The organism is Streptomyces sp. CA-142005 (assembly GCF_050942335.1).
Taxonomy (GTDB): Bacteria; Actinomycetota; Actinomycetes; order Streptomycetales; family Streptomycetaceae; genus Streptomyces.
In genome coordinates, this window is record NZ_CP192078.1 from 614,016 (window position 1) to 844,701 (window position 230,686).

Consider the following 230,686-nt stretch of genomic DNA (forward strand, 5'->3'; position numbering starts at 1 on the left):
ATGCGCTCCTCGGCGTAGGCCTTCTGCAGGCGCTGCACTGCCGTCTCGCGGTCATCTTCGCTGAGCCGCGGCAAGGGGTCTTCCTGCGGAGAGGTCACCGTTTCACTCTAGTGCGCACTGTTGAAGGCTCCCCTCCCTGAAGGGAGGGGATGCGTCACCCTCCAGGGCTGAGCGGGGATTTACGGCTCAGGCCGCCACCGGAGCCGGCGGCTCCGGTGGTCTCACGCCCTCGGCACCGTCCGGGTTCCAACCTGCCCGGACCAGCATCACGCGGGCGGAGTTCTTGTCCCTGGGGGACACGGCTCCACACGCGGTGCAGGCATACGTTCTCATCGACAGAGGCAGTGCGTGCTTGGTTCTCGCTCCGCACTGCGCGCAGTCCATGGTGGTGTGCGCCGGGTGCACGAGACGGACGTCCCGCCCGTGCTTGCGGCCCATCTCGCACAGGGCACGCTTCGTCGCGGCGATGGCGGCATCGGCCGCCTTGCGGGCCATGGTGGTCTTCGCCAGGAACTTCGGCCTGAAGTCCTCCACCGCGACCCCGTCGTGGCCGCGCATCACGGACTTGGCCCACTTGCGGGCGGTGTCCTCCCGCTGCCTCGCGATCTTCTTGTGCAGCTTGGCCGCCTGTGCCCGGGCCTGCCGGTAGCCGGAGGATGCGGGCTGTCCCTTAGGACGCCGGCGCCGGGCCATCATCCGCTGGTACCTCGCCAGCCGCTGCGCGGCCCGCCTGCCGTGCTGGGCATGCGGGAGGTCGTAGGCGTCGTCGGTGGTGGTGGCGGTCTCCTTCACACCCCAGTCCACGCCCAGGACGCGGCCGGTCTCACAGAGCGGCTCAACCTGAGCCGGGACGACGAAGGACGCATACCAGTGGCCGAGGCTGTCCTGGTACACGCGCACGCTCGACGGGTCGGCCGGCAGGCCCCGCGACCACACCACCCTCAGCACGATCTGGCCCGCAAGGTGCAGGCGGCCGTCCTTGAGGCGGAAACCGCGCTTGGTGTAGTTGAGGCTGGGCCGCGCCTCACGCTTCTTCTTGAAGCCGGGCATCTGGGCCCGGCGCTGCTGCGGCAACCGGTCCTTGATGTCCTTCAGCGCTTTGGCACGGGACTTGGCGAAGTCGCGTATCACCTGCTGCTGAGGCACCGAAGCGCCCTCAGCCAGCCATGGCGTCACCCTGCGGGCCTCGGTCAGCATCTTGTCCAGCTGAGCCGGACCACACGTCAGCTTCTCGCCGGTCGCCCGGCTCTGCGCGTGCACCTGCTGGGACTTGGCCACGCATTCGTTCCAGATCCAGCGGCAGCGATCCCACTCCGCTTCGAGTGCGCGCCGGGCCGTCTTCGACAGGCGCACACGGAAGGTGTACCGGGCATGCCCGGTGTCCTTCGTGGATGCCTCTGTCGTCATGCATCCGAACCTACCCGAGAGGACTGACAGTTGAGAGTTCTCGATCATCGTGGGCGACATCACCGCCGTGCGGGGTGGACACCGGATCGCCCTGACGGCGATTCGGCTATCCCTGCCCTGCCCCGCAGGAGTCCGATTCCTCCCCCGGCCTGAAGGCCGGGGCATCCTCGGAGAAACCCGGTGAGGTCAACGTGCCGGGCTTGTCCGGCGGATCTTCCCGGGCGCTCTGCCGGGCATCCTGCCTGCGCGCGGCTTGATGTGTGCGAGAGTCAGACGCCGTTGCCCACGCCGGCCACACGGGGGTTGAAACCCTGTGGTCGAGAGGATCAGGAGTCGTTCCATGTCCGATGAGATCACTCTGCGCCCGGTGACCGCCGACGATCTCGACCTGTTCGAGCGCGAGTTCAACGGACCGGAGGGGACGGGACCCTACCAGTGGTTCGGCTTCGGTTCACCGGCCGGCCTGCGCCGGCAGTTCGCGGAGAACGGCCTGCTCAGTCCTGACGGCGGCGTGCTTTCCGTCGCGGAGGCGGGCCGGACGGTGGGCCGGGTCGAGTGGTTCGCGAGTACCTGGGGGCGGCCCTCCACCTCCACCTGCTGGACCCTGGCGATCGGCCTGGTGCCCGCCGCGCACGGCCGCGGCATAGGCACTCAGGCCCAGCGACTGCTGGCCGAGTACCTCTTCGACCACACCAGGGCCGAACGGCTCCAGGCCTGGACGGACTGCGCCAACCTCGCCGAGCAGCGTGCGTTGGAGAAGGCGGGCTTCGTCAGGGAGGGCGTGCTGCGCTCCGCTCAGTGGCGCGGCGGCCAGTGGCACGATCAGGTGATCTTCTCCCTGCTCCGCGCGGAGCGGTCCGGCGGCGAACCGCGGTGACACGAGAGCGATCGACCTGACGAGACTTCAGTCGCCGAGCTGAAGCCTGTCAGGTGCCTCCGTCCATCGCACAGGGGATTCCGCGTGCCGCGGTGAGTCCTGCGGCGTCCGGCGGTCGTACTGTCGAACCCGTTACCGAGGAGGACTTCTGATGCGTAGCGTGACCTATTCGATGGGTGTCTCACTTGACGGCTACATCGTCGGGCCGGACGGCGGCTTCAACTGGACGGCGCCCGATGAGGAGGTCTTCCGCTTCGCCACCGACGAGGTGCGAGAGGTCGGCGTCCACCTGTTGGGACGACGGCTGTACGAGACGATGCTGTGCTGGGAGACCGTCGACCAGACTCCATCGCTCGACTTCTCGACGCTCGAGTTTGCCGCGATCTGGAAGCGGCTCCCCAAGGTGGTGTTCTCCACCACGCTCTCGGCGGTGCAGGGCAATGCCCGCCTGGCCTCCGGCGGTCTGGCGGAGGAGATCGAGCGGTTGCGGGCCGAGCCGGGTGAGGGCAACATCGCGATCGGCGGCGCGACTCTCGCCGCCGAGGCGGCCGCGTTGGGTCTGATCGACGAGTACCGGGCCAGGGTCTACCCGGTGCTGGTTGGCGGTGGCATTCCGTTCTTCCCCCAGCGTGGGCGCCGGGTGGATCTCGAACTCGTCGAGACCCGCACCTTCAGGTCGAGGATCGTCTACCTCCGCTACCGCGTGGTGCGCTAGGCCGACGGACGTTCTCCTCGCCATCCAGGCTGACCGTCGGCCTTCCCAACCGCGGGTCGAAGGACACGAGCAACTCCGTCGCGACCAGATCCCTCAAGCTGCACCCCCGCCCCAGCCGTGAAGCCAACGGCCTCGTCGCGGTCCTGCAAGAGCTGGGTTTCGCGGTGGCCGAGCGCCGCCTGTCCTCCTGCTTCGTCCTTCGTGACCGCGACGGGCGGACCGTGGATGTCCATCCTGTCGTCTTCGATCGGGAAGGCAACGGCAACTACACCATGGAGAACGGCGAGGTGTGGGTCTATGCCCGCATGGTTCGACGGGAGCGGAATCATCCGGGGAGAGGCGGTGCGGTGCCTGACCGCGGAGGGACAGGTCCTGTGCCACACGGGCTACCCTCTCGACGACGAGGTCCGGCAGGACATGGCCGCCCTGCAGCGATGTTTCGGGCTGGAGCTGCTGCCCGGGCAGACGAAGGGGCTACCGACCTGACACGTGATCGCGGCGGTCCACCGGGCCTGCGCACAGGTCCCATGCCGGCCCTGGCATGTGGACGGCGCCGTAGCAGGGGCCGGACTGTGCGGCGGATCAGCGCAGTGAGATATCAGGGGCGGCGTCCTCCGCGAAATGACGCCACTGCGACAGCCATCGGAAACCCCGCCTGATCCCTTCCAGGTCCGGGACCATCATCAACACCGGCAACGCCGCTGACCGCGGCAGCAACTCCGCCTTCGGCCACTCCGACGTCTGCCCGCACAGGTCGATCGGCACGTGGCCCTCGACCTCGTCGATGACGTAGCCGTACCAGTAGCCGTCAATCATCAGCGAGGCGACCGACCAGTCAGGCCCCACCCCGACGATCAGCACTGGATCACCGCCATCGTTCCAGGTGAACGTCACCGAGCCAGTCTCGTCGGCAAGCTCGTACAGCGCCGGCACGTCCGCCCGAGCCACCAGGCGCCCTTCATGCGCGCGTCCTGGGCGCCAGTCTTCGAACAACAGTCGATCGGGCAGTGTCATGACGCCGAACGTAGCACCGCTGCCCCGACCCACCGATGACGTCGCCCTGCACGGGGGCTCGGCACCGGGCTCAGCGGACGGTCGACGAAGAACGCGGCGACCGCTGCGACGTCGTCATGGCCAGAAGCTCAGAGGCCCGAGCCTTCTCACCCACCGACTCCGGCCCGCCACGGGCCATCGGCCTCGATGCGCAGCAGCCCCGGGACCTGGACGGGAGCGAGCACGTCGACGTGTCCGACCTCGTTGACGAGCAGCTCCTCGTCGTCCTGCGGCCAGTCGGGATCGGTCGACCGGACGTGGTGCCAGACGGCGAAGTTGCTCGTGCCACCGTGAGCGAAGGACAGCACACCCGCCGGCCCCTCATACACCAGCAGGTCGGGCCCCCGGCCGTCGAGGGCGTGCGTCAGCCGCCGGGCGTGACCGAGCGGCAGCACCCGCAGGGTCCAGGGTGTGTCCGCACGGACGAGCAGAGACAGCGGGCGGTCCTCGGGGACCGGGGCGACGGTACGACCGTGGACCTCGTCCTCGTAGGAGGACAGCAGGTCCTGGTCGCTGCGCCCGTAGGCGTCGCAGGTGTCCACATGTACCGAAATGCTGTCGCGGCACTCGATCTCGACGAGCACGCGGCCGCCCGGTGGGAGGCTCGGCGGGCAGGTGACGCGTTGCTTGCCCCGGCCCTGCTGGACGAACGGAGGGAACACCATGGCCAGTTCGGCCGCCAGCTGCGCAGCCGGATCGGTCTCGTCGGCAGGCACCGCGTCGGCGACGGGTAGGGGTACCGGCACGGCATCGGTCGTGGACGTGTGTGATGCGTACGTTGCCGGGGTCTGCCCCATCGGCTGTGCCGGCTCGTCCTCAACCGTGATCCCGAAGTCCGTGGCGAGTCCGGCGAGTCCCGAGTCGTAGCCCTGACCCACCGCGCGGAACTTCCAGCCGCCGTTCCTGCGGTAGAACTCGCCGAAGACGAACGCCGTCTCCGTCGTCGCGTCGCCGATCGCGAAGGAGGCGACCGGCTGTCCGCTCGGCAACTCCACCCGGACGCCCAGCTCGGGTATCCGGCCGAAGGTGCCTCCGTCGGCGGAGGCAGCGACCACGACCCGGTCGACGTCCGCCTCCAGGGCCGCCAGGTCGAGCCACAGCCGGTCGGCGGCGGCCCCTCCGCCCGTCTCTTGTTTCTTGCCCAGGTGGCGCACTGTGCCGGAGGAGTGCGCAGGCTGGTTGTAGAACACGAAGTCTGCGTCGGAGCGGACGCGGCCCGCCCCGTCCAGCAGTAGCGCGGAGACGTCTACGTCCGGCACACCGGGGCCGTGCCCCCAGGTGACGACCACCTGGAGGGCTTCTGCGGGTACGGGCAGATTGCCGCCCTTGGGCATCTGGGTCATGGCGTGATCTTCACACAGCGCCAACGCCTTACGGGGCGGATTCATCCACTCCGTCCGTCAGAGGCCGACGCCGTTCCGGTTGCCCCGTCAACGAGTTGGGCCAGGTCCCGGCGGTAGCCGGCGTGGTCGGACTCAGTGGGCCTTGACTTCGTCCGCGTCCAGGCCGCGGTCGATGCCGTGGGGGACGACGGTCTGCCCGGGCTGGAGATGCAGGCGCTCGCCGTCGAGACAGACCTCGACCTTGTCCGCTTCGAACGACACCAGGTCGCTGATGCGGTCGACCTCCCGGTAGGCGTTGCGGTACGTCCAGGCGGCGCGGCGTGCGTCGCCGATGTCGTAGTAGTCGCACAGGCCCTTGTAGGGGCAGAAGGTCTGGCCTTCGGCGGGGCGCAGTCGGGTCTCGTCGATGTCGGCGCGCGGGACGTACCAGCGGGGGGCGAATCCGGACTCGTAGAGGACGACGGGGTGTTGGGAGCGGGCGATCACCGTGTCGCCGTGGCGGACTTCCAGGGTGCGGGAGGTGTTGCGGATGTCGATGCGGTGGTACGGGTCCGCGGCGTGTCCCAGGATGCGTTCGTCCTCCTCGTAGACGGCGTCCATCGCCCGCCAGGCGAAGGCGATGCGGTCTTGGAGTTCGGCGGCGTGACCGGGCGGCGCGGTGAACTGCCAGGCGGCGCGTTCGGTGGTGCGGTCGCCGGCGTGCACCGCGTACCAGGCGGTGTCTCCGAGGTCCTTGTGGTGGGTGACCTTGCCACTCGGGAGCAGGGCCTGGGTGTCGACGTCTTCGCGGGGGAAGTAGGCGACGGGGTAGCGGCCCGGTTCGTGGAGCAGGATCACGTTCTCGCTGTCGGCGATCCACGTGTCGTTGAACTTCACTCGCATGCGGCGGCGCAGCGGTTCGGTGAACAAGAGGCGTTCCGGGAGGGGTTCGGGGGTGAGGAAGTGTCCGATCGTGCCGGCGGAGAGGGGGCCTTGCTGCCAGGACAGTCCCATGGCGGTCTCCATTGGGGTGGGGGGTGGACGGTGGCCGCACCCCGGGTGGGGTGGTTGTTGGCGGTCAGGGTGTGCAGGAGCAGCGTGAGGTGTGGGCCTCGGGCCGGCGGAAGCAGACCCAGACGGCCCTGCCTTGGCCGGTGAGGGCCTGCACTCCCCAGTCGTCGCACAGCTCCTGGACGATGCGCATGCCTCGCCCGGCTTCCGCGCTCGGCGAAGCGGGCGGGATGCGGACGCGGGAGTGGCTCGCGCTGTCGTGGACTTCGACGTGCAGGCAGCAGGGGTGCCGGATGAGGCGGACCAGGTACGTGCGGCCATCCGGACTCCCGTGCTGGACGCGTTGCCGGCCAGTTGCGAGACGCAGAGCCGGATGTCGTCGCCGCGCCGGCACCCGCCCCAGCCGTCGAGGGCCTGCATCGCGAAGTCGCGGGCGGCATGCATGGTCTGCGGGTCGGCGGCGAAGGTCTGTTGGGCGAGGTGTCGCATGGCCGGTCCTTCGCCGGCTGCGGCGGGAGGGTGACTGGTCCGCGGCCGCCGCAGCCGCCCCGACGCCCTGCGCGTCAGGCGAGGACGCGGCCGAGGAAGTCGCGGATGTGCTCGGTGATGGTCTCGAGGTGGCTCTCCAGGGCGAAGTGGCCGGACTCGAGCAGGTGGATCTCGGCTTCGGGCAGGTCCTGGCGGAACGCCTCCGCGCCCGCGGGGCCGAAGATCTCGTCGTTCGCTCCCCAGACCGCCAGCAGCGGGACCTGGGAGTCGCGGAAGTACTGATGGACCTGCGGGTAGAGGTCCACGTTGGTGGGGTAGTCGCGGAACAGCGTGAGCTGGATCTCGTCGTTGCCGGGGCGGTCCAGCAGCGCCTGGTCGTGGACCCAGTTGTCCGGGCTGACCAGGCTGGGGTCGGCGACTCCGTTCACGTACTGCCAGCGGGTGACCTCCAGGGTCAGGGCGCCGCGCATGGGGGCCTCGGTGTCCGGTCCCGGGGCCTTGGCGTAGGCGAGGGCGTCGTCCCAGAAGGGCTTGACGAAGCCCTCTTCGTAGGCGTTGCCGTTCTGGGTGATGATCGCGGTGATGCGGTCCGGGGCCTGGAGGGCGAGGCGCCAGCCGATGGGGGCGCCGTAGTCCTGCACGTACATCGCGAACCGGTCGATGCCCAGGTGCTGGAGCAGGCCGGAGGTGACCTCGGTGAGGGCGTCGAAGGAGTAGGGGAAGTCCTGCACGGTCGGCATCGCGGACTGGCCGAACCCGATGTGGTCGGGGGCGATCACGTGGTAGCGGTCGGCCAGCGCCGGGATCAGGTGGCGGAACATGTGCGAGCTGGTCGGGAAGCCGTGGAGCAGCACGACTGCGGGTGCCTGGGGGTCGCCGGCCTCCCGGTAGAAGACCTCGAGACCGTTGACGGTGGCGGTGCGGTGGTGGACTGCGGGAGCCATATTCCTAACCCCTCTAACGAGCTTTACTGGTTACCATACACAGTCGAGCATGCTCGATCTAACCTGTCAAGTAGATTTTGACGGTTACATCGCTGCGCCATCCGCTTGGCTGGTGCAGCTCCTCACGCAGGGATTGAGCTAACCGGAAAAATATGTTTAGATGGTTAGATCGAGATCTACGCTGTTTGTGTCCCGTCAAGCGAATCGATCTGGTGAGGAGGCGGCGATGGTGACCGGTCGGGAACAGCAGGACGCGCTGCTGGAGCTCCTCAACACCACGCCGGTGGTCAACGGCGTGGTCCAGGACCTACTGGCGGATCCGGACGCGGCCAGGTCCTGGCAGCAGGCCCACGGGGGCATCGGCAGCCCAGAGGAGTACCGACACCTCCTGCAGGCGCGTGATGCCCTACAGGAGGTGGTGCGCGGCAGTCGGCCTGCCACGTCGCTGGCCCCGATCTTGAAGGACGTCACCTCGCACCCGCATCTCTCCTCCGCAGGGGTGTCGTGGGAGCTGGACGCCTCGGCGGAGCGCCGCACGGCGGTGGAGGCCGTCCTGGCCTGGAGCGCACTGCAGGAGACGCTGCCCGGACGGCTGCGGCCCTGCGCCAACCCGGAGTGCCGGCTGTTCCTCATCGACCGCAGCAAGACCAACAAGGCCCGCTGGTGTTCGATGGCCGTCTGTGGCAACAGGATGAAGGCAAGGCGGCACTACCAGCGCGCCCGCGACGGCGCAGCCGGGTCAGGCTGAAGCGCGGACGCTCGCTGTAGCAGGCCACAGTGCGGTCGACATCGCTCACAAGGGGGATGACGATGGAGTCGTGATCACGGAATCGCGGGCGGCACCGGCGCTACGGCCCCAGCGCACCGATCACGGCCCCATGAGGGAATGCCCGGTCGGCCACCCCGCAGGAGGTCCGCAATGGCGACGCTGCTGTCCGTCAACGTAGGGATACCCCAGGACGTCTCGTGGCAGGGCAGGACCGTCCACACCGGTGCCTGGAAGGCCCCCGTCGAGGGCCCTCGTATGGTCCGGCGGCTGAACGTCGATGGAGACGGTCAGGGAGATCTGGCCGGGCACGGCGGCGAAATCCGTGCTGTCCTCGTCTACCAGCTGCAGTCCTACCAGTACTGGCAGAAGCAGCTCGGCCGCGACGACCTGAGCTTCGGGATGTTCGGGGAGAACTTCACCGTCGACGGCCTGCCCGACGACGAAGTGTGCATCGGCGACCGGTACCGCATCGGCGAAGCCGAATTCGAGGTCACCCAGCCCCGCGTCACCTGCTACCGGGTCGGCATGCGGCTGGGTGAACCCGCCATGGCCTCCCTGCTGGTCGCCCACCACCGCCCCGGCTTCTACCTGCGCGTGATCACCGAGGGCCGTGTCCAGGCCGGGGACGAGATCACCCTCATCCGCAAGGGCCCGGAAGGGCTCAGCGTCGCCGACACCGACGCACTGCTCTACCTCCCCGACCGCGACCCCGCCAAGCTGCGCAAAGCACTGAACATCCCCGCCCTCAGCCCCGGATGGCAGCAGTCCTTCCGTGAACTCGCCGCCGCCCAGCAGCCCAGACAGGAACCGGGATGGCCCGGCGAACGCGCCACCACCCAACAGCCCAGAGAAGAGCCCGGATGGCCCGGGTTCAGATCGATGCGCGTCGCCCGCATCGTCCCCGAGACCCCCACCATCTCGTCGATCTACCTCGAGAGCACCGACGACGCGCTGCTGCCCGAGGCCCGTCCCGGCCAGTACCTGTCCCTCCGCCTGCCCGTCGGCGACGCCGCCCCCGCGGTGCGCAGCTACTCCCTGTCCTCCGCCCCGACAGCACGCACCTACCGCATCAGCGTCAAGCACGAGCCTCACGGGAAGGTGAGCGGCTACCTCCATGCCGCGCTCCATGCCGGGGACCTCGTGGACATCGCCAGCCCCCGCGGAACGTTCGTGCTGCAAGACACCACCCGCCCGATCGTCCTCGTCTCGGCCGGCATCGGTGTCACTCCCGTGCTCGCCATGCTCCACCGACTCGCCGCCGCACGAGACCCACGCCCCGTCTGGTGGATCCACACCGCGCACGACCGCGCCCACCACGCTTTCAAGGACGAGAGCCAGGCGCTCCTGGCACAACTCCCCGACGCCCACGAGCACATCTACTACACCGCCGAAGCCCCCCGGCCCGGCGAGCCCCACATCAGCCAGGGCCGTCCGACCGCCCCATCGCTCAAGGCCTTGGGCATCCCCGTCGACGCCGACGCCTATATCTGTGGACCGCCCGCCTTCATGGACGACCTCGGCGGCCTCCTGCGCGGTCACGGACTGCGCCCCGAGCGGATCCGCACGGAACAATTCAGCGCGCTCCCGGCCATCAACCCCGGCATCACGCCGACGACCGCCGTCCGGCCGCATCAACCACCCGGTCCCACTGGCACCGGCCCCCTCATCACCTTTGCCCGCAGCGGCATCGCCACCCCGTGGTCGCCCGCCCACGCCTCCCTCCTCGAGCTCGCCGAGGCCTGCGACATCCCCACCCGCTGGTCGTGCCGCACCGGTGTCTGCCACACCTGCACCACCCACCTCGTGGCAGGCGAGGTCACCTACACCACGCCACCCCTCGAACCCCCGGAATCCGGCACCATCCTCGTCTGCTGCAGCCAACCCACCACCGAAGTGGTCCTCGACCTGTAGCCGACCAACACCTGTCCGGCGTCACTCGTCCATGCCGGCGGGGTCAGGGGTGTGCGGGGGTCTGGTCGGTGTGCAGGGCGATTGCCGGGCCCAGACGGTCTTTCCCTGCGGCTGGTAGCGGGTGCCCCACTGGTCGGCGAGGCTCGCGATGATGAACAGCCCCCGGCCGGTTTCGTCGATGGTGCGCGCATGTTTCACCCGCGGGGCGCTGGCGGTGGCATCGCCGACTTCGCAGGTCAGCGTCCGGTCGTGGATCAGGCGCAGTTGCACGGGCGGAGAGCCGTAGCGGACCGCGTTGCCGACGAGCTCGCTGACGATGAGTTCGGTGGCGTATGCGGTTTCGGCGTCCACTCCCCAGTCCTTCAGCCGGTGGCGGGCTGCTTGACGGGCCATCGGCGCGGCCTCCGGGCCTGCCGGCAGGGTGCGGGTCAATACCTGGCCGGTGGGCAGAGCCTTCGTGCGGGCGAGCAGGATCAGTTGCTCGCCGGTCCGGCGGCCTTCGGTGAGCGCGCCCGCGATGCCGTCGCGCACGCTCGGCAGCGGCCTCGCGCCGGCGCCGTCCAGGAGCGGGCGCAGGGGGGCGGAAGCCGCCAGCACTTCGTGGGCGAGCGCGTCGGTGCCCACGGCCAGGGTGCTTCCCGCCGGGAGGCTGACGACGGTCGCGGGGAAGGGAGCGGTGCCTGACTCGCCGAGCGGGGGACCTGGGGGAACCGGGAGGGGGGCTGAGGTGCCGTCGGGGAAGACGGCGACCGGCTCGGGCATGCCGGCGCGGGCGACGTGCAGGTGAGGTCGACGGGATCGTAGATCGCGACCGCGCAGCCGGCGGTGAAGGGCTCGACGTGCATGGGATCCTGGGCGGGAAGTGCGGCTCGCTCGGCGGCGAGACGGGTCGCGGTGTCGTTCAGGCGGGCCATGAGTTCGTCGGGCTGCAGGTCCAGGGCGGCCAGTGTGTGGAGGGCCGTACGCAGCAGTCCCATCGTGGTGGCCGCGGCGATGCCTCGCCCTGCCACGTCGCCGACGACCAGCGCGGTCCGCGCGCCGGGCAGCGCGATCGCGTCGTACCACGCGCCGCCGCCTTCCGGGTCGGGGAGGTGCAGCGGGGCGAGCTCCACGGTCGGCTGCTGGTCCGGACGCTGGGGCAGAAGCCTGCGCTGGACGGTGGAGGCGATGATCCACTCGCGCATGTACTGGCGGGCGTTGTTGATGCAGAGTGCAGCGTGCGCGCAGATGGCGGAGGCCACCGCGACGTCGTCCCGTTCGAAGGGGTCATGGCGTGGGTTGCGGTAGAAGCTGACGACGCCCAGAGCCTGACCGCGCAGTACGAGCGGCGCCACGATCAGGGAGTGGGCACCGGATCGCCTGACCGCGTGGGCTCTGGCCGGGTCGGCGGCCAGCCACGGGCTGTCCTCCTCGAGCGGGACGAGGCGCGGTCGAAGGTCGGACAGGACATCCGAAAAGGGCGTGCCGGCCGACAGGGGGTGCACGTCCCCGACCGGCTGGGCGCAGCTTCGGCCGCGGAGGGCTGCCCGGCGCAGGGGAACGTCCCGGGGGACGGGAAGGGTGGGAGGTTCCTCTCCGCGTACGACGTCGTCGAGGACCTCGACGTCGGTGGTGTCCGCGAAGGAGGGCACCACCGCCTCCACCAGCTCCTGGCAGACCGCCGCAACGTTCTGGCGGTGCCCGACCCGGGTGCGGACCGCCTCCAGGAGGGCCAGGCGGTTCAGCAGCCCGGTCATGTCGAGACCGCCGATTCCACCAGGTGGTCCAGGTGTGTCAGGCCCATCACCCGGCGTACGGGCCGGGCGGCCGAGACGATGGTGAACCGTCGGCCCTGGCGGCGTGCGCAGGCGTCTGCCTCGGCCAGGGGCCGCAGCCCCGCACCGTCGACGATGCGCACACACTCCAGGTCCATGGTGATGTGCTCGCCCCGGTCGGCGCAGTCGCGGAGGACCGCTCGGAGCCGGGGTGCGCTGGCCCCGTCCAGTTCGCCGCACACGACGACCAGTGCGTGACTGCCGTGACGGGTCACGCCGATTTCGGCGGCCTCCGGTCGTGGGGCCGGGACGATGGACGGCGCAGATCTCGGCGCGGGCACCTGGTGGGCGATGGTGATGGTGAACATGTGCGTGACTTCCAAAGGGTTTCGTGCGTGTCATGGCGGATGCGCGGGAGCGCGAGGCCGGAGCCCCGTGGCCGCCGTTCAGTCGAGGACGCCGCGCCGGTGTGCGGCGTCGGCGAGCAGCCCGAGCAGACGTCGCCGTGCGTGGTGCAACCGGGCCGCCGCGGTGCCCGGGGAGACACCCAGGATCTCCGCGATCTCCGTGTGGGAGAACTCCTCGACGTCGGCCAGGTGCACAACCAGGGCGGCCCCCCGCGGAAGTTGCCCGAGCGCGGCCTTCACGTCATGACAGGACAGGCGGTTCAGGGCCTGCGCCTGGGGCGTCTGGCGAGCAGGGACGACGGGGGGCTTCTCCCGGCGGCCGGTGGTGGGCTCGTCGTACGCGAGAACCCGGGCGTGGGGGCCTTGCCGGTCACCGCAGGGCCTGAGCGCGGTGTCGGCCAGGATCCGGAACAGCCACGCCTTGAGCCGCGACCTGTCGGTGAACGCCCCGAACGCGTGGAGGGCCCGGAGACAGGTCTGCTCGACCAGGCACTCCGCGGCTGCGCGGTCGCCGGTCATGAGTGTCGCGGTTGCGTACAACCGGCCGAGGAAGGGCAGGGCCTCGCGCTCGAACCGTTCGAGTTCGGCGTCCGGGACCACCGCCGGGGGTGTCGAGGGGGACATGGAGGGTTCTCCAAGGCTGCATGGGGATGTGTGCAAAGGGGATCCGGTGCCCGACGTGGCTCTGCCCGGGGGCGGCCGAGTGCTCGCCGTCGAGTCACTCGGCCGCCGTTGTCGCGTCAGGGTCCGTCCAGAGGATCAGGCGCGCCGGTCAGGGGATCGGACGTGCCGGTCAGCGCAGTGACCGCAGGCCCGCGCGGATCTCCTCGACGAGGATCTCCGGCTGTTCCCAGGCGGCGAAGTGGCCGCCCCTGGCAACCCGGTTGTAATGGACGAGGTTGGGATAGGCCTGCTCCGCCCAGCTCTTCGGGGCCTGGTACATCTCATCGGGGAAGACACTCACGGCGACCGGCAGGTTCACGCCCTTGACTCCGAAGAACGAGTTCGTGTTCTCCGCGTAGAGACGAGCCGCGGAGATCGCCGTGTTGGTCAGCCAGAAGAGCGTGAGGTTGTCGAGCACATCGTCCCTGGTGAGCCCTTCTGCCTGGCCGGCGAAGGTCCGGGCGATCATGTCCAGGCTGGCCGCGTCGTGGTCGAGCATGAAGGCGGCCAGGCCCACGGGGGAGTCCGCGAGGGCGGTCAGCGACTGCGGACGCGACCCCATCAGGTAGGCGAAGTAGACGTGCCGGTAGACGAAGTCCAGCTGCTCGACCGCCGCCTTCTCCTCGTCGGAGAGCGTCAGGCCCGCGGGCAGCGGGTTACCCGCGATCAGCGCGGCGTCGATGCCGGACGGAACCACTCCGGCCATGTTGGTGTGGATGCCGACCAGGCCCTCGGGCTCCTGCGCCCCCATGAAGTCGGCGACGATCGCACCCCAGTCGCCGCCCTGCGCGGCGTACTTGGTGTAGCCCAGGCGCTTCATCAGCTCGCCCCAGGCCCGTGCGATGCGCTCGGGACCCCAGCCGGTCGTGGTGGGCTTGCCCGAGAAGCCGTAGCCGGGCATCGACGGGATGACGACGTGGAAGGCGTCCGACGCGCTGCCGCCGTGGGCGGTGGGGTCCACCAGGGGGTCGATGATCTTCAGCTGCTCGATGATCGAGCCCGGCCATCCGTGGGTGACGATCAGCGGCAGAGCATCCTCGTGCTGGGAGCGGACGTGGATGAAGTGGATGTCCAGCCCGTCGATCTCCGTGATGAAATGCGGCAGAGCCTTCAGCTTCGCCTCGACCTTGCGCCAGTCGTACTCCGACGCCCAGTACCGCGCGAGCTCCTGGACCGTGGCCAGCTGCGTGCCCTGCGACTGGTCGGCGACGGTCTCCTGCTCGGGCCACCGCGCCGCCGCGATACGTCGGCGCAGCTCCTGCAGCTCCGCCTCAGGGAACTCGAAACCGAACGGCCGGATCGCCGGCTCTCGGGGCGTGACAGACATGTGTATCTCCTTGACTGCTGCCGGCGACCGCGTGTCACCGGCTCCTCCACAGTCGGGCAGGGCGGGTGCGCCTCGCCCCGGGGAAAACCCCGGGGATCGGTCCCCCCGGGGGGTCCACCCGGGGGGCCACGTGGCCTCCGCCCGGCGCCGCTCCGCACGCAAGCGGAGAGACATCGCCCGCCGAGTGAAATGAGTCGGACCACGCTGCACCAAAGGAACATTTATCGCGATATCAAATGAATAATTATCAAATGCGTTAAAATAGGAAATCCAAATATGGTCTGAATGCAGTCCCGGAAGTTGACCATGAGCGTGCCTGTCAGAGATCCGCAGGTCGGGGTGCGCGGTCGGGAACGTGAGCTGGCCGCGCTGGAGAGGGCGCTGGCCCAAGCGCGATCAGGCAGCAGCGCCGTCCTGGTCCTCCGCGGTGAGGCGGGTATCGGCAAAACCGCGTTGCTGGACTGCACAGAGCGCAGAGCCGTCGGGTTCCGTACCGTCCGCGTCGCAGGTATCGAATCGGAGATGGAGCTCCCCTTCGCGAGCCTTCATCAGCTCTGCGCGCCCTTGCTCGGCCGGCTCCGGCATCTGCCCGCACCGCAGCGCGATGCCCTCTCCGTCGCGTTCGCGCTGCAGGAAGGCCAGGCGCCGAACCGGTTCCTGATGGGACTGGCCGTACTCGGTCTGCTGGCCGGCGCCGCCGGGGAACGGCCCCTGGTCTGTCTCGTCGATGACGCGCAGTGGCTCGATCAAGGGTCCCGGCAGGTGCTGGCGTTTGCCGCCAGGCGGTTGATGGCCGAACCGGTGGCTCTGATCTTCGCCCTGCGGGATTCCGCAGGCGATCATGAGCTGGGCGGACTGCCGGAGCTGATCGTCGGGGGGCTCAGCGAGCCCGACGCCCGGGCTCTGCTGGCCTCGGCCGTCCGTGCGCCGCTCGACCCGCTGGTACGGGACCGGATCGTGGCCGAGGCCCACGGCAACCCCATGGCCCTGCTGCATCTGCCACGTACGCCTGCGGAGCTGGCGGGCGGTTTCTGGCTCTCCAGCAGCCGCCCCCTGGCGAGCCGCCTGGAGAACGCCTTTTACCAGCGGTACCGGTCACTCCCCCAGGACAGTCGGCGGCTCCTGCTGACCGCTGCGGCCGAGCCGACTGGAGACGCGAGTCTGCTGCGGCGCGCGGCCGGCCTGCTGGAGATACCGCCCGACGCCGCGGCACCCGGCGAGACCGCTGGACTTGTCGAGTTCGGCACCAGAGTGCGGTTCCGCCACCCCCTGGTGCGGTCGGCCATCTACCACGGGACGTCCGCGCCGGACCACCGGGCGGCGCACCGAGCACTCGCCGAAGCCACCGATCCCGACCTTGATCCCGATCGCAGGGCATGGCATCGCGCTCACGCCGCCAGCGGTCCCGACGAGAGCATCGCCCTCGACCTGGAGCGCTCGGCCGGCCGAGCCCAGGTAAGAGGAGGAGCCGCCGCGCAAGCCTCCTTCCTGCAAGCCGCAGCGGAACTGACCCCAGATCCCGCACGCCGTGTCACCCGCGCCCTGGCCGCCGCTCAGGCCCACATCGACGCCGGCGGAGCCGACCAGGCCCGCAACCTGCTCGCGGTCGCGGAGGCCGGCCCCCTCGACGACCTGCAGCGCGCTCAACTCGAACGGCTGCGAGCCCGGCTGGTGTTCTCCCAGGTACGCGGCAGCCAGGCGCCTCGGCTCCTGCTCGACGCCGCACACCGGCTGGCGCCTCTCGACGCCGCCCTCGCCCGTGACACCCTGCTGGAAGCGGCCGGCGCGGCGATCTTCGCCGGCCGTCTGAGCGAAGGACCCGGACAGCGGGAGGTGGCCGAGGCGGCCCGCGCCGGACCACCACCGCCGACACCGCCGCGGACCGTCGACATCCTCCTCGACAGCATCGTCACCCGGATCATCGACGGCTACCCTGCCGGCGTCCACGCGCTGCGGCGCGCCCAGCATGCCGCCCAACAGGAAGACAAGCCCGCCGCGCCCGACGCGGACATGCGCTGGCTGTGGCTGGCGTGCCGCATGACACCGGATCCCCTTGCCACGGAACTATGGGACGACGACGCCTGGTACGAACTGGCGACCCGCGCGGTCACCCTCACCCGCGAAGCGGGGGCACTCGCCGTCCTGCCGATGGCGCTGAGCTACCAGGCGTGCTTCCAGGTGCATGCCGGCGAACTCGACGGCGCGGCGGCTCTGATCGACGAGGCCACGGCGATCTCGGAAGCGGCGGGCGGCGTACCCATGATGTACACGTCGCTTGTGCTCGCCGCCTGGCGGGGCCGGGAATCCCAGGCGCTGGACCTCATCGGCACCACCGTCGAAGAAGTGCGCTCCCGGGGAGAGGGACGGTCCCTCGCCCTCGCCGAGTACGCCACGGCGCTGCTGTACAACGGCCTCGGCCGCTACGATGCCGCGCTGCCGGCCGCGCTGCGCGCATGCCGGTACGAGGACCTGGGCTTCTTCGGCTGGGCCCTGACCGAGCTGATCGAGGCGGCCGCACGCAGCAACCAGCCGGAGATCGCCGCGGCGCCGCTGGACATGCTCACCGAACACACCCGCGCCAGCGGAACCGCATGGGCCTTGGGCATCCAGGCCTGCTCACGTGCCCTGCTGAGCGACGACCAGGCCGCCGACGCGCTCTACCAGGAGGCGGTCGAACACCTCGCTCACTGCCGGATCACCGTCCCCCTGGCCCGCGCCCGTCTGCTGTACGGCGAGTGGCTGCGCCGCCGCAACCGCCGCCAGGAAAGCCGTAGACAGCTGGCTCCCGCCTACGAGGTGTTCAGCCGCATGGGGGCCGACGGCTTCGCCGAACGGACCCGCAGGGAGCTTCTGGCCACCGGGGAGACCGTACGGAAGCGGACGGTCGGCGCTCTGGACGAACTCACCAGCCAGGAGTCCCAGATCGCCAGGCTGGCCAAGGACGGCAACACCAACGCCGAGATCGCCGCTCAGCTCTTCATCAGCCCGCGCACGGTGGAGTGGCACCTCGGCAACGTCTTCACCAAACTCGGGGTCAGCTCCCGCAGGCACCTGCGCAGGGCGCTGTCGCATTCCCAGTAGCCGTATACACAGCATCGCCGTCGCGTCCTGCCGGAACCATGCCTGTTCCGACAGGACGCGTCGGACCGGGTCGCTACGCACGCGATGTGCTGGGCGTGGGCCTTGCGCCGGTCACGAAGGCGGTCAGCGAGTGAAGGTGACCCGGCTTTCCTTCAGGGCACCGCAGTTGGAGCCGGTCACCTGCACGTACACGTTGCTGATGTTGCCGCCCCAGTCGACGCAGTGGGCCTTGCCGTAGACATAGGTCGGCCCCGCGTACGACGTGTACTGCCCGTAGTCCTCGTCACCCTGGTCGGTGTCGGAGACGTAGATCCATGCGGACATGGCCACGGCGGTACCCGGGTTGCTGCGGATGGTCGCGACGCAGTTCTTGCCGTTCGTGGAGTTGTACGTCAGATAGACGGTGCCCAGTGAGCCGACGGGCGCCGAGTTGACGGTCTTGTAGCCGCTTCCGCAGACCCTCTGCGGGGTGGTGTTGGCCGCGGCTGAGGCGGGTGACGCCAAGGCCGTCGCGGCCCCCACCGACAGGGCCGCCACTGCGGTGGCAGCCACGGCAGAACGAGCAAATCGCATATTTCCCCCTTGCGACTGTTGGAGGTGGTTGCTCCTACATGGTGTGACCGCCGCGCCTGCCAAAGGGTTGTGCCGTGCCGTCAGGTTGCCTCTTCCAGGGCGCCGTTGACGCCCTCGACTCGGCAGGCGCAGGAAGGCCCGAACGGCCAAACGCACGGCCCGAGTTGCACAGTCCGGCCCGGAGCGATCGCCGGTGTCACCGGCCTTTCGGCGCCGGCGGTGCCGTCCTCAAAGCCCCGCCCGAAAGGCGACCCGTGCGGCCTCCACGCGGTTGGTGGCTCCGAGGCGCTCCATGACCTGGCTGACGTGTCCGTTGACGGTGCCCTCGGTCAGCCCCAGCTCGAAGGCGATGGCGGCGTTGGACAGACCGCCGGCGAGGAAACGGAGGATGTCTCGCTGCGGTCGGTGAGGGACTCGACCAGGCGCAGGCTGTCCGGATCCGCGGGTGGCAGGCAAGCGCGGCCGAGGAAAACCAAGGTCACCGGGGGGCATGGCGAGCCTGAGGGAACCATCCGTCCGCCCCGGGAACCAGCGGCTCGGGCACAATCAGGCGCCACGCCCACACCACCTGATCCCGCCGTCCTCTACCCCGACGTCGCAGCCTGCGGCAGCCTTGCCGCAGCGCTCCGGACCGAGACGGACGGCTGCCTCGGTGTCGTCCCGTCACGTCCTCGGGCTCCGCTCCCCTGCTCCACGCGACCGTCGCAAGCACCCTGCGGCATCGCGCACCGCTGGAGATCAGCGCATGGTCGTACGAACGACGGTGGTCGATCCGCGGCACGGACCCTTTCCAGGGCCTGGCCCTCGTCGACGGCAGGACGGACGAACCTGGCGGAGGTCGCCAAGGCGGCCCGGGCGTGGCACGACGGAGCGCCCCTGAACGACATCCGCCGGGCGGCACCCTTCGTGCACCTGACCGGCCGGTTCGAGGTGCCCGACAACGATCCCGCGCGCCTGGCGGAATCCGAGTGGCAGCGCATGCGGCAGGAGGCGAGCGAACTGGAGTACGTCTGGCATGAGACGTACCAAGCTTTGATCGAGGCGGCGTACGCCGAGCCGGTGCTGCGCGCCCTCTACCCGTTCACGAGCCACTGGGCGCTGCGCTTCTCCACCACCACCCGCCCGCATCTGACCGTCGTCGGCCCGTGCCTGACCGCGAACAGCGACGGCACCTACGGAGTGGGCAGGGGTTTCATGGGTGAGGACCTCGGGCAGTTCGCCACAGCGCACGAGGCCGTGGCCCTCGCCGTGCGCCACCTGCCGCCGGGCCTCGGCCCGGTCACGCTCGGCGGCTGACCCGGCCGGGCGCGCCGAAGGGTCGACGGCGACCCGTTCGGATCATCGTTCAGAGGAAGCGTTCCCGGGCGCGGCGGGCCACCTCGTCCGGCGTCAGGTCCTCCAGGTGTGTGAGGAAGATCCAGACGTGGCCGTAGGGGTCCTTCACGATGGTCGTGCGATCGCCATGGAACTGGTCGGCCGGTGGCTGCAGGACTTCCGCGCCGGCCGCGGCGGCCCGTCGCGCGAGCGCGTCGACGTCTTCGACGAAGACGTGCAGGCCCACGGTGGTGCCGCCGATATCGGTCGGTGCCCTGAAGAGTGGTCCCTCGGCGTCGCCCAGCATGATGATGGAGCCCTGGGTCCTGATCTCGGCGTGCACGATGCGTCCGTCCGGGGCGTCGAGACGGAACAGCTCTTCGGCACCGAATGCTCGGGCGTAGAAGTCGATCGCGTCCGCGGCGCCGTCGACCATGATGTGGGCGACGACAGCGTTTCGGTAGGTCTCGGGAACGGCGGTCGCGGTCATGGGAACTGCCTCCTTTGTTGGCTGCTGCCGATGACCACGAACCTAGAAACCGAACCACACTTGAGGTCAAGTGTGGATCAACTCTGCCTGGGCGCCGGCACACGGGGCCCGGTCTTCACGTGGTGATCCTCGCCCGCTCCCGCGCGGGCGCCTTTCGGCCGTTCGGCCTTCAACCCTCGAGCCGCCCGGGCGCGTTCTGCTCTCACGACGGGGCGGCTCGACGGTCGTGCCCACGGGGTGTCCCGTGAATTCCGGTGGTGGCCGGTGGATGCCGGCGCGGTGGTCTCTAGTAGATGCTGACGCCGTAGGCGCTCAGCGCCTCGGGCACCGGCTGGTAGAACGTCGTGCCGCCGGTGGTGCAGTCGCCGCTGCCGCCGGAGGTGATGCCCAGTGCCTTGGTCCCGTCGTAGAGGGGGCCGCCGGAGTCGCCTGGTTCGGCACAGACAGTGGTCTGGATCATGCCGCTGACCGTGCCGCCGCCCTGGTAGCGGACGCTGACGTTGAGCGCGGTGACCGTGCCGCTGTGGGTGCCGGACGTGGAGCCGGTGCGTTTGACGTTCTCGCCGACGTAGGCGTTCGCCGCACTGTAGCCGCCGGGGTGGCTCAGGGCGGTGTTGTCGTAGCGGACCAGGGCGTAGTCGTTGCCGGGGAAGTCGTAGCCGATGGTCGGGCCGATGAGGGTGGTGTGGGCCTGGTTGGTGTACCAGGTCTTGGCGACCTTGCCGCAGTGGCCGGCGGTGAGGAAGTAGTACGTGCTGCCGCTGACCACGTTGAAACCGAGCGAACAGCGGTACTGGCCGCCGTAGATGGCGTCGCCTGCGCCCAGCAGCGGCCGGAAGACGCCGTTGGCGTGGCGGACCTGCACGGTGCCCGCGTCGCCGCCGGCGGCCTTCTCGATGCGGGCGATGCCCGCCTTGGTGACCGTGCTGTCGGCGGTGACGACCACGCGTCCGGACGCCTGGTCCACGTACCACGCGGTGCCGTCGACACCGGCCCGGGCGATGTTGTCCGAAACGCGGGCCAGCTGCGCCGCGCCGTGAGATGCCGTGCCGGCGGCACCGGCGGTGGGTGCTCCCGCCAGGGTGGCGGCGACGAGACCTGCGGCGACGGCGAGCAGTCGGGTGCGCTTGGTTCTCACTGATCCTCCTCTTGGGAAGCGGAAGGCCCAACGGGGTGGGGGCCCGTGAGACTTGCCGGAACGGCTTGTTCCTGACATGCACCGATCAGTGAGAATGCCTCCGAAGTACGCCGCGCACAAGGGACTCACAGCAACTGAAATCCTGCACCGTGAACCACTGGTTCATGCCACAGCCACCGAAGGAGCCTGGCCCAGCCGATCCCCGTCAGGAGACGCGGAAGTCTCCGGCCTCCGGGTAGGCCACGTGGCTGCAGCCGCGCTGCTTCGTGATGGTGCCGACGTACGCGTGGAAGAGGGCGGACAGGGTTCGGGAGTCGAGCACCTCGTCGTAGGTGTAGCTGGAACTGAGGGTGTGCAGGGCGGGCTTGCCGTCGCAGATGGACGAAGCCCACCAACCGCCGCTCGTGTGCCCGGCCGTTCCCCTCTTTATGATCTTTTCCTCGTCGACGATGCCGTCGTATCCCACTGTCCGTGCCTCCGTACCGAAGTAGGAAGCGGTGCGCAGCCACCATGGCGAGTGGGTCAGTGCACTGCGGGCGAACTCGCGCTTGTCGCCGTGCAGGCCGACGGCGATACGGCTCACCTGGTCCGGGCTGACCGCCAGAAGACAGCTCTCGACGGGGTTCGCCTCGCGCACTGACACGGCGAGGGCCCGGTCGGGCAGCCGGCCTTGCCCCTGTTCCTTGATGTGCCGGGCAAACCAGCGGCACGAACCTCCCGCCGCCCGCGCCGGGCGCAGAACCGACGGTGCCTGCGCCAACTGGCGTCCGGGCAGCGCGGGAAGTCGGGTCCTACACCCGATCCGGTCGGCGAGCACCTTGGTGGCTGAGCGCGCAATGCGGGCGAGGCGCTGGCGGTCCGCCGCCGAGACGTCGTCGTAGTCGGCGCGGGCGGTGACGTGCAGCAGTTCAGGGGCCGTCGCGCTACTGCCCGGTCCGCACTCGGCGCGGACGGTGGTGTACCGGTTGCCGTACCAGCCGAGGGTGCCGTCGCCCACGGGTTGTGCTTCGGGGCGCCGGTCGGCGACAGCGGTGACGTCGCGCTTCTGGCTGCCCTCCATGCCGTAACTGTCGTAGAACGGCTCGAGCCGGCTGTCGTCACCGATCCAGTTCAATGGTTTGGCGGGGGCGCTGCCCCGCACCACCAGCGTGAACAGGCTCGTGGTCTTGCCGGGGCCGGGCACCTTGTAGACGGCGCACGAATCGGGCAGTTGCCGCACATCGAGCCGGTCGTAGTCGCTGCCCTTCGCCCGGACCATGCCACCCTGCAGGTCCATCACCTCGGCCCCGGGCACGAGCCCATCACACGCCGCGCCGATGTCGCGCTCGCTGGAAGCGCGGTCCCGTACGTCGTCGACCGTCAGCCAGCCCGCGTACAGGCTCAGCCCGATCCCGCCCCACGCCGTCCACCGCCACAGTCTGATCCATCCCGCGCGCACCGCTTGTCCCCCGTTCGAGCCCGTCCGGCGCGATCATTGCCACGCCGGGCACCGAGCGTAGACGTCCGGACTCGGTCGAGTCGACGCAGGGCAGGCAGTGACAGCACGATCGAAGGCAGGGGGCAGTGAGGGCCGACCAGGGTCGTCTCTCCGCTCGCGCAGCCGGTCGCGGTCGCGCGGCCTCGCCCCCGGCCCGCCTGGCCACCGCCTCAGTCGCAGTGGCTCGGTGCCAGCTTCTGCGCCGTGACCGAGGGCGGATCCTGCCGGACGCGGAAGGCGTAGCAAGGGGCCGTGGAGGATGCGCCCGTGCGGTTGAGCAGTCGGACGGTGACGATCAATCGGCCCTTGGGGAACTGCATCCGCACCACGTCGATCCCGGGCGTCCGCCACACCTCTGCCGTTCTCACGGCGTCGAGTCCGCCCTTGTCGAGGGTGGCACGTGCCTCGGCGACCACGTCGTCCGCGACCTCGGCAGGACGCCGGTGGGCGGCGGGCGCCCGACCGCCGCATGCTCCGTCGGAGATGCGTGCGGCGGTGACGCGGGGCGGGACGACGTGGAACCGGTAGCAGCCCGTTGTCTGCGTTGGGCCCATGAGACCGGGCCCGAAGCCCACGAGCAGCGCGGTCACGGTCACGGTTCCGCCCTGCCGTCGTACGTGAACGTGACCCGCCATCGGCGCGGTGTGTACGTCGCGATCGATCTCTGTGCCGAGCAGAACCCCGTCAGCCGCCGAGTCCGCCAGCCGGGCCCTGGTCTCCGCCACCTGCTTTTCCATCTGGTCGCGGGCCTCGTGTTCCCAGTGGCGGGGAGCCAGCGACAACCACAGCCACACACCGCTCACGGCCAGCAGAGCGAGCACCAGTACGGCAAGACAGCCGTTCCACAGGCACCCGGCGACGCCGCCCCGTCCAAGCGAACTCCGCATCGGCACCGGCTCCATGCCGACTGTGCTCCACTCCCCGTCTCTCCCCATACGGCCAGCCTCCTGTCCAGCCGCCGCGTGGTCGCCTCGCTCATCCGATGCGTGACCCGATCGCCGCCGCATCGCAGCCATGGTGCGTCCACAACGCCGGCAGCCACGAAGCCGGAACCGACCGGTCCCCCTCCCGCTGCCGAAACCGGCGAGAGCGTCCGGCATCGGCAAGGTCAACACCTTGTCCCTTGCCGCCGGGCGAACCATGGCGCCCAGCCGGACGGCATCGGCCGAATACCGTGTGCACGGATCAAGGCCAGGCGTGCTGGCGACGACAAACCATCCGACGACGGGAGCCTCCGTGGATCCGCAGCTCGCGCGTGTTCTGGACGACCTCTACCAGGAAGGGCGGGCGCACGACGGCCCGTTGGCCGACCGCCTGCTGCGGCTGCGCAACATGACTCCCGAGGCGGCCCAGCTGATCGCCCTGCTGATCCGTGTCCAGCGCGCCGGCTCGGTGCTGGAGATCGGAACCTCCAACGGCTACTCGGCGATCTGGTTCGCCGACGCGGTCCGCGACACCGGCGGCCTGCTGACGACCGTGGAGATCGACGAGAACCGGGTCGCCGCGGCGCTCCGGAACGTGGAGCGGGCCGGGGTGCGCGACCACGTCGAGGTGGTGCACGGGGACGGTGCCGATGTCCTGGCCAGGACGCCCGACGCCTCGGTCGACCTGCTCGTGCTCGACGCCGAGCGGCCCGCCTACGTGGAGTACTGGCCACAGCTGCGTCGGGTACTGAAGCCGCACGGGGTGGTGGCCGTCGACAACGCCGTGAGTCACCGGGAGCAGGTGGTCCCCTTCCGGGAACTGCTCTCCGGTGACCGCGCGTTCGACGTACAGCTCCACCAGCTGGGCGACGGTGTGCTCACCGCAGTGCGGGTGCACTGACCACTCCGACTCCTGGGGTACCGCGGGTGCGACCCGTGAACGCGGCTGGACCATGTCCCCCACCGGGCCGATGGGAGGTTTGTCATCGGCCACCGCCGAGGCGATTCCAGCCGGCCCGGTCCCGGCGCCGCGCCCCGACGAGAGCCCGGTCGGGCTCCTCGCCGCGCGCTGCCGGCCTCCGCCGCCTGCGCCACCGCTGAACCCGTCACAGCCTCGGCGGGACGAAAATGGCGGCCGACGCGCACCGCAATTTCCGAACTCACCGGCTGCGTAAAGAGATGACGGCGGGCGTCGGAATTCAATTGCCGCCGCCCTGTCGGGCATCGGCCCGCAAGTTCGGCCGGATCCAACCATTGTGGGCGCGAAGTCAACGGCCGGGCACCCCTCCTGCGCTGCCACTACGTGATTCTGCACAAGTGAGAACCCCGGACCGCACCGGCCCTTTCCAGGAAATGAACGTGTAACGAAGGGGGTATTGACAGTCCGTCATTCCGAACCGGCTAATTATGCGGACGCGTTCTTGCGCGCAAGCTTCCTCTTCACCGGCCCGATACCGAGGGCCCGTCACGATGGGTATGCAGTGAAGGAATCCCCGCTCCGAAGAGAGCGAATATCCGTGGCCACGCCGCTCCGGCGCGGTGCCGCCGCCCTGGGGCTGACCGCCCTCGCCCTCCTGGGCATCCAGACGCCCGCGTATGCCGCGCCGGCTCCGGACGCCTCGGCCGCCACCACGACGACCCGCCTCGACACCGCTTCCGGCACCGAGGACCGTGCTACCGACCTGACTCCCGTGTGCGGCACCCCCGCCAAGGGACACGCGTCGTGCTACGCCATGCGCTCCGCCGGCCAGTCCCCGCTGCTCCGGCTGGCCGCGGCACAGACGCCGCCGGGGCTGGGTCCGCAGGACCTCCAGAGCGCCTACAGCCTCCCTGCCGACGGGGGCGCGGGGCAGACCATCGCCATCGTGGACGCCTACGACAACCCCAACGCCGAGGCGGACCTGGCTGTTTACCGCGCCCAGTACGGTCTGCCGCCCTGCACCACGGCCAACGGCTGCTTCAAGAAGGTCGACCAGCGCGGCGGCAGCGACTACCCCACGACGAACGACATGTGGGCCGGTGAGATCGCCCTCGACCTCGACATGGTCTCCGCGGTCGCCCCGCAGGCGCACATCCTGCTCGTGGAGACCGACAACGACGGACTCGACCGGCTCGCGGCCGGTGTGGACGAGGCGGTCGCACTGGGTGCGAAGTACGTCTCCAACTCCTATGGCCGCTCGGGTGATTACGCCTCCGACGCGCCGACCTACGGCTCCTCCTACGACCATCCCGGCGTCGCGATCGTCGCGGCGAGCGGGGACAACGGCTACGGCGTCGCGTTCCCGGCCACCCTCTCCACCGTGACGGCGGTCGGCGGCACGAATCTGGTCGCCGACCCGGCCAGTCCGCGCGGCTGGGACGAGACCGTGTGGAAGCGGAACTCCTACGGGCCCGGCTCGGGCTGCGCGTCGTACCAGCCCAAGCCCGCCTTCCAGAAGGACACCGGCTGCCAGGGACGCAGTGTCGCGGACGTGTCGGCGGTCGCTGACAACGTTGCCGTCTACTCGACGTTCGGCTCGCTCGGCACCGGCTGGCAGCGCTACGGCGGCACCAGCGCGTCCACTCCGGTGATCGCCGGCGTCTACGCACTGGCCGGCTCCCCGCGCCCGGGCACCTACCCCAACGCGTATCCGTACGCGGCGGGCGGCGCCGGACTGAACGACATCACCTCCGGGTCCAACGGCACCTGCGCCACCGCCTACCTGTGCACGGCCGGTACCGGCTACGACGGCCCCACCGGTCTGGGCACCCCGGGCGGCCTTGCGGCCTTCCGCAGCGGCCCGAGCGGCACTTTGTCCGGCAAGGTGACGAACACCAGGACCGGCAGGCCCGTCGCCGGCGCCACGGTGGGTTCCGGACTCGACGTGGCCACGACCCGCGCCGACGGCACCTACGCGCTGAACCTGCCCGCCGGTGAGGTGAGCGGGCTCACCGTCACGGCCTTCGGTTACGCCACCACGACACCGGTCACCCTGGAGATCGAGGACGGCAAGACGGTGACCCGCGACTTCGGGCTCACTGCGCTGCCCCGCACGCATGTGCGCGGGACCGTGCGAGACGGCTCGGGGCACGGTTGGCCGCTGTACGCCCGGATCGCGGTGGACGGCTCACCGGAGGCGCCGGTGTGGACCGACCCGGTGACCGGCGACTACGACATCTCCCTCCCGAAGCACGCGGGTTACACCCTGGACATCACGGCCGCCCTCCCCGGTTACGAGGCGGTCGCCCGCAAGGTGACGGTGGGCGGCAAGGACGTGACCGCCGACTCGACGCTGACCGCCGACCCGGACGCGGCCACCGCCGTCGGCTACGACCTCCGCACCACCGAGCGCGCCGAGGACTTCGCCTCCGCCACCGCCGCGCCCGAGGGCTGGACGGTGACGAGCGCGGCCGACAGCGACAACGGCTGGCAGTTCGACGACCCGATCCAGCTGGGCAACACCACTGGTGGCAGCGGGTCGTTCGCGGTCGCCGCAAGTGACAACGGGCCCTTCGGACCGCACCAGGACACCTCACTGGTCAGTCCCGCCTACGACCTGTCCGACGCCCAGTCGGGCGAGCTGACGTTCAAGACCAACTACATCACCAACACCAGCCAGCAGCACATGACCGTTGATGCCAGCACCGACGACGGCGCCACCTGGCAGAACGTGTGGGGCGGCCCCAAGTCGAGCGGCGAGGCCGACCACCTCACCGTGAGGGTCCCGCTGCGGCAGTACGCCGGACAGCCGTCCGTACGGCTGCGCTTCCACTTCGTCGCGAACTGGGCGTACTTCTGGGCGATCGACGACGTGAGCGTGCAGAACCGGACGCTGGAGCCGGTCCCGGGCGGGCTGACCGTGGGCACGGTCCAGGACGTCCGTACCGGCGAGGCGATCGTCGGCGCGAAGGTCGCCGACGCCTCGGCCCCGGACAGCGCCGCGGTCACCGTGGCCACACCCGAGGACCCGGCCGTCGGCGACGGCCTCTACACCCTGTTCGCGGCCGGCGCAGGCGGCCACACCCTCCGCGTCACGGCGGACGGCCACAGGGCGCTCACGCAGCGGGTCGTGGTGCACGAGGACCGGGTCACCCGGAAGGACTTCGCGTTGGAGGACGCGAAGTAGCCGTCGCGATGTAGCCGCGAAGCGGTCGAGTGCCTCGGCGACGGTGCCGTATCCACGGGTACGGCACCGTTCGCGGAGAACGCGGGCAGCGGCCCTCGGCTAGTGCTCCCCCAGCCACCCCCGTTCCGCCGCGAGGAGGGCGATCTGGAAGCGGGTGCGGGCGCCGAGTCGGGTGCCTGCCTCGCTGACGTGTTTCTGGACGGTGCGGCGGCTCACCTTGAGGAGGCGGGCGATGGTGTCGTCCTTCATGCCGGTGGCCATCAGGTGCAGGATCTCCCGCGTGCGGGGGTCCGGTTCCTGCGTCGCCGGGGCGTCTGCGGGCAGCGGACCGCCGGGTGTCGGTGGTGGGGCGTCGGTCCGGCTGGACAAGGACACCGGCTCGGCGCGTTCCCACACGCTCTCGAACAGGGCCACCAGTGCCTCGACGAGCGCGGGCGAGTGGACCACCAGCGAGCCCGCGGCCGGCCGGTCCCCGTGCACCGGCAGCAGGGCCGCCGCCCGGTCGAACACCACCAGCTTCACCGGCAGCCCCGACGCCAGCCGCAGTTCCCCGCCCTGCCCGGTGCCACGCAACGCCGTGGTCAGGGAGACCGCGTCGGTGAAGCCCTCGGTCTCGTACACCGAGCGCATCCGCACCCCGTCCGCCACGCCCGGTTCCCCGGTGGACACGTCGGAACCGGTGACGTAGGGCGGTTTCGCCAGGTGCAGCACCTCGGATGCGCATCCCTTGAGCAGCTGGCCGTAGCGCGCCGACACCTGCTCCTCGCGCTCCAGCAGCTCCACCAGGTGCGCCGCGCGCGGCCCGGACACGGTCTCGTACACCTCGTGCAGGCGCTCCACGAGCGCTTCGGCGTGCGCCAGTTCGGCCCGTCGGCGGGCCAGCAGGGCGCCGAGGGACGAGCGCGGAGGGCCGGCCGCCCAGCGTGGCGTGCCGCCGTCGATGCGCAGTGCCAGCGAGGCGTCGGCGAGGTGCCGCAGGGCCCGTTCCGCGTCCGCCGCGGACACACCGGCCGCCGCCGCCACCTCGGCCGCGTCCGCCGAGGGCACAGCCACCAGGTGCTCCAGAACGCGCCCGGTCAGCGCGTCCAGACCGGTTCCCGACCACGGGCTGTCCGCGGGTGCGTCCATGGGCCGTGACACTCCTGTGCGCTGCGAGGCCGGGCGAACCCGAGCCGACCGGTGGGGAACCGGCGTCGATGCTACGTCCGTTCCGACGGGCCCGGCGCCCGTCCCCGCGCGAGACCGCTGCCGACGGGATGCGGACGGGCGGCTGCGTGACGTGGACATGATCCTGTTTTGCCCGGCAGCACAAGCCCGAGGTAGTAGCCGGTGACGCGCCGGGTACTCGGCACAGCGCCAGATCGATCTACGGAGGCACTGATGAGCACGGTCAAGGAAACAGTGGAAGTCGACGTGCCTGTGCGCACCGCCTACAACCAATGGACGCAGTTCGAGGCGTTCCCGGAATTCATGGAGGGAGTCGAGGAAGTCAGGCAGCTGGACGATCGCCACAACCACTGGACCACCAAGATCGGTGGAATCCGCCGGGAGTTCGACACGGAAATCGTCGACCAGCTTCCCGACGAGCGCATCACCTGGCGCACCACCAGCGGTGACACGTCCCAGAAGGGCTCGGTCCGCTTCCAGCGCGTCGACGACATGCACACCAGGGTGGAACTGGTCATGGATGTCGAACCCAGTGGGGCTGTGGAGAAGGCCGCGGACATGGTCGGAACACTCGACCGGCGCGTCAAGGGCGACATGAAGCGCTTCAAGCAGTACATCGAGCAGCGCGGAGAAGAGTCCGGATCCTGGCGCGGACGCATCAGGCCAGGCGGATAGCCGATCCGATGGAAGGTGCGCACGGCAGGGAAGGCGGAAAACGGTGGGAGGAACCAGCGCGCCGCACCGCGTTCCCTGCATGCGCAGGCCGGCCCCGCCGGCGCCGCACCGGGATATCGGCGCACATGCGTCGCCTGCGCTCGGAGTCTTCTTCAGGAGCGGGGCGCTTCAGGTGAAGGGGCGGGGGGACGAATTCGGCTCCGCGGGTATGCCGGCGGTCGGTGCGGCCTGGTAGGGGGCCGGGACCGGCCGCCACCTGCGGATGAGCCCGGCTGCGATCGGGGCTCGACGCGCGCGTCGGGCGGTTGCGTGGTGCGCTGGGAAGGAGCGACTCCGGCCTTCGGGTGACACGCCGACGCAACCAGGAGGTATGCATGGCTCGCCGAAAGCTGTTCCGACGCCCCGCCGGCATCGTCGCAGCGAGCGCCGCGGCCGTCGCCACCACCCTCGCTCTCACCCTCGGCACCGCCGCCGGCCAGGCCCCCGGCGTCGACTGGAATGCCGTGGGCCGCGCGATCGGCCAGCCGCTGACCACCGAGGCCCAGGACGTGCACACCGCCGAGTGGCTGCGCACCGACCTGCACGTGGTCAACGCCGGTGTGACGGAGAACCCGGCCATGGAACTGAACGCCGAGGCGTCCTTCCACCCCACCGGCGACGGCAGGACGCTGATGATCGGGGAGGTCACCCTCACCGGCAGCGAGGTGAACACGGTCGCCGACCGCCTCCAGCGAGGCGGCGTGGAGGTCACCGCTCTCCACAAGCACCTCCAGGACGAGACCCCGCGCCTGTGGTGGCTGCACTACTGGGCCCTCGGCGACCCGACGCACATCGCCCGCACCGTGCACGACGCCCTCGCCACGACCGGTATCCCCCTCGGCCGGCAGCCCGACGCCGAGCGGCCGATCGCGCTCGACGTCGCAGGGCTGAACCGCATCGTCGGCACGAAGGGCGACAACGAAAACGGCGTACTCCAGTACCACATCCCGCTCCAGGAATCGGTATCCGACAGCCGCGCCCACATCACGCTGCCGCACCTGATGGAAGCCTCGACGCTGCTGATGTTCCAGCCGCTCGGCGGCGGGCGGGCAGCGGTCAACGGCGACTTCGCCATGACCGCCGACCAGGTCGACCCCGTCGTCCGCGCCCTGCGCTCGCACGGCTTGACCGTCATCGAGGTGCACAACCACCTGCTCTACGAGCAGCCGCGCCTGTTCTATCTGCACTTCTGGAAGACCGGCGACGCCACCACACTCGCCCATGACCTACGCGCGGGGCTCGACCAGGTTCACGCACCCGGCGGCTGACGGAACGGCACGGCGCGCCCTCGCAGAGGGATCGTGTTCCACGGTGAGGCGACCGCCGTGGCAACGGGGCTGCGGCCAGTTCGCGGGCCGGTCCGAGCGCGGCCCGTCAGCGACGTCGGCGGGTGTTGAGCCGGGCGGCCTGACGTGTCAGGTGGTCGCGCTCGGCGAGGTTGGGCGCCTTGTGGGCCGCCTCGGCGTACAGCCGTGCCGCGGTCGCCAGGTCGCCGTCGCGCTCGTGGAGGTAGGCCGCCACCGCGGCATACCGGGGCAGGGAGGCGTCCAGCTGCGCGAGCGCCGCCAGGCCGGCGCGCGGTCCGTCGGCCTCGCCGACGGCGACCGCGCGGTTGAGCCGGACGACAGGGCTGTCGGTCAGGCGTGCGAGCTCGTCGTACCACTCGACGATCTGCACCCAGTCGGTCTCCTCGGCGGTGGGCGCGTCGGCGTGGAGGGCCGCGACGGCGGCCTGGGCCTGGAACTCGCCGAGCCGGTCGCGGGCGAGTGCAGCCTGCAGGATCCCGACACCCTCGGCGATCAACGCGGTGTCCCACCGGCCGCGGTCCTGCTCGGCGAGCGGCACCAGGCTGCCGTCGGCCGCGGTCCGGGCGGCACGCCGGGCGTGGTGGAGCAGCATGAGGGCGAGCAACCCCGCCACCTCGGGGTGGTCGACGGCGGCCGCGAGCTGCCGGGTGAGCCGGATGGCCTCGGCGGCCAGGTCGACATCGCCGCAGTAGCCCTCGTTGAAGACCAGGTACAGGACACGCAGCACGGTGGCGACATCGCCGGGCTGGTCGAATCGCACGTCGCAGACGGTGCGCTTGGCCCGGCTGATGCGTTGCGCCATGGTCGCCTCGGGCACCAGGTAGGCCTGGGCGATCTGCCGGGTGGTCAGCCCGCCGACGGCGCGCAGCGTGAGCGCGACCGCCGACGACGGCGTCAGCGAGGGGTGGGCGCACAGGAAGTACAGCTGGAGGGTGTCGTCCACGGCGGGCGCGGGCCCGGGCGCCGGCTCCTCCTCGACGAGGTCCTCGCGACGGCGGCGGGCGGCGTCCGCCCGCGTCGCGTCGAGGAACTTGCGCCAGGCCACGGTGATCAGCCAGCCCTTCGCGTCCCTCGGTGGGTCGGACGGCCAGACGCGCAGTGCCTCGATCAGCGCGTCCTGTACGGCGTCCTCGGCCGCCGCGAAGTCGGCTCCGCGGCGGACGAGGACGGTGAGCACGTTCGGTGTGAGGCTGCGCAGCAGGGCCTCGTCCATCGGTGGGGTCACTCCGTGACGCAGTGCTCGTGCCCGCCGAGGAACGGGCGCAGCTCGAGCCATTCGTGGATCGGCTTCCCGCCGGCCCCGGGGGCGGCCGACAGCTCCCCGGCCAGCTCGAGGGCCCGCTCGTAGGTGTCGACGTCGATCACCATCCAGCCGGCGATGAGGTCCTTGGTCTCGGCGAAGGGGCCGTCGGTGACCGGTGGACGCCCCTCGCCGTCGTACCGGACGAAGGTGCCCTCGGGGGCCAGTGCCTGGCTGTCGACGAACTCGCCGGTCTCCTCCAGGCGGGCCGCGAAGTCGCGCATGTACTGCACGTGAGCCGAGATCTCCTCCGGCGTCCACTGCTCCATCGGCACGTCGTTGACCGAAGCCGGGGCGCCGCGGTAGTGCTTCAGCAGCAGGTACTTGGCCATCGTGTCTCTCCTCGGTACTCCTGCGGCCCATTGTGGTCGCGTTCACCCCGGGGACGGAGCCGGACGCCGGATCTCGACATCGCCGCCCGATCTTTTTCGGGCGACGGTGCGGTCGCACAACGGCGTGGGAGTTCACACGCTTGCTGATGCGACGCGACTCAGGCGAGTTCGGGTTGCGGTTCTGGTCGCCGTACCGGTGCGACCTCCGGCTCCCACAGTTTGGTGGTCCGAATGTAGCCGCGGACCACTGAGGTCATCGCCAGAATGAGCAGTGGTCCGAACACCCACGGATATCTGGCCATCTCCACCGGCAGATACCGATAGGACAGCAAGAGCGCGGCGAAAACCGTCGTGCCGTAGGCGACCAGCTGGATTCCCGACCGGTCCCAGCCACGTTCGACCGAGCGCAGAGCCGCCTCGATCGTCAGCGCGAACACCACTCCGGCGACGAGATCGGCACCGTAGTGGTAGCCGAACCCCAGCGTTGCGCCGAGCGTGGCAACCAGCCAGAACGCGCCTGCGAATCGCAGAAACCGTGGGCCTTTGCGGGAATGAACGAAAATCGCGGTAGCCCACGCTGTGTGCAGGCTGGGCATGCAGTTGCGTGGGGTGATCTCGTCGTACGGCATCGGGTGCGGGGCATGGATCGGCGGCGGCGTGTCCGGCCACAGGTCGGCCACTGCCCAGTGCAAGCCGCCGGTGCCGGAGGCGCCCGGGCCGTAGGCGAAGACCGGTCCGACCACCGGGAAGATCATGTAGATGGCCGGCCCGAGGAGGCCGATGACCAGGAAGGTGCGCACCAGATGGTGACTCGGGAATCGACGCTCGGTCGCCACGTTGCGCAGTTGGTACGCCGTGACGACGACCGCGGCCACTGCCAGCTGACCGTAGACGAGGTCGAGAACGTGGGCGCCGACCGGACCTGTGGCTCTGACAATCCGGCCCGCCAGCCACGAGGGGTCGCCCAGCGCCCGATCGGCGGTTGCCACGTACTGGTCGAGCACCGATGGGCGGCTCTTCGACGTGATCAGCAGCCAGGTGTCGCCGACCTTGCGGCCCGCCACCAGCAGCAGGCCCAGTCCCACGCCTTTCAGCAGCAGGACCCGTTCCGCGCCCCTTCGGCGCGTGAGACCGATGACCGCATAGCCCAGAATCACCCACAACGCGCCGTTTCCGAAGGGGTGGCCCTCGGTGACCCTGACGCCCACAGCCCACCGCACCAGCAACACGATGACATCGATGCCGATCGCGACGCCCGCGGCGATGAACCGTTGCCGCCAGGTGAGCACCACCATCATCAACGCCATGCTGCCGTACAGCAGAAAACCCGACTTGGGGGGAAATATCACCTCCCGCACCTGATTGGTGAGCGGTCCCGGCAGGCCATAGCGACGCGCGGCAACCTCCAGACCGACGAGGAATCCGAGGGCCGCGACACCCGCCGCAGCCCACAGCATCACCCGCGGCCGGTGGCCCGCAGCGAACCCAGATCTGCTCTTTATTCGCGAAATCACCCGCGACGCGATAGGTATCAATTATTTGGCCGATTTATTCGATGTTAATTGAATTGGTCACCCTTCGTCCGGATAGCACAGCTCCCCGGGGAAGGGTCAGCGATGCGGGAGGTCCCCGTAAGTTCGATCATGCTACCCGAGCGGTACAACTGGATTTTGCCGTTCACCGGTATTGCGTTGGCGGGCCGCGAACGAGCAGCCTCAGCAAGGAGTTGACATAGCGCCGCAATACCGACAAACAGTGACCAGCATGTCCGTCAAGCACCACGCCTTGAGGATCAGCCCGGAGGATGGCGGGCGCTTTGGGTGCAAGCGCGGATCATGGACCACGGCAGCCCCGGGACACGCGCTCCTCAACTGTCCGGGGCGGGGCCGTCACACCGAGTAGTAGGTCCGCCCGCTGAAATGCGATGCGATTTACGGGGACTGCCAAGTGGCGTATCGCCTTCCGGTTCGGGGCACCCGGATGACAGGAGCGATTCCCTCACCAGGAGGCCTGTCATGATCGCCCTCGGCGTCATCCTTCTCATCATCGGTTTCGTCACAGGGATCTCCATCCTGTGGACCATCGGCATAATTCTTCTGGTCGTAGGCGCGGCGCTGTGGATCCTGGGCTCCACGGGGCACGCAGTCGCCGGCCGACGGCACTACTGGTAAGCGTTCGAGCCCACTTTCCGGCTGCCGGGGCCGGACCTCCCGGTTCGTGCCTGAGGGGCCCACCGGCGTAGACGCGGCGCGCAACCCGTCTGCCTGACCCTCGACCCCCGACCAGCCCCGGCATGCCCGGCCGGCGCACGCTCGAACACGTCCACTCTCGAAGACTCGCCCCGGAGTTGAGGCGTCCGAATCTGGGCTGCCCGAGTGGTGACCGCAGCCGTGGTTGCCGGGTCCTGGGGCGCGGCGGCCGCCACGGGTCCGCCACGCCCTCAGCGGAGGTTTCCCCCAGGGACGTCGGTGCCCTCCGGCACCCTGATCACCCTGAAGGGCCACAACCAGCTGCGCCTCGTCGACAGCAAGATGCAGGTTGTCTCCCCGGTGATCGACGTCTGGGCGCACTGACCACCCCGTCACTCCCAGCTTCCACGGGTGCCTCCCCGCGCTTCGGCTCGGGAACGGAAGTTGCTCGCAGACAGCCCCAGTCGGCAGGATGTCGAAGGACTCGCCGGACTCGGCGGCTGCCCGCCCCGGACAGAGGCTCATCGGCCGGGTCCGCCAACGGTTCCAAGTACATGGCGTGGCCGTCCGCCGACGCGTGACCTCGTCGCCGGCGGACTGGCGATACGGCCCCCAGGCGTGGCGAGCCGCCCTTACGGGCACTTGCCCACCTACGGCCTCGGTGATCTGAGCGTTCCGGGCCGCGTCGGCTTCGATCACCCGCCCAGCTGCGCGAGGATGCCGGTGAGTTCGCGGACGCGCGGGTGGTTGGGGCCGTACGTGTTGCGGTAGCCCTCGATCGCGTCGCGCAGCAGTGGCACCGCCTCCGCGTTGCGGCCCTGGTTGGCCTTCATCGCCGCCAGGTCGACCTGGACGCCGAGGGTCGCGGTGTGCCGGGGGCCGTGTGCCCGCCGGTAGTCCCGGAGCAGCTCGGCGACCAGCGTCTCCGCCTCGGTGACGTGGCCGAGCCGGTTCAGGACGACGGCGTGGTTGTGCCGGGCGGTCAAGGTGTCCGGATGCCGGTCGCCCTTCAGCCGCGACCGGGCGTCGATCAGCTCCCGGTACATCGTCAGGGCGTCGGCGAGCCTGCCCAGGTGGATGAGGACGGCAGCCAGGTTGTGCCGCACGGTCAGTGCCACGTCGCTGCCCGCGTCGGCGTCGGCCAGCATCGCGCGGTACATGCGTTCGGCCTCGGCGAGCCGGTCGGGCGAGCCGCGCAGCGTTCCCGCCAGCGTGTTCCTGCTGCTGAGCGTGTCGGGATGGGCGGCGCCGAGGGTGCGGACGCGGCGGGCCACGGTGTCCCGCATCAGCCCTTCCGCCTCCTCCCGGCGTCCGAGGTCGATCAGGACCCTCCCCAGGTTCGACGCGATCGACAGGGTCTGGTGGTCGTCCTGGCCACGCAGCCGCTCCCACCCGGACAAGGCTCCCCGCAACCGCTGCTCGGCGAGTGCGAGATGGCCGCCGTCCTGCAGCAGCCGGGTGAGGTCGTTCAGCGCCAGGAGCCTGTTCTCCTCGTCGTCCGCGCGGGCGGCGACCAGCCAGTCGAGGAGCTCGATGGCGTCTTTGCGCCGGTCGGGCAGTGCTCCGAGGGCCACCGCGTACAGGTGCAGAGCGTGCAGTGTCTCCGGATGCCGCAGGCCCAGTTCCTCGCGTTTGCGCTCGAACTCCGCTCCCCGGGCGAACTCCTGAGTCACCTTCAGCTTGACGTCGATCAGTGGCACGTCACCGGGCCGCTCGGTCACCTTGATCTCGGCACTGCCGAAGTCACCGACGTAGTGGTCGGTGACCTCCGGCTGCTTCGTCGTCTTCTTCCTGCTCCAGAACGCCACACCACCAGCTTGGCCGCAGTGCCGCGCCCGTGCCCATACCCTTGACGGCCGCGTGTCCGTCATTGGCCGGAATACAGGTGTGCCGCCCAGAGCGTCGGGGTTTTCGGGAAACGCTCCCTGCAGCGGCGTACGGCGTGGTGCAACGCCGTCGCGACGTCCTCGCCCCCGGCGATCCGCTGGTGCAGGTCCTCGGCCACCAGCCGGGCCACGAGGTCGTTGACCTGCCACAGCGTGCCGACCACCTGGGGGTAGCCGGCGAGTTGGAAGGCCGACAGCAGATGCAGGCCCTCGTCCGGGATCCGGGGCGCGCCGAGCGACGTCTCGCACGCGGACAGCACGGCGAGCCGGACCCCGGACAGGTCGAGCGCGGACACGTCGAGCACCGACAACCGACCGTCGTGCAGCAGCAGATGTCCCGCTGACGGGTCGTCGGGATCGCTCGCCGCGTGGCAGGCGAAGTGCGCCGAGGCGTGGGACGCGAGCGCGGCACGGACCGCGTCGACGGTCGCCTGCGCGCCGACCAGCCGGGTGGCCGGTGTCAGGGTGGCGATCCGGCTCGCCTCCCGTTCCGTGCTGCGCAGCGCCTTGGCGCCAGGTGCGTCCCCGATCGCCACGACCACCAGATCCTGGCCCGCCACGGCGTAGCGGGCCCGGGCGTGCCGCAAGGCCCGCAGGGTCGGGGTGTAGGCGGAAACGACCCGGTCGAGGACCGTCGCACCGTCCGGGAAGCGGCCCGCCGCGTGGAGGGGGAGCAGCGCGAGCTGTCCCACCGGTGACCACCAGAGGCGTGGCCAGGCGCCGGACGGAGCGGTGGTGTACCCAAGCCGTTTCAGCACCGGTTCGGCGACGAAGTCCCACAGCCAGCCGAGTACCTGGGTGACGGTGGCCTGGGCCTCGGTCTCGCCCGCTCCCGGGCGGGTCGCCGTGTGCAGCGCGGCCCCGAACGCGGCGGCCTGCTCGGCCACCGAGTGCGGTGTCACGCCCGCCAGTTCGACCACCGTGACGCCCGACGGCTCGACGATCAGCGCGTCGCTGCCGAATCCGCTCACGTTGATGAGCACGACCGGTCCGTCCCCCGTGGACGCCAGCAGATCGGCGAGCGCGGGCGGGGCGAGGAAGTCCGCGAACCCGGGCAGGGCGCGGACCTCGTCGAGCAGCCGGCCCAGCCGGAGGTCCAGGTCGTGCCGCTCGTCCGCCGCCGCGCCCAGGAGATGCCCGGACGGGGTCAGCCGGTCGAAGGCGTCCGCCAGTCGTTCGGCGAGTCCGGGTGCGGCGGCGGCCAGCCGGGACAGGTCGCTACGGCTCTGCAGCAGCTGCCCGCCGAGCACGCCACGGCCGAGTTCCAGCAGCCGTACGGCCGTCTCGGGATCGTTCGCCCACAGGGCGCTGGCGGCCGCGTCGGCGGCGAGACCGTCGAGCTCTTCCAGCATCCGTTGCTGGTCGAGGCGGGCCAGACGCCGCGGCGCCACGAGCGGCAGCAGGCCGACCGCGTAGGCGTAGGCGTCCCGCGCCCGGTGCCAGTGTTCCGCCTCCGCTTCGGTGCCCGCCCATGCGCGTGCGGCTTTGATCCGCCCGATCGGCTGCAATCCCGTGTTCCGGGCCGCCTCCCGGAAGGCATGCCCCGCCGCGGCGAGGACTCCGGGGTCCTGGCTCACCTCGTACTGGGTGTACAAGGCGTCACCGTAGTTGATCTCGGCCGCGCCGCGCTTCGGAGTGTCGGGAGCACTCGCCCGGACGGCGCTGCCGAGTGCCGTCACGGACCGGCGCAACGCCTCCGGATCGCCGGTGAACCGGTGCTCGGAGAACCAGACCCGGCCGAGGTTTCCCAGCGCCGCCAGGTGGTCGCCTTCGCCGTACGGCACCGCCTCGACGACCTCGGTGAACGCGGTGACCGCCAGCGCCAGGTCGGACTGCAGCCGGGTCTGCAGAAACCGCTCGTGGTGGAGCAGCCCCAGCAGCAGCGGGATCGTGGCTTCCTTGCTGCCCCGGCCACGGGCGGCCCGGCCGATCTGCACGGCGTGGTCCAGGAGTTCGAGGTCGCCGGTCTGTTCGACGAGCCCCTGCACGGCGATCAGGTAGTTCTCGCATCGGTTGCCCCAGGAGCGGGTGTCGGGCGGGGTGGCCGCGAGCACCTCGCGCAGCAGGCTCACGCCTTCCCGCGCCGCCGCCAGGTCACCGGTGTGCCGGCCGCGGTCCCGCAGCGCCGCCGCGAGGTCGACCTTGAAGTCCAGCAGCAGTCCCGACGTGCTCGGAGCCCCTTCCACCGCGGCCCGCAGATACCGGATGGCGGTCTGCCGTACCGACTCGTCACCCGTGTGTTCCGCGGAGCGCTGCAGCACATCGCCCAACTGGTTGAGCCGCAGCAGGTGGCTCGGGTCGTCGGCGGACGATGTCCGAACGCTTTCCTCGAGGACGCGGGCCGCCTCGACGAGCGCGGCGTGGTCGCCGGTCAGCTCGTACCGCATGTGCAGGGCCTTGCCCAGCACGAACAGCACGGCCGGCACGCGCGGCAGCCGTGACGCCGACGCGACGGCTTCGGCGATGTGCACCGGATCGCGGGTGTGTTCGGCCAGCAGGATCAGCGCCTCGGCGCGCATCATGGCTGCCACGCGCATGTTGTCCTCGTCCAGCAGCGGAATGGCCTCGTCGCATCCGGCGATCGCCTCATGCAGCGCCGACACGTCGCCGGCGTACTGGAAGTGGTCCAGCAGCACGGCACCGAGGTTGACCCGTAGCGTGTGTCTGATCGGGTGGTCCGCCACATATCCGATGGCGGCGCGCAGTTGGGCGATCGCCTCCAGCAGGTCCGCCGGATCATCGGTGGACCGGTGGCGGTCGCGCAGCGTCATCGCCAGGTCGCTCATGGCGTTGACCGAGCCCTCCGCGGCCAGGCGCCGGTTCCGCTCGATCTCACTGTCGAAGGGTGTCGGGGTCACTGAGCGAGGTTATCCTCGCTGGGGTGACCGCTGACCAACTTGCCGTCCTGTGCAGGCGTTTGGCCGACGCCGCCGACGCGGTGCGGACCTCGCCGGAGATCCGTGCCCGTGCGGAGTCGATCGCCGACCGGGTCCGGGGTGGCGCGGCGCCCGGAGAACTCGCCGACGACTTCGACGAGTTGGAGGAGCTGCTGCTGCGGGCGGGGCACGCGGCGGGGCTGAGCCCGGTCCGTTCCTACGAGCGACTGCCCGGCGCCGGCGACGGTCACCGGGTCCTGGAGGTTCTCGCCTGCCCCGGCGGTACCTGCTCCCGGTTCGAGGCGCCCGGCGCGGTGCCGGTGGACTGCCTGGTGCACGGGCGGCCGATGGCCGTGACGAGGCTCCGGTCGTGACCAAGTTCCTCGAGGCGCTGGGCGGCAAGCTGGCCGAGCGCTGGCTCACCCTGCTGCTCGGCCCCGGCGTGCTGCTGCTGAGCGTGACCGTGGCCGGGGTGACGCTCGGGCAGCGGCACTGGCACGACACCGGCCTGCTGCTGACCCGGCTCGACCGGCTGTCGGCGCAGCCCGCGCTGCGGAGCACCGGCACCCTGGCCCTCGTCCTGGTGGGAGTGCTGGCCGTCTCGGCGGGCATCGGGCTCGCGGTCACCGCGCTGGGCGCCGCGGTGGAGCGGCTGTGGCTCGCCACCCGGCCGCGTCGGCTCACCGACCGGCGCCGGGGGCGTTGGGACGCCGAACAGGAGCGGTTCGACGAGGCTCTGCTGGAGGCGGCCAGGGCCGAGGGCACGCCCGGGGCGCCGGCGGCCGCGGCGCGGGCCCGCGAGTTCAACGCCCGGCGCAACAGGATCAGCCTCGCGCCGCCGAGCCACCCGTTCTGGCTGGGTGACCGGATCGCCGCGGTGGACACCAGGGTCTGGGAGACCTACCGGCTCGATCTCACCTCGGCCTGGCCGCGGTTGTGGCTGACGCTGCCCGAGGATGTGCGGGCCGAGATCGGCACGGCCCGCGGCCGGCTCGCCGCCGCGACCCGGCTCGTGGCGTGGGCCCTCGCCTATCTCGCCGTGGGCTTCGTGTGGTGGCCGTCGGCGGTCGTCGGCGTCGCCACCGCGGTGACGGCCTGGTGGCGGGCGCGGGCGGCGGGCGCGGCGTTCGCGGAACTCGCCGAGTCGGCCGTCGACCTGCACGGCCGGGGGCTCGCGGAGAGTCTCGGCATCCCGTGCGCGGGCCCGCTCACCAAGGACGTCGGAGCCGAGATCACCGAGTTGCTGAGGAAGCGGACATGAGCATCTTCCGCCGCCGCAGGTCCGCCGACGCACCGACGCTGGACGACGAGGCCGTCCTGGTGATCGACCAGTACGCGCTGCCCTTCCGGTCGCCGCACTGGTACGGCCACGCCGACTACCACGTAAGGGTCTTCCGGCCCGTGAACGCGCAAAAGCCGATCGTCATCATGGGCGACCTGGACAACGACCCCGTCGCCTCGATCACCAACAAGTGCCCCGAGATCACGGCCCTCGTCGCCCACCTGGTGCTGGGCCGCCCCGGCGTGCACCCCACCCGGCTGGAGGACCACGCCCGGTGGCTCACCTACTACGCCGCCGACGGCTCCATGGGCGAGAGGTTCTGCGAGGTGTACGACTTCGACGTGGTGCCCGGTTACGAGCCGCCCCTGGTCAACCTCAGGTACCGGGACCTGCGGCGCGAGGAGGCGGAGGGCCTCGTGGACGGGACCATCGGCACCTGGCAGCGGCAGGACTACACCGTCGCGGGACTCCAGCGGCGCGGAGTCCGTGTGATGCGGGTGCATCCGGCGGGTTCGTGACGCGGGGCGCGGCGGGCGGCCTCTTCGCCCACCGCGCTCGCATGGCGCGCGCGCTCGCGTGGCGCAGACGGCCTCAAGATCGGCCGGGGGCCAGTTCGCCCTTCCTCGCGTCGCCCACGTCGTCTCCGGGGACCAGCTCACTGGACCGCTGCCGTCGCCCACGGCCGGCCGGGGCGGGACTGGTGAGAACAGCTAGGCATGCGACGACGAGCGCGATCCCGGTCCAGCCGGCGGCAGGGAGGTGTTCGCCGACGACCATGACGGCGAGGACGGCGGCGACGGCGGGTTCGAGCAGGGACAGTGTGGTGGCGGTACTGGCCGGTACGTGCGCGAGCCCCCAACCGAAGAGAACGTACCCCGCGAACATGGGGACCAGCGCCATGTAGGCGCCGACCCCCGCATTGGACCAGGAGCCGACGAGCGGGGCACCCGTGGCCAGCAGGACGGGCAACAGGAGCAGCCCGCCGAGTCCGAACACCGCGCCCATCGCCGCGCGGGAGGCGATCCGGCGGGTGATGAGCCGGTGCGCGGCCCAGGAGTAGAGGGCGTAGGTCGCGGCGGCGACGAGGCCGAGGCTCACGCCGAGCAGCGTGGTGGCCACCGATGCACCTGCCGTGTCATCGGCGGCGCGGGCCGCCTCGGCGACGCACAGCAGGACGGTGCCGAGCAGACCGAGCGCGGCTGCGACCGACCAGCGGCGGGTGAGCCGGCGGCCGTCCACGACGCGCTCGATGAGGGCCGAGGCGAGTGGGGCGATGCCGATGGACACCACGGTGCCCACGGCGACCCCGGCCAGGTGCATGGAGCTGTAGAACGCCAGGGGGTAGACCGCCACCGAGGCGCCGCCGAGCAGAACCGTGCGGCGCTGCTCGCGCAGACGGGACGCGTGGCGCGCCACCTGCGGAGCGGCGGCGAGGGCTTGCAGGAGTCCGCCCAGGCCCATGGCGACGGCACCGATGGCGAGCGGGCCCACGTCCGGGGCGAGCGTGGCGGCCGTGCCGGTCGTGCCCCACAGAACGGAGGCCGCCAGCACGCACAGGGCACCCATCCCTGCGGACCGGCCGTGTCCGGCGGGCCGCTTCACAGCCGGTCCAGCAGGGCCGCCGCCATGGCGCGGGCGTGCTGGAGGCGGTCGCCGTCGCCTTCTAGGCCTGCGCGGGCCATCGCGCCCTCCAGAAGGAACGCGAGGTGTTCGGCCGTCGCCCGTGCCTCGTCGGGGCGCCTGGGAAGCAGTTGCTCCACATGGCCGGAGATCAGGCGCTCGACCTCCTCCTTGTGGGCGCGTACCACGGCCCGGCCCGCGTCTCCGGCCGGGAGCTCGGCGGCGGCGTTGAGGAGGCCGCAGCCACGGAAGCCGTGCTCGTAGGCGAACGCCGCGTGGTCAGCGTAGGCGTCGAACACCGCCAGCACGCCGTCGCGCGGGCCCCCGGCCTGCTCCAGGCGCGCCCGGTACAGGCCGAGCCATTCCTCGTGCCGAGCGTCCAGGTAGGCCCTGACCAGATCGGCCTTGGAGGAGAAGTTGTTGTAGAGGCTCATCTTGGCCACGCCGGCCTCGGCGGTGATCGTGTCGATGCCGGTCGCCGCCACCCCGTCGGCATAGAAGCGGCGAGCCGCCGCCGCCAGCAGCCGTTCCCGGGCAGGCCGCCGCCTGCCCCTCTCCCCCGTGCTCACGCCGGTCTCGCTCATCACATTCCAAACTAGGTAGGTAGGTCTACCTAGAATAGGGTGGCGGCAGGGACCAGGCAAGGGCGGGGGCGGGGCGGCGGGTCCGGGCCTCGGGTGGCGGCTTCGGCGTGCCGGGCCGAGGCAGTACACCCGGTTCCGGTCGGTGCGCGGCAGGACCAGGCCGCGCAGGCCTTGTGGTCGTCGTACTCGCAGTTCGCCGGCAGGTGCGAGCACGGCGCCGTACGGTGCCTGCCGTATGTCTCCGCCGGTTCGCCAACTCCCGGATGGATCACGGGAAACAGGCCGACGGATCACTCGCTGGCAGCGTGCCGTCTCGTGACGGCACATGTGGCCAGGAGAGCAGTCGTCGGCGGGCGGACAGGATCCGCAACAGCCCCCGCTCGGACACCAGTCGAACCCGTACCAGCAGCCTGGCCGCCCGAACCCCTACCAGCAGCCCCAGCCCTGGCAGATGCCCGCGCAACCGGCCGCCGGCCCACCCGTGCCCCCGCCGACCGGTGGATGGTCCGTTGCATGTCGGCGTCGTTCTCGGGCTCCAGCTCGATGCAGTAGGAACTGGAGGTGGCGAACGGGCGGGCACGGTCCCCGGTCGTGTACTGGTAGGCCTCCCGCACCGGGGTACGGAAGCGGACGCGAATGGCGTGGACGCTGCCCGCGGCCGCATCCTCTCTGAGTATGCGCTGCGCGGGACCGAGCTGGTTCTTGAGCATGCCGATGGCGAACAGGGACAGCACCGCGCCGAGGAGCCAGGTGAGGATGTCGTGCAGGCCGCCCAGGATCGACCCTCGGCCGCCGTAGGCGGAGCAGGCTCACCAACTTCATTAGTAATCCCTAGTGTTGTGCATGTATTGTTGCGCGCATGGAGTTGCTGCGTATGTCCAAGGCTGCGAAGCGTCTCGGGATACACCCGATGACGCTTCGGCAGTGGGCGTTGGACGGCAAGATCCCGTTCACGTGGGTCGGTCGTGAGCGCCGGTTCTCCTCGGTGGACGTGGAGAACTTGAAGCGCGGCAGCAACTCCGAAACCTCCCGTCCGCGCCTGGAATTGCTGTATGTGCGCGTGTCCGGCTCGTCCGATCAGGAGTCCTCCCTGGAGGCCCAGGAGGCTGAACTGCGGGCCACCTCTACGGGGGAGATCGTCAAGGTCGTCAAGGATCGCGGCTCGGGCCTGAAGGAGAACCGGCCCGGTTTGAACCGGGTGTTGGCGATGGTGTCGGACCGCTCCGTGACCGTGGTGCGCGTCACGCATGAGGACCGGCTGGCCCGGTTCGGGGTGGGCTGGCTCAAGCGGTTGTTCGCCGTGTACGGGGTCACTGTGGAGGTGCTGCACCCGAAGAAGCTCGGCGGCCGGGATGAGCTGCTGGAGGATTTCGTCTCTCTGGTCACTACGTTCGCCGGGCGCTTGTACGGGATGCGCAGCGCGGAGAACCGCCGCCGTCTGCTGGCCGAGTCCGGCCAGTGCGGCGGCCAGGACCGTGCCGCGTGAGCCGGAGACTGCCCCTCGCCGACGGCGAGACCTCCCGCACCGCCTGCGCCCGCGCCCTCGTCCGGACCGGCGTGGACGAGAGGACCGGCGAAGTGGTGACCACCGCTGCCCTGGCCGAACGAGTGGGTTGGTGCACCGAGCTGGCGGCCGGAATGACTGGCGCGCTGCTGGCCGAGCACTGGAACACCGCCGACGTCAACACGCTGGCCTCCGGCCAGGATGCGGGCGGCAGGAAACTGCCGTCGAACGCGTGGATGGCGCTGCGCCGCCTGGGCTGGAGCGCCGCCCCCGACGGCGTGAAGGTGAACGACCGGATCGTGCGCATGGCCCAGGAACAGGCCGGGCGTGCGCTGCGGTCGGTGAAATGGCGCGCCGACATGGCCGCCGGAATTCTGGCGACGTGGCCCGCTGACCCCGCGAAGCGCACCCCTGGGGATTGGGATGCGGTACGGGCCGCGATACCGGGCGGCGAGTATCTGCCGTCCAGTATCATCCGCTCCCGCACCCGCCAGGTTGCCACCTTCGAGCGCAAGCACGGGCGTCTCCCGGCCGACGTGTTCGAGCTGGAGCCGTCGCCGCGGGTTGCGCGCATGCTGCTGCTCGCCGCGTGCGACGGGCAGCAGGCCACCATCGAACGAGCCGACGACGGGCAGCGGGCGCTCTTGCGCTTGCAGCTCCCCACCCGGCCCGATCCGCAGGCATACCACGACTGGACCTGGGTGTCCTGCCCGATCACGCTGCCGCCCACGATCCCGGCGAACGCGGTGATCCACCTTCCCACCCTGCGCATCGCGGGCGGGAAGGTACGCGCCGACCTCGCCTACACCCACCCCGTACCCAAGACCCAGCGCAGCGGGCACACCGTGGCCCTCGGCGTGGACTGGGGCCTGAACACCCTGCTCAGCGCAGGTGCGGCCCGGCTGCACGACGACGGCCGTATCGCCGCCCCCGGAGCGGGCGCGCAGTTCCGGGCCGCTGGCGTGCTCGCCAAGCAGCACCGGCTCCGGCGGATCTCGGAGCGCCTGCACGCCAGGACCGACCACTACGACCGGCTCGCCGACCCCGCCCTGAACGGCAAGAACGCCATCCTGGAGGAGGAGATCCGGCGCGTCTCGGCGCGCCGCTCGAACCTCAACGACGCCCTTGCCTGGGGGCTGCCCGCTGGGCCGTGGACCAAGCCGTCGCGGCCGGGGCCACGGTCATCTACCTGGAAGAACTGCGGTCGATGGAAGCAGGCGGCATGGGCCGCACCCACAACACCCGCCTCTCGCAGACAGTGCGCGGGCAGATCACCGACCGCATGCGCCACCTCGCCGCCGAAGCCGGCATCGCCGTGGTCACCGTGCCGCCACAAAACACCTCCAAGCACTGCCCCCACTGCCTCACTGCGCTGCGGCATCGCAAGGCCCCCGACCGGCCCACCGTGCCGGGCTGGAAGTGGGCCATCTGCCCCAGTCGGCAGTGCGGGTGGCAGGGCGACCGCGACCAAGGGGCCTGGCAGCGGATCGCGGCACGCGGTCTTACCCACCAGACCAAGACCGTCGTGGACCGCCCGAGCGGCACCATGCTGATCCGCGCTGTGGTGGACACGATGGAGGCCAAGGCCGTCATCACTGCCGGCCCGAAGACCCACCGGACGGACCGGTCGAAGACCGGCCCCACCCGGCCACGAACCAACCGCCCCACGCCCAGGCGACGTGAGGTTCCCTCCCCGACCCGGCCCCTCGGCCGTGCCGGCCAGCGTCCGGAGGGACACGCACCAACGGACCGGACCCGGCTGCCCCGCGCAGCCCACCGGCACCAGGGCGTGACCACGATCAGCACACCCACCACCAGCCGACACCGGCCACGCGGAGCAGCACTGGGCGCGGGATTCCACCTCCACGCTCACGCATCCCCGCCCAGATGGGCAGAACCCTTGCCAGACCTTACGGTTCGCATAGGTTCACTTAGCTGATCAGAGACGCTGCCACGAACGGTGCCCAGACGGTGAGGTAGGCCGCGACGACGTACCCCCAGTCGCGGCGCACCGCTCCCAGTTTGCCGGGGATCCTCCCCTGGGCGGGGGCGGTCGCCGGCAGCGGCCGTACGGGGGGCGCCGACCGAGAGGCCAGCAGCCAGGCCGCGACGAACAGCGCCGCCAGGGCCAGCGGTACGAGCACGTCCAGGCGCGGGGTGTCCTCGTCGTACCGGTACCACGCCGTACCCCATGCGGCGGCTGCGGACAGCAGGGCCGCCGTGCCCAGCGTCGTGGCGAGCGGAGTGGAGCTGCGCTGCATGCGGTCTCCCCCTGAGCGTGGCGTGAAGATCTTGCTGCGGCAAGGAGGTTACGTCCTGCTGATCGGCTTCCGGAAGGGCTGTGGACGGCACCGCGGCCCTGGCCATCCAAGTCTGCGCGCAGGGCGTTGCCCATTGGTCTCGGCGCAGGCTCAGAGGTGCGATTCCAACGCGGCGTAGACCCTCCGCCAGGCGTCCGCGCCGGCCTGCGGGTCGTAGTCGGCCGGGCGGTCCGCGCAGGCGAAGCCGTGCCGGGCGCCCGGGTAGGTCACCAGCTCGTGCGGCACCTTGGCCTCGGTCAGCCGCTGCTCGGCCTCCTCCCACTCCTCGGCCGGGATGATGTGGTCCAGCTCGCCGCGGAAACCCAGCAGGAAGGCGCCGCCCGCTGCGATCCGCTCGCTGGTCTCCAGTGGGGGCACCGGGCCGACCAGCGGGAAGCCGCTGTTCAGCAGCCACCCCGGGTAGAAGACCGCGGCCAGCTCGAAGGACAGCTCGGTCGCCGCCCGCACCGCGATGTGCCCGCCCATGCTCAAGCCGAGGAAGGCCACGCCTCGCTCCCCGGCTTCAGTGCGCGCCGCCGCCAGCGCCGCGGAGGCGTCGGCCACCAACTCGTCCCGGTCCAGGGCGCGCATCAGCACCAGGCCCTGCTCGCGCTCCTCGGCGGAGTACCCGAGTTCGGTGCGGCGAGCGTTGCGCCAGTAGTAGTCGGGCGCCAGCGCAACGTATCCGGCCGCCGCCAACTCCGCGCAGGTGTCGCGGGCATAGGCGTTCACTCCGTACAGCTCGGAGCAGACCACCACGGCGCCCCGCACGTCACCCGCCGGGCGGTGCACATACGCCTCGATGCCGCCCGCTTCGCCGAGTCTCTCCCACTGACCAGTCATCGGTCCCCCGTGCCTCGATAGCCGAACGTCGATGCAACCCTAGCCTGACGCGACGTCAGCCACACCAGAGATAGGCGAGGAGGGGCGTGCCCGGGGTGTTGGTACCGGCCGCGACGGGCCGGCGGCCAGCCGTGGTCACAATGCGCTGTCTCCTAGACCAGCACATATCCAGCGAGTCCATGTGGCCGGGTTGCGTGGGCGCGGCGTCTGCCTTCGTCGATGGGGGCGGCGGACTGGCTCAGAGAGCCGGAGGTAGTATCCGCGAGCGTTGCGGCCCATTCGGGCTGGCCGAGCCCTGTGGGGGATCTTCCGATGACGTTCCGACTGCGTGCTGTCCGCGCGCTCGTGCTACTGGCCGGCTTCTATGTCATGGGCGTGGTTCTGCTGTCGGCCATGGCGGCGTTCGACTGGCTCGTGGTGACACGGCTGTTGACCGCGCAGGCGGCCTGGCTCGAGGGCATGGTCCTGACCGTCACGGTTCTCCTGGCGGCGGCGATTCTGCGGGGCATGTTCGCCTTTCTGCGGGCCGGGCGTCTGGGTCCGGTGCCGCACGCGGTCGCGGTCAGGCCAGAGGACCAGCCGGAGCTGTGGGAACAGGTGCGCGCCGCCGCCGAAGTGACAGGGGAGCGTCCGCCGGACGAGCTCTACCTGGTCGCCGAGGTCAACGCGGGGGTCGCCGAGCACAACCGCCTGCTGGGGCTGCTGCCCGGACGACGCCGTATGCTCCTGGGCCTGCCCCTGCTCGCCGGGCTGACCGTCCCGCAGTTGCGTGCCGTCCTCGCCCACGAGTTCGGGCATTACGCCAACCTCGACACCCGGCTCGGCGGTGTCACGATGCGCGGCCGGAAAGCGGTACTGCACACGGTGGAGGTTTTCCAAGAGGGCAGCACGCGGCTGCACCACGTGCTCGGCGCCCTGTACGTTGGATACGCCCGGATGTTCCTGCGGACCTCGCAGTCCCTGGCCCGCCACCAGGAGCGCGCCGCGGACCAGATGGCCGCCCGGTACGCGGGACGTGACGCGACGGTCGCCGCGCTGCGCGTCGTTCCGGTGCTCGCTGCCGCGTACACCCACTACCTGGAGACGTACGCCGCGATGGGCAGGGCGTTGGGAGCGCTGCCGCCCGTGGGCGAGGTGCACGGCTGTTTCCGACGGCTGCTCGCCGCCCGCACCGGGGAGCAGCTCGCTGCGCTCTCCGCCAGGCAGCGTCCGCCGCGCCCGCACCGGTACGACTCGCACCCGCCGGTTGCCGAGCGGATCGCCCTGATCGAGAAGCTGTCCGCCGATGACCGAGCCGATGGGCCTGTCGACGAGGCGGCCGCGCTCACCCTGCTGCACGACCCGGACCGGCTGTTCGCCGCCCTGGAGGCGCGCACACTGCCGCAGGAGGCGGCGCAGCTGCGGCGCATGGGTTGGGACGACCTCGTGATGGCCCGCGCGGTCGCCGACGCCGAGGGCTGGTCCCGGCCGTTGCGGGTCGCCGTGGCCAGGGCGCTTCGTTCATCGGCGCAAGGCGCGGACGGTACGGTGACCGCTCGCCGAGATGCCCCGGCCGAGGGGGCGGCGAACGACCGGTTGCCCGGCTTGGAGGAGATACTCGACGCGTTCGACCGAGGCCTTCTGTGGATGGCGGTCGCCGACCGCATGCCCAAGCCGCATCAGGCGGCGCGACTGATCGGGTCGTCCGCCCGCAACTTCATCCGCCCCAAGATCTTCGACGGGCTCGCGGGCATGGTCCACCTGCGCCTCGCCGAGGCCGGCCACGCCACCCCGGACATCGCCTGGTCGGGGCAGCCTGGACTCATCCTGCCGGAGGCGTGGGAGAAGGGCATGGACGAGGCCCTGGATGCGGCCGTCGCCGACACGCCCGACACCGCCCCCCTGCGCGCCCTACTCGCCGACTCCCGCCGCGTGTCCGCATAGCCGCCGTTCGAACCTGCGATCCACCACGCCTCCCGAGCGGTAGGGCTCAGGTTTTGACATGAAGGTCGTGACGACTGACGGGCGCCGCGGGTCAGGAAAGGCGCAGATCGATCCAAGGAACGGTGTCCCCCGGCAGAAGGTACCGCTCGATCTCGACGAACCCGTGCTTGCACGCGAACCGCAGTCCGTCCTCGTTGGAGGACAGGACCACTGTTTCGATCACCTTGGCGCCGCACTCTCGTGCCTGCTTCAGGCCGCGCGCATAGAGCTCCTCGCCGATCCCCTGCCCACGGTGAGGAGCGAGCACGCGTGCGATCACCGTGGCCGTCCACGTGTCGTCCGACGGAGGGCGCACCGTGCTGCAGCCCACGAGAGCGTCACCTAGGTAGGCAACCTCCAGGTGGTGGCGCTGCGCGCGTTCCCGTACCTCGTCCAGGGACAGGAGGTGTGTGGGGATGATCACGTTGTGGACGTACTGCCAGTGCCTGAGCCTGACGTCATCGTGCGGCTGTTGGATGCGAAGATCGGACATCGCAGCAGCAGACCCGAGTACGCATCGGACGTCAACTCCGTTTCACCGCGCCACCAAGGCGCCATGGCCGCCAAGAGTGCACGCCGCCGAGCAACCCGCTTCCAGAGCTGCCCGGCAACTGGTTGCCCGGCGCCTGGCATGATCGATGTGTGACCAGTGAATCTGCGCATCCCGGCCGCACGCGGTACGTCCTGTTCGATGTCGATGGCACGTTGATCGATGCCGTGGACAATCAGCGCCGGGTGTGGCGGGCGTGGGCGGAGCGCTACGGACTGGATCCGGACGAGGTGTACAGGGTGGCGCTGCGGACCCGACCCACCGAAACCTTCGCGCAGGTCGCCGCGTGCCACGATCCGGGCGAGTGTCTGGCCACGCTGCACGCCCTGGAGGACGAGGATGTCCGGTCCGGCCTCTACACGGCCTTCGATGGTGCGGTGGAGGTGCTGCGCGGCCTGCCGCCGGGTTCCTGGGCGCTGGTGACCTCGAACTACGAGCACCGGGTGCGCGGCCGTTTCCTGCGGACGGGCCTGCCGGTGCCGGATCTGATCATGGACGCGGCCGCTGTGGAGGAGGGCAAGCCCTCCCCCGTTCCGTATCTGCGGGCCGCTGCGCGACTGGGTGCCGAGCCGGGAGACTGTCTGGTCATAGAGGATGCCCCGTCCGGAGTGCAGTCCGGGTTGCGCGCCGGTATGACGGTGTGGGGCGTGAATGGCGCAGCCGCAGTGGAGGGCGTGCACCGCCACTTCGAGAGCCTGCGTGAAGCAGTCCCGCACATTCTGGCCTTCGCGTCCGGATCCTCCGGCCACTCCGTGCTGGCAGCATGAAGCACATGGGCACACCGATCGGGATCTCGGGCATCCGCACCGCGCGTGCGGCTTCATGACCGAGCCGTTCATCGCGGCGGCCGTCGCCGGTGCCCCCGATCAGGGTCGCCGCAGCCGCAGCCGGACTGTGCGGCCCCTGCCTCACGAGGGCGGGCGCGGGCCCAGTCCGCTGAGCCGCTGTTGCGGCCGCGTCTAGTGTGATCGGGTGACGGAATTCAGCATCCTTGATGACAACACCTCATGGCAGAAGGACTTCGAGCGGCGGCTGCTCGCCTCATACACGGCGGCCGGCCTCGACGCGGCCGCCGCGGAGCGCCTGCTCGAGGATGTACGCGCCGACACCGGTGCCTGGACCATCGCCGAAATCACCGACGCCGGGATGCGCGTGGGATACGTCGCCGTGGTTGTAGCCGACAACCACGGCGCTCTCGCGGGCCGTATCGGCGACCTCCACGTCGACGCGCCCCACGCCGGCCGGGGACACGAGCAGGCCGCCCGGAAGTGGGCCGAGCAATGGTGTGCCGAGCGCGGTGCCCGCCGGCTGGACATACGGCTCACCGAGCCCGCCGGTGAGCTGTTCGACGGTTACGGCGTCCGCGGCCAGCTCAGGACACGCCGCATCGGTTCCCCGTCGGAACCACTCGCGGGTGTCACCGCACGGCCGATGACCGACGCCGAGTATCCCCACTGGCTCGCCTTGGAGAAGTCCGCCTACGTCGGCGACATCGTGCGCTCCGGAGCCCTGGGCCCCGAGGAGGCGGTACGCAAGTCCGACCGTGACTTCGCCGACCTGCTTCCCCAGGGCCTGGCGACGCCCGACAACACGTTCCTGGTGCTGGAGGCGGCGGGCGAGCGGATCGGCACCGGCTGGCTGAAGCACCGGCACCTCCCGGGGGTCACCTATGGCTACTCGCTGCACATCCAGGAGCAGCACCGCGGCAAGGGCTACGGGCGGGCCGCGATGGCGGCCGGCGAACGGGCGACGCTCGAAGCGGGCGACTCGGTGCTGATGTTCACGGTGTGGGGCGGCAACGAGGTGGCCATGAGCCTGTACACGAGCGCCGGCTACCGCGTCATGGAGGAGAGCCGGTCCCTCAGCCTTCCTCGCCCCACGGGCTGACGCAGGCTCACCACGGCACGACGGCCCCCCGCAACGTTCGGTCACGTGCAACGTTCGGTCACCGGCCTGGGACCCCAGGCCGGTTCACAACGGCGGTTCCGTTCCGGCCTGCTCGCTCACCATGTACTGCGCGTACCAGTCCGGCCAGTTCGGGTCCTCCGCGCCGATGCGCGCCTCGTGTTCGCCGTGCGCCGCCGCGGCCCGTCGCAGGGCGCCGGCCAGGTCCTCGGCCGAGGCGAACCCGGTGGTGGCGGGGTTCAGCCGTCCCGGCAGCCTGGTGGTGACTTCCTGCAGGAGCCAGCCGTTTCCGTCCGGGTCGCTGAACGACAGGAAGGAGCCGTAACTGCCGTGTTGCGGCTCGGGTCCCGGCACCCGGGCGTCGGTGCCGCCGTGGTGGAAGACGCCGCCGGAGTCGTGAAACACATCGCTCGGGTCGGCACCGCGCTGCGCCAACTCGTCGTGAGCGGCCTCGATGTCGTCGACGACCAGGTGCAGGCCTTGAGCCGAGCCCGGTGCCTGATCCGTGACGGACGTGCCGAAGATGACCGACGCCGGGGAGCCCGGAGGAGTTACCTGCACCACGCGAAAGTCGCCGTCGGGCGCGATGTCCGCGTCGAGTCTCCAGCCCAGCGCCGTGTAGAAGTCCTTGGCCCGGTCGACGTCGGACACGGGCACCACGACGACCTCCAGTTTCATGTCCATGGTTTGTGCCTCCCGTCTCCGACTGCGGCTTGGGCCGGGGCTGCTGATCGGGCGATCACTGTGCGACGAGCTGTTGGCCGCCGTCGATGTCGTAGGTGGCGCCGGTGAGGGCGCCGTTGGTCATGATGTGCAGTGCCAGGGCGACATCGGCTGCACCGACCACCCGGCCGATGGGCAGCGTCTTCCTCAACTGCTCGCGTCGTACCTCGAGTTGGTCGCCCAGGAGGGAGGCCGACAGCGGCGTGTCCACGAACCCGGCCGCGATGAGGTTGACCCGGACCGGGGCGATCTCCAGTGCCAGGTTGGCGGTCAGGGCCGGCAGCGCCGCGGTGAGGGCGCCCATCACGGCCATCCCGGCCGCGGGCCGTCGGCCGCCCGTCCCGCCGATGAACAGCAGCGTTCCCCCGGCCCTGACCTTCTCGCGGCTCGCCCGCGCCACTGCCAGCATCACCGCGATGCGCGTGCCGAAGTCCCGTCCAGCGTCGGCCAGGTCGAGGTCGGCGAGGGGCGTGTACGACGGGCTGCCGGCCGTGACCATCACATGGTCGACCTGCCCGGGCAGCTCCTGGAGGAAGCGCTCCAGGCGATCGGTGTCCTGGGCGTCGAACGCGGCCGTGCTCACCGGGTTCACTTCGTCGGCCGCCCGCTGCAGACGCTCGGCGTTCCGTGCCGTGAGCACCACCTCGCCGCCGGCCGCACGCACCTGCCGCGCGGTTTCCAGACCGATTCCGGCGCTGCCTCCCACCACCACGACCGTCTGCCCGGCAAGTCCTCCGCGTGCCTGACCGGTTCCTCCCTCGGTCGCACTCACCGGAAGTCACCGCCGTCCGAACGTGGTTCCCGGACGTGCCTCCGTTCGCCCCGCATGATCACCTCCACGTCTGCTCGGCGCCCTTTCCCTTGTTGTGCTGCCACCCCTGCGTCGCGCGCTGTCTTGCGTTACGAGAAGCCCTGGCGCGGGGCGCCGTTCACGATGCCGACGAACTCATCGGTCGTGAGGACGGCATGGGCGTACAAAGGCGCGTTGAGCTCGAATGTCGCTGCCATCTCCTCCCAGCTGAAGGAGCCGATGGCGTCGCGAATGAGGGTCACGTGGTAGCCCAGCTCCTGGCCGAAGCGAGCGGTGGTGTCCACACAGGTGTTGGCCCGCATACCGATGAACAGGATCTTCCGGATGTGGTGCTGCTTGAGCATGAAGTCGAGGTCGGTGTTCGCGAAGCCGCTGGAAGCCCAGTGCCGGCGCATGACCAGTTCATCCTCTCGGGGCTGGAAGTCGGGGTGCCACTCGGCCCCCCAACTGCCCTCGGCGAAGATCTGCTGGCTGACGATGTGCTGCTGAGTCGCCGACAGGTGGTCCCATGTGAGGTAGTCGCTCGGCGTCGTCTGGTGGTGGGGCACGATGAACACGCGGAAGCCGCGGCTGCGGGCAGTGGCGAGCATGGCGCGCATGTGGTCGAGCAGGCCGACGCCTTCCGCCACTTCCTTTGCCCTGGGCCAGAGTTTGCCCCCTTCGGACAGGAAGTCGTTGTACGGGTCGACGATCAGAAGAGCGGTTTCATCCGGTGAGTACTGTGCTTCAGAAGTCATGGATGGTTCCCGACGGGTCAGCGAAGGGATGGCTCGCTGCTGGCATGCGGCACAGAGAGGACGGGTAGGGGGCCGCCCCGAGTCCTCCGCCATGGACCGCCGACTCCGTTGCCTCAGTCTGTCACTCGTCCGGCCCACGTGCATCCGGGCCCCGGTACCCGACCGGACGGGGTGAACCGGTCGCGGAAGAAGGCGTCGTGCTTCCGGGAGGTCAAGGCGATGCACCGGATCGTGGGTGGCCCGCAGAGATGCCGTGGCGGGCGGTGGCGCTGACACGCTCGTTCGCCACCGCCCCTCACCAGGCAGAGAATCTCAGGCCCGGCGGAACCGCCCTGCGGGACGCCGACGAAGCCGACGTCGCCGACCGGCCGGGTGGAGCGCCGGGCCGGTCAGGCGCGGGTGCTGTGGCGGGGGCCGCCGTACCCGCCGTCGGTGACGTGTTCCAGCCAGTCGACGTCGTCGGTCTCCCACAGGGCGATGTGGGTCATGAAGTGGTCGGGGGCGGCGCCGTGCCAGTGCTCCTCGCCCGGCGGGGTCCAGATCACGTCCCCGGGGTGGGCTTCGAGGATCTCCCCGCCACGGGACTGGATCAGGGCGATGCCCTCGACGATGTAGAGGGTCTGGCCGAGTCCGTGGGAGTGCCAGGCGGTGCGGGCGTCCGGGGCGAAGCGGACGGCGTTCGCGCGGGCGCGGGAGGGTTCCTCGCCGCGGTAGATGACGTCGGCCCACGCGTCGCCGGTGAACCACTCGGCCGGCAGCTTCATCGTCGGCTGCTTCTTCAACAGTTCCATGGGTAAATGAATCCTTTTCGAGGCTGGTCAGGTCAGGCAGTGGTGGTGCTTTCGGGCCCTGCGGGCTCCTCGGCGATGCTCTTGAACTGGGTGACGGCGGTCATGGCCGTGGGCCAGCCGGCGTAGAAGGCCAGGTGGGTCAGGGCCTCGCCGAGCTCTTCCTTGGTCAGGCCGTTGTTGTCCAGGGCGAGCTTGAGGTGGAAGCCGAGCTGCTCGGTCCGGTACAGCGCCGCCAGCGCGGTGACGGTGACCAGGCTGCGGTCCCGTGGCGACAGTTCGGCGCGCTCCCACACCTCCCCGAAGAGGACGTCGTCGGTCAGCTCGACCAGTTTGGGGGCCACGGAAGGTGCGCACGCCGTGCAGGAAGCCGCCGTGGCCTGCCAGCAGGGCGCCGAAGACGGCGACGGCCAGGGCGCCGCCGATCTGGCGGGCGGTGTTGAGGATGCCGCCGGCGACGCCCGCGCGGTGGGCGGGGACGTTGTCGAGGAGGTGGGCGGTCAGTGGGGGCATGACCAGCGGGCCGCCGAGGCCGACGGGAACCATCAGCGTGGCGACGGCCCACAGTGGTGCTGTCGGCGGAAGCACCGCCAGGATCATCGTTCCGGCGGCCATCGACAGCAGCCCTCCCGTGATCGAGGCCCGTCGGCCGATCCCTCGCACCAGCCGGCTGGAGGCCGGTGTGAGCAGTGCGGAGAAGGCCATCATCGGCAGGAACGCCATCCCGGTGGCCAGCGGCGACAGACCGCACAGCTGCTGGAAGTACAGACTGAGCACGAACGGCATCCCGTAGAAGCCGACCATGAAGGTGAAGCCGACGGTGACCGCGATCACCATGCTGCGGTTGCGGAACATCTCCAGCGGCACCATCGGGTGCGCGGAGCGAGCCTCGACGGCGAGAAAACCGGTCAGCCCCAGGACCGCAACCGCCAAGGCTACGATCACGCGGGGGGCGGTGAAGCCCTCCGCACCGGCTTCGATCACCCCGTACGTCAGTCCGCCCATCCCCGCGACCGCGGCGAGCTGCCCGGCCCGGTCGAACGGCACCCTGCGGTGCGGCGACGGCCGGGTCCGCGCCACCAGGAGCAGGGCGACGACACCCACGGGGACGTTGATGAAGAAGATCAGCCGCCAGCTCAGCTCGGACAGCACTCCGCCCACGGGCGGACCGGCGGCAGCGGCCGCCGCCCCGCCCGACGCCCATACGGCCACCGCACGGGCGCGCCCAGCCTGGTCGTCGTACGCCTCCCTGATCAGTGCCAGTGTCGTGGGCATCACCACCGCCGCCCCGGCGCCCTGCACGAAGCGGGCGGCCACCAGGATTCCGAGTCCGGGCGCCAGGCCGCAGGCCGCGGAGGCGGCGACGAACACCGCCACGCCGGTGCCGAAGGCGCGCCGTGCGCCGATGCGGTCCGAGAGGGCACCCGCCGGCAGCAGCAGCGCGGCGAATGTGAGGGTGTAGCCGTCCACCACCCACTGCAGTCCGGTCATCCCGCCGCCCAGTTCGTCGCGGATCGTGGGCAGGGCGACGTTGACGATCGTGGCGTCCAGGGTGATCACGAAGAAGCCGACCACGGCGGCGGCGAGGGCCGCGACCGCGTGCCGGCCGCGCTCCTCCTCTGCCGTGCCGGCAGGCGGCCGCAGGGTGGTGGGCACGAAAGTCTCCGGACGACGAGATGGGCGTAAGGGCGGGACGGCGGCGCGTGAGTCACCGCTGCCGAGGGCGGATCGCACCGCCCCTTCTCTCCGCTACCGATGAAACCGCTGGTCACGGGGGTGGGGAAGGTAATGCTGTTCCGGGTAATGACAGAACCCCCCACGCTCCGTGCACCCGCCCTAGCCTGGAAGCCGTGGACAGCAGGAACGAGATCAAGGAGTTCCTGGCATCGCGCCGGGCCAGGATCACCCCGCAGCAGGCCGGCCTTCCCGCGTACGGAGGCAACCGCCGGGTGCCCGGCCTGCGCCGCGAAGAGGTCGCCATGCTCGCCGGGATGAGCGTGGACTACTACGTCCGGCTGGAGCGCGGCAACCTCTCCGGTGTCTCCGAGGCGGTCCTGGACTCCCTCGCGCGCGCCCTTCAGCTCGACGAGGCGGAACGCGCCCACCTCGACGATCTGGCCCGCGCCGCCAACACCACTCCGCACAAGCGCCGCCGTACCGCCCCGCAGCCGACGCAGGTGCCGCCGAGCGTGCAGCGGATCCTGGACTCCATGACCGACGCGCCCGCGTTCGTCCGCAACGGCCGCCTCGACTTCCTCGCCGCCAACCGGCTCGGCTACGCCCTGTACGCGCCTTTGTTCGGCGACGGGCACAAGCCCCCGGCGAACATCGCCCGGTTCAAGTTCCTCGATACCCGGGGTCGCGAGTTCTTCGGCCGCCATTGGGAGGAGTCGATGAACAACACCGTCGCCCTGCTGCGCACCGAGGCCGGCCGCAATCCGCACGACAAGGGCCTGACCGACCTCATCGGCGAACTCGTCACCCGCAGCGAGGAGTTCCGCATCGCCTGGGCCCGGCACAATGTTCGCCTGCACTACAGCGGTGTGAAGCACTTCCACCACCCGGTCGTCGGCGACCTCACCCTCGCCTTCGACGCAATGCAGCTGCCCGCGCACCCTTCCCTGAGCCTGACGGCGATGAGCGCCGAGCCCGGCTCCCCCGACGAGGACGCCCTGAAGCTGCTGGCGAGTTGGGCCGCCACCGCCGACGAGGCGCTGCCCCAGGAAGCCCTGGACCGGCCCGCCCCGTGACCTGTGACGGGGCCGTGGCGGGGTGGGCCCGAGCGTGTGCGGAAGCGATCACTGCCAAGGCCGTCGAAGCGCGGCACAGGACCCCGGGCCGGACGCCTGATCCGGCTGTCGTCGTCGGCTCGTTGCGCCTTTCACAGGCGGGGCGATGTGACCAGTGACGGGCGCCGGAAGGCCTCCAAATCCTCGACGTTGCCCGGTTGCAGAGCCAAACGCAACGCCCGGCGCGATCGGATCGCGGTACGGGTCGCGGTACGCCGCCCGTGATCCGCTGACCGTGCCTGGAAAACGTGGTCCGCGCGCGCTACTCCGCGGTAAACGCACGGTCCCGCGATCTCTTGGTCCGGGCAGCGGTACGGTGTGCCCTGACCATCAGCGGGCCATGGGCCCGTGACCACTAGGGGAGTTATATGCAACACCGCAGACCGCGCCACCACCGCAGACTCATAGCCCGAGCGGTCGGTACCGCAGGTGTGCTCGCGGTCGCCCTGGGAGCCGGGGTGACGCCTTCGATGGCCGCCGGGAAGGCGTCCGACAAACAGTCGGCCACCGGATCCTCGCCCGACGAGGACTCCACGAACTGGGCGCCGGAGAACGACGGCGCGGCCCTTCCCAAGGACGCCCACGCGGCCGCCACGCTCAGCCGTGGCCGGGCCTCCGCCGTCCAGCTCAAGCTGCCCGCGCCGAGCGGGCCCTACAAGGTCGGCACCTTCAGCCAGCACCTCGTCGACAAGTCCCGGACGGATCCGTACGTATCCGGCAACCGGGCGCGCGAGTTGATGGTGACGTACTGGTACCCGGCCTCCACCACCTCCGGATACCCGGTGGCGCCGTGGATGCCGTCGATCTCGGGCGCTCACTTCCTGTACTCGCGCGGCCTGTCGCCGCAGCAGGTCGCGCTGCCGCAGACATCCAGCCACGTCCTGGCCCCGGTCGACACCAAGCTCGGCAAGCTGCCCGTTCTGCTGTACTCGACCGGGCTGCACTCGGACCGCGCGATGGGCACGGCCCTGGCCGAGGACCTCGCCAGCCGCGGCTACATCGTCATCGCCGTCGATCACACCCACGACGCCAACGAGGTGCAGTTCCCGGGCAACCGGCTCGAGGTCAACACCATGCCGGCCGGCTCGCACTCCTCCGACACGCTCAACGTGCGCGCCGCCGACATCCGCTTCGTCATCAACCAGCTCGGCACCATCGCCAAGGGCGGCAACCCGGACGTCGACCACGCCAAGCTCCCCTCCGGTCTGTCGAAGTCCGTGGACACGTCCCACATCGGGATGTTCGGCTGGTCGCTGGGCGGCGCCGCGGTCGACACCGCCATGCAGCTCGACCACCGCATCGACGCCGGGGCCAACCTGGACGGCCAGTTCTTCGGCACGGCGCCGAGCAAGGACCTGAGCCGCCCGTTCATGCTGTTCAGTTCCGGCACGCACAACCGCAACAACGACTCGTCGTGGCGCAAGCTGTGGCCCCACCTGACGGGGTACCGGGTCGACATCCAGCTCCACGGCTCGCGGCACCTGTCGTTCAGCGACAACGAGTGGCTGGTGCCGCAGGTGGCGCCCCTGCTCGGGCTTTCACCGGAGCAGGTGCAGCAGCAGTACGGATCGATCGACCCCGAGCGGGCGATCAAGATCCAGCGCGTGTACCTCGCCGCCTTCTTCGACAAGCAGTTGCGCGGCAAGCACACCAGCCTGTTGGACGGGCCCTCCAAGAGCTACCCGGAGATCGCCTTCGTCCGCTGACGGACTCCGAGCACCGGGCCCCCGCATGGGGGCCCACCCGGAAGTTCCGTGACAGGACGACGCAGGGACGCTCGTGTGATCGTTGTGTGATCTCATGCGGCTAAAGTGTGCGTTCATCGAACGTTCGAGCGCCCGTCGCTCGGTTGAGAGAGGAACCGCTGCCCTGCCCACCGCGTCCCGGGCCCTGCGCCACAGCGCCCCCGTCGCCGGCCGCGATGCGGCTGCCCGGCGTGGTGTGTCCGCCGGGCGCGTCGGCCTCCGTGCCGCTGCCGGTGGCGGCAGCTCGCACCGTGGCCGGGCCGGGCGGCATCCGATCCGAGGCGGCCGGAAGCCAGGTCGAGCGGTGCGGAGCCGATCGTCGTGGACGTCCCGCTGTCGGTGCGCACGGCGATCGGCACCCCTGCGACGACGCGGGGCCGCACCGCCGGCACGTCCACAGCGGCCGGTACACCGACTCCCTGCGCCGCTCGCGTCGGCGACCCGGCACCGTCGACCGCCGCCGTCGACCACTGCGGTGTGTGCACGGGCCTCGACGGCCCGCTCCGCCACAGCGTCCGCCCCGACCGGTCTGCCGCCGACGGCACGACCACCGACAGTCCGTCGGACGGCGTATCGCCGGACAGCACGCACCAACGACGCCTACGGCTTCCGGGCAGCCCGCCGCCTGTAACCCGCCGCCCCGCCTGACCACTGATCCAAGGACCTCCGCCATGGCCACCATCCCCACCGACCAGACCACCGGCTCCCGCACCGGCCACCGGACATCGCGCCGGCGCGGCAGCCGGCCGGAAGCTCCGGCGCGCTGGGAACGCCCGGCGCTGGCCGCGGTGCTGGTCGTCGCCGCGCTGCTGTACGGCTGGGGCATCGGGCACGCCGCGATTCACCCCTACTACAGCTCGGCGATACGGTCGATGGCCTCCAGTTGGCGGGCCTTCTTCTTCGGCGGTCTGGACCCCAGCGGTTCGATCACCCTCGACAAGCTGCCCGGCGCCTTCTGGCCGGAGGCCATCAGCGTCTGGATCTTCGGTCCGAGCACCTGGGCGGCCGCGCTGCCGCAGGTCGTCGAGGGCGTGCTCACCGTGTGGCTGCTCCACCGGATCGTACGGGCCTGGGCCGGGCCGTTCGCCGCGCTGATCGCCGCGCTGGTCCTCACCTTCACCCCGGTCACCGTGGTCCTCAACAGGGCCACCATCCCGGACACCGCGCTCACTCTGCTGCTGGTGGCAGCCGCCGGAGCCCTGCAGAAGGCGGTACGGACCGGGCGGCTGCTGCCGCTGGTCACCTGTGGCGTCTGGGTCGGGCTGGCCTTCCAGACGAAGATGCTGCAGGCATGGCTGGTGCTGCCGGTCTTCGCCGTCGTCTACCAAGTCGCCGCGAGCGGCACAGCGTTGCGACGTGCCCTGCGCCTGCTGCTGAGCGGTGTGGTCGCCCTGGCCGTCTCGTGCTCGTGGGCGCTGCTCGCCTGGGTGACGCCCGCCGCGGACCGCCCGTATGTCGACGGCACCTCCAACAACAATCCCTTCAGCCTGGTCTTCGGCTACAACGGCCTGAGCCGCTTCAGCGACGATGACACCGCGTTCGGTGCCGTTTCGGGGACCGCCGCCAGCCGGACCTCCGGAAACACCGGCTGGGGAATGCTGGTCAACCACACCGTCGGCCCGCAGATCGCCTGGTTCCTGCCGCTCGCCGCGCTCGCCGCCGTGGTGGCCCTGGTCTGGCGCGCCCGCGAACCGCGAACCGACCTGCTGCGCGCCGGATTCCTGCTCTGGGGCGGCTGGCTGGCCGTGCATGCCGTGGTGTTCAGCGTCTCCAACGGCAATCACCCGTACTACACGGCCGTCCTCGCACCGGCGATCGCCGCGCTGGCCGGGGGCGGGCTCGCCCTCTTCCGGTCCGCGTACGAGGCGGGCGGTCGGCGGCGCGTGTGGCTGCCGTCGGCCATCCTGCTGACAGTGGCCTGGGCGCTGGTACTCGACGTGCCGACCCTGTTCGCCTCCTGGCTGCTGTTGCTCGCCGTGGGCCTTGCGGTGTGCGGCGCACTCGGCCTGTGGACCGGCGGGTCACACGCCTCGGGGATGGTCCAGGGCTCCCTGGCCGCCGGGATCGCGGCCACCCTGCTCCTGCCCGCGGGCTGGGCGGCCTCCTCCCTCGATCCGCTCTACGCGGGCGCCTCCACCTCCCCCACGGCCGGCCCGGTCGGCAAGGTCTACCGCAACGCCCTCCACGACCGATCCGCGCTCCGCCGGGTCGGGCTCGACCAGCCCAGCGACCGCGACACCGCCCTGCTCGACTACCTCACCGCGCACCACCACGGCGAGAAGTACCTGCTCGCCACCCAGGCCGCCTACCCTGCGGAGCGCCTGCTGCGCGCCCAGTCCCAGCCGATGCTCGTCATGGGCGGATTCACCGGCAAGACCCCCTTCCCCACCGCCGATCAACTCGGCAGCCTGATCACCACTCACCAGCTCCGCTACGTGCTGCTCACCCCGCTGCGGCCCACCACCCCGGCCACAACCTGGGTGAAGTCCCACTGCACGCGGATCCGCTCCGGGGCCTACGGCTGGCGCACCAAGGGCAGCTTCCGCCTTTACGACTGCCGCAAGCAGGGCTGAGGCACGACGCCGCGTCGACGGAAGCGGCCGACCGGCACGGGCACAGGCCCGACACCCGCGCTCACCTCAGGCACCGGGGTCGCGGCAAGCCGCGCCACCAACTCGGTCGAGTCCGCCTGGTGATGAACCACAACAGGGGCGGGCCGCCGGTCTGCGGGCACGATCGGATGCGGCACGGCGGCTGCCGGGTGGTGGCGTGCCCTTCGTGTGTACGCGCCGGCGGCCAAGCCCCCCGGCTGGACCATCTGCAGGGCATCACCGTACTGATCGACGACGGTGGCCCTCTGCGGAACGCGCAGCACCCTGCAGCCGTCACGAGGGCCGCCGATCATCGGCCCGGCTGCGGCTTCGAAAGATCTTGCGGCTGCCGCCCCGTTCCCGCGCTAACGTGGATGATCACCCCCAAGACGGCGTCTCGGCAGGTGGCCAGGCCCGAACTCGGACGGGAACGGTGACAGTGGCGCAGAACGAGCATCGGCTCATCGGGCGGCAAACGGAACTCGCGCGGCTGGAGCGGGTGCTGCGGGCTCCCGCGCACTCCTCGTTCGCCGTGCTCCGCGGCGAAGCCGGCACCGGCAAGAGCGCGCTCCTTCAAGCAGCCGTGTCCCTGGCCGATGCGGCGGGCTTCGGCGTGGTGGGTGCCTCCGGTGTGGAAGCGGAGTCCCAGTTGCCGTTCGCCGGCCTGCATCAGCTGCTCCTGCCGCTGCTCCCGTACGGCGGGCGACTGCCCGACGCCTCGCGCGGGATCCTGGAACAGGTCACTGGTCTGCGTGCCGAGGCGGCTCCGGACGTGGCGCAGGTCGCCGGTGCGATGCTCTCCCTCATCGCCGCGGCAGCGGACGACCAGCCCCTGTTCTTCGCGGTCGACGACGCGCACTGGTTCGACAGCGAGAGTGCCCGTGTCTGCACGTTCGTGATGCGCCGGGCAGGTGCGGTCGGTGGCCGGGGCCTGATCACCGTACGGGCGGACGTACCGTCCGTGTTCGACGCCGCCGGACTCCAGGAGATCGAGGTCGGGCCCCTGGACGAACCGGATGCGGCGGCGCTGCTGGAACGCACCGGCGGCCATCTGGACCCGGTCGCCCGTGAGCGCGTGCTGCACTGGGCACAGGGCAACCCGCTCGCGTTGATCGAGCTGCCGAAGACGGCCGGGCGCGTGCCTGCGGCCCCGGCCGAGCAGGCATCCCCGCTGCCCCTCACGCGCCGCCTGGAGAACCTGTACGGATACCGGATCTCCGAGCTGACGCCTTCCGCGCAGGAGGCCCTGCTGCTGGCCGCCCTCGACGGCCTGGCCTCCGTGGCCGGACCCCGCCGTCCCGCACTGGAACGGCGGCTCGGTGACGTCGACGAGGCGATCGGCCGCGGACTCCTGGTGGTCGACCCGGTCACCGGGCAGCTTGGCTTCCGCCACCCGCTCGTGCGTTCCGCGGTGGTCCAGCTCGCCACGCCCAACCGCCGAAGGGCGGCCCATTCCCAGCTGGCCGAGCTGTACCGGGACGACCAGGAGCGGCGGGCGCACCATCTCGCCGAGGCCACGGTGGACCCCGACGAGAAGGTGGCCGCCGTGCTGGAGCGGGCTGCCGAGGCCGCGACCAGACGGGGAGCGTCCTCGGTCGCCGTGATCTGGTTGGAGCGGGCCGCGCAGCTCAGCGAGAGACCGGATCAGCGCTCCCGGCGTCTGGCTGAGGCGGCCTTCGTCGCAGGCCAGTCGGCCCAGCTGGAGCGGGCGCAGCAGCTGTCGGAGATCGCGGACGCGGGTGCCGGCGACACCGGAAGGATCATCGCGGAGTGCTACGCCGCCCTCTACCGTGACGGCGACGTGCGCACCACCCATCGCAAGGTCGTCGCCACCCTGAACCGGCTGGACCCTGTCCAGGACAAGCCGGCAGTCGAGCGACTGATCAACCTCCTGCTGGTGATCTCCCTCTTCGCGGCGGACACCGCAGTCTGGACGGTCACCGAGTCGTGTGTGGACCGCTTCTGCGACCCGGCCGATCCCGCGGGTTCGGCCGCCCTGCTCTACCGCGACACATGGGGCGACGTGGTCCGCCGGGGCCCGGGCGGTGTGGAGCGTCTGCGTCAGGAGTTCGTCCGTGCTACGGCCGACCGGCCGTGGGATGCCATGCGACTGCTGGTCACCGCCTACTACCTCGACGCACTCGACGAGTTCCGCAGCCCTCTCACCCGCCTGGTCGCCCGGGAAGGGGAGGCGGGCGCCGCCGGAAACGCCATGACGTTGCTCCAGGTCGTCATGCTCGACCAGATGGGGTCCGGCCGCTGGGCCGACGCCGAGCAGACGGGCCGCCACGGTCTGGAGCTGACCGCCCGGCACGGCTACGCGCTTTTCGCCCATCAGTTCCGCGGCTTCCTCGCCATGGTCGCCGCCTGCCGCGGAGACCTCGACGCCGCGGACGCTGATCGCAGGGCGGTGGAGGCCTGGGCCAGGTCACGCGGTGTCGGCCACCTGACCCAGTACGCGGATGCCGTCGGCCTGATGGCGGCGCTGGCGCGCTCGGACCATGAGGCCGCGTACCGCTTCGCAACGACAATCACCGCACCCGGCGAGTTCACACCCCACAGCCAGCAGGCGCCGCGCACCCTGCTGGATTTCGTTGACGCCGCCCTGCGCAGCGGACACCTCGACGAGGCCCGCCGCCACGCACAGGCGGCCGTCGCCGCCGGGCTGCCCGCCCTCTCTCCCCGCCTGGCCCTCGTCACGGCGGCGGCACAGGCCATGACGGCGCAGAAGCAGACGTCCAGCCTCTACGAGCGTGCCCTCGCCACTCCGGGTGCCGCCCTGTTCCCGTTCGAGACCGCCCGCATCCGTCTCGCCTACGGTGAGCGACTGCGCCGCGACCACGAGACCAGAGCGGCGCGCGAACAACTCGAGGAGGCCCTGCGGGTCCTCACCGACCTCGGCGCCCTCCCCTGGGCCGACCGGGCCCGTGGGGAGCTCGCCGCGGCCGGGGCCGCCTTCGGCGCACGGGGCGCGGGATGGCAGTCGCTGACCGTGCAGGAACGGCAGATCGCCCAGCTCGCGGCAACCGGGCTGACGAACAAGGAGATCGGCGCGAAGCTCTTCCTCTCGCCCCGTACGGTCAGCTCCCACCTGTACCGCATCTTCCCCAAACTGGGGATCACCAGCCGCGCCGCGCTCCGCGACGCCCTCGACGCCGCCATCCCCACCGCTCCGCCCGACGAACGCTGATCTCGCCCGGCGGCCCGCTCGGTCCAGCCCTTGGCCCCTCAGTCATGTCCCAACGCCACCGGTTGCGTCATCTGACTGAGCCGACGGTGATGACGCCGGCGGCACCTTGGAGAGCACCACAGGAGATCGCATCAGGCGGTCCTCCGTCGCAAGGAGGCTCTCATGGCGAACCAGCGCACCCCCGTCGTCCTGATCCACGGGCTGTGGCTGCACTCCTCCTCCTGGCACCCCTGGATGGAGCTGCTGCATGCCGAGGGCTTCGACCCGCTCGCCCCCGGCTGGCCCGGCGAACCGGACGACGTGGCCGACGCACGGTCACACCCGCAGGCCGTGGCCGGCACAGGTATCGAGGACGTCACCGAGCACTACGCGTCCCTCGTCAAGGCGCTGCCGGCCGAGCCCGTGCTGATCGGGCACTCCTTCGGCGGCCTGATCGCCCAGAAGCTCCTCGGTCTCGGCCTCGGCCGGGCCGCCGTGGCGATCGACCCGGCACCGGTCAAAGGTGTCAGGCCGCTGCCGTTCACACAGCTGCGCTCGGCCTTCCCGGTTCTCCGTAATCCGGCCAACCGCTCCCGGGCGGTCTCCCTCACGGCAGCGCAGTTCCGCTACGCGTTCGGGAACGCGATTCCGCAGGCGGAGTCGGACGCCCTGTTCGAGGCGTACGCCGTCCCCGCCCCGGGCCGGCCGCTGTTCGAAGCGGCGTTCGCCAACTTCTCCCGCAGGTCACCGGCCGCGATCGACACCGGCAACACCGGTCGCGGCCCCCTGCTGCTGATGTCGGGCCAGCGCGATCACACCGTGCCGGACGTCGTCACCCGCGCCGCCTACAAGCTCTACGGCGACTCGACCGCGACCACCGACCTCAAGCAGCTGCCCGACCGCGGCCACTCCCTGGTCGTCGACCAGGGATGGCGGGCCGTCGCCGACTGCGCGCTCGGCTGGCTGGCGCGCCAGGGCATCACCGGCCTGTCCGCCACGGCCGGCCGCTGACCGCAGGCATCACGCCTTCCGCCTGCGCCTGCTCCTTCCCCACATGAAATAGATCAACGAACGAGGAACACCATCATGGACCTGCACCTGAAGGACAAGATCGTCGTCGTCACCGGCGCGAGCCGCGGCATCGGACTTGCCGTCACCCGAGCCTTCGTCGAGGAAGGTGCCCGGGTCGTCGCCGGCGCCCGCACCACCAGCCCCGAACTCGCCGAACTGGCGGCCACCGGGACCGTGATCCCGGTGACGGCCGACCTGGCGACGGTGGGCGGCGTGGAGACGCTCGTCGCGACCGCTGTGGGACAGTTCGGCGGCATCGACGTCCTGGTCAACAACGTCGGCAGGGCACAGCCCCGGCTGGGCGGATTCGCCTCCGTCACCGACGACGAATGGCTTGAGACCCTGACCGTCAACCTGCTCAGCGCGGTGCGCGCCTCACGTGCGGCTCTTCCCGCGCTGCTCGCGTCGCGTGGTGCGATCGTCACCATCAGCTCGGTCAACGCTGTCCTGCCCGACCCCGGGATCGTCGATTACGCGGCCTCCAAGGCCGCACTCACCAACTTCTCCAAGGCGCTGTCCAAGGAGGTGGCCGCGCAGGGCGTACGGGTCAACACCATTGCGCCCGGCCCGGTGAGCACCGACCTGTGGAGCGGTCCCGGCGGCATGGCCGAGACCATCGCGTCCGCCATGGGCGTCGAACCGCAGGAAGCCGTGGACCAGGCGATCAACAACCTGGGCGGCCTCGCCACCGGTCGGTTCACCCGCCCCGACGAGGTCGCCGACCTCGTCCTGATGCTCGCCGGCGACCGCACCGCCAACATCACCGGCGCGGACTTCACCATCGACGGCGGTCTCATCAAGACGCTCTGATCGATCACCAGAGCACCTGTATCCGCTCCCTTCACCCGGAGTGGGCACAGGTGCTTCGGCACCCCGGCAACCGAGTTCCACAGTCGCCCAGGCACCCGGCCGCACCTTCGACCGACACACTCCCATCCTGTAGAGGCTCGAAGCGGGTCGGACTCGATACTGGGGCGCATGCGCGTCGAATACGACCCTGAGGCGATGGGCACGTCGGCCTTCTACAGGTTCCTGACATCGGTCGTCGTGCCACGGCCGATCGCCTGGGTTTCCACGACCACGCCGGACGGCCGCACCGAAAACCTCGCCCCGCACTCCTTTTTCAGCATCGCCAGCACCGATCCGCCCATCGTCCAGTTCACTTCGATCGGCCGCAAGGATTCTCTGCGCAACGTCGAGGACACCGGGGAGTTCGTCGTCAACTTCTCGTCCGAACCGCTGCTGCACCTGATCAACGCCACCGCCACCGACTTTCCTCGTACGGTCAGCGAATTCGACGCCGCGGGTGTCGAGCGCGAACCCAGCAGATGTGTGCGGCCGCCCAGAGTGGCGAGGTCCCACGTGGTTCTGGAGTGCCGTTCCCACACCACTCTCCGCATGGGCAACTCGACGCTGGTCTTCGGACGGGTGGTCCATGCAGCGGCGGACGAGAACTACATCGTCGACGGCCGGCCCAGCAGCGAGTTGTTGCGTCCGCTCACCAAGCTCGGCGGCGACGAATGGGGCACTCTGGGCGAGGTCCTGCACTTGAACCGCATCCCGTACGAAGAGCCCGGCCCGCGCTGATCGGGGTCCGGGCTGCCGGGCCGGAGGCCGGCTTCATCGCTGCCAGAGAAAGGCGGCCTCGCTACAGGGGCGGCAGTGAAAGACGTAGCCGCGGCCGCCTCCACCGAAGTTGGCGGAGGTGGCGAAGTCGGATCCCTCTTCGAGTTCGGCCGTGAACGTCATACGGGCGGTGCAGGAGGGACAGTCAGGGGTCTCGTCACCTTGGATCCAGTCCGGTTCGCCGCCCAGCCGTCCCAGAACCGGCTGCGCGGTCGGGGCGTCGCCCGGGTGCGGGCGCAAGGCGGTGACCGCACCGAGCAGCGTCTCGCCTTCGGCGGGGACGGTGGCCGGCGCCAGTCGGCCTTTGAAGACGAAGGCGCGGTTGGCACCGGCTGTGGCGTCCCAGTCGTCGCACATGCCGGGGTCGTTCTGGCAAAAGAACACCGCGACCGCCCCGAGATCAAGAGGCAGATGAGCGAGGAACTGCATGGGCCCGCCACACTCGCGGCAGTTCGGCCACACGAATCCGTCCGGGACGAGTGGAACGCCTCCGGTGCGCAGTTCGGGAGCGTCGGCTTCGGCTTCCCCACCGTGGATCAGCAGCATGGCCAAAGCCTAGGCGCAACCTCCCGCACTCCGACCGGGGGTCCGCCGGGCGCTACCGGACTTCGGGGGTAGAGGCGCCGAAGGATCAGCACACCGTCACCGACTGCCTGCGCCTCGCCCCCTGTTCAAGCTCAGTCGGCCGCCGCGACTGCGTCCCTGATGAGGCGAGTGGCGGCCGCGTCGGTACGGGCGACGTCATGGGTCACCAAGCGGTCCTGGCACAGACCGCGCAGGCCGGAGACGAGGACCGTGGCACCTGTCCGCGCCTGCTGTGGCGGGTGACCCAGCCGGACGTAGGCCGCGGCGATGGGGCCGATCATGACCTCGACGGTCTCGGCCGCGATGTCGCCGTACTGCTCGGGATCGGTGGCGGCCAGGCTGAGCAGCTGCAGCAGCATGCGGACCGGCCCGGACTGCTCCCCGACGGTCATCGCTTCCCACAGGGCATGAGCCGCCTCGCGCAGTCCCGCGCTGTCGCGCACGTCGTCGAACATCGCGTGCGCGTCGGGACGGCTGGCGGCCAGCGCCTGGGCCAGCAGGTTCTCGCGACTGCCGAAGTAGTACAGAAGCATCCGCTTGGTGGTGCCGATCGACTCGGCGAGCGGACTCAGCGACATCTGCGCGACGCCGTGGTGCTGAAGGTGGTGCACCACCTGCTTCAGCAGCTCGGCACGCTTCTCGGCATTGACGGGGCGAGGCACGGTTTTGACTGTACCGCTCGGTACACGTAAGGTCCAGCAGACATAGATGTGCCGATCGGTACGTTAATGAAAGGGCGCATGGCGACGATGTCAGGCGCGTGCAGCCGAGAGGGGCGCCATGAAAGTCGTTGAACAGCGAACACTGCGGAACCACCGCGAGTTCTGTGACATGGCTCGCCACGCCGCCCGGGGGGTGCTCCTGTGAAACACCGCATCGAGCGTCCCCGCGGCGTCTCCGTGGTCAAAGTCCTGGCCGAGGCCCTGACGATCCCGGCCCTGCTCTTCCTCGGCCTGCTGTTCAGCTTCCCCACGGCCTTCCACAAGCCGCAGCCCGACCACGCGAAGCTCGTCATCGCCGGTGTCCCGGTGGAACGCAAGGTCGACGCCGCTCTGCAGCTGCAGCATCCCGGCGGGTTCGACGTCACCGCCGTGGCGGACGCGCGGGAAGCCCGCCAGGCGGTGCTGGACCGGGACGCCGTGGCCGGCTTCGCCGCAAAGGGCAAGCACGCCGTGCTGTACGTGGCCGGGGCCAACGGGGTCAGCCTCGATCAGGCGCTGGCCAAGGGCTTCACCCAGCTTGCGGCGCACAACCACCAGAAGCTGACGGTCACCGACGTGGCGCCCACTGTGAGCAAGGACGGGCTCGGCACGACCCTGGTGTACTTCGCGATCGCCTGGAACATACCCGGCTACATCCTCGCGACGACCCTGCTGCGGGCGGTCACCCTCAACCGACGCAAGAAGGTGCTGACGGTCGCGTGCTTCGCCGCCGTCTTCAGCGCCGTGGGCTTCTTCGTCGGCGTGGGCCTGGGCTTCTTCCCCAACGACCCCGCCGCCCTGGCGATCGCCTTCTTGCTCACCACGGCGGTGGGCACCTTCTCCCTCGGCATGGCGCCTTTCGTCAAGCACTTCTTCCCGCTGGCGGGTCTGGGCCTGTACATCGTGCTGAGCGTTCCCTCCAGCGGACTGGTCCCCGTCCAGCTGCTGCCGCGGTTCTTCCAGGCCCTGCACGCCGTCATGCCCCTGGGCAACGCGGTCGACGGCCTGAGAGGGGTCCTCTACTTCGACAATGCGGGTGTGCTGAAGCCGGTCCTCGTGCTCTGCGGGTGGATCGTGGCGGGTACGACCCTGCTGAGTCTCGACGCGTGGCGGCACCACCGCATGGCCGCACGACAGGGAGCAGAGGAAGAGCAGGAGGACGTTCCGGAACCGCCGGTGGAGGACCCCTCCATGGAGGCGCCCGTGCCCACCGCGCTTCCGGTCCACCCCCATCACTTCGGCGAGCTGTTGCCGATGCTGGAGGGCGTCGTCCGCGACGGCGAACAGCAGCCCGTCCGCCATGCCGCGGTAACCGTCATGGACACCAGTGGTCGGCAGCTGGTACGGACCGCGACGAACGCGCGGGGCGAGTACGCCGTGACCGGTCTGCCCGAGGGATACATCAGCGTCGTCGTCTCGCACCCCGGCCGAAACCCCCTGGTCCACCAGAAGCTGGTGCAGTCCGGGGTGGCCGTCCGGGCCGACTTCACCCTGCATGACCGGCGCAACAGGACGTCAGTGCACGCGGGCGCTCAACGCCTCGATCTCGGCCACGCGAGACACGGATCCTGAGACCACGCCGCCTGCACCGGCGAGCCTGCGTGGCGGCGGACCCCGGCGCCATCGCACAGAGGTGTCCCTCGCCGGCGCGGCACCCACTGCCATCTACACAACGCCCGCACACCGCGGGAATATCCGGAACGGCCTCAACGGCTGTGGCCATGTGGAATCAGGGAAACCGAAACCTGCCGGTGTCGGAGGAAGTACGCGAGGACGGATCGCAAGTGACCAAGGAACACGCCAACCGTCGTGGCCTCCCGCCGGACCGCCGCAGAAAGCACACCGCTGAGCTGCTCGCCGCGTGCGCCGCCTGTCTCATACCGTGGACCGTGATGCTGGGGCTGACGCTGCCGTCGTCCCGCCACGTTCACCAATGGCGCCTGACCTGGGTCGGATTCGACGTGCTGCTCATCATCGCGTTGGCTTCCACGGCATTGCTGGCCTGGCGCCGCAGCCGTTCGGTCATCCTGTACGCGCACGCCACCGCGGTCCTGCTGATCTGCGACACCTGGTTCGACATCTCGCTCGACGCCGGCACCGAGGACGTCTGGATGGCGGGTGGCCTCGCCCTGCTCACCGAACTGCCGCTCGCCGCCTTCCTCATCCATCGGGCACACTCCCTGATCGCCCTGCTGCCGTGGCCGCCCGCGCACAACGCCGCCGGCGACACCGCCGGGAGCCGGACGGAACCGGTCCCGGACGGGGAGACTTTCCCTCCGGGTCTGCGGACGGGTGGATGACCGGGTTCATTCGGCAAGGACGGTGACGACTGGGGCGGCCGCCGTTCTTCTCGCGGTTACCCTCGGACAGGCGTCGGATCACGCGTCCACGCGCCTCGGCGGAACGGCGCAGGAGGCGCAGCGGCTGCAGGTTCGTGGCGGTGACACCGTGCTGATTCGGCGAACTGCGAAGCAGAGGAACTGAGCGCTGACAGCCAGCAGGTACACCGCGGTCGTGGTCGCCCCGACGAGCCCCCACAGGAGAGGCCCGGAACAACACCGTGCGAGCAACAGGCTGACCAGCGCGGCGAGAGTCGCCATGGGCAGATGGAAGGCGGCCCATATCCACGTGCCGTCCGAGGCGGACCTCTCCGGCTTCATGGGGGCGCCGCCGTACGCGACGGCACCCAGCCCGACGAAGGCGAGCGTCGCACCGGCGAGGAGTGCCAGGACTTCCGCCACCCCTGGGGCGCCCCGGTCGGATGACGTCACCGCGGTGGCGGTCCACAGCGCCAGGGTGTATCCGTGCGGGGCCGCGCTGGCGGCCACGGCAGCGCGGAGCCGACCGCGGTATCCCCGTTCAGCGACCGCGCCGGCGCCGCCTGAATCGGGCCGCGGTCGACCGTCCGTCCGGGACACGGGGGAAAGTCTTGCCACGCCGGTACTCCTTCTCGAGCGCCTGGTACGCGGCCCGGGTCTGCGCCTGGGGAACGACCCGGTGGGTCTCCGGGCTCAGCCGTCCGCATGGGAACGGACCGCCGACGGCGCCGTGTGCCTCCGGCCAGGCCGTCGCGACCAGCATCACCGGTACGGCCGGCGTCGGCGTCGCCCATTCGCGGGATCCTCGCCATCGCACCCCGCGGCCGCACGCGCCGCTCAGCGAGACCCGTCGGCGATACCGCCCTGTTCGATCGCCAACCGGGTCAGTTCGACTCGTGTGTTGATGCCCAGCTTGGTGAAGATGTGCTTCATGTGCGTGTTGACGGTGTGCACGGACACGTAGAGCCGGTCGGCGATGGCCCGGTTGGTGAGGCCCTCCACGACGAGCGGGATGAGCTTCCGCTCGGATTCGGTCAGGCTCTCCCATCCCGGTGCGCCGGTCGTCTGGTGCCGTGGGGCACCTGTGCGCACGCCGAACTGCCTGAGCCGCCACATGATCCGTTCGTGATCGCGCAGGGCTCCGGAGGCCGCCGCCAGCTCACCCGCCTCGTCGAAGTACGGGATCGCCGACGTGGTGTCGCCCGACTCGGCCACGAGGCCCCCGAGGTCCTCGCAGGCCGCGGCCAGGGCCAGCCGCCTGCCGGTGCTCCGGTAACCGGTGACGGCGGACGCCAGTGCACCTCGGTCGCTGTGCAGCAGGCCGTCCACATGGGCCCGGACCGTCCCGATGATCTGCTGGCTGTCCTGCTGTTCGGCGAGGGTGCGCAACGCGCCGGACACGGCCTGCGCGAGCGACGGGTCCTCGCCGCGGAGCGCCATGCGCACGATCTCGGGCCAGTGGGACGGCGGCACCGCAAGCAGTCGTGCCGGCTCGGCGTCCGTGAAGCCGCCGCCCAGCGCCGCTGCCGCTGCGGCGTCCCGGCCCTCCGCGTCCGCCAGACAGGCCCGCGCGAGCGACACCCACAGGCCGTACCGCTGCGTGCTCGTGCCGGAACCGGCTTCGGCGGCACGGAGATGGTCCCTGGCTTTGGCGAGGTCACCGCGTCTGATCTCCACCAATGCCAGTACGGAGCGGGCCTGCGGAGTCGGCTGGGTGATCTCGAGTTCGTCGGCCACCATCAGACTGGACTCGGCCTCCACGGCCGCGTCGTCCAGCGCCCCCTGTTCGAACAGCGCGCAGGCACGGCTCGCGTGCCAGTGGGGAAGTGACCAGCCCAGGCCCAGCGCCTCCGCTTCGCGCTGGCCCTCCCGCAGCACCCGCTCGGTGTCCGCGAGCCGGTCGGTGGCGGGCAGTACCGTGGCCAGCCACAGCGCGGGAATCCGCGGAGGCCGCAGGTGGAGTGCGCCGGACTCCATGCCGGCGCGTGCCGTGGCCTTCTCGGCGAGCTCGAGGGCGTCTGCGAGGCGCCCACGGTAGAAGAAGGTCTGCGACTGGAACACCATGGCGCTGACGACGACGGCCGGGTCCTTGCTGCGGTAGGAGGCCTCGACCAGTCCGATGTCGGTCTTCTCGGCAGCGGTGATGTCCCCGAGGTACACGTGGCCCGTCGCCTTGGTCTTCAGCAGTCGGACCCGCAGGTCGGCAGGCAGCCCGGGAAGGGCCAGAGCCTGCTGGAGGTGTGTCATCGCGGCGGCATCGTCGCCCGCGGCCTGGTGGATCTCGGCGGCCACCAGGCGCAGACGCGCCTCCTGCGGCGGCTCCAGCCGGTCCGACAGGGTGGCGTCGACCAGGTCGAGCGCCTGATGGACCCGGCGGGTCCGGCCGAGGTACTCGGTGGCGTCGGTCAGCAGGGCGATGCGCCGCCGGTCGTACAGGGGCAGCAGTCCGGCGATCTGCTGAGCCAGGTCCGCAGCCGCGTCGGGGGCCGACGACGACAGTTCCCGTACGGTGGTGGTCAATGTGGTCACGGCGTCGTCGTCGACCGGGCCGCCCGACATGACGACGTGCCAGGCCACCTCGGCCGATCGTGCGCCGATGCCACGCAGAATGTCGGCGGCCTCCCGGTGCAGAGCGGTCCGGACGGCCGGCGCCAGATTCTCGTGCACAGCCTGCCGCATGAGGTCGTGGCGGAACGCCAGTCGCGGGCCGTCGCCCGAGAGCAGACCGGCGTTCAGAGCGGCCTCGACGCCCGACAGCAGGCTGCCGGCCTGTCTGCCGAGCATACGGGCGGCCGTGCCGAGGTCGAACTCCCGGCCGAGGACGGACCCGATCTGGAGCAGGCGCACGGCGTCCTCCGGGAGCCGGTCCAGGCGCGCGGCGACGCTCCGCCGGAAACCGACGGGGATGCCGTCGTGCAGCAGGCTCGCCACGCCCGCCTCCACTTTGACGGCGTCGGCGTCGGCGAAGGCGCGCACCAGTTCGATCGCCAGGAACGGATTGCCCGCGACGCCCCGCAGCAGCCGGGCCAGACCGGGTGATGGTTTCGCCCCGAGGACGTCGGCCGCGATGTGCTGCAATTCCTGCTGCGGCAGGGGGCCGAGGGTCAGCCACCGGGCTCCGAGGCGTTCGAGGTCCTCCCGCACCCTGGCAACGGTCGGCCGCTCGGTCTCCGACCGCACCGCCAACACCCACAGGATCCGCGAGGCCGCCAGTCGCCGGGGCAGGGTGCGGAGCACCAGGAGCGTGGCCGGATCCGCCCACTGCGCATCGTCCACCAGCACGGCCACCGGGGCGCGCTGGGCACGGTCCTCCAGAGCGTCCGTGATGCCGTCAAGCAGCCACAGCCGCTGGTCGTCGGTGGCCGCGGCCGCTCGTTCGGATCCGCCGGAGGACTGCAGGGCGGACTGCAGGGCGGCTCCGGCGGCGTACTGGTCGAGCTCGTCGGCCCGTACGGACACCACGTCGAACCCGGACCGCCGTGCCATCTCGTCCAGCTCCGCGAGCAGTCGGCTCTTGCCGACGCCGGCCGCGCCTTCCACGACGACGCAGGCACCCCGTCCGCCACGCACCGCGTCCAGGGCCTCACGGACAGCCGCCATCTCGCGGTCCCGTCCCCTGAGGCGCAGCCCGGTCATGACCTGGCTCCCACGCCCACCGGGCCGGTCGCCCACGGGCTTTGTGCTGCGCATGGGGCCAGCATGCCGTACGGCCACAGCGCCCTCAACGCCGGTTCCTGCGTGCTCGGGGCTTTCACCCGGGTGATTGTCGCTTCCGCGCCGTGCGCTCACCCCGTCGCGACGCATGCTTCGGGGCGTCCAGATCTCTTGCCCCCGAGAGGAGCATGACGTGCGTACAGGCAAGGAATACCTGGCGGCGCTGAACGACGGCCGTACGGTGTGGGTGGGCGACGAGCTCGTCGACAACGTGGCCACGCACCCCAGGACGAGGGCGTACGCCCGGAGCATCGCCGACTTCTACGACCTGCACCACCGCCCGGACCTCCAGGACGTCATGACGTTCGTGGACGAAGAGGGCGTCCGGCGATCCATGACGTGGTTCCAGCACCGCTCCAAGGAGGACCTGCTGCGCAAGCGGCGCTACCTGGAGACGGTGCAGCGGGAACTGGGCGGCGGTGCGATACCACGCACACCGGATGTCAACAACTACGTCCTGCTGACCTACGTCGACGACCCGGAGCCCTGGAGCAGCGAGTCCGTCGGGACCGACGGGAGGGACCTCACCCAGGGGATCGTCGACTTCTGGAACGAGGTGCGGGACGGCGACCTGAACGCGACGCCGGCCTTCGTCGACCCGCAGGCGGACCGCTCGCGCGACTCGGCGCAGGCGGAGTCCCCCGCCCTGCGGGTGGTCGCCACCTCGGACGAGGGCATCACCGTGCGGGGTGTGAAGTCGATCAGCACCGGCGCGGCCTTCGGGGATTGGATCCACATCGGGGTCTTCTACCGGCCCGGCATCATCGCGGAGCAGATCATCTACGGGGCGGTGCGGACCAACACCCCCGGGGTCACCATCATCTGCCGGGAGAGCAACGTCCGCGAGGGCGAGGAGGTGGAGCACCCGCTCGCCTCACACGGTGACGAGCTCGACAGCATCATCGTCTTCGAGGACGTGCTCATTCCCTGGAACCGGGTCTTCCACATCGGCAACCCCCAGCACGCGTCGCTGTACCCGCAGCGCGTCTTCGACTGGCTGCACTACCACTCGCTGGTGCGTGCGATGGTGAAGGCCGAGCTGATGCTCGGTCTGGCCCTGCTGATCACCGAGCACATCGGTACCTATCAACTGCCGCCCGTGCAGGCCCGGATCGCGCGGTTCGCCGGCTTCCACCAGACGCTGAAGGCGCATGTGGTCGGTTCGGAGGACCAGGGGTTCTACACTCCGGGCGGCATCTACAAGCCGAACGTCCTGATGTTCGACTTCGGGCGGGCGTACTACATCGAGCACATCACCGACATGACCCACGAGCTCGTCGACCTGTCCGGTCGTGCCGCGCTCATCTATCCCACCGAGGGGCAGTGGCAGCAGTCCGAACTGCGGCCGTGGCTCGAGGCGCTGCAGACCGGACCGGTCGGGAGGCCGCACGACCGGCTGAAGATCAGCCGAGTGATCCGCGACCTGTTCCTCTCGGACTGGGGCAACCGCATCAGCGTCTTCGAGAACTTCAACGGCACGCCCCTGCTGGCCATCCGCAGCCTCACCATGAAGCGCGCCGAGATGTCCCCGGCCGGCAGCATGGCGGACCTCGCACGCAAGGTCTGCGGCCTCGAGAGCGTGAGCAGTGACGACGCGACCGCGTACCTGGCCCAGGCGAACTACGCCCGGCGGCAGGACGCCTCTCGTCAGGACGCCTCGTAGCAGGATGCCGGGGCCCGGGTCAGAGCATGCCGCACTCCCGGGCCCTGGCGACCGCTGTGCTCCGGTCGTGAGCGCCGAGTTTGCGGAAGATCGCCCGTACCTGTGTCTTGACGGTGTTGTGGGACACATAGAACTCGGAGGCGATCTCACGCAGTGTCAGCGGACCGCACAGGGCGCCGAGCACCCGGCGCTCCCCCAGCGACAGCTCCTGGGGGCCGGACTCGACGAGCGGCACGACGGTGTCCTCGCCGACTCGCCCGAGCAGTGTCGTCAGCACTCCCGGTGACTCGCACCGGTCCGCTGCCCGCTCGGCCGCCTCACGGGCCTCCCGTGCGGCGGCCGCGTCGTGCCGCGCACTGGCAAGTCGTGCCCGTGTGACGTGGTACAAGGCGTGCATTTGGGGTTCGCTGCCGGTCCTGGACGAGTCCGCCAGCGCCGCTTCGGCGTCGGCCAGGGTGTTTTCGGCCTCGTCGGCCCGTCCCTCGTCGAGGAACAGGCCAGCCCTGCCGATGTAGGCGGGCGCGGCGACGAAGTGCCGTTCCAGGCCGGCCGTCGCGGCCGCCTCGTGGGCCTGGTCGCTCAACATGCGCGCCCGCTCGTGGCGTCCGGCGAGCAGCGCGCACACCGCCCGCAGACCCAGCGCGCGGACCAACGCCAAGCTGTGACCGGCGGCATGCGCGTCACGGGTCGCCTCGGCGAGCAGCGCCTCCGCCTCCCCGTACCGGGAGGTCCACAGCAGCGCGGTGCCGCGGGCCGTACAGGCCAGGGCACGCCAGGACGTCAACGGGACGGTGCCGGCGACGGCGGATTCGGCGAGACGGTCGCCGGTCAGGACCTCCCCCTGCAGCCAGCATGCCACGGCCTGGGCGACGGCTGCCGCATCGGACACCGTGCTGCCCTCGCCGACCGTCTCCGCTCCCGGCTCCCTGAGCCGGACCACGTCCAGCCAGCGCCGGGCCGTTTCCGGAGCACCCCCCGACAGGGCCGCCATCGCCGCCACGACGCACAGTCTCGCGTCGGCGGCGACCGTGCGGAGCGGCAAGAGCTCCAACCATTGCGCGACCTCCCGACCGCGGCCCGCCGAGACCGCCTGTTCCCAGTCGTGGAGTATCGAGGCGGCGGCAGCGGCCTCGTCACCGCCGCGCACCCAGTGCCGTACGGCCGCGGCCGTCTCGGCCTGCCGTGAGTACCACCGAGCCGCCGCTCGGTGCAACGACACGGCGGTCTCCGGCTGTTCGGATCCAAGGAGGTCGCAGAGCAGCGCGGACAGTGCGCGGTGACGCCGGTATGCCGAGGGGCCGGTGGCCACGGGCACGAGCAGCTGGACGGTCCGTGCGAGCTCGCGCAGCAGTACGCCCGCCCGGTCCCCGGCGAGGGCCTGGCACGGCCCGGCACTCAGCTCGTCGAGCACACTGGTGCGCAGCAGGAACCTGCGCTGTTCGGTGGTGAGCCGGCAGAGCACCTCGCTGGCCACGTACTCGGTGACCGCTCGTCTGCCACGGGCCAGGTTGGCCACCGTGTCGGCGTCGTCCGACGAGAGGGCCAGGGTACGGCCCATGATGCACAGCGCCGCCGCCCACCCCTCGGTGGCCTCGTACAGCGCCCTCGACGTGTCCGGGGCCGGAGCGGACCCGAGCAGACCGGTGAGCAAGGCCTGTGCCTCCTCCTGCGTGAAGGCCAGGTCGTGCTGGTCGAGTTCGGCGATCGCGCCCCGGGCGCGCAGGGTCGGTACGGGGCCACCGGGAACGTGTCGGGTCGACAGAATGACGCGAAAGCCCTGCGGAAGCCTTGCCAGGAAGTCCGAAAGGCTACGGACCGCGTCGACGTCCGTGATCGATTCCACTCCGTCGAGGATCAGCGTGAGCGATCCCTGTCCGTCCAGTCCGGTCACGAGGCTCGGCAGGATCTCCTCGAGCCACGCGTCGAGTGTCCATTCGCCGCTGTCGAGCCGGACGGGCAGTTCCGGCCGTACGTACTGCAACGCCCGCAGGATGCCGGCCCAGAGCCGGCCTGGGGCGTTGTCGTGCGCGTCCAGGCTGAGCCAGGCGCACGAACCGCGCGTTCCGAGGCTTCGCGACCACTCGGTGAGGAGCACCGTCTTTCCGGCACCGGCGGGCGCGGAGACGACCACCACGGGCTCGGTCGACGCGTCCAGCCGGCGCAGCAGCCGGGGGCGGGTCAGGAGGTGCGGGGGCTGGCCCGCAGGACGCAGCTTGAAGATCGGCACGGAGCTGGTCATGGCACCCTCGGTGGAGTCGTCGGGACGAGCGGCGCCCCCGGCGTCCGTGGCTCGCCTGCAGGAGCCCGACGCCGGGGGCCGTAGTGGGCCGGATCAGGGGTACGGCGGCCTCCGTCGGGCCGCTGTCACCAGCGCTAGCAGGGAGGCTTGAGCGCGCCGAAGTCTCCGCCGAAGTGGAGCAGTGGCCGGCCTTCCATCCGGTGTTCGAAGTGGCGGACGTCGCCCACGAATATGGTGTGATCGCCGCCGGGCAGCGCCGCGGCGACGTCGCACACGACCGCCGCGATGGCGTCCTTCAGCACTGGCACGCCATGGTCGTCGATGGTCTCCACGCCCGCGAACTTGTCCGGCTTGGATGCGGCGAAGTTCCGCGCGAGGTGCTCGCTGTCCTCTCCCAGGACATTGACGGCGAAGCGACCGTGCTCCGCGATCGCGGTCCGCGTGTACAGCTGGTTGCCGATACACACGAGCAGTTGGAGTGGCTCCAGGGACAGCGCGGAGACGGCGCTCGCCGTCATGCCGATGGGCGTGCTGCCCGAGCGTGTGGTGATCACGCTGACACCCGTGGCGAGCCGGCTCATCGTGGCTCGGAACCCGAGGACATCGTCGAGAGTTTCAGTCATCAGAGGACCTCCGTGAATGCGGGACCGCGCCCCGCGGGTGATGAAGGGTTCGGCGTCGGCCGTCCTCATGGACGACCGCCTCTCGTCTTGTAGCGCCGCGGGGATCAGTCCGTGACGCGGGGTTCGAGGACGAAGGTGCGGCGCAGCAGGATGTACGGCACCTCGGTCATTCCGCGGCAGGGCCCGGCGTCGGCCTCGTACGTGTCGAAGCGCTCGATCAGCGACTGCCTGACGCCGAACACCGGATCGGTGTCCAGGTGCGGGTCGTCCGAGGGGAACAGCATGGTGGTCACGCGCTGGAATCCCGGAGTCTCGATCATCACGTGCACATGGGCGGGACGCATGAGCGACCTGCTGGTCGCGCTCATGAGTTCGCCGACCGGGCCGTCACCGGGTATCGGGTAGCTGGACGGGCGAATGGAACGGAATCCGAAGTGCCCCGTCTCGTCGGTGCGGAACAGCGCGCGCATGGCCGGCTCGTCCAGGCCGGGCACATCCACGTCGTAATGGCCGTCCGAGTCGCTGTGCCAGACGTCCACCGCCGCGCCGGCCACCGGCGCTCCCTCGCGGTCCACGACCCGCCCCTCGAAGAACAGCGGGGTACCGGGCAGGCCTCCGGAGATGTCGGCGGCGTCGGCCTCCCGTGGCCTGTCCTCCCTGAAGTAGGGGCCCAGCACACTGTTCTGCGTGGCCTGGCTGGGGCGCCGGTTGCTCAGGGAGTCCACCAGCATGGTGACGCCGAGCACGTCGGACAGCAGGATGAACTCCTGACGCGTCGGGGTGCACATCTGCCCGGTGCGCGTCAGGAAGTCCACTCCCCGGGCCCACTCCTCCTCCGTCAGTTCGACGTCGCGAACGAAGGCGTGCAGGTGCCGCACCAGTGATTCCAGGATCTCGGCGACACGGGGATCCTTGGTGTCCCGCATGGTCGAGATCACGGCCTCGGTGATGGTGTCGCTGGTCAGATCACGCATGACGTGCTCCCGTGGTGGATGAGTGGTGGGTCGCGGACACGGTCCGGGGATGTGTGTCGCCGGGTGATGTGCACGGCTGCTGCCCTGACCAGGCGCGGGCCAGGAGAGCGCGCACCGCCGTCCGTTCGACTGGTCGCGGGTTCCAGTAGCCGTCCCGCACGATGAGTTCGGCCGCCTGCTCGATGCCCGATTCCGGCATACCGAGGTCCCGCAGTGCCCTGGGGGCGCCGAGCCTCCCCGCGAAGTCGAAGAGACCGCTCGCGGCGTCGGCCACCGACAGCGCCTCGGCGATGCGTGCCATGGCCTCGGGCGCCGCCGGTGCGTTGTAGGCGACCACGTGCGGCAGGACGACCGCGTGGGTTTCGGCGTGCGGAAGCCCGAACGTGCCGCCCAGCACATGGCACACCTTGTGATGCAGGGCCATGCCCACCGTGCCCAGGCACGTGCCCGCGAGCCACGCCCCGTACAGGGCCTCGGCCCGCGCCTCGCCGTCGTCCGGACGGTGCGCGACGACCGGGAGGGACCGGATGAGGGATTCGAGCGCCTCACCGGCCATCAGGAAGGCGAGCGGGTCCCGGTCCTGTGCGTAGAGGGCCTCCACGGCGTGCGCCATCGCGTTGATGCCGCTGACCACCGATGCCGCCGCGGGAAACGTGACCGTCAGGTCGACGTCGTACACCACGGTCTTGAGCAGCACTTCCGGCAGCCGGCGGGTCGTCTTCCGGCGCCCTTCGGTCTCTCCGAGGATCGGCGTCATCTCCGAGCCGGCGTACGTGGTGGGCAGCGCCAGCTGTGGCAGCCCGGTCCGCAGGGCGATCGCCTTGCCGAGGCCGATGGTCGAGCCGCCACCAATCGCGAGTACCGAGTCCGCTCCCACGGTTCTCGCGTACGCGACCGCCTTCTCGGTGACCTCGACGGGAGTGTGCGGAGCCGCGCCCGTGAAGGTTCCCACGGCCGCCGTCCCAAGTACGTCGTGTATCTCCGCCGCCTGGCCCGATTGACCAGGTGTGCACAGGACGAGCACCCGGCGGCATCCGAGGGCATTGGCCTCTTCGGGGATACGACTGCGCGTACCGCTGCCGAAGACCACCTTGGTGATCTGTCCCCGATGCACGAATGTCTTCATGAGAATTCCCCAGTCCCGCCGTCTGCTTGGAATCAAGACTTTCGATGCCTGAATGACGGGGGTCAACGGAATTCGCGAGCGATAACGAGCGCCGGCGTTGAAATACCTTGTTCGTGCGACAGGCGCCGCGCCCGGGGCCTCCGGCTCTCGACGGATATCACCTATCTGCGGGATGCCATGGGGTGCGTGGGGGCTGGGAACGTGGATCCGAATCTCTGTCAGGCTGCTCGGCACAGGTGGGGTCGTCCTCCCGCAGGAATGTGAAACAACACAACCCCTGAATCGCCGCCGATATCGCCGATCTGCGGGATAGCCAAGTGCGCCGTGGCGGCGGACCCTGAAAGCAGGTCTCAGCCGGGCTGGATGCGCATCGGGCGGACAGGCCGGCGGCGGAAAGCACTCCGCGATAGACACAGAATTCACGCGAGCATCTGAGGGTCCGAAAATAATGGACAAATTGGTCAGTACGGCCCTGGAGGCCGTGGCGGATGTGCCGGATGGAGCGTCGTTGGCCGTGGGCGGGTTCGGGTTGAGTGGTGTGCCGGACGTACTGATCCGGGCACTGTTCGAGCGGGGCGTCGGCGGACTGTCAGTCGTTTCGAACAACTGCGGGGCGATGGATTCGGGCCTGGCCGTGCTGCTGTCCGCGGGCCGCATCGGACGGGTGACCGGATCGTATGTCGGGGCGAACAAGGAGTTCGCACGGCAGTACCTGGCCGGTGAGCTGGAGGTGGAGCTGATCCCGCAGGGCACGCTGGCGGAGCGGCTGCGCGCGGGCGGCGCGGGCATTCCCGCCTTCTACACGCCGGCCGGGGTCGGCACCCAGGTCGCCGAGGGCGGGCTGCCCTGGCGCTACGACGGCTCCGGCGGCGTCGCGCTGGCCTCGCCGCCGAAGGAGGTGCGGGTCTTCGACGGCGTGGAGTACGTCCTGGAGCGCGCCATCCGCACCGACTTCGCGCTGGTTCGGGCCGCGAAGGGCGACCGGCACGGAAACCTGGTCTTCAACAAGTCCTCCCGGAACTTCAACCCCCTCGCGGCCATGGCGGGGAAGGTCACGATCGCCGAGGTGGAGGAGCTGGTCGAACCCGGCGAGATCGACCCGGACGCCGTACACCTGCCCGGCGTCTTCGTGCAGCGGGTGCTGGCCCTGACCCCGCAGCAGGCGGCGGACAAGAAGATCGAGCAGCGGACGGTGAGCAGCTGATGGCCTGGACACGCGAGGAGATCGCCGCCCGCGCGGCGCGGGAGCTGCGCGACGGCCAGTACGTCAACCTGGGCATCGGCCTGCCCACGCTGATCCCGAACCACCTCCCTGCGGGCGTCGAGGTCGTCCTGGAGTCGGAGAACGGCATCCTGGGCACCGGCCCCTACCCGACCGAGGAGCAGGTCGACCCGGACCTGATCAACGCGGGCAAGGAGACCGTCACCGTCCTGCCGGGCGCGTCGTTCTTCGACTCGGCGCTGTCCTTCGCGATGATCCGCGGCGGGCACATCGACGTGGCCGTGCTGGGCGCCATGCAGGTCTCCGCGGGCGGCGACCTGGCCAACTGGGCGGTGCCGGGCAAGCTGGTCACCGGGATCGGCGGCGCGATGGACCTGGTCCACGGCGCCCGTCAGGTGATCGTGGTGATGACCCACACCGCCAAGGACGGATCCCCGAAGATCCTCAAGGAGTGCACGCTGCCGCTCACCGGCAAGTCCTGTGTGAACCGAGTCATCACCGACCTTGCGGTGCTGGACGTCACCGAGGCAGGCCTGGCCCTCGTGGAGACCGCCCCCGGCGTCACCGTCGACGACGTCGTCGCCCGGACCGACGCCGAACTCACCATCCCGGAGAATCTGCTGTGAACGTCGTCAACAGGCTCAACACCGTTTACCTCGTCGACGCCGTCCGCACCCCCATCGGGCGTTACAACGGCGCCCTGGCCTCCGTACGCCCCGACGACCTCGCCGCCCACGCGATCCGCGCCCTCCTCGCCCGCACACCAGCGCTGGACCCGGCCCGGATCGAGGACGTCTACGTCGGCAACGCCAACGGCGCCGGCGAGGAGAACCGCAACGTCGCCCGCATGGCCGCGCTCCTCGCCGGACTGCCCACCAGCGTGCCGGGCGTGACCGTCAACCGGCTGTGCGCCTCCGGCCTGGAGGCCGTCGTCCAGGCGGCCCGCGCCATCGCCGTCGGCGACGCGCACCTCGCCCTCGCGGGCGGCGTGGAGTCCATGACCCGCGCCCCCTACGTCCTGCCCAAGAACGACCGCCCCTTCCCGGCCGCCCACGCCGAGCTCTACTCCACCACCCTGGGCTGGCGCATGGTCAACCCGGCGATGAACCCGCAATGGACCATCCCGCTCGGGGAGTCGGCCGAACTGATCGCCGACAAGCACAAGATCAGCCGCGAGCAGCAGGACGAGTTCGCCCTGCACAGCCACCACAAGGCCGCAGCAGCCCAGGAACAGCACCTGTTCGACGCCGAGGTGACGCCCGTGCCCGTCCCGCAGCGCACGGGCGAGCCGGTCCCCTTCGCCGCCGACGAGTGCGTACGCCCCGACGCCTCCCTCACCGCGATGGCGAAGCTGAAGCCGTCCTTCCGCACCGCGAGCGAAGCGAGATGGGGGTCCCCCCGGCCGAAGGCTGGGGGAGGCACGGTCACCGCCGGCAACGCCTCCCCGCTCAACGACGGCGCCGCCGCCCTGCTGCTGGCCGACGAGGCCGGCCTGAAGGCGACCGGCCGCGAACCGCTCGCCCGGATCTCCGCGACCGGAGTCTCCGCCACCGACCCGCACTACTTCGGCCTCGCCCCCGTCGAGGCCGTCAACCGGGCGCTCGCCAAAGCGGGCAAGGGATTCGACGACCTGTCGGTGCTGGAGCTGAACGAGGCCTTCGCCGCCCAGGTCCTCGGCTGCCTCGCCGAATGGCCCGACTTCGACCCGGCGATCCTCAACCCCCAGGGCGGCGCCATCGCGCTCGGCCACCCGCTCGGCGCCTCCGGCGCCCGGCTCGCCGGCACCGTCGCCCACCAGCTCGCCCGCCGCGGCACCGGCACCGGCGTGGCCACCCTCTGCATCGGCGTGGGCCAGGGCCTCGCCCTCGTCCTCGAACGCTGACACACGCTGGACGAGCAGACCGTCGTGGGGAACGGCGCCCGTGGCCGGGATCGGCAGCGGCCTCCGCGCAGGGTCGGCAGGTGCGGACGTACGGTACTGGTATGTGCGCCATGCGGGAAGGCGGCGCGGCGCAGCCCCACGGCCCCCGCCCCTCTTCGCCGAGCGCCGGGTCGCTGCGCGAGGCCGAGCTGGACCGGCTGCTGGAGCTCGCCATGCGCGACACGGGCGTGCACGCGGGTGCGGTCTTCCTGCTGGCGTCCGACGGGCAGACGCTGCGGCTGGAGGTGACCGCAGGGATGCCGGCGGAGTATCTCGCGCCCTGGTTCACGGTGGCGCTGTCGAGCCGCCTTCCCGTGACCGATGCGGTGCGCGAGCGTCGGCTGGTCTGGCTCGGCGACCCCGAGGAGCTCGCCCGCCGCTATCCCCGCACGGCGATCGCCCTGCCCTACCACCATGCGGTGGCCGCGGCACCGCTCCTCACCGGAACCACGGTCTGGGGCGCGCTGCTGCTGTTCTGGCCCGGCGCCGGCTCCGCCCAGGCCGACGGCCCGAGCCCTGAACGGGTCCGTGCCGCCGGTCGGCGCCTGGGACGGTTCCTGCGCGAGGCCGCCGGCACCGGCCACGCCGTCCGTCCGGGGCCCGCACCCCGCACCCTGGCGCAGCCGCCCGCCCGCAAGCGGGGGCCGGCCGAGGCGCTCGCCGCGGCCGACCTCGTCGAACGGCTGCCGTGGGGCAGCTGCTCCCTCGACCTCGAGGGCAGGTTCACCTACGTCAGCGCCACCGCCGCCGTCCTGCTGGGCGCGAGCAGCCCCGACGATCTGATCGGCACGCGTCCCTGGCAGTCCCTGCCCTGGTGCACCGACCCGGCCTTCGAGGACCACTTCCGCGCCACCGTGGTCAGCCGGAAGCCCGGCTACTTCACCGCCCTGCACCCGCCGGACCAGTGGCTCGCGTTCGAGCTCTATCTCGACGGCTCGGGGGTGAGCGTCCGCATATCGCCGACTGGTCCGGGCGGGGACTCGCAGCCGGGGCCCTCCAGGACGGAGACGTTCCGGGGCGAGCCGATCCGCCTGGGCGAGATCTACCGGGTGCTGCACCTGGCCGCCGCCCTCTCCGAAACCGCGGGCGTCGCAGACGTGGTCGATCTGGTCACCGAGGAGATGCTGCCGGCGTTCGGCGCCCGGACCGTCGCCCTGCTCGCGGCCGAGGACGGCAGAATGCGTGTCATCGGCCGCAGGGGCTACAACACCTCGCTGCTCGAGCACTTCGACGGAGTGCCGCTGACCCACCCGGCACCCGCGGTCCGGGTCCTCGCCACCGGCGTGCCCAGCTTCTTCGCCTCCCTCGACGAGCTGTCCCAGGCCTACCCGGCCGCCCCGCACGAGCAAGGTCTGCACGCCTGGGCGTTTCTGCCGCTGATCGCCTCCGGGCGCCCGGTGGGCTCGTGCGTGTTCGCCTTCGACCGGCCCCACCCCTTTCCCGACCAGCAGCGGGTCGTCTTCATCGCGCTCGCGGGACTGATCGCGCAGGCGCTGGAACGAGCCCGCCTGTACGACACCAGCAACGAACTCGCCAAGACCCTGCAGGCGGCCCTGCTCCCCGACTCGCTGCCCGACCTCCCCGGACTGGATGTGGCGGCCCGCTATCTGCCCAGCGTCCGCGGCATGGACATCGGCGGCGACTTCTACGACCTGGTCCGCGTCGACGACACCACCGCCGCCGCGGTCATCGGAGACGTCCAGGGCCACAACGTCAACGCCGCCGCGCTCATGGGCCGGGTGCACCCCGCCATCCGCTCCCACGCCGCCTCGGGGGCCACGCCGTCACAGGCCCTCGCGCAGGCCAACCGCCAGCTGGTCGCCATGGACCCGGGCCGCTTCGTCAGCTGCCTCTACGCCCATCTCGACCTCGCACACCGCCGAGCCGTCCTCGCCACCGCCGGCCATCCCCCGCCCGTGCTGCGTCACCCGGACGGGCACGCCGAGGTCCTTCCGCTCCGACCCGGCCTGCTGCTCGGCATCGACCCCGACGCGGACTATCCCCCCACCGAGATCCCGCTGACCCCCGGCACCGTCCTCGCCCTGTACACCGACGGCCTCGTCGAGACTCCCGGGGTCGACATGGACGACGCCATGTCCGGGCTCGCCACCCAGCTCGCCCGGGCCTCGACCCAGCCCATGGACCGGCTCGCCACGACCCTGATCGACCATGCACGGCAGACCGCGCCCCGCACGGACGACATCGCCCTGCTGCTCATCGGGCTCGCCACCGCCGGGTAGCGCCCATCCGGCCGGACCTCGCCGACAGGCGCTGTGGCGGTAGGGCATGCCTTGACGCCCATCGACGCAGTTCGGGCCGGTCGGACCCAGGAAGAGCCGGAAAACCAAGGGGCATGGTCCTTCGTTGTGCCAGTCCCCGCCGCCGTCGGCTCGGCGGCATGCTCTTCGGCAGCCCGCACCTGCGCAGGCGGGCTCAGTCCCGGCTCGTCCCCGGTCGCGAGGCGCGCCAGACCAGGAGCGCGCCTGCGGCGCCGTACGCCACGAGCAGGACCCCGTTCCTGGCGTCGCGTCGCCGCTCAAGGGACTGGTAACTGCGCTGCTGCTCGTACGTTCGTGTCGCCACCGAGAGCGACCCGTCCAGCACCGAACACCTCACGTCCCCCGGCTGCATCGGGCCTGGGCGTTCCTCGCCGTCCGCGCCCGCGTTCTCTCCCGGACACACGACCTGCGCCGAAGCCGTCAGGGCACTGATGAAGCTCGCCGCTCCCCAAACCGCAGGCACGAGGAAGAACGCCAGGAGGACGACCCTGAACTTCACTGAACCGTTCCTAATCAGTGAGCAGGAGTGGGTCTTGGACCCATGTGTGGTCACTGCGGACATCCCGAACGGTTTTGGGTGTCCTGGTCGCCCGCTTTCGCTCCGCGTCCGGCTGCACGGATCGTGTCCGTGGTCCGGGGATGCGGGGGCGGGGTTCCTCACGCCCTGGGCCACTGCGTCCGGCCTGGATGGTCCGATGCCCGCCAGTATCGCTCTGGTGCTGGCGGGGCGGTGTCGTCCGTCGCCGGATCGGGTGTCCGAGGGCGCGTCGCCCGATCGCGATGCTCGCGGCATCGTGACGGGTCGTCTTGCGAGTCTTGCTGGTGAGAGGTTTGCGCCAGTGCTGGTCGCCCCACATCGACGTGTACGCGGGGTCGACCGCGACGATGGCCAGGTCCTGTTCGGCGGCCATCGACACCAGCCGGGCTTTGAGCTTGCCCGTGGGGATGCCGGAGATCAGCTGTCGGAAACGCTTCTTGCGGCCGTGCTTCTCCCGCGTCTTCTCCTGTGTGAAGTCCAGGTCTTCGATCGCAATGGCGGTCACGCCCGCACTCTTGGCCCAGTGCAGGAGACGGCTGATGGCGTGCCGGAGCTGCGCGTCACGGTGCGGGGCCGACCCGGTGAGGTCGTAGTGGAAGCGTTTGGGCTCGCCGACCGGGTTGCCGTGCACGTCCAGACGCCAGACGGCGAAGTGGTCGGCGTTGGTGTCCACGCCGACCGTTCCGGCGGCGCGGGCCGCCTCCAGCGGCATCGTCTTGACGACGGGGCGCTGCCAGGATGCGGTCAGGTACCAGCGCCCGCGCTGTACGTCGTAGTGGATGCGATAGGCCACAGCCCGGTTCGCCACGACGCGGTCGGCCCACTCCTGGCCCCGGTGCGCGAACTGCACGCGGGTAGCCAGGACATACCGGCCGTGCCTGCTGTTGGCTAGATCAGCGAGCGGCGCGGGCAGCTTGATGGAGACTTCGCCGTCCGGCGTGACGCGGATCGTCTCGTTCCCGAACCTTTTTCCGGACTCACCGTCAGCGGCGAGGAACCAGCGTTCGGCCTCCCAGCGCTCCCGCCACTGGGCTTCAGTGAGCTGGGCTGCTTCGAGGTTGTGCCGGGTGTTCAGCAGCCGCCTACCGCCGCGTACGACGTGCACGGTGCCCGCTTCGCGCTCATCACGAGCGGTGTTGAGACGGTGCTGGAGCGCGTGCAGGCGCCGGGACTTGGCGAACCACTCCTGCTTGGACCGGTAGCCACCCGGCACACGCTTGGTGCCCTTGGCTCCGATCGGCTGGGACAGGCGGTGCATCAGCGTGCGTACACCAGCTTCAAGGGACTGGATGTGGGCAAGCTGACAGCGGCGGGAGAGCGCCCACTGATCGTGCGTGGCTTTCGTGATCGATCCGGCCCAGCGGGACGACGACTCGGCGGTCAGGTCCCGTTTACGCGCAGCCCAGGTGTCGGCGGTGTGCTCCAAGCCGTCCCGGCAGCGGGCAGCCAGGTCAAGCGATGCCAGGCGTCCCAGGTGCTCACCCGCCAGGCGAAGAACTTCCTCGTCCTTGGGCGAGAGGTGCTTGAGCCGGTCGCGTATCGCCATACCGGACGGCCCGAGGGCGACGAACGGCGCATCGATCGGGCGAAGCTGCTGCTTCTTCGGCTCACTCACCGGCAGCCGCCGCTTCCAAAGCTTTCCTCGCCCGGTTCTTCGCCGACCGACGCCCATACAGGCGGGCGCAGAACGACGTCAGGACCTCGACCATGTCCCGCACCAGGTCGTCTTCGACTTCGCCGTCATCCAGCACGATCAGGCGACGCCCGGACGCTGACAGGGCAGCTTCGACGAGTTCGACGTTCATCCGGCCGAGCCGGTCTTTGTGCTCGACCACCACGGTGATCACGGCCGGATCAGCCAGTAGACGACGGGCTTTCGTGCGCGACCCGTTCATGCCTGATGCGATCTCGGATTCGATCCGCACGACCCGGTGACCGGCCTTCGCCGCCCATTCGGACAGCCGCGCCGTCTGGCGGGCCAAGTCGTCTTTCTGGTCGTGTGAGGAAACGCGTGCGTACAGCCCCACGCCACCGGACGCCGTCGTTGAGGAGTTCGCTTCGACGTTCACCAGGATCGTGCGCGACCCGACCCGTTCCGCCGGCACCGGCAGCGTGCCATCGCGGAACCAGCGATAGGCGGTGTGCGGGTGCACACCGTTCGCCTTCGCCCACTCCTTGAGGTTCATACCTCCAGAACCCTACACTCACTCAAAGGCATTAATAAGCACTAAAGTTAACTCGATCCGAAGCAGCTCAGCACCCCTTGGAGTCGGTGCGGGAAGCATTGAGCGGCGGCGAAGCGGATCACGGCACTAGGCTCCCCATCCCGCTAAAACGCGAGGCGTCCCCTGGCTAAGAGGCTCGTAACAGAATGAGCCGTTCGTGACCAGCCGGGTGTCCGGCTCCGTCCCTCTTTCCCGGGTGCGGCAACCTACCCATCGCCGACCGTTAGCCACTTGGATAGGCTCCGCGGGAACCCTTCAGGAGGTGTCATGGCGAAGGTCACCATCAGCCTGGACAGCGATTTGGCCATCGAAGTCATGCTGCTGGCCGGCACCAGGAGCCCGCAGGATGCCGTCGAGTTGATCGTCCGGGACTACCTGGCACGGAGTCACCGCACCGAGGCTCGTGCCGGTAACGCCGCCGACCAGGAGCGCCTCACCGACCGGCGGTCAGCGCCGGAAGAGGGCCGATGAGCACGTCAAGTGAGATCGGCGTGTCGGCTGGTGGTTGAAGGTCCTTCTGGGCAGGGTCCGGCGGGTGTCTATCGATCTTGTCGGAGGCCGCGTCGACGATCGCCGAGGTCCAGTCCACCTCGCCCCGGGCCCCGAGTTCGTCCAGCACCGCCCGGTGCAGCCGACGCCACAGGCCGGCCTGGGTCCATACCCTGAAGCGGCGATGCGCGGTGGCGGGCGACGTGCCGAACGCCGGCGGCAGATGCCGCCAGCCACAGCCGCTGGTCAGCGCGTACACCACCGCCGTGAACACGGCCCGCCCGTCACACGGAGCGGTCCCACCCACCTTGCGGACGAGCAGCGAACGACGGCAGCAACGGGGCGGCCGGCTCCCAGAGTTCATCAGGAACCAGACGCTTCGGCAGATCAGCACCGACGACCGGCATCATGCCGCACGAACATCAAGTCACGTGAGACAACCTCTAAGTCTTGATTGATGCGGCCGACCTGGCGGCCTGCTCGATCTTCGCGCAGTAGGCTGCACGGGCTTCCTCGTCGATCTGCTTCTCGTATTCGGGGCGCACCCCGGTCCGGCCATCGAGGCCCTCACGCAGGATGTCGGCGTGCCCGGCATGCCGGTTGGACTCGCCGAGGACATGGACCACGACGGCGAACAGGTTCGTGTTGGGATAAGGCTCCGGCCACCACGGCACGTGGCCGGGGGCGTCGAGGGGAAGCTCGTTGATCGTCGCGTCCGAGTGTTCCCACGTGCGCCGATAAAACCCGATGATCTGATCGCGGGTCTCGTCCTCGGCCGCCCACAGATCGCTGCCGTCGTAGTCCTGCCACCGGCACAGCGGTTCCGGGGAAGGGCGGTCGAAGACCTCGCCGAAGTACCTGGCCTCGACGGTGGCCACGTGTTTGACCAGGCCGAGGAGGTTGGTCCCGGTCGCTGTCAAAGGTCGGCGGGCGTCGTATTCGGACAAGCCGTCGAGTTTCCAGAGCAGCGCCTTGCGGTCCCGCCGCAGTCTCCCGTGCAGGTTGTCTTTCGCGAATTCATCGATCATGCGGCATGAGCCTGCCATGGGCTGCTCGTGGTCTCAAGATCCCGTAGGTGGTCCGCAACGACCGGCAGAGCCGAGGCCTTTGCCATGGCCGCCGCCCTGACCTGCTACAAGAAGCTCGCGAAACTTGCCACGTGAGACCACCTCTAAGTGGTCGGCGGCGTAAATCCTTCGGGGGTCGTTCGCGCTGCCTGTGCGACAGAGGATTCGTCGTGGTGATCGGCGGTGTGCTGGTCGGGCCTGGCCAGTAGATAGTCCATGTCGGAGGTGGTGAACCTCCGCTGGAACGGCTGTGCCGTGGCGTTGTAGTGGTCTTCGAAGACTCGGAGCCGGTCCCTGAACTAAGGGCTGTCCCGCAATGGCGAGGCAGCGATGGTACGAGCCGTTGATGGGGTAGGGCATGAGGGGCCAGGAGCTGGCCGTCTACCCTCGTGTCGTGGAGAAGTCCTGGGAGCCGCCGAATAGCACCGATGCCCTGGTGAGGGCGTTCCCGTCCCGACTTGCTGGTGACGTCCGGAGCGTTCTTGCAGTCGTACCGGAGGGCAGGCTCTCATCAGCGGACCCGTTCCAGGTCGAGGTGTGGGGTGAGACCGTCACCATCCCCTCGCGGATCTATCACGATGAGCCGAACGCCGACGTGGTGCGTTCACTGTCCGGGATCCAGCAGGTGATCTTGCACTGCCTGTACTCCCGGCACTGCGATGGCAGGGTCCGTCAGCGTCACCTCGAACAGATCGTGAGGCTGGACGAGGCGTGGGTGGTCCCGTTCGTCGTGCAGCTGGCCGGTGAGTACGTGGTGGAGATCCTTGAGTCGATCTACCGAGGGCTGCCCGGACTCGGTGTCCCGGACTCGGTCCAGCGCGGACTCTATGGGGAGTTCATCGCTCGGAATCCTGTGTTCTTCGCCCGCGTGGAACGACGTGTGGTGAGCTACTGGTCCTGCTACTACCGCTGGAAATACCCGGACTTCGGCACGTATCCGGGAGGCTTGCTGGCGGAAGCGTTTCGGGCTGCCGCCTCGGAGCGGGTAGGCGCACCATGGCCCCGCCACACACCGGCCCCACTGATGAACACAGGCGGACAGACGACCTGAGCCCTCCACCGTCTATCCGGTAAGGACGAGGTTGTGCAGGCGGGCGATGCCGAGCATCGCGTGATGGACGCCGGAACCTTTGAGCCGGCAGTCGCGCAAGATCTTCCAGCCCTTCATACGGGCGAAGGCGTGCTCGACCCGGGCGCGCACCTGCTTGTGGGACTTGTTGTGGGCTTCCTTCCACGCGGGCAGTTCCTCGCCCCTGCGGCGGCGGTGGGGCATCACGAGTCCGGTTCCGGGGTAGCCGCCGTCGGCGATCGTCAGCGTCCTGCCCACGGCAGCCTTCGCTCCGGACTCCGCCCACGCTTTGCAGTCGTTGCGGTTGCCTGGCAGGGGTTGGCCGACCACGACGATCAGGCGGGTGTCGGCATCGATGACGACTTGGTGGTTGGTGGAGTACCGATAGTTCTTCGACTGCTCGGCCACCGTGTGGTCGCGGGTGGGTACCAGGGTGCCATCCACAATGAGCACCGCGTCCTTCGCGAAGCGGAGCCGGGGCTGCAATGCGAGGAGCGGACCGAGCTGATCGATGATCCGGTCGGCTGCGGACTTTGAGATCCCGAACAGCAGGGCCAGCTGGCGCATCGTCAAGTTCGTGCGCCAGTAGGCCGTGACCAGCAGCACCCGATCCTCCAGCGGCAGACTCCAGGGCCGACCCCGGCGCACCCCATCGCCGGCCTCGCGGCGCAGCGCCGTCACCAACTTGCGGAAGCAGCGCGGACTCAGGCCGGTGAACGGGCCTATCCAGGACGGCTCGGATGCCGTGATCACACCAGCCACATCGAGATCATCTCACTCGTGGCCAGCCGTTACGGGACAGCCCTTAGGTGAGGTCGGTGAAGTCGTTGGGTGAGAGGGCCTTGCGCTGGACGGCAGTGAAGTAGATCTCGAACTTCGTTGAGCCAGGAGGCGTGCACGGGGGTGTGGACCATGACCGTGTTCGGGAACGCCGTGGTGAGCCGGTCGGCCGCCTTCTGACCGGGATGGGACGAGCCGTTCTTCAGGAGCGGTGCTGCCAGGGCTTGAGCGCGTCCTGGGCCGGCCAGCGACGCGCGGTCGACGCCGACATGAGCGGGGCGATGCCCCGCCCGGCGGCCTCGCGGGCCAGTTCCGGGCACGACCAGCGTGAGAGCCGTACTTCACACTCGGCAGGCAGCCGACAGGCCACGCCTTGACCTCGGCGGCCTGTAGCGGTGTCAATGCGGCGGGACACCGCAGCGTTGACGGCCTTTCAGCCCGGGCAAGGCCCGCCTGGGCGAACCGGCCACGCCAGTGGCGCACGGTGTCCAAATGCAGCCCCGACTCCCGGACGATGCATGCGTTGGAGCGCCCACGCGCGGCGTGCAGCACCACCCCGAACAGATGCGTCTGCCCCACGGCGGAACCGCCGGCACCTGGGGCTTCGGCCTCTACCTCGCGAGCACCGATGAGTACCAAGACGCCATCCTGCCCACCCGCGGCATCGCCGGCACTGCCGAAGACACCCTCGACTGCACCTGCGGCCCCCACCTCACCGACCCCGGCATCTCACCCCGCACCACACGGGCCTGGGCCGGGCAGCCCGGCTTTCGGCTGGTCAAGTAGCGCAGGCGGATCCGCGGTGGGGGGGTGATGCGGTGATCCGGAGCATGCGGCGGGTTGCCTGATCATGCGGCCAGAGCGGGTCTGCTCCCCCAGCGCATCCCTTCGAGTCGACCGGTCGGCTCCGCGCAGCGCTTCCGAGGCACGTGACCGGCGCGCGGAAGGCAGCCCGACGCTCGCGTGCCGCAAACCCTTCAGTCCGGTATCACCCGCCGTCCACCAAACCGGATCAGGGTCTGAGGGCTTCCGGTGCATGCATCGTGCACCCACCGACCTTGCTGAGGACGACATGTGCCTTGACGGACACTGCGAACACAACGCGGATTCCCTCGCACCCGACGCCGCGCACGGCGACGACTCGGGTGCTGGACTGGGACGGCGGCGGCTGCTTGCCGCGGGGGTGGCCGGGGCTGCCGCCCTGACCCTCGCCCCGGTCTCCTTCGCGCAGGCCGCCGACGGCTCCTCCGGCGGCACCCCGCCGGCCGGTGCCGAGGTCACCCGCGTCATCACCGGGTTCCTGGAGACCGGGGCCGCGGACTTCGTCTACCTGCCCGTCGAGGTGCCCGAGGGCGTGCAGAAGATCGCCGTCTCGTACTCCTACGACAAGCCGGCCGTCCCTGCCGGCACGCCGGGCAACTCCTGCGACATCGGCGTGTTCGACGAGCGGGGCATCGCGCTCGGCGGCCGTGGTTTCCGCGGCTGGTCGGGGGGCTTCCGCACCTCGTTCGAGATCTCCAACAGTGACGCCACGCCTGGGTACCTGCCCGGCCCGGTCGGCGCCGGCACCTGGCACGTCGTGCTCGGGCCGTACCAGGTGGCGCCTCAGGGCATGAACTACCGGGTCCAGGTGACCCTGACCTACGGCGAGCCCGGTCCCGCCCACGTGAACAAGTACCCGCCGCAGCGGGCCAAGGGGCGCGGCCGTGACTGGTACCGCGGCGACTGCCACCTGCACACCGTCTACTCCGACGGCAAGCGCCTGCCGAGTGAGGTCGCGGCCGGCGCCCGTGCCGCCGGGCTGGACTTCATCGTCTCCACCGACCACAACACCCCGGCATCGCACGGCGTGTGGGGCGAGTACGCCGGCTCGGACCTGCTGATCATCACGGGTGAGGAGGTCACCACCCGCAACGGGCACTGGCTGGCCCTCGGACTGCCGCCCGGCGAGTGGATCGACTGGCGCTACCGCTCGCGCGACGACGCCTTCGGCCGCTTCGCGCGCCAGGTGCGCCGCGGCGGCGGCCTCGTGGTCCCCGCGCACATGTACTGCGCGTACGTGGCCTGCCAGTGGAAGTTCGGTTTCGACGATGCCGACGCCACCGAGGTGTGGACCGGCCCGTGGACCTACGACGACGAGCACGCGGTCAGCACCTGGGACCAGAAGCTCGGCGAGGCCGTCCGCACCGGCAAGCGCTGGCTGCCGGCCATGGGCAACAGCGACGCGCACAGCGATCCCCAGGTCATCGGCCTGCCGCACAACGTGGTGTACGCGGACGACCTGGCCACCGACTCGATCATGGACGGTATCCGAGCGGGCCGTAACTGGATCGCGGAGTCGCCCTCCGTCCAGCTGACGCTCACCGCCAGCGGCAACGGCGTGCAAGCCGGCATCGGCGAGACGCTCACCGTGCCCGCCGACGCTCCGGTGGATGTCCGGCTCGACGTCCAGGGCGTGCCCCACGGCACCGTCCGCTTCATCACCGACGAGGGCCAGATGCACCAGGAATCGGTGGACGCCTCCGGCTCCGGCACGGTGGTGTGGCGGACGACCGCTTCGCTCGCCGCCTACGTGCGCGCCGAGGTGCGCCACCCGATGGCGGACGGCAGCCCGGGGCAGGGCAACACCATGGGGGACGCTCTGCTGTTCGGTCCCATGGCCGCCCTGACCAACCCCATCTTCCTGACGACGACGTCGGCTCCGCGCGGCTGACGAGGGCTTGTTCCCCCACGCCGGCGAGATTCCTCGTCTCGCCGGCGTACGTCAGGATGTGCGCGGAAAAACGCCTCGACTCGCTCTCCGGACGAGCGGGCTTCGTCGCACAGGGTTTGTGCGGGTCAGGCGCTGTCCAGCCGAATGAGTTCGTCGTGCAGTCTGCGGACGGTGCCGGCATTGTCGCCGAACTGGTTGATGGCCGGGGCGCCGCGGAAGGTGGGGGCGTATCCGTGCTTGAGGAAATTGGCGAACGAGCCACTGGCGCTGAGGTCGACGAAGAAGTGCCGGTCGGGCGTGGTGAACCCGGACGCCATCGTCCCCAGACGAGTGGCGAGCATGTAGAGGGGAAGCCGCGGGGTCGCGGGAGTGACGTTCGCGGCCAGGGAGAGGCAGTCCGGCCTGATCGTGTCGAGGAGGGCGGAGTGGAGGGCGTGCCGCATGGGCAGCCGGACCGTGACCACGCCTTCGGCGTCCAGGGCCTGCTGGAGGTCGGCGAGGGGGATGTCGGCGCCAGCACATCGACTCGTACCAGCGGGCGGAGCCGGAGATCTGATCGGCGAGGTCGAAGCCGGCGAGGTGGAGGGCGAACTCCTGCTGCATGCCCGTCATGCAGCGTGAGCGGAAGGCGGCGCTCACTTTCAGCGGGATGAAGCCGGCGCCCGCCTCGGTGTAGACGGCGCGCAATTCGGGGGCGTGGATCTCGTCGTGCTCGCCGGAGGGGATGCACTGCTTGCGGGAGTTGATGTTGGCGATGTCGACGGGGGCCATGGCGCCCTTGGGGGCCTGGCTCATCAGCTCGCCGCGCTTGGCGACGAGCCTGAGGCCGGTGGCGAAGTCGAAGGGCCCGGCGGCGAACAGCCGGCACCCCGGTCGACCGCCAGGTCGCCAAGGTCACGGTGAACGCCGGCAAGGCGCTGGAGTGGATCGGGCACTCGGTGACAGAGGCGCGGCCCGCTATCGACGCCGACGACATCGTCGAGGCGGCCATGCTCAGCGTCGTCTCCACCGGCGGCGCGGTCCTCAGGGGCGCCCCCCGGCGCCCGGACCCGGGCCTGCTGGAGGCGGTGTCGCGTTCGGTGCTCGCCGAGGCCGAGGCGTTCTCCGCGCTCGACGTGCTGGCGGCGATGGAGGCCCAGGACCGCGTGACCCGACCGTGGGGCGCTTCTTCCTCGACCACGACCTGCTGGTCACCCCGGCACTGGCCGCCCTTGCGGCACCACACGGGACACTGGCCTACGACGTCCCCAGCCAGAGCGCTCGGCCCTGGCTGCGCCGTGTCTTCGCCTACGGGCCCTTCACGGCCGCGATCAACGTCACCGGCCACCCCGCGATCGGTCTTCCCTTGCAGCACAGCCAGCAGGGCCTGCGCAGGGCCTGCCCATCGGCGTCCAACTCGTCGCCGCCCACGGGGGAGAGGGTCTGCTGCTCCAGGTGTCCGCCCAGTTGGAACAAGCGGTGCCGTGGCAGGACCGGCAGCCGCCGGTCTACGTCGACTGACGGCGCCCGGATCCCGGCGCCTGGGCCGACCCGGCCGGGGCGCCGGACGTCCGCGGCACCGGCCGCCGCCGAACGGGGCAACGCATGCCGTCTGCGAGAATGGGAGGCATTCTCGCAGAGCCGCGGTACGCGGTGGTCATCGCCCAACAGGAGCACGCACGGTGTCGGCACAGCACGGAACCCCCTCCTCCTCCGGGGGGCGCAAGCGTCCCGGAGCAGGCGAGGACCTCCAGCAGCCCTCCTCCGCGGGAGGACGCCAGCGGTCCCTTGCCGCCGACGGGCAGGGGCGTGCGTCCCAGGGGGGCGAGCGCAAGCGGGTGTCCGCGGCGCAGGGCCGTAACCGTGCCGCGTCCACGGACCAGGGCCCGGAGCGCGCCGGCGTCGGCCAGGACCGCAAGGCGCAGCAGGCCGGGAAAGGCTCGCGGAACCGGAAGAACCGGCCGGACCAAAGGAGCCAGGACCGCAGGGCGTCCCGCGACCGCAATGCACCCCGGAGCCGCGGAGCCTCCCAGGACCGCAAGGACCTGCAGGCCGACTGCGCCAGCTGTTTCGGCCTGTGCTGCGTGGCCCTGCCCTTCGCCCGCTCCGCGGACTTCGCCGTCGACAAGGCGGCCGGGCAGCCGTGCTCGAACCTCCAGTCGGACTTCCGCTGCGGCATCCACGCGCAACTGCGTGAGAAGGGCTACCCCGGCTGCACCGTTTTCGACTGCTTCGGCGCCGGGCAGAAGGTGTCCCAGGTCACCTTCGGCGGCACCGACTGGCGTCAGGCGCCGAAGACGGCGCGCCCCATGTTCGCGGTCTTCCCGGTGATGCGGCAGCTGCACGAACTGCTCTGGTACGTCACCGAGGCCCTCGATCTCGCACCGGCCCGCCCCGTCCACAAGGAGTTGCGGCGGGCGCTGGCCCACATCGACGGCCTGACCCACGGCAGCGCCGAGTCGATCACCGGGCTCGACGTGAACGCGCTGCGTGGCGAGGTCAACACGCTGCTGCTGCGGGCCAGCGAGCTGGCCCGGGCCCAGGTCCCGGGCCGCAAGAAGAACCACCGCGGAGCCGACCTGATCGGCGCGAAACTGACCGGCGCCGACCTCAGGGGGGCGAGCCTGCGCGGCGCCCTGCTCGTCGCCGCCGATCTCAGCGGGGCCGATCTGCGCGACGCCGACCTGATCGGGGCCGACCTGCGCGACGCCGACCTCAGCGGAGCCGACCTCACCGGCGCTCTGTTCCTCACCCAGGCACAGCTGAACGCCGCCAAGGGAGACACGGCGACCGAACTGCCTCCCACACTCAGCCGACCCGCTCACTGGTAGGACCGCGGGAATCACCACGGCGGTCACCACCAGCCCGTGACGGACCCGCCACCGCCCGTCGAAGCCGTCCAGGCACACCTCGCCCACGACCAGCCCGGGCACCTTCAGGACCACGGTGAACGTGCCGTGCTCCGGATCGGGTCTGATCACGCACCGGCCGAAGTCGAGCCGCTCCAGCCCGGACCGCTCCTCTGGCAGCGGGATCAACTCGCGTACGTCCTCGGCGACGGGTCCCTGGGGCTCCCCGTCCACGCCGAGTGCCGCGACGGACGTGCCGCGCGCGACGGCATCCGCCTGGTATCCCGCGCAGTGGGTCATGCTGCTGACGATGCCCTCGGACCAGCGCGGTGCCCGGCGGGCCCACTCCGGGCCGCTCGCACCGGGCGCGAGCGGCCGAGGCGCCACACCGAGCCGCGCCAGCACCCTCCGCGCGCACAGCCGGACCAGCCGAACTCCCACCTGCGCTGCTCCACCGCACCGGCGATGGCCTCGGCCTCCTGGAGAAACAACTCGACCCCGTCGACGGCGTCGTACAACTCGGCAACGGCGGCATCCGCGGGCAGCAGGCCTACCGACCGAGCGTGAGACCGTACGGCGGCAGATCGGACGGATCCACGCGGCGGCGGACTGGCTCGAAAGGGCCGTCGACACGGCGAGTTCACCCTGGCCGAGCAGCCCGCGCCTTCGCCCCCGAGCCCTGCGGCAGCGAGCTCTCCGTCCTGTCGTGGGGAGAACTGCTGCCGTCCATCTGTCTCCAGGCCGGGAAGATGACGGGGCACAGCGTGGCGAACAGATACACACCGCCAACGGCCAGCAGCGCCGAGGGCAGGCCGACCGCATCCACGAGGCAGCCCGCGGCCAGTCCGCCCAGCGGAGTGACCGACTGGAACGAGGCTGTTGTCGCACTGAGCACACGGCTGCGCAGTTCCTCCGGCACCGTCTCGTACGTCACCGTGGCCATGATGGGGTTGAGTACACCGCAGGCGAGACCCTCCACCGCCATCATCACCGCCAGCGGCGCGAAAGTGTCGGTGAAGGCCGCCGCCACGAAGCGCGGCAGGCCCACGATGAGAAGCGCGACCGTGAACACGGGCCACCTCCGAAAGCGGCTGCCGACCGCGCCGTAGACCAGCACCCCGATGAGCGCGCAGACTCCGAACGTCGCGTCCAGCGGGCCGAGATCGACGGAACCACCGAGTTCCTCGCGGGCGTGCACGGGGAGGAGTACGGCACTCCAGCCCTGGTCGAGGCCCCTGGTCATCAGCGTCATCAGGCACAGGCTCATCAGCAGCGGCGTGGCCGCCACGAAGCGATACTCCTCCCCCAGTTCGCGACGGTAGGCACGCAACGACGTCGGCTCGGTCCGCCGTTGCGCCTGCGCCTCGGGCAGGCCGCGCACCCCGAAGGCGAACAGCGGCGCGGACACGGCGAAGGTCGCGGCATCCACCAACAGGACGTTCTCGGCTCCGAGAACGGCGATCAGCACGCCTCCGAGTGCCGATCCGGTCAGCGCTGCACAACGTGACGCGCCGTCATGCGGCCCGGCGGCCCTGGTCAGTGGCATTCCGGCGCGTTCGGCGAGTGTGGGCAACAGCACGCCGCGGGCCGTTTCACCCGGCGCACGGAACGGCCCGGTCACGGCCATCAGCAGGCACAGCATCCAGAAATGCAGGACGCCGGCGAACTGCGGCAGCGGGATCGCCGCAACGGCGCTTCCGCAGGCGAGGTCCGATATGACGGCCACCCGCCGCCGCCCGATCCGGTCGATGACCGGACCGCCGACAAGCGCGGCGAGCACCACGGGCAGCAGCGTGCAGAACGCGACGATCCCGGCCCTGGCGGCACTGCCCGTGCTCTGCAGCACGAACCACGGCACGCCCGTGCTCGTGAGGCAATTCCCGGAGATCGAAACGAGGTTGGCGGCAAGGACCGTCGTCAGCGGACGGCCGTCACCCGGCAAGGAGTGTTCGGGCACTACGGTGGTCTCCTATGGGGGGAAGCGCCCACCGCGAACGAAGCGAGTCAGCCGGTGGGCGAAGCGAAGTGGTCAGCGTCTGGCGCGCACGGCAAAGCGCGCCGCAGAGACTGGGCGTTCACGAGCAGCGCCTCCGACACTTCGCCGGGATGACCACCGGCACCTCCACGCTTTGTCACCTCCGTTGCCGGTCCTCCGCAACGACGATTCGTTTCCTAGACACCTCCGCGCAACAGGACCCGCCGGAGCCGACAGCAGCCCGTAACTGCCCGCCCGGCGAGCCGTTGTGCCATGCCGCCGGCGTCAGCGGTGCGCGAGATGGCGCAGGGCGCGCCGTGCGGCGTGGGCGCCGCACATGCCGTGGGCGCCGGGGCCGGGCGGGGTCCGCCTCACCGGAGCGGGTGCCGCCGCCGATCTCGTCAGCGGCCTCCAGCAACGTGACCGACACCCCCTGGGGGCGAGGGTGATGGCGGCGGCGAGCCCGTTCAGCCCGCCGCCGACCACGACGGCGTTGGTCACACGGGTGCCTCCTCGCCGGTCTGAGCCCGGGGGCCAAGGCGGTGCTGGGGGTGGTCGGCGGGGTGCCGCCAGGTCACGGTCACCGGCCCCGGCCCGTTCGGGATCGAGGGCTGCTCCTCGGTCAGGTGCCGCACGTTCCATTTGCCGCGTTCGACCACGCCGAGGACGGCGTCCATTACGAAGTACTCCTGTGTCGGGCGGTGGAGGGCTGGGACTCACCCACACCACCACGAACTCCCCCGGCTCGAGCCGCCGCTGCTCGACCTCCAACTGGCCCTCATCGCCTGCCACTGGCTGGGCCAAGCGGTCCTGCCCGCGGCCGAGACCAGCTGAGTCCGTTCACAGCATGCGAACCAGGGCGGCGAGAGCCCTGGCAGCGGGTTCGGTGGCTCGCGGCCACGGGATCAGCCCGGCCTCACAGTTGAACGCGTTCAAATTTCCTGTCACGATACGTCTCGCCACCTGGAGAGGGCTGGACGAGAGGATCACGATCATGACGAGCTCGCTCCTCACGCCGCGAGGCCGTGTCCGCATGCCCACGGCCGCAACGGGAACCGTGGCGGGGAGCACGGACCCGACGCGGATCCTCGACTGGCACCATCCGAACGTTTCCGCATTGCTCCGACGGATCGACATCCCGGCGGACTCGGAGGACGCCTCAAGTCCCGCCGACCGGATAGCGGTGCTGCGCCAGGCTCACCGATGGATCGCCGCAGTTGTGCAGCCGGTGTACTCGGTCCAGGACGAGCGGCCCGTGTCGGCGGTGCTTCGCTGTCGCCGCGGCTCGTGCAGTCAACGCCTGGCGGTACTGGAAGCCGTGGCGCGGGCATCCGGGGTGGCCACGCGGGTGCGTGGCCTGCTGGTGGACGGGAGGTTCTGGTATCCGCGCTTCCCCCGCTTCCATCGGCTCGTCCCGCACCAAGTGGTCCTCGCGTGGCCCGAGTTCCGCCTTGACGGGCTGTCACCGACCGAACACCTCACCGCGCCCTGGTTGACGGTCTCGGAACTCTTCGGTGGTCTCGACGAGCTGAGCGAAGGCAGCGGTGGTGGCTTCACCAACGCCGGCGCGGAGACGCTCTTCGAGGCGTTGTCCAGGACAGCGATCGACTGGGACGGCGCGACCGCCTGCCCGGCCGCCGGCGCCGCGTGCGATCTCTCGGGCTACGTTCTGGCGGACCTCGGTCACTTCGACTCGCGTGACGAGCTCTTCGCCCGGCACGGCCAAACCCTCTGCGGGATGGCAAGACTTCTCACCGAGCCCATCCTGAGTCGCCGTTCGGCAGGCGTCTAGGACATGGCGCCAGGCCATCGTGTACCCAGCCGGATGACCAGAGCCTCAACCGTGGCTGTCGGTCTTCTCCGGATCGAATGTCCGATGCCACGGCGGCGCTGGTACTCGCGGGCGGCACGAGCCGTGCCGTAGGCCTGATGGGCACCGTGGATCGGCGGTTGCCGGCCCTGGCGGGGACCGGGCGTCACCAGCGCCGGATCACCGTCGACTAGCGTGGCCCCGCATGACCCGTACCGAGATCGAGATCACCGCAGAGCTGATCCGGGATCTGCTGCGCGACCAGCACCCCGACCTGGCCGACCGTCCGTTGAGCCTTGGCGCGCGCGGCTGGGACAACCAGCTGTGGCGGCTCGGCGACGACCTCGCCGTGCGGCTGCCCTGGGCGACCCAGTCCGCGGACGATCTGCTGCGCAAGGAGCACGCGTGGCTGCCCGCACTCGCCCCGCACCTGCCGCTGCCGGTCCCCGTCCCGCAGCGCCTCGGTGAGCCCTCCGCCCGGTTCCCGCGGCCCTGGATCATCATCACCTGGGTGCAGGGCGAGCCCGCGGACCGATCTCCCGTCACGCGCGCTGGGGAGGCGGCCGACGCCCTGGCCGCCTTCCTCACCGCCCTCCATCGACCTGCCCCGCCCGGGGCGCCCGCCGGCCGTTACCACCCAGGGCTGCTGGCCGATCGTGCCGAGGGGTTCGCCGGGCAGCTCGCCTCGGTCACCGAGATGGGGCTGGTCCCCGACCCGGATGCCGTCCGCGCCGTATGGGAGGACGCCGCCGCCGCGCCCGGCTGGGCGGGCCCTCCACTGTGGCTCCACGGCGACCTGCATCCGGCCAACGTCCTCACCGCGGACGGAACGTTCTGCGGCGTGATCGACTTCGGCGACCTCTGCGCGGGCGATCCTGCCTGCGACCTCGCTGCCGCGTGGCTCCTGCTGCCGGACGGCGCCGCCGACCGTTTCTATGCCGCATACGAGCCGACCCCGGACGCAACGACCCTGCGCCGCGCCCGCGGCTGGGCGGTACTCAAAGCCCTCGCCTGCCTCCTCATCGGGGAGGCCGGCGTCCACGGCCGCCCTGGCGGCAAGCCCACCTGGGGTCCACCCGCCCGCGCCGCGCTGGCACGCCTGACCGCAACGACCCACCGCTGATCACAGCCTCGACCTCGCTTCCTGCTTGAGCGAGCGATGAGTTCGGGCGGCCGGTCGGGTCTGCCCTGGCATGACGCGAATCATCGCCGACATCTCGGTCTCCCTCGACGGCTTCGTCACCGGACCCGACCCCGGCCCGGACAACGGGCTGGGCACCGGCGGCGAGGCCCTGCACACCTGGGCGTTTTCCGACGACCCCGATGACCGCCGGGTCCTGCGCGAGGCGACCGCCCGCTCAGGCGCCGTCATCCTCGGCCGCAAGCTCTTCGACATGGTCGACGGGCCGAACGGATGGGACGACACGACCGGCTACGGCGCCGGTGAGGTCGGCAAGCCCGCGTTCGTCGTCGTGACGAGCTCGCCGCCGGAGTCCGTACGGCTCACCGACCTCGACTGGACGTTCGTCACCACGGGTCTGTCCGACGCCCTCACCGCCGCGCGCGAGCGCGCCGAGGCGGCATCGTCGGACAGCGGCAGGGACCTTGACGTCGTCCTCATGGGCGGCGGCGCCACCATCGGCTCGGCGCTCGCCGCCGGGCTGGTCGACACGCTGACGCTGCACCTGGCGCCCGTCGTACTGGGCGCCGGAACGCCACTTTTCACCGGCGGGGTGCCGCGCACGCTGGTGCAGCGGAGCGTGACGTCGACGTCGACCGCGACGCACCTGACCTACGACGTCCTCTGACGACGGCGTAGGGGAACTTCACATGATCCTGAGCGTGCGCTGACGAAGTTTGAGTGGTGCAGGGCGCCTTCGGCCGATCCCCGGGAGTCGTCGGACCCTGGCACCATCGGCGGGTTACTGTACGGACACGCCGCGCTCCCCACGGTCAGCCGAGGAGGAAACCTGTGCCATCGCCCTGCGACCCCCAGCACGCTCCCGTCGGGGATGTCGGCGCAGCGCTCATGATGATCGACTCTCGACTCAAAGCCATTTACGACGAAAGGACCGAGACCGATCCCGAACAACAAGCGCTGACCGACCAGTTCGCCGCGTCCTTGGGCCCCAGCGGAGTCGACGACATGCTGGACGGCGCGTGCACACTCATCTACATGTTCATGCAGTGGCTGCGGATGGCCTACGAGGACCATGACAAGGACGTCATCGAGTGCGTGGTGCCCAACCTCGTGGCCACATTGCGCATGATGCCCAAGAGCGTGCGTCCCGAGGCCATCCCCACCATGGCCGGCCTGCTCATCGCTGCGGGCACCGGCCTGAGCCCCAGCCTGTGGCGCAAGCAGTACGGATTCTGGACCACCGACGAGATGAACCCCCTGGAAGCCACCGCCTTCCTGCTCGCGGAACACATCAACAGGCTCACCGACGACCGCGACTTCGCCACCCGCCTGATCACCGAGGCTCTGTCCAATGCGGACGACCACTGAGCGTCTGATGCTCGCTGAGCGTCCGGTGTTCGGACACGCTGCTCGACGGGGACGGCGCTACGGCGGCCGCTGAGGAGTGGCTTCGGTGTTGAGTGCTTGTTCGGCCCAGATGGTCTTGCCTTGGTTGGTGTAGCGCACACCCCAGCGCTGCGCGCAGTCGGCCACGAGGAACAACCCGCGTCCTCCTTCGTCCGTGGCACTCGCCCGGCGGATGTACGGAGAGGTACTGCTGCCGTCGGACACTTCGCAGATCAGGGTCCGGTCGTAGACCAGCCGCAGTTGCATCGGCTCGCGGCCGTAGCGGATGGCGTTGGTGACGAGTTCGCTCGCAATCAGCTCCGTGGTGAAGTCAAGGCTCCCCAGGTCCCACTGTTCGAGCTGGTGGAGAACGAGGGACCGAATGCCGGCGACGGCGGCTGGGTCCCCTGGCAGCTCCCAGGCGACCACTCGGCCGCCGCTGAGCACGCGTGTCCGAACGACCAGGAGCGCCAGATCGTCCTCAGCCTCCAGGAGCGGCGTCATGGAGTCGACGGTGACCCGCCCGACCTCCTTGATCGACGGGCCGCTTTGATGCACGGCCCTGCCGAGCAGCCCGGCAATGGCACCGTCCGTGCCGCATGCCCGCACCAGACCGCCGGTGTAGAACAGGAGGGTGCTGCCTTCGGCGAGCTCCAGGTCAAGCGACTCGAAGACCGGCTCGCCCCTGCCCAAGGGTCTGTTGCCGGGGAGCTCGGGGACGTGGACAGATCCGTCCGGATCGGCGACCGCGGGCGGGGGGTGGCCGGCGCTCGCCATGACACACCGGCGCGCGATGGGGTCGTACACCGCGTAGAGGTACGTCGCGCCGACCAGTCGTTCCACAAACGGCAGAGACCACTTGTTGTCCTGGCCCGCGGTAAAGCGCGACACGATGTCATCCAGCCGAGCAAGTACTTCCCCAGGTGCGAGATCCAGCTCCGCCAGGGCGCGGACGGCGGCACCGATCAGTCCGATGCACACGGTGGCCTGCATGCCGGAGGCCGGCACATCGGAGACCACCAGAGCGACACGCGCACTGGGCAGCGGGATCACATCAGCCCAGGAGCCATTCACACCCGTGCCACCACGCGCGGGCACGTACGAGCGAGTGATGCAGGCCGCGCTGTGGTCGGGTGCATCAGCGGGCTCCATGCGACTTCTCAAGGCACCCGCGGCGATGCGCTCGCGGTGGTGAAGCCAGTCTTGGACCGCCGTCGGCAGCGAAACGGCAGTCACCAGGATCACCGTCCCCTCGCTGCCAGGCACGACCGATGTCACGGGATAGGCCGCGAGTGTGACGGGCACAGGATGCCCCTGCCGATGCGTGAGGACGGCAGCATGCCCGAGAGCACCGTCCTCAAAGGCGGACGACAGCTGCTGGGGAGCGTCCCAGGGAATCACCGGCCAAAGCTCGGCGACCGGCCGGCCTACGACCTCGGCCGTCTCGTAGCCCAACAGACGCTCGGCCATCGGACTCCACGCAGACACCAGTCCTCGGGCGTCCACCACGAACGCAGCCGGGCCGCCGGAGAAGTCCGGGGTATGGACGGAGGCTGACCCATGCGGGGTGCCCATCTCAACGACCTCGCCGTGCGAGGGAACTCGTACATGACGACGATACGCCGTCGCCGAGTCCGGCACCCTGCGGTTGTCCCGGTGCAGCTGGACCGTCGTGGCGGCGTGCTGTTCAACGCGCGGCGGCCCCGGTTCGGGAGCCGTGCCTCCCACCTCTCCCGCGGCACGTGCACGTGGGACACCGTGCGGAGCCGGATCGCGGCGCATGATGGCGATGACCTGGGCGACGTCAGTGTCTCCTCCGCCGGCCAGCGCAGCCGCTGCTGGAGCGACTGGCTCGGTGGCGGTGGCGGTCAACAGGCCGCCCGGTGGCAGGCTCCGGTATGCCAGATACCGCGTGCTACCTGTTGTCGCTGTGCCGGCCGTCTTCGAAGACGAGGAGTGGCTTGGCGCCACGTGCGGGTGTTTCGGCGAGCGAGACGGCTTCGGCGAAGCGTTCGAGCGGGAACGGCCGGCCCTGGGGAATGGTCAGCACTCCATCAGCGACGAGAGCGCGGACCTCGGACAGCGCCTCCCGCACATCCGCAGGTGAGGCGGCGCCGAACCAGCGGTTCAGCCAGAAGCCACGGACTGCTTTGGTCTCGTAGATGACCGAGCGTGCCTGCAGCGGGATCGTCAGCGCTGCCGGGTCGGTCTGGCGATGGGTCGAGAGAGCCCCGTAGACCACGAGCTCTCCTCCCGGAGCCAGTGCCTGGGACACCTGGGCACCCACCTGGCCCGCGACACAGTCGATGGCCTTGTGGACGCCAGCCGGTCCTGCGATCTCAGCCACACGCTGCAACAGATCCTCGTCCTCAGTACAAATGACCTCGTCACCGCCAAGCGCGATGATCTCCTCAACAGCATCGCGCCGTCGCACGACGTTGATCGTCGGGATACCAAGACGCCTGGCCAGCTGAATGACGAGCCGGCCTACGGTGCCGCCCGCTGCCGTCTGCAACAACCATTCACCCGGCTGTACGTCGAGTTCGCGTGTCACGAGTAGCAGAGCGGTCAACGGGTTGACCGCGAGTTGGCAGGCGTCGGAGTCGCTCAGATGATCGGGGACCGGCAGGAGCCTTTGTGTATCGGCAACAAGGTATTCCTGCCAAGTGCCGGCGACATGCGGCCCGGGTACTGCCGGGATTGCGACGTTCACCACGCGCTCGCCGATCTTCAGTCCCTCGGTATTCGGGCCCAGGGCCTCAATACGGCCCACGCATTCCATGTTCCCCCCCACAGCGGGAAAATCGGGGGAGAAACCGTAGCGACCGCGCAGCACGTGCAGATCACTGGCGTGAACCGGAGCCGCCTTCACGCGGATCAACGCCTGACCGGCCCCTGGCGTCGGAACAGGTCGGGATTCCAGCCGCAGGACATCGGCAGGCTCGCCGACTTTTCCGGCTACGAGCGCGCGCATTGATTGAGGCATGAGTGACCTTTCGTCTTCTGGACAGGAATGATGCTGGTGCCGGAATCCTCGTCGGCGCCCAGGCTCCGGACCCTTCCTCTACTCTGAGATCATGAATCCGCTATTTCGGGATCGGCAGTGATCGTAGATATCCCGGTAGAAGGCGATCCCGGCCGCTTTTCCGCCTCCTGTACAGGTTGTTCTTCCAACAGAATCGCCGGACGGATCGGGCGCTGTCCAACGAAAGTCAGAGACTGTCGCCATCTCTCTGAGAGATACCTTGGAGGCTTGCCGAGGGATACTCGGAGGGTGGAACTGCGCCAGCTCGAGTACTTCGTCGCCGTCGCCGAAGAAGCGAACTTCACCCGTGCCGCCGCACGGCTGCACGTGGTCCAGTCCGCGGTCTCCACTACGATCAAGAACCTCGAGCGAGAACTCGGCGCGCCGCTGCTGGAACGCACCCCCAGACGCGTGCTGCTCACCGATGCCGGTGCTGCACTGCTCCCCCGTGCCCATGCCGCTCTCGACGCCACCCGGGAAGCCGCGGACGCGGTGGCCGAGGTCCGCGGCGGACTGCGCGGCACACTGCGGCTGGGCGCGATAACCACGGTTGGGCTCATCGACCTTCCCGTGTTCCTCGGTGAATTCCACCGGCGTCATCCCGGCGTGTTCCTGCAGACCAGCGCCGCCGCGTCCGGCTCCCAGGGCCTGGTCGAGGCCCTGCTCGAACGGCGGCTCGACCTCGCCTTCGTCTCGGGGAACGGATCGCACCCGACAGGCGTCACGCTGACCGACCTCGCCACCTCGGTGCTCGACCTCGTCGTACCGGCCGGCCATCCGCTCGCGAAACGCCGCACCGTGTCGATCAGCGAACTGGCCGGCCTGGACTTCGTCGACTTCCCCCTGGGCTACAGCAACCGGACCGTCGCCGACCGCGCCTTCGCTGCCGCCTCCGTCCCCCATCGCGTCGCCATCGAGATCACCGACCTCACCACCGGCGTGGCCTACGTCCGAAACGGCCTGGGCGTGGCCCTGCTGCCACGGGTCGCTCTCGGCAAGGGGCAGGACGTAGCCACGCTGACCGTCGACGACGCCGATCTGGAATGGCGGTTCTCCCTGGCCGCTCCGTCCGAACGCACGCCTGGTGCCCCGGCACGTGCCATGATCGCGATGGCACACGAATTCCTCTGGCGAGGGTGAGCATCGCCTCCAAGGGCTCGCTGGCTCGCCTTGCAGTTGCGGGCTGAGAGCTCCGTTCGGTGCAGACATCCAAGCCGTGGCACGACGTCGGTGCTGGTGCTCTCGCGCTTGGCGGTCAGGATGGCTGGACTTGGTCGAAGTGGGCGAGGGCTTCGGCGGGGTCCGGGCTCACGAGGCGTTCCAGACCGGCCGTCGTGATCTTCGCCCACCGGCCGGCCCGTGCCCACATCTGTTCCTCGAAGGCGCGGACGGCCTCGTCGAGATCTCCGGAGCCGGTGGCGATGGACTCGGCGAGTTCGGCGCCTTCCAGCATCGCGAGGTTCGCGCCCGCCCCCAATGGGGGCATCAGATGGGCGGCGTCGCCCAGCAGCGTCACCCCGGGAACGTGGGTCCAGGTGTGGGACACGGGCAGGACGTAGAAGGGGCGGTGGACGAAAGCGGTGCCGTGTCGCAGGAGGTCGAGGACGGGAGCGGCCCAGCCGTCGAACAGGGCCAGCAGGCTCGATCGCACGGCCTCGACGTCGGCCACGTCCAGCTTCGTGTGCCAGTCCAGCGGCGCGCGGAACTTGGCGTACACCTTGACGTGCCCGCCGCTGTTGCGCTGGGCGACGAGGGAGCGGTTCACGCCGTACACAGACACGGAACCGTCGCCGATCAACCGGGCGAGGTCAGGGTGGCGGGTGTCGACGTCGTCGAGAGAGGTCTCGACCGAGGTGACGCCGGTGTAGTGCGGCGTCGCCGAAGAGACTGCCGGGCGAACCCGGGACCAGGCGCCGTCCGCGCCGATGACGAGGTCGAACGTCTCCTGTCGCCCGTCCGCGAAATGGACAAGTACGCCATCCCGGGTCCCCGGCACCACCTGCGTCACGCTCCGGCCCCACTGGACGTCGAGAGGGCCGAGCAGCAGGTCGCGGAGTTGCCCGCGGTCGATCTCGGGGTTGGCCCGGTCATCTGGACGGGGGCGCCAGTCGCGCAGGACGGTCCCGTCCGCGTCCAGGATGCGCATGGCCTGCCCCTCGGGGCGAGACAGCCCCTGGAACTCCGCCAGCAGCCCCGCCTTGTCCAGCGCGAGCTGGCCCAGCCCTTCGTGCAGGTCCAGCGTGCCGCCCGGGGGACGGGCGTCGGGAGCGGGATCGCGTTCGAGGACGGCGACGGGGTATCCATGGCGGTGCAGGACACGGGCGAAGGTAAGGCCGGCAGGACCGCCGCCGACCACTGCGATGCGATGTCTCATGTCGATACACTGTATTGATTCGTGACGATGTATCGCAACAGTACAGTGGGACCATGACTGTCTGGGACCGGCCGGAGCCGCCGGCTCGCCCCGTGCCGCTCGACCGGGCGCGGATCGTCGCCGCCGCCATCGCGCTGGCCGACGAGGGCGGGCTGGAGGCGGTGTCGTTGCGCAAGGTGGCCGCCCGGCTGAACGCCGGCCCGATGCGGCTGTACGGATACATCTCCACCAAGGAGGAGCTGTTCGACCTCATGGTGGACGAGGTCCAGGCCGAGATTCTCCCCGAGGAGCAGCCCGGTGACTGGCGGGAGGCGCTGCGTATCCTCGCCCACCGCACCAGGCAGGCCGCTCTCCGTCACGAATGGCTGGCCGACCTGCTCGGCGCCCGCCCGACCCTGGGCCCGAACGGCCTCGCCGTGACCGAGGCCACGCTGGCCGCCCTCGACGGCCTCGCCGACGTCGACACCGTCATGCGCGCCGTGGAGACTGTCAGCGCCTACTTCACTGGCGCGATCAGGCGCGAGATCGCGAACCTGCGGGCCGAGCGTGTCACGGGCCTGTCCAAGCGCGACTGGCAGCGCGCCTCCGGCCCGCATGTGACGAGGATGCTGGCCACGGGCCGCTTCCCGGCACTGGCCAAGGCGGTGTACGACGGCACGGACGTGGATGCCGAGGCATCCTTCGCGACCGGCCTGGACTGGGTCCTCGACGCCGTGGCCGTCAAACTCACCCGCCCGCCGGCGTGACGCTTTGCTCTTGCGCGGCGAGTACCGCGGTTGCCCGGTTCATCGTGCCCGGCTGACGTGTCCCGCGGGGCCCTTTGGGCCTTGAGGGAGAGGCCGCGCTCGACTCGCCAGATCGGTTGGTGTTCGGGGGCGATGATGCTGTTACTGCAGTGTGCGGGAGGCTCGAAGCGGCCCAATCCCGATGCCGTGCGGCGTCACCGACGACCTCCCCCCGTCCGGCCGCGCAGGCCGATGAGACTTTCCCTGCCGCATCAAGCCCCGGCTGCGCTCCGCTCCCCCGGGCGCGCTTCCCGGCTCCGCTGACGGCGGCGCTTTCGCCCTCCGGCCCGCTCCGCTCGCGCTGCGCCGACGCTCGCCCACATAGGGGGAGGCGCGCAATCAGCCGTTGAGCGTGTCTGCAAGAAGCAGGGCGCCGTGCACACCTGCAAGCATCACCCGTGTCCCAAGGGGAACCCCGTATGTGGGCGTGGCCAGCACATTTGCTTCGGTGAGGGGAGGCAGGCCGTGACGGGCGACAGTGACTCTCAGGAGGCGGTTGCCAAGGCTCTGCACGCCCTCGGAACGGGTGCTTACCTGGCGGACGAGCAGGGGGCGATCGTCGCCGTCAACACCCGCTGCGTAGAACTCCTGGGCCGTTCCGCCCCGGATCTGGTCGGCCAGGACGCCCACGACCTGCTGCATCGCAACAGCTGTGGGGAACCGGTACCGAGGGCCCAGTGCCGGATGAGGGAGAGCATCCTGGCCGGGCGCACGGAGCAGGGCGACGACATGTGGCTCGAGCGCGGCGATGGCACGCTGCTGCCGGTGGAGTGGCTGGCCACTCCCTGCGACATCGGCACCCGCCCGTCGCCCACGCTCGTCCTCTTTCACTCCGCTGGACGCTCCGAGCGGCCCGCCCAGCGGCCACCGGCCGGCGGGCGTCTGTCGGAACTGGAACGGCTCACGCTGCTCGCCGAGACGACCACCCTGCTCACCTCCACCTTGGACATCCACGAGGCGTTGCGCCGTCTGATCGGCCTTGTCGTGCCCCGCCTCGCCGACTGGGCCGTCATCGATCTGATCGGTGAGCGCGACGATGTGTGGCGCTTCGCCGTCGCTCATGCCGAGGGCGGCACCGTCGTTTTCCGTGAGGACCTCCAGGGGCCCATGCCACCCGTGCCGCAGGAGTCCTCGATGCCACTGTCCCGCGCCCTGCGCGGCGTCGCGTCCTCCCTCGCCGGGCCGGAGACCTATCAGGGCCCGCCCGATTCCGGCATCGCGCTGGAACAACGGCGCCTGTTCGAGACGACCGGCATGCACTCGGCAGTCCTGGTCCCCATCCGCAGCCTGCACGCGGTACTGGGCGCCCTCACCCTCGGGCGCGCCGACCAGCCCGAACGGTTCACCGGTAGTGACATCGTCCTGCTGGAGGACATAGCCCGCCGCGCCAGCCTCGCCCTGGAGAACGCCCACCTCTACCAGCGCCAGCGCAAGGTCGCCGAGACCATGCAGCGTCATCTGCTGCCGAAGCTCCCGCGCACCGCCCACCGCGGCATGACCGCCCGCTACCTGGCCGCGCCGGACGCCTCTGAGGTCGGCGGCGACTGGTACGACGCGTTCACCTTGCCGGACGGCGCCACCGCCCTCGCCATCGGCGACGTCGTCGGTCACGACCTGGACGCGGCGGCCGGCATGGCCCAGCTGCGCAACATGCTCCGCGCGTACGCCCTTTCCCAGCAGAGGCCGCCGAGCAAGATCGTCGAATGGCTCGACGAGGCGATCCTGGACATCGCGGAGGTCTCCATGGCCACGATGATCTTCGCTCGCATGACGGAGAACGACGCAGGCCAGTGCGAGCTGTGCTGGACCAATGCGGGCCATCCACCTCCGCTGCTCGTCACCCACGAGGGTGCGGCCCGCTATCTGACCGACGGCCACGGGATCCTGCTGGGCGTCGCTCCCGAACAGGTCCGCCCCGACGCCACGGTGCAACTGCCGCCCGAAGCGACCCTGGTCCTCTACACCGATGGCCTCATCGAGTCCCCCGGCCACGTCCTGGACGAGGGCCTGAACCGTCTACGCCGGCATGCCGCCTCCCTGGCCCACCACACTCTGGAGTCCTTCACGGATCACCTGCTGGCACGGACGCGCCCACCGGACAACGACGACGACGTGGCCCTGCTGGCCGTACGGCACATGCCATCCTGCTGATCAACAGGCTCGTGCAGGCGTGCCCCCGCGTGCCCGAAGCGGCGAGCACTGACGGGGCATTGGCATCATTCACGTCCCGCCATCCGCAGGCACACGGAATACCGGGCCTCGGGCACCCAGGACCCCGGGCACGCCCTGCCATAGGACCGCACCCTTCTCCCGCTCCCAGTCCGCCGTCGCCCGGGACCGGGCCCATTGGGCCACGGCTGCCGGAATCAGCATGATGGGCGGCATCACCTCGTGGAACGTAACGCCGATGAGCATCATCCAGCAGGCTGTCGCGCCCACGAACCCGGCCGTGCGCCGTAGCGTCAGCCGCCGCGCCGCATCCTGGCCGGCGTGCGGTTCCTCGACGCTGTCGATCTGAACGGCGTGCTCGTACTTGCGGCGACGCCGGCCGGGCAGACGGAAAACGAGTGGCAGCAGCGCCAGGCACACCAAAGTGACCGCAGCCGTGCCCACCAGCACGGACTCCAGCCGGTGAGTCGTCCCGATCAGGACCAGCAACAAGCCTTCGGACAGCACCGCGCCTGCGCCCATCATCAGCGCGGACGTCTGCTCGAAGTACACCACCCTGATCAGCCCGGGTCCAGCGTCCCCAGTCATCGCCCCAACTCTCTGCCCGGCCACCCGCACAGGCAGGAAAGATCCAACGCCGTGCGGAACGCGGGGTCAACCGACCATGTGTCAGAACATCGTCAAGACTGTCCTGGTCGGCCACCGCCGGTCTACAGGGCTGCCCTTCCGAGCGTCGGCGTCGGTTCCTGACCCCTCGCTGCAACCGCTCCACCACCGCCTGACTAGCCGTCAGAAACTCTACGAGGCACTCACCTTCGCCCTGGAACGTCTGCTCCCCCCCGGCTGCTGCATCGAATGTCTCGTCCGCCGCCACAGTGTCCGGCAGCCGCCGTGGACGCCCCTGCCCCAACCGCGGGACGAGATCTGTCGTCCACGTGGTCGAACGCTGCTTCAACCGCCTGAAGCAGCGGCGCCCGAGGGGCGGTTCGAGGAAGCCGGAGGTTAACGCCATCCGACCGGCTGTTGAGGTGAAGCGCTCTGATGGTCATCTGCGTCACCCGGAACGGAAACCTGTGATCCGCCCAGCCGGTGTGCGGTTGGTGTGCGATCCGGTGCCCACCGGCGCGCATGCCCGTTAAGGAACCAATCAATGACATTTCGCGTGAAGAGACCTGTGGGAGCCGGTATTCGGCGTACCGCAGTGGCAGCCGCGGCGGCGCTGACGTTCGCCGGCGCCGTGACAGCAGCGGGACCCGCTTTCGGTTCCGGCGCCGAAGCGGCCGCGGACAGCAATGCGGTCACCCCGGACTGGCTCCCGGACACACCGGAGAACTGGCCCCTGGTGGTGGACTACACCCGCACGCCGGCCCAGACCGTCACCCGTGGTCTGCAGCACTACAGCGAGACCTACGACACCGTGGGCGGCCGCCAGCACATCCAGGTGCTCGACGCCGACCTGACGGACTCGAATCTGCGAGTCGGAATGGTCGAGGCCGGCGACACCCTCACCAACCCGGCGGACGAGACCCCGTCGTCGATGGCCCGTCGCACGCACGCGGTGGCCGGTGTCAACGGGGACTACTTCGAGATCCACGCCAGCGGGCGTCCGCTCGGCGGCATCATCTCCAACGGACACATGCTCAAGAGCCCCAAGCCGGGCTTCGCCTCCCAGTTGGGCGTGAAGCCCGACGGCACCATGGTGATGGGGCCGGAGACCTTTTCCGGCTCGATCAGCGACGGCTCCGCGACGCGTTCGCTGACGTCGGTGAACACCGTGAACGACGTGGCGTCCGGCGGCATCACCGAAGTCACCCCCGACCTCGGCGAGACACCGGGCCTGGCCAAGCCCGCCACTCTGGTCATCGGCCACTCCGCCGACGGCGGCTTCGTCGTGGACGACGTGCGGTCCGGCGTCACCACCGTGCCGCGGCTGAGCACCGACCAGCTCGGTCTCCTCGGTGCCGGCGACGGCGGTCAGTGGCTGGGCGACACCCTGCACACGGGTGACACGGTGGGCATCACCACGAAGTTGTCTCCTGACAACGATGTCACCCAGCTGATCAGCGGTGTCGACACGCTGGTGAAGGACGGCAAGGTCTACCAGGACCCGACCGGCACCCCGCCGAGCGGCGCCAACCCGGAGACCGCCGTCGGCATCACCAAGGACGGCAAGCACGCCATCGTCGTCGCCATCGACGGCCACGGCGGCGCCTCCACGGCTTTCGGCGTGACGCCGGAGCAGGCCGCCGGCTACATGGTCGCCCACGGCGCCTACACCGCGATGCTCTTCGACGGCGGCGGCTCCACAGGAATGGTCAGCCGCGCCCCCGGCGCCGACCGGGCCGACGTCGTCAACACGCCGTCCGACCTGCCCGGCAACACCGAGCGTCCGGTGGCCAACGGCATCTTCTTCTACTCCACCGCCAAGGAGGCCGGACCGGCCGTCAAGGTCAGGGTGAACGACGGCGGGACGGTCACCACCGTCGCCGGCGGCTCCATCCCGCTCCCGGTGTACTCCGTCGACCGGTTCGCCAACCCGGCCGCCGGCACGGTCCACGTCCGGGTGGAGCCCTCGAGCCTCGCCACGTACGAGGACGGCAAGCTCACCCCGCACCGGACCGGCACCGGCCGGATCATCGCCTCCGCCGGTAAGGCCTTCACCTCCGAGAAGCTCGAGGTCGTCGGCAAGCTCGACACGCTCACGGTCACGCCCGACAAGGCCGACCTGGACAACGGCGCCACCCAGCAGCTCGCCCTGTCGGGGACCGTCAAGGGCGGCGGCACAGTCCAGATCCCCGCCGAGGCGGCCGCCTGGAAGGTCAGCCCGGACGATCTGGGCAGCGTCGACTCGCACGGCCTGTTCACGGCGCACGCCGACAAGGGCGGTCTCGCCGACGTGAGCGCCACGGTCGCGGGCGCCACCGCCACCGCGTCGGTCGCCGTCGGCAGCGTCAGCAAGACCATCGACCCGATGAGCAGCCTCGACGTCTGGCGGCTCAGCAACAACACCACCGGCAAGCCCGCCGCCCTGAGCGCCGACCCCGGTGTCGTCCCGCCGGGTTCCACCGAGTCCGGATCGCTCAAGCTCGATTACTCGATGCCGGCCGGTGCCGGGGTCAAGCAGTTGGTGCTCTCGCCGAAGGTCACTCTCAAGACCGACACCGACAACGGCCAGGTGCCCACCGCCATCGGTGTCTGGATCAAGGGTGACGGCAACGGCATCGAACTCGCGGAGAAGTACATCGGCGTCAACGGGTCCTCGACCACCCTCTACCCGACGTACGTGACCTGGAAGGACTGGCACCTGGCGGTCGCTCAGCTGCCGGCGGGCATGCAGTTCCCGCTGACCATCAGCTTCATCGACTTCCTGGCGATCAGCCCCAGCACCTCATACAGCGGCTCGCTCAACGTCGGGGGCCTTCAGGCGCTGTACTCGCCACGACCGGTCACGGCGCCCGAATACCACGCGATCCCGAAGAACCCTGACTGGCTGTCCTTCGAGGAGGACTCCGCGGACTTCGCCAAGAAGGGCACCACCCTCCTCGCCGGAGACGACGCGCACCTGCTCGCCGGCGACCCGGGTTCGGTCAGCAGCAACGTCATGGACTCCATCGCCAAGCGGCTGCCCACCCTCGCCCCGCAGGCGCGGCCGGACGCCGCACAGTTCCTGGGCGACATGTCCGACGACGGCAAGCCGGCGGACCTGCAGTACGCCAAGTCCAAGATGGACGCCCTCGGCATCCCCGCCCGTGACATCGTCGGCAACCACGAGATCACCCAGGGCACCGACGCCGAGAACGGCAACTACAGCGACACCTTCGGCGACACCCACTACGCCTACACCCAGGGTGCGGCCCGGATGATCGTCACCGACAACTCACATGGCAGCCTGCAGTCCTCGGACCCCTTCCAGGATCCTTCGGGCGCCCAGTACCCGTGGCTCGTCCAGCAGCTGACGGACGCCACCGCCAAGGACGTGCTGGTCATCACGCACATGCCCGCGTACGACCCCCACCCGGCCGCGAACAGCCAGTTCACGGACCGCTGGGAGGCGCAGATGTACCTGCGGCTCGTGCAGCGCTACCAGCAGACGCACCCGAAGCAGCATGTAGTCATGTTGTACGGTCACGCCCGCGGATTCGCCGAGCAGATCCTCAACCCCGAGGGGCAGAGCGTGACCACTGCCGAAGGCGGCATCCCCCAGTTCACCTTCGCGGACCTCGGCATGCCGGCCTACGCCCCTGCCGACCAGGGCGGCATCTACCACTTCGGCCTGCTCCGGATCGGCGACGACGGTGACTTGCAGTACTCCGTCGAGCCTGCCCTCGCGTCGATCACCGTCAAGGGTCCCAAGGATCCGATCGCCAAGGGCGACCGCGTCACCCTGACGGCGTCGGGAGACCAGGTCGGCGGCGACAACATCGCCCCGCTCACCATCCCGATCGCGGACCCGGCGTCCCACGTCTGGACGTCGAGCGACTCCAGGGTCGCTTCGGTGGATCCGTCCACGGGAGCCCTGACCGCCCACCGCTCCGGCACCGTCACCGTCTTGGTGACCTCCGGCGGCGTCACGGGCAGCTGCCAGGTCGTCGTGGAGTGACATGACGGATGACGGGGTGCCCGAGCGTTCCGGGCACCCCGTCGGCGTAGCCGTATGCCGTGGTCATGGCCTGTGGCATCCACGCCGCCGCCCTGGATCGGTCGGCCTTCGTTACAGAGAGAGCGTCTATCCACTCGACATCGCTGCTGCTCTCCGAGCGATGTGGACCGACTGTCGGTGCCGGATGAGACTGCGGATGAGCCTTCTTCGTGAGACGGCGTGCGGCGTGTCCTCGATCGTTGTCGACGTGATGCTTCACAATCGCCGGACGCGCAGCACGCCGGTCAGCATCGGGAGGATGAACCCGCCGTGGGCGGTCTCCGGTCTTCTTGCGAGGAAGGCCCGGATCCGGCCCAGCGTGGCCTCTCGTTCCTGTTCTGGCATGACCAGCACCCCCGCGCGCGTCGCGATGGTCGCGACGAGGGTGTCGGCGGTGCGGCGCTGCCCGTGCGGGAACTCGGCCTGCTCCGGCGAGCCGAACCGGGCGGCCACCCCGCTCTTTGGAAGGTGCATTTCTGCGGTCTCGGCGCGCCAACTGCCGGGCGTGTCACGCGGGCCGACGGCCGCGCTCCCACCGATCCGCGCGAGCCCGGCGACCCACTCGATCTGGTCGTCCATGACGTTCCACAGGCCCGCCAGGATGCCGCCGGGGGCGAGGACCCTGGCGATCTCGGGTCCCGCGACGGCCATGTCGAACCAGTGCATGGCGTTGCCGGCCAGCACGGCATCGACGGAAGCGTCAGGTAGCGGTATCGCCTCGGCACTACCGGACAGGGCACGGACGGCCGGCAGCGAGCGGCGCAGCTCGGCCAGCATCGCCGGGTCGGGCTCGACCGCAATGACTTCGAAACCCAGTGCGACCAGCGTGGCGGTCAGCTTGCCGGTCCCGGCGCCGAGGTCGAGCACGCGCGGGCCGGGCGCGGGCTCGAGCGCCCAGCGCACCGCGGCATGCGCGTAGTCCGGACGGTGCTCGGCGTATGCGGCCGCCGCCGCGCCGAACGACGAGGCGTGAAGCAGCCGTTCATCCTGGGCCATGTGGTTACGCTATCCGTGCTGCTGATCGCCGACTATCCCGCCGGACCACTTCGGCGACGGCCACCAGCGCACTCGGACCAGCAGGGCACCGCGGGCAGCCTCGGACACCCCCGCACGCACCCCCCGTTGGCCACCCCGGCCCGGCCCTGCCCAGCGATAGCCCCGGACGTCGACTGCGACCGCGAGGCCGGCGCCGACCCACCCGGGGCACGCCGCCGCGGAGAATAAGCCGGCAGGCGTCGAAGAGCTCTTCGGTCTGCTCGGCCCGGCGCTGGTCTGGGTGGTGGAACTCGCCTGGGGCTCGCACGTACTGGGCGGGCGGGTACGCCTTCGCTGGGTGAAGCTGAAGGCGTGAGCATCAGTAGCGAGCGCCCGGTAAGTACTGAGCAGATCTACGCAGCGCTGGCCGCTCTGGCGGCTGAGCCGGAAGCGGATCCGGAGAAGCGACCCGAGGGGCCGCAGGAAGAAGACCGCCTGCACCTGCTGGGCAGTCTGCTGGCGAAGACGGAGCTCGAGATCACCGCCGCAACCCGCCTCACCGAGGAAGGGGAGATCGAGGACGTGCTTGAGACGTTGCTCGGTTGGGGGGAGCAGGTGGGAGAGGATCCCGGCCTCGCGGTCAACGTCCTGACAAACCGGCTGCAGCGCACGGCGGTGCAGGTCTCCGAACCCGAGGCGGAAGAACTGCCACCCGGCCGCGAGGCCGCCTTCGCTGCCGTCATGACGGCCGTGTACACCCTCAGCGCTCAGTTGCACGCCGAGCGCGGCGACACGGAGGGAACCCGACGCGCTCTGAGCGGGGCGGAAGAAGCTCTCATCGACATCCTGCAAGGCATGCATGACCTGCGCGTCGCCATCGGCGACGCGGTCGGACCGGAGGACCAACCCGAAGACTGACTCGCAGGAGCACGATCTGCGACTGCTCTGACCTGCACCTTGGAGCGGACGTTGGTGCTCCTCGACGTCGTTGCGAATGACCGACAGCGGCGCTCCGCCGCGGGAACCGGAGCAGTATGAAGGCGAGGTCCTCGGTTGCCGAGCAACTCAACCGGGTTAATCATGACATAGGTCTGATTTCTCACCCTTCGAGCAATAAGGGTGGGTTTTTCGTCGGGGCTTGCACGTGCGACCCATGGAGGACTCATGTACACGACTCGATCCGGTGCCCGTTTCACCGCCGTCTGCGCCGCCGCTCTGTGCCTCACGGGCGCCACGTCGCTCCCGGCTCTCGCTTCGTCGACGGTCTCGCCGCCGGCGGTTTCCAGCCTGGACAGGCAACTCCTGACCGCAGCCCACCAGGGCAACCTGTGGGAGATCTCGGTCAGCCGGCAAGCTCAGAGCGCCGCGACCACCGCCTGCGTCAAGCGGGTCGCCGCCGACTTCATCCGCGACCACCGCACCCTCGATGCCGGTGTCGTCAGGACCGCGGCACGACTCGGGGTGGCGCTGCCGTCCGGGCAAACGGCCGCACAGCTGAGGCAAACCGCCGCCCTCAAGTCCCTCGCCGGAAGGCGCGCCTACGATGCGGCGTGGCTCAAGGCCCAGTACCCCGCCCACGTGCAGACCCTCGCGCTCATCGACAAGGTGATCGCCTCGGGCACCAACCCGCGCGTCAAGTCCCTGGCCAAGAGCGCGCGCCCGGTGGTCGCACGCCACACCCAGATGGTCAACGGCGGCGTGTGCCGCGGGTAGCGCCCGCCGACTCCGGGATGTGATCCCGGCCCACCGATGTGCGCCTTGGGGGGGTGCCGGTGGAGCGGCTCGCCCGAAGCCCCTCCTACTCCTCGTCGGTATCGAAATCGACGTGTACCAACTGCCCACGTTCGCGGAACGCCTGCAGCTTGCTGAAGGCTGGCAGCACCGCTGGAGGAGGAGCCGGGCCGGCGCCCACTCCCCATTGCTGGACGACGCCCAGGAGCCCCTCGCTCCTTGCCCCTGCCAGACGGACCAACTGGCCGCGGCGCCAGTTCGGCAAGCCCAAGTAGGCCGAGGTCCAACAGGGCGGGGCGGTTACCGCGTCCGGGCTTCGAGATGCGGGCGACGGCACCTGCTGGATACGCTCGCTGAGTGGCCGGGTGATGTCGGCTCAAGCCCGCGGCGCGGCAGCCGCCCCACCCCGCCCAGCGGAAACCAAGGCTTCCGCAGTCCAAACCTCTGCAGTGTGTTCACGCCTCCATGGGAGGAAGATGCGATGAGGTTCACCCGCATGCGTGCAGCACAGGCCAACGCGGCAGCTCTGATCGCCATCCCGCTCGCGCTGGGAGGTCTGGCATCGCCGAGCCACGCACAGGATGCGTCTCCCAGTCCGTCCGGGACGTTCGGTCCCGGCTGTTCGGCGCTCTCACAGAAGGCCAATACAGCCAAGGACAAGGTCGTAGAGGCTGCGTCCGCATATCCACAGCTCAGCCATCTGGTCTCAGCCGCGGTCAGAGCAAGGTTGACCGGTACCCTCGACGGGAAGCCCAACGTCACCATCTTCGCTCCCAATGACCAAGCCTTCCAGACGATGACCGTGTCGCATCTTGCCTCGCTCCTCAGCAATCAGGGGCAGCTGAAGAAGGTGCTGACCTACCACGTCGTGGACAAGCAGATCGCCCCGAACGAACTCTCCAAGGGCTCCTTCACGACGGTGGAAGGGAGCAAACTGACCACGTCGGGCTCGGGCACCACCTTCAAGGTCAACGGCAAGGCGAACATCGTCTGCGGCAACATCAAGGCCGCGAACGCCACCATCTACGTCATTGACAAAGTTCTCCAGCCCCCGTCCTGACTCATGGCTCTCGGCGCCGGCGCGGGGCGACCCGTGCGGACTCCGGAAATCCCTGATTCCCTACGCCGCGGCCGGTGTCCGCCCGCGGCCGCGCTTCGACTGGCGGGGTCTGTGGCGAGAACAGCCCGAGCGTCGGCTCGACGATCTGCACACCGACCTGTCCCGCGCACTATGCATCCGTGGCGCGCATGGCATTGTGGACCGGCGGCATCAGCATCGCCCTGACCGTGGTGTGCCATCTTCTGCTGTCCCCCCGGTGGGCGGTCACCGGGATAACTGCCGCCAACGCCCTGTCCTACGCCATCGGCCTGCTGCTCACGGCTCTGCGCCTCAGGCGGCGCGCCGAGGTCCTGCTCCATGGCCAGCGCATTTGCCGCACCTGTGCAAAGTCGACCGCGGCCCCCGGCTCATGCAGCCACGGCCTGGCTGGCCTCACGACGCGCGAGGCGCAGGTGCCGGCGCGGGTCGGCACCTGCCAGCCCGGCGGGCGCGGACCGGGTGACGCCAGGCCCCGCCGCGGTGAGCCGTACGGCCAGTTCCGTGCCCTGGTCGGCCGCCGTAGAAGCCTGGAGCAGATGGTGGCCGGTGAACTGAGCACATTCCATCTGGCGACCCACAGTCTGCCGCTCGCCGAGGCACCGCGGGCGTACCAGCTATTCAAGGCCAACGATGACGGCTGCGTACGAGCCGTCATCCGCCCGTAGACGCTCGGGCTTTGAGACCATCGCGGGCGCGTACCCGCCACTCGGCCCCGAAGCCACCGATGGAGGTTGCAGATGAACGCGCCTGCGCATTCGGAAGCTCACAAGCGCCGCCCCGCCGTCCAAGGCACCGACATGAAGCTGCTCGGCATCTATCTCAACGACCACCTCGCCGGCGCCACCGCCGGCACCCAACGTGCCACCCGCCTGGTGCGCACCGCCGGCGGTTCTGCGCTGGGCCGTGCGCTCGGGCCCGTAGCGGCCGAGATCACCGAGGACCGGACAGCGCTGCTGGACATCATGCGGGATCTCGGCGTTCCCGTTCGCCTGTACAAGGTGTGCGCGGGCTGGGCGGGCGAGAAAGCGGGGCGGCTGAAGCCCAACGGCCGCCTGGTACGCCGCTCGCCGCTCGGCACCGTATTGGATCTGGAAGCACTGCGGCTGGGGGTCGAGGGAAAGGCGGCAGCATGGCAGACTCTGCGCCGCCTCAGCGCGGCCGACGAGCGCCTGGACCCTGCCCGGCTCGACACCCTGCTCGAACGCGCCCGGCAGCAGCAGAAAACCGTCGAGGAGTGGCGCATCCGCCAGGCCGAAGAAGCACTGGCCACAACGGCCGGCTGAGCTCCGGCCGTCCGGCATGCGACGGCCCGCCCCGCAAGGTCCGGTTCAAATTCTGCCGGGTCACGATGAAGTACCTCGCCTGAGGCCCTATCGCCTGTCGGGTGGGCGGACCTCCATGCTCGCAGCACACATGCGGCGGCTGCGGGCCGAGGTGGGCAGCTGCCGGAGGCCTGCCGAGGACGAGCCGGCCGGACGCCGCCACGAGAATCTGGCCGGCTGGCCTGAATCGCCGCACCGCGTGGATTTCCTTCCCGCTCTTGCTTCGTTCCCGCAGAGACAGAGGGGATCGGATGCTCTGCCACACTCCACGCCACGGGGGCCGCTTCCACCGCCGCCTGCTCCGACGTGAGGTGCAGGAGGGCGCGCGCCGGGTACCCGGTCGGCACAGCGGAGCCGGTAAGAGGAGGCGTCATGGCTCAGCATGTACGTGACATCATGACCAGCCAACTGGTGACGGTGGAACCGCAGACGTCTGTGACAACGGTGGCCCAGAGGATGCGCGACGAGAACATCGGCGCCGTCCTGGTCACCGAGGGCGACGAGCTGCGCGGTCTGGTCAGCGACCGCGACCTCGTGGTACGTGCGCTGGCGGAGGGCGGCGACCCGGAGCAGAAGACCGTCGCCTCGGCCTGCAGTGACGATCTTGTCATCGTGACTCCGGACGAGGACCTCGATCATGCGGTGGAACTCATGCGCGAGCACTCCATCCGCCGCCTGCCGGTCGTCGAGGAGGGACACCCTGTGGGCATCATCTCCCTCGGTGACATGGCGATGGAACGGGGTGCGGAGTCGGCGCTCGGTGATATCAGCGCGGCCAAGCCGAATCGGTAGTACCCGCGAAGCAGCGCCAGAGTAGAGGCGCTGAGCCAAGTCGTGTGGCGGCCGTCCAGCAGCCGCCACACGACTGACGTGCGTTCTCTCGGCGTTCGCGACAGGCGGCCAGAGGGCTTGGTCTCTAGAGGGCTTGGTCTTCTGCCGAATGCCCGCTCGGCGAGTCTGTTTCCCGGTGGTGTGCCGAGGCTTTCGCGACCTGCTTCAGCGCCGACGCCGTGGCGGAGTCGCCTACCTTGGCGGGTTGCTCGTGCGGGTGGCTCTCGTGGTGGAAGTGGGAGGGTGCCAGCCTGTCGCCCGGACCGTAGCGCTGCGACAAGGTGTCGGTGGACGCTGCGGGGGCGGCCGCAGCGGGCCGCATGCCGTAGCTCGTGTCAGTCTCGGCGTTGCCGACCCTGTCGGCCCGGGCCGCCTCTTCCTGCGCGCCTCGTCGGGGGGCCGGCTGGGTCAGCCACGCCACGGCCGCGCCGGCGAGAGCCACGGGCCATTCCACCACCCCTGCGACGCCGAGCACCCCGGCTCCGGTGTAGACCGCCATCCGCCGGTTACGGGGAGAGATGGCTCCGATCCAGTCCACCGCGCTGTCGACGATCTTGCTCACCTGCTCGGCTCCGGGCACGCGGCGCAGCCCGGCGCCGACGGCCCGCAACGGCTGCGGAAGATCCGACGAACTCGTCCTGCCCTGGCTCATGGCCCGCTCCTTCCGCGCGTCCTCAAGGGGTCCGAGCCCCGAGTTTCCCGATGTCGCACCGCATATGCCCCCGCGCGATACATGCCGCGTGCGAGCGTTGTCAGGTTCCCGGGCCGTGGCGCGTCCGGTCCCTGGTGGCGCGTTCGAAGGCGGGCTGGGGGAACCCGGGGCGCACGGACCGGGGAGGTGGCTTGGTGGCTGGTGAGCGTTTCGGTCTGGACGAGGTGTTGCGGGCGGCGGAGGACGCCGCGCCGGTGCAGTCGGTGGACGTGGTCGCCCTGAACCTGGAGAAGCGGTTCTCGGCGACAGAGGTGTCGTTCCTGTTCGTCGACTTGATCGGGCAGGAAGCCGTACGACTGCCCAGAACCGGTACGGCGGAGGCGGCGCGCGGCGAGGCGGAGAGATGCGAGCTGGCGGGCAGCGTCTATGACCGGGTGCTGCGCAGCCAGTGCCTGCACCAGGAGGACGACGGGGAGGGCCGGTGCCGGATGGTGGCGCCCGTGACGAACCGCGGGGACTGCATCGGCGTCCTGGACCTGGTCGTGCCGCATGCGGATGACACGGTCCGCGACGCGGTGGCGCAGGCGGCGCACGCGCTCGCGTACATCGTGGTCACCGACCGCCGCTTCACCGACCTCTACCACTGGGGTCGGCGCACTACGGCCGTGAGTCTCGCCGCGGAGATCCAGCACCAGCTGCTGCCTTCGGCGTCCTGCTGCGAGGCGGCCCAGTTCACCCTGGCCTGCGGTCTGGTCCCGGCGGACGACATCGGTGGTGACACCTACGACTACGCCCTCGACCAGGACAGGCTGTACCTGTCGATCACTGACGCGATGGGGCATGACACCGCTTCCGCCCTGCTGGCCACGCTCACGGTCAACGCTCTGCGCGGAGCCCGCCGCGCCAGTCAGGGTGTCCTCGGCCAGGCGTATGCCGCACATGAGGCGATCACTGAGCACGCCCGCGGCATGACCACCGGGCAGCTGCTCTGCGTCACTCTGAAGACGGGTGAATGTGGGCTGGTCAATGCCGGCCACCCCTGGCCCCTGCGACTGCGCGGGGCACGGCTGGAGGAGCTGGCCGTCAAGGTCAACCTGCCGTTCGGGGTTCCCGCTCCGGTCACCTACGAGGTGCAGCGGTTCGACCTGGAGCCGGGCGACCGACTGGTGCTGCTCACCGACGGCATGACCGAGCGCTGCTCGGCCGCCGTCGACCTCACCGCCCTCATCCACGACACCTGCGACGAACACCCCCGCGAAGTGGTCCGCGCCCTGACCGGTGCGGTCCACGACGCGTGCGGCGGCTCTCTGCCGGACGACGCCACCACCATGGTCCTGGACTGGCACGGCGGCTCGGACCGACGGAACAGCGACGCCGGCGCCGACACCTGACACGCCTCGCCCGCACCGACCTGCCCGTCCACCCGGGGGCCGTATGTATGAACCGCCCCACGTGGGGGACTTCGGTAGACAGGCCGGGTCGGCGACGCTCCCCTGGGGGCCGGCCGGGCTCAGGCTCCCCCGGTTCAGCAACCGTGCCGGCGGAGCCGCCCCACCGGGGTCAGGACAGGCTGCCCTTTTCGCACACCTGGCGGGCCACCTCGCGGAGCTTGACGTTGTGCTCCTGGGAGTAGCGGCGCAGCACGCCGAACGCCTGGTCCTGGGTGAGATGGTGGCTGCCCATGAGGATGCCCATGGCCTCCCCGATGACATGGCGGGTGGCGACGGCCTGCTCCATCTGGGCGTGAGTGCGGGCGCTGGAGAAGGCGACCGCGGCATGGGAGGCCAGCAGCCAACCGGCCGTCTCACTGACCTCGGTGAACGCCCCGGGCCGACAGGAGTAGAGGTTCAGCGCGCCGAGGTCCTCGTCCTCGGTGAACAGCAGGAATCTCAATGATGAGGTCAAGCCGTCTGCGTGTCCGGTGGGGTGGGGGTGAACAGTCTCTTGTCACGCAGCATCGCCCAGAGCACGTCGACGCGGCGTCGGGCGAGCGCAAGCAGGGCCTGGGTGTGGATCAGTCCCTCGGCACGCTTTCTGAGGTAGTAGTCCCGGGACGGGCCGGGCCGCATCATGGCAGTCTGGGCGGCCAGGTAGAAGATGTGCCGCAGGCGCCGGTTGTAACGCTTGGGCCGGTGGTAGTTGCCGGTGCGGCGGCCGGAATCGCGGGCGACTGGGGCCAGGCCGGCGTGCGAGGCGAGTCGGCCCGCGTCGCGGTAGCCGGACAGGTCGCCGACGATGGCGACGAACTCGGCGCCCAGGATGGGACCCATACCGGGCATCGACTCGATGATCTCGGCGCGGTCGTCGGCACGGAACGTCTCGCGGATCTCCCGGTCATTGTCCTTGATCCGCTCGTCCAGGGCCAGAAGCTGGTGGGCGAGGTCGCAGACCAGCTTGGCGGCCCGCTTCTCGCCCGGCAGCGCAGTCATCTGGGACTGGGCCGCCTCCACCGCTTTGGCGGCGACGGTGTCGGCGCCGCGGACCTTGCGGCGCTCGAGCCAGGTCGTCAGCCGCTTGACGCCGATCCGGCGCAGGCTGGCCGGGGTCTGATACTCAGTCAGCATCACCACCGGTCCCTTGGCCGCGGAGTAGTCGAAGGCCCGTTCCAGTGCGGGGCAGATTCCCACCAGCAGGTCGCGGAGCCTATTGATCAGCCGGACCCGGTCGGCGATCAGGTCGGCCCGGTAGTTGGTGAGGACCTGGAGCGTGGTGACCAGCTCCGCAGGCGTGCTCAGCGGGGTGAAGTCCCGGGGACGCATGCGGGCCTGGTCGGCGATGACGCGGGCGTCCTTGGCGTCGGTCTTGCCCTCGCCTTTGTAGGCGCCGGACATGCGGTTGACCGTCCGGCCGGGCACGTAGACGACCTGCTGGCCGTTCGCGATCAGCAGGGCCAGCAGCAGGGTGGCGGCCCGGCCGGAGATGTCCACCGCCCACCGCACCTCTTCAGCCCGTTCGCGGGCGGTCTCGATGAGCGTGAGGATCTGGGCCTCGTCGTTGATCACCTTCGTCGAGAAGAGCGTCTCGCCGTCGGCGTCGACCGCGACTGCCCAGTGATGTCCCTTGCCGGCGTCGATGCCGACCCATATCCGCGCGTGAGGCGTGCTCAAGCCCGTCGCTCCGTTCCACCGTGACCAGCACCTTCGTGGCCCGAGGAACACCCCGCCGACAGGTCCCTAACCAGCGATGACCGCAGTTCTCAATCAGTGGTCGGAGCGTCCCGGAGGACCGGGCGGCCATTCCTTCCGAGCCATCAACGGCAACCCATCATCAGCCACACCCGGTCCTCCCGGACCGCCAACATTCTTAGGGAAGCCCATCATGCTGCCCAGTCCCAGTTCCCGGGCGGGGGGCGCGTAGGAGGGCCAGCGCTGATGCTCGGCGGCGAAGTCGGCGATACGGAAGACCCGCTCCCCCAGGTGGGTGCGGGCCGCGTCGAAACACGGGCCTTCCTGTAGGCGCTCTTGCAGCTGGTCGCTGTCGATGACCAGCCGGTCCGTCGGAGCGAGAGTCTCCACGCGCTTGCCGCGCAGAACCAGAACACCGGCGGCGTCGCAGCCCTCGACCAGCTCCGTAGCGGACCCGGTGATCCGCCGCAACGTGGCATCCACCGAATCCTGGGCCAGCAGATCACGCGCCATGGTCGCCATCTGCTGTGCGAATTCGCGCCAGTCCATGTCATCTCCTGTCGCTCATCCCTGGCAGAGCAAGCACCTACCCGCTTTCCCTGCGGAAACGACGCATGAGGACCATGGTTCACCAGCGAGCGACGAGCGGCCCGGGAAAAGCCTTGAAAGCCTTCCTGCGCTTGATGCGGACGCACGGACCTGTTGCGGCCCGCTCGGGCCGGGCGTCGGCGGAAACGAGCGGCCGGGCAGCCACCGCTGGGTGGTGCCCGGCCGTTCGTGTCGCCGAGGCTGCCGGGGCTCAGTGACCGGCAGAACCCTCGGGGCGTGCGTGCCGCGGCAGGAGGAAGGAGAGCAGGAACGTCAAGACGAGCATGCCGTCGACGATCCACAGCACCGTCTTCATCACGGAGCCGAAACCGCTGCGGAAGGCCGACGTCGCGGTGGTCTCCAGCGCGCCCGGTATCCGGGCGCCGGCCTGCGGCGACGTGACGGCCGACCGGGCGTCCTTCTCCAGGCGGGTGCAGGACGCCGGGGTCGCTGCAGGATCCTTGGCGACGGCACGGTCGGAGGCGCACCGCCGCAGGTCCGCCACAACGCGGTCCTGGGCGGCCGGCGCCACGTGCACGGCGCTCAGCTGATCCCGCAGGCCGGCCGAGTGGTGGTCGACGGCGGTGGCGATACCGCCGCCCAGCAGGCCGAAGAACACGGTGCCGAGGAGCGCCACGCCGAAGGCGCCGCCGAGCTGCTGCATCGCGGTCATCGTGCCGGACGCCGAGCCCGTCTCGTGCTGTTCGACGCTGGCGAGCACGATGTCGAAGAAGGGTGCCATGAGCAGGCCCATCCCGATGCCGGTGACGAGCAGGGCCGGCACGAGCTGCCAGGGGCCGACGCCGCTGCCCACCGTGTCGAGGGTCAGCCACACGCCGAACACGCCGAGCGCCATGACCGCCGTGCCCGCCTGGAGCACGGCCCGGCCGAACCGGGCGACAGCCTGGGCGACACCGAAACCGACGATCATGCCGCCCGACCAGGGCACCATCACCAGGCCCGCCTTCAGCGGCGCGTAGCCGAGGCCGATCTGGGTGTAGAGGTTGAAGACCAGCATGAAGCCCTGCATGGTCGAGAAGAAGACCAGCCCGAGTGTCATGCCTCCGCTGAACCCGCGCTTGCGGAACAGGCTGGGGACGACCAGCGGATCCCGGCCGGCCTTGCTGCGGCGCGACTCGTAGATGGCGAAGGCGACGAAGACGGCCACCGACGCGGCCATCATCGCGAACGTCCACCCGGGCCAGTCGTACTCACGGCCCTGCACCAGCGGGAAGATGATGAGCAGCGCGGCCAGCGAGACCAGGAGCATGCCGGGGATGTCGAGGCGCGGCCTGTCGCCGGACCGGCCCCTGGGCAGGTAGCGCAGGGCCCCGAGGAGGGCCGCGGCACCCAGCGGCAGGTTGATCAGGAAGATCATCCGCCAGCCGGTGCCGAAGTAGTCGGCGTCCACGAGCCAGCCCGCAAGGATCGGCCCGCACACCGCGGACAGCCCCATGACCGGGCCGAACATGCCGAAGGCCTTCTGCGATTCCTTCGGCGGGAACATCTCCTTGATCATGCCGAGGCCCTGCGGCAGCATCACTGCGCCGAACAGGCCCTGGACGACACGTGCGGCGATCAGCATCTCGGGCGACACGGAGACCGCGCACAGCAGCGAGCCCACGGTGAAGCCGGCGGCTCCCACCAGGAACATCCGGCGACGGCCGTGGATGTCCCCTAGCCGGCCGCCGGTGACGAGTCCGACCGCCATCGAGAGGGTGTACGCGGCGGCGAGCCACTGGAGGGTGGAGGCGCCGCCACCGAGGTCGGCCCGCATGGAGGGGCCGGCGATGTTCGTCACGACGGCGTCGAGGAGATCCATCACCTCGGCCGCGAGGATCACGAAGAGCGCAGCCCAGCGCCACCGGTAGGGCGCTGGCGAGTCGGTGGGCGTCTCGGCGGACGCGACACCGGTGGTGGACATCGGAAACTCCTCACAGAAGGGATGACCAAAACTGCCCGGCTCGCTGGTGCGGCCCAGAAAGACAGGCGACCGGAGACTCTGGAGAACACTGTTCACTGTAACAGAACGGTGCTCACCAAGAGAACGGCGTTCATTAAGATATAGCGCAATAACTCCGCCCGGACAAGATATATCGCGTCTGCGGTCCAGAAGTGCCCTCAGCCAGCGCAGAACACTGTTCTCCGTGTCCCTAGACTGGTCTTATGAGCGACGCGGCCGCCGGCACCCCAGCACCCCCTCCGCCGTCCCCGTGGGAGCGCGAGCGCCCCGCACGCACCCACGTCGCCCCCGTACGCACGCCGCTGTCGCGCGAGCGCGTCGTCGAGGCCGCCATCACCGTGCTGGACCGGCACGGACTCGACGGCCTTTCGATGCGTCAGGTGGCGGCCGAACTGGGGGTGGCGGTCTCCGCCCTCTACGCCCACGTCAGCTCCAAGGACGACCTCCTGGAGCTCATGTACACGCGGCTCTTCGCCGGCTACGCGATGCCCGCACCCGATCCGGAGCACTGGCAGGAGCAGCTGCGAGACTTCGCCCGCGCCTGGCGCCGACGTCTGCTGTCCCACCGGGACATGGCCAGGATCTCCATGGCACACGTCCCCTTCACCGCAGAACTGCTCCCGCACGTCGAGGCGTTGCTCGCCATCTTCCGCACCGCCGGGCTACCCGACCGCATCGCGGCGGAGGCCGGAGACCTGATCTCCACCTACATCGACGGGTTCGTCCTGGAGGAGGGCATGTGGCGGGACCGGGCCGCTCAACACGGCGGTGCCTCGCTGGCCCGCCCCGACTGGCGCGAGATGACCGGCGAGATGCAGAACTACTTCGCGTCCCTGCCCGCGCAGGACTTCCCCCACCTGCGCGCCCTGTCCAGCCTGATGGTGACGGACTCCTCCGACGAGCGGTTCGACATCGGCCTGGAGATCATCCTGCGCGGCCTGGCGAGTTACCTGCCGGGCCCTGCGAACGGCCCGGCGCCGGAAGGCGACTGAGTCCGCAAGCCGACCGAGTCCCGGAGTCCGGCGCGACCCTGGACGCCGGCGGCACATGCGGCACGGCCGGCCTGGCCGCCGGGGACGTCTCAGCCGCGACTCCGGCTGAGCGCTCCGGTTGGCGGATGGTGCCGACCGGGGTTGTGTCCGCGCACCGTCCCGGCTACGACCGCTGACGGAGTTGTGTCGGCCATTCGCGGCGATGGAAGCCCTCACGCAGACGGGACCGGAGTCTCCGGCGGGGCGGGAAGGGTCCGTCCCAGGCGAACGAGCGGGGACAGGGCCATCAGTGCCGGCGACAGCAGCATGCCCGCGGCTGCTACCAGGAGGCTGGTGCGCGTCCCCCACACTTGGGCGAGAAAGCCGCCGAGCAACGAGCCGAGCGGGGTCAGCCCCATGCCGGCAAAGCTGACAGTCGCGGCCACACGACCTTGCATCCCGTCCGGAGTGACGATCTGCCGGACGGCCATGACCGTGACGTTCACCAGCTGGCTGAAGGTCCCGAAGACGAAGTTGACCGTAAGGAGCGCGGGAACCGTCACCGCGGAGGAGCCGTGCAGTGCGGGCACGGACAGGAACACGCCGTCGCCGAGCGCTGCCGCGGACACGAGCACAGTGCCGTATCCGAAGCGGTTCGGCAGACGGGCGGCCAGCAGCGAGCCCAGGAGCGCGCCCGGCCCTGTCGCCGCGAGTGCCAGTCCGACGACGGCGCCCGACAGGTGCAGGTCCCGTGGCAGGAACAGCAGATAGACGGTCGTCACAGCCGCGAAGGAGAACTGGAACGCGGCTGATGCCAGGCACACGGTCCGCAGCGAGGTGTCGCCGGCGACAAAGCGGAGGCCCTCATGGATCCGCCGCCCGACCCGAGCCGGACGTTGCGAGTGTTCCGGGATGGATTCGCGGCGGCCGATGCGTCGGATCGACAGGAACGACAGCGCGAAAAACGCCGCGCTGGAGACGGCAGCGATCGGCGCCGACAGCGCAGACACCAACGCACCGCCGAGCGCGGGACCGCCGATCTGCGCAGCGGACCGACTGCCCTCGAGCGCGCTGTTGCCCCGCACCAACTGATCGCGTTTCACCAGTCGTACCAAGGACGCCTGGTATGCCACGTCGAAGAACACGGACAGAGCTCCGACGGCGAAGGCCACCACGAGCAGCGCCGGCAGGCCGAGCGCACCGAGGAGCCCGGCCACGGCGGCGGCGCCCAGGACCAGGGCCCGACCGGCGTCCGTCAGCACCATCAGCGTGCGGGTCCGCCATCTGTCCACCCACGCGCCGGCGAAGAGCGACAGCAGCAGGATCGGCGCCTGCCCCACCGCGCGCAGGGCGCCCAACTGGGCCGCACCGGCGTTGAGCGTCAGGACGGCGAGCAGCGGCAGAACCACCAGACTTGCCTGTTCGCCCAGTTGGGAGGCCGTCTGGCCCACCCAGAGCCGGCGGAAGTCGCCGTCCTGCCACAGGCTTGACGGGACAGGTCGGCCGGAATCGGATACAGCGGAGGAAGAGGACGGCACAGGTATCCCTCGGATGACCGAAGACGAGACCCGCCAACGGCGCACGACAGGTGCGCCGACCATTTCAGGCAGCGGGAGGGAAAGGCTCGCTGTGCCGCGCATCAAGGGCAGCACGCGATGACGGGCCGCTCACGGCCTCAGACGTCAACGCGTGCTCGGACGACCGACCATGTCTTCGCTCCTCTTGAAGGCTCCCCTCCCTGAAGGGAGGCAATTGTCACCCTCCAGGCTGAGCGGGGATTTACGGCTCAGGCCGCCGCCGGAGCCGGCGGCCCCGGTGGTCTTACGCCCTCGGCACCGTCCGGGTTCCAACCTGCCCGGACCAGCATCACGCGGGCGGAGTTCTTGTCCCTGGGGGACACGGCCGCGCACGCGGTGCAGGTATACGTTCTCATCGACAGAGGCAGTGCGTGCTTGGTTCTCGCTCCGCACTGCGCGCAGTCCATCGTGGTGTGCGCCGGGTGCACGAGACGGACGTCCCGCCCGTGTTTGCGGCCCATCTCGACCAGGGCACGCTTCGTCGCGGCGATGGCGGCATCGGCCGCCTTGCGGGCCATGGTGGTCTTCGCCAGGAACTTCGGCCTGAAGTCCTCCACCGCAACCCCGTCGTGGCCGCGCATCACCCGCTTGGCCCACTTGCGGCCGGTGTCCTCCCGCTGCCTCGCGATCTTCTTGTGCAGCTTCGCCGCCTGCGCCTGGGCCTTCCGGTAGCCGGCGGATGCGGGCCGTCCCTTCGGAGGCCGGCGCCGGGCCATCATCCGCTGGTACCTCGCGAGCCGCTGCGCGGCCCGCCTGCCGTGCTCGGCATGCGGCAGATCGTAGGCGTCGTCGGTGGTGGTAGCGGTCTCCTTCACACCCCAGTCCACGCCCAGGACGCGGCCGGTCTCACAGAGCGGCTCAACCTGAGCCGGGACGACGAAGGACACGTACCAATGTCCGAGCGTGTCCTGGTACACCCGCACACTCGACGGGTCGGCCGGAAGGTCCCGCGACCACACCACCCTCAACACGATCCCGCCGGCAAGGTGCAGGCGCCCGTCCCTGAGGCGGAAACCGCGCTTGGTGTAGTTCAGGCTGGGCCGCGCCTCACGCTTCCTCTTGAAGCGGGGCATCTGGGCCCGGCGGTGCATCGGCAACCGGTCCCTGATGTCCTTCAGCGCCTTGACACGGGACTTGGCGAAGTCGCGTATCACCTGCTGCTGCGGCACGCTCGCGCCCTCAGCCAGCCACGGCGTCACCCCGCGGGCCTCGGTCAGCATCTTGTCGAGCTGAGCCGGACCACAGGTCACCTTCTCACCCGTCGCCCGGCTCCGCGCGTGCACCTGCTGGGACTTGGCCACGCATTCGTTCCAGATCCACCGGCAGCGATCCCACTCCGCTTCGAGCCGGCGCCTGGCCGTCTTCGACAGGCGCACACGGAAGGCGTACCGGGCATGCCCGGCGTCCTTCGTGGATGCCTCTGTCGTCATACATCCGAACCTACCCGAGAGGACCGACAGTTGAGAATTCTCGATCATCGTGGGCGACAACACCGCCGTCCGGGGCGGACACCGGACCGCCCTGACGGCGATCCGGCTATCCCTGCCCTGCCCCGCAGGAGCCCGATTCCTCCCCGGCGCTCCGCGAACACTAGCTCCCGCTCGGCAGTGCAGGAAAGGCGATTAGGCGCCGGGCAGACGGCGGGGATCAGTCCGGCTGTTCGCGCCGGTCACGAGGGGACGTACTGAGTAGGAGAACTCATGTCCGTCAGGGCGGGGGCTGGCAGGCTCCGCGGCATGACAAGTGGCAGAGGGGCGCTGACGGTCCTGCATCTCTTCTTGGTCTGGGCGACGATGGCGGCCGCGATGCCTGCGCTCGGCTTCGAGTTGGTGGTGACGGCCTGGGGCGGCGGTGGCGGAGCGGTGGTGCCGGTCTTGGCGTTCGGCGTGCCGCTGATGGTGGGCCTGCTGGCCTTGGCGGGCATACCGGCGAAGAGCGTGGTGCCGCTGTGCGGCTCGGTGCGCGGGCGGCTCGGTTGGGCGGCCCTGGTCTTCGTCCTCGGCACGCTCGGTGTCCTGGCAGGCCTGGACGCCTACGGCGGGCACGTCGACCTGGGAAGCGCCGGCACACGGGTCGCGCTGACGGGGGTGCCGTACGCCGTCGCCGCAGCGCTCTGCGTGCCGGGCCGGTGGGTACGGCTGGGGGCGGTAGCTGTGCTGGCGGCCGGTGTGGGCTACGGGGGCTTCATCGGCCCGGCGCAGGCACGGCAGCACCGGCACGCGGCGGAGATCGCGCGCTACCGGGAGCATCCGGAACTGCTGTATCTGGGCGCTGCGCCGCCTGGAATGCGGGTGTCCCGTGCCGTGGTCGGGCCCGCCTACTTCAGCGTCGAATACCACTCTGTCCGGGAGGGATACGAGTTGGGGTACGTGGGCCTCGTGGTGCGTCCGCCGCTCACGCAGACACCACGATGCCCAGCGCCCGCGGAGAAGGATGCGACCTGCACGGTGGACGTGCACGGCGAGATGCGCATGATCCGCCGCCTCCCCGGTGGCACCCGCGACATCACCCTCACCCGCCACCACCACGACGCGGAGGTTGAGGTCACGAGCCAGTCCCTCGGCGAACCCGGCCTGCGCCACCTCCTGAACACGCTGCACCCGCTGTCGAACACGGAGCTGGAAACGCTGATGCGGGAAAAGGCGATCGTCCAGGGCTACTGAGCCATGCACCCGCCTCGGGCAAGGCCAGTCCCTGCCCGGCCCTCAGCCTGGGTGGTTCCACCGGCTGCCCGTTCCGGATGTCAGGGAACTCCCTGCATGGCCACCGGAATTCGGGGATGCTGGATGACCGTGACCGAAAATATGGGCGCAACTGCTCCGGGTACCGAGGTCCGGGCGCTTCTGGGCGTCTTGGACGGACAGGGGCGCCACGTTCTCGGCATCCTCGAGGGACTCGATGCGGAGGCGCTGCGCCGGCCCGTGCTGCCATCCGGGTGGCACTGCCTGGGACTGGTCCAGCACCTCGCGCTGGACGTGGAACGGTTCTGGTTCCGTGCGGTCGTCGCCGGAGACGAGGAGGTCATCCTGGGCCTGACGAGCGGCGACGAAGCGTGGAACGTGGCACCGGACGTGCCGGCCGTCGACCTGCTCAGCCGATACCGGCAGGAGGCGGAACTCGCCGACGCCGTCATCACCGCCACCCCTGCCGACGCCGCCCTGGCCTGGTGGCCCCGCGACCTGTTCGGCGAACCGCACCTGCACACCCTGCGCGACGTCCTCCTGCACGTCATCACCGAGACCGCTTGCCACGCCGGCCACCTCGACGCGGCACGAGAGCTTATTGACGGCCGCCGCTGGCTGGTCCTGACCTAGCTGTACTTGTTCATGAGGTTGGTGACAGCCGACTGATCGGTGGCTGCCCGCCGGCCGGCGATGCCTGACCTGGTCCTGCCCGGGCGCGAGGCGGTTCGGGGGGTTGAGCAGGAGGCTCCAGGCCATGGCCGGTTATGCGTCCGTCCGGCACAGCGCGTACAGAACGGCCATGGTGTGCGTCGTGGTCCGGCAGGGCGTCTCGGCGGCGAGCGCACGGCCGGCGGCCAGCAGCAGGTCGGCCGCGTCGCGCACCGTGCAGCACGCCTGGAACTCGCCTGCGATGCCGAGTTGTTTCGCCAGGTGACGGACCTCCTCCTCGTGCGCGACGAGCTGACTGCGGAGGGCTCCGGTGTCGAGAGGCCGCATACTCTCTGTATCCATCCGACCACAGTAACCATCCGCCTGCGCCGATTGCGCCCCTTTCTAGATATATCTGGGAAGCTTTTTGGTCGCCGAAGACATATGAAGCAGGTTCATTTGGTCCATGTACGCATGTACGTAAACATGACGACCACCGCAGTCACCCGGTGGCGCAAAGACGCCCAGGACGTGGCCCGGCGGCAGGCGCACCACGGCTCTTCTGCCCACGGGCCGACGTCGACGGAACGCCTCAGCGACTCCCGGCGAGGCGTGCCGTGACCTCCGTGGTGCCCGGCGGGACGCTGAGGAGCGTGCCGAGCTCTGTGGAGAGGGCAGACGACGGCGACCCGGCGTCGAGCCTCGCTTCCGCGCCGATCAGCAGGACCCGCCACGCCCCCGGCGCGCCCTCTGCCTCGACGCTGACCACGTCGCCCTCCCGGCGAGTACGGAACACGGCGCCCGCGGAGCCGTCCGAGGCCGGGATCTCCGTGACTGCCGTCACGCCGTCGACCGGCGTGTGGACGCGCAGCGTCACACCGTCCGCCCAGTCGTAGACGGCCGAGTGGTCACGGGTGCCGAACGCGATCACCGACCCGGGGCGGGCGAGCAACGGCAGGCTGTCGAAGCCGTACCGCTCGCGTCGCCACCCGGGACCCTGGATCGTCTCGCCCGACAGCACGTGGGTCCAGGTGCCGGCCGGCACGTAGTACTCGACGTCGCCGTCGGCCGAGAAGACGGGCGCGACGAGCAGATCGTCGCCCAGCATGTACTGCCGGTCCAGGGTGTGGCAGGCCGGGTCGTCGGGGAACTCCAGCACCATGGCGCGCATCATCGGAGTCCCGTGCTCGACGGCCTGCCGGGCCGTGCGGAACAGGTACGGCATCAGCCGGTGCTTCAGGCGCGTGAAGTCGCGCGTCACCGCCACCGCCTCCTCGTCGTAGTCCCACGGCACCCGGTACGACTTGCTGCCGTGCAGCCGGCTGTGCGACGACAGCAGCCCGAACTGCACCCACCGCTTGAAGACCTCGGGCGTCGGCGTGCCCTCGAAGCCTCCGATGTCGTGGCTCCAGAAGCCGAACCCGGACAGGCCCAGTGAGAGTCCGCCGCGCAGCGACTCGGCCATCGCACCGAAGTGGGACTCGCAGTCTCCGCCCCAGTGCACGGGGAACTGCTGGCCGCCCGCCGTCGCCGAGCGAGCGAAGAGCACTGCCTCCCCCGCTCCCCTGGCCTCGGTCAGCACGTCGAAGACCGTTTGGTTGTAGAGCTGGGTGTAGTAGTTGTGCATGCGTTCCGGGTCGGAGCCGTCGTGCCAGACCACGTCCGTCGGGATGCGCTCGCCGAAGTCGGTCTTGAAGCAGTCCACGCCCTGGGCGACCAGCGCCCGCAGCTTGTCCGCGTACCACTCCCGCGCCTGCGGGTTGGTGAAGTCGACCAGGGCCATGCCGGCCTGCCACAGATCCCACTGCCACACGTCGCCGTTGGCCCTGCGCACCAGGTAGCCGTGGTGCTTGGCCTCCGCGAACAGCGGGGACTTCTGGGCGATGTAGGGGTTGATCCAGACGGAGATGCGCAGATCGTACTCGTCCTTCAGGCGTCGCAGCATGCCGTCGGGGTCGGGGAAGACGTTCGGGTCCCAGACGAAGTCGCACCACTGGTACTCGCGCATCCAGAAGCAGTCGAAGTGGAAGACACCGAGCGGGATGTCGCGTTCGGCCATGCCGCGCACGAACCGGTTGACCGTCTCCTCGTCGTACGAGGTGGTGAACGACGTCGACAGCCACAGGCCGAACGACCAGGCGGGCGGCAGGGCGGGGCGGCCGGTCAGCGCCGTGTAGCGGGCGAGGATCTCCTTGGGCGTCGGGCCGTAGACGATGAAGTACTCCAGCGACTGGTCCTCGACGCTGAACTGCACCCGGCCGACGGCCTCGGAGCCGATCTCGTAGCTGACCTTGCCGGGGTGGTTGACGAAGACGCCGTAGCCGCGGTTGGTCAGGTGGAAGGGGACGTTCTTGTAGGCCTGCTCGCTGGCCGTGCCGCCGTCCGCCTGCCAGATGTCGACGCTCTGGCCGTTCTTCACGAACGGTGTGAAGCGTTCGCCGAGGCCGTACACCAGCTCGCCGACGCCGAGGGAGAGCTGGGCCAGTGAGTGGTGGGCGCCCTCTCCGGTGACCGCGAAGCCGGTGCCCCGGGCCTCGGCGGAGGTCAGGACCCGGCCGCCCGCGGTGAAGTCGAGCCGCCACGGAGCCGACGTGTCCACGCGCAGCGACAGGTCGCCGGCGGTCAGCTCCAGCAGTGCGCCGTCCCGGGTGACCTTGGCCGCGTGGCCGGGCTCGGCGTGCAGCGTGAAGTCCGGGCCGCGCTCGGCGGTGCCCGCGTGATGGGTGGAGCGGATGCCGATGACGCCCTCGGCCGGTGACCAGCACTCGACGGTCAGCAGCGGGCTGTTGAGGGTGTGGCCGCGGTCGGTCACCGGCCGCACGGGCGCGTAGAGGGTGAACCGGTCGTCGCTGACGTGGACGTCGGCGACCTCCGCCGCGTACGACGCGCGAACGCCGTCACGCATCAGCCAGTAGCCGTCGGTGAACTTCATCGGGTGTTCCTTGGGGAGGCTCGGCGGTCCGCGAGGACCGGGGGTGGCGAGGGCCGCTGCCGGCGCCTCGCACACGGACTGCTGGTGGGCCGGCACGGCGTGACCGGCCGGACAACGGCTGGTGTGCCGGGTGGCGGTGTCAGGGCTGCCGGTGCGCTCGGTGGGCGGCGATCAGCTGCCGGTACCAGTGGTAGCTGTCCTTGGGGATGCGCTGTTGCGTGGCGTAGTCCACGCGGACGATGCCGAAGCGCTGGTCGTAGCCGCGGGCCCACTCGAAGTTGTCCAGGAGCGACCAGACGTAGTACCCGCGGACGTCCACGCCTGCGCGCATGGCGGCCGCGAGAGCCTCCAGATGGGTGCGGAGGTACTCGATCCGGTCGGTGTCGCGGACGCGGCCCTCGGCGTCGACGGTGTCGGCCTCTGCCGAGCCGTTCTCGGTGATCAGCACCGGCGGCAGCGTGGGATAGCGCTTGGCCAGGTCGACCAGCAGGTCCGTGAAGGTGTGCGGGACGACGGGCCAGCCCATCGTGGTGTGCCGCACGTCGTCGCGCCACGTCTCCCTCACCCGGATGTCGACGGCCGTGCGCGAGGCCGGGTCCGGGTCCTCGTACGGTGCGTCGGCGACGGTGATCGGCCGGTAGTAGTTGATGCCGACGAAGTCCAGGGGCGCAGCGATGAGGGCGAGGTCGCCCTCGCGCCGGTACGGCTCGTCGGCCGACTCCAGGAGCTCGCCCCAGGTCTCGGCCTCGTGCTGCGGATAGCGCCCGGCGAACAGCGGCTCGAACCACGTGTCGTTGTGCAGCGTCTCGGCGCGCCGCACAGCGTCCAGGTCGGCCGGCGACTCGGTGGCCGGCAGCAGCCGGTCGGGGTTGAGCGTGATCCCGACCTGCCGGGCTCCCGCGGCGCGCAGCGCGCGTACGGCGAGCCCGTGGCCGACGAGCAGGTGGTGGGCCGCGGCGAGCGCGCCGCGGCCCTCGCGAGCGCCCGGAGCGTGGCCGCCGGCCGCGTAGCCGACGAAGGCGCTGCAGTACGGCTCGTTGAGGGTGATCCAGCGGTCGACCCGGTCCCCGAGCCGGTCCGCCATGATCGCCGTGTACTCGGCGAAGCGCTCGGCGGTCTCGCGCACCCGCCAGCCGCCGCGGTCCTCGAGGGCTTGGGGCAGGTCCCAGTGGTAGAGGGTGGCGGCGGGAGAGATCCCGGCGGCGAGGAGTTCGTCGACGAGCCGGTCGTAGAAGTCCACTCCCGGCGTGTTCACCGGTCCCCCACCGGCCGGCTGGACACGCGGCCAGGCGATGGAGAAGCGGTAGCTGTCCACGCCCAGCTCGCGCAGCAGGCCGACGTCCTCGCGATAGCGGTGGTAGTGGTCGCAGGCGACGTCACCGGTGGCGCCGTGGGCGACGCGGCCGGGTTCGCGGCTGAAGGTGTCCCAGATTGAGGGGCCTCTGCCGTCCTCGTCGTGGGCGCCCTCGATCTGGTAGCCGGCCGTGGCGGCCCCGAAGAGGAAGTCGTCGGGGAAGCCGGGAAGAGCGGACTCGGGCGATTCGTGCATGCTCACGGGGAAGCCGTCCTACTTGACCGATCCGCCGGTGATGCCGGCGGCGATGTACTTCTGGGCTACGACGAGCAGCACCGCGGCCGGCACTGCGGAGAGCACGGCGGTCGCCATCACCGCACCCCAGTCGCTGACGTGCGCGCCCACGAACTGGTAGATGCCGAGCGTGATCGGCTTGACGTCGTCCGTGGTGTTGAGCGTCAGGGCGAAGATGAAGTCCGACCAGGCGAAGAGGAAGGTGAACAGACCGGCCGTGATCAGCGCGTTGCGGCTCATCGGCAGCACGATCCGGACGAACGCGGTGAACCGGTTCGCGCCGTCCACCATCGCGGCCTCCACCACCTCGGTGGGTATCGACACCATGAAAGCCCGCAGCAGCACGATCGCGAACGGCAGCCCGAGCGAGGCGTCCGCGAGGACGAGTCCCAGGTAGGAGTTCACCAGACCCAGCGCCGCGTACGCGCTGTACATCGCGTTGGCGATGACGATGCCCGGCACCATCTGGGTGATCAGCGTGGTGAAGACGATGCCCTGGCCGCCGCGCAGGCCGAACTGGGCGAGCCCGTACGCGGCGGGTGCGGCCAGAGCCAGGCAGACGGCAACGGCACCGAGGGCGACACCGAGGCTGGTGAGCAGCGAACCGCCCTGGGTGCTGAGCGCCGTGTCGAAGTTCTTCAGGCTCGGCGAGGTGGGGAACCACTGCGTGGCGGCGATGCTCGACTGGGGCTGGAGCGCGGTGTTGAGCATCCAGTACACCGGGAAGAGCAGGACGGCGAGGATCAGCAGCGCGGCGGTGGTGTTCCAGGCCGAGCGCAGGCGGGTGGAGCGGGCGGGCCGGTTCGTCGGCGTGTTCGTGGGCTGTTTCGTCATCGGTCACTTCCCTTTGCCGAAGTCGGCGCGGTTGGCCCGCAGGTACAGCACGGCGAAGACCGCGCTGATGAGGATCAGGACATTGCCCACGACGGCGCCCTGGCCGAAGTCGAGCTGGAGGAAGGACAGCTGGTACGTGACCGTGCCCAGCGTCTGGGTGGAGTCCGCGGGTCCGCCGGAGGTGAGCGCCAGGATGAGGTCGAGGATCTTCACCGTCGACATGAAGCCGAGGACCAGCACGACGGTGATCACCGGCCGCAGCATCGGGAGGGTGATGCTGCGGAAGGTGCGCCATGGGCCGGAGCCGTCCAGCGAGGCCGCCTCGTACACGTCGCGCGGGATCTCCTGCAGACCGCCGTAGAGGATCACCATGTTGAACGGGATGCCGATCCAGATGTTGACCATGATCGCCGACACCAGTGCCACGCTCGGACTGCTGAGCCACGGAACACCGTCCGCGGGCACCAGGCCGACGGCGTGCAGCGCGGTGTTGAGCATGCCGTGATCCTGGTCGAGGATGCGGCGCCAGACGACTGCGGACACCACCATGGGGACGAGCCAGGGCAGCAGGAGTACGGCGCGGACGAGTCCGGACAGCCTGAAGCGCCGGGAGAAGAAGACGGCGAGGGCGAGACCGATGGTGAACTGACCGAGCAGCGAGCCGACGGTGAAGACCATCGTGTGCCACAGGGCGTCGGTGAACAGCTGGTTGGCGAAGACGGAGCGCCAGTTGTCGAGGCCGTTGAACGGGGCCTCTCCGGTGAAGTACGTCTTCGGTGTGTAGTGCTGGAAGCTCATCACGATGTTGTGGACGAGCGGATAACCGAAGAACAGCCCCATGTAGGTGAGTGCCGGGGCGACGAAGAGCCAGCGCAGCAGACGGCGGCGTCCGGGTGTCCGGCGCGTGGCCGCGCCCGTGGTGCCGGTGGCGGTCGCGGGCGCGATCGAGGTGACTGTGGTCATGGCCGGTTCCTCACTTCCCTGCCGTGGCCTGCTGCTGGGCCCGGTGCAGGGCCTTTTCCGGGCTGGTACGGCCGGTCAGCACGGACTGGAAGGCACCGGCCAGCGCGTCGCCGACGACGGGCCATCTGGTACCGACCTCGGCGGTGCGGGAGCGCGCCGTGGTGACCAGTTGTGCGAAGGGGGCGAGTTTCGGGTTCTGGGTCGCGTACGCCTGTGCGGCCGCGGCGCGCGTGGGCACGTTGTTCACGGACTCGCCCCACTGGAGCTGGTTCTGCTCGGAGTTGAGACAGTCGAGGAGCTTGCCGGCCCTCTTCTCCCGGGCCCGGTCGTCGTTTTTCGGTACGGTCATGACGGTCCCGCCGATGGGCGGTACGGCGGCCTTGCCCGCTTCGGGCACGGGGATGCTCGCGACCGCCCAGTCCACCTTCTTCTGGGCGCTCAGGACCGGAACCTGCCAAGGACCGTTGATCATCATGGCCGCTCGGCCCGCCACGAACTGATCGTTGACGTCCTGCTGGTTCCAGTTGACGACCGACTTCGACGCGGAGCCGTCCGCGACGAGGTCCTTCCAGAGCTGGAGCGCGGGCTCGCCCTTGCCGTTGTCGAGCTTCGCCTCGTCGCCGCCGGCGGACCAGAAGAAGGGCAGGAACTGGTACACGCCGTCCGCGTTGGGGCTCGCGCTGAAGGCCATGCCGTAGGTGTCGCCCTTGGTCAGCTTCTTCGCGGCCTCGACCAGCTCGGCCCAGGTCCGGGGCGGGGTGATGCCCGCGGCCTGGAGAAGCTTGGTGTTGTAGATCAGTGCGAGTGAATTGACGGAACGGGCGATGCCGTACTGAACACCGTCGTACGAGCCGAGGGAGGTGGCGCTCGCGGAGAAGCCGGAGGTGTCGACGCCGGCCGCTTTCAGGGGGCGCAGTCCGCCGGTCTCGGCGAACTGCGGCAGCTCCGACCCGTCGAGCTCCAGGATGTCGGTCAGTGAGTGGGACGAGGCCATCCGCAGCGCCTTCGACGCGACCTGGTCGGCGGGCACGCTGATCTGCTCGACCTTCACGCCCAGCGGCTTGCCGCATCGGTCGAAAAACCGCTGGTTGGCGGCGTGTTCGGCGGTGTCGGTCGCCGAGTTGAGCACGGTGACGGTGCCCGGGTCGGGCTGTGCTGCGCAGCCGGTCAGGCCCAGCGCGGCCGTGGCGCACGCGAGAATCGCCGCCAGCGCGGGAACATGCACGCCTGCTGGTTTCGTGGCTCGTGCGGTTCTTTCTCCGACGCGTCCTGCTATGGACGGCATGGTCGTGTCTCCCTTACATGTGCGGCTCTGGACATGCGGTGATCTGACGCAGGCTGGGTGGCCGGTACCGCCCTGTACGGTCGGGCCGGTCTGCTCAGTCGCTCGGCGGGGTGATGGCCGGACCGGCCATGCGCGGCTGTATCGGGTGGTGTGGCGCTTCGAGCGACGCGTTCGGGTCGTGCGCCTTGGTGCGGAGCGCGGTAGCGGAGGACCGCGCTGGGCCGCAGCCACGTTCGGCCGCCTCGATGGCGAGCCGGGCCACGGCCGCGGACATCTCGGCAACCGGCAGGTCGATCCGCGGCAGATGCCGGATGCCCAGCTCGTCCGGGAGGCTGCCGACGAGGACGACGCACAGGTCCTCGGGAATCCGCCGCCCGGCCGAGGCCACCGCGTCCAGCAGGTACGGGAGCAGGATCAGGTGCTGGACCACCAGCGCGGTCGGCGCGGGATCCGTGGTCAGCGCCTCTCGCAGCCGTCGCGCGAGCACATCCGGGTCGCGGTGGGAGGAGACCAGGCGCACCTCCGCGCCGGTTTCGCGGGCCGCGCGCCGGGCGCCGTCGAGGCCCTGCAGTGCGTAACCGCGGCGCGCGGCGATCTCGTGTTCGGCCGAGGACAGGAAGACGATGCCCCGGTGGCCGGCCGCCGCGGTCTCCCGCAGGGCGAGGGCGACCGCCGCCTCCCAGTCGAGATCCGTCCAGGGCAGCCCGGCATGGCCGTCATGGCCGAGGAGCGCCGCGGGGAAGCCCAGCTCGTGCAGGACCTCGATACGGGGATCGCGCTCCTCGACCGCCATCAGCACCGCCGCGTCAGCGAGTCCGCTGCGAGCCACCCGGCGCAGTCCGCCGACGCCGTCCTCGTCGGTGATGAGGAGTACGTCGTAGTCGTGGCCGCGGGCGGCGTCGGTGACGTCGACGGCGAATCTGCCGTCGATCGCGCGGTACTCGCCGGGCACGCGCGGCACGGCCAGCGCGAGCACCCGGGTACGGGCACTGCGCAGGGTGCGGGCGCTGGCGCGCGGGTGGTAGCCGAGCTCCTCGATGGCGGCCTGAACCGCCCGCCGGGTGTCCTCGGAGATCTTGCGGGAGCCGCTCAGCACATAGGAGACGGTGCTCGGCGCCACACCCGCCCGTTCGGCGACATCCTTGATCGTGGCCATCCTCGCCCCTGTCCGCCCGTGTCATCTCTGCCGGATCCCGTCATCGAATCGATTCGACGATCGACAACAAGGACGCCGGTCGAATCGTTTCGATGAATGGCGTGACTGTAGACAGGGGACGCATGCGATGGCAATACCTCACCAGGAACGTCACATTCGCTGGCAATTTCCCGGATGATGCCGGTCAGGGCTCAGTTGCCGGCATCCCTTCTCGAACACCCCCTTGTTGCGTCTCAAGGAGCGCGATGCCGGCGAGCGGCTACACCTACCTGTGCATGTTCGACGTGTTGAAGGAGGGCCTGCCTCGGCGATTCGAGGCAGAGGGCGTTCCTTCTCGCATCGCGGACCGCAGCCGCCCGACCGCCCAAGTCAGGCTCTCCCCCACCCTCGTAGCCCGCCGAACCACGGCGCCCCCGCCCGCGTAGGCCACACACACGCTTCGATGGCGGGCGGGCTCCGCCGCGGCGCGCGGCCGGCGCGTCGCAGCGGTTGCCGAAGGTGCAGGGGCGTGCTCGCGGCTCAGGACGCGACGGGTCCTGTGAGGGGCGTGTAGTCGAACCAGTCGAAGTGGACGGCTCCAGAGGCGGCGTACAGGCCCACCACCCGGCCGGTGAAGCCGCCGGCCACCTCGGTGGACAGGTAGCGGCCGTCGAGCGAGGCCAGTTGTGTGGCCGTGCCGTCTGTCGCCTCGACGCCGAAGACCAGGGAGTCGGGGCCGGTGCGCGCATCATGCGGCTGCGGGGCCTCACCGGTGTGCACGGTGAGGACCACCGGACCTGCGGGCAGGGGCAGTTCTGCGGCGACCGTTCGCAGCGATCCGATCCGGGCGATCACCCGGGCCGTGCCCTCGGGCGTGGCCTCGATGGCGTAGTGGTGGCGTTCGTCCAGGCGGACGGCGAGGCCTCCGCTGCCTTCGGTGGTGTCCACCAGCGTCCGCGCGCGGAAGGCGAGGTGCTGCTGGCGGCGGCCCAGGAAGACGACGTCGGGTTCGTCCAGTGATCCGCCGCGGGCACGCAGGGTCAGCCAGCCCGGGCGTTCCTTGGTGGTGCAGTGCTCGGTCGGACGGTCGCGCAGCGAGATCCAGCAGGGCCGCAGTTCGTTGGACTCGAAGTCGTCGCGCTCGGCCGGTACCGGGACGGGGGCCAGTGGCCAGGGCAGCTCGGGCAGTTCCGGGCTCACCTCGCCGACGACGGGCCAGCCGTCGACCCAGGAGACCGGGGCGAGGAAGGTCTCCCGGCCCAGGATGTGCCAGCCGGGGGTGCCGCCCTGCGGGCGCACGCCCAGCAGCACCATCCACCAGGAACCGTCGGCGGCCTGGACGAGATCCGCATGGCCGGTGTTCTGGATGGGTCGCGTGGTGCTGCGGTGGGTCAGAATCGGGTTGGACGGGCACGGTTCGAACGGGCCGTTGGGAGAGGATCCGCGCGCGATGGAGACGCCGTGGCCACGTTCCGTACCACCTTCGGCGATCATCAGATACCAGTACTCGCCGATGTGGTACAGGTGCGGGGCCTCCGGCGCGGCAGCACCCGGCGTGCCCGACCAGACCGGCTGCGGCTCGCCGAATGTCTCGCCGGTGCGGGGGTCGATGCGGATCTGCGCCACCCCGGCGAAGGTGCACCAGCAGTTGCCCTCTTCGTCCCACGCGAGGTCGGGGTCGATGCCGGGTACGCCGGGGAGGCGGATCGGGTCGGACCAGGGGCCGGCCGGGTCGGTGGCCGTGACCAGCAGGTTGCCCTCGCCGGGAGTGACGTTGGTGACGATCAGCCAGAAGCGGCCGGCGTGGTGGCGCAGGGTGGGGGCGTACAAGCCGCCCGAGGAGCGGCTGTCCGGGGGCAGACGCAGCTGGCTCGGCCGGTCGAGGGCGTTGCCGATCTGCGTCCAGTGCACCAGATCCCTGCTGTGGAACAGGGGGATGCCCGGGAAGTACTCGAAGCTGGAGCAGGCGAGGTAATAATCCTCGCCGACGCGGCAGATGCTGGGGTCCGGATGGAAGCCGGGGATCACCGGGTTGGAAGGGGGCGTCGGAGTGGGCTGGTCGGACACCTGGTCAGGTCCCCATTCTGTGAGCAGCGGATCCGGCCCAGCATGAGCCCGGCCGGACTGTGTGTGTTCTGGCCCTCGAGGGCGGTGGTGCCTCGGACACGGGCGCCCGCGCCCTGGCCGGCAAACGGTCCCACATCATCGCGATGGTGGTCCCCTTGCGCACCGATGTCTACCTTTGATCTTGGCCAGTGCTCCGGCGCTTACGCCGGGGTGAAGGCCGTCTCGTAGGACCGACGGACAAGCCGACCAGACGGCGTACCTCCGCATGCCTGGCACTCACCAAGACGCCAGAGTGGGACAGACCAGGCCTGTTGGAAGGGAGCATCCGCCCGTGGGGATACCGAGCTCGCTCCGCTTCACGAGAACAGGCACGGGCACAGGGCGGCGCCGGTCAAGGCGCCCCCGATTGCGGACCACAGCGGTCATAGTCGCGCTCGCCGCGGCGGTGGCGGGCTCTCCCGCCTCCCGCCCGTCGGATCGCACCCGGGCTCCCCGCGTGGCGGAGGACCGGCACCTGGCATCCGCTGTGATCACCGTCAACCACGCCTACCAAGTACCGCATCCGTTGCCGACCGCAGAACCGGGCACGCTGATCGCGGCGACAGACCATGGCCCTGATGCGCGGCTGGGGAGCGGGCGGCGCTGGACGGTGCTGTACCACTCCACCAACGCACGCGGCGCCAACGTTGCCGTAAGCGGCACCGTGCTGCTGCCGCCGGGCCGCGCTCCCCGGGGAGGGTGGCCGGTGGTGTCCTGGGCGCATGGAACGACCGGCGTGGCCGACGCCTGCGCCCCCTCGCAGTCGGCGAACCTGGGCTCGGAGGCCTTCGCACAGGAACTGCGCGCGCTCCTGCGCGCCGGGTACGCGGTCGCTGCCTCGGACTACCCCGGACTGGGCACCCCGGGCCCGCACACCTATCTGGTCGGCGCGGACGAGGGCAACGCCGTGGCCGACATCGTCACCGCGGCTCGCCGGCTGATACCCGGCCTGGCGCCGGTGTGGTTCGCCGTCGGGCACTCACAAGGGGGACAGGCCGCGCTGTTCGCCACCCACACCACACGCCGGACGGGCGCCCAGCGGCTCGGCGCGGCGGTGGCCGTCGCCCCGGCCAGCCATCTGGAGGCCATGCTCGCGGGGGTGAAGGCCTCCCATGTGCCCAGCGAGCTGTCCTTCGCGTTCTACTCGCTCGTCGGCCTGGCCGCCACCGAGCCCGGTGGGCCCGCGACGGATCTGCGTTCGCTGTTGGGGCCCTCGGCAGCCGCCACGGCCTCCCGGGTCATCGCCGACTGCGTGACGCACAGCCATCCCGTGCTCAAGGGGGTGAACACCGAGCGCATGCTGCCGCTGAAAGGGGATCAGCTGCTCCGCATGAGTGAGCGGATGGGCGCCTACGGCGATCCGGACCGCTCGGCCATCACCGTCCCCACACTGGTCATCCAGGGTGACGCCGACGAGGATGTGCCGCCTGCCTGGACCGACGAGGTCGTGGCCCGCCTGCGGCGGCTGGGCTCCCCCTCGCTGGTCTATCGCGTCTACCCCGGTGCGGGTCACGATCAGGTCCTGGGCCAGTCCGTCTGCGATCTCCTGTCCTTCCTCCACGCCCACGGCGGGACCCGCCCAGGTGCCTGCACCCCGCCGTCGAGCAGCCACGGTTGAACCGGTTGGGCAGGCAGCCGAGCCCCGTTTCGGTCAACGCGCGCTGCTGGAGCAGATCGCACGTGACGCCCCGCTGGACGACATCCTCCGAGGCATGGCCACGGCGATCGAGGAACTCTCCCCGGACATGCTCGTCTCGGTACTGCTCGTCGATCCCGAGGGACGGCGCCTGCTGCACGGCACCGGCCCGCGCCTGCCCGACTTCTACAACGAGGCGGTCGACGGGGCGCCCATCGGCGAGGGCGTCGGCTCGTGCGGCACGACCGCCTTCCGGCGCGAACCGGTGATCGTCACGGACATCGCCACCGATCCCCTGTGGAAGGACTACCGTGACGTGGCACTCAGGGCCGGTGTCGCCGCGTGCTGGTCCACACCCATCCTGGACGCGGACGGTCGACTGCTGGGCACGTTCGCGATGTACCACCGCACCCCCAAGGCTCCCCAGGACAAGGACATGGCGCTCAGCGCCTCCTTCACCCGCATCGCCGCGCTGGCCATCGAACGCCATGCCGCGGTGGAGGCACGCCACGCCGCCCAGGAACGCGAGAAGGCCGCCCGGGAAGATCTGGCCTTCCTGTTGGAGGCCAGCACCGCCATCACGGGCGAGACGCACTATTCGGACAGCCTCCAGCGCATGGCCCGGCTGACCGTGCCGACCCTTGCGCCGTTGTGTGCCGTCCACGTGTCCGAGCGCGGCCAGTCCCAGCGCATCGCCGTCGCGGCGTCGACCCGGGAAGGGGAGAATCTCCTCTGCTCCCCTGCGCTGTGCCACGGGGTGGACGCCGCGGTCGCCCGGGTGCTTGCCTCCGGCGCCACCGAGTCCGCCCGTGCGAGCGGCCTGCGCGCCCAGCTCGGTGTCAGGGACTACGTGTGCGTGCCGCTGACCACCCGGGGACGCACCTTCGGAGCGCTGACCCTCCTGGCCACCGACCTGCCGCTGGACGAACGCAAGGTCGCCCTGGCCGAGGAGCTCGCCCGCCGGGCCGCTTCCAGTGCCGACAACGCCCATCAGTTCACTGACCGCGTCCGACTTTCCCACGATCTTCAGGCGGGGCTGCTGCCTCCCGAGATACCGAGGATTCCCGGCGCCACCCTGGCGGCTTCGTACCACCCGGCCGGAGAGGGCCTCGAGGTCGGCGGGGACTTCTACGACGTCTTCCCGCTGCCCGCCGACCGCTGGGCCTTCATGATCGGTGACGTCTCCGGACGCGGCGCTCTGGCAGCCACCACCACCGGCATGGTCCGCCACACCGCACGCGCCGCCGCCCGCCTCCTCGACGAACCGGCGGCCGTCGTCACCGCCATCAACGACGCGTTGACCGGGCACACCACACATGACGACCAGTTCGTTTCACTCGTCTACGGCGAACTGCGGCACAGCCTGTCCCACCTCACACTCAACCTGATCCGGGCAGGCCACGTACCGCCGCTCGTGCGCCGCGCCGACGGCACGGTCGTTGAACTCACCGAACCGGGTTTGCTGTTGGGCATCGGTCCCGATCCCGGCTTCTGCCCGTGCCGCATCGATCTGTACTCCGGCGACAGCCTCGTCCTGGTCACCGACGGCATCACCGAGGCCCGTTCCGCCGACGGTGAGTTCTTCGGCGAGGGGCGCTTGGCCGACGCGCTCGCCGCCGTCCGGACCACGACACCCACAGCCACTGCCGTCGTCGAGTCCATCACCACCGCGGTCACCGCGTTCGCAGGCGATGCCACCCTCGACGACCAGGCCGCACTGGTGATCACCGCCGGCTGATGGCCACGAGGGCGCGGTCCCGCTCGCCCCAATGACCCGGCTACACCATGGCCCGGTGCGGGCACTCCCGCAAGGGCAGAGCGCGCCGACAGGTCGTCTCCCGTGCGGGCCGACTCGGCCCGTCGTCCTCGTCCGGAAGGTTCTCCCCCCAGCGGTCGAACCGCGATCGATTCCCGGTCGGCCGTGAGCGATTGCGGTCTTGGTAACGCCAACTTAACGTCCGAGGAGTCGGGTTCTTCCGATAACGCCGATATCAACTCGTATGTCGGCTTCCCCCGTCATGCCTTCGAACGGAGCATTCATGTCGGTAATGACCGGTACTCCGCCCCTGCAGCAGTTCGGCCAGCAGATTGGCGGCCCGCAGCAGCAGATCGCGCAGGTGGTCCAGCAGGCGATCCAGCAGGCCTGTCAGCAGGCAAGCCAGCAGATCGCGCAGCGGATGCAGCAGACGCTGCAGCAGATCCAGCAGGTCCAGCAGCAGCTTCAGCAGCAGGGCCTGGCCCACCAGGCGCACCCCTACCTGGCCGTCGCGCTGCACCACACGCTGCAGCAGGGCGTGCGCAGCGCGGTGGAGCAGTCCGTGCAGCAGGCGCTGCCGACCGCGATCCTGACGCTGGTGCAGCAGAGCCAGCAGGGCCAGCAGGGCCAGCAGCCGTGGGGTGGCGGGTTCGGCCAGCAGCAGTTCGGCCAGCAGTTCCCGCAGTACCAGCAGGCCAGCTTCGGCTACGGCCAGATGGGTCAGCCCTTCGGTATGGGCTGATCTGAGGCGGCAGCGCGATGCGGTGTGCCCCGGAGTCGTTCCCGGGCACACCGCATCACCGTGGAAGCGCAGGCCGCCCGTTGCCCACAGGAGCACACACAGGACGTAGGCGTGGTGAAGGTGGAGGCGATGGTCAAGGAAAGGCCCGGGAACAACCGGGAGAGCGGATCCGAAGGCGGCGCGCAGCCCAATGGGTCGGTGCCCGAGGGCAAAGCAGCGGGGCCACGCAAGGAAGGTGCTCGCTCACCGCGGACGGTTCAGCCGCGCCGGGAACGGTACCTGGTGGCACCGCTTCCGCAGTATCTGCTCCCGCCAGGGGTGCCCGAACTCGGCATGGACGCGGTGTGTGACCGGCTGGAGCAGATGCCCGAGGTCAAGGTGATCCGCAGACTCCGGCCCTCTGCCAAGGCCCAGCCCTCCGGCCTTCACCCCACCTGCCCGGAGATCGCGGTCGTAGAGGCGGCCGAGACCCTGATCCCCGCGATGCGGTCGCTGCACGTGCACATCGAGCCGGACCTGCCGTTGGCCGGGACAGGACCGGCCACCGTGCCGACCGCGGGGATTCTGCCGCTGCGCGACCCGGGGCTGGTCATGCAAATGGAGCAACCCGAGGACATCTCGCTGCGCGTGTGCGGCCCGGACGGCGAACCGCTGGCCGGCGCCGGGGTGTTCCTGATCGGAGCGACCTGGCCGAGCCAGGGCGTCACCGGGGCGGACGGGACGGTCACCATCACGCCGGCCACGGAGACCGCTCGCTCCATTCAATCCCTGTACGTCCGGCCCGCCGGCGGATACACGGACCGCTGGATCCATCGCCCCGAGCTGTCCGCGGGCGGGGAGAACGTCATCACTCTCACTCCCTTGACGCAGGTGTACCCGGAGTTGGAGCAACGCCAGAGTTACGGCTGGGGTCAGCAGGCCATGCGGCTGGACCGGCTGCCCCCCACGTTCCGCGCCTTCGGCGTCAAGGTCGCCCTCATCGGCTCGGGTGTCAGTGCCGATCATCCCGACCTGAAGCAACCCGTGCGTTCCGGAGTCGATCTGGTACGCGGCACGGACGAAGGCTGGGCACGTGACGTGACAGGCGCCGGCACACATGCGGCGGGGATCATCGCCGGGGCGGACACCGGCAAAGGCGTCATCGGCATCGCGGTCGACGCCGAGATCGAGGTCTGCAAGGTCATGCCGGACGGGCACTTCAGCGACCTCATCGCGGCCCTCGACCACTGCATGGAACGCGAGATCGACATCGCCCACATCGCGGTGGCCGTCCCGTACCCGTCGGCGCTGGTCTCCCGCAAACTCGCCGACGCGCACGCGGCCGGGATCGCCTGCGTCGCCCCGGCGGGCGACACGTCCGGACCGGTCGCCTTCCCGGGCTCGCTGCCGACCGTGTTCGCCGTGGGCGCGCTGGGAGTCTTCGGCTCGTATCCGCAGGAGACGTCCCAAGCCTCCCATGCGGGGGCACAGTTGACACCGGAAGGGCTGTTCGCGGCGCCGTTCAGCTGCTACGGCCCGGGAGTGGACGCCGCCGCCCCCGGTGTGGCGGTCCTCTCCTGCTCGCCGCAGGGCGGCTACACGGCCCTCGACGGAACCGGCACCGCATCGGCCCACATCGCCGGCCTCGCCGCCCTCGTCCTCGCTCACCACGAGGACTTCCACGGCCAGTTGCTGCCCCGCGGACCCGGCCGTGTCCACCATCTGTTCGGGATCATCGCCGCCAGTTGCCGCCAGCTCGCCGCCCCGGGCAGCATGGAGGCGGCCCGGGTCGGACACGGCCTGCCCGACGCCCTGGTCGCTCTCGGCCTGGCCCCCGGCATGCAACTCGCTCCTGCGATGTCGCCCTTTGCCCCGTCCATGGCGGGTTGAGCCGGCCCACGCGCCACGCTCACACAACGGCACCCGCCTTGCAGGACGGGTGCCGTTCGGCTTGCCGCGGTGAGGAGCCTTCCAACAGACAGCGGCGGGCGTCAGTTCCACGGTTCCTTGTAGGGGTTTTCACCCAACATCTTCGCGGCGGCTACGCAGAGGTCTTCACCGAAGAGCTGGTTGCTGCCGTACTCGGAGCCCCACAGGTCGGTCGCGGCCTGGGCCACGGCGCGCCAAGTGAAGTCCTCGTCGACTCGCCATCTGCGGATCTGCACGGCCATCTCCACCGTGATCGTCACTGGAGCCCCGAAGTCGTATGTCATGTCACCGACCCTAGTGACGTCGCCGCGTCACTGCGGTGTCGCCGAACGTGACGCATCATATCGATGAGATCGAAAATGTGATAACAGCTGTAATATCCCTATTATGCGGATGCGGACTGTGCGGACGCGGGAGCGGATCCTTCATGCCGCAGCGGATCTGTTGACCCGCGAGGGTCGTGCGGCCGTTTCGACGCGGGCGGTGAGCGCCGCGGCCGGGGTGCAGCCGCCGACGCTGTACCGCCTGTTCGGCGACAAGGACGGACTGCTCGACGCGGTCGCGGCCTACGGCTTCCAGCAGTACCTCACCGAAAAGCAGGCCCTCGGGGAAACCGACGACCCCATCGACGATCTGCGCCGGTCCTGGGACCTGCACGTGGGATTCGGCCTCTCCCGGCCGGGTTGCTACGTACTGATGTACGGCGAAGGGCGTTACCGCCGGGACATTCCGGCAGGGCCGGAGACCCTTGCGATTCTACGCCGGAACATCGCCCGGGTGGCCGCTGCCGGCCGACTTCGCATGAGTGTGGAGCGCGCGACTCAGCTCATGCACGCCAACGGGGTCGGAGTCGTGCTGACACTGATCTCGACCCCACCGCCCGAGCGGGATCCTGAACTGCCGGCGGTCGCCCGTGAACACGTACTGCGCACGATCACGACCATGGGTGACATCGAGCCCGAAGCGCCGACGGGCGTCGCGAGCCGAGCCGCGGCACTGCGCGAGACCTTGCGCGACAGCGGAACCACGGCTCTGACGCGATCCGAGCGCGCGCTGCTGGCCGAGTGGCTCGATCGCCTCGCCGATACCTGCGAGCCGGGCCCTGCCGCCCGAGAAACACCCGGCAGAAGGGACGACCGCGATGCCGACAGATGACCAGGTGGCTCCGAGGGCCGTGCGGGAAATGGGGCAGTCGGCCCGGCAGATGATCGGCGCTGCCCTCGCGGTGGTCGACGGGACGGGTACGGTGGTCGGCTGGACTCAGGCCGCTCAGCGACTCACCGGCTTCTCCTCCGCGGAAGTGGTCGGCCGCTCTGCCGTGGGCGTGCTGGCGGCACCCGAGGACAGCGTGAAGGCGTCGAAATGCGCGGAACAGTGCCGCAGCGAGGGCGGCTGGTCCGGCCCGGTCGGTCTTCGCCACCGCGACGGCGGCCGACTGGACGTGAACCTGCGGGTCGCCCCGCTGGCCGGGCAGGACGGGAGGACCCGGTGGGTCGTCTCCGCGACGTCCATGTCCGGCCTCTCCTCGTCGCCGGTGAACGGATTGGGGCTGGACGCCCTCCTGTCCAGTGCGCCGATCGGAATCGCCGTCCGCGATCCGGAACTGCGCTGCACCTGGGTGAACGACGCCCTGGCGCGCCAGGACGGCATCCCTCGCGAACAGCGGCTGGGCCGACGTCTTACGGAGGTGCTGCCGGGATGCGACGCCGAAGCGGCCGAGGCGGTCATGCGGCAGGTCCTGGAAAGCGGCACTCCGAGGGTCGACCACGAGTACCGGCTGAGCCTGCAGGCGGCACCGAGACGGGAGCACGCGTTCTCGGTCTCCTTCTTCCGCCTCGACGACGGGGAAGGCCGAGCGCTGGGCGTGTGCGCCATGGTCGTCGATGTGACGGACCGCCAGCGGGCGCGTGAGCGGCTGGCCATTCTCAGCGAGGCCGGCACGCGGATCGGCAGCACGCTGGACGTGATGCGGACCGGGCAGGAACTCGCCGACTTCGCCGTGCCGCGCTTCGCGGACTACGTCACCGTCGACCTGGCGGAGTCGGTACCGCTCGGCGAGGAGTCGCCCGCCCGGCTCGGCGCGACAGGGAGCCGCATACCGGCCTTCCGCCGGGCAGGAGTGGCGTCGATCCACGAAGGGGCCCCGGAGTCTCTCTGGCCGTCCGGGGCGCCGGTCCTCGCCCCCGCGGCCTCGCCCTTCACCGAGGTCCTGACCTCCGGCAGGCCCCACCTGGAACCGGTCCTGGACGCCTCCCCCGGCACGTGGCTCGATCAGGACCCGGGGCGTGCGGAGAAGATCCGCCGGTACGGGATGCACTCCTTGATGATCGTGCCGATCCACGCGCGCGGGGCGGTGCTGGGTGTGGCGGTCTTCATCCGCACCGCCGATCCCGCGCCGTTCGAAGCGGACGATCTGCTCTTCGCCGAGGAGCTCGTCTCCCATGCCGCGCTGTCACTGGACAACGCCCGCCGGTACGTGCGCGAGCGCGCCGCCGCCTTCGCGCTGCAGCGCAACCTGCTGCCACGCCGTCTCAGCGGCGGAGCCGCCGTCGAGGTTGCTTCCCGCTACCTCCCCGCGGACACGGAGGACGGCGTGGGAGGCGACTGGTTCGACGTCATCCCGCTGTCCGGCGCCCGGGTGGCACTAGTCGTGGGCGACGTGGTCGGGCACGGCATCAACGCCGCGGCGACCATGGGCAGGCTCCGCACGGCGGTGCACACGCTCGCGACCATGGACCTGCCTCCCGACGAGCTGCTAGTCCAGCTCGACGACACGATCTCCCGCCTCGCCGAGGAAGACCTCGAAGCCACGGACCAGACCGTCGCGGTCGTGGGTGCCACATGCCTGTACGCCGTCTACGACCCGGTCACCCGGCGCTGCGCGATGGCACGGGCCGGGCATCCCCCGCCCGCCATCATCTCGCCCGACGGCCGGGTCGCCTTCCCCGACCTGCCCCCCGGACTGCCGCTCGGCATCGGCCTGGCGGCCTCCTTCGAGGCCGTGGAGCTGGACCTGCCCGAGGGGTGCGTGCTCGCCTTCTACACCGACGGACTGATCGAGACGAGGGACGCGGACATCGACGCGGGGATGCGGCGCCTGGGCGCGGCCCTGACACAGCAGGACCGCCCCCTGGAAGAGCTCTGCTCGGCCGTGGTCGACACCCTGCCGACCCGGGCACCGTCCGACGACGCGACGCTGCTCCTGGCCCGTACCCGCGCTCTCAGCCCGACCCAGGTCGCCTCGTGGGAGTTGCCGCCCGATCCGGCCGTCGTCGGCAACGCCCGCGCGTTGGCCGCCGGCCAGTTGACCGAGTGGGGGCTGGAGCATCTGGCGTACGCCACCGAACTGATCGTCAGCGAACTGGTCACCAACGCCATCCGGTACGGCGCAGGCCCGATCACCCTGCGTCTGATCCGCCACCACGTCCTGGTCTGCGAGGTTTCCGACGCCAACGACACCGTCCCGCGCCTGCGGCACGCCCGGGCCACCGACGAGGGCGGTCGAGGACTGTTCCTCGTCGCACAGCTGTCCCACCGACGAGGCACCCGCTACACGGCCGGCGGCAAGATCGTCTGGGCCGAACAGGAACTGACACCCGCGCTTTGAAGGCTCCCCTCCCTGAAGGCAAGGGGATTGGTCACCCTCCAGGGCTGAGCGGGGATTTACGGCTCAGGCCGCCACCGGAGCCGGCGGCCCCGGTGGTCTCACGCCCTCGACACCGTCCGGGTTCCAACCTGCCCGGACCAGCATCACGCGGGCGGAGTTCTTGTCCCTGGGGGACACAGCTCCACACACGGTGCAGGCATACGTTCTCATCGACAGAGGAAGTGCGTGCTTGGTTCTCGCTCCGCACGTGGCACAGTCCATCGTGGTGTGCGCCGGGTGCACGAGACGGACGTCCCGCCCGTGCTTGCGGCCCATCTCGCACAGGGCACGCTTGGTCGCGGCGATGGCGGCATCGGCCGCCTTGCGGGCCATGGTCGTCTTCGCCAGGAACTTCGGCCGAAAGTCCTCCACCGCAACCCCGTCGTGGCCGCGCATCACCCGCTTGGCCCACTTGCGGGCCGTGTCCTCCCGCTGCCTCGCCACCTTCTTATGCAGCTTCGCCGCCTGTGCCTGCGCCTTCCGGTAGCCCGCAGATGCGGGCCGTCCCTTCGGAGGCCGCCGCCGGGCCATCATCCGCTGGTACCTCGCCAGCCGCTGCGCGGCCCGCCTGCCGTGCTCGGCATACGGCAGATCGTAGGCGTCGTCGGTGGTGGTGGCGGTCTCCTTCACACCCCAGTCCACGCCCAGGACGCGGCCGGTCTCACAGAGCGGCTCAACCTGAGCCGGGACGACGAAGGACACGTACCAATGTCCGAGCGTGTCCTGGTACACGCGCACGCTCGACGGATCGGCCGGAAGGTCCCGCGACCACACCACCGTCACCACGATCTGGCCCGCAAGGTGCAGGCAGCCGTCCCTGAGGCGGAAACCGCGCTTCGTGTAGTTCAGGCTGGGCCGCGCCTCACGCTTCCTCTTCCACCTGGGCATCTGGGCCCGGCGGTGCTGCGGCAACCGGCCCTTGATGTCCTTCAGCGCTTTCGCCCTCGACCTGGCGAAGTCCCGAATCACCTGCTGCTGCGGCACGCTCGCGCCCTCAGCCAGCCATGGCGTCACCCTGCGGGCCTCGGTCAGCATCTTGTCCAGCTGCCCCGGACCACACGTCAGCTTCTCGCCACCCACTGTGCCCTGCACGTGGACCTGCTGGGACTTGGCCACGCATTCGTTCCAGATCCAGCGGCAGCGATCCCACTCCGCTTCGAGCCGGCGCCTGGCCGTCTTCGACAGGCGCACACGGAAGGTGTACCGAGCATGCCCGGCGTCCTTCGTGGATGCCTCCGTCGTCATGCATCCGAACCTACCCGAGAGGACCGACAGTTGAGAATTCTCGATCATCGTGGGCGACAACACCGCCGTGCGGGCTGGACACCGGATCGCCCTGACGGCGATCCGGCTATCCCTGCCCTGCCCCGCAGGAGTCCGATTCCTCCCCGGCCGGAAGACCGGGGCATCCTCGGAGAAACCCGGTGAACTCCGCAGGACATGCGGGAGAAACGTCTCTGCGGTGAGACGGCGGGTCGGACGCGCGGCCGCCTCGGCGCGGATGGCTACTCGCCTGCGGTGGATGCCGTCCCGGTGCTGTCGCGTACGACGAGCGACGGCTCCAGCAGCAGGCGCTCGGGCGGCACGTCCGGAGCGGCGATCCGCGCCAGCAGCAGCCGTACGCACTCCCGGCCGACGTCTTCCAGCGGCTGAGCGACGGAGGTCAGGGTGGGCGAGAGGATCGAGGCGGTCGGCGAATCGTCGAAGCCGACCACGGCGACGTCCCTTCCGGGGAGCGCGCCGCGTTCCCGCAGCATCTGGTAGCAGCCGAGCGCCAGCATGTCGCTGGCCGCGATCACGGCCGTCGCGCCCGCGTCCAGGAGCGGCTTCACGGCGGCGCGGGCCGCGTCGCTGTCGTCCACGCTCTGTCCGCGCCGCCCGCGGGTCGACAGCCCGTGCCGGCGCATGGCCCGCTGCCAGCCCTCGGCGCGGTCGTCGCCGGCGCCCGAGGTGCCGCGTTCCCAGCCGAGGAAGGCGATCTTGTGGTGCCCCTGGGCGACGAGGTGTTCGACCGCGGCGTCCGTGCCCGAGGCGCCGTCGACGTCGACCCAGTCGCCGATCTGCCGGCCCGACCACATCCGGCCGAAGCCGACGAAGGGTACGCCTCGCTTGGCGAGCCATGCCTGCCGGGGGTCGCCACGGTCGGTACCGCTGAGCACGAAGCCGTCGACCTCGTGCTGGGCGAGCAGTTCCTCGTATCCGTCCAGACTCGGGCCGCCGGGCGGGCAGGCGAAGAGCAGGATCCGGTAACCGGCCTCGTCCGCGGCCTGCGAGAGGGCGTGCAGAAAGCGGTCCAGGACGGGTTGACCGGCCGGCGCGGGCTGGATGCCGTAGCCGATCAGCTTGCTGGACCGGGTGCGCAGCGTCTGTGCGGCACGGCTGGGGCGGTAGCCCATCTCGTCGATCGCGCGCCGGACGCGCTCCAGCGTCTCGGGCCGGAGCATCTCGGGGGAGTTGATCGCGTTCGACACGGTCTGCGGCGAGACCCCCGCCCGCCGGGCGACCATCGCGAGGGTCACCGGGCCGCCCTTGGCCGAGGAGATCTTGCTGGAGCGGGGCATGCGGCTCTCCGATGTACAGGGGAGATTGGGGCCTTGTTTTAGCGTTCCAAAGGCGTTGTCACGGCTCTGAAGACTGACTTAGTGTCTTTGGAACGATCTAACGCTGAGAGGTTCTACTTCCTTGGACACCCACGTCAACCCCCAGGACACCGACGGCCCGGTCCCGGCGCCCGCGTCCGCCGTCGCGGGCCTGCAGCCCTTCCTGCACGACGCGGTTGTCACGCTGAGCGCGCCGAGCCTCGCGATCTCACGTGCGGACGGGCAGCTCAGCGCGGGTGCGGACGGCTTCTACCACGGCGACCGCAGAGCGCTGTCCCGCCTGACCGTCGCTGCCGAGGGCATCCCCCTGGCGCCGGTCCAGGGCGGCTTGCGAGGAGCGGATCGCGCGGACTTCCGGGCGATCCTGCGCGGCCTCGGCGAGACCACGCCGGACCCGGCCGTCGCCCTGCACCGGTACCGCCGTCTGACGGCCGGCCGGCTGGAGGAGGTCTTCGAGGTCACCAACTCGGGTACCGAGCACGTCCGTCTCCGGATGACGGTGCGCGCCGGGACGGACCTCGCCACCATGGAGCAGGTGAAGTCCGGGCGGGTTCTGCCGGACGTACCGCCACAGGCCGTGGACGCCGGCGGCGTCGGCCTGACCTGGACCGGCGGCGACTTCACCGTCAGCCTGGTCGGCGAGTCCACGCCGGACGCCGTTCAGCCGACGACGGGACACCTGTCGTACGACATCGCCCTCCGGCCAGGTGCCTCCCGGAGTGTCACGTTGACCTGCACCGCGGCGTACGCCGACGGCGACCAGTTCCCGGCTCCGCCAGGAGACCGACTCCCCTGGACCGTCCCCCTGGTTCGCAGTGCCGACCGCGGCCTCGACCGTTGGCTGGATCGGTCGCTCGCCGATCTGGACCGACTGCGCCTGGCGGACCCCCGCTCCCCCGCCCCGGACCGTCCGGACCAGTTCCTGGCCGCCGGCGCGCCCTGGTTCCTGACCCTGTTCGGCCGCGACTCGCTGTGGGCCGCCCGGATGCTGCTGCCCCTGGGCACCGGCCTCGCCGCCGGGACTCTTCGTACGCTCGCCCGGCGCCAGGGCACCGTGACCGATCCAGCGACCGAGGAACAGCCCGGCAAGATCCTGCACGAGGTACGCAGGGACTCCCTCCGCCAGGACGGCGGGCTCCACCTCCCGCCCGTGTACTACGGCACGGTCGACGCGACCCCGCTGTGGATCACCCTTCTCCACGACGCCTGGCGCTGGGGCCTGCCCTCCAGGGATGTCGAACCGCTGCTGCAGCACGCCGAGTCGGCGCTGGCATGGATGCGCGATCAGGCCGGAGCGAGCGGCGACGGCTTCCTGAAGTACGTCGATCACACCGGCCAGGGCCTGTCCAACCAGGGCTGGAAGGACTCGAACGACTCCATCCGCTTCCGCGACGGCCGCCTCGCCTCGGCACCGATCGCGCTGTGCGAGGTCCAGGCGTATGCCTACGAGGCGGCGCGCGGCGGGGCTTCCCTGCTGCGGGCGTTCGGACGGGCGGGGGCCGACGAATGGGAGGAGTGGGCCGAGCGGCTCGCCGAGCGGTTCCGCAGGCGTTTCTGGGTGGAGGACGCCCACGGCCCCTATCCGGCGGTCGCCCTGGATCGCGACGGCCGCCCGGCGGACGCGGTGACCTCGGGCCTCGGTCACCTGCTGGGCACGGGACTGCTCAACGAGGAGGAAAGCGCGCTGCTGGCCGCCCGCCTCGTCGGCCGCGACCTCGACGCCGGCCACGGTCTGCGTACGCTGAGCAGTGACTCCGTGGGCTTCAACCCCTATGGCTACCACACCGGTTCCATCTGGCCGCACGACACCGCCATCGCCATACACGGCCTGGTCAGGGCCGGCTTCCCGGACGCCGCCGCCTCCCTGGCGAGCGGCCTGCTGACCGCCTCGGCCGCCTTCGACGCCCGCCTCCCCGAGCTCTTCGCCGGCCATGGCACCGAGGCCGGCCCCGGTCCCGCCCCCTACCCGGCGTCCTGCCGCCCCCAGGCATGGGCGGCCGCCTCCTCGGTCCTGGTGCTCCAGAGCGCCCTCGGCCTCGACGCGGACGTCCCCGCCGGCACGGTCACCGTGGCTCCCGGCTTCGCCTCGGCGTACGCACCGCTCACCGTGACCGGCCTCCAGGTCGGCGGAGCCCGGCTGGACGTCACGGTCACGGCCGACGGAACGGTGAACGTGAGCGCGCCGCAAGGCCTGACCGTGGTCGCGCCTTGATACCGCAGGGTCATCCCGCGTCACGTCATGGCTCCGCGGGATGACCGCTGATCGCACGCACCGCCCCTGGGTTGGTCCGGACTATTCATCATTGACATGAACACGGTTTAGACTTCTGAACCCGCCGTACACGGCACGCCCCCACAGCCAAGGAAGGCCTTCACATGGTCAGATCTGGTACGGAAGTCGCCCGGCACCGCCCCCTGTTGAGACTGCTCGCCCTGCTCGCGCTGGTATTCACACTCCAGGCGGCCCCTGCGCACACCGCCCAGGCCGCCACCCCCTTCAAGGTGCTCGCCTTTTACGACGGCACCTACGACGCGGCGCACATCAGCTTCGACCACGAGGCCAACACGTGGTTCCCGCAAGCCGGTGCGCAGAACGGGTTCACCTACACCTCGACCACGGACTGGAGCCAGCTCAACTCCGCGAACCTGGCCGACTACCAAGTGGTGATGTTCCTCGACGACTACCCTCACACCGCGTCTCAGCAGTCCGCCTTCCAGACGTACGTGTCCAACGGCGGCGGCTTCATCGGCTTCCACGTCTCGGCGTACAACGACGACACGAGTGACTGGCCCTGGTACCACAACACCTTCCTGGGCACCGGCACGTTCAAGAGCAACTCCTGGGGACCGACCTCGGAGACGCTGAGGATCGAAGACTCCGGCCACCCGGCCACAGCCGGCCTGCCGGCCGCCATCACGTCATCGGTCAGCGAGTGGTACAGCTGGCAGAACGACCTGCGGCAGAACCCCGACATCGACATCCTGGCGTCGATGGATCCGTCCACCTTCCCGATCGGCACCGACCCCAACCAGACCTGGTACAGCGGCTATTACCCCATCGTGTGGTCCAACCGCCACTACAAGATGGTCTACAACAACTTCGGACACAACGCGATGGACTACTCCACCAACACCACTCTGTCCTCGACGTTCGGGAGCGCCCAGCAGAACCGGCTCCTCCTGCAGGAGATCAAGTGGGCAGCGGGGCAGTCCGGTCCGGTCACCCCACCCCCCACCGCCACAGGCCCGATACACGGGTACGGCGGCAAGTGCGTGGACGTCGCCGGCGCGAACCCGGCCAACGGCACGGCGGTCCAGCTCTACGACTGCAACGGCACCAGCGCGCAGAACTGGACGGTCGGCGACGGCAGACTCACCGCACTCGGCAAGTGCATGGACGTGACCGGGGCCGGCACCGTCAACGGCACCAAAGTGCAGCTGTACGACTGCAACGGCACCGGCTCGCAGGTCTGGCAACCGGGGGCGGCCGGGTCCCTGGTCAACCCGCAGTCGGGCAAGTGCCTGGACGCCACCGGACCCAGTTCGGCCAACGGCACCCGGCTGCAGATCTGGTCGTGCACCCAAGCGGCCAACCAGAGCTGGACCCTGCCCTCCTGAGCCTACTCCCGCACAGGCCCGGCCGGGTTCGCCCGGCCGGGCTCCCCGCCCGAAGGAGGGCTGTCACGGACCGGGACGTCCGCCTCGCCGCCGGAGCCTCTGCTGCGCCTGAACGTGGAGGCCCGGGACGCGACGGCGATGGAACGGGTGCGGGACGAGGCGCTGACCCGCATCCGCGGGTGAACGCCCCCCCGGCAGGAGATCCGGTCGGCGCGTCGGCCGGCTCGACCGGTGAGGGTGCTCAGCGCCCGTGCGGGGGTCTCGCCCTTCGGTGGCGGGGCTGCGGGACCCGGGACGGTGCTCGCCGCGCTCGCTGGACACCCCGTCGGCCTTCGCCCAGGGCGCGGGTCAAGTCTGCGCAAGCCCGGATCCGGGTGCGGGGTCTCGCCTACTCGGCCCAGGGCGTGAAGCCGGTGTCGAGCACGGCTGCGAGCGAAGTACGCAGGCGGGCAGCGTCCTCGGCGCCGAAGGCCTCCTCGAACCGGGCCTGGACGTCCTTCCACAGGGGAAGTGCCTCGTTCATCCGGGAGAGGCCCTCCGGCGTGATCGCCACGATGCGTGCCCGGCGGTCGGTCGGCGACGACTCGACGGTCACGAGGCCTTCCCGCGCCAGCGGCTTGAGGTTCGAGGCCATCGTCGTGCGATCCATGGCGATCACGTCGGCGAGGCTGGTGATCGTCATCTCACCGTGCGCACTGAGCTGCTGCAGGATGCTGAACTGCGTCGCCCGGAGCCCGACCGGGGCCAGGGCCTTGTCGTAGGTCGCGCCGAGGTACCGGCCCGCCTTGCGCAGTGCCAGGTTGCTGCACTGGTCGGCGGGGTTCGGCGGCGTAGTCGTCATGCTCTCCTCCACGGGTTCACGGCCCATGATATGAGTAGGTACTCATAAAGGCGAGGGGCGGGGTGACCCATCGGAGCACTCCTTGCTTCGAGGCAGATACGCGCATATGCTCACAATGAGCGCACGGCGACGTGTGTGCCTTCCCGCGCCCGATCCCCGCGCATCCCACGCCCCACCGTCAAAAGGCCCAGCCCATGGAAACGCCCACCGGCATCACGCCCGAGCGCCAGCAGACATCCTCCCCCGCGGCCGAGCCGGCACTGGTTCCCCGCCCCGACGTCCCGCGTCGGCCCCCGGTGAAAGCCTGGCTGCAACCGGCACTCATCGCGTTGATCGTCGTGGCCGCCTTCATCAGCTGCTACATCGGCCTGCAGCGCAATCCCCAGCCGCATCACATCCCCATCGCGGTCACCGCGCCCGGCCTGCCAGACCGGATACACCAGGCCCTCGGCAACAGCGTCGAGGTGCACCCCGCCACCGGCGCCGAAGCGGCACGCCGGGCCCTTGAGCACCGCGACGTCGTCGCCGCACTCAGCTCGGACGGCCACGGCGGATTGCTCCTGGAGGTCGCAGGAGCCAACGGCGCGTCCACCACATCGGCCGTGAAAACCCTCGTCGGCGCCTACGCGCACGGCGCGGGCAAGCACATCACCACCGAGGACGTCCTCCCCCTGGCCCGCTTCGACGCCCGGGGCCTGGCCGGCTTCTACATGGCCTTCGGCGTGACTCTGGCCGGTTTCGTCCTCGGCTCGAACGCCGTCGGCCTGGCGGGCCTCATGCGTCTGCGTCATCGGTTCTGGTTGTTGAGCGGCGCCTCCGTGGCCATCGGCACTCTCGCCGCGATCATCGCCGGCCCGGTCCTCGGAGCGGTTCCGGCCCCGGTCGTCCCGCTGATCCTCACTCTGACCCTGCTGGCAGCCGCAGCCTCCTTCAGCACCAAACTGCTCGGCACCTACCTCGGCCCCGTCGGACTCCCCATCGCCACTCTCCTGCTCCTCACCGTCGGCAACGCCACGAGCGGTGCCACCATCGGCGCCGACCTTCTCCCCGCCGCAGCCCGTGCCGTCTCGGCGATCCTGCCGCCCGGAGCCGCCGTCCGCGCCATCGCCGACCTGAGCTACTTCAACGGCGCGCACGCGACAGGTCCTGTCGTCACGCTGGCTCTGTGGGCCGTCGTCGCAGCACTGCTGCTCGCCCTGCGTGCCCGCCTGGTGCGACGGCGCGCGTCCGTCACCGGCTGACGCGCAGCAGCCTCCTCCTGTCATGCCGCTGACCCCGGGTCCCCGCGCACCCGACAGGGGCGGCCGGTTCAGGCCGACGATCCGAGGATCACGGCGACGCACACCGTCATCGCCGCGGTGATCACAATCATCGCGGTCAAAGTGCCTCGCAGCCATCGTCCGAAGCGGATGTGGTGCCGCTCCTCCACCACGCTGATGGTCTCGGCAATGTGGTCCGTCACCATGCCGGCAACGAATACCTGTTCCTCCAGGTACCACCGTTCGATTTCCTTCTTCTGCTCCTGGCTCAACCCTGTTGCCCGCGCGGTGAACTCCTCCACGCGCCGACGGGCGGCTTGCAGGTGGGCCTCCCGGTACAGGAATGTCTCGATGTCGGTCAGGCCGCGTGCGGCCTCCTCACGTGCGCCCATGATGTCTCCAGAGGAAGAGGACGAAGCCCCGCGGCGGGGCTGTCGCAGCTGATCGGCCGGACGGTCGGTCGACCGGCCGCCCTGTCGTCCGTGCCCGGCTCAGCACGAGGCACCGTCAGCCGTCATGTGACCGTCTGCCTTCGAGCCGACGCCGGCAGCGCGCCCGTCGAGGTAGTGCAGAAGGTCACGGTCGGTGTCGTCCACGGAGAGGGCCCGTACGGCATCGTGAACGGCTCGGTCGAGCAACGGCGTGCCACGGCGCAGCACTTCGTGCGCGACCGGGGTGAGCCGCAGGTCGACACTGCGGCGATCGTGCGCCGCGCTACGCGTCGAGATCAGGCCGCGGTCCTGCAATCGGGCCACCAGACGACTCGTTGCGGACTGACTCAGTCCCGTCTCCGCTGCGAGATCGCTCAGGTGAAGCGGCCGCACGGCGGCGGACGCCCGCGCATGGAGGATGCTCAGGGCGTGGAACTCGCGGCCGCTCAGGCCCAGTTGCCGCTGGAGACGTCGTTCGACGCAGGTCTCGATCCGGCGGTGCAGCCGATCGAGCCTGTTCCACCGCTCGATCAATGACCTACCTCCCTTCACCGGTCGACTCCGGCGAGCCAGTGGGCCTGGGGTGCGTGCTCCGGGCGGCCGTGACGGCACGGCCGCCGTGCAGCCCCTCGGTTGCCGTACTCATGCCGCCGGTCGGTCGTCGAGCTCACGCTCGCCGGAGCGCTGTGGATCACCACCGGTCACGAAAGCGTCCCTGGGGTGCTGCACGGATGCCAGGGAGACCAGGTCCCTGCCGAAGAGTGCGGCCGTGAGCCAGACGGTGAGAACGCGGACCTTGCGCTCCCATGTGGGCACCGCGAGGACGTGGTAGCCCCGGTGCATCAGCCAGGCGGCGAATCCCTTGATGACGATGCCCTTGTACTGGAAGATGCCCCGTCCCAGCCCCAGCGTCGCCACGACTCCCAGGCTGCTGTGCCGGTAGTTCCGAACGGTGCCTCCGCGCAGGCCGGCCGCGATGTTCTTCGCCAGACGCTTGCCCTGCCGCACGGCGTGCTGGGCGTTCGGCACCGTGTGCGCCCCGGGAACGGCAGAAGCCAGGTCCGGCACGGCCGCATCGTCGCCGGCCGCCCACACGCCGGGCACGGGCGCGCTGTCGGTGCCCACGGAGAGATCGGGGCGGACCACGAGCAGGCCCCGCTCGTCGACCGGCAGATCCGTGAGGTTGTGCACCACCGGGTTGGAGGCGTTGCCCGCGGTCCACACGATCAGCCCGGAGTCGAACTCCTCGCCGCTGGAGAGCACCACATGACCGTCCACGACGGACACCAGCTGCGTGTTCAGATGGACGTGCGCGCCACGGCGTTCCAGCGAACGCACCACCCAGGCACCTGGCTTGGCGCCCACTTCCGGGAGGATGCGGTCGCGGGCCTCGACCAGATGGAAGGACAGCTCGTCGAAGCTCAGTTCCGGGTAGTGCTTGAGCATCGCCGTCGCCAGCGACAGCAACTCGCCGAATCCCTCGACACCGGAGAACCCGCCGCCCACGAAGGTGACCGTGAGCAGCTTGCGCCGCTCGGCACCCGGCGGCAGCGATGAGGCCTGGTCGAACGACGTCATCAGCCGGTCACGAATGGCAACTGCCTCCTCCACGTGCTTCAGTCCGATCGCCTGCTGCGCCAGTCCGGGGATCGGGAAGGTGCGCGTCACCGCACCGGCAGTGACCACGAGGACGTCGTAACGGACCTGGTAATCGGCACCGTTCGCCGGGCGCACGGTGACCGTACGGTCGGCGTTGCGGATCGCCGTCACCTTGCCGGCGATCAGTCGGGTACGGCGCAGATGTCGCCTCAGAGACACGGCGGCGTGACGCGCCTCGATCGATCCAGCCGTCACCTCGGGCAGGAAGGGCTGGTAGGTCATGTAGGGGCGCGGGTCGATGACCGTGACCCGTGCCTCCTTTCCACGCAGCCTCTTCTCGAGGCCCCATGCGGTGTAGAAGCCCGCGTAGCCGCCACCGACAATCACAATCTCGCGCATGTTTCCCTCTGCTCGTAGCTTCGACACCAGTTAGACCGAACAGCGGTCAACGGTGTGACACGGCCGTGCCTGCGGTGGCAGCGGGGTTTCGTGCGGGGCGGCCTCAGCGGTGCCGTCAACGGTGACCAGGAGCACGCCATGGCCATCACCAGCTGACGGGCGTCGTCGCCGGGCCCGAGTCTTCTCTCTCATCGGTCGACATGAGTGCGGCCCGCCCCCTACAGGGAGATGGTCTTCGGCCGTCCCTCGGGCTTTCGCAACATGCCGACCGCCTGTTGTCGACGTGCTGGTGTGGTGGCCAGGTCCTCCTCGGCCCAGACGACCTTGCCGCCCGAGACCCAGCGGGCGCCCCATCTGCGGGCCAGCTGGGCCACCAGGAAGAGGCCGCGCCCGTGCTCGTCGGTGCTGCGTACCCGGCGCAGACGCGGAGCGCAGACGTCGGTGTCGGACACTTCGCAGGTCAGGACCTGGTGCTGGATCAGGCGCAGCACGATCGGGCCGGTGCTGTGGCGAACCGCGTTCGTGACCAGCTCACTGATGATCAGTTTCGTGGGCTCCGCAAGGTCTTCCAGGCCCCATGCGCTCAATTGCCCTGCTGCCATGTGCCGGGCGCTACGGACGGCGGCCTGGTCGTTGGGCAGTGTCCAGGAGGCGACGTGGGCGGGGTCGAGCGAGCGGGTGCGGACCAGAAGCAGGGTGGCGTCGTCGGCCGGGGCCCGGCCTGGGACGGATTCCATCGCGCGGGAGCAGAGGTCCTCCAGCGAGCGGTTCCGTTGGGCCAGCGTGCTGCCCAGCCGGCGCATCCCCACGTCGATGTCGTGGTCGCGGGTTTCGATCAGGCCGTCGGTGTACAGGGCGAGGAGACTGCCCTCGGGCAGTTCGAACTCCCGGGACTCGAACGGGACGCCCGCTCCGAGTCCGAGCGGGGTTCCGGTGGGCAGGTCCGGGAAGGTGACGACACCCCGGGGATCGATGATCGCCGGCGGTGGGTGCCCGGCCCGTGCCATGGCGCACGTCCGGGTGACCGGGTCGTAGACGGCGCACAGACAGGTCGCGCCCACGACGGCAGGGAGCTGGTCCGGGGCGTCGTCGTCCTCCTCGGCCAGTCGCTGCACCGTGTCGTCCATGTGTGCCAGCAGCTCGTCGGGCGGCAGCTCCATGTCGGCGAGCGTGCGGACCGCGGTACGCAGCCTGCCCATCGTCGCGGCGGCGTGGAGGCCATGACCGACCACGTCGCCGACGACCAGGGCCACCCGGGCGCCGGACAGCGGAATCACATCGAACCAGTCGCCTCCGACTCCGTTGTCCAGGTCGGCGGGCAGGTAGCGGGATGCCACCTCGACCGCCATGCCGCCCCGCACATGCTGGGGCAGCAGGTTGCGCTGGAGCGCCAGGGCCGCGGTGTGCTCGCGGGTGTACTGGCGGGCGTTGTCCAACGACAGCGCGGCGCGGCTGACGAGTTCCTCGGCCAGGTGCAGATCGCCCTCCTGGAACGGCACCGGATCCTCGCTGCGGACGAACAGGGCCACCCCCAGCAGGGCACGCCGCGTGCGGATGGGCACGATCATCATGGAGTGCATGCCGTTCTCACGGATCTTCAGGGCTCGTACCGGGTCCTGAGCGGTCCATGTGCCCTCCGCGGTGTCCAGGATCGGCTCCAGATACGACCGCCCGGTGCGCATGACGTCGGTGATGGGTGAGTCGGGCGGCACCGGGATCGGCTCACCGCGCAGCCACGGCGATTCGGGGACCCCCGGGTGGATGGAGGCCAGTCCGGCACGCCGGAAGACGGGCGGGCGCTCGCCCACCGGGCCGATGCGCACCGGTGGCCCGTCGCCGAACGGGACCGACTGTTCCAGGTCGACGGCGACATAGTCGGCGACGAGGGGCACCGCGAGGTCGGCCAGTTGCTGGCTGGTCTGCATCACGTCCAGGCTGCTGCCCAGCCGCGTACTGGCCTGGCTGAGGATGGCCAGGCGCTCGCGCGCCCGACGGCTCTCGGTCACGTCGACGCTGATGCAGCACACCCCCAGCGCCTGGCCGTCGGCGTCCTGCAGGCAGAAGAACGACGCCGCGAACGTGTGTTCCCGGCGCAGACCGGTCGCCAGCCACGACCGGTACTCGTGCACCCTGGTGGTGCCCCTGTTCAGCACCTGCTGCATCACGGCCTGCAGTGCCTCGGCCTTGGCGCCCGGCAGTACTTCGGTGAACATTCGTCCGAGCCGTCGGTCCGGGCAGATGCCGTCGTGGCTCTCCATCGTGTCGTTCACCCAGGAGCAACGCAGGTCCGGGTCACGCACGACGATGCCGATCTGCGTGCGCGCGAGAAGCGGCGCCCACACCGTTCCGTTCACCGCGTGCCCGGACAGGGTGCCGGCATCTGTCACGGACACGATCCAGCGCACAGCCCCCTGCTGCCCTCGGACCATGGAGATCCGCAGGTTGGCGTCGAGCAGGTGGCCGTCTCGATGGCGGGCCGCCGTGGTGCCCGGCCAGCCGTTCTGGGCCCGGCACCGCTCGGCGTACGCCGAGATCGTCGGCGCTTCCTCGCAGGAGGGCAGTATGAGCGCGGCGGACCGGCCCACCGCGTCGCTCGCGCAGTACCCGACAAGCCGCTCGGCGGCCTGTGTCCATCCGACCACCGTTCCCTGATCGTCGAGCATCGCGATCGCCGAGTCGGTTGTCTCGGGAGTGTCCGGCTGAATGCCGGGCTTCTCGTTGTCAGTGCTGGTCATCGGGCTAGTCCTCAGGTGGGTGGGGGTCTGGGGTGCGGACGTCCGATGCGTGAGCGCTGCGGGCAGCGCACGGGTGAAGCCGCCGCTATGTCCTGTTCGCACCTTTCGGGTAATAGACAGGACGGTGCTCCGGTCTGTGACAGGCCCGGTCAACGAGCGGCCTCAGGTGCCCCACGGGCCCTACTCGGGCCGGTTCCAGTGCGCCTCAAGGGCCGCCGCGACCTCGGCCGGCTTCTGCAGCACCGTCCAGTGGTTGCAGTCGAGCCTGAGGACTCGGGAGGCCCGGATGGCGCGGCCGAGCTTCTCGCCGAACTCGATCTGGCAGGCCGGGTCGAGAGCCCCCCAGAACACCAGGGCCTGCGCCGTCATGTTCGCCAGCTCCGGTTCCCACTCCGCGCCCATCGTCAGCGCGGAGCGGTAGAGCCGGAGAATGCTGTCCTTCATCGGTCCGTCCACACGGCTGACCATGTCCTCGGCCAGTTCGGCGGGGACGTCGAAACCGGCCGCCAGGTCCTTGGCGAAGGGCTTGGGCTCCAACTCGTCCATGAACCGGTCTCCCTCGACCGGGTCCTGCCAGATCCTGGCCAGCGGATGCCAGACGTACTGGGCGCTGATCGGGCCGTTGCCGCCGGCCCAGGTGCGGACCAAGTCGGGCCGCAGGGAAGCGATGCGGGCGGTGAAGATGCACCCCCAGTCGTGGCCGACCAGGTCCACGGGCTCTCCCACCTGCTCCAGCCGGTCGATGAGCCAGTCGACGTACTCCTCTTTGGTGGAGTCGAAGCCGGGCGGCGGCGTAGCGCCGAAGCCGGGCAGGTCCCACGCCTCCACGTCACGGCGGGTCAGATGTCGGCGAACGCCGTCCCATACACGATGGGTGTCGGGGATGCCATGGATCAAGATTGCCGGCACGGTCGCTTCCTTCACGCTAGGGATCTCTGAGGTCATACGAAAGGGCTGGCTCCTGGCCCCGTCGGGGGGTGACACCGACGACAGCGGAGACCCGTTTCCCAAGGATGACCGGGCGACCACTGGAACCGTGACAGGTCTCCCCGGGACTGCACACAACGTGTGACAGCGTCTTGCCCGCGGGGCCGTGAAGGCCGCTGTCGACCACGGGGGCGCCGTACCGTTCGCCCCCCACCGGGCGGACCCGCCGCACGCAGCCGCAGGTTCCTGTCACACATCGTCGGGCTGCTCGGTCAGTCATGTGTAACCCCACGCTCAGACGACAAGGAGATCACCGTGGAATCGCGCCTCAACTACTTCGGCAACGCCCTCGGGGCCAAGGTGCTCAAGCACATCAACTCGGCCAACAAGGTCATCACGGACTCGGCGCTGCCGCTCGTCATCCAGGAACTGGTGAAGCTCCGCGCGAGCCAGATCAACGGCTGCGGCTTCTGCACCGACATGCACAGCAAGGACGCCGCACACGCCGGGGAGACCCCGCAGCGCCTCAACCTGGTCGCCACCTGGCGCGAGGCCAAGGTGTTCAGCGACGCCGAACGCGCCGCCCTCGAACTGGCGGAACAAGGCACCCGCATCGCGGACGCGGCCGGCGGAGTCACCGACGAGGCCTGGGCCAACGCCGCCAAGCACTTCGACGACGAACAACTCACCGCCCTGATCTCCCTGATCGCCGTCATCAACGCCTACAACCGCATCAACGTCATCAACCAGCAGCCCGCCGGCGACTACCAGCCCGGCCAGTTCGGCTGACCGACACCCGTCCATACGCCGCGGATCCGATCCGTCTCGTACGGGGAGCCCGCGCGCAGAGGAGGAAGAACAGACATGTCGTACCCGGATCAGGTCTACCAGGGAGACAGCGGTGAGGTCAGCGCTGTCTTCCGTCCGGCGAACAGTCCGCCGAACCTCGGCGAGGCCGGCAAGGACGCGATTCACTACCTGGCGACCAGCGTCACCACACGAGGCGAGTTCGGGCTCTACCGAGTCGAGATGAGGGCGAAGGCAGGCGGCCCCAAGACTCACTTCCACAAGTCCATCTCGGAGTCGTTCTACATCCTGGACGGCACTGTTCGGCTCTTCAACGGCGCACAGTGGGTCGACGCGCACAAGGGCGACTTCCTGCACGTGCCGCAGGGCGGGCTGCACGCCTTTCGCAACGACTCCGATGCGCCGGCGGACATGCTGCTGCTCTTCACGCCGGGCGCACCGCGGGAGGAGTACTTCGAGAAGGTCTCCCAACTGGCCGACGCCACGGATGAAGAACGCGCGGCATTCTTCGTCGAGCACGACTCGTACTTCGTGGAATAGACCCCAACCGTCATTTCTGGCCCGTCTTCCATGACGGCCCCTCGCCGTGCGGCGGCGACACTGCCGCGCCGCCGCCCGGTGAACTGGCACTTCGCTCCCGCGTCGGGCTCCCGGTCCTGGCTGACCCGTGTTCGACAGCTGCGGCACCACCGGAGCGCACATGAGTGCCACCGTGCGGTCACAGCGTTGACTCGATGTGCCCGTCCACTGCCGCGAAGGCACACCGTGGCAGCTTGTAGCATGGTGGTCTCCGAGCTGGAAGGGACAACGATGCACGCTGGGAACGACGACGCTGATGCCCTCGACAAGGCGACGAAGGAGTTCCTTGCGGCACGTCCCCAGCTCTTCGGTATCGCGTACCGGATCCTCGGCAGTTCCGCGGAGGCCGAGGACATCGTCCAGGAGACGTGGCTGCGGTGGCAGAACGCGGACCGCACGGACATCCTGGAGCCGGCGGCCTTCCTGACCACGGTCACCGCACGGCTGGCCATCAACCTCGCCCAGTCCGCCAGGGTGCGCCGGGAGTCGTACATCGGACCGTGGCTTCCCGAACCCATTGACACCACTGTGGACCCTCACGTGGGAGCGGAACGGGCCGAGGCGCTGGAGCTGGCGGTTCTCTTCCTCATGGAGAAGCTGAACCCGGTGGAACGCGCGGCCTATGTGCTGAGGGAAGCCTTCGACTATCCCTACCACCAGATCGCGGAGATCCTGGAGACCAGTGAAGGCAACGCCCGCCAACTGGCGAGCCGCGCCCGCAAACACCTGGCCGCCGACCGCAGGAAACGGGTCAGCCCGGCCGAGCACCGGCGACTGCTGGAAGTGTTCCTCGCCGCCGCGCAGACGGGCGATCTGGCGGTCCTGGAGGACCTCCTCGCCACGGACGTCGTCAGCTACTCCGACGGCGGTGGGGTGCGCGGAGCTTCGAAGATCCCGGTCATCGGGCGGCTGCGCGTGGCCAAGTACCTCGCGGCCTTCGCGCCCCGGTTCTGGCCCCAGGCGGACATCCGGTGGGTCGAGGCCAACGGGCGGCCGTCCGTTCTCGTCTCGGCCGGCGGGAACGCCGCGGCGCTGCTGTGCATCGACGCTTCCAGCGAGGGGATCGACCGGATCATGTGGGTGATGAATCCGTCCAAGCTGTTGCCCTACGTGGCGTCCCTGAGCGGCTGATCGCCTCCCCGACGGCCGCCCGCGCGAGTCCGGCAGTGTCCCGCTCTCTTGAGCGCACGGGGAGCGGGACGTGTCTGCGTCAGCGTCGGCCGGTGATCTCCTTGTACTCCCGCTCCGTGGGCTTGGGAATCTGGCTCCTCTCCCCGTAGAGGCCGCGGCTGAGCCGGACTCGCAGCCGCTCGGCCCTGGCGGGCGTGTCCTCCGCGCCGTCCCCAGGGGCGGCGGTCAGCGGCGCGTACTGCTCGTGCGACGTCAGAGTGTGCAGTCGTTGCGGGCTGAGTGGTGCGTGCACCTCGACGAACTCCCCGTGGGGCAGGCGCTTGATCACGCCGGTCTCGCGGCCGTGCAGTACCTCCTCACGGTCGCGCCGCTGGAGTCCCAGAGCCACTCGTTTCACCACGGAGTAGACGACGACAGGTACGGTGACGAGGCCGATGCGCACTGCCCACGTCACGGCGTTGACGGAGACGTGCAGTTGAGTGGCGATCACATCGTTCGCCGCACCGAGCAACGCCACGAAGTAGACACTCAGCCATGCGGCACCGAGTCCGGTGCGCACCGGCCGGTTGCGCGGCCTGTCGAGGACGTGCTGGTCCCGGTCGTCGCCGGTCACCCAGGACTCGACGAAGGGGTATGCGCCCAGTGCGAGGAAGAAGCCGACGCCCGCCAGGAGCGGCACGAGGTTGTCGAGGGCGAGGGTGTGGCCCCAGGCGCTGATCTCCCAGCCGGGCATGACGCGCAGCAACCCGTCTGCGATGCCCATGTACCAGTCGGGCTGGGAGCCGGCCGAAACCTGGTCGGCACGGTAAGGCCCGTACTTCCAGACGGGGTTGATCTGCGCGATCGCCGCGAGGAACAAGATGGTCCCGGCGACCAGGAAGAAGTACCCGGCCGACTTCACCGCGTGCACCCGAAACGGCAGGCCGACGACGTTCTCGTTCGTACGGCCCGGCCCGGGATACTGCGTGTGCCTCTGCCGGCGGATCAGGACGAGGTGGATGACGGTGAGGGCCACCATGGCGGCGGGAATCAGCAGCACATGGATGGCGTTGAAGCGCGCCACCAGATCATGGCCGGGGAATTCGCCGCCGAAGAGGAACATCGACAGGTAAGTGCCGACGATGGGCACCGAGAGGATCGTTCCGTTCACGACGGCGAGCCCGGTGCCGGAGAGGAGATCGTCCGGCAGGTCGTATCCGGTCAACCCCGCGAACATGCCCAGGACCAGCAGCAGGAAGCCGAACACCCAATTGAGTTCGCGCGGCTTGCGGAAGGCCCCCGTGAAGAAGACCCGCATCATGTGCGCGAGCATGGCGCCGACGAAGATGAGCGCCGCCCAGTGGTGGGCCTGCCGGACCAGCAGGCCGCCCCGGACGTCGAAGGAGATGTGCATGGTCGAGTTGAACGCTTCCGACACCGTCTGACCTTGCAGCGGAACGTAGCTGCCGTGGTACTGGACCTGTTCCGACGAGGGATGGAAGTAGAAGGTCAGATACACGCCCGTGACGACCAGGACGAGGAGGCTGTAGAGGCATATCTCCCCCAGCATGAAGGACCAGTGGTCCGGAAAGACCCTGCGCATCATGGTCTTCGCGGGGCTACGGCACCCCAGACGCCCGCTGGCCCAGTCGGCGATCTTCTCGCCTCTGCGCCCTCGTCGTGGCCCGGCCGCCCGGCTCTCGTTCTGCACGTTTCACCACTCCTGAAAAGTGCCGCGCTCTCGTACCATGCGTTGACACGGTGCGAAGCGGTGTGAACTGCTGTCCTCTCTATGACCATCCGGCCCGTGAAAATGTGACATACCGCGACGGGCGACCCCCGCTTCGGTGGCCGGCGGTAATTCGGCGCGGCGCACCTGTCACAGAACGCGGAACCATCCCGTCAGTAGACGGAGGGGATGGGCGTAACTGTGACATTCGGCCGCGGCATCGCGGGTGCGTCAGTGCCACGTGGGGCCGGGGTCGTTCCAGGTGCGGAGTTTGTCAGGGTTGAGGATGGCCCAGACATGGATGACGTGGCGGTTGGCGACGTCGAGGCTGATGATCGCGGCGACCACGTGGTCGTAGCGCACGACGAGGCCGGTGCGTCCGTTGACGGACTGGGTGTTCAGGGCGGTGCGCGGGTGCCGGGGCAGCAGCGTGAGCAGGCTGCGGGCGACATGCGTATTGCCGCACACCGGTTTGACCAGAGCCCGGATCTTTCCGCCGCCGTCGAAGAAGGCGGTGACGTCGGGCGCGAGGATGGACATCATGAGGGCTTCGTCCTGCGTCGCACAGGCGTGCCGCATCGCGCCGACGACGGCGTCGTGCTGCTCCGGAGCCGTGTGCCGCGCACGCCGGGCCCGGAGGCTGCGACGGGCGTCGTCGGCCGGCTCAGGGCACTCCGAGCCCGGCTGTCGCACGATGTCGGCGACCGTGTGCGGCGCCCCGAACACATCGTTGATCACGAATGCGGCCTGTTCGGCCAGGGGCAGGGAATCCAGTGCGTCGAGCAGGGTTCCGCTGATCTCCTCCTCCAGCGTCCCTTTCCCCTCAGCCCCCGAGCTGCCGGTCCGATCCTCCCCCGCGCAGGTGCTGCCGCTGTCGGGCAGGGCCAACCGGCCCAGACAGATGCCGCCGGTGACCTTCGCCAGCCAGAAACGCGGCGAGGCGATCCGTGCCCGAGTCTGATCGGACAGCGCGAACCACCGTCGGTAGGTTTCGTCGACGATGCTCTCTGCCGCACTGCTACTGCCCAGCATCCAGTAGGCGACGTCCAGCAGATGGCGCCGCTCGTCCAGCAGCTCCGCGATCGGCACCGCGTCATCGTCACGGTCCATACGACATCCTCCCTCTCGCACGGCACCACGCACCACAGCCACCGCGACAAACGTGCTGATGTCCTGGACCGGACACGTGCAGGCCTTGTGACGTACGACTGCGGTGCCGCGCCCGTGTCAGCTGCCGGGAGTGCGTGCTATGCCTCCTCGTCGACCCAGCTCATCAGCTTGCGCAGCTGCTTGCCCGTGGTCTCCAGCAGGTGCTCGGAGTCCTGCTTCTTGTACTCGTTGTACTTCTTCAGCCCGCCGTGGTACTCGTCCATCCACTGCTGGGCGAAGGAGCCGTCCTGGATCTCGGCGAGGACCTTCTTCATCTCGGCCTTGGTGGCGTCGGTGATGATCCGCGGGCCGGTGACGTAGTCGCCCCACTCGGCGGTCTCGGAGATCGACCAGCGCATCTTCTCCAGGCCGCCCTCGTACATGAGGTCCACGATCAGCTTCAGCTCGTGCAGGCACTCGAAGTAGGCGATCTCCGGCTGGTAACCGGCCTCGGTCAGGGTCTCGAAGCCCGCCTTGACCAGCGCGGCCGTACCACCGCAGAGGACGGCCTGCTCGCCGAACAGGTCGGTCTCGGTCTCCTCGGTGAAGGTCGTCTTGATGACGCCGGCGCGGGTGCCGCCGATGCCCTTGGCGTAGGACAGGGCGAGCGCGAAGGCGTTTCCGGAGGCGTCCTGCTCGACGGCGGCGATGCACGGAACGCCGCGGCCCTCCTCGTACTGACGGCGCACCAGGTGGCCCGGGCCCTTCGGGGCGACCATGCAGACGTCCACGCCGGCCGGGGGCTTGATGAAGCCGAAGCGGATGTTGAAGCCGTGGCCGAAGAACAGCGCGTCGCCGTCCTTCAGGTTCGGGGCGATGGACTCCTCGTAGACCTGGGCCTGGATCGGGTCCGGCACCAGGATCATGATGACGTCGGCCTCGGCGGCGGCCTCCGCCGGCGTCACCACACGCAGGCCCTGCTCCTCGGCCTTGGCCTTGGACTTGGAGCCCTCGTGCAGACCGACGCGGACGTCGACACCGGAGTCACGCAGCGACAGCGCGTGGGCGTGGCCCTGGCTGCCGTAGCCGATGACCGCGACCTTGCGGCCCTGGATGATGGACAGGTCGGCGTCAGCGTCGTAGAACAGCTCGGCCATGGGAAACACCTTTTCTCACAGTGGAAGAGGATTCCGAGGTGGCGCCTGGGTGCCAAACAAGACGGGCGAAGCGCTGCGTCTTCAGGAAGAGCAGGGCAACGGAGAACACTGCGTTCGCACAGCCGGGTTCGGGGCTTGCTGCCTTCGATGGTGGGCGAGCTAACACTATCTCACACTCTTCCGGCGAGACCTTGTGAATGCGCACCACGGCGCGTGCGGCAGGCGACCTGTCACACGTCACGCCTGTCACACATCGCGAAGGTATTCGGTCAGTCGTGTGTACCGGCAATCCGCCTGAGCGACGCCTGGCGTCGGTCAGGCCCACGAACGTCGCACAAAGGGAAACCATGTCCAGCTCAACCCCATCGCACTTCACCGACCGCGTCGCCATCGTCACGGGAGCAGGGTCGGGCATCGGCCGTGCCACGACGATCGCGCTGGCCGGGGCGGGTGCACACGTTCTCGGCGTGGGGCGCCGCGAGCAGGCCCTGCGGGAGACGGCTCGCGCCCACCGCAACATCGCGATTCTGCCGCTCGACATCCGTGAGGAGGGCGCCGCGAAGGCCGTCGTGGCCGACGCCCTGGAGCGGTGGGGCCGACTCGATGTGCTCGTGAACAACGCCGGCGCCACGGCCGTGATGCCTCTGGCGGAGACCGACCGGTCAGTGATCGCCGACCTCTTCGAACTCAATGTGACGGCACCGAGCATGCTCGCCCATGCGGCGCTGCCGCACCTGCGGGACTCCTCTGGTTCCATCGTCAACGTATCGAGCACGTACGGCCACCGCCCGCTGCCCGGGGGAGCCCACTATGCGGCCACCAAGGGCGCCCTGGAGCAGCTGACGCGGAGCTGGGCACTCGAGCTCGCGCCCGAAGGGGTGCGGGTGAACGCGATCGCGCCGGGACCCACCAGGACGGACGTCCTGGCCGCGGCCGGCCTCTCGCAGGATGCCATCGACGCGATGCACGACTATGAACGTGACCGCATCCCGACGGGTCGCCTCGGCGCTCCCGAGGACGTCGCGGCCTGGATCCTGCGCATCGCCGATCCGCTGGGCCAGCACATCACCGGTCAGGTGCTGACGGTCGACGGAGGACTCGAGCTGGTCTGAGCTCGGCACGAAATCCGGCCCTCAGCACGCCTCTTGGGCCGAGCACATCGCAGCGGCGGTCCGTGTCGTCGCCGGCTCCCGCGTCCGTCCCGGGCTGCAGCATGGTGCTCCTCGGTTCGACGGTCACCAACGTGGCACTGCCGCGCACAGGCACGGACCTCACGGCCGGACCAGCGTTTCAGAGTGCGCGGTTCGACGGAAGGCCGGGCGTGGCGTTCGAGTTGTTCAGCCGGTGACCGGGACGACGGGTTCCTGCGGATGACGAGTCGCCCTCGATGGTCCGGTGCAGGACCGCGCCACTGAACTCCTTGAACCGGGTGGCGCGGGCAACGCCCTCCGGGGCAGGAGGGCGTTACCCGACCGCGAACGCCGTGACGTGCGGTTTCCGGGTCAGACGCAGCGGTGCCGCACGCGGGCGCTCACCGGCGGAGCTCGGGTTCGACGTACTCGAAGGTCGGTCCCGCTGTTGTGCCGTCGCCGTCGGGCATCTCCATCAGGCTCTGTGCCTGAGCCTTGAGGGCGTACATCGTGCCCGTCGCGGCCCCGAGCATCTTCGGATTGCCGTTGAACGCCTGCTCCAGTTGGTGGAGGAGAACGCAGTAGGTCTTGTTGAACTCCTCCTGCGCGATGCGAACGGGACCGCCCGGAGCGTGGTCCGCAAGCCTGGGATCGGGGCGCATCGGGTGGACGCCGGCGAGGTCGACCACGACCGCTTCGCCCGTGGGACCGGACTGCGGTGTGTCACCGGGCCGGTATCGGCGGCCCAGCTTGAGTTCCTGGAACCGGTAGTAGTGCGAGACCTCGTTGCGGTCGGGGTGGAAGATGTCCTGGTCCCCGTCCCAGACCGCACCGCGTGCCGTCCCCTCGCCCTGCTCGACGATCTCCTCCAGTGCCGCAAGGGCCGAGCCGAGGTCGGTGACGGCGGTCAACTGCCCGCCGGAGTGGGCGAAGTGCCCTGCGGTCACCTGGCGGGCCGGATCACCGCAGAAGACCTGCGACTCGCCGAGTTCGGCGCACAGGTGGCGCAGTCCTTCCTCGATCGCATCGTAGAACTGCCCGATCGTCTCGTAGTTGTCGCCCTCGGCCGGGGCACCGGGCAGCGCCGGCTGTTCGAGGCGGAGGAACATCTCAAGTGCCTCCGCCCCGAACGGCACGAGTGACAACTCCATGGAGCGATCACCGTGGGGCAGGGTCCGGGGGTGGGGCGGCAGCATGTGCGGCGCGTCCAGGACCGGCCTGCCGCCCACCGCGTTGAGGAGGTTCGCCACCAGCGCCAGGTGGATCATCTCCTCGACGAAGACGCCGCTCACGGCCTGAACGGCGTCCGGGTTCCGGGTCGCGTCGAGCGAGTAGAGGGCACAGAGGTAGGGCGGCAGTGTTGCGTGTTCCAGCTCGATCGCCCACTGAAGGTGCTCACGGAGACTTTCGAGAGTCGAGATCCGCACCCTCGAAGGTGCGTCGTCGACATCAAGCTGTGCTGAGTCGTTCAAGGTTTTCTCACTCACTTGAGTTCGTCGAAAAGGGTGAGTGCGACGGTGAAGGCCGCAACCGGAGGGCGCGCCTTCCCGCCGCCGGGAGCACGTCTGCTGTCCGGCCGTCAGCTGTGACAGGGAGCAGGAGGATCTGTGACGGCTTCACCTGGTCCGGCGGTCAGGGGTGCGGCAGCCTCCATGCGCCGGCGAACCAGGCAGCCTGCACCTCCGGCAGCACGCGCCCCCGCCCCACGGCATCAGGGGAACTCATGCTCTGGTGCCTTCAACTGGCTTTGGGGGCCGGTCCGTTCGAAACCGGATTGTGCAGGGAAGCGGCAGGTCAGCCGACGGCCCGCGGGGCGCGCAGGTGCGCACGCTGTGCCAGTTCCTCGTCGTCGACCAGTTCGAGCATGGGCTTGCCCGGCGCGCACATCATGGTCACCACGAAACGGGTCCGCGCGTCCGTCAGCGCGTTACCGTCCTGGTAGTGGATCACGTCACCACCCGGCTCCCAGAACGTCCCGCCGGCCTCGATCACACGCTCGGGCTCGCCCTCCAGCTCGAAGCGGACCGCGCCCTCGATGACGTACCCGAATGCCGGCCCCGAGTGACGGTGGGGTGGAGTTCCCGGGTCTCCGGGCTCCCATTCGACGTGAATGGTCATCGCCGAGGCCCCCTCGGGGATGGTGATCGGCGCGGCATCCTGCAGCATCTTCGCCGCGGTCTTCCACCCCTCCGAGCGGGGCTGCTCCCCGGTCGCGTCCACTGAGTCCTTCTCCGACATCGTGTTGCACCTCCATCGTTCCACCGCGCCATGGGAGCCGGGCACGCTGTCCCCGGGCGGACAGTTCGCGTTTCCGCTCCCCACGGCCGTCTCGTAGGGATGACCGGCCGCACCGTGCATCTGTGACACGGTGACTGCATGCGACTTTCGCAAAGCGTGTTGGCCGTGTGGATCCGGACCTGGCCAAGAGGCGGCGTGAGTCGTACATCGGGCCCTGGCTTCCCGAGCCGGTCGACACGAGTACGGATCCGCAGTTGGGTGCGAGATCAACCTGCCGTGGCCCTGCTGTCCGTCGATGTGTCGGCACGGGGCATCGAGCGCATCATCCGAAGAAGCCCCCGGGAAAGGTGTGTGGCGCGCTTGTCACACGGAGGGTCGGTGGTCGGTCAACTGGCTGTCCGGAACAGGGACTTCTTCGGGACGCAAAGGTGGCAAACACCATGCTATACGGCTCAGTTGGTTCGAAAGGCTCCGCCTGCGCCTCGGCGTCTCGCATCCCCTGTCGGCGTGGCAGGCCGAGGCAGTCGGACGCCGGCCTTCCACCTGCTGTGCCGGCCCCGCAACCGCCCGTCTACTGCGACGTTCACGGAGACATGCGGTGACCGAGAGGATCCCGTTGCCCCAACTGTCCACCGGCGAGGGCTTCGACGCACGGGCTTTCTCCCCCATCTACGCCACGACGGTGACGGTGCGAGGAGGTAGAGCGGGTCACGCACGGGTTTCGGGCAGGGCGTCCTCGGCCGACGGAGTCCTGGACCTCGACCTGCGCATGCCCGCTGAACTGGGAGGGGACGGCAGCGGCACGAACCCCGAGCAGTTGTTCGCCGCCGGCTTCGCCGCCTGCTTCCACGGAACGCTGAGCGTGGTGGCACGACAGGCGAGGCTCGATCCCGCCGCGATCACCGTGGAGGCCACTGTCGGGTTCGGACGGGTTCCAGGCGGCGACTGCGGCTACGTGTTGTGCGTCGACCTGGTGGTCAAGTGGCCGGACGTCGACCCCGAGGTCGCCGGCCCACTCCTGGAGAAGGCCGATTCGCTGTGCCCTTACGCGAGGATGGTCTCGCACGGAACGCCGGCCACGGTCACGCTGGTTCCCTGAAAGGTTGTCCTGCCTTTCAACGTGGGTCTGATCCGCTGGGCCCCTCTGGAGGACGGTGCCTACGGCGTGCCGGGAAGCCGGACCGTGACGAGCAGACCGCCGGCGGCGCGGGGGACGAGGTCGAGGGTTCCGTCGTGGGCGCGGACGATGCTGTGCACGATGGCCAGGCCGAGGCCGACGCCGGCGTGGTCGTCGGTGCGTACGCGCTCCGTTCCGCGCTGGAAGGGTTCGGTGAGAGTCGGTACCAGTTCCGGTGGCAGCCGACGGCCCGTGTTCTCGACCCTCAGCACGCTCGTGTCGCCGCACGCCTCGGTGTGGACCGTCACGGTGCCGCCGGCGGGGAGGTTGTGGACGATGCCGTTCTGGACGAGGTTCGTCACCATCCGCAGCAGGAGCTCCGCGGAGCCGCTGGTCCGGGCCGCCCCTCCGGTGACGTCGAGCGTGATCCGGCGCTGCTCGGCGAGGGGAAGCAGAGTTTCGGCGGCTTCTTCGGCGATGAGGGAGAGGTCGACGCTCTCACGGGTGAAGGTTCCGCGGGCGCCGCGGCTGAGTAGCAGGAGGGCCTCGGTGAGGTCGATCGCCCGCGTATTGACAACGTGCAGGCGCTCGATGAGTTCGCCCCGGACCCGCGTGGGGTCCTTGCGGGCGACGTCGAGGAGTGCCCGCGAGATCGCCAGCGGGGTGCGCAGTTCGTGGGAGGCGTTGGCGGCGAACCTCTGCTGCTCGGCGACGTGGGACTCGAGTTGTTCGAGCATTGAGTCGAACGCGTCGGACAGTTCCCGGAACTCGTCTCGGCGGCCCTGCATGCGGATCCGGTGGGACAGCGACCCGTTCCCGGCCATCCGTGCCGCATCCGTGATCTGTGTGAGTGGTGCGAGCATCCGGCCGGCCAGGAGCCATCCCCCGGCGAGGCCGAACACGAGCAGGAAGCCCATCGCCACGGCCGCGGCGGGCACGAAGGTGTGCACAAGGAGGTAGCGGTTGGGCGCGATCCCGAGAAGGCCCTTGGGGCTGTCTGGTACGTAGCGCAGGATGAACAACCACACCACGGCCAGCAGGAGAGCGCCGGCGACGGCGAGGAATCCGGCGTAACTGAGGGTGAGTTTCAGTCGGGCGCTGAGCCCTGGGCTTCTATGCATGCGTGTTGCCGGGGGCGGTGGTGTCCGTGTCCGTACCGGTGTCGATCCGGTAGCCGACGCCGGGCACCGTGGCGATGATCCATGGTTCGCCGAGCCGTTTGCGCAGTGCGGAGACGGTGATGCGCACGGCGTTGGTGAGGGGGTCGGCGTTCGCGTCCCAGGCCCGTTCCAGCAGCTCTTCGGCGCTGACGACCCCGCCCTCGGCGGCGACGAGGACTTCCAGCACGGCGAACTGTTTGCGGGTGAGCGCGACATAGCGTCCGTCGCGGAAGACCTCCCGGCGGAAGGGGTCGACCCGCAGGCCCGCGATCTCGCGGATCGGTGGCCGGGTGTACGCGCGTCTGCGGTCGAGCGCCCTCAGCCGCAGGACGAGCTCCCGCAGCTCGAACGGTTTGGTGAGGTAGTCGTCGGCGCCGAGCTCGAATCCGGAAGCCTTGTCGTCGATCCGGTCGGCAGCGGTGAGCATGAGGATCGGGATGCCGCTGCCGGAGGCGACGATGCGCCGGGCGACTTCGTCGCCGGAGGGTCCGGGGATGTCGCGGTCGAGGACCGCGAGGTCGTAGGAGTTGACGCTGAGCAGTTCCAGGGCGGAGTCGCCGTCGCCCGCGATGTCGGCGGCGATGGCCTCCAGCCGCAGACCGTCACGAACGGCTTCGGCCAGGTAGGGCTCGTCCTCCACGATCAGTACGCGCATGTCCGAAGCCTAAGCAGCACAACATATCGCCGACGTATGGAAAGACCTGTGCACACCGGACACACGACTCAGCCTGCCGCTGCCGGCACGGGGCGAGGCGCGTCCGACGGCGCATCCGCCGCGGTGCGCCACCAGCGGCGCGACGCCAGCCCGGCCAGCACGGCGCCGGTGGCGTTGACCAGTACGTCGTCCACGGAGGACACGCGGTCCAGCCGCAGCACATACTGTGCGGTTTCGACCAGGACCGAGCAGCCTGCCCCGAGCGCCAGGATCCGCGGCACGGACGCCAGCGCCGCGAACCGCATCGGGGCGAAGAAGCCCAGCGCCGCGAAGATCAGCAAGTTGCCGACGATCCCGAGCGGGCCCATCGTGAGCAGGTCCCGCAGCGGTATCAGGCTCACCCGGCCGGGGACGGTGCCGGCCCCGGCGCCCGGCATCATGGTCAGCCATACGAACGGCACCGTCCCGTGGACCATGCCCACCTCGGCCAGCGAGATCCGCCACGCCGATGTGACGCCGGCGGCGCGCCGACGGCGCGCCAGAACCCACACCACCACTGCGGCCAACGGCAGCGCGACCAACATGACGAACACCACACCGTTGAACGTGTCGAAGCAGCCGTGCCATCGCCCGGCCATGCACATCGGAGCGGACATCATGAGCGGCCGTCGCACGACGTACACGGCGCTCGCCACGCCGAGGATCGCCAGGCTGAGGAGCACGATCCCGCGCGTGCGGCGTGGCGGTGCCGACAGGGATGCGTTGTGGTTCATGCCCCCATTGGAGACGGAGGGCCGTTGCGGTGGCGTATCCGGTTTTCGATACGCCGGCGATACACGGAATCCCCGGCATCTAATGGATCTCCCGCGTTCTTCCTGTCCGCGATCAGGCGTGCGACCGCGACGATGTGACCAGGCGGGGACGCGCTGTGGGACTGGCTGTGGGACTGGGCTGTGTCACATGTGAGACGGCCACGCTGTCTTATGGGCAACGGGACAAGTCCCGGTGTTCCGATGCCGCACCGCGCCCCCTCGGCGATCAACGGCCGTGCGCCGTACGGGGCGTCCTGCCCGAGGGGAAGACGGATGAATACCCGCATCGTGTCCATCAGTGAAGGTCCGCGACTCGCCCGCTCCATCGCGGTCGGTCCGCACGTGCTGACCGCGGACGAGCCTCAGCCCATCGGCACCGATACGGGACCCACGCCCGGAGAACTGCTCCTGGCCGCGCTGGGGTCCTGCACCTCCATGGCCGTCCGGGCCTTCGCCGACCGGCACGGTTGGCCGCTCGACCACGTCGATGTGATGGTGCGGTTCGATCGGCATGGGCAGATCGTCAAGGAGGTCCGCTTGACGGGTGATCTGGAGCCCGCCCGTGTGGAGCAACTGCTGACAGTCGCCCGGCGCTGTCCCGTGCAGCGTCTCCTGACCCGGACGGCCTCGGTGGTGACGGTACCCACGCTCGTCGGGAAGTCCCAGGCATCCGGAGACCCGTCACTGCCGCGATGAAACGCCCAGGACTAATCTTCCCCGCCCGAGGCCCGGCGCGGCCGGATCGACCCGATCCGCGCCCTCATGACGTCCGGGGCGGAGGCCAAGGTGTCACAGATGTCAGGACTTCCCTGTCGTAGTGGATGACAGACCCTGGCGATCGGAGTGGACCGTGGCAATCCCCGAACGACGTATTTCCACCATGGTGCTGGTCATCGGCACCGGAGGTGCCGGGCTGCGCGCGGCGATCGAACTGGCAGAGGCCGGAGTCGACGTCCTCGCGGTCGGCAAGCGTGCCAAGGAGGACGCTCATACGGCGCTGGCGGCCGGTGGCATCAACGCGGCCCTGGCCACCATGGATCCCGAGGACACCTGGCAGCAGCACGCGGCAGACACGCTCAAGGAGAGCTATCTGCTGGCCGACCCTCGGACCGTCGAGATCGTCACCCGGGGCGCCGCCCAGGGCATCGGTGACCTGGAACGCTACGGTATGGCCTTCGCCAGGGAAGAGGACGGCCGGCTTTCCCAGCGCTTCTTCGGCGCGCACAAGTTCCGGCGTACCGCCTTCGCCGGCGACTACACCGGCCTGGAGATCCAGCGCACGCTCATCAGGCGTGCGGGCCGGCTCGACATCCCCGTGCTCGACGGTGTCTACATCACCCGGCTTCTGGTGCACGACGGCGCTGTCTTCGGTGCCTACGGCTTCGATCTTGCCAAGGGAACGCGCTACCTGATCCACGCCGATGCCGTCATCCTCGCCGCGGGCGGCCACACCCGCATCTGGCGGCGAACGTCCTCGCGCCGTGACGAGAACACCGGCGACTCCTTCCGCCTGGCCGTGGAGGCCGGGGCCCGGCTGCGCGACCCCGAGCTGGTCCAGTTCCACCCTTCCGGGATCATCGAGCCGGAGCACGCGGCGGGCACTCTGGTCAGTGAGGCGGCCCGGGGGGAGGGCGGAATCCTGCGCAACGCGCTCGGGGAGCGGTTCATGAGCCGCTACGACCCCGACCGCATGGAACTGTCAACCCGCGACCGCGTGGCGCTGGCCTCCTACACGGAGATCCAGGAGGGGCGGGGGACCCCGCACGGGGGCGTGTGGCTCGATGTCTCGCACCTGCCACGGCAGACGATCATGACGCGGCTGCCCCGCGTCTACCAGACGCTGATGGATCTGCAGATGCTGGACATCACCCGGGAGCCGATCGAGATCGCGCCCACCGCGCACTACTCGATGGGCGGTGTGTGGGTGCGTCCCGAGGACCACAGCACCGACGTGCGTGGGCTGTATGCCATCGGCGAGGCGTCCAGCGGGCTGCACGGCGCCAACCGGCTCGGCGGGAACAGTCTCATCGAGCTCCTGGTGTTCGGCCGGCTCACCGGTCAGGCGGCTGCCGCGTACTCGCAGTCCCTCCCCGCGCAGCCGCGGTCGGCGTCGGCGATCGCCCAAGCCCGCGAGGAGGTCGACCAGCTCCTCGCGGCCGACGGTCCGGAGAACGTCCGCGCCCTGCAGCGTGCCGTCCGCGACATCATGACCGCGTACGCGGGTGTCGTACGGAGTGAAGAGGGCCTGCGTGCCGGGCTGGCGGAGCTCGCGGTGATCGAGAAGCGGATGGAGGACGTCGGCGTACACCCGGACATCGCCGGCTATCAGGACCTCGCACATGCCTTTGATCTCAAGTCCGCGACGCTGGCGGCGCGGGCCACTCTCGAAGCAGCGCTGGAGCGCCGCGAGACCCGTGGCTGCCACAACCGCAGCGACTACCCCGAGCTGGATCCCGCTCTGCAGGTCAATCTGGTGTGGTCGCCGACGACCGGTATCACCCGCGAGAGCATTCCGGCCGTCCCGGACGAGATCGCCTCTTTGATGGAAGAGGTCTCGACCGAAGGGAAACTGGCCGAGTAGCCACTCCTGTCACAAGGAGTCCCCCTGTCCTGTCTTTCTCCATAAGGGCGAATTCGCACGGTGCCGGCGCGTAGTTCACCGTACGAAGCGAGCGCCGCACCCTGAAATTCTCTGAGAGGAATCCGCTATGAAGGTCGTAGTGATCGGTGGAACCGGTCTCATCGGCTCGAAGGTCGTTGCCAGGCTGGGCGAGCACGGTCACGAGGCGGTGGCCGCCGCGCCCAGCACCGGCGTCAACACTCTGACGGGCGAGGGTCTGGCAGAGGTCCTGAAGGGCGCTTCGGTGGTGATCGACGTGTCCAACTCGCCGTCGTTCGAGGACGAGGCCGTCATGGACTTCTTCCGCACGTCCACGACCAACCTGCTGAAGGCGGAGACCGAGGCGGGCGTGACGCACCACGTGGCGCTGTCCGTGGTCGGCACCGAACGCCTGCAGGACAGTGGGTACTTCCGCGCCAAGCAGGCCCAGGAAGAGCTGATCAAGGCGTCCGGCATCCCCTACTCCATCGTCCACGCCACCCAGTTCTTCGAGTTCGTGAAGGCCATCGCCGACGCGGCCACCGAGGGCGACACCGTGCGTCTGGCCCCTGTGAAGATCCAGCCCGTGAGCTCCGACGACGTGGCCGCGACCGTCGGCCGCACCGCGGTGGCCAAGCCGATCAATGGCGTGGTGGAGGTCGCGGGCCCCGACGAGTTCCGGCTCGACCAGCTGATCGGCAAGGGACTGGCCGCCAAGAACGACCCCCGTACGGTGGTGGCGGACGTGCACGCCCCGTACTTCGGTGCCGAGCTGAAGGAGACCACGCTTCTGCCGGCCTCGGGCGCGCACATCGGTGAGGCCCGGTTCTCCGACTGGCTCGCGCAGCAGCAGTAAGACCCCTGTGGGGGTGGCCTCTGCCGGCAGGCCGCCCCCGCACTCCGGCCTCATCGTCCTCCTCGGGTCCGGGCGTCGGCATTCACGACCGACGGCACAGCACTCGATCAGCAGCCTTGGTTTCCACCGGACGCACGCAATAGGCCGAAGTGCGCCTCTTACCACGATCGGCATGAGAAGGAACCGGCCCGTCATGTTCCGCCGCAAGGAATCCCTCATTTTCGACTCCGCTCCCTCTATCGGGCCGAGTGGCTTCTACATCATCGACCCGGTCCGCAGCACGATCGGTTTCTCCGTCAGGCGCGCCGTGAAGTCCGACGTCCGCGGAGAATTCACCGCCTTCGAAGGACTCATCAAGCTCGGCAGGGTCCGTGCCGCCAGGTCCGAGGCTTACGTCAGTGTCCAGACCGGCAGCGTGAACACGGGATGGCCGGAGCGGGACGCGTGGCTCACCGGCCCGGACTTCCTCGACTCGGCCCTGTTCCCGCTGATGAGTTTCCGCTCCACCGGGATCATCGATACGGGTGACGATCAATCCCTTATGGCGGGTCACCTCCGGATCAAGGACGTCGAACTACCCGTCCACGTCGACCTTGAGTTCCGCAGAGCGAGCCGGGACGCCAACGGCGACGACCGTGTCGAGTTTCGCGGCACGGCCACCCTTCAGCGCGCCGACTGGGGACTCGACGGCAACCCCGGCCCGGCGACGGGTGGGGTCCTGCTCGGCGGCAAGGTGAAGCTGCTCCTCGACATATCCGCCGTACGACGCAACCGAACTCACCGGTCTCCGTCGCAGAGAGGCACATGATGAGTCAAGCCGCCGAGAACCAAGTCGGCATCGCGGCCACAGTCGTGTCGCTGGCCGCCGAGGCCGCCGAGCTTCAGACCCGTGTCATCGAGCTGCGCCAAGAGCTCACCGACCTCACCGAGCGGATGCGGGTCATCTCCGCTGCCCTGCACGAGTTTCGCCCTCGCTAGGCCGTCTTCCTCGGTCTGGACACCGCCTCACCGTTCGGACTGACGATCCGGCGGATCGCGGGTCTCGCCCACCCGGTGAGACCTGCGACCGCCAGCGGAGAGCCGGACGCGCAGACCAGGGGGCTGTCGGCACCGCCATGCGTACGTCAAGCACCGGCGGCGGCCATGAGCCTTCGGGCGGGCCGTGGCTTCGAGCGATGCTCCCTTCGCCGTCCACTCACGCTCCGGTTTCCTTACGACCAGCGGCTCGAGCCGCAGAAAGACCCGTGATGCCCCGAGACCCCGACGAGTACTCCGACCTTGCCGCAGCCGGCGTGTCGCTGGCAGTCGAGGCCGCGCTGCTCGAGGCCCACCTGCGCATGCTTCAGGAGGCGATTGACAGCGTCGACGAGCGCATCACCGTCGTCACCGAGACGCTGCACCGTTTGCGCCCCGCGTGGCCGTCCTGCGCCGAAGCCCCGGACGGCGGGGAACACTGCGGGTCATCCGGCTGAGAGGACACCGGAGGGAAGGTGATCGGATCATCGACGACCACCGTGTGTTGCGTCCCGTTGTATCAGCGGGCAAACAGTGGCAATAATCAAGGGGATGTCGACCTACCTTGTTCCTTCGGGTTCCCATCATCGGGGGGCGATGAGACCGCTGCATATGATGTCGAGGGATACCCGTTTCCGCGTCCGGGCCGGGCGCCATCGCAGGCCGGCCCGGCGTGGCAGGAAGGGTTGAGGATGAGAGGAAGACATGGTCTCCGAAACCCACGCGGCGCATGACATCGCGGTCACCGCCGAGAGCCTCCAGGCCGAGTTGGCACGGCTGCAGATCCAGAAGCAGGCACTGGAAAGGGAGCTGGCCGCTGTCGTGGCGCACCTCGGCTCGGTGCAGCGGGCCCTCAGCACCCTTGAGACCCTGATGCTCACCCCGGCCGGCGAGGCGCGCCCGGCGGTCGGTACCGCGGCCGCGGAACCTGCCGAGGCTGCCGCACCGGTCGCCCGGCAGACGCGCGCTGCCTCCCCCGAGCCGGCCGACGCGACGGTGACGTCCGGGGTCGTGGCCCAGGCCCAGCCGACGAAGCCCGGCAGAGGCACGCAACGCCACACCGAGGTCGGCACCGACACCGGCGGGGAGAAGAAGTACGGCAGGCTCACCGAACAGATCATGGAGTACTTCGCCGCAGCCGGCGATGCCGACGTCCGAGCCCGCGATGTCGCGGCAGCTCTGGGGCGTGACTCCGACAGCGGAAGCATCAACGCGGTCCGCAGCACGCTCGACCGCCTTGTCGGCGCATCGCGTATCCGGCGGACCGGCCGAGGCCTCTACCGCGCCAAGCGCTCCGCTTCCTAGACGCGTCCCTCAGTCCCAGTCCCAGTCCCAGAGCACGACTGCCACGGCGTCTTCGAGTCGCACTACCTGGACTCGCTCATCAGCGCGAGGGCAGCGAACGGACCTCTACCGTGCCCGGTGAGGGTCACGGCTTCCGTCGGCGGTCGACGCTGGGGACCTGCCTGGAGAACGAATTCCGCTTCTACGCCGATGTGTTCGGCTTCGCCGTGACCTGAGAGTCCGCAACCGGTCGGGAAATGGTCCCGGGCGCCACCGTCGGGGGATCGTGTGGCGCCCGGAACACTGTGGTGAGCCTATCAAACCTTTTGTTTTTTGTGTCTGTCGCACGGGCAGGCGCCTGGCGCGGGCGTAACACCGTGTGAATGTTTACCACCATGTCTTGATGAGCTCTCGGTCGTTGCCGCAGCATCTGAGCTGTGAACCGATCTTACGAGGCAGCCCACCTGCCCTCCCCCGTGCCGGACCCCGCATCACCTCTGTCTCGAGGCACTCACACTGTGGCGGTGCCGCACGGCTCCACCCTCATCGAGCAGCGCTACCATGTCGCCGGCACGGGGCCGGTGTGCATCGCCCACCCCGGAGGACCCGGCATCGGCTGGGACTATCTGCGCATGACCCTGCTGGAGCGGCACCTGACCATGGTCTACATCGAGCCGGTCGGCACCGGCGCGTCCGGTCGGCTGCCCGACCCGCGCGCCTACAACCTGGCCACCTACACCCACTTCCTGCACGCGGTGGTCCAGCACATGGCAGTGCCCGGTGTCTCCCTGCTCGGCCACTCCCACGGAGGGTTCGTCGCCCAGCGGTACGCGCTCGATCACCCGGAGCACGTCGCCTCTTTGGTCCTCTACGACACCTCGCCGGTGACCGGCGAGGACTTCTGGTCCGCCGCCGTCGCCCATATGGAGCGATTCGCGCGGCGCCACGCCACCGACCACCCCGAGGCGGCCACCTACGCCGCCGGGCTCACGACGCCGCTGGGCCGGCTCACCGACGACGAGGCGACCGCGGTGCTCCGCTCCATCTCTCCCGCCTACTTCTTCGACTACTGGGGACGCGAGAAGGAGTTCGGGCCCGCACGCCGGGAACTGCGCATGTATGCCGCACCGTCACTTGGCGAAGACACGCCTTTCGATGTCCGCGAGGAGCTGTCCCGCGTCACGGCCCCCACGCTGGTCGTGGTCGGAGAGGCGGACTTCATCTGCGGGCCGCGCTGGGCCCGCATGATGCACCAGGCGATCCCCGGGGCGCACCTCGTGGTCCTCGACAGGACCGGCCACCTGGGCCACGTCGAGCAACCGGAGGAATTCGCCGCTGCGGTGGTCGACTTCCTCGCCATGCCACACGGCTCGGCCGAGTGACTTCCACAGGACGTCCCCGCAGGGTGTAGGCCCCGTCGGCCCGGAGTGTGCCCGGGGGCAGGAATCATCCGTGCGCCGGTGGCCGGGTGTTGCAGGTCACATTCGCCCGTGTCACAGGGGGTCGTACTCCCCCGTCTCAGGGTGTGCAGCCACTGACGACCGCGAAGGAGCACACCATGGACGCACGACTGAACTACTTCGCCAGCCCGACCGCCGGCAAGGCCCTCAAGTACTTCATGTCGGCCGGCAAGGCGCTCAAGGAATCGCCGCTGCCGGCCACGACGCAGGAGCTGGTGGCACTGCGCGTGAGCCAGATCAACGGCTGCGCCGTCTGCATCGACATGCACACGAAGGAGGCTGCCGCTGCCGGTGAGACCTCGGTGCGGCTGAACCTGGTGGCGGCGTGGCGGGAGGCCACGGTCTTCACCGAGGCCGAGCGTGCCGCGCTGGAGCTGGCGGAGGAGGGGACCCGGGTCGCGGATGCGGCCGATGGGGTCAGCGATGACGTGTGGGCGCGCGCCGCCGAGCACTATGACGAGGAACAGCTCACCGCCCTGGTGATCCTGGTCTCCTTCATGAACTCGGTGAACCGGCTGAACATCATCACGCGGCAGCCGGCCGGCAACTACGAGGTCGGGCAGTTCCACTGAGAGGTGGAGGAGGATGTCGCCTGGTGGGGGCCGAACCGAAGACGTCGGCGTCGGCTTCGTCAGGCCGCTCGGTGCCGACTTCCGAAGGGCATCGGCAACTGGCTCGGGGTTCGGCTACGGCCCCCGAGCCCCAGAGTTCAGTGACGTTGGCCTGGCCTGCCGGTGGTCCGGATGATCACCGGAAGAGGCCTGCGTCGACGAGCACGGCAGGGTGGGTGGCTTCAAGAGAAGGGTGAGTCGGCGTGAGCAAGGTCGAGGAGTTCGAGGAGCTGCGGCCGCTGCTGTTCTCGATCGCCTACCGGATCCTGGGCAGTGTGGGTGAGGCCGAGGATGCGGTGCAGGAGACATGGCTCCGCTTTGACCGCTCGGCGACGCGGCCCACGTCGGCCAAGGCTTTCCTGTCGGCCGCGGTGACACGGATCTCGATCGATGTGCTGCGCTCCGCTCGGATGCGGCGGGAGGCGTACGTAGGTCCGTGGTTTCCCGAGCCGCTGCTGAGCGATCCGTATCTGGATCCGGCAAGGTCGGTGGAACTGGCCGACTCGGTGTCGATAGCGGCGTTGTTGCTGCTGGAGCGGCTCAGTCCGCTGGAGCGGGCGGTGTTTGTGCTGCGGGAGGTGTTCGCCTTCGGGTTCGACGAGGTCGCCGCGGCTGTGGGGCGTTCGGAGGCGGCGTGCCGGCAGTTGGTGGTGCGGGCACGGCGGCATATGGAAGCCGGGCGGCCGCGATTCACAGCGGATCGTGAGGAGCGGCAGGAGCTGGCGACGCGGTTCTTCGACGCGCTGAGGGACGGCGACGTGGGTGGGCTGCAGGATCTGCTGGCCGCCGATGTGCAGCTGGTCGGGGACGGCGGCGGCAAGGCCCCACAGCTGGCCAAGGCCGTCACGGGCGCGGAGAACGTGGCCCGGCTGCTGGGCACGGTCTTCCCATTGATGAGCCGGATCGACGTGACGTTCGAGCCGCACGAGATCAACGGCCAGCCCGGTGCGATCTTCCGCGACCGGCACGGCAAGGTGCTCCACACCCTGGCCCTCGATGTGCACGACGGGCAGATTCAGACCATCCGCGCGGTGATCAATCCCGACAAGCTCGGTCATATCGGGGCCCTCGCCGACGCCTGGGCCATCGACCGCGAGGTGAAGCAGGCCCGCCGGCAGCCGAACTGACCACACGAATTGGTCAACGCCCAATCGTTCACCGGCAGCTCAGGTCATCGGCCGCCGGGTCGGCCACGAGTCCGGCGCAGGCCGGAACGGCTCACCGAACAGAGGCCCCCCGAAGTTACAAAAGCCGTTGGGCCATTGGAAGGAGTCGAGGCGGCGAGACCGCCAGGAGCGTCACGGCCCGGTCGGCTGCTTTTCGCTGCTCGCAACGTGATCCCCAGCCGGGACAGGGCCGGTACCCGGCTCCCTCCGGCATCGATGGTCCATACAAGCGAGAGTTACGGATATATCTGTGCTTTGTAACAGGAAACGGTTCATTCGTCCCATTTCGTGGCGAAGAGCCACAGTGTGGGACCTCGGCACCGAGCCGGGAATGTCGGATTGCACACCGGCCCTGACCAGGTCGGTGCGCATGCACGAACGTGAGGTGACAGATTCATGTCTGTTTCTCGTACGACGATCCGCCTGCTCGCCACCTGTGTGGCTTCGGGCGCCCTCGTCGGCGCGGCCGCCATGCCGGCCCTGGCCGCTGGAAGCGACCATGACCGGGACAACGGGAGGAGTTACTCGCACAGCTACTGGAGCGGCCACGACCACGACGGTCGCTTCGGCGACCGGGACCGTTGGGACCGGGACCGGGACGGCGGTTGGCGCTGGGACCGTGACCGGGGTTGCTGGGTCCGGGACTGGGGCTGGCATCGGGACCACGGCTGGCACCACGGCTGGCACCACGGCTGGTACGGCGACCGGCACTGGGATCACGACCGCTACTTCGGCCGCCGTTGACCACCTTGGAGGCTGTGCTGTGACGCGGAGGGCAACCACCCCCTCTGCCGTGTCCCCATAGCCGAACCGGCCACCACATCCTGCTGGGGGGCCGAAGGCCGCTGCTTGCGGCCTTCGGCCCCCCAGCGCTCGTCTCAGGCGCCAGCCCGCCGTGCCATGGAGCGGGGCCAAGCGGTAACCGCCAGCCGGATGAAGGAGACATGGCCTAACGTGGAATGACTCGGTCAGCGCTCGGGCCTGGCTGGTCGTCGAAGACGAGGCTGCGCGGTCGTTCCTGGCAGGGTGATGCCCGCGGTTGCGATGTCCCACCAAACCCCGGCCGCGGCCCGTCTGGCGAAGTCCTCCGCAGGAGCCCCGAAACAGCAGCCGGCGGACGCGCTGCTGCCGGACGTGCTCGCCCACATCCCGGTCCCGGCGCTCGCGGGGCTGCCGCTGATCCCGTGTCGCCTGCCGGACAGATCCGCCGCCGACCGGCGAGGAGCCGTTTCGCCTGTCCGGCGTGCTCAGGTGGGGTACGCGGTGAGAGCGGCGGTGGAAGGACCGAGTGATGCGCCGAGCAGAGCAGCACCCGGAGCGAGAGGGCCGTGCGCAGGACGTCGCGTCGGCTCCGAGCGGGCTGATGGACCTGCTGGGCGTCGCCGCGGTGCTCCTGGAGGCCGACGGGCGGATCGACATGTGGAGCCCGCAGGCCGAAGAGCTGTTCGGCTACACCCGCGGCGAGGCGGCCGGGCAGTACGCGGCGCCGCTGCTGCTGCACCCCGAACACCGCGAGGCGGCGATCACACTGTTCGCCGAGGTGATGGAGACCGGCAGCAATTGGGCCGGGGCGTTCCCGATCCGGCACAAGGACGGCACCACCCGCATGGTCGAATTCCGCAACATGCGGCTGACCGACAACGTCGGCGACCACTACGCCCTCGGGCTCGCCATCGACCGGGCCACCCTGCGGCACGTGGAACGCAAGGTGGCGCTGTCCACGCGGCTGGTCAGCCAGGCCCCGATCGGGCTGGCCGTCCTCGACACCGACCTGCGCTACCTGGCCGTCAACCCGGCACTGGCGAAGATGCACGGCGTTCCCGTGGCCGACCACATCGGCCGCCGTTTCCACGACATCCTGCCCGGCACGTCGTTCCGGGGCGCGGAAAGCACGATGCGGCGGGTCCTGCAGAGCGGCGTTCCCGTCATCGAGCAGCAGGTGACGGGCCGGACGTGCGCCGTACCGGACGACGACCACGCCTGGACGGTGTCGATCTACCGGCTGGAGGACCACCACGCGGACGTGCTGGGCATCGCCAACGTGGTGGTGGACGTCACCGACCGGTACCGAGCAGCCAGGAAGGCCGACCGGGCCCAGCAGCGCCTGCGCCTGGTGGCCAACGGCTCGGCCCGCATCGGCACCACCTTGGAGGTGGAACGGACCGCGCAGGAACTGGCCGATGTCGTTGTGCCCGGCCTGGCCGACATGGTCGCGGTGGACCTGCTGGACTCCGTCCTGCGGACGGGCCGCGCAGAGCTCGGCGAGGGCCCTCCGCTGTTCCGTGCGCTGGCGGTGAAGACCGCCTATCCCACGGACGCGGCCCAGGCAATCGTTCCGCCCGGCCGGCTCACCACATACCACGCCGACCACCCGGCGGCCCACTGCGTCCGCACCCGCGAGCCCCATCTGATCACCCACCTGGGCAGCGGCGACCACGCCCGGATCGCCGCCGACTCCACGGCCGCCCGCCTGCTCGCCCATGCCGGCGTGCACACGGACATGGCGGTCCCGCTCATCGCCCGGGAACAGCTCATCGGCGTCATGGGACTGGCCCGTGCCCGCAATCCCCTGCCCTTCGACGAGGACGACCTCGCCATCGCCTGCGAACTCGCCTCGACCGCCGCGTTGAGCATCGACAACGCCGTCCTGCACCAGCACATCCGCAGCGCCGCCGAAACCCTCCAGCGCAGCCTGCTCCCGCAGCTCTCGCCTCAGCACCCCGGCCTGGAGGTCGCCGCACGATACCGGCCCGCGCAGGCTTTCAGCGAGGTCGGCGGCGACTGGTACGACGTCATCGCCCTGGACGGTGACCGCACCGCGCTCGCCGTGGGCGACGTCATGGGCAGCGGCATCCCGGCCGCCACCGCCATGGGCCGCCTGCGCACCGCCACCTCCACCCTCGCCGACCTCGGCCTCGAGCCCTCCCGGATCCTCACCCACCTCGACAAGATCACGCACGGTTTGGACCCGTACATCGCCACGTGCGTCTACGCGGTCTACGACCCCCACCGCGGCCGGTTGCAGATGGCCTCGGCCGGTCACCTGCCGCCGGTCCTCATCCGGGCCGGCAGACCACCGGAACTCCTCGATCTGCCCACCGGCACTCCGCTCGGAGTCGGCGGCGTTCCCTTCGAGACGACCACGCTCGACCTGGAGCCCGGTGACCAGCTCGTCCTGTACACCGACGGGCTGGTCGAAACCCGCAACGATCCCATCGACGAGCGCCTCAACGATCTACTGCGCCAGTTGTCCGTGCCGTACCGCTCCGCGGAGGAGACCTGCGGCCGGCTCCTGGAGCAGCTCCGGCACCCCGCCAGCCACGACGACGTCGCCCTGCTCATCGCCCGGGTGCAAACCAGTTGATCGTCGGCAGACCGCTGCCGCATGGCGCAGGGCCTCACGCAGGCGGCGTGGCTTCTTGGAACCGGAGGAACAGCGGGGTCGCGGGCGGCAGGAACCCGTCCAGGGATGTCACCTGCGCCGCGATCCGGGCCGCGGCGTCGGGGATGAAGGGCCGCAGCTCCTCGGCGAGGACACGACACCCCGCGACCAGGGCGGACAGGACCGCGTCGAGGCGTTCGCCCGCAGCGGCATGGCCGTGGCGTTCCGCTCGGGCCAGCTCCCAGGGCCGCGTGACATCGATGCACCGGTTGGCCTCCTCCACGATGTCCCAGGTGGCGCCCGTGGCACGGCGGAAGTCGAAGTCGGCGAGCGCCGCGTCGATCCGGGCAGGAGCCTTCGCGCACACGTCCAGCAGCGTCGACACGGTGAACCGGTCGGTGCCGAGCAAGGGCACCGCCCCGCCCCGGTAGCGGTGGACCATGGTCACGATGCGGTGGACGAGGTTGCCAAGGCCCCCCGCGAAGTCCGCGTCGGCCCGCGCGATCAGCCGGTCCGGGGTGAAGTCGGCGTCCCCGACGCGGGGGACCTCACGCAGCAGCCACCAGCGCACCGCGTCGGTGCCGTACGCGTCGGCGAGGGCGACCGGGTCGACGGTGGTCCCGCCGGATTTGCTGATCTTGCGGCCGTCGACGGTGAGGTAGTCGTGGACGAGGATGTCGGTGGGCAGCGGCAGACCGGCCGACAGCAGCATCGCCGGCCAGTACACGGCGTGAAAGCGCACCACACCCTTGCCGATCAGATGGGTACGGCGCTCGCTCGTCACCCACCACTGCTCGTAGGCGGGGTCGTCGGCGCCGTAGCCGAGGCTGGTGACGTAGTTGCCCAGCGCGTCCCACCACACATAGACGACCTGGGTGGGGTCACCGGGCACGAGGATGCCCCAGCCGCGGGCACGGGTGTGGGAGCGGGAGACGGAGAAATCGTGCAGACCGCCCGCGATCAGGGACAGGACCTCGTTGCGGCGGGCGGCGGGTTCGATGCGCAGGGTGCCGTCGGCGATCAGCTCGTGCAGCCGCCCGGCGTGGCGGGACAGCCGGAAGAACCAGTTCTCCTCCGCCACGAGCTGCGGCTCGGTGCCGTGCTCGGCGCAGCGCCCGTCGACCAGTTCGGCCTCGGCGTAGAACTGCTCGCAGCCGACGCAGTACAGGCCTTCGTAGTGCTTGCGGTACAGGTCTCCCGCCGCCGCGCACCGGCGCCACAGCCGTTCGACGCCGACGCGGTGGCGCGGGTCGCGGCTGGTGCGGATGAAGTCGTCGAGCGACAGCGCGAGCGGGCCCCGCAGGGCGGCGAACGCCTCGGCGTTGCGGTCGACCAGCGACTGTACGTCGATGCCCTCGGCCTCGGCGGCCAGTACGTTCTTCAGGGAGTTGTCGTCGGTTCCGCTCAACAGGCGTACGTCGTCGCCCCGTTGGCGGCGGTGCCGGGCCAGGGTGTCCGCCTGGACGAGCTCCAGGGCGAAGCCCAGATGCGGGCGCGCATTGACGTACGGGATCGTCGTGGTTATGTAGTGGCGGGGTGCGGTCATCGGAACCTCCTGTCAGGGAGACGAGGCCCGGTCCGCACAACCACGTCGAGGCCCCGTCCCCGGGGCCTCGGATTCGTCACGCGTCCATGCTCAGCAGCCCCGTCGACGGGGCATCATCCGATGCTGCGGCCAAGGCGTGATCATGAGGCCGATGCTAGCAACCGGGCCTGCGGGCCGGCATTCGGTTTTCGCGGGGCAACGGGCTGCGCGACGGGGCGGCTCGGGCGGCGCAGTGGCCGGATCCTCGACGGCCGGACACGGGTTCGAGCCCAGCCCTGCTCTGGGCTACGTCCGTGGGCAACGGCAGGCTCTGCGGTGGTGCAGGCCGAGGGCGCACAATGGGTGCATGGCTGGTCGCTGGCAGTTCTGGATCGACCGTGGTGGCACTTTCACCGATGTCGTGGCGGTGACCCCGGATGCCGAGGTGGTCAGCCGCAAGCTGCTGTCGGAGCAGCCTGAGGCGTACCAGGACGCGGCAGTCGCCGGTATCCGTCAGATGCTGGGCCTGGAGGCGGACGAGCCGATCCCGGGCGACCGTATCGAGGTGGTGAAGATGGGCACCACCGTCGCCACCAACGCGCTGCTGACCCACACCGGCGAGCCGACCGTCCTGGTCGTCACCCGGGGCTTCCGGGACGCCCTGCGCATCGCCTACCAGAACCGCCCCCGCATCTTCGACCAGCAGATCCTGCTTCCGGAGGCCCTGTACGACCGGGTGATCGAGGTGGAGGAACGGGTGGGCGCCCACGGCGAACTCGTCCGCCCGCTCGACCTGGACGCCGCGCGCGAGGCGCTGGCCGCGGCGCACGCGGACGGGTTCCGCAGCGCCGCGGTGGTCTTCCTGCACGGCTACCGCTATTCCGCGCACGAGGCGGCCGTCGCCGAGGCGGCCCGCGTCGTCGGCTTTTCGCAGGTCAGTTGCTCGCACGAGGTGAGCCCGCTGATCAAGCTGGTACCGCGAGGCGACACGACCGTGGTCGACGCCTATCTCTCCCCCATCCTGCGCCGTTATGTGGACCAGGTGGCCGCTGAGCTGAACGGTGTGCGACTGATGTTCATGCAGTCCGGGGGCGGCCTGCGCGAGGCGGGCCGCTTCAGGGGCAAGGACGCCGTGCTGTCCGGCCCGGCGGGCGGGGTCGTGGGCATGGCGCGCGCCGCCACCGGCGCGGGCCATGCCCGGGCCATCGGCTTCGACATGGGCGGCACCTCGACCGACGTGTCCCACTACGCGGGCGAGATCGAACGGGTCCTGAGCACCCAGGTGGCCGGAGTGCGGATGCGGGCACCGATGACCGACATCCACACCGTCGCCGCGGGCGGTGGCTCGATCCTGCACTTCGACGGGATGCGCTACCGCGTCGGTCCGGACTCGGCCGGCGCCGACCCCGGACCCGTCTGCTACCGGCGCGGCGGTCCGCTGACCGTCACCGATGCCAACGTCATGCTCGGCCGCATCCAACCCGCCTTCTTTCCTCGGGTGTTCGGCAAGGACGGCGACCAGCCGCTGGACGAGGCCGCGGTCCGTGCCCGCTTCACCGAGCTGGCCGAGCAGACCGCCGCCGCTACCGGAAAGCGCCACAGCCCGGAGGAGGTCGCGGCGGGATTCCTCGACATCGCCGTGCTCAACATCGCGAACGCGGTGAAGAGGATCTCCGTCCAGCGCGGCCGTGACATCACCCGCTACGCGCTGGTCGCCTTCGGTGGCGCGGGCGGCCAGCACGCCTGCGCGGTCGCCGACCGGCTCGGCATCGACACCGTTCTGATCCCGCCGCTCGCCGGTGTGCTGTCCGCGTACGGCATCGGGGTGGCGGACGCGGTCGCGCTGCGCGAACGCTCCGTCGAGGCAGCCCTCGACCGGCCGGAGACGGCAACCCGCGTCGAGGCGGTGCGCGCCGAGCTGGAGGAACAGGCACGCACCCAGCTGCGCGAGGACGGCGTACCGGACGCCACCGTCCGCACGGCCGCCCGCGCCCTGCTGCGCTACGAAGGCACCGACTTCTCGCTGCCCGTGCCACTGGGCCCGGCCGACGACATGCGGGCCCACTTCGAGCACGACCACCGCGACCGCTACGGCTTCACCATGGGCAAGCCGCTGGTCGTCGAGGCCGTCGAGGTCGAGGCCACCGGTTCCTCCGGCCCGCGCACCGCCACGCCGACCGTCCCGCCGCCGCGGACCGACGCGCTGCAACCGGCCGACACGGTACGGATGTTCGCCGAGGACCGCTGGCAGCCCACCCGGCTGTACCGACGCCGCGACCTGCGTCTCAGTGACAGCGTCGAGGGCCCGGCGATCATCGCCGAGGCCGATGCGACGACGGTCGTCGACCCCGGCTGGCGGGCCGCGGCCGACGAGCACGGCGACCTCGTCCTCACCCGCTCCCGTCCCCGCCCGTCCCGCACGGCGGTCGGCACCACCGTCGACCCGGTGATGCTGGAGGTCTTCAACAACCTGTTCATGTCCATCGCCGAGCAGATGGGTGTACGGCTGGAGAGCACCGCCCACTCGGTCAACATCAAGGAACGCCTCGACTTCTCCTGCGCGGTCTTCGCCCCCGACGGCAGCCTCATCGCCAACGCTCCCCACATCCCCGTACACCTGGGCTCCATGGGCGAGTCCATCAAGGAGGTCCTGCGCCGCAACCAGGGCTCGATCCGCCCCGGCGACGTCTACGCCATCAACGACCCGTACCACGGCGGCACCCATCTGCCCGACATCACCGTCGTCACTCCGGTCTTCGACGAGGCGGGCGAGCGGCTCCTCTTCCTGGTCGCCTCGCGCGGCCATCACGCCGAGATCGGCGGCATCAGCCCCGGATCCATGCCCGCGTTCAGCACCGTCATCGACGAGGAGGGTGTGCTCTTCGACAACTGGCTGCTGATGCGCGGCGGGCACTTCCGCGAGGACGAGACCCGCCACCTGCTCACCAGCGCCCGCCATCCCTCACGGGACCCGGACACCAACCTCGCCGACCTGCGCGCGCAGATCGCCGCCAACGAGAAGGGCATCCACGAACTGCGCCGTGTCATCGACCAGTTCGGACTGGACGTCGTCCACGCCTACATGGGCCACGTCCAGGACAACGCCGAGGAATGCGTACGCCGCATCATCGCCACCCTGGACGACGGCGAGCACCGCTACGAGACCGACAACGGCGCCGTCATCCAGGTCGCCCTGCGCATCGACCGCGAACAGCGCGGCGCCGTGCTGGACTTCACCGGCACCTCACCCCAGCAGCCCGGCAATCTGAACGCGCCCACCTCCGTCGTCATGGCAGCCGTGCTGTACGTCTTCCGTACCCTCGTCGCCGACGACATCCCGCTCAACAGCGGCTGCCTGAAGCCTCTCGACGTGCGCATCCCCGCCGGCTCCATGCTCTCCCCCGCCTACCCGGCCGCCACCGTCGCCGGAAACGTCGAGACCTCGCAGGCCGTCACCGGCGCCCTGTACGCCGTCCTGGGCGCCCAGGCCGAGGGCTCCGGCACGATGAACAACGTCTCCTTCGGCAACGACCGCTTCCAGTACTACGAGACCGTCGCCTCCGGCGCCGGCGCGGGCGAGGACTTCGACGGCGCGGATGCCGTGCAGACCCACATGACCAACTCCCGCCTGACCGACCCCGAGACCCTGGAGTGGCGCTACCCGGTGCGGGTGGAGGAGTTCCGTATCCGCGAGGGCAGCGGCGGGGACGGCCGCCGGCATGGTGGGTGCGGGGTGGAGCGCCGCATCCGGTTCGCCGAGCCGATGACGGTCGCGGTCGTCTCCGGTCACCGCCGTGTCCCGCCCTACGGCATGGCCGGCGGCGCACCCGGCGCCCTCGGCGAGAACCTGATCGAGCGCGCCGACGGCAGCACTCATCGGCTGCGCGGCTGCGACACGGCGGACGTCACCGGGGGCGACCTCCTGGTGATCCGCACCCCCGGCGGGGGCGGATACGGACCCCCCGACGGCACCTCGCCCGCCCAGTGACGCTCAGAGGCTCGCCGGAGTCACCCGCCGATGTGCGTGCTTGTTTCCGTCAGTCCCCGGGGCGTCGGTTCACCGAGGCGCTCGGCCAGCTGGAACAGGGCGGGCAACGCCTCCTCGACAGCCGTCCGGGCGCTGTCGTCGAGCGCGGCGAGGGCCGCGTCGATGCGCCGTTCGTGGGCCGCGGTCCAGGCGGCGAGCCTCTCCCGTCCCGCATGAGTGAGGGCTACGACGGCGACACGGTGGTCGGCCGGGTCCACCTCACGTGTGACCAACCCGGCGGCGATCATCCGGCCGATCAGCCCGCTGACCGTGCTCTGCGCCAGGCACAGCCGGGCGCCCAGGTCGCTGACCCGTGCCGGCGAGCGTTCGCTGAGCACCTGCAGCAACTCGACCTGCGCCATGGGCAGGGTCTCCCACGGGTAGTCGGTGCGGATCGAGGAGCGCAGCGCACGCCGCAGCCGGCTCACCGCCTCGGTGAGCAGCCGGGCCATCGGCTCCCCTGCGACGGGACCGGGAGACAGCGAGGCAACCTCGCAATCAGGCTGCGCGGCCATGGAACAAGGGTAGTGCGGGGCACACCCGAAAACCGTCCGGCGCGACGCGCTCTACGGCATCCGGGCCACGAAGCGTCGTGGTGGCTCGACAATGTCCTCAGGGGATCGGGACCCGGATCCGGTCGGATCCGATCCGGACCGGAGACGTCACGCCGTGTGAAAGGGTTGTCATGCAGGTAGCCGTGGTCACCTTCGACGGGTTCAACGAGCTCGACAGCTTCATCGCGTCCGCGCTGGTCAACCGGTGCCGTAAGGACGGCCTGGAGGCCTTCATCACGACGCCGACACCCGTGGTCACGTCGATGAACGGCGTCGAGGTGACCGGGCAGCGCCCGATGGAGTTCGTGACCGAGGCCGACGCCGTGCTGATCGGCAGTGGCGTGAGGACACGCGACGTGGTCGCCGACGACCGGCTGTTGTCCATGCTGTCGCTCGACCCCGCGCGGCAGCTGATCGGTTCGCAGTGCTCCGGCGCGCTGGTGCTGGCGCGTCTCGGCCTGCTGGACGGCATGCCCGCTTGCACGGACCTGAAGAGCCGGCCCTTTGTCGAAGCCTTGGACGTCACCGTGCTGGACGCGCCGTTCCACGCCGAGGGGAACATCGCCACGGCGGGCGGTTGCCTGGCGTCCGAGTATCTCGCCGCGTGGGTGATCACCCGCATGCTCGGGGAGGACGCCGCGCGCGACGTCATCGGCTACGTCGCACCGGTCGGCGAGAACCAGGAGACGGTCGAGCGCGCCATGCGAGCCACCCACGCCGGCCGGCTCCTCCAGCGCTGACGCCCCGCGGTCAGCCTTCCAGGCCGGCACAGTCCTCGTTGCCACGACGGCAGGGCAGTGGCAGTCCACGGGCCTCAACTCGAGCGGCGGATACCTCGCGTTCACGCAGGCGGCGCCGTCCCGGCTGTACGTGCTGCCGGACGCCGGGACAGCGTCTTCCGCAACGATGATCACGGCCTCAGCCGGCGTCAGCCGGGCCGGCTGGGCATGCCGGGCGTGGTCGGCGTGGGTGTGGCGGCCGACCCCGGCAATGCGGACGTGGTCCGGGTGACGGCCAACGCTTCCGGCGACCACGGCTACGTGCTGCGCAGCGACGATGGCACTTGGGCCACACCGCCCGCGCGCAGCCCCGCGCCCCGGGGGTCTCGCGATCGGACCGCATGCCGATCACCTCTTTGCCTTATATCGTGAAACGAAGTGGTCAATCTTCCCAAAGCTGTCGAATCGGCTCATCGGGTCTGCCCGCGTGTGGGGGCTGGAGCCGTGTGCGACCCGTCCCGAGGAGGACGCGATGACGGACGTGGCGAGCAGGCGGGACGTGGGTGAGCGGCCTGTGGTCCCGGAGCGGGTCATGACGCTCACGGTGAACGGGCGGTCGTACGCCCTGCGGATGGACACGCGGGTCACCTTGCTGGACGCCCTGCGGGACCGGCTGGGCCTGGTGGGCACCAAGAAGGGCTGTGACCAGGGCGCCTGCGGCGCATGCACCGTCCACGTGGACGGCCGTAGGGTGCTGGCCTGCCTGACCCTGGCGGCGCAGGCCGAGGGCCGGGAGATCACCACGATCGAGGGCATCGCCGACGCCGACGGTCCGCACCCGGTGCAGGAGGCGTTCATGGAGCACGACGCGTTCCAGTGCGGCTTCTGTACGCCGGGACAGATCATGTCCGCGGTGGCGCTCATGACCGAGGGCAGGGCCGGCTCGGACGAGGAGGTCCGTGAGTTCATGAGCGGAAACCTCTGCCGGTGCGGTGCCTATCCCAACATCGTCGCGGCGATCCGCGAGGCGGCCTCCCGGGGAGGTCACGATGCGCGCCTTTGACTACGTCCGGGCCACCGACACGCGCGAGGCGGTGCGATTGCTGGCGGAGGATCCGGCGGCGTCCTGCCTCGCGGGCGGTACGACACAGCTCGACCTGATGAAGGACGGAATCCTGGAGCCGCCGCGGCTGATCGACATCACCCGGCTCCCGCTGCACGGCATCGAACGACGCGGTGAGTCGCTCCACGTGGGGGCCCTGGCCACGATGGAGGAACTGGCCGCCGACGCCACGGTGACCGAGCGCCTGCCCATGGTGCGCGAGTCCCTCCTGCAGGGCGCGTCGGTGCAGTTGCGCAACATGGCCACCATCGGCGGCAACCTGCTGCAGCGCACCCGCTGCCGTTACTTCCGCGACCCCGCTGTCGGCGAATGCAACAAGCGCACGCCGGGTTCCGGCTGTGCCGCGGTGCAGGGCGCGGCACGTATGCACGCCGTGCTCGGCGCGAGCGAGCGGTGCATCGCGTTGCACGCGTCCGACCTGGCCGTAGCCCTGGTGGCGCTCGACGCGGTCGTGCACATCCAGGGTCTGTCCAAGGCCCGCACCGTGCCGCTGACGGAGTTCTACCTGACGGCCGACGACAACCCCCAGCGCGAGAACGTCCTGGAGCACGCCGAGCTGATCACCGAGGTCGAGATCCCGCTCCCGCCGCCGGCCGCCCGGTCGGGCTATCTGAAGGTCCGCGACCGGGCGTCGTACGAGTTCGCCCTCACCTCGGCCGCGGTGCTGCTCGTCGTGGCGGACGGCACGATCCGTCAGGCCCGGGTCGGCCTCGGCGGGGTGGGCACGAAACCCTGGCGGGCCTACGAGGCCGAACACGTGCTGACCGGCGCGTCCGCCACGACGGCCACGTTCCAGGACGCGGCCGAGGCGACCATGCGCGACGCCTTCACCGTCCCCGGAACGGCGTTCAAGGTGCCGCTCGCCCGGCGCACCCTGGTGCGCGAGCTGCAGACCGTCTCAGGAGTGACCGCATGAGCACCGTGGAAAGCAGGCCTCGGGTCGGCGCGGGCGTCAACCGGGTCGACGGCCCGCGCAAGGTCACCGGCACCGCCCCGTACCCGATGGACTTCAGTGTCCCCGGCCAGGCCTACGGCGCCCTGGTGCAGAGCACCGTCGCCGCGGGCCGGATCGTCCGCATCCACACCGAAGCGGCCGAAGGCGCCCCCGGCGTGATCACCGTCCTCACCCACGAGAACGCCCCGAAGGTCGGCGCTGGTCCCGTGACGGTCCTCGGAGCGTCGCCTCCGGCACCGCTGCGCAACGACCGGATCGTCCACCACGGTCAGCACATCGCCTTCGTGGTGGCCGAGACCCCGGAGCAGGCCGGCGCGGCGGCGCGGCTGGTGCGGGCCGACTACGAGGCCACGGAGCCGCTGCTGGACCTTCAGGACCCGCGGGCCGAACAACTCGTCGACCCGTGGGGGACGGACACCTCGCGCGGCGACCCCGCCGCGGCGCTGGAGTCCGCCGAGGTGAGCCTTCGGGCCACGTACACCACGGCGGACAACACCAACAACCCGCTCGGCCTGTTCGCCACCCTGGCCGTGTGGGAGGGCGACACCCTCACCGTGCACGACACCAGCCAGTGGCCGTCGATGGTGCGCACCACCCTCGCCATGGTCTTCGGTATCCCCGAGAGCTCGGTACGGGTCCTGGTGCCCTACGTCGGCGGGGGCTTCGGCGCGGGGCTGCGCGCGTGGCCGCACGTGGTCCTCACCGCCATGGCCGCCCGGATGATCAAGCGACCGGTCAAGCTGGTGCTGACCCGGCCGCAGATGTTCACCTCCATCGGGCACCGGCCCAGTGGGGTGCAGTGGCTGAGCGTCGGCGCCACGCGCGACGGCGCGCTGGTCGCCCTGGACCACCGCAGCCTCAGCTCCCTGAGCATGGAGGACAGCGACTATGAGCCGTTCGCGTCGGGAACCGCCTTCGCCTACCGGTGTCCCAACGTGATCACACAGGACCGGCAGGCCCGGCTCAACATCGCCGTGCCGACGTCCATGCGCGCCCCGGCCGAGGCGCAGGGCAACTTCGCGCTGGAGTCCGCGCTCGACGAGCTGGCGCGCGAACTGCGCATGGACCCCTTGGAGCTGCGGCTGCGCAACCACACCGACGTCGACCCGCGCAACGGGCTGCCCTGGTCCGGCAAGGCCCTCCTGGAGTGCTACGAGATCGGCGCGCGACGCTTCGGCTGGTTCGACCGCAATCCCGAGCCGCGCTCCATGCGTGACGGCAACTGGCTCGTGGGCTACGGCATGGCGAGCGCGTGGTTCCCCTATTTCGCCCAGCCCTGTGCCGCGCAGGCCACTGTCAACAGGGACGGCAGCGCGCTGGTCCGCAGTGCGGCGACCGACATCGGCACCGGCACGTACACCGTCATGGCCCAACTGGCCGCCGAGGAACTGGGCCTGCCCCTGGACCGGGTCCGCTTCGACCTGGGCGACTCCGACATGCCCAACTCGATGATGGCGGGCGGTTCCGGCCTCACCGGCGCGCTGGGCAACGCCGTGCACGACGCCTGCCGGCGACTGGTCCGCTCCCTGGCCGAACTCGCCTGCGGCGACGCCGACTCGCCCCTGCTGGGCTGTTCCCCGGACGACGTGGAGTGCACCGACGGCAGGATCCACCCCGCGGGCCGCCCGGGCCTCGGGGAGTCCTACGCCGACATCCTCGCCCGGCACGGGCTGTCCGAACTCACGGCGAACGGGAACAGCACACCGCCCGTCCCCACCGAGCTGGGCATGTCCCTCGCCGGCGCGTACGGCGCGAAGTTCGTGGAGGTCCGGGTCGACGCGGACCTCGGCCTCATCCGGGTGGCGCGCGTGGTCTCCGTGATCGACGGTGGCCGCATCCTCAACGAGAAGACGGCGAGGAGCCAGATCATCGGCGGGACGATCGGCGGCATCGGCATGGCCCTGTTCGAGGACACGGTCACCGACCCGCGCACCGGGCGCATCGCCAACGGCACGTTCGCCGACTACCTGGTCGCCGTCAACGCCGATGTTCCGGACCTGGACGTGGTCTTCGTCGGTGAGCCGGATCGCGGTACCGCCACCGGCACCAAGGGCGTCGGCGAGGTAGGCCTGGTCGGCATCGCGCCCGCGATCGCCAACGCCGTGTACCACGCCACCGGCAAACGCATCCGCGAGCTGCCGATCACCCTGGACGCCATGCTGTGAGCGGCCGTCGACACGACGTTGTCGTCGTGGCCGGGTGTGGCGTCCCGAGGGTTTTCGGCGAACGCCGACGGGGCGCGCCCGGTCATGCCGCCGCGCGGGGACCGCGCCGGCCGAGCACACCTTGGTTGGGCCATGGCTCCATTGGTTACTCCGGACCGCATGGACGATGACAGGCCGCTCGCCCTGGTGACCGGGGCCTCCAGCGGAATCGGATACGCACTCGCCAGGCAATTCGCCGAACACGGCTACGACCTGCTGATCAACGCCGAGGACGACCGCCTGCACCATGCCGCGCAGCAACTGCGCGAGACCGGCGCCGAGGTCCGCGCCGTCCAGGCCGATCTCACGCAGGCGGCGGGTGTGGACCGGCTGGTCGCGGCCACCACCGGCCTGGAGATCGACACCGCCGTTCTCAACGCCGGGGTGGGGCAGGGAGGAGCCTTCTCGGACACCGACCTGGCCGACGACCTCGCGGTGATCGACCTGAACGTGATCTCCACCGTGCGGCTCGCCAAGCCGCTCCTGCGCGACATGCTCGGTCGCGGTGCGGGCCGGCTGGCGTTCACGTCCTCGACAGCGGCGACCGTGCCGGGGCCCTTCCATTCGGTGTACAACGCCTCGAAGTCCTTCGTGCAGTCCTTCGCCCAGGCGCTGCGCAACGAGGTGAAGGACACGGACGTCACCGTCACCGCGTTCATGCCCGGTCCCACGGACACCGACTTCTTCCGCCGGGCGGACATGGGCGACACCAAGATCGGCACCACGGACAAGGACGACCCGGCCGACGTCGCCCGGCAGGCCTTCGACGCGATCACGCACGGGCAGGGGAAGAAGGTCACCGGCTCCCTGAAGACCAAGGCACAGGGCCTGGCGAACAAGGTCCTGCCGGACGGCACCAAGGCCGATGCACACCGCTCCATGGCGGAGCCTGGGACAGCCGGGGACGGGGGCGGACGCGCATAGGATCGCCGCCTCCCGGCACACCTGCGCCGGGTCCGGTGATCTCAGCCGACGGTGGACCGGTCGCTGCCCGGCGCCGGCTGTGCGTGTTGTCCCCGGCGGCAGTGCGGGAGTCCCACAGTGCGCCGGCGGGACGCGCTGGTGGTCCACAGCCGCGGCGCCCGGGTGCGGACCGCACGGATCTCCATCAAGGTGGGGGCGGCTGCAGTGCACCTCTGGCAGGCGGCAGTGGCTCGTGCGCGGTGCCGGCGGTATGCGGCGCGCCCGGAGCCGACGGCCCCGGTCACATCAGCAAAGGCATCGGGGGTACACGTACAGGTGCTATGGGAGGCTCGTGATGTTCGAGGCAGACGATATCCGTGCGTGGCGGGGTCACGACGTCGTGGATGCCAGCGGCCACAAGATCGGCGTTCTCGAGTCGATCTACGTCGACACCACCACCGATCAGCCCTTCTTCGCCACGGTCACCGTGGGCCTGCCCACCCGTCGGCGCCTGGCGTTCGTGCCGCTTACCGGTGCGACCGTCGGCCCGGGTTACCTGAAGGTCGCCCACAGCAAGGACCTGGTCAAGAAGGCGCCGGCGATCGACACAGACGGCGAACTGCCCGCCGGTGACGAACCGAGCCTCTTCGCCCACTACGACCTGCCATACGCATCGGGCGCCGGCAGCGAGCGACGCCTCGCCCGACGCTGACACCCTAGCCGCCGGGAGATCCGATGATCGTGTTCCTGCTGCTGATCCTCGCGGCCCTGATCCTGGGCATCATCGGCTTCGCCGTCCATGGTCTCTTCTTTCTGCTGATCATCGGCGCCGTCGTCCTGGTCGTCGATCTCGTCTATGCCGCGATGCGCTTCCGTCGAGGGGGAAGGAAACACCGCATCGTCCGTTGACCCGGGCCGTCGCAAGCCGGCACCCCTCGCGTCCGGCTTGGGACACCGGCCACTACAACGCAGCTTCCCCGGCCGGCACCGGCCAAGCGGTCCTGGCGGTCTGCTGAGGCTGCGTCGGCGGTACGGCCCGAAGGTGCTGGGCGGCTTCGGCGGCGGTGTAGGAGGAGGCGAAGGTGAAGGCACGCGGAGACGGGCCGTGCTCTCGTAGGTCCGCCAGCCGTTCCAGGGCCTCCCCGACGGTCGGGAGATGACCGGCGGGGACCCACCACAGCACCAGGTGCGCGGTGACGTGCCGGTGGAACCATTCGCGGCGCCGTCGCACGACCTCCAGATGTCCGCTGCGGTAGGTGAAGTCCCACAACGCCTCCTGGCTCTGCCACACCGTCAGGTTGACGATGACGTCCTCGCCCGCCGGCCGCAGGCCGGTGGCGTCGGCCGCCCCTTCCTCCACGAGCCGCCACACGAAGCCGGGCGCGCTGTCGGCGGCGGCGTTGACCGGGTCGAGCATCTCGACGAACGGCGCCATACGCGGATCGTCGAGGGGATGGCGGAGCGTGGCGACGTTGAGCTGGGCCAGGTGGGCGGCGTGCGTGGATGCGGTCATGGCCACATCCCAGCACTGCCGCTACTCTATGTCAATCATCATTGTTTTTAGAAGTTTCGACCACCACGCAGCACTCCCCTGGCCGCGGGTCCATGCGCGCACGCACAGGACCGTCCTGTCCTAGCAGCCCCTCCAGAAGTGCGAGATTCATGCCGCAGACAAGCGGCGGGAAGCGTTCGGCGACGGCGTGGAAGGGACAGTTGCGCATGCGGACGACCCGCGCGGCCGCCCCGGGCGCTGCCCCGTCGGCTTCGGCCCGGACGTCCTCGGCGTCTTCGGCGTCTTCGCCGCCTTCCAGGTACGGTTCGTAGCCGCGGGCGGCCAGCATCTCCATGACCTCTTCGAGGCCGCCGCAGGGCGCCGCCGATCCGCGCAGGGCCTCGCCCCGGCGGCGCGCGGCCGCGCAGAGCCCGGCGTCCAGGCCGGCCTCCTCGGCGGCCTCGGCGAGCAGCTCCGCTGCGGTTCGGTAGTCACGGGCGGGCAGCGACACCGCCCGCTCGGTCCGGGCCCGCGTGTACACCTTCGCGGGACGGCCCGCCCCCGGCCCCGAACGGCCCGTCAGACGGCGGCTACCGGTCTCCAACAGCCCGGCCTCGGCCAGCCGGTCCAGATGATGCGCGGCGAGCGTGCGCGCCACCCCGGCCGCCTCGGCAGCCTCGTTGCGGCCGACCTCACGCCCCTGCGTCACCACGTACTCGTACAAGCGGCGCCGCACCGGATCCTGCAACACCGCGATCGCGTCGATATCGTCCACCCGGCCCATTCTAGAAACAATGCAGGTCGGAGATAGAAGGAGCGGACGGCACCCCGTGACCGGGAGGCCACGGGCACTCCCGCTCCCTCGATCACGGTCGGGCGGTAGCCTGCTCGTGAGGGCAGCAGCCATGGCCGATGACGTACGCATCCGGCTCCTCGGCGGTTTGCTCGTGACGGTCGGGGACCGTCCGGTCGCCGCCGGGGCGTGGCGGCTGCGCAAGGCCCGGAGTCTGCTGAAGGTGCTCTGCCTGTCACCGGGTCACCGGGTGCACCGGGAGAAGATCTACGACCTGTTCTGGCCGGACCTCGACGGCACAGCGGCGGCGAACAACCTGCATCAGGTTCTGCATGCCGTGCGCCGTGCCCTGGCCTCGGCGGGCGCGCCGGACGACATCGTCGTACTACGCGATGACTTGGTGCTGCTCGGACTCGGCGGCGGTGTCCGGATCGACGTCGACGAACTCGACGAGGCGATGCGGCGGGCCACCGCCAGCGGCACGGAAGCGGACTGTCGTGCGACGCTCGCTCTGGCCCAGGGTGAGCTGCTGCCCGAGGACCGTTACGAGGCCTGGGTCGCGGAGGCGGCCGAGGCGCTTCGGAGGCGACGGACGGTCCTGGAACTGAAACTGGCCGAAGCGCTCGAGCGCGATGACCGTACGGCCGAGGCCCTGGACGTGCTGCGGTCCCTGACCGCCAGGGAACCCCTGGACGAGCCCGGCCATCGGGCGCTGATGCGGACACTGGCCGCCGGCGGCCGGCGCCGGGAGGCCCTCGCGGCGTACGAGCGATTGCGCGACGCGCTCCAGCGGGAGGCCGGAGCGGACCCCGACCCGCAGACGCGTCGCCTCTACCGGGCGCTGCTGGCCGACTCGGTCGAGACCGACCGGCAGCGGCCCGCACGGCCGCGGCCTCCGCTGCCGAAACCCGCGACCGTTCTCATCGGCCGCGAGCGCGAGATCGCCGAGGTGGAGAAGACGCTCGGGCGGGGCGGACTGCTGACCCTCACCGGAGCCGGCGGCTGCGGCAAGACCCGACTCGCCCTCGCGGTGGCGGCCCGCCGGGCCGAGGGCTTCCGCGACGGCGCGGCGTTCGTGGACCTCGCCGCCCTGACGGAGCCGCACCTCGTCGCCGAGGCGGTCGCCGCCGCCACCGGAGTGCAGCTGCCGCCGTCCGACAGGGCACGGCAAGCCCTGATCGCACAGCTCCACGGCCGGGACATGCTGCTGGTGCTGGACAACTGCGAGCATCTGGTCGACGCGTGCGCCGCCCTGGCCTCGCAGGTCATGGCCCACTGTCCGGGCGTCGCCCTGCTGGCGACCAGCAGGGAGCCACTGCGCAGTTACGGCGAGCGCACGTTCCGGGTGCCGTCTCTGGGCCTGCCCGATCCGAGCCGGCTGCCCGCCCTGGCCGAGCTCGGCCGGTTCCCTTCCGTGCGCCTGTTCGTCGAGCGGGCCGCCGCCGCTGCACCCGGATTCGGGTTGACCGCACAGAACGCGGAAGCCGTCGCACAGGTCTGTTTCCGGCTCGACGGGATGCCGCTGGCCCTGGAACTGGCCGCGGCCCGCGTACGCGTACTGGCGCCGAGTCAGATCGCGGACCGGCTCGACAACGCCCTCGCTCTCCTCAGCCAGGGCAGTAGGCACGGCGTGACCCGGCAGGAGACCCTGCTGGCGACCCTGGAGTGGAGCCACCGGCTGCTCGACGAGGACGAACAGCGCCTGTTCCGCCGGCTCGCCGTCTTCGCCGGCGGCTTCTCGCTCCGCGCGGCCGAGGAGGTGTGCGCCGACGGCACCCGCCCGGCTTCGGTGCTGGACCTCCTTGGCCAACTGACCGACAAATCCCTGGTGTGGGCGGAGCACAGGCCGCACGAGGTCCGCTACCGGCTGCTGGAGACCATCCGGCAGTACGCGATGGAACTGTTGCGGGCCAGCGGGGAGCTCACGGCCACCGAGGCCAGGCATCGGCACTTCTACCTGGCCTTCGCCCAGGCGCGCGACCGTGAGCCCGCCGCCGGGGTCGCCGGAGGCACGTCACTGGAGCTGGAGGTGGACTACGGCAATCTCCGCTCCGCCCTGCGCTCGTACCTGCGCCACCAGCCGGACAGCGCGCTGTCCCTGGCGGTCGCACTGCGCTCGTTCTGGCTGGAGCGCGGGCGCCTCGCCGAGGGGCGGCGCTGGCTGGAGGACGCACTGGCCGCCGCGCCGGAGCCGACACCACAGCGGGCGCAGGCGCTCATGGGGCGGGCCGTGCTGGCGATCCGTCTCGGTGACCAGGCACCGCTCGACGACATCGCCGGCGAGATCGTCCGGATCCACCAGCGCCGAGGGGACACGGCGGCCGAGGCGCACGCCTGCTACGAACAGGCGGTCCTGCTCTGGATGCGCGGCACATGGGATCGCGCCCGCACCGCCCTCGACCATGCCCGTACGCTCGCCCGTCAGTCGAGCCTGCCGTCCGTCCTCGCCGCCGTCGCGCACCTGGAGGGCGTGTGGGCCGTCTGCCGCGGTGAGGGCACGGCGGCGCGCGAGGCCTGCCGGGACGGCCTGCGGCTGCTGGAGGAGGTCACACCGGACACAGGGCCGTTCTTCCCTGTCATGACACCGGGTTACACCGTCGAGGAGGACGGCGCGGGCGACGTGGCGCTGCTGTTCGAGGAGACCATGCTCGTCGGCCGCACGGTCGGCCCCTCGCGCGCACGCGGCCACATGCTCACGAACCTGGCATGGGCGGCCAGGCTGTCCGGCGAACCGAGCGCCGCCGCGGATGCGGCCGCATGCGGCGTCGAATGCTTCCGCGGGCTCGCGGACCCGCACGGGGAATCCCTGGCCCTCAACACACTCGGCAACATCCACCGCGGCACGGGCGACTTCGACGCGGCGAGGGAGTACCTCGACACCGCGCTCGCGATCAGGCGCCGGCTGGGTGACCGCCGCGAGGAAGGCATCACGCTGAGCTGCCTCGGGCTGCTGGACCTCGCCGCCGGCGACATCGCGGGCGCGCACGACACCCTCACCCGCGCCCTCGCGGGCTTCGAGGAGACCGACGACATCCCCGGCACCACCAACGGCCTGCTCCACCTGGGAATCGTGGCCCGCGAGGCCGGTGACGCGGCACGGGCCCGCACGCTGCTGACCCGCGCCCAGCGGCTGGAGCGCCTGGCCGGGTCGCCCGCGGCCGCCGGATGGGCCGCCCTCATGCTGGCCCGGCTGCACTGGCAGGCAGGAGACCACGAGGCCGCCACCAGGCGGGCCACCCGCGCCGAGAGCCTCTTCGGCCGACTCGGCGACGCACGCGGCCGCGCCGCCCTGCAACGCCTGCTGCCCTCGGTCCCCACCGGGCAAAGCGACTGCTGAGCGAATGCTAAGAGCCGCTGCCTACGGTCCTCGGTATCAGCGCAAGCACGCACCCCGAGGAGCCGACCATGTCGACCGACACGATCCAGGGCGTCCTGGGAAACGCCACCCTCGCCGAACTCCAGGCGGACCTGCGCGGCACCGTCGTACGCCCCGGCGACGCCGCCTACGACCGGGCCCGCGCGGTATGGAACGCCGCACACGACAAGCATCCGGCCCTGATCGTGCGCTGCGCCGGGACGGCGGACGTGATCCGCGCCGTCGAGTTCGCGCGCAGCCAGGACCTGCTCGTCGCCGTGCGCGGCGGCGCTCACAGCATCGCCGGGTTCTCCACCTGCGAGGGCGGCATCGTCATCGATCTGTCGCCGATGAAGGGCGCCTTCGTCGATCCGGTACGGCGCCGGGTGACCGCCCAGGCCGGAATGACCTGGGGCGACCTCGACCACGAGACCCAGGCCTTCAACCTCGCCGTGACCGGTGGCCTCGTCTCCACCACCGGCATCAGCGGCTTCACGCTCGGCGGCGGAGTGGGCTGGCTCCTGCGCCGCCACGGCCTGGCCAGCGACAACCTGACGGCGGCCGAGGTCGTCACCGCCGACGGACGCGTCGTCCACGCAAGCGCACAGGAACACCCCGAGCTGTACTGGGCCCTGCGCGGCGGCGGCGGCAACTTCGGTGTCGTCACCTCGCTCGAATACCAGCTCCACCCGGTCGGGCCACAGGTCCTGGCCGGCCTGATCGTGTACCCGCTCGCGCAGGCCCGGCAGGTGATCACCGCCTGGCGCGACCTGATCGGGAGCATGCCCGACGAACTGACGACACTCGTCAACCTCACCACCGCGCCCCCGCTGCCCTTCCTGCCGCCCGAGGTCCACGGCACACGAGTCGTCGTCCTGGCCGGGATGTACGCGGGCAGCCCGGCGGCCGGCGAGGCGGTGGTCGCTCCATTGCGCACACTGGCCACGCCGATCGCCGACATCATGGGCCCCATGCCGTACACGGGCATGCAGTCACTGCTCGACCCGCTGTGGGAAGCCGGGGCGCACAACTACTTCACGTCCGCCTTCATCGAGCCGTCCGACGCCGCCATCGACGCGGTGCTCCGCCACCACCTGGGGACGCCCACGCCCTCCAGCGAACTGCATCTGCACCAACTGGGCGGCGCCTTCGGCCGCGTCCCCGCCGATGCCACGGCGTTCACCCAGCGAAAGCCAGGCGTGCTGTGCAACGTGATCGCGCGTTCCCACAGCCCGGCGGGGTTCGACGCGCATGTCGCCTGGGCCCGCGAAGCCCGCAAGGACATCGCTCACCACGGTGACGGCGCGATGTACGTCAACTTCACCGGCGACGCCGCCGAGGACAAGGTGCGCGCCTCGTACCCCGACGCGGTCCACGAGCGGCTCGTGAGGGTGAAGGACATGTACGACCCCACGAACGTCTTCCGTCTCAACCAGAACATCCGCCCCTCGGCCGCCGCCTGACCCGGCGCGGCCCAAGCGCGGGGCGGTCACGCCGGGCGGGCAGGACTCGGCCTCCGCCAAGGAAGATTCCTGTTGTCATGTCCATTGACTCCGGAGGCGGACGCTGGTTGAGTGGATCAGCCACTGAGCCAACCGGGAGGACTGCGTGGAGGCACTGCCCCGCGAAACCATCGTCGATGTCCTGGAGAGCCGTCTGCGCGAGGACATCCTCACCGGACACCACCCGGCGGGCAGTTATCTGCCGCCTGAACGCACGCTCGCCGACGGCTACGGCGTCACGCGCACCACTCTCAAGCACGCGTTCGGACGTCTGGCACAGGCCGGACTCCTGGAGACGCGGCACGGTGTGGGCACCCGGGTACGGGACTACCTGCGCCTGGGCGGCGCCGACCTGCTGCCCATGCTCGTGCGGCACAGCCCCGACTGGATCGGCGAGGTCTTCGAAGTGCGGCGCCACATCGGCGCGTTGATCGCCCAGCGCGCCGCGGCCCGCGCCACCGACCGGCAGCGTGCGGAGCTTCGCACCCTCCTGGCGGGCGTGGCGGAGGCGGCGGACGCCGATGCCGTCCAGCTCGCGGACATCGAGGTCCACCGCGCCCTGGCACGCGCCACCGGCAACCGCGTCTACGTCCTGCTGACCAACACCCTCTTCAACGCCTATCTGCCCGTGCGCGCGGCACTCCGGACACCGTTCGAGGACCCACAGGTGGCCCACGGACGCCTGGAGCCGGTGGTCGCCGCGGTGGCGGCCGGTGACGAGCCCGGCGCCCGCCGCGCGGCCGAGCGATATCTGACGGCGACCGAACGGATCATGCTGGAGGCTCTCGCGTGAGCGCGGACACGACCGCACGCAGGGCCGGGAGCAACCGCGACGCATCCGCCCGTGGCACCCGCTTCAGCGAGACGATGCTCGGCACGCTCACGCTCGACGACGAGGACCACACCCGCCGGGTCCGCCTCGATCTGACCGTCACGGCGGACCACCTCCTGAGGCCCCTCGGAACCACCCGTGCCCGCGCCACCGGCCGCATCCGTGTCACCGGATGGACCGACGACCCCGGAGCCCAGGGCGAGTTGGAGATCTCCCCGATCGCGCGCCGCCGCATCCGTTACCGCGTCACCTTCACCGCCGACGGCCGACGGCTCACCCTGGACGGCTGGAAGTCCATCACCCCGCGCAGGCCCGTGGCCTCGATGACCGTGCTGCCGTACACCGTCTACGAGGACGCGGTACCCATCGGCACCGGCACCCTCCGCTTCCCCCTCGGTACCCGACTCCTGCCCTTCCTCGCCAGTTTCCGCTTTCCGCGGCGGGAGGATCCCGGTGCTCTCCTCGCGCCCCGCTGGCGTGGCGAGCCGGGCCGCACAGAGGTCTGGTACACCACCGTCACCGATCCGGACTCCGGCAGCGGACTGTGGCTGCATCACGAACTGACCGCGCCGGCCGACGGATCCCAGCCGTACGCGCACGGCTGGGCGGCCGTCTTTCCCCAGGACGGCCCCGTGCGGCACGCCCGGTTCGGTCCGGCCGACTTGACGTCCGAGGAGTCCGGCTTCACCGCCGACGGAGTCTCGGTCCGGCCCGGACGCCTGACCGGGTCCGCGGCGGACGGCGCCCTGCGCTGGAACCTCTCGGAACGGCCGGCGGACGAGCCGCTGTTCACCTTTCCCCGCTGGTCGTGGCGGCGACCGCTGCTGCCGGCCGCCCAGATACTCCCGGCCGCGCGGGCCGTCTACGACGGCACCTTCAGCCATGACGGCACGAAGCTGACGCTCACCGCGGCACCGGGTGCCTCGGCACGCATCTACGGGCACGGCAACGCCCGCCGCTGGGCCTGGCTGCATGCCGACCTCGGCGCCGGAGCCGTTCTGGAAATCGTCGCGGCCGTATCCACGCGTCCCGGCCTGCGCAGACTTCCGCCCCTGGTCTTTCTGCGGCTGCGCCGCAACGGCCGCTGCTGGCCACGCCGTCCCGAACGGCCGGCCGTCGGCTGGGCCGGTGTGGGCCGCTTCCGTGCCCGTATCGGCCTGCCCACGTGGACGGTCGCCGGCCGCGCGGGGCTGCGCCGGATCCGGGTCGAGGTGACGCAGCCGGCGGACCGCACGCTCGCCCTGGACTACACCGACCCCGACGGCAGCCACGCGACGTGCCGCAACAGTGAGCGCGCCGACGCGCACGTCCTGCTGGAGCGATGGTGGTTCGGCGGCTGGCGCACCGAGGCGGAGTGGACACTCGACGGCACGGCCCATGCGGAGGTGGGCACACGATGACTCTCGCCGGCCTCGTGTCCGCCCTCATCGCCGACGACGGCACAACCGACTGGCCCCGCCGCGTCCCCGCCCGGCTGGAGACGGTCCTCGCCGCGATGCCGTTCGCCGCCCGGTCCGGCCTGCGGGCGGCGGCGCGCGGCTTGGACACCTATGCCCTGGCACGCACCGGACGCCGTCTCGGCCAACTCACCCCAGCCGAGCGAGAGTCGGTGCTGCGCGGGCTCGCCGCACGTCCCGCCCTCCTCCCGCTGCTGGACGTGCTGAAGGTGCCCGTCCTCCTGGCGGCCGGCACCGAGCGGATGCTCCAGGACGGCCCCGTACCGCCGGCCCTCACACGTGCGGACCCGCCGCTGAACCTGACGCCCCTGTCCGCCTGGCCCGCTCGTTCCACCGCCGACGCCGTGGTCATCGGATCGGGGGCGGGCGGGGCCATGGCGGCACGGACCCTGGCCCGGGCGGGACTCGACGTCGTCGTCCTGGAGGAGGGACAGCACCACCCCACCGAGTCCTTCGGCCGGCGTGCTCCCCTCGACCGGTTCACCGAGCTGTACCGGGACGGCGGGGCGACCGTCGCCGTCGGCACCCCGCCCCTGCTGCTGCCGACGGGCCGGGCCGTCGGCGGCACCACCCTCGTCAACTCCGGTACGTGCTACCGGACTCCGCCCCACGTGCTGGCCCGCTGGAGCAGGGACTTCGGTTTCACGCTCGCGGACGGCTTCGATCTGCACCTGGACGAGGCCGAGCGCACCCTGCACGTGGCCACCCAGCCCCTCGACGTCCTCGGCAACAACGGCCGCATAGCGCTCACCGGCGCCAGGGAACTCGGCTGGCAGGCCGCTCCGCTGCGCCGGAACGCACCCGGCTGCCAGGGTTCCTGCCAGTGCGTCGTGGGCTGCCCCACCGGCGCCAAACAGAGCGTCCAGCTCTCCGTGCTGCCCGACGCCTGCGCCGCTGGTGCCCGCATCGTGACGGGGGCGCGGGTCGAGCGCATCCTCGTCGACGCGGACCGGCCCGGGGGCCCACGGGCTGCGGGGGTGCGTGTGCACCGCGACAACGGCGGCGCGGAGATCCTCGCGCCCCTGATCGTCGTCGCGGCCGGCGCGCTGCAGTCGCCGCCGCTGCTGCGCCGCTCCGGACTCGGGCGGCATCCCCACCTCGGCCGCAACCTCAGCGTGCACCCGGCCACGAGCGTCGCCGGACGCTTCACCGAGCCCGTCACCGCCTGGCAGGGGGTGCTGCAGAGCGTCGGCGTGGAGGAGCACCACGACACGGGGATCCTCATCGAGGCCACCGCCACTCCGCCCGGCATGGGCTCCTTCGTCCTGCCCGGGCTGGGTGCCGAACTCCGGCATGAACTGGAGAACGCCGACCGGCTCGCCACGCTCGGCGCCATGATCGCGGACCGCCCCTCCGGACACGTCCTCGGCCGTGACCACACGCTGATCCGCTACGCCCTGGACCGCCGCGACGCGGGCCGCCTGATGAAGGCCGTCCGCGCCATGGGCCGGCTGCTTTTCGCCGCGGGCGCCGAGGAAGTACTCACCGGGATCCCCCGCACACCACGGGTTCGCAGCCTCGCGCAACTGGACGCCGTTCTCGCCGCGACGACCGCGCGACAGCTGCACCTGTCGGCCTACCACCCCACCGGCACGGTCGCCGCCGGCGCGGACCCCCAGCGGTTCCCGGCCGACCCGGCGGGCCGGCTCCGCGGGGTACACGGAGTCCTGGTCGCGGACGCCTCCGTACTCCCCAGCTGCCCGGAGGTGAATCCCCAGCTGAGCATCATGGCCGCGGCCCTGGCGACGGCGACCGCACATCTCGCCGCATGAGGCTGTCGGAGAGTCGTTCGATGCACTCCGGGACGGCATGGCGACGCCGCAAGGGGCCACGCCGAAACCGGCCAGGTCGCCGCAGCAGCACCGTGCGGCACCGTGCTGATCGGCGCCGACGGGCGACGGGAGCTTGTTCCGTACCCTTGCGGCATGCGCATGCGCCCCACTCTGAGCTGGACCCCTACCGAGGACCTGCCGCCGGGCACCACGGATCTCGGACCGGTCGCCGCCGCGCTGACCACCGGCGGTGTGCTGGTGCTCAGCGGAGCGGGCATCTCCACCGAGTCCGGCATCCCCGACTATCGGGGCGAGGGCGGGAGCCTGAGCCGGCACACCCCGATGACCTACCAGGAATTCACCGCCAGCGCCCGGGCCCGGCGCCGGTACTGGGCGCGCAGTCACCTCGGCTGGCGTACCTTCGGCCGCGCCCGCCCCAACGCCGGGCACCGGGCCGTGGCCGCCTTCGGGCGGCACGGCCTGCTCTCGGGTGTGATCACCCAGAACGTCGACGGCCTGCACCAAGCCGCCGGCAGCGAGGGCGTCACAGAACTGCACGGAAGTCTGGACCGGGTCGTCTGCCTTTCCTGCGGCGCCCTCAGCCCGCGCCGCGAACTCGCCCGGCGGCTGGAGGACGCCAATCCGGGCTTCGAGCCGGTGGCCGCAGGGATCAACCCGGACGGCGACGCCGACCTCACCGACGAACAGGTCGGGGACTTCCGCGTCGTGCCCTGCGCGATGTGCGGCGGCACCCTCAAACCGGACGTGGTGTTCTTCGGCGAGGCCGTTCCGCCGCGGCGGGTCGAGCACTGCCGCGAGCTGGTCCGCGCATCGGCCTCCCTGCTGGTTCTGGGCTCCTCGCTGACGGTGATGTCCGGGCTCCGGTTTGTCCGGCAGGCATCCCAGGCCGGAAAGCCGGTGTTGATCGTCAACCGGGACCCGACCCGCGGCGACCGGCACGCCCTCACCCGCGTCACACTCCCTCTGGGAAGGGCCCTCACCACTGTTGCCGGCCGGCTGGGCATCCCGGTCGACGACGAGGCGGCGGACTCGGTGAAGTCGTGACGATGGCGGGACGTCACCGAGTCCCCGGAGCCGAGTGCCGGCAGAGGATCGTCACCCGGCGCTGAACGCACGCCCGAGCGTCATGTCGTCGGTGTTGCGCTTCCTGGCCGACCGGGAGCCCAGCCCCGGAGCCCAGCCCCGGGCTGACCGCTGTTCGGTGGACACCGCCGCCTGTCGCCCCTGCGCGTCGGCAGTTCGCGCCGACACTGGCACTCGGCGGAGCCATGGCCTGGACCGCCGGCAGGTTCGGTCGTCGTCGGGTGAGGTGAACATGGGGATCATCACGCAGGACATGCGTGCGATCGTCGACAGCGCGAAGCTGGCGTTCGTGGCGACGGTCTGTGAGGACGGCTCCCCGAACCTCTCCCCGAAGGGTTCGCTGCTCGTCTACGACGACGACCACCTGGTCTTCATGAACATGGCTTCCCCGACGACAGTGGCGAATCTCAGGCGGGATCCGCGGCTGGAGGTGAACGTGATCGACTTTCTCCTACGGCGTGGTTACCGGTTCAAGGGGACCGCGGAGCTCCGCGGGGAGGGCGATCCCGTGTACGCCTGGTCTCGCCAGTGGGTGCTGGACACGCACGGTCCCGACTATCCGTGCCACGAGGCCGTATTCATCCGTGTGGAGCGGGCGCTGCCGGTGGAGTCGCCCGCCTACACGTTCGGGCACTGGAGCGAGGCCGACTTGAAGCGGGCCTGGGCCGACGCCTACGGCGTGGCACGTCACTGACCTGCCCGCGAACGTGGGTGCGCTCGGCGAGCCCTGGGACGGCAGCGGGGAAGACGGCCGGCAAGCGGTCCAGGCCGACGGCGCGATGCCGGCTGTCGGTGCCCTCCGCGGCAAGGGCGGCGCACTGCCGGCGGTCGCCGCGGTCGGCCATCGCGGTGAGGAAGCGGTCGCCGGCGGCCCCGACGACGAGTCCGTGCGGGTCGGGTCTTCCTCGTGCCGTGGCAGGCGGAACCACCGGGCGTCCATCAGGCAGGCAGAGCCGTACCGTCCCGGCTCCGGACGGGCCCGGTCCGGCGTGCCTCGGCCGTCGCAGTCGACGGTGAGAACGGCCCCCAGCCCGTCGGTGAGGCCGTCGGAAGTACGGTGGCGGGCCCCGGTCAGCTTCAACGACCAGATGGCCATCGGTGCACTGCACGAGCTGGAGCAGCGAGGTCTGCGGGTCCCGGAGGACGTGGCGGTGACAGGTTTCGACGGCATTCCCCTCAGCCGCCTGGTGCGCCCGGCACTGACCACCCTGCGCCAGCCGATGCTGCGCATGGGAGAGGAAGCGGTGGAGCTGCTGGTGAAGCGCCTGAACGGTGCCCGCGCCGCCGAGCCGGCCTCGCTGATGCTCCCCGTGACGGTCGTACGCCGAGGCAGCTGCGGGTGCGGCGACCAGGAGAACTCCGGACCGGGCATCGGGTAAGAACCCCGCGCGCACATCTCCGCCGCGCCGACGCGACACCGGCGCCCACTGCGGCCGGGCTCATCTTCCAGGCCAGGATGCTGAGGTCCCGCACGGCTGGGATGACCACCTTGATCCGGCGTTTGCTCAGGTAGGTGCGGTTACGCGGGACGAGTGGGCCTTGTCCCCGGCCACAGCCTCCGGCCGGGGGCGCGGCCGGCCGGCCTGTCGGCGGCGAGGTGGATCTTGCGGGTCTGCTCACGCTCGACGAATTCCCACGCCTCCTCGGTCAGTTGTGGCGAGGTGATGCACGACGATCTACCACATGTCCTGTGCCGACGGTCGGGCGATATTCCTACCGCCCGGAGCGCGGCATCCGTACGACCGCCGTCCCTGCGGCCAGGTCCACCGTCGTCCTGTTCGGCGGGGCCCCGTCATCCTCGTTGTCCGGCAGGACAAGTGACGACTGCCGCTCCTTCAGCTCGTTCTGCTTGCCCGGGGAAAGGCTCGCATGCAATTGTTCGAATCCGGTCGCTGAGATCTGCCCCTGACGTGCGCTGTTCCGCCACGGCAGCACTCCGGCCCGCCCCGCGCGCAACAGCAGCTGGTCAACGAGGGCCAACAGGGTCAGCACGATGACCAGCCCGGGCAGGGTCATGAAGAAGACGAATTGCATGTCCCCAGGATCCGGGCCGAACCTGCGGACAGTCACCCACCCAGCTCGCCTTCGCCGGGGCGCCGGCCCCAGCCTCGTGGGCGGCCCGTGTCGGCGACGGGCCTACGCGGAGCCCTCTCGGGCCACGGGGTGCCTGCAGCGGACGGCGACGGCCGCGATGTCGTCGTCGAGTCTTCCGCCGCTGTAGTGGAGCAGATCCTCGTGAAGGCGGTCCAGCAGCTCACGGGGCGCCGCCGGGCCGAGCTGCCCCATCCACTCCGGTAGCGGGAAGAACGTGCCGGTGCGGTCCCGGGTCTCCGTCACGCCGTCGGTGTAGAGCAGGATCTGGTCGCCCGAGGCGAAGGTGATGGTGTCGACGTGGTAGTCGTCTCCGAGGAGCGCCGCGAGATTGAGGGGCGGCGAGGGAACGGTGGGCTCGAGGACGCGGATCTCCCCGCTCTGCATCAGCAGGGGTGGGGGGTGCCCGCAGTTGAGGATCTTCACATGCCCACCGAGGTGCGGGATCTCGGCGATCAGAGCGGTGGCGAAGTGTTCCGGCTGATCCGGGTCGAGCTTCGCGACGCTGTAGCGGCACATGCTGGTCTCCAGGCGGTGGATGATGCCGCTCAGGTCCGGCTGGTCGTAGGCGTTCTCCCGGAAGCAGTTGATCACCGCGGAGGCCGCCCCCACCGCTGACAGGCCCTTGCCGCGCACGTCACCGATGAGCAGCCGAACCCCGTACGGCGTGTCGGCCACCTCGTAGAAGTCGCCCCCGATGCGCGCCTGCTCCTGGGCCGCCAGGTACAGCGACTCGATCTCGACGTTCTGCACTCGGCGCGGCAGCGGGCGCAGCAGGACCTGCTGCGCCGCGTCGGCGACGAGCCGGATCTGGAAGAGTGCCTCCTCTCGCTGGAGTCGGAGATGGCTCGTGTAGGCGGCCGCCAAAGTGACCGCGACGATCGCGGCCGCCGTGTAGGGCGTTCCCAGATCGGAGTAGACGAGGCTGAGCCCGATCATGACCAGCAGGCAGAACAGCCCGAGCAGGACCGTCGAGAGCACAGGCCACATCGCGGCGGCGAGGGCGGGCGCGGCCGGCAGGAGACGGCTGAAGGCGATCTCCCTGGGGGTGGCGAAGGCCAGCGCGGCGATGAGGACCGTGAGGAGTATGGGAGACAGCAGTACGGTCTCGTGTCGGCCACCGTAAGGAGAGTGGTGCCGTCGAGGCCATCCCGTGCTGATCATAAAAAGTATCTTATCGGGGCATAACGGGCTTCGTGCCGTGGGAGCGCATGCTCCGGCGAGTGGGTTCTTCCACGACCGGGGAACTTCGCCGACGGGATCTGCCACCGCTCGAAGCCGCCGCGGTGCGGCACGATGCCCGGTCGTGGATACGGCGACACGACGAACGCCCTCCGGCGGGCCGTGATGCGGCAGCCGCGCGACGAACATGGCCGGCGTCGGCCACCCCGCAGTGGTGCTATCAAGGGTGTATGGAGGAAATTTCCGGGCACCCTCGGGGCCCGGAACGTCATCCGCCCGTCGGCCCCTCGCGCCAACGTCGCGCCTCCCTGCTGGACCCGCGTAGCGCGGCCGGTCAGGTGTTGCTTCTCCAGGTCGTCATCGTGGTCCTGCTGGTCGTCGCCGCGGCGGTGGGCATGGTGCTCCAGGCGGCGCGTGACGCTCTGCAGCAGGGGCGACGGGAGTCGGTAGTCGCGGCCCAGTCGTTCGCGGCCGCCCCTGGCGTGGCCGCGGCGCTGCAGAGCCGGGATCCGACAGCGGTGCTCCAGCCTCGGGCCGAGGCGGCGCGCAAGCGTGCGGGTGTGGACTTCGTCGTCGTCATGAGCACGGAGGGGATTCGTTACACGTATCCCTACACGCGGGAGATCGGGAAGAAGTTCGTCGGCACCATCGCGCCGGCGCTGGCGGGCCGTACCGTGGTCGAGCAGGCCGGTGGACCGCCGCTTCCCGCGGGCAAGGGCACGGCCGTTCAGGCGGTGGTCCCGGTGACCGACTCGCACGGCAAGGTGGTCGGCCTGGTCTCCGCGGGAATCACGGTCAGGAACGTGGCGGGACTGTGGATGCCCCAGCTGCCGATCATCCTGGGCAGCGGCGCGGCCGCGCTGGCGCTGGGTGTGACGGGAACGACGCTGGTGTCGCGGCGGCTGCGGCGGCAGACGCACGGCATGGCCCCGGAGGAGCTGGCGCAGCTGTACGAGCACCACGACGCGGTGCTGCACGCGGTGCGCGAAGGAGTGCTGATCACCGGCGCCGACGGACGGCTGATGCTGGCCAACGACGAGGCGGCACAGCTGCTCGGACTGCCGGCGGACGCACGGGGGCGCCCGGTGCGGGAGCTGGGACTGCCGGAGTCGATCCTGTGTGTGCTGACGTCGTCGGAGACGGTCACCGACGAAGTGCATCTCGCGGGGCACCGGTCGCTGGCGGTGAGCAAGCGGCCGACGTACCCGCAGGCCGACCGGGGAGGTTGCGTGGTGACCCTGCGGGACACCACAGAGCTGGCGGCGGTCACGGGGCGGGCCGAGGTGGCGCGGGAGCGGCTGAAGCTGCTGTACGAGGCCGGGGTGGAGATCGGGACCACGCTGGATGTGGAGCGTACGGCCCAGGAGCTGGCCGACGTGGCGGTGCCGCAGTTCGCCGACCTCGTGACGGTGGATCTCCTCGAAGCGGTGCTGCGGGGGTGGGAGCCTACGGCGGAGGGCTGGCGGCACCTGCGAAGGACGGCGATCGGCGGCGAACAGCGGATGATGCCGGTGTATCCGCTGGGCGAAGTGATCACGTTCGCGCGCCGAACGCCGCAGATGCGGGCGCTGCAGGAGCGACAGGTCGTCCTGGAGGCGGACCTGCGCCAGGCACCCGGCTGGCGGGAACAGGACCCGGAGCGCGCCGGCAGGGCCCTGGAGTGCGGGTTGCGTTCGCTGATGGCCGTACCGCTGCGGGCGCGGAACGTACCGCTGGGCGTGGCCAACTTCTACCGGACGGTGGACTCCCCGCCGTTCGAACCGGATGACCTCACGTTCGCGGACGAACTGGCCGCGCGGGCGGCGGTGGCCATCGACAACGCCCGGAGGTTCACCCGTGAGCACGCGATGGCGGTGACGCTGCAGCGCAGCCTGCTGCCGCGCAGGCAGCCGGAGCAGGACGCGCTGGAGGTGGCCTGGCGATACCTGCCCGCGGAGGCGGGGGTGGGCGGGGACTGGTTCGACGTCATCCCGCTTCCGGGCGCTCGCGTCGCCCTGGTGATGGGGGACGTGGTCGGTCACGGGCTGCACGCGGCGGCGACGATGGGCCGGCTGCGCACCGCGGTGCACAACTTCTCCACCCTGGACCTGCCCGTGGACGAAGTACTCGGGAACCTGGACGACCTGGTCGTACGCATGGACAACGAGGAGAACGCGGGCGATGCCGCGGAAGGCCGTGAGGGGGAGGGCGTGACCGGAGCGACCTGTCTCTACGCGGTCTACGACCCGGTGGCGCAGGCCTGCACGCTGGCCCGCGCGGGGCACCCCGAGCCGGTGGTGGTGCGCCCGGACGGGACGGTCACCAGTCCTGGCGTACCGACCTCGGCGCCGCTCGGCCTGGGCGGCTACCCCTTCGAAACCGTGGAGCTGTCCCTGCCGGAGGGTTCACAACTGGTGCTGTACACCAACGGCCTGGTGGAGGACCGCGCCCACGGCATGGACGTCGGCATGGACAGGCTGCGCCGGGCGTTGGACGGGTCCGGGGACTGTACGCCGGAGGAGACGTGTCAGGCGGTGATCGACGCGCTGAAGCCGTCACCCGCCTGCGACGACGTCGCCCTGCTGACGGCGCGTACCCGGAGGTTCCCACCCTCGCGTGTGGCCGAGTGGGAGGTGCCGCCGGACCCGGCGCTGGTTCCCGAGGTGCGGGCGCGCTGCCGGGAGACCTTGCTGGAGTGGGGGCTGGAGGAGACCGGATTCGCCACGGAACTGATCGTCAGCGAGTTGGTCACGAACGCGATCCGGTACGGCTCGCCGCCGGTCGGCCTACGGCTGCTGCACGGGCGCTGTCTGATCTGCGAGGTCTCGGACGGAAGCGGCACCTCGCCGCGTCTGCGGCGCGCGGCGACCACGGACGAAGGCGGACGGGGGCTGTTCCTGGTGGCGCAGTTCGCGCAGCGATGGGGCACGCGCTACACCACCCACGGCAAGGTCATCTGGGCCGAACAGATTCTTCACGACGGCGATACCGCCGCCTCGGGCCTCGCACCGGTCGACTTCCTCCTCGACCAGTTCGACCTCGACCAGTTCGACGATCCCGGCCTGTGAGCCGACGTGACCCCGGAGTGCCGCGCGCCCGGATCGCACGTCATGCCGCGCGCGTCCTGGACCCGTACCGAGATTTGAGACACGCTTTACGCGACGTGCGCAACTGCGTGCAGGTCCTCGCTGTCTGACAGAAAGTCGGGCCCGTCGGGGCACAGGAGCGAGAGAGCGGGGCAGTACGTGGGACGGCGCAAGGGTGGCATAGGGATCGCACTGGTCACGGCTGCGATGTTGGTGGGCGCGAGCGCCTGCGGCGCAGGCGGCAGTGACAAGGCCAGTGGGAACGACGACGCGAAGGCACCGGGCAAGACCGGTGCGAGCACCTCCCCGTCACCCACCAAGCCCGCCGGCCCGCCGATGCTGCTGGAGACGATCACCCCGCAGACGGGAACCACGGTCGGCGTGGCCATGCCCATCTCGGTGATCTTCACCAACCCGGTCGCGGCGAAGGCACGGGCCACGGTCGAGAAGCACATGAAGGTGAGCGCCTCCCAGCCGGTGGTCGGCGCCTGGCACTGGTTCGGCGACAGGCGCGCCGACTGGCGGCCCAAGACCTACTGGCCCTCCGGCACCAAGGTGAGGATCGACGCCGACATGAAGGGCGTCAGCAACGGCAACGGACGCTACGGCGTCCACTCCTACACCCACACCTTCACCATCGGCGACGACGTACGCGCGGACGTCTCGGTGACCGGCCACACCATGAAGGTGACCCGCAACGGCACACTGGTGCGCACCCTGTCGATCAACGCGGGCAGCGCCCAGTACCCGACGTGGAACGGCACGATGGCCGTCATCGACAAGCAGGAGAAGGTCCACATGACCTCCTGCAGCGTCGGCATCAGCTGCGACAAGGGCAGCCCCAACTACTACGACCTGACACTGCCCTGGGACGTCCACCTCACCCAGTCCGGCACCTACGTGCACTACTCGACCGGCGACCCCAACCCGGGCAGCGGCAGCGCCCGCGGCTCGCACGGCTGCGTCCACCTGTCCCTGTCCGACGCCAAGTGGTTCTACGGCCAGGTCAAGCAGGGCGACCCCGTCACCATCACCGGTTCCCCCCGCGCGAAGGCCCCGGCCGACAACGGCTACGCCGACTTCAACCTCGGATGGGACCAGTGGCTCACCGGCAGCGCGTCCGGGGAGGGGACGACCGCGACGCTGTGACGCGCCGGGGCGGGGGTGCCGAACGGCTTGCCGGTCCCTACCCCGGAAGCGTGCGGTCGTGGACTCCGGTTTGGTCCGGTGCGGCGGCCCGGCCGAGTGTCTCCCACTCCCGGGCCGGCAGGGCGAGGAGGTGTCCGATCCGCTGCGAGTCCGGCAACGGGCCGTGATCCGCGGTCACTTGGAGGGCCGAGAGCGCGGTGATGTGCCCCAGCCGGAGCGCCCGCGTGGGGGCGAGACCCCGCAGCAGGCCCGCGAGGAAGCCCGCGGCGAAGGCGTCGCCGGCGCCCACGGGCTCCACCACCGTCGTCCGTAGCGCCGGCACCGTGTGGACGCCGCTCCCGGTGAAGGCGGTGGCGGCGCGGGCGCCGTCCTTGACCACGAGGATGCGGGGATGCGGGAGCAGGCGCCGTAGACCGCTCACCGTCAGGTCCGTGCCCCACAGGCCCTGCGCCTCGTCGAGACCGACGAAGACGATGTCCGCCCGGTCGGCCAGCCGGCGCAGCACGGTGGCCGCGTCGCCGTCCGGCCAGAGGTCCGGCCGGTGGTTGACGTCGAAGCTGACCGCGTGGGGCCGCGCGTCGGCCGGCGTGGCCAGGGCCTTTGTGACCAGTTCCCGGCAGGAGGGCGAGAGGGCGGGTGTGATGCCGGTGAAGTGCAGCAGCGCCGCCGAGCGCACGGGCTCGTGGTCCAGCAGCTCGGGGCCGAGGGTGGCGGCCGCCGAGCCGGCCCTGTAATAGTGCACCCGTGTGCCGGCGGGGCCGGGGTCCTTCATGAGGAGACCCGTGGGATGGTGGGCGTCGGTGCGTACGTACGAGACGTCGACTCCGGCGGCGGACACGGCGGCGCGGACCCGTTTTCCCAGCGCGTCGTCCCCGAGCGCCGAGAGCCAGGCGACGGGGATGCCGTGGTCGGCCAGGTACATGGCCACGTTCGACTCCGCACCGGCCACCGACAGGCTCAACCGCCCGGCGCTTTCCAGTGGTTCCGGCGGGTCGGGCGCCAGGGCCGCCATCGTCTCGCCGATGCACACCACCCGTCCCGTGGAAGGGCGCCACGAGTTCCTCGCGCGGGACGATTCCGTCCCCGTCCCGGTCATGCCGGCCCCTGCCCGGGCGCCACGGACGGGACGGCACGCGAGGGCACGGCCAGCGCCGCCGGCATGCGAGAGGGCGCCGGGCGATAGGGCGCGGCGGGCGTCCCCGGTACCTCGACCCGGACGCTGAACAGGGCGCCGTCGTATCTGCCGGGCGGGTTCAGGCCCAGGCGGGCCGTGGTGATGTGCAGAACGTCGCCTTCGAGGCACACGCCCGCCGGCAGGCTC

General features: G+C 70.2%; 195 protein-coding genes and 7 pseudogenes (2 of these 202 only partly in view). 103 read left to right on the top strand and 99 right to left on the bottom strand.

Going from position 1 to position 230,686, the window contains the following annotated elements; all coding sequences use genetic code 11:
* On the bottom strand, positions 1-98 hold the beginning of the coding sequence (locus tag ACQPXS_RS03245; RefSeq protein WP_433446698.1) for a DUF1707 SHOCT-like domain-containing protein. It extends 445 nt beyond the left edge of the window; 98 of the gene's 543 nt are visible here — the first part of the coding sequence; the start codon lies at positions 96-98; its stop codon lies off the left edge, out of view.
* Positions 99-186: 88 nt separating this feature from the next.
* Positions 187-1,407 carry an RNA-guided endonuclease InsQ/TnpB family protein gene (locus ACQPXS_RS03250; protein ID WP_433446700.1) on the bottom strand — a complete coding sequence of 407 codons (1,221 nt, stop codon included), beginning with the start codon at positions 1,405-1,407 and terminating at the stop codon, positions 187-189.
* Positions 1,408-1,747: 340 nt separating this feature from the next.
* Here ACQPXS_RS03250 and ACQPXS_RS03255 point away from each other — a divergent pair, with 340 nt between their 5' ends.
* The 3 genes from ACQPXS_RS03255 (at position 1,748) to ACQPXS_RS03265 (ending at position 3,485) form a co-directional block, all read left to right on the top strand.
* Entirely contained in the window at positions 1,748-2,284 is a 537-nt protein-coding gene (locus ACQPXS_RS03255; RefSeq protein ID WP_433446702.1) for a GNAT family N-acetyltransferase, read from the top strand.
* A 151-nt stretch (positions 2,285-2,435) separates the two neighbouring features.
* The gene (locus ACQPXS_RS03260) at positions 2,436-2,999 is read left to right on the top strand and encodes a dihydrofolate reductase family protein (protein ID WP_433446704.1); all 564 of its coding nucleotides are present in this window, start codon (positions 2,436-2,438) and stop codon (positions 2,997-2,999) included.
* A 297-nt stretch (positions 3,000-3,296) separates the two neighbouring features.
* Positions 3,297-3,485: a nucleotidyltransferase domain-containing protein gene (locus tag ACQPXS_RS03265; protein ID WP_433446706.1), complete on the top strand. Its 189-nt coding sequence runs from the start codon at positions 3,297-3,299 to the stop codon at positions 3,483-3,485.
* Between the two features lie 96 nt (positions 3,486-3,581).
* Here ACQPXS_RS03265 and ACQPXS_RS03270 read toward each other — a convergent pair whose 3' ends face one another.
* From ACQPXS_RS03270 to ACQPXS_RS03290, 5 genes are all read right to left on the bottom strand, one after another.
* Positions 3,582-4,013 carry a hypothetical protein gene (locus ACQPXS_RS03270; RefSeq protein WP_433446708.1) on the bottom strand — a complete coding sequence of 144 codons (432 nt, stop codon included), beginning with the start codon at positions 4,011-4,013 and terminating at the stop codon, positions 3,582-3,584.
* Positions 4,014-4,159: 146 nt separating this feature from the next.
* Positions 4,160-5,395, bottom strand: coding sequence for a TerD family protein (locus ACQPXS_RS03275; protein ID WP_433446710.1), 1,236 nt, complete (start codon positions 5,393-5,395; stop codon positions 4,160-4,162).
* Between the two features lie 132 nt (positions 5,396-5,527).
* Positions 5,528-6,388, bottom strand: a complete 861-nt coding sequence (locus ACQPXS_RS03280; protein WP_433446712.1) for a DUF427 domain-containing protein — start codon at positions 6,386-6,388, stop codon at positions 5,528-5,530.
* A gap of 64 nt (positions 6,389-6,452) precedes the next feature.
* Positions 6,453-6,578 (bottom strand): hypothetical protein, encoded by a 126-nt coding sequence (locus ACQPXS_RS03285; RefSeq protein ID WP_433446714.1) that lies wholly within the window; start codon positions 6,576-6,578, stop codon positions 6,453-6,455.
* Between the two features lie 370 nt (positions 6,579-6,948).
* Positions 6,949-7,818 carry an alpha/beta fold hydrolase gene (locus ACQPXS_RS03290; RefSeq protein WP_433446716.1) on the bottom strand — a complete coding sequence of 290 codons (870 nt, stop codon included), beginning with the start codon at positions 7,816-7,818 and terminating at the stop codon, positions 6,949-6,951.
* Between the two features lie 226 nt (positions 7,819-8,044).
* Here ACQPXS_RS03290 and ACQPXS_RS03295 point away from each other — a divergent pair, with 226 nt between their 5' ends.
* Positions 8,045-8,566, top strand: a complete 522-nt coding sequence (locus ACQPXS_RS03295; protein WP_433446718.1) for a CGNR zinc finger domain-containing protein — start codon at positions 8,045-8,047, stop codon at positions 8,564-8,566.
* Positions 8,567-8,737: 171 nt separating this feature from the next.
* Positions 8,738-10,498: an MOSC domain-containing protein gene (locus tag ACQPXS_RS03300; protein WP_433446720.1), complete on the top strand. Its 1,761-nt coding sequence runs from the start codon at positions 8,738-8,740 to the stop codon at positions 10,496-10,498.
* A gap of 21 nt (positions 10,499-10,519) precedes the next feature.
* Here ACQPXS_RS03300 and ACQPXS_RS03305 read toward each other — a convergent pair whose 3' ends face one another.
* From ACQPXS_RS03305 to ACQPXS_RS03325, 5 genes and pseudogenes are all read right to left on the bottom strand, one after another.
* Complete coding sequence (locus ACQPXS_RS03305; protein ID WP_433455680.1) at positions 10,520-11,029, bottom strand: ATP-binding protein; 510 nt, start codon at positions 11,027-11,029, stop codon at positions 10,520-10,522.
* A gap of 132 nt (positions 11,030-11,161) precedes the next feature.
* A pseudogene (locus ACQPXS_RS03310) lies at positions 11,162-12,234 on the bottom strand (PP2C family protein-serine/threonine phosphatase); the annotation flags it as partial.
* Positions 12,231-12,620, bottom strand: a complete 390-nt coding sequence (locus tag ACQPXS_RS03315; RefSeq protein ID WP_433446722.1) for an STAS domain-containing protein — start codon at positions 12,618-12,620, stop codon at positions 12,231-12,233. The gene ACQPXS_RS03315 and the pseudogene ACQPXS_RS03310, both read right to left, overlap by 4 nt.
* A 78-nt stretch (positions 12,621-12,698) precedes the next feature.
* Positions 12,699-13,283, bottom strand: coding sequence for an RNA polymerase sigma factor (locus ACQPXS_RS03320; protein WP_433446724.1), 585 nt, complete (start codon positions 13,281-13,283; stop codon positions 12,699-12,701).
* A gap of 169 nt (positions 13,284-13,452) precedes the next feature.
* Entirely contained in the window at positions 13,453-14,649 is a 1,197-nt protein-coding gene (locus ACQPXS_RS03325) for an epoxide hydrolase family protein (protein ID WP_390683834.1), read from the bottom strand.
* A gap of 306 nt (positions 14,650-14,955) precedes the next feature.
* On the opposite strand from ACQPXS_RS03325, the gene ACQPXS_RS03330 reads away from it, so the two are divergent.
* Positions 14,956-17,730, top strand: a complete 2,775-nt coding sequence (locus ACQPXS_RS03330; RefSeq protein ID WP_433446727.1) for an ATP-binding protein — start codon at positions 14,956-14,958, stop codon at positions 17,728-17,730.
* A gap of 123 nt (positions 17,731-17,853) precedes the next feature.
* Here ACQPXS_RS03330 and ACQPXS_RS03335 read toward each other — a convergent pair whose 3' ends face one another.
* Both ACQPXS_RS03335 and ACQPXS_RS03340 read right to left on the bottom strand, forming a co-directional pair.
* Positions 17,854-18,303, bottom strand: a complete 450-nt coding sequence (locus tag ACQPXS_RS03335) for a spore-associated protein (RefSeq protein ID WP_365331418.1) — start codon at positions 18,301-18,303, stop codon at positions 17,854-17,856.
* Positions 18,304-18,531: 228 nt separating this feature from the next.
* Positions 18,532-18,795: a response regulator transcription factor gene (locus ACQPXS_RS03340; protein ID WP_433446729.1), complete on the bottom strand. Its 264-nt coding sequence runs from the start codon at positions 18,793-18,795 to the stop codon at positions 18,532-18,534.
* Positions 18,796-19,209: 414 nt separating this feature from the next.
* Between ACQPXS_RS03340 and ACQPXS_RS03345 the strand changes: the two genes are divergently transcribed.
* Complete coding sequence (locus ACQPXS_RS03345; RefSeq protein ID WP_433446734.1) at positions 19,210-19,599, top strand: DUF6193 family natural product biosynthesis protein; 390 nt, start codon at positions 19,210-19,212, stop codon at positions 19,597-19,599.
* 49 nt (positions 19,600-19,648) lie between these two features.
* On the opposite strand, the gene ACQPXS_RS03350 is transcribed toward ACQPXS_RS03345, so the two are convergent.
* From ACQPXS_RS03350 to ACQPXS_RS03365, 4 genes are all read right to left on the bottom strand, one after another.
* Positions 19,649-20,107: a VOC family protein gene (locus tag ACQPXS_RS03350; RefSeq protein WP_433446736.1), complete on the bottom strand. Its 459-nt coding sequence runs from the start codon at positions 20,105-20,107 to the stop codon at positions 19,649-19,651.
* 286 nt (positions 20,108-20,393) lie between these two features.
* Positions 20,394-21,245: a S1 family peptidase gene (locus tag ACQPXS_RS03355; RefSeq protein WP_365331426.1), complete on the bottom strand. Its 852-nt coding sequence runs from the start codon at positions 21,243-21,245 to the stop codon at positions 20,394-20,396.
* A gap of 205 nt (positions 21,246-21,450) precedes the next feature.
* Entirely contained in the window at positions 21,451-22,683 is a 1,233-nt protein-coding gene (locus tag ACQPXS_RS03360) for a hypothetical protein (RefSeq protein WP_433446738.1), read from the bottom strand.
* A gap of 209 nt (positions 22,684-22,892) precedes the next feature.
* Entirely contained in the window at positions 22,893-23,609 is a 717-nt protein-coding gene (locus tag ACQPXS_RS03365) for a hypothetical protein (RefSeq protein WP_433446740.1), read from the bottom strand.
* 349 nt (positions 23,610-23,958) lie between these two features.
* Between ACQPXS_RS03365 and ACQPXS_RS03370 the strand changes: the two genes are divergently transcribed.
* Together ACQPXS_RS03370 and ACQPXS_RS03375 are read left to right on the top strand one after the other, a co-directional pair.
* Positions 23,959-24,546, top strand: a complete 588-nt coding sequence (locus ACQPXS_RS03370; protein WP_433446742.1) for an O-methyltransferase — start codon at positions 23,959-23,961, stop codon at positions 24,544-24,546.
* Positions 24,547-25,162: 616 nt separating this feature from the next.
* Positions 25,163-27,751 (top strand): carboxypeptidase regulatory-like domain-containing protein, encoded by a 2,589-nt coding sequence (locus ACQPXS_RS03375; protein ID WP_433446744.1) that lies wholly within the window; start codon positions 25,163-25,165, stop codon positions 27,749-27,751.
* Positions 27,752-27,850: 99 nt separating this feature from the next.
* On the opposite strand, the gene ACQPXS_RS03380 is transcribed toward ACQPXS_RS03375, so the two are convergent.
* Complete coding sequence (locus ACQPXS_RS03380) at positions 27,851-28,879, bottom strand: helix-turn-helix transcriptional regulator (RefSeq protein WP_433446746.1); 1,029 nt, start codon at positions 28,877-28,879, stop codon at positions 27,851-27,853.
* Between the two features lie 252 nt (positions 28,880-29,131).
* On the opposite strand from ACQPXS_RS03380, the gene ACQPXS_RS03385 reads away from it, so the two are divergent.
* Together ACQPXS_RS03385 and ACQPXS_RS03390 are read left to right on the top strand one after the other, a co-directional pair.
* Positions 29,132-29,593, top strand: coding sequence for an SRPBCC family protein (locus ACQPXS_RS03385; protein ID WP_356310772.1), 462 nt, complete (start codon positions 29,132-29,134; stop codon positions 29,591-29,593).
* Between the two features lie 374 nt (positions 29,594-29,967).
* Entirely contained in the window at positions 29,968-30,900 is a 933-nt protein-coding gene (locus ACQPXS_RS03390; RefSeq protein ID WP_433446749.1) for a DUF1259 domain-containing protein, read from the top strand.
* 106 nt (positions 30,901-31,006) lie between these two features.
* On the opposite strand, the gene ACQPXS_RS03395 is transcribed toward ACQPXS_RS03390, so the two are convergent.
* From ACQPXS_RS03395 to ACQPXS_RS03405, 3 genes are all read right to left on the bottom strand, one after another.
* Positions 31,007-32,152 (bottom strand): RNA polymerase sigma factor, encoded by a 1,146-nt coding sequence (locus ACQPXS_RS03395; RefSeq protein ID WP_433446751.1) that lies wholly within the window; start codon positions 32,150-32,152, stop codon positions 31,007-31,009.
* 8 nt (positions 32,153-32,160) lie between these two features.
* Positions 32,161-32,571 (bottom strand): YciI family protein, encoded by a 411-nt coding sequence (locus tag ACQPXS_RS03400; protein ID WP_390683847.1) that lies wholly within the window; start codon positions 32,569-32,571, stop codon positions 32,161-32,163.
* Positions 32,572-32,729: 158 nt separating this feature from the next.
* Positions 32,730-34,028: a phosphatase PAP2 family protein gene (locus ACQPXS_RS03405; RefSeq protein ID WP_433455682.1), complete on the bottom strand. Its 1,299-nt coding sequence runs from the start codon at positions 34,026-34,028 to the stop codon at positions 32,730-32,732.
* A gap of 558 nt (positions 34,029-34,586) precedes the next feature.
* Here ACQPXS_RS03405 and ACQPXS_RS03410 point away from each other — a divergent pair.
* Complete coding sequence (locus tag ACQPXS_RS03410; protein ID WP_433446753.1) at positions 34,587-34,742, top strand: DUF6131 family protein; 156 nt, start codon at positions 34,587-34,589, stop codon at positions 34,740-34,742.
* A gap of 713 nt (positions 34,743-35,455) precedes the next feature.
* Here ACQPXS_RS03410 and ACQPXS_RS03415 read toward each other — a convergent pair.
* Entirely contained in the window at positions 35,456-36,568 is a 1,113-nt protein-coding gene (locus ACQPXS_RS03415) for a tetratricopeptide repeat protein (protein ID WP_433446755.1), read from the bottom strand.
* A 59-nt stretch (positions 36,569-36,627) separates the two neighbouring features.
* Entirely contained in the window at positions 36,628-39,504 is a 2,877-nt protein-coding gene (locus tag ACQPXS_RS03420) for a CHAT domain-containing protein (RefSeq protein ID WP_433446757.1), read from the bottom strand.
* A gap of 23 nt (positions 39,505-39,527) precedes the next feature.
* Between ACQPXS_RS03420 and ACQPXS_RS03425 the strand changes: the two genes are divergently transcribed.
* Genes ACQPXS_RS03425 through ACQPXS_RS03435 form a run of 3 tightly spaced genes read left to right on the top strand, consistent with a single transcriptional unit; the run spans position 39,528 to position 41,322 of the window.
* Positions 39,528-39,896, top strand: a complete 369-nt coding sequence (locus tag ACQPXS_RS03425; RefSeq protein WP_433446759.1) for a hypothetical protein — start codon at positions 39,528-39,530, stop codon at positions 39,894-39,896.
* The gene (locus ACQPXS_RS03430; protein WP_433446761.1) at positions 39,893-40,783 is read left to right on the top strand and encodes a hypothetical protein; all 891 of its coding nucleotides are present in this window, start codon (positions 39,893-39,895) and stop codon (positions 40,781-40,783) included. Before ACQPXS_RS03425 ends, ACQPXS_RS03430 begins: the two co-directional genes overlap by 4 nt.
* Positions 40,780-41,322 (top strand): hypothetical protein, encoded by a 543-nt coding sequence (locus ACQPXS_RS03435; protein WP_433446763.1) that lies wholly within the window; start codon positions 40,780-40,782, stop codon positions 41,320-41,322. Before ACQPXS_RS03430 ends, ACQPXS_RS03435 begins: the two co-directional genes overlap by 4 nt.
* Positions 41,323-41,395: 73 nt before the next feature.
* Here ACQPXS_RS03435 and ACQPXS_RS03440 read toward each other — a convergent pair whose 3' ends face one another.
* Positions 41,396-42,370 (bottom strand): DMT family transporter, encoded by a 975-nt coding sequence (locus ACQPXS_RS03440; RefSeq protein WP_433446765.1) that lies wholly within the window; start codon positions 42,368-42,370, stop codon positions 41,396-41,398.
* 32 nt (positions 42,371-42,402) lie between these two features.
* Positions 42,403-43,008 carry a TetR/AcrR family transcriptional regulator gene (locus tag ACQPXS_RS03445; protein ID WP_433446767.1) on the bottom strand — a complete coding sequence of 202 codons (606 nt, stop codon included), beginning with the start codon at positions 43,006-43,008 and terminating at the stop codon, positions 42,403-42,405.
* 859 nt (positions 43,009-43,867) lie between these two features.
* Between ACQPXS_RS03445 and ACQPXS_RS03450 the strand changes: the two genes are divergently transcribed.
* Complete coding sequence (locus ACQPXS_RS03450; protein WP_433446769.1) at positions 43,868-44,494, top strand: IS607 family transposase; 627 nt, start codon at positions 43,868-43,870, stop codon at positions 44,492-44,494.
* Positions 44,495-45,794: 1,300 nt separating this feature from the next.
* Positions 45,795-46,451: a zinc ribbon domain-containing protein gene (locus ACQPXS_RS03455; RefSeq protein ID WP_433455684.1), complete on the top strand. Its 657-nt coding sequence runs from the start codon at positions 45,795-45,797 to the stop codon at positions 46,449-46,451.
* Here the strand turns inward: ACQPXS_RS03455 and ACQPXS_RS03460 are convergent.
* Together ACQPXS_RS03460 and ACQPXS_RS03465 are read right to left on the bottom strand one after the other, a co-directional pair.
* Positions 46,444-46,773 (bottom strand): hypothetical protein, encoded by a 330-nt coding sequence (locus ACQPXS_RS03460; protein WP_433446771.1) that lies wholly within the window; start codon positions 46,771-46,773, stop codon positions 46,444-46,446. The genes ACQPXS_RS03455 and ACQPXS_RS03460 overlap by 8 nt on opposite strands.
* A 150-nt stretch (positions 46,774-46,923) precedes the next feature.
* Positions 46,924-47,655, bottom strand: coding sequence for a dienelactone hydrolase family protein (locus tag ACQPXS_RS03465; protein ID WP_433446773.1), 732 nt, complete (start codon positions 47,653-47,655; stop codon positions 46,924-46,926).
* Between the two features lie 312 nt (positions 47,656-47,967).
* Between ACQPXS_RS03465 and ACQPXS_RS03470 the strand changes: the two genes are divergently transcribed.
* Positions 47,968-49,578, top strand: coding sequence for a M48 family metalloprotease (locus tag ACQPXS_RS03470; RefSeq protein ID WP_433446775.1), 1,611 nt, complete (start codon positions 47,968-47,970; stop codon positions 49,576-49,578).
* Between the two features lie 91 nt (positions 49,579-49,669).
* On the opposite strand, the gene ACQPXS_RS03475 is transcribed toward ACQPXS_RS03470, so the two are convergent.
* Complete coding sequence (locus ACQPXS_RS03475; RefSeq protein WP_433446777.1) at positions 49,670-50,110, bottom strand: N-acetyltransferase family protein; 441 nt, start codon at positions 50,108-50,110, stop codon at positions 49,670-49,672.
* Between the two features lie 149 nt (positions 50,111-50,259).
* Between ACQPXS_RS03475 and ACQPXS_RS03480 the strand changes: the two genes are divergently transcribed.
* Both ACQPXS_RS03480 and ACQPXS_RS03485 read left to right on the top strand, forming a co-directional pair.
* Positions 50,260-50,934, top strand: coding sequence for an HAD family hydrolase (locus ACQPXS_RS03480; protein WP_433446779.1), 675 nt, complete (start codon positions 50,260-50,262; stop codon positions 50,932-50,934).
* A gap of 205 nt (positions 50,935-51,139) precedes the next feature.
* Entirely contained in the window at positions 51,140-52,054 is a 915-nt protein-coding gene (locus ACQPXS_RS03485; protein WP_433446781.1) for a GNAT family N-acetyltransferase, read from the top strand.
* An 84-nt stretch (positions 52,055-52,138) separates the two neighbouring features.
* Here ACQPXS_RS03485 and ACQPXS_RS03490 read toward each other — a convergent pair whose 3' ends face one another.
* The 6 genes and pseudogenes from ACQPXS_RS03490 to ACQPXS_RS03515 form a co-directional block, all read right to left on the bottom strand.
* On the bottom strand, positions 52,139-52,756 hold the full coding sequence (locus ACQPXS_RS03490) for a VOC family protein (protein ID WP_433446783.1): 618 nt from the start codon (positions 52,754-52,756) through the stop codon (positions 52,139-52,141).
* A 55-nt stretch (positions 52,757-52,811) separates the two neighbouring features.
* Complete coding sequence (locus tag ACQPXS_RS03495; RefSeq protein ID WP_433446785.1) at positions 52,812-53,567, bottom strand: SDR family oxidoreductase; 756 nt, start codon at positions 53,565-53,567, stop codon at positions 52,812-52,814.
* Positions 53,568-53,695: 128 nt separating this feature from the next.
* Positions 53,696-54,343 (bottom strand): cysteine hydrolase family protein, encoded by a 648-nt coding sequence (locus ACQPXS_RS03500; protein ID WP_433455686.1) that lies wholly within the window; start codon positions 54,341-54,343, stop codon positions 53,696-53,698.
* 389 nt (positions 54,344-54,732) lie between these two features.
* Complete coding sequence (locus ACQPXS_RS03505; RefSeq protein ID WP_433446787.1) at positions 54,733-55,134, bottom strand: (R)-mandelonitrile lyase; 402 nt, start codon at positions 55,132-55,134, stop codon at positions 54,733-54,735.
* A 32-nt stretch (positions 55,135-55,166) separates the two neighbouring features.
* Entirely contained in the window at positions 55,167-55,475 is a 309-nt protein-coding gene (locus tag ACQPXS_RS03510; protein WP_433455688.1) for a carboxymuconolactone decarboxylase family protein, read from the bottom strand.
* A gap of 52 nt (positions 55,476-55,527) precedes the next feature.
* Positions 55,528-56,865, bottom strand: a pseudogene (locus ACQPXS_RS03515) (MFS transporter); the annotation flags it as partial.
* A 116-nt stretch (positions 56,866-56,981) separates the two neighbouring features.
* Between ACQPXS_RS03515 and ACQPXS_RS03520 the strand changes: the two are divergent.
* From ACQPXS_RS03520 to ACQPXS_RS03550, 7 genes are all read left to right on the top strand, one after another.
* Positions 56,982-57,881 carry a helix-turn-helix transcriptional regulator gene (locus ACQPXS_RS03520; RefSeq protein WP_433446789.1) on the top strand — a complete coding sequence of 300 codons (900 nt, stop codon included), beginning with the start codon at positions 56,982-56,984 and terminating at the stop codon, positions 57,879-57,881.
* 407 nt (positions 57,882-58,288) lie between these two features.
* On the top strand, positions 58,289-59,626 hold the full coding sequence (locus tag ACQPXS_RS03525; RefSeq protein ID WP_433446791.1) for an alpha/beta hydrolase family protein: 1,338 nt from the start codon (positions 58,289-58,291) through the stop codon (positions 59,624-59,626).
* A 710-nt stretch (positions 59,627-60,336) separates the two neighbouring features.
* Positions 60,337-62,238 (top strand): ArnT family glycosyltransferase, encoded by a 1,902-nt coding sequence (locus ACQPXS_RS03530; RefSeq protein WP_433446793.1) that lies wholly within the window; start codon positions 60,337-60,339, stop codon positions 62,236-62,238.
* Positions 62,239-62,695: 457 nt separating this feature from the next.
* Positions 62,696-65,446 (top strand): AAA family ATPase, encoded by a 2,751-nt coding sequence (locus tag ACQPXS_RS03535; RefSeq protein WP_433446795.1) that lies wholly within the window; start codon positions 62,696-62,698, stop codon positions 65,444-65,446.
* 162 nt (positions 65,447-65,608) lie between these two features.
* Complete coding sequence (locus tag ACQPXS_RS03540) at positions 65,609-66,436, top strand: alpha/beta hydrolase (protein ID WP_433446797.1); 828 nt, start codon at positions 65,609-65,611, stop codon at positions 66,434-66,436.
* A 75-nt stretch (positions 66,437-66,511) separates the two neighbouring features.
* Complete coding sequence (locus ACQPXS_RS03545; RefSeq protein WP_356310834.1) at positions 66,512-67,306, top strand: oxidoreductase; 795 nt, start codon at positions 66,512-66,514, stop codon at positions 67,304-67,306.
* Positions 67,307-67,474: 168 nt separating this feature from the next.
* A complete protein-coding gene (locus ACQPXS_RS03550; protein ID WP_433446800.1) occupies positions 67,475-68,083 on the top strand; it encodes a flavin reductase family protein in 609 nt (202 codons plus the stop codon).
* Positions 68,084-68,116: 33 nt separating this feature from the next.
* On the opposite strand, the gene ACQPXS_RS03555 is transcribed toward ACQPXS_RS03550, so the two are convergent.
* Positions 68,117-68,668 (bottom strand): hypothetical protein, encoded by a 552-nt coding sequence (locus ACQPXS_RS03555; RefSeq protein ID WP_433446802.1) that lies wholly within the window; start codon positions 68,666-68,668, stop codon positions 68,117-68,119.
* A 131-nt stretch (positions 68,669-68,799) separates the two neighbouring features.
* Positions 68,800-69,369: a TetR/AcrR family transcriptional regulator gene (locus tag ACQPXS_RS03560; RefSeq protein ID WP_433446804.1), complete on the bottom strand. Its 570-nt coding sequence runs from the start codon at positions 69,367-69,369 to the stop codon at positions 68,800-68,802.
* A gap of 201 nt (positions 69,370-69,570) precedes the next feature.
* On the opposite strand from ACQPXS_RS03560, the gene ACQPXS_RS03565 reads away from it, so the two are divergent.
* Entirely contained in the window at positions 69,571-70,980 is a 1,410-nt protein-coding gene (locus tag ACQPXS_RS03565) for a carboxypeptidase regulatory-like domain-containing protein (protein WP_433446806.1), read from the top strand.
* Between the two features lie 212 nt (positions 70,981-71,192).
* Complete coding sequence (locus ACQPXS_RS03570) at positions 71,193-71,708, top strand: hypothetical protein (protein WP_433446808.1); 516 nt, start codon at positions 71,193-71,195, stop codon at positions 71,706-71,708.
* Positions 71,709-71,786: 78 nt separating this feature from the next.
* On the opposite strand, the gene ACQPXS_RS03575 is transcribed toward ACQPXS_RS03570, so the two are convergent.
* Positions 71,787-72,236 (bottom strand): hypothetical protein, encoded by a 450-nt coding sequence (locus ACQPXS_RS03575; RefSeq protein WP_433446810.1) that lies wholly within the window; start codon positions 72,234-72,236, stop codon positions 71,787-71,789.
* Between the two features lie 327 nt (positions 72,237-72,563).
* On the bottom strand, positions 72,564-75,416 hold the full coding sequence (locus tag ACQPXS_RS03580; protein ID WP_433446812.1) for a helix-turn-helix transcriptional regulator: 2,853 nt from the start codon (positions 75,414-75,416) through the stop codon (positions 72,564-72,566).
* Between the two features lie 157 nt (positions 75,417-75,573).
* Here ACQPXS_RS03580 and ACQPXS_RS03585 point away from each other — a divergent pair, with 157 nt between their 5' ends.
* The gene (locus ACQPXS_RS03585) at positions 75,574-77,103 is read left to right on the top strand and encodes a 4-hydroxyphenylacetate 3-hydroxylase family protein (RefSeq protein WP_433446814.1); all 1,530 of its coding nucleotides are present in this window, start codon (positions 75,574-75,576) and stop codon (positions 77,101-77,103) included.
* Positions 77,104-77,122: 19 nt separating this feature from the next.
* On the opposite strand, the gene ACQPXS_RS03590 is transcribed toward ACQPXS_RS03585, so the two are convergent.
* The 4 genes from ACQPXS_RS03590 to ACQPXS_RS03605 all read right to left on the bottom strand — a co-directional run bounded on the left by ACQPXS_RS03590 (position 77,123) and on the right by ACQPXS_RS03605 (position 82,065).
* Positions 77,123-79,342, bottom strand: a complete 2,220-nt coding sequence (locus ACQPXS_RS03590; RefSeq protein ID WP_433446816.1) for a LuxR C-terminal-related transcriptional regulator — start codon at positions 79,340-79,342, stop codon at positions 77,123-77,125.
* A 134-nt stretch (positions 79,343-79,476) separates the two neighbouring features.
* Positions 79,477-79,965, bottom strand: coding sequence for a flavin reductase family protein (locus tag ACQPXS_RS03595; RefSeq protein ID WP_433446818.1), 489 nt, complete (start codon positions 79,963-79,965; stop codon positions 79,477-79,479).
* Between the two features lie 104 nt (positions 79,966-80,069).
* Positions 80,070-80,939 carry a dioxygenase gene (locus ACQPXS_RS03600; protein WP_433446820.1) on the bottom strand — a complete coding sequence of 290 codons (870 nt, stop codon included), beginning with the start codon at positions 80,937-80,939 and terminating at the stop codon, positions 80,070-80,072.
* Positions 80,932-82,065, bottom strand: coding sequence for a maleylacetate reductase (locus ACQPXS_RS03605; protein ID WP_433446822.1), 1,134 nt, complete (start codon positions 82,063-82,065; stop codon positions 80,932-80,934). Before ACQPXS_RS03605 ends, ACQPXS_RS03600 begins: the two co-directional genes overlap by 8 nt.
* 448 nt (positions 82,066-82,513) lie before the next feature.
* Here ACQPXS_RS03605 and ACQPXS_RS03610 point away from each other — a divergent pair, with 448 nt between their 5' ends.
* The 4 genes from ACQPXS_RS03610 to ACQPXS_RS03625 all read left to right on the top strand — a co-directional run bounded on the left by ACQPXS_RS03610 (position 82,514) and on the right by ACQPXS_RS03625 (position 87,448).
* Positions 82,514-83,269, top strand: a complete 756-nt coding sequence (locus ACQPXS_RS03610; RefSeq protein ID WP_433446824.1) for a CoA transferase subunit A — start codon at positions 82,514-82,516, stop codon at positions 83,267-83,269.
* Complete coding sequence (locus tag ACQPXS_RS03615; RefSeq protein ID WP_433446826.1) at positions 83,269-83,913, top strand: CoA transferase subunit B; 645 nt, start codon at positions 83,269-83,271, stop codon at positions 83,911-83,913. The genes ACQPXS_RS03610 and ACQPXS_RS03615 overlap by 1 nt, the downstream gene beginning before the upstream one ends.
* Positions 83,910-85,169, top strand: a complete 1,260-nt coding sequence (locus ACQPXS_RS03620; RefSeq protein WP_433446828.1) for a thiolase family protein — start codon at positions 83,910-83,912, stop codon at positions 85,167-85,169. Before ACQPXS_RS03615 ends, ACQPXS_RS03620 begins: the two co-directional genes overlap by 4 nt.
* A 101-nt stretch (positions 85,170-85,270) precedes the next feature.
* Complete coding sequence (locus tag ACQPXS_RS03625; RefSeq protein WP_433446830.1) at positions 85,271-87,448, top strand: SpoIIE family protein phosphatase; 2,178 nt, start codon at positions 85,271-85,273, stop codon at positions 87,446-87,448.
* A gap of 193 nt (positions 87,449-87,641) precedes the next feature.
* Here the strand turns inward: ACQPXS_RS03625 and ACQPXS_RS03630 are convergent, their stop codons facing one another.
* The 3 genes from ACQPXS_RS03630 to ACQPXS_RS03640 all read right to left on the bottom strand — a co-directional run bounded on the left by ACQPXS_RS03630 (position 87,642) and on the right by ACQPXS_RS03640 (position 90,211).
* Positions 87,642-87,986, bottom strand: coding sequence for a hypothetical protein (locus tag ACQPXS_RS03630; RefSeq protein ID WP_433446832.1), 345 nt, complete (start codon positions 87,984-87,986; stop codon positions 87,642-87,644).
* A 10-nt stretch (positions 87,987-87,996) separates the two neighbouring features.
* Complete coding sequence (locus ACQPXS_RS03635) at positions 87,997-89,571, bottom strand: IS200/IS605 family accessory protein TnpB-related protein (RefSeq protein WP_433455690.1); 1,575 nt, start codon at positions 89,569-89,571, stop codon at positions 87,997-87,999.
* 61 nt (positions 89,572-89,632) lie between these two features.
* A complete protein-coding gene (locus ACQPXS_RS03640) occupies positions 89,633-90,211 on the bottom strand; it encodes an IS607 family transposase (protein ID WP_433446834.1) in 579 nt (192 codons plus the stop codon).
* Positions 90,212-90,517: 306 nt separating this feature from the next.
* Between ACQPXS_RS03640 and ACQPXS_RS03645 the strand changes: the two genes are divergently transcribed.
* Positions 90,518-90,721 carry a hypothetical protein gene (locus ACQPXS_RS03645; protein WP_356309141.1) on the top strand — a complete coding sequence of 68 codons (204 nt, stop codon included), beginning with the start codon at positions 90,518-90,520 and terminating at the stop codon, positions 90,719-90,721.
* On the opposite strand, the gene ACQPXS_RS03650 is transcribed toward ACQPXS_RS03645, so the two are convergent.
* Positions 90,684-91,103: a transposase gene (locus ACQPXS_RS03650; protein WP_433446837.1), complete on the bottom strand. Its 420-nt coding sequence runs from the start codon at positions 91,101-91,103 to the stop codon at positions 90,684-90,686. The two genes, ACQPXS_RS03645 and ACQPXS_RS03650, sit on opposite strands and share 38 nt — an antisense overlap.
* A 79-nt stretch (positions 91,104-91,182) precedes the next feature.
* On the bottom strand, positions 91,183-91,767 hold the full coding sequence (locus ACQPXS_RS03655) for a DinB family protein (RefSeq protein ID WP_433446839.1): 585 nt from the start codon (positions 91,765-91,767) through the stop codon (positions 91,183-91,185).
* Between the two features lie 433 nt (positions 91,768-92,200).
* Here ACQPXS_RS03655 and ACQPXS_RS03660 point away from each other — a divergent pair, with 433 nt between their 5' ends.
* Positions 92,201-92,857 (top strand): hypothetical protein, encoded by a 657-nt coding sequence (locus ACQPXS_RS03660; RefSeq protein ID WP_433446841.1) that lies wholly within the window; start codon positions 92,201-92,203, stop codon positions 92,855-92,857.
* 12 nt (positions 92,858-92,869) lie between these two features.
* Here ACQPXS_RS03660 and ACQPXS_RS03665 read toward each other — a convergent pair whose 3' ends face one another.
* Positions 92,870-93,637, bottom strand: coding sequence for a transposase (locus ACQPXS_RS03665; RefSeq protein WP_433446843.1), 768 nt, complete (start codon positions 93,635-93,637; stop codon positions 92,870-92,872).
* Positions 93,638-94,219: 582 nt separating this feature from the next.
* Here ACQPXS_RS03665 and ACQPXS_RS03670 point away from each other — a divergent pair.
* Both ACQPXS_RS03670 and ACQPXS_RS03675 read left to right on the top strand, forming a co-directional pair.
* The gene (locus ACQPXS_RS03670) at positions 94,220-94,441 is read left to right on the top strand and encodes a hypothetical protein (RefSeq protein WP_433446845.1); all 222 of its coding nucleotides are present in this window, start codon (positions 94,220-94,222) and stop codon (positions 94,439-94,441) included.
* Positions 94,442-94,727: 286 nt separating this feature from the next.
* Positions 94,728-96,368, top strand: coding sequence for a CehA/McbA family metallohydrolase (locus ACQPXS_RS03675; protein ID WP_433446847.1), 1,641 nt, complete (start codon positions 94,728-94,730; stop codon positions 96,366-96,368).
* 125 nt (positions 96,369-96,493) lie between these two features.
* Here the strand turns inward: ACQPXS_RS03675 and ACQPXS_RS03680 are convergent, their stop codons facing one another.
* The gene (locus ACQPXS_RS03680; RefSeq protein ID WP_433446849.1) at positions 96,494-96,811 is read right to left on the bottom strand and encodes a hypothetical protein; all 318 of its coding nucleotides are present in this window, start codon (positions 96,809-96,811) and stop codon (positions 96,494-96,496) included.
* A gap of 1,581 nt (positions 96,812-98,392) precedes the next feature.
* Between ACQPXS_RS03680 and ACQPXS_RS03685 the strand changes: the two genes are divergently transcribed.
* A complete protein-coding gene (locus tag ACQPXS_RS03685; protein ID WP_433455692.1) occupies positions 98,393-99,178 on the top strand; it encodes a pentapeptide repeat-containing protein in 786 nt (261 codons plus the stop codon).
* A 291-nt stretch (positions 99,179-99,469) separates the two neighbouring features.
* Here ACQPXS_RS03685 and ACQPXS_RS03690 read toward each other — a convergent pair.
* The 4 genes and pseudogenes from ACQPXS_RS03690 to ACQPXS_RS03705 form a co-directional block, all read right to left on the bottom strand.
* Positions 99,470-99,829 (bottom strand): annotated as a pseudogene (locus ACQPXS_RS03690) (hypothetical protein); the annotation flags it as partial.
* A 7-nt stretch (positions 99,830-99,836) separates the two neighbouring features.
* Positions 99,837-101,153: an MFS transporter gene (locus ACQPXS_RS03695; protein ID WP_433446851.1), complete on the bottom strand. Its 1,317-nt coding sequence runs from the start codon at positions 101,151-101,153 to the stop codon at positions 99,837-99,839.
* A 303-nt stretch (positions 101,154-101,456) separates the two neighbouring features.
* The gene (locus ACQPXS_RS03700; protein WP_433446853.1) at positions 101,457-101,672 is read right to left on the bottom strand and encodes a hypothetical protein; all 216 of its coding nucleotides are present in this window, start codon (positions 101,670-101,672) and stop codon (positions 101,457-101,459) included.
* Positions 101,669-101,869, bottom strand: a pseudogene (locus ACQPXS_RS03705) (DUF3556 domain-containing protein); the annotation flags it as partial. The pseudogene ACQPXS_RS03705 and the gene ACQPXS_RS03700, both read right to left, overlap by 4 nt.
* A 296-nt stretch (positions 101,870-102,165) precedes the next feature.
* On the opposite strand from ACQPXS_RS03705, the gene ACQPXS_RS03710 reads away from it, so the two are divergent.
* From ACQPXS_RS03710 to ACQPXS_RS03730, 5 genes are all read left to right on the top strand, one after another.
* Positions 102,166-102,963 (top strand): transglutaminase domain-containing protein, encoded by a 798-nt coding sequence (locus tag ACQPXS_RS03710; RefSeq protein ID WP_433446855.1) that lies wholly within the window; start codon positions 102,166-102,168, stop codon positions 102,961-102,963.
* Between the two features lie 77 nt (positions 102,964-103,040).
* A complete protein-coding gene (locus tag ACQPXS_RS03715) occupies positions 103,041-103,175 on the top strand; it encodes a hypothetical protein (protein WP_433446857.1) in 135 nt (44 codons plus the stop codon).
* Positions 103,176-103,186: 11 nt separating this feature from the next.
* A complete protein-coding gene (locus ACQPXS_RS03720; protein ID WP_433446859.1) occupies positions 103,187-104,104 on the top strand; it encodes an aminoglycoside phosphotransferase family protein in 918 nt (305 codons plus the stop codon).
* A gap of 70 nt (positions 104,105-104,174) precedes the next feature.
* Entirely contained in the window at positions 104,175-104,789 is a 615-nt protein-coding gene (locus ACQPXS_RS03725) for a dihydrofolate reductase family protein (RefSeq protein ID WP_433446861.1), read from the top strand.
* Positions 104,790-104,953: 164 nt separating this feature from the next.
* Entirely contained in the window at positions 104,954-105,490 is a 537-nt protein-coding gene (locus ACQPXS_RS03730) for a hypothetical protein (protein ID WP_433446863.1), read from the top strand.
* 57 nt (positions 105,491-105,547) lie between these two features.
* Here the strand turns inward: ACQPXS_RS03730 and ACQPXS_RS03735 are convergent, their stop codons facing one another.
* Together ACQPXS_RS03735 and ACQPXS_RS03740 are read right to left on the bottom strand one after the other, a co-directional pair.
* Entirely contained in the window at positions 105,548-107,290 is a 1,743-nt protein-coding gene (locus ACQPXS_RS03735; protein WP_433455694.1) for a SpoIIE family protein phosphatase, read from the bottom strand.
* A 133-nt stretch (positions 107,291-107,423) separates the two neighbouring features.
* Positions 107,424-108,482: a zinc-dependent alcohol dehydrogenase family protein gene (locus ACQPXS_RS03740; RefSeq protein WP_433446865.1), complete on the bottom strand. Its 1,059-nt coding sequence runs from the start codon at positions 108,480-108,482 to the stop codon at positions 107,424-107,426.
* 300 nt (positions 108,483-108,782) lie between these two features.
* Between ACQPXS_RS03740 and ACQPXS_RS03745 the strand changes: the two genes are divergently transcribed.
* Complete coding sequence (locus tag ACQPXS_RS03745) at positions 108,783-109,673, top strand: LysR family transcriptional regulator (RefSeq protein WP_433446867.1); 891 nt, start codon at positions 108,783-108,785, stop codon at positions 109,671-109,673.
* 115 nt (positions 109,674-109,788) lie between these two features.
* On the opposite strand, the gene ACQPXS_RS03750 is transcribed toward ACQPXS_RS03745, so the two are convergent.
* A complete protein-coding gene (locus ACQPXS_RS03750; RefSeq protein ID WP_433446869.1) occupies positions 109,789-110,907 on the bottom strand; it encodes an FAD-dependent oxidoreductase in 1,119 nt (372 codons plus the stop codon).
* Between the two features lie 53 nt (positions 110,908-110,960).
* On the opposite strand from ACQPXS_RS03750, the gene ACQPXS_RS03755 reads away from it, so the two are divergent.
* Positions 110,961-111,653, top strand: coding sequence for a TetR/AcrR family transcriptional regulator (locus ACQPXS_RS03755; protein WP_433446871.1), 693 nt, complete (start codon positions 110,961-110,963; stop codon positions 111,651-111,653).
* A 504-nt stretch (positions 111,654-112,157) separates the two neighbouring features.
* Positions 112,158-113,843 carry a SpoIIE family protein phosphatase gene (locus tag ACQPXS_RS03760; RefSeq protein ID WP_433446873.1) on the top strand — a complete coding sequence of 562 codons (1,686 nt, stop codon included), beginning with the start codon at positions 112,158-112,160 and terminating at the stop codon, positions 113,841-113,843.
* 69 nt (positions 113,844-113,912) lie between these two features.
* Here ACQPXS_RS03760 and ACQPXS_RS03765 read toward each other — a convergent pair whose 3' ends face one another.
* A complete protein-coding gene (locus ACQPXS_RS03765; RefSeq protein ID WP_433446875.1) occupies positions 113,913-114,413 on the bottom strand; it encodes a hypothetical protein in 501 nt (166 codons plus the stop codon).
* Between the two features lie 598 nt (positions 114,414-115,011).
* Here ACQPXS_RS03765 and ACQPXS_RS03770 point away from each other — a divergent pair.
* Entirely contained in the window at positions 115,012-118,461 is a 3,450-nt protein-coding gene (locus ACQPXS_RS03770; RefSeq protein ID WP_433446877.1) for a phosphodiester glycosidase family protein, read from the top strand.
* Positions 118,462-118,716: 255 nt separating this feature from the next.
* Here the strand turns inward: ACQPXS_RS03770 and ACQPXS_RS03775 are convergent, their stop codons facing one another.
* Complete coding sequence (locus ACQPXS_RS03775) at positions 118,717-119,496, bottom strand: class I SAM-dependent methyltransferase (RefSeq protein WP_433446879.1); 780 nt, start codon at positions 119,494-119,496, stop codon at positions 118,717-118,719.
* A 351-nt stretch (positions 119,497-119,847) separates the two neighbouring features.
* Here ACQPXS_RS03775 and ACQPXS_RS03780 point away from each other — a divergent pair, with 351 nt between their 5' ends.
* From ACQPXS_RS03780 to ACQPXS_RS03805, 6 genes are all read left to right on the top strand, one after another.
* Positions 119,848-120,393, top strand: a complete 546-nt coding sequence (locus tag ACQPXS_RS03780; RefSeq protein ID WP_433446881.1) for a hypothetical protein — start codon at positions 119,848-119,850, stop codon at positions 120,391-120,393.
* A 246-nt stretch (positions 120,394-120,639) separates the two neighbouring features.
* Positions 120,640-121,188 carry a DUF4142 domain-containing protein gene (locus ACQPXS_RS03785; protein ID WP_433446883.1) on the top strand — a complete coding sequence of 183 codons (549 nt, stop codon included), beginning with the start codon at positions 120,640-120,642 and terminating at the stop codon, positions 121,186-121,188.
* Between the two features lie 499 nt (positions 121,189-121,687).
* Entirely contained in the window at positions 121,688-122,266 is a 579-nt protein-coding gene (locus ACQPXS_RS03790) for a fasciclin domain-containing protein (RefSeq protein ID WP_433446885.1), read from the top strand.
* A gap of 188 nt (positions 122,267-122,454) precedes the next feature.
* Positions 122,455-122,970, top strand: a complete 516-nt coding sequence (locus ACQPXS_RS03795; RefSeq protein WP_433446887.1) for a hypothetical protein — start codon at positions 122,455-122,457, stop codon at positions 122,968-122,970.
* 72 nt (positions 122,971-123,042) lie between these two features.
* Positions 123,043-123,588 (top strand): hypothetical protein, encoded by a 546-nt coding sequence (locus tag ACQPXS_RS03800; RefSeq protein ID WP_433446889.1) that lies wholly within the window; start codon positions 123,043-123,045, stop codon positions 123,586-123,588.
* Between the two features lie 411 nt (positions 123,589-123,999).
* Complete coding sequence (locus ACQPXS_RS03805; RefSeq protein ID WP_433446891.1) at positions 124,000-124,419, top strand: CBS domain-containing protein; 420 nt, start codon at positions 124,000-124,002, stop codon at positions 124,417-124,419.
* Between the two features lie 124 nt (positions 124,420-124,543).
* Here ACQPXS_RS03805 and ACQPXS_RS03810 read toward each other — a convergent pair whose 3' ends face one another.
* Complete coding sequence (locus ACQPXS_RS03810; protein ID WP_433446893.1) at positions 124,544-125,110, bottom strand: hypothetical protein; 567 nt, start codon at positions 125,108-125,110, stop codon at positions 124,544-124,546.
* A gap of 194 nt (positions 125,111-125,304) precedes the next feature.
* Here ACQPXS_RS03810 and ACQPXS_RS03815 point away from each other — a divergent pair, with 194 nt between their 5' ends.
* Positions 125,305-126,501 carry a PP2C family protein-serine/threonine phosphatase gene (locus tag ACQPXS_RS03815; RefSeq protein WP_433446895.1) on the top strand — a complete coding sequence of 399 codons (1,197 nt, stop codon included), beginning with the start codon at positions 125,305-125,307 and terminating at the stop codon, positions 126,499-126,501.
* A gap of 169 nt (positions 126,502-126,670) precedes the next feature.
* Here the strand turns inward: ACQPXS_RS03815 and ACQPXS_RS03820 are convergent.
* The 4 genes and pseudogenes from ACQPXS_RS03820 to ACQPXS_RS03835 all read right to left on the bottom strand — a co-directional run.
* Positions 126,671-127,009 (bottom strand): annotated as a pseudogene (locus ACQPXS_RS03820) (GAF and ANTAR domain-containing protein); the annotation flags it as partial.
* Positions 127,010-127,011: 2 nt separating this feature from the next.
* Complete coding sequence (locus ACQPXS_RS03825) at positions 127,012-128,217, bottom strand: IS110 family transposase (RefSeq protein ID WP_433445832.1); 1,206 nt, start codon at positions 128,215-128,217, stop codon at positions 127,012-127,014.
* 201 nt (positions 128,218-128,418) lie between these two features.
* A pseudogene (locus tag ACQPXS_RS03830) lies at positions 128,419-128,784 on the bottom strand (GAF domain-containing protein); the annotation flags it as partial.
* 250 nt (positions 128,785-129,034) lie between these two features.
* Positions 129,035-130,747: an MFS transporter gene (locus ACQPXS_RS03835; protein WP_433446897.1), complete on the bottom strand. Its 1,713-nt coding sequence runs from the start codon at positions 130,745-130,747 to the stop codon at positions 129,035-129,037.
* A 242-nt stretch (positions 130,748-130,989) separates the two neighbouring features.
* On the opposite strand from ACQPXS_RS03835, the gene ACQPXS_RS03840 reads away from it, so the two are divergent.
* Positions 130,990-131,778, top strand: coding sequence for a TetR/AcrR family transcriptional regulator (locus tag ACQPXS_RS03840; RefSeq protein ID WP_433446899.1), 789 nt, complete (start codon positions 130,990-130,992; stop codon positions 131,776-131,778).
* Positions 131,779-131,990: 212 nt separating this feature from the next.
* On the opposite strand, the gene ACQPXS_RS03845 is transcribed toward ACQPXS_RS03840, so the two are convergent.
* Together ACQPXS_RS03845 and ACQPXS_RS03850 are read right to left on the bottom strand one after the other, a co-directional pair.
* Positions 131,991-133,295, bottom strand: coding sequence for an MFS transporter (locus ACQPXS_RS03845; protein WP_433446901.1), 1,305 nt, complete (start codon positions 133,293-133,295; stop codon positions 131,991-131,993).
* 248 nt (positions 133,296-133,543) lie between these two features.
* Positions 133,544-134,764 (bottom strand): RNA-guided endonuclease InsQ/TnpB family protein, encoded by a 1,221-nt coding sequence (locus ACQPXS_RS03850; RefSeq protein ID WP_433446903.1) that lies wholly within the window; start codon positions 134,762-134,764, stop codon positions 133,544-133,546.
* A 306-nt stretch (positions 134,765-135,070) separates the two neighbouring features.
* Here ACQPXS_RS03850 and ACQPXS_RS03855 point away from each other — a divergent pair, with 306 nt between their 5' ends.
* Both ACQPXS_RS03855 and ACQPXS_RS03860 read left to right on the top strand, forming a co-directional pair.
* On the top strand, positions 135,071-135,997 hold the full coding sequence (locus ACQPXS_RS03855; RefSeq protein ID WP_433446905.1) for a hypothetical protein: 927 nt from the start codon (positions 135,071-135,073) through the stop codon (positions 135,995-135,997).
* A 123-nt stretch (positions 135,998-136,120) separates the two neighbouring features.
* The gene (locus ACQPXS_RS03860; RefSeq protein WP_433446907.1) at positions 136,121-136,648 is read left to right on the top strand and encodes a DinB family protein; all 528 of its coding nucleotides are present in this window, start codon (positions 136,121-136,123) and stop codon (positions 136,646-136,648) included.
* A gap of 132 nt (positions 136,649-136,780) precedes the next feature.
* On the opposite strand, the gene ACQPXS_RS03865 is transcribed toward ACQPXS_RS03860, so the two are convergent.
* From ACQPXS_RS03865 to ACQPXS_RS03900, 8 genes are all read right to left on the bottom strand, one after another.
* A complete protein-coding gene (locus tag ACQPXS_RS03865; protein ID WP_365330110.1) occupies positions 136,781-137,029 on the bottom strand; it encodes a hypothetical protein in 249 nt (82 codons plus the stop codon).
* A gap of 229 nt (positions 137,030-137,258) precedes the next feature.
* On the bottom strand, positions 137,259-139,598 hold the full coding sequence (yicI, locus tag ACQPXS_RS03870; RefSeq protein WP_433446909.1) for an alpha-xylosidase: 2,340 nt from the start codon (positions 139,596-139,598) through the stop codon (positions 137,259-137,261).
* A gap of 139 nt (positions 139,599-139,737) precedes the next feature.
* Positions 139,738-141,147: a GH1 family beta-glucosidase gene (locus ACQPXS_RS03875; RefSeq protein ID WP_433455696.1), complete on the bottom strand. Its 1,410-nt coding sequence runs from the start codon at positions 141,145-141,147 to the stop codon at positions 139,738-139,740.
* Positions 141,148-141,165: 18 nt separating this feature from the next.
* Positions 141,166-142,020 carry a carbohydrate ABC transporter permease gene (locus ACQPXS_RS03880; protein WP_433446911.1) on the bottom strand — a complete coding sequence of 285 codons (855 nt, stop codon included), beginning with the start codon at positions 142,018-142,020 and terminating at the stop codon, positions 141,166-141,168.
* 3 nt (positions 142,021-142,023) lie between these two features.
* The gene (locus tag ACQPXS_RS03885) at positions 142,024-142,983 is read right to left on the bottom strand and encodes a carbohydrate ABC transporter permease (RefSeq protein WP_433446913.1); all 960 of its coding nucleotides are present in this window, start codon (positions 142,981-142,983) and stop codon (positions 142,024-142,026) included.
* Between the two features lie 10 nt (positions 142,984-142,993).
* The gene (locus ACQPXS_RS03890) at positions 142,994-144,268 is read right to left on the bottom strand and encodes an ABC transporter substrate-binding protein (protein WP_433446915.1); all 1,275 of its coding nucleotides are present in this window, start codon (positions 144,266-144,268) and stop codon (positions 142,994-142,996) included.
* A gap of 94 nt (positions 144,269-144,362) precedes the next feature.
* Positions 144,363-145,424 (bottom strand): LacI family DNA-binding transcriptional regulator, encoded by a 1,062-nt coding sequence (locus ACQPXS_RS03895; protein ID WP_433446917.1) that lies wholly within the window; start codon positions 145,422-145,424, stop codon positions 144,363-144,365.
* A gap of 519 nt (positions 145,425-145,943) precedes the next feature.
* Positions 145,944-147,470, bottom strand: coding sequence for a glycoside hydrolase family 43 protein (locus tag ACQPXS_RS03900; protein WP_433446919.1), 1,527 nt, complete (start codon positions 147,468-147,470; stop codon positions 145,944-145,946).
* 406 nt (positions 147,471-147,876) lie between these two features.
* Here ACQPXS_RS03900 and ACQPXS_RS03905 point away from each other — a divergent pair, with 406 nt between their 5' ends.
* The 4 genes from ACQPXS_RS03905 (at position 147,877) to ACQPXS_RS03920 (ending at position 153,512) form a co-directional block, all read left to right on the top strand.
* A complete protein-coding gene (locus ACQPXS_RS03905) occupies positions 147,877-149,127 on the top strand; it encodes an alpha/beta hydrolase family protein (protein WP_433446921.1) in 1,251 nt (416 codons plus the stop codon).
* On the top strand, positions 149,093-150,883 hold the full coding sequence (locus ACQPXS_RS03910) for a SpoIIE family protein phosphatase (RefSeq protein WP_433446923.1): 1,791 nt from the start codon (positions 149,093-149,095) through the stop codon (positions 150,881-150,883). The genes ACQPXS_RS03905 and ACQPXS_RS03910 overlap by 35 nt, the downstream gene beginning before the upstream one ends.
* 301 nt (positions 150,884-151,184) lie before the next feature.
* Positions 151,185-151,643 carry a hypothetical protein gene (locus tag ACQPXS_RS03915; protein WP_433446925.1) on the top strand — a complete coding sequence of 153 codons (459 nt, stop codon included), beginning with the start codon at positions 151,185-151,187 and terminating at the stop codon, positions 151,641-151,643.
* Positions 151,644-151,925: 282 nt separating this feature from the next.
* Positions 151,926-153,512: a S8 family serine peptidase gene (locus ACQPXS_RS03920; RefSeq protein ID WP_433446927.1), complete on the top strand. Its 1,587-nt coding sequence runs from the start codon at positions 151,926-151,928 to the stop codon at positions 153,510-153,512.
* A gap of 101 nt (positions 153,513-153,613) precedes the next feature.
* Here the strand turns inward: ACQPXS_RS03920 and ACQPXS_RS03925 are convergent, their stop codons facing one another.
* Positions 153,614-153,835 (bottom strand): hypothetical protein, encoded by a 222-nt coding sequence (locus ACQPXS_RS03925; protein ID WP_433446929.1) that lies wholly within the window; start codon positions 153,833-153,835, stop codon positions 153,614-153,616.
* Between the two features lie 103 nt (positions 153,836-153,938).
* On the opposite strand from ACQPXS_RS03925, the gene ACQPXS_RS03930 reads away from it, so the two are divergent.
* On the top strand, positions 153,939-154,706 hold the full coding sequence (locus ACQPXS_RS03930) for a TetR/AcrR family transcriptional regulator (RefSeq protein ID WP_433446931.1): 768 nt from the start codon (positions 153,939-153,941) through the stop codon (positions 154,704-154,706).
* On the top strand, positions 154,693-157,158 hold the full coding sequence (locus tag ACQPXS_RS03935) for a SpoIIE family protein phosphatase (protein WP_433446933.1): 2,466 nt from the start codon (positions 154,693-154,695) through the stop codon (positions 157,156-157,158). The genes ACQPXS_RS03930 and ACQPXS_RS03935 overlap by 14 nt, the downstream gene beginning before the upstream one ends.
* A gap of 63 nt (positions 157,159-157,221) precedes the next feature.
* Here the strand turns inward: ACQPXS_RS03935 and ACQPXS_RS03940 are convergent, their stop codons facing one another.
* Positions 157,222-158,442 (bottom strand): RNA-guided endonuclease InsQ/TnpB family protein, encoded by a 1,221-nt coding sequence (locus tag ACQPXS_RS03940; protein WP_433446935.1) that lies wholly within the window; start codon positions 158,440-158,442, stop codon positions 157,222-157,224.
* Positions 158,443-158,702: 260 nt separating this feature from the next.
* A complete protein-coding gene (locus tag ACQPXS_RS03945) occupies positions 158,703-159,758 on the bottom strand; it encodes a LacI family DNA-binding transcriptional regulator (protein ID WP_433446937.1) in 1,056 nt (351 codons plus the stop codon).
* A gap of 121 nt (positions 159,759-159,879) precedes the next feature.
* Here ACQPXS_RS03945 and ACQPXS_RS03950 point away from each other — a divergent pair, with 121 nt between their 5' ends.
* Positions 159,880-162,009, top strand: coding sequence for a glycogen debranching N-terminal domain-containing protein (locus ACQPXS_RS03950; protein WP_433446939.1), 2,130 nt, complete (start codon positions 159,880-159,882; stop codon positions 162,007-162,009).
* A 164-nt stretch (positions 162,010-162,173) separates the two neighbouring features.
* A complete protein-coding gene (locus ACQPXS_RS03955) occupies positions 162,174-163,415 on the top strand; it encodes a ThuA domain-containing protein (RefSeq protein WP_433446941.1) in 1,242 nt (413 codons plus the stop codon).
* Positions 163,416-163,803: 388 nt separating this feature from the next.
* On the opposite strand, the gene ACQPXS_RS03960 is transcribed toward ACQPXS_RS03955, so the two are convergent.
* Positions 163,804-164,256 carry a MarR family winged helix-turn-helix transcriptional regulator gene (locus tag ACQPXS_RS03960; protein ID WP_433446943.1) on the bottom strand — a complete coding sequence of 151 codons (453 nt, stop codon included), beginning with the start codon at positions 164,254-164,256 and terminating at the stop codon, positions 163,804-163,806.
* Positions 164,257-164,450: 194 nt separating this feature from the next.
* On the opposite strand from ACQPXS_RS03960, the gene ACQPXS_RS03965 reads away from it, so the two are divergent.
* Positions 164,451-165,497 carry a hypothetical protein gene (locus ACQPXS_RS03965; protein ID WP_433446945.1) on the top strand — a complete coding sequence of 349 codons (1,047 nt, stop codon included), beginning with the start codon at positions 164,451-164,453 and terminating at the stop codon, positions 165,495-165,497.
* A 68-nt stretch (positions 165,498-165,565) separates the two neighbouring features.
* On the opposite strand, the gene ACQPXS_RS03970 is transcribed toward ACQPXS_RS03965, so the two are convergent.
* The 5 genes from ACQPXS_RS03970 to ACQPXS_RS03990 form a co-directional block, all read right to left on the bottom strand.
* A complete protein-coding gene (locus tag ACQPXS_RS03970; protein ID WP_433446947.1) occupies positions 165,566-165,907 on the bottom strand; it encodes a hypothetical protein in 342 nt (113 codons plus the stop codon).
* Positions 165,908-166,006: 99 nt separating this feature from the next.
* Complete coding sequence (locus tag ACQPXS_RS03975) at positions 166,007-166,480, bottom strand: MarR family winged helix-turn-helix transcriptional regulator (RefSeq protein ID WP_433446949.1); 474 nt, start codon at positions 166,478-166,480, stop codon at positions 166,007-166,009.
* A 108-nt stretch (positions 166,481-166,588) separates the two neighbouring features.
* Positions 166,589-167,944: an NAD(P)/FAD-dependent oxidoreductase gene (locus tag ACQPXS_RS03980; RefSeq protein ID WP_356317898.1), complete on the bottom strand. Its 1,356-nt coding sequence runs from the start codon at positions 167,942-167,944 to the stop codon at positions 166,589-166,591.
* Between the two features lie 218 nt (positions 167,945-168,162).
* Entirely contained in the window at positions 168,163-170,679 is a 2,517-nt protein-coding gene (locus ACQPXS_RS03985; RefSeq protein ID WP_433446952.1) for a SpoIIE family protein phosphatase, read from the bottom strand.
* Between the two features lie 180 nt (positions 170,680-170,859).
* Entirely contained in the window at positions 170,860-171,624 is a 765-nt protein-coding gene (locus tag ACQPXS_RS03990) for an alpha/beta fold hydrolase (protein ID WP_433446954.1), read from the bottom strand.
* A 297-nt stretch (positions 171,625-171,921) separates the two neighbouring features.
* Here ACQPXS_RS03990 and ACQPXS_RS03995 point away from each other — a divergent pair, with 297 nt between their 5' ends.
* The 3 genes from ACQPXS_RS03995 (at position 171,922) to ACQPXS_RS04005 (ending at position 174,123) form a co-directional block, all read left to right on the top strand.
* On the top strand, positions 171,922-172,395 hold the full coding sequence (locus tag ACQPXS_RS03995) for a carboxymuconolactone decarboxylase family protein (protein ID WP_351808369.1): 474 nt from the start codon (positions 171,922-171,924) through the stop codon (positions 172,393-172,395).
* 75 nt (positions 172,396-172,470) lie between these two features.
* Positions 172,471-172,953 carry a cupin domain-containing protein gene (locus ACQPXS_RS04000; protein WP_433446956.1) on the top strand — a complete coding sequence of 161 codons (483 nt, stop codon included), beginning with the start codon at positions 172,471-172,473 and terminating at the stop codon, positions 172,951-172,953.
* Between the two features lie 270 nt (positions 172,954-173,223).
* Complete coding sequence (locus tag ACQPXS_RS04005; protein WP_433446958.1) at positions 173,224-174,123, top strand: RNA polymerase sigma-70 factor; 900 nt, start codon at positions 173,224-173,226, stop codon at positions 174,121-174,123.
* A 79-nt stretch (positions 174,124-174,202) separates the two neighbouring features.
* On the opposite strand, the gene qcrB is transcribed toward ACQPXS_RS04005, so the two are convergent.
* The 3 genes from qcrB to ilvC all read right to left on the bottom strand — a co-directional run bounded on the left by qcrB (position 174,203) and on the right by ilvC (position 178,077).
* Positions 174,203-175,813, bottom strand: a complete 1,611-nt coding sequence (qcrB, locus tag ACQPXS_RS04010; RefSeq protein WP_433446960.1) for a cytochrome bc1 complex cytochrome b subunit — start codon at positions 175,811-175,813, stop codon at positions 174,203-174,205.
* Between the two features lie 249 nt (positions 175,814-176,062).
* A complete protein-coding gene (locus ACQPXS_RS04015; protein ID WP_433455698.1) occupies positions 176,063-176,941 on the bottom strand; it encodes an RNA polymerase subunit sigma in 879 nt (292 codons plus the stop codon).
* 137 nt (positions 176,942-177,078) lie between these two features.
* Positions 177,079-178,077, bottom strand: coding sequence for a ketol-acid reductoisomerase (gene ilvC / locus ACQPXS_RS04020; protein ID WP_433446962.1), 999 nt, complete (start codon positions 178,075-178,077; stop codon positions 177,079-177,081).
* 347 nt (positions 178,078-178,424) lie between these two features.
* Here ilvC and ACQPXS_RS04025 point away from each other — a divergent pair, with 347 nt between their 5' ends.
* Positions 178,425-179,189, top strand: a complete 765-nt coding sequence (locus ACQPXS_RS04025; protein ID WP_351812751.1) for an SDR family NAD(P)-dependent oxidoreductase — start codon at positions 178,425-178,427, stop codon at positions 179,187-179,189.
* A 419-nt stretch (positions 179,190-179,608) separates the two neighbouring features.
* On the opposite strand, the gene ACQPXS_RS04030 is transcribed toward ACQPXS_RS04025, so the two are convergent.
* Both ACQPXS_RS04030 and ACQPXS_RS04035 read right to left on the bottom strand, forming a co-directional pair.
* Positions 179,609-180,679: a ferritin-like domain-containing protein gene (locus ACQPXS_RS04030; protein WP_433446965.1), complete on the bottom strand. Its 1,071-nt coding sequence runs from the start codon at positions 180,677-180,679 to the stop codon at positions 179,609-179,611.
* 322 nt (positions 180,680-181,001) lie between these two features.
* Positions 181,002-181,445 (bottom strand): cupin domain-containing protein, encoded by a 444-nt coding sequence (locus tag ACQPXS_RS04035; protein WP_433446967.1) that lies wholly within the window; start codon positions 181,443-181,445, stop codon positions 181,002-181,004.
* 182 nt (positions 181,446-181,627) lie between these two features.
* On the opposite strand from ACQPXS_RS04035, the pseudogene ACQPXS_RS04040 reads away from it, so the two are divergent.
* Together ACQPXS_RS04040 and ACQPXS_RS04045 are read left to right on the top strand one after the other, a co-directional pair.
* Positions 181,628-181,708, top strand: a pseudogene (locus ACQPXS_RS04040) (RNA polymerase subunit sigma-24); the annotation flags it as partial.
* A 335-nt stretch (positions 181,709-182,043) separates the two neighbouring features.
* Positions 182,044-182,544 carry an Ohr family peroxiredoxin gene (locus tag ACQPXS_RS04045; RefSeq protein ID WP_433446969.1) on the top strand — a complete coding sequence of 167 codons (501 nt, stop codon included), beginning with the start codon at positions 182,044-182,046 and terminating at the stop codon, positions 182,542-182,544.
* Between the two features lie 59 nt (positions 182,545-182,603).
* On the opposite strand, the gene ACQPXS_RS04050 is transcribed toward ACQPXS_RS04045, so the two are convergent.
* From ACQPXS_RS04050 to ACQPXS_RS04060, 3 genes are all read right to left on the bottom strand, one after another.
* Positions 182,604-183,683 (bottom strand): sensor histidine kinase, encoded by a 1,080-nt coding sequence (locus tag ACQPXS_RS04050; protein ID WP_433446971.1) that lies wholly within the window; start codon positions 183,681-183,683, stop codon positions 182,604-182,606.
* Positions 183,676-184,377, bottom strand: a complete 702-nt coding sequence (locus tag ACQPXS_RS04055) for a response regulator transcription factor (RefSeq protein ID WP_433446973.1) — start codon at positions 184,375-184,377, stop codon at positions 183,676-183,678. The genes ACQPXS_RS04050 and ACQPXS_RS04055 overlap by 8 nt, the downstream gene beginning before the upstream one ends.
* A gap of 68 nt (positions 184,378-184,445) precedes the next feature.
* Entirely contained in the window at positions 184,446-185,150 is a 705-nt protein-coding gene (locus ACQPXS_RS04060; protein WP_433446975.1) for a VanZ family protein, read from the bottom strand.
* A gap of 312 nt (positions 185,151-185,462) precedes the next feature.
* On the opposite strand from ACQPXS_RS04060, the gene ACQPXS_RS04065 reads away from it, so the two are divergent.
* From ACQPXS_RS04065 to ACQPXS_RS04120, 12 genes are all read left to right on the top strand, one after another.
* Positions 185,463-185,885, top strand: a complete 423-nt coding sequence (locus ACQPXS_RS04065; protein WP_433446977.1) for an OsmC family protein — start codon at positions 185,463-185,465, stop codon at positions 185,883-185,885.
* Between the two features lie 184 nt (positions 185,886-186,069).
* Positions 186,070-187,770 carry an FAD-binding protein gene (locus tag ACQPXS_RS04070; protein WP_433455700.1) on the top strand — a complete coding sequence of 567 codons (1,701 nt, stop codon included), beginning with the start codon at positions 186,070-186,072 and terminating at the stop codon, positions 187,768-187,770.
* Between the two features lie 127 nt (positions 187,771-187,897).
* On the top strand, positions 187,898-188,644 hold the full coding sequence (locus ACQPXS_RS04075; protein ID WP_433446979.1) for an SDR family oxidoreductase: 747 nt from the start codon (positions 187,898-187,900) through the stop codon (positions 188,642-188,644).
* Between the two features lie 193 nt (positions 188,645-188,837).
* Positions 188,838-189,452, top strand: a complete 615-nt coding sequence (locus tag ACQPXS_RS04080; RefSeq protein WP_433446981.1) for a YceI family protein — start codon at positions 188,838-188,840, stop codon at positions 189,450-189,452.
* Entirely contained in the window at positions 189,449-189,622 is a 174-nt protein-coding gene (locus ACQPXS_RS04085; protein WP_433446983.1) for a hypothetical protein, read from the top strand. Before ACQPXS_RS04080 ends, ACQPXS_RS04085 begins: the two co-directional genes overlap by 4 nt.
* A 269-nt stretch (positions 189,623-189,891) precedes the next feature.
* Positions 189,892-190,116: a hypothetical protein gene (locus tag ACQPXS_RS04090; RefSeq protein ID WP_433446985.1), complete on the top strand. Its 225-nt coding sequence runs from the start codon at positions 189,892-189,894 to the stop codon at positions 190,114-190,116.
* Positions 190,117-190,363: 247 nt separating this feature from the next.
* The gene (locus ACQPXS_RS04095; RefSeq protein WP_433446987.1) at positions 190,364-190,963 is read left to right on the top strand and encodes a hypothetical protein; all 600 of its coding nucleotides are present in this window, start codon (positions 190,364-190,366) and stop codon (positions 190,961-190,963) included.
* A gap of 503 nt (positions 190,964-191,466) precedes the next feature.
* Complete coding sequence (locus ACQPXS_RS04100; RefSeq protein ID WP_433446989.1) at positions 191,467-192,324, top strand: alpha/beta fold hydrolase; 858 nt, start codon at positions 191,467-191,469, stop codon at positions 192,322-192,324.
* Between the two features lie 176 nt (positions 192,325-192,500).
* Positions 192,501-192,974 carry a carboxymuconolactone decarboxylase family protein gene (locus ACQPXS_RS04105; protein WP_433446991.1) on the top strand — a complete coding sequence of 158 codons (474 nt, stop codon included), beginning with the start codon at positions 192,501-192,503 and terminating at the stop codon, positions 192,972-192,974.
* 242 nt (positions 192,975-193,216) lie between these two features.
* Positions 193,217-194,140, top strand: coding sequence for an RNA polymerase sigma-70 factor (locus tag ACQPXS_RS04110; RefSeq protein ID WP_433446993.1), 924 nt, complete (start codon positions 193,217-193,219; stop codon positions 194,138-194,140).
* A 435-nt stretch (positions 194,141-194,575) separates the two neighbouring features.
* The gene (locus ACQPXS_RS04115) at positions 194,576-194,923 is read left to right on the top strand and encodes a hypothetical protein (RefSeq protein ID WP_433446995.1); all 348 of its coding nucleotides are present in this window, start codon (positions 194,576-194,578) and stop codon (positions 194,921-194,923) included.
* Between the two features lie 547 nt (positions 194,924-195,470).
* On the top strand, positions 195,471-197,543 hold the full coding sequence (locus tag ACQPXS_RS04120; protein WP_433446997.1) for a SpoIIE family protein phosphatase: 2,073 nt from the start codon (positions 195,471-195,473) through the stop codon (positions 197,541-197,543).
* 34 nt (positions 197,544-197,577) lie between these two features.
* Here ACQPXS_RS04120 and ACQPXS_RS04125 read toward each other — a convergent pair whose 3' ends face one another.
* Positions 197,578-199,107, bottom strand: a complete 1,530-nt coding sequence (locus ACQPXS_RS04125; RefSeq protein WP_433446999.1) for a methionine--tRNA ligase — start codon at positions 199,105-199,107, stop codon at positions 197,578-197,580.
* 346 nt (positions 199,108-199,453) lie between these two features.
* Between ACQPXS_RS04125 and ACQPXS_RS04130 the strand changes: the two genes are divergently transcribed.
* Positions 199,454-203,074 carry a hydantoinase B/oxoprolinase family protein gene (locus tag ACQPXS_RS04130; protein WP_433447001.1) on the top strand — a complete coding sequence of 1,207 codons (3,621 nt, stop codon included), beginning with the start codon at positions 199,454-199,456 and terminating at the stop codon, positions 203,072-203,074.
* Positions 203,075-203,094: 20 nt separating this feature from the next.
* On the opposite strand, the gene ACQPXS_RS04135 is transcribed toward ACQPXS_RS04130, so the two are convergent.
* On the bottom strand, positions 203,095-203,628 hold the full coding sequence (locus tag ACQPXS_RS04135; protein ID WP_433447003.1) for a MarR family winged helix-turn-helix transcriptional regulator: 534 nt from the start codon (positions 203,626-203,628) through the stop codon (positions 203,095-203,097).
* A 170-nt stretch (positions 203,629-203,798) separates the two neighbouring features.
* Between ACQPXS_RS04135 and ACQPXS_RS04140 the strand changes: the two genes are divergently transcribed.
* The 7 genes from ACQPXS_RS04140 (at position 203,799) to ACQPXS_RS04170 (ending at position 210,480) form a co-directional block, all read left to right on the top strand.
* The gene (locus ACQPXS_RS04140) at positions 203,799-204,407 is read left to right on the top strand and encodes a DJ-1/PfpI family protein (protein ID WP_433447005.1); all 609 of its coding nucleotides are present in this window, start codon (positions 203,799-203,801) and stop codon (positions 204,405-204,407) included.
* Positions 204,408-204,918: 511 nt separating this feature from the next.
* Positions 204,919-205,449: a (2Fe-2S)-binding protein gene (locus tag ACQPXS_RS04145; protein ID WP_433447007.1), complete on the top strand. Its 531-nt coding sequence runs from the start codon at positions 204,919-204,921 to the stop codon at positions 205,447-205,449.
* Entirely contained in the window at positions 205,436-206,425 is a 990-nt protein-coding gene (locus tag ACQPXS_RS04150) for an FAD binding domain-containing protein (RefSeq protein WP_365333996.1), read from the top strand. Before ACQPXS_RS04145 ends, ACQPXS_RS04150 begins: the two co-directional genes overlap by 14 nt.
* On the top strand, positions 206,422-208,629 hold the full coding sequence (locus ACQPXS_RS04155) for a xanthine dehydrogenase family protein molybdopterin-binding subunit (protein WP_433447009.1): 2,208 nt from the start codon (positions 206,422-206,424) through the stop codon (positions 208,627-208,629). Before ACQPXS_RS04150 ends, ACQPXS_RS04155 begins: the two co-directional genes overlap by 4 nt.
* 159 nt (positions 208,630-208,788) lie before the next feature.
* Positions 208,789-209,592: an SDR family NAD(P)-dependent oxidoreductase gene (locus ACQPXS_RS04160; RefSeq protein WP_433447011.1), complete on the top strand. Its 804-nt coding sequence runs from the start codon at positions 208,789-208,791 to the stop codon at positions 209,590-209,592.
* A gap of 334 nt (positions 209,593-209,926) precedes the next feature.
* Positions 209,927-210,283: a PRC-barrel domain-containing protein gene (locus ACQPXS_RS04165; RefSeq protein ID WP_433447013.1), complete on the top strand. Its 357-nt coding sequence runs from the start codon at positions 209,927-209,929 to the stop codon at positions 210,281-210,283.
* Between the two features lie 23 nt (positions 210,284-210,306).
* A complete protein-coding gene (locus ACQPXS_RS04170) occupies positions 210,307-210,480 on the top strand; it encodes a hypothetical protein (protein WP_351810210.1) in 174 nt (57 codons plus the stop codon).
* A gap of 52 nt (positions 210,481-210,532) precedes the next feature.
* Here the strand turns inward: ACQPXS_RS04170 and ACQPXS_RS04175 are convergent, their stop codons facing one another.
* Both ACQPXS_RS04175 and ACQPXS_RS04180 read right to left on the bottom strand, forming a co-directional pair.
* Positions 210,533-211,084, bottom strand: a complete 552-nt coding sequence (locus ACQPXS_RS04175) for a DUF3291 domain-containing protein (protein WP_433447016.1) — start codon at positions 211,082-211,084, stop codon at positions 210,533-210,535.
* 31 nt (positions 211,085-211,115) lie between these two features.
* The gene (locus ACQPXS_RS04180; RefSeq protein ID WP_433447018.1) at positions 211,116-211,838 is read right to left on the bottom strand and encodes a helix-turn-helix transcriptional regulator; all 723 of its coding nucleotides are present in this window, start codon (positions 211,836-211,838) and stop codon (positions 211,116-211,118) included.
* Positions 211,839-211,968: 130 nt separating this feature from the next.
* Here ACQPXS_RS04180 and ACQPXS_RS04185 point away from each other — a divergent pair, with 130 nt between their 5' ends.
* The 8 genes from ACQPXS_RS04185 (at position 211,969) to ACQPXS_RS04220 (ending at position 223,257) form a co-directional block, all read left to right on the top strand.
* Complete coding sequence (locus ACQPXS_RS04185) at positions 211,969-215,193, top strand: tetratricopeptide repeat protein (RefSeq protein WP_433447020.1); 3,225 nt, start codon at positions 211,969-211,971, stop codon at positions 215,191-215,193.
* Between the two features lie 68 nt (positions 215,194-215,261).
* Positions 215,262-216,674 (top strand): FAD-binding oxidoreductase, encoded by a 1,413-nt coding sequence (locus ACQPXS_RS04190; RefSeq protein ID WP_356308536.1) that lies wholly within the window; start codon positions 215,262-215,264, stop codon positions 216,672-216,674.
* A gap of 145 nt (positions 216,675-216,819) precedes the next feature.
* On the top strand, positions 216,820-217,506 hold the full coding sequence (locus ACQPXS_RS04195) for a FadR/GntR family transcriptional regulator (RefSeq protein ID WP_433447023.1): 687 nt from the start codon (positions 216,820-216,822) through the stop codon (positions 217,504-217,506).
* Positions 217,503-218,945 carry a hypothetical protein gene (locus ACQPXS_RS04200; RefSeq protein ID WP_433447025.1) on the top strand — a complete coding sequence of 481 codons (1,443 nt, stop codon included), beginning with the start codon at positions 217,503-217,505 and terminating at the stop codon, positions 218,943-218,945. Before ACQPXS_RS04195 ends, ACQPXS_RS04200 begins: the two co-directional genes overlap by 4 nt.
* Positions 218,942-220,774, top strand: coding sequence for a GMC family oxidoreductase N-terminal domain-containing protein (locus ACQPXS_RS04205; protein ID WP_433447027.1), 1,833 nt, complete (start codon positions 218,942-218,944; stop codon positions 220,772-220,774). Before ACQPXS_RS04200 ends, ACQPXS_RS04205 begins: the two co-directional genes overlap by 4 nt.
* Positions 220,775-220,927: 153 nt before the next feature.
* Entirely contained in the window at positions 220,928-221,839 is a 912-nt protein-coding gene (locus ACQPXS_RS04210; RefSeq protein WP_433447029.1) for an NAD-dependent protein deacetylase, read from the top strand.
* A 271-nt stretch (positions 221,840-222,110) separates the two neighbouring features.
* Complete coding sequence (locus ACQPXS_RS04215) at positions 222,111-222,572, top strand: pyridoxamine 5'-phosphate oxidase family protein (protein WP_433447031.1); 462 nt, start codon at positions 222,111-222,113, stop codon at positions 222,570-222,572.
* A gap of 85 nt (positions 222,573-222,657) precedes the next feature.
* Positions 222,658-223,257: a substrate-binding domain-containing protein gene (locus ACQPXS_RS04220; RefSeq protein WP_433455702.1), complete on the top strand. Its 600-nt coding sequence runs from the start codon at positions 222,658-222,660 to the stop codon at positions 223,255-223,257.
* A gap of 334 nt (positions 223,258-223,591) precedes the next feature.
* Here ACQPXS_RS04220 and ACQPXS_RS04225 read toward each other — a convergent pair whose 3' ends face one another.
* Positions 223,592-223,912, bottom strand: coding sequence for a DUF6191 domain-containing protein (locus tag ACQPXS_RS04225; protein ID WP_365333973.1), 321 nt, complete (start codon positions 223,910-223,912; stop codon positions 223,592-223,594).
* Between the two features lie 102 nt (positions 223,913-224,014).
* Positions 224,015-225,133, bottom strand: a complete 1,119-nt coding sequence (locus ACQPXS_RS04230) for a PP2C family protein-serine/threonine phosphatase (RefSeq protein ID WP_433447033.1) — start codon at positions 225,131-225,133, stop codon at positions 224,015-224,017.
* Positions 225,134-225,381: 248 nt separating this feature from the next.
* On the opposite strand from ACQPXS_RS04230, the gene ACQPXS_RS04235 reads away from it, so the two are divergent.
* Both ACQPXS_RS04235 and ACQPXS_RS04240 read left to right on the top strand, forming a co-directional pair.
* Positions 225,382-228,198 carry a SpoIIE family protein phosphatase gene (locus tag ACQPXS_RS04235; protein WP_433447035.1) on the top strand — a complete coding sequence of 939 codons (2,817 nt, stop codon included), beginning with the start codon at positions 225,382-225,384 and terminating at the stop codon, positions 228,196-228,198.
* A gap of 177 nt (positions 228,199-228,375) precedes the next feature.
* Positions 228,376-229,365: a L,D-transpeptidase gene (locus ACQPXS_RS04240; protein WP_433447037.1), complete on the top strand. Its 990-nt coding sequence runs from the start codon at positions 228,376-228,378 to the stop codon at positions 229,363-229,365.
* 37 nt (positions 229,366-229,402) lie between these two features.
* Here the strand turns inward: ACQPXS_RS04240 and ACQPXS_RS04245 are convergent, their stop codons facing one another.
* Together ACQPXS_RS04245 and ACQPXS_RS04250 are read right to left on the bottom strand one after the other, a co-directional pair.
* Positions 229,403-230,461: a sugar kinase gene (locus tag ACQPXS_RS04245; protein WP_433447039.1), complete on the bottom strand. Its 1,059-nt coding sequence runs from the start codon at positions 230,459-230,461 to the stop codon at positions 229,403-229,405.
* A protein-coding gene (locus tag ACQPXS_RS04250; protein WP_433447041.1) for an SMP-30/gluconolactonase/LRE family protein crosses the window boundary here: on the bottom strand, positions 230,458-230,686 show its 3' portion. The gene runs 704 nt beyond the window's last position; 229 of the gene's 933 nt are visible here — the last part of the coding sequence; its start codon lies off the right edge, out of view; the stop codon is at positions 230,458-230,460. The genes ACQPXS_RS04245 and ACQPXS_RS04250 overlap by 4 nt, the downstream gene beginning before the upstream one ends.

Bases quoted from the DNA above. Each gene is read 5' to 3' on its own strand.
- ACQPXS_RS03285 (WP_433446714.1), bottom strand. From the start codon at position 6,578: ATGCGCATCGTCCAGGAGCTGTGCGACGACTGGGGAGTGCAGGCCCTC.
- ACQPXS_RS03270 (WP_433446708.1), bottom strand. From the start codon at position 4,013: ATGACACTGCCCGATCGACTGTTGTTCGAAGACTGGCGCCCAGGACGC.
- ACQPXS_RS04065 (WP_433446977.1), top strand. From the start codon at position 185,463: ATGAATACCCGCATCGTGTCCATCAGTGAAGGTCCGCGACTCGCCCGC.
- ACQPXS_RS04220 (WP_433455702.1), top strand. From the start codon at position 222,658: ATGCCGGCTGTCGGTGCCCTCCGCGGCAAGGGCGGCGCACTGCCGGCG.
- ACQPXS_RS03595 (WP_433446818.1), bottom strand. From the start codon at position 79,965: ATGACTGAAACTCTCGACGATGTCCTCGGGTTCCGAGCCACGATGAGC.
- ACQPXS_RS03680 (WP_433446849.1), bottom strand. From the start codon at position 96,811: ATGCGGCACGCCCTCCACTCCGCCCTCCTCGACACGATCAGGCCGGAC.
- ACQPXS_RS03710 (WP_433446855.1), top strand. From the start codon at position 102,166: ATGACGAGCTCGCTCCTCACGCCGCGAGGCCGTGTCCGCATGCCCACG.
- ACQPXS_RS04245 (WP_433447039.1), bottom strand. From the start codon at position 230,461: ATGACCGGGACGGGGACGGAATCGTCCCGCGCGAGGAACTCGTGGCGC.
- ACQPXS_RS03605 (WP_433446822.1), bottom strand. From the start codon at position 82,065: ATGAAGACATTCGTGCATCGGGGACAGATCACCAAGGTGGTCTTCGGC.
- ACQPXS_RS03750 (WP_433446869.1), bottom strand. From the start codon at position 110,907: ATGAGACATCGCATCGCAGTGGTCGGCGGCGGTCCTGCCGGCCTTACC.
- ACQPXS_RS03275 (WP_433446710.1), bottom strand. From the start codon at position 5,395: ATGACCCAGATGCCCAAGGGCGGCAATCTGCCCGTACCCGCAGAAGCC.
- ACQPXS_RS03340 (WP_433446729.1), bottom strand. From the start codon at position 18,795: ATGCCCCCCGGTGACCTTGGTTTTCCTCGGCCGCGCTTGCCTGCCACC.
- ACQPXS_RS03835 (WP_433446897.1), bottom strand. From the start codon at position 130,747: ATGTCCACCACCGGTGTCGCGTCCGCCGAGACGCCCACCGACTCGCCA.
- ACQPXS_RS04230 (WP_433447033.1), bottom strand. From the start codon at position 225,133: ATGATCAGCACGGGATGGCCTCGACGGCACCACTCTCCTTACGGTGGC.
- ACQPXS_RS04015 (WP_433455698.1), bottom strand. From the start codon at position 176,941: ATGGACCGTGACGATGACGCGGTGCCGATCGCGGAGCTGCTGGACGAG.
- ACQPXS_RS03895 (WP_433446917.1), bottom strand. From the start codon at position 145,424: ATGGCCACGATCAAGGATGTCGCCGAACGGGCGGGTGTGGCGCCGAGC.
- ACQPXS_RS03645 (WP_356309141.1), top strand. From the start codon at position 90,518: ATGGCGAAGGTCACCATCAGCCTGGACAGCGATTTGGCCATCGAAGTC.
- ACQPXS_RS03930 (WP_433446931.1), top strand. From the start codon at position 153,939: ATGCGGATGCGGACTGTGCGGACGCGGGAGCGGATCCTTCATGCCGCA.
- ACQPXS_RS04090 (WP_433446985.1), top strand. From the start codon at position 189,892: ATGCCCCGAGACCCCGACGAGTACTCCGACCTTGCCGCAGCCGGCGTG.
- ACQPXS_RS03395 (WP_433446751.1), bottom strand. From the start codon at position 32,152: ATGGACGAGGCCCTGCTGCGCAGCCTCACACCGAACGTGCTCACCGTC.
- ACQPXS_RS03260 (WP_433446704.1), top strand. From the start codon at position 2,436: ATGCGTAGCGTGACCTATTCGATGGGTGTCTCACTTGACGGCTACATC.
- ACQPXS_RS04185 (WP_433447020.1), top strand. From the start codon at position 211,969: ATGGCCGATGACGTACGCATCCGGCTCCTCGGCGGTTTGCTCGTGACG.
- ACQPXS_RS03960 (WP_433446943.1), bottom strand. From the start codon at position 164,256: ATGACGACTACGCCGCCGAACCCCGCCGACCAGTGCAGCAACCTGGCA.
- ACQPXS_RS03855 (WP_433446905.1), top strand. From the start codon at position 135,071: ATGACAAGTGGCAGAGGGGCGCTGACGGTCCTGCATCTCTTCTTGGTC.
- ACQPXS_RS04025 (WP_351812751.1), top strand. From the start codon at position 178,425: ATGTCCAGCTCAACCCCATCGCACTTCACCGACCGCGTCGCCATCGTC.
- ACQPXS_RS04210 (WP_433447029.1), top strand. From the start codon at position 220,928: ATGCGCATGCGCCCCACTCTGAGCTGGACCCCTACCGAGGACCTGCCG.
- ACQPXS_RS03840 (WP_433446899.1), top strand. From the start codon at position 130,990: ATGAGCGACGCGGCCGCCGGCACCCCAGCACCCCCTCCGCCGTCCCCG.
- ACQPXS_RS04175 (WP_433447016.1), bottom strand. From the start codon at position 211,084: ATGACCGCATCCACGCACGCCGCCCACCTGGCCCAGCTCAACGTCGCC.
- ACQPXS_RS03805 (WP_433446891.1), top strand. From the start codon at position 124,000: ATGGCTCAGCATGTACGTGACATCATGACCAGCCAACTGGTGACGGTG.
- ACQPXS_RS04060 (WP_433446975.1), bottom strand. From the start codon at position 185,150: ATGAACCACAACGCATCCCTGTCGGCACCGCCACGCCGCACGCGCGGG.
- ACQPXS_RS03875 (WP_433455696.1), bottom strand. From the start codon at position 141,147: ATGCACGAATCGCCCGAGTCCGCTCTTCCCGGCTTCCCCGACGACTTC.
- ACQPXS_RS04005 (WP_433446958.1), top strand. From the start codon at position 173,224: ATGCACGCTGGGAACGACGACGCTGATGCCCTCGACAAGGCGACGAAG.
- ACQPXS_RS03385 (WP_356310772.1), top strand. From the start codon at position 29,132: ATGAGCACGGTCAAGGAAACAGTGGAAGTCGACGTGCCTGTGCGCACC.
- ACQPXS_RS04050 (WP_433446971.1), bottom strand. From the start codon at position 183,683: ATGCATAGAAGCCCAGGGCTCAGCGCCCGACTGAAACTCACCCTCAGT.
- ACQPXS_RS03440 (WP_433446765.1), bottom strand. From the start codon at position 42,370: ATGGGTGCCCTGTGCGTGCTGGCGGCCTCCGTTCTGTGGGGCACGACC.
- ACQPXS_RS03500 (WP_433455686.1), bottom strand. From the start codon at position 54,343: ATGACTTCTGAAGCACAGTACTCACCGGATGAAACCGCTCTTCTGATC.
- ACQPXS_RS03640 (WP_433446834.1), bottom strand. From the start codon at position 90,211: ATGAACCTCAAGGAGTGGGCGAAGGCGAACGGTGTGCACCCGCACACC.
- ACQPXS_RS03865 (WP_365330110.1), bottom strand. From the start codon at position 137,029: ATGGATACAGAGAGTATGCGGCCTCTCGACACCGGAGCCCTCCGCAGT.
- ACQPXS_RS03735 (WP_433455694.1), bottom strand. From the start codon at position 107,290: ATGCGCCGCGATCCGGCTCCGCACGGTGTCCCACGTGCACGTGCCGCG.
- ACQPXS_RS03555 (WP_433446802.1), bottom strand. From the start codon at position 68,668: ATGCTGCTGATCCACGGTGGGGAAGCCGAAGCCGACGCTCCCGAACTG.
- ACQPXS_RS03550 (WP_433446800.1), top strand. From the start codon at position 67,475: ATGCGCGTCGAATACGACCCTGAGGCGATGGGCACGTCGGCCTTCTAC.
- ACQPXS_RS03720 (WP_433446859.1), top strand. From the start codon at position 103,187: ATGACCCGTACCGAGATCGAGATCACCGCAGAGCTGATCCGGGATCTG.
- ACQPXS_RS03280 (WP_433446712.1), bottom strand. From the start codon at position 6,388: ATGGGACTGTCCTGGCAGCAAGGCCCCCTCTCCGCCGGCACGATCGGA.
- ACQPXS_RS03850 (WP_433446903.1), bottom strand. From the start codon at position 134,764: ATGACGACAGAGGCATCCACGAAGGACGCCGGGCATGCCCGGTACGCC.
- ACQPXS_RS03785 (WP_433446883.1), top strand. From the start codon at position 120,640: ATGTACACGACTCGATCCGGTGCCCGTTTCACCGCCGTCTGCGCCGCC.
- ACQPXS_RS03675 (WP_433446847.1), top strand. From the start codon at position 94,728: ATGTGCCTTGACGGACACTGCGAACACAACGCGGATTCCCTCGCACCC.
- ACQPXS_RS03935 (WP_433446933.1), top strand. From the start codon at position 154,693: ATGCCGACAGATGACCAGGTGGCTCCGAGGGCCGTGCGGGAAATGGGG.
- ACQPXS_RS04075 (WP_433446979.1), top strand. From the start codon at position 187,898: ATGAAGGTCGTAGTGATCGGTGGAACCGGTCTCATCGGCTCGAAGGTC.
- ilvC (WP_433446962.1), bottom strand. From the start codon at position 178,077: ATGGCCGAGCTGTTCTACGACGCTGACGCCGACCTGTCCATCATCCAG.
- ACQPXS_RS04095 (WP_433446987.1), top strand. From the start codon at position 190,364: ATGGTCTCCGAAACCCACGCGGCGCATGACATCGCGGTCACCGCCGAG.
- ACQPXS_RS03885 (WP_433446913.1), bottom strand. From the start codon at position 142,983: ATGACCACAGTCACCTCGATCGCGCCCGCGACCGCCACCGGCACCACG.
- ACQPXS_RS04215 (WP_433447031.1), top strand. From the start codon at position 222,111: ATGGGGATCATCACGCAGGACATGCGTGCGATCGTCGACAGCGCGAAG.
- ACQPXS_RS03985 (WP_433446952.1), bottom strand. From the start codon at position 170,679: ATGACCAGCACTGACAACGAGAAGCCCGGCATTCAGCCGGACACTCCC.
- ACQPXS_RS03255 (WP_433446702.1), top strand. From the start codon at position 1,748: ATGTCCGATGAGATCACTCTGCGCCCGGTGACCGCCGACGATCTCGAC.
- ACQPXS_RS04120 (WP_433446997.1), top strand. From the start codon at position 195,471: ATGCGCCGAGCAGAGCAGCACCCGGAGCGAGAGGGCCGTGCGCAGGAC.
- ACQPXS_RS03490 (WP_433446783.1), bottom strand. From the start codon at position 52,756: ATGGACATGAAACTGGAGGTCGTCGTGGTGCCCGTGTCCGACGTCGAC.
- ACQPXS_RS03925 (WP_433446929.1), bottom strand. From the start codon at position 153,835: ATGACATACGACTTCGGGGCTCCAGTGACGATCACGGTGGAGATGGCC.
- ACQPXS_RS03525 (WP_433446791.1), top strand. From the start codon at position 58,289: ATGCAACACCGCAGACCGCGCCACCACCGCAGACTCATAGCCCGAGCG.
- ACQPXS_RS03365 (WP_433446740.1), bottom strand. From the start codon at position 23,609: ATGCGGAGTTCGCTTGGACGGGGCGGCGTCGCCGGGTGCCTGTGGAAC.
- ACQPXS_RS03445 (WP_433446767.1), bottom strand. From the start codon at position 43,008: ATGAGCGAGACCGGCGTGAGCACGGGGGAGAGGGGCAGGCGGCGGCCT.
- ACQPXS_RS03295 (WP_433446718.1), top strand. From the start codon at position 8,045: ATGGTGACCGGTCGGGAACAGCAGGACGCGCTGCTGGAGCTCCTCAAC.
- ACQPXS_RS03755 (WP_433446871.1), top strand. From the start codon at position 110,961: ATGACTGTCTGGGACCGGCCGGAGCCGCCGGCTCGCCCCGTGCCGCTC.
- ACQPXS_RS03315 (WP_433446722.1), bottom strand. From the start codon at position 12,620: ATGTTCACCATCACCATCGCCCACCAGGTGCCCGCGCCGAGATCTGCG.
- ACQPXS_RS03580 (WP_433446812.1), bottom strand. From the start codon at position 75,416: ATGCGCAGCACAAAGCCCGTGGGCGACCGGCCCGGTGGGCGTGGGAGC.
- ACQPXS_RS03655 (WP_433446839.1), bottom strand. From the start codon at position 91,767: ATGATCGATGAATTCGCGAAAGACAACCTGCACGGGAGACTGCGGCGG.
- ACQPXS_RS03775 (WP_433446879.1), bottom strand. From the start codon at position 119,496: ATGGCCCAGGATGAACGGCTGCTTCACGCCTCGTCGTTCGGCGCGGCG.
- ACQPXS_RS03650 (WP_433446837.1), bottom strand. From the start codon at position 91,103: ATGAACTCTGGGAGCCGGCCGCCCCGTTGCTGCCGTCGTTCGCTGCTC.
- ACQPXS_RS03455 (WP_433455684.1), top strand. From the start codon at position 45,795: ATGCGCCACCTCGCCGCCGAAGCCGGCATCGCCGTGGTCACCGTGCCG.
- ACQPXS_RS03980 (WP_356317898.1), bottom strand. From the start codon at position 167,944: ATGCGCGAGATTGTGATTGTCGGTGGCGGCTACGCGGGCTTCTACACC.
- ACQPXS_RS03590 (WP_433446816.1), bottom strand. From the start codon at position 79,342: ATGACCAGCTCCGTGCCGATCTTCAAGCTGCGTCCTGCGGGCCAGCCC.
- ACQPXS_RS03860 (WP_433446907.1), top strand. From the start codon at position 136,121: ATGACCGTGACCGAAAATATGGGCGCAACTGCTCCGGGTACCGAGGTC.
- ACQPXS_RS04235 (WP_433447035.1), top strand. From the start codon at position 225,382: ATGGAGGAAATTTCCGGGCACCCTCGGGGCCCGGAACGTCATCCGCCC.
- ACQPXS_RS03625 (WP_433446830.1), top strand. From the start codon at position 85,271: ATGTGCGCCATGCGGGAAGGCGGCGCGGCGCAGCCCCACGGCCCCCGC.
- ACQPXS_RS04205 (WP_433447027.1), top strand. From the start codon at position 218,942: ATGACTCTCGCCGGCCTCGTGTCCGCCCTCATCGCCGACGACGGCACA.
- ACQPXS_RS04190 (WP_356308536.1), top strand. From the start codon at position 215,262: ATGTCGACCGACACGATCCAGGGCGTCCTGGGAAACGCCACCCTCGCC.
- ACQPXS_RS03330 (WP_433446727.1), top strand. From the start codon at position 14,956: ATGAGCGTGCCTGTCAGAGATCCGCAGGTCGGGGTGCGCGGTCGGGAA.
- ACQPXS_RS03320 (WP_433446724.1), bottom strand. From the start codon at position 13,283: ATGTCCCCCTCGACACCCCCGGCGGTGGTCCCGGACGCCGAACTCGAA.
- ACQPXS_RS03380 (WP_433446746.1), bottom strand. From the start codon at position 28,879: ATGGACGCACCCGCGGACAGCCCGTGGTCGGGAACCGGTCTGGACGCG.
- ACQPXS_RS04000 (WP_433446956.1), top strand. From the start codon at position 172,471: ATGTCGTACCCGGATCAGGTCTACCAGGGAGACAGCGGTGAGGTCAGC.
- ACQPXS_RS03450 (WP_433446769.1), top strand. From the start codon at position 43,868: ATGGAGTTGCTGCGTATGTCCAAGGCTGCGAAGCGTCTCGGGATACAC.
- ACQPXS_RS04130 (WP_433447001.1), top strand. From the start codon at position 199,454: ATGGCTGGTCGCTGGCAGTTCTGGATCGACCGTGGTGGCACTTTCACC.
- ACQPXS_RS03350 (WP_433446736.1), bottom strand. From the start codon at position 20,107: ATGACCGCGACCGCCGTTCCCGAGACCTACCGAAACGCTGTCGTCGCC.
- ACQPXS_RS03460 (WP_433446771.1), bottom strand. From the start codon at position 46,773: ATGCAGCGCAGCTCCACTCCGCTCGCCACGACGCTGGGCACGGCGGCC.
- ACQPXS_RS03250 (WP_433446700.1), bottom strand. From the start codon at position 1,407: ATGACGACAGAGGCATCCACGAAGGACACCGGGCATGCCCGGTACACC.
- ACQPXS_RS03465 (WP_433446773.1), bottom strand. From the start codon at position 47,655: ATGACTGGTCAGTGGGAGAGACTCGGCGAAGCGGGCGGCATCGAGGCG.
- ACQPXS_RS03945 (WP_433446937.1), bottom strand. From the start codon at position 159,758: ATGCCCCGCTCCAGCAAGATCTCCTCGGCCAAGGGCGGCCCGGTGACC.
- ACQPXS_RS03610 (WP_433446824.1), top strand. From the start codon at position 82,514: ATGGACAAATTGGTCAGTACGGCCCTGGAGGCCGTGGCGGATGTGCCG.
- yicI (WP_433446909.1), bottom strand. From the start codon at position 139,598: ATGAAGTTCACCGACGGCTACTGGCTGATGCGTGACGGCGTTCGCGCG.
- ACQPXS_RS04145 (WP_433447007.1), top strand. From the start codon at position 204,919: ATGACGGACGTGGCGAGCAGGCGGGACGTGGGTGAGCGGCCTGTGGTC.
- ACQPXS_RS03400 (WP_390683847.1), bottom strand. From the start codon at position 32,571: ATGGCCAAGTACCTGCTGCTGAAGCACTACCGCGGCGCCCCGGCTTCG.
- ACQPXS_RS04155 (WP_433447009.1), top strand. From the start codon at position 206,422: ATGAGCACCGTGGAAAGCAGGCCTCGGGTCGGCGCGGGCGTCAACCGG.
- ACQPXS_RS04225 (WP_365333973.1), bottom strand. From the start codon at position 223,912: ATGCAATTCGTCTTCTTCATGACCCTGCCCGGGCTGGTCATCGTGCTG.
- ACQPXS_RS03390 (WP_433446749.1), top strand. From the start codon at position 29,968: ATGGCTCGCCGAAAGCTGTTCCGACGCCCCGCCGGCATCGTCGCAGCG.
- ACQPXS_RS03635 (WP_433455690.1), bottom strand. From the start codon at position 89,571: ATGGCGATACGCGACCGGCTCAAGCACCTCTCGCCCAAGGACGAGGAA.
- ACQPXS_RS03290 (WP_433446716.1), bottom strand. From the start codon at position 7,818: ATGGCTCCCGCAGTCCACCACCGCACCGCCACCGTCAACGGTCTCGAG.
- ACQPXS_RS03600 (WP_433446820.1), bottom strand. From the start codon at position 80,939: ATGCGTGATCTGACCAGCGACACCATCACCGAGGCCGTGATCTCGACC.
- ACQPXS_RS03615 (WP_433446826.1), top strand. From the start codon at position 83,269: ATGGCCTGGACACGCGAGGAGATCGCCGCCCGCGCGGCGCGGGAGCTG.
- ACQPXS_RS03725 (WP_433446861.1), top strand. From the start codon at position 104,175: ATGACGCGAATCATCGCCGACATCTCGGTCTCCCTCGACGGCTTCGTC.
- ACQPXS_RS04085 (WP_433446983.1), top strand. From the start codon at position 189,449: ATGATGAGTCAAGCCGCCGAGAACCAAGTCGGCATCGCGGCCACAGTC.
- ACQPXS_RS03410 (WP_433446753.1), top strand. From the start codon at position 34,587: ATGATCGCCCTCGGCGTCATCCTTCTCATCATCGGTTTCGTCACAGGG.
- ACQPXS_RS04105 (WP_433446991.1), top strand. From the start codon at position 192,501: ATGGACGCACGACTGAACTACTTCGCCAGCCCGACCGCCGGCAAGGCC.
- ACQPXS_RS03940 (WP_433446935.1), bottom strand. From the start codon at position 158,442: ATGACGACGGAGGCATCCACGAAGGACGCCGGGCATGCTCGGTACACC.
- ACQPXS_RS03670 (WP_433446845.1), top strand. From the start codon at position 94,220: ATGCGTCTGCCCCACGGCGGAACCGCCGGCACCTGGGGCTTCGGCCTC.
- ACQPXS_RS04140 (WP_433447005.1), top strand. From the start codon at position 203,799: ATGCAGGTAGCCGTGGTCACCTTCGACGGGTTCAACGAGCTCGACAGC.
- ACQPXS_RS03770 (WP_433446877.1), top strand. From the start codon at position 115,012: ATGACATTTCGCGTGAAGAGACCTGTGGGAGCCGGTATTCGGCGTACC.
- ACQPXS_RS04160 (WP_433447011.1), top strand. From the start codon at position 208,789: ATGGACGATGACAGGCCGCTCGCCCTGGTGACCGGGGCCTCCAGCGGA.
- ACQPXS_RS04115 (WP_433446995.1), top strand. From the start codon at position 194,576: ATGTCTGTTTCTCGTACGACGATCCGCCTGCTCGCCACCTGTGTGGCT.
- ACQPXS_RS03890 (WP_433446915.1), bottom strand. From the start codon at position 144,268: ATGCCGTCCATAGCAGGACGCGTCGGAGAAAGAACCGCACGAGCCACG.
- ACQPXS_RS03325 (WP_390683834.1), bottom strand. From the start codon at position 14,649: ATGTCTGTCACGCCCCGAGAGCCGGCGATCCGGCCGTTCGGTTTCGAG.
- ACQPXS_RS03800 (WP_433446889.1), top strand. From the start codon at position 123,043: ATGAACGCGCCTGCGCATTCGGAAGCTCACAAGCGCCGCCCCGCCGTC.
- ACQPXS_RS03795 (WP_433446887.1), top strand. From the start codon at position 122,455: ATGGCATTGTGGACCGGCGGCATCAGCATCGCCCTGACCGTGGTGTGC.
- ACQPXS_RS03970 (WP_433446947.1), bottom strand. From the start codon at position 165,907: ATGGGCGCACGTGAGGAGGCCGCACGCGGCCTGACCGACATCGAGACA.
- ACQPXS_RS03540 (WP_433446797.1), top strand. From the start codon at position 65,609: ATGGCGAACCAGCGCACCCCCGTCGTCCTGATCCACGGGCTGTGGCTG.
- ACQPXS_RS03530 (WP_433446793.1), top strand. From the start codon at position 60,337: ATGGCCACCATCCCCACCGACCAGACCACCGGCTCCCGCACCGGCCAC.
- ACQPXS_RS03505 (WP_433446787.1), bottom strand. From the start codon at position 55,134: ATGGAACTGTTGAAGAAGCAGCCGACGATGAAGCTGCCGGCCGAGTGG.
- ACQPXS_RS03990 (WP_433446954.1), bottom strand. From the start codon at position 171,624: ATGACCTCAGAGATCCCTAGCGTGAAGGAAGCGACCGTGCCGGCAATC.
- ACQPXS_RS04165 (WP_433447013.1), top strand. From the start codon at position 209,927: ATGTTCGAGGCAGACGATATCCGTGCGTGGCGGGGTCACGACGTCGTG.
- ACQPXS_RS04150 (WP_365333996.1), top strand. From the start codon at position 205,436: ATGCGCGCCTTTGACTACGTCCGGGCCACCGACACGCGCGAGGCGGTG.
- ACQPXS_RS04055 (WP_433446973.1), bottom strand. From the start codon at position 184,377: ATGCGCGTACTGATCGTGGAGGACGAGCCCTACCTGGCCGAAGCCGTT.
- ACQPXS_RS03740 (WP_433446865.1), bottom strand. From the start codon at position 108,482: ATGCGCGCGCTCGTAGCCGGAAAAGTCGGCGAGCCTGCCGATGTCCTG.
- ACQPXS_RS04135 (WP_433447003.1), bottom strand. From the start codon at position 203,628: ATGGCCGCGCAGCCTGATTGCGAGGTTGCCTCGCTGTCTCCCGGTCCC.
- ACQPXS_RS03405 (WP_433455682.1), bottom strand. From the start codon at position 34,028: ATGCTGTGGGCTGCGGCGGGTGTCGCGGCCCTCGGATTCCTCGTCGGT.
- ACQPXS_RS03880 (WP_433446911.1), bottom strand. From the start codon at position 142,020: ATGACGAAACAGCCCACGAACACGCCGACGAACCGGCCCGCCCGCTCC.
- ACQPXS_RS03545 (WP_356310834.1), top strand. From the start codon at position 66,512: ATGGACCTGCACCTGAAGGACAAGATCGTCGTCGTCACCGGCGCGAGC.
- ACQPXS_RS03955 (WP_433446941.1), top strand. From the start codon at position 162,174: ATGGTCAGATCTGGTACGGAAGTCGCCCGGCACCGCCCCCTGTTGAGA.
- ACQPXS_RS03475 (WP_433446777.1), bottom strand. From the start codon at position 50,110: ATGTCCGATCTTCGCATCCAACAGCCGCACGATGACGTCAGGCTCAGG.
- ACQPXS_RS03300 (WP_433446720.1), top strand. From the start codon at position 8,738: ATGGCGACGCTGCTGTCCGTCAACGTAGGGATACCCCAGGACGTCTCG.
- ACQPXS_RS03915 (WP_433446925.1), top strand. From the start codon at position 151,185: ATGTCGGTAATGACCGGTACTCCGCCCCTGCAGCAGTTCGGCCAGCAG.
- ACQPXS_RS03435 (WP_433446763.1), top strand. From the start codon at position 40,780: ATGAGCATCTTCCGCCGCCGCAGGTCCGCCGACGCACCGACGCTGGAC.
- ACQPXS_RS04170 (WP_351810210.1), top strand. From the start codon at position 210,307: ATGATCGTGTTCCTGCTGCTGATCCTCGCGGCCCTGATCCTGGGCATC.
- ACQPXS_RS04035 (WP_433446967.1), bottom strand. From the start codon at position 181,445: ATGTCGGAGAAGGACTCAGTGGACGCGACCGGGGAGCAGCCCCGCTCG.
- ACQPXS_RS03810 (WP_433446893.1), bottom strand. From the start codon at position 125,110: ATGAGCCAGGGCAGGACGAGTTCGTCGGATCTTCCGCAGCCGTTGCGG.
- ACQPXS_RS03265 (WP_433446706.1), top strand. From the start codon at position 3,297: ATGCCCGCATGGTTCGACGGGAGCGGAATCATCCGGGGAGAGGCGGTG.
- ACQPXS_RS03470 (WP_433446775.1), top strand. From the start codon at position 47,968: ATGACGTTCCGACTGCGTGCTGTCCGCGCGCTCGTGCTACTGGCCGGC.
- ACQPXS_RS03790 (WP_433446885.1), top strand. From the start codon at position 121,688: ATGAGGTTCACCCGCATGCGTGCAGCACAGGCCAACGCGGCAGCTCTG.
- ACQPXS_RS04070 (WP_433455700.1), top strand. From the start codon at position 186,070: ATGGTGCTGGTCATCGGCACCGGAGGTGCCGGGCTGCGCGCGGCGATC.
- ACQPXS_RS03965 (WP_433446945.1), top strand. From the start codon at position 164,451: ATGGAAACGCCCACCGGCATCACGCCCGAGCGCCAGCAGACATCCTCC.
- ACQPXS_RS04125 (WP_433446999.1), bottom strand. From the start codon at position 199,107: ATGACCGCACCCCGCCACTACATAACCACGACGATCCCGTACGTCAAT.
- ACQPXS_RS03335 (WP_365331418.1), bottom strand. From the start codon at position 18,303: ATGCGATTTGCTCGTTCTGCCGTGGCTGCCACCGCAGTGGCGGCCCTG.
- ACQPXS_RS03715 (WP_433446857.1), top strand. From the start codon at position 103,041: ATGTCCGATGCCACGGCGGCGCTGGTACTCGCGGGCGGCACGAGCCGT.
- ACQPXS_RS04080 (WP_433446981.1), top strand. From the start codon at position 188,838: ATGTTCCGCCGCAAGGAATCCCTCATTTTCGACTCCGCTCCCTCTATC.